The sequence below is a fragment of the Paraburkholderia phymatum genome, assembly GCF_038900715.1.
Classification (GTDB): Bacteria; Pseudomonadota; Gammaproteobacteria; order Burkholderiales; family Burkholderiaceae; genus Paraburkholderia; species Paraburkholderia phymatum_A.
This window is the reverse complement of record NZ_JAYMRZ010000001.1, coordinates 457,920-686,449: the sequence shown is the minus strand read 5'-3', so window position 1 is coordinate 686,449 and position 228,530 is coordinate 457,920. Positions and strand designations below refer to the sequence as shown.

The window sequence follows — 228,530 nt, the reverse complement described above, 5'->3', positions numbered from 1 at the left end:
TAATCGCCGGCTGTGCGAGTACCGGGCACATTGCTCCCGAATCCACCCACACCGATCCCGCCACGCTCGACGTCGGCGCCGCGATCCGCGCGGCCAATGCCGATGCCCAATGGCCCGCCGCCGACTGGTGGCGCGCCTATGCCGATCCGCAGCTGAACGCGTGGATCGAAACGGCGCAAGCCGGCAATCCGTCGCTCGCCGCGGCGCAGGCGCGCGTGCGCGAGGCCCAGTCGATGGCGGGCGTCGCGAAGTCCGCGCTGCTGCCGCAAGTCAACGGCAGCATGCAGATCCAGCGCAAGCAATGGCCGGACAACGTCTTTTACGGCCCCGGCCCGCTCGCCGGCCAGGAGTCGTGGAACAACACGGCCGAGCTCGGCCTGTCGTACCACCTCGACCTGTGGGGCAAGGACAAGAACGCCGCCGAACAGGCGCTCGACGTCGCGCACGCCCGCGCCGCCGACTACCGCGCCGCGCAGCTCGAACTCGAATCGAACATCGTGCGCGCCTACATCGACATGTCGCTGAATTACGCGCTGCTCGATATCGCGAAGTCGACGCTCGAACAGCAGCAACAGGTCGCCGCGCTGGCGAACCGGCGCCTGAAGGGCGGCATCGGCACGCAGCTCGAAGTCGCGCAGGCGGAAGCGCCGCTGCCCGAATACGAACGCCAGATCGATGCGATCGAGGAATCGATCGCGCTCGGCCGCAACCAGCTTGCCGCGCTCGCGGGCAAGGGCCCCGGCGCGGGCGATTCGATCACGCGCCCGCAGCTGTCGCTGTCCGCGTTCGCCGGCCTGCCGTCGACGCTGCCCGCCGAGCTGATCGGCCATCGCCCCGACATCGTCGCCGCGCGCTGGACGGTCGCCGCGCAGGCGCGCGGCATCGACGTCGCGAAGGCCGACTTCTATCCGAACATCGACCTGCTCGCGTCTGTCGGCGGCTATGCGGCGATGGGGCCGCTGTTCGGCTTTCTGAAGTCGGCGTCGGGCGGCTGGACGGCGGGCCCCGCGCTGTCGCTGCCGATCTTCACGGGAGGACGTCTGCGCTCGCAACTGGGCGCGGCATCGGCGGGCTACGACGTGGCCGTCGAGCAGTACAACCAGACGATCGTCACCGCGCTCAAGGAAATCGCCGACGAGGTCGTGCGCATGCGCTCGCTCGATACGCAACTGAAGGACGCGCAGCGTTCCGTCGCGTCCGCGAACAAGAGCTACCAGCTTGCGCGCGAGGGTTATCGGCGCGGCCTGACCGACTACGTGAACGTGCTGATCGCACAGACGCAATTGCTGCGCGCGCAGGAAGGCGTCGCGAAAGTGCAGGCCGAGCAGTTGTCGGCGCACGCGAAGCTCGTCACCGCGCTCGGCGGCGGCCTGATCGATCCCGCCGACGGCCCGACGCAAAAGGATGTGCTGCCCGCCCACGGCAAGGGCAAGGACAGCACGGCGAACCGCGCCGCCTCCACGGCTGACGCGTCGAAGGGCGCATCGAAGGACACGTCGAACAGCGCATCGAGCCACGCGACCACGGGCGCGTCCACCGTCCGCTAAACCCGGAGAAGCCGCCGATGTCCACCAACCATTCCGTCTCCCGCACGCCCCAGACACCCGGCGCGCTCTACGCCGCGTTCGTCGACTGGGCGCGCACCGACGGCCGCACGTGGATCTACCTCTTCAAGGCGCTCGCCGCATGTTTTCTCGCGCTCGGCATCGCGATGCGGCTCGACCTGCCGCAGCCGCGCACCGCGATGACGACCGTGTTCATCGTGATGCAGCCGCAAAGCGGGATGGTGTTCGCGAAGAGCTTCTACCGGATCTGCGGCACGCTGATCGGTCTCGTCGTGATGCTCGCGCTGATCGGCCTGTTCGCGCAGCAGCCCGAGCTTTTCATCGCGTCGACGGCGATCTGGGTCGGCATCTGCACGGCGGGCGCCGCGCGCAACCGCAACTTCCGCTCGTATGGCTTCGTGCTGGCGGGCTACACGGCGGCGCTGATCGGCATTCCCGCCTCGCAGCATCCCGACGGCGCGTTCATGACGGCGCTCACGCGGGTCGCGGAAGTCGTGGTCGGCATCGTCTGCTCGGGCGTCGTGAGCGCACTGGTGTTTCCCGAGCACGCGGGCGAGCAGATGCGCAGCACGGTGCGCGCGCGCTTCTCGTCGTTCGTCGACTATGTGTGCGCAGCGCTGTCGGGCAAAGCCGATCGCACGCGCATCGAGGACACGAACGCGAAATTCGTCGCGGACATCGTGGGCTTCGAAGCCGTGCGCAGCGCCGCCGTTTTCGAGAGCCCCGATTCGCGGATGCGCACCGGCCGTCTGTCGCGCCTGAACAGCGAGTTCATGACGGTATCGACGCGCTTTCACGCGCTGCATCAGCTGATGAACCGCTTGCGCGCGGCGGGCGCGACGGCCGCCGTGGCTGCGCTCGAACCGTATTTCCGCGAGATCGCGCCGTTGCTGAGCAAATCGGGCGAGCCCGTGCTCACAGCCGCCGACGCCGCGCACGCCGCCGCGCAGCTCGAAACCTACAAGACCGAACTGCCCAAGCGCGTCCGGACGACGCGCGCCGAACTGGAAGGCAACGCCGACGTGCCCTTGCTCGATTTCGACACGGGCGCGGAACTGCTGTACCGCTTCGTCGACGATCTGCACGCGTATGCGGCGACCTACGCGTCGCTCGCCGTCGCGACGCACGAACGCGAGCGCTGGATCGAGCGCTACGAGCCGAAGACGAACGGCATCGCGGCGGGCGTCGCGGGTCTGCGCGCGGCAATCGTGATGTCGCTACTCGGCGCCTTCTGGATCGCCACCGCCTGGCCGAGCGGCGCGACGCTCACGCTGGACGCAGCCGCCGTCTGCGCGCTGGCGTCGTCGTCGCCGAATCCGACGCGCACCGTGTTCCAGATGGCGGCCGGCACGACGCTGTCGTCGCTGCTCGCGATGGTCGTTACGTTCGGCATCTATCCGCATATCGACGGTTTTCCGCTGCTGTGCGCGGCGCTCACGCCGTTTCTCGCGCTCGGCGTATGGATGACGACGCGCCCGAAGCTGGCCGGCTATGGCGTCGGCTATTGCATCTTCTTCTGCTTCCTCGCGGGCCCCGACAACGTGATTCATTACGACCCGAGCAGCTTCATCAACGATGCGCTCGCGCTCGTGATCTCGATGCTGGTCGCGTCGATTGCGTTCGCCGTGCTGTTACCGCCGTCGACGCCGTGGCTGCGCAACCGTCTGCTGAACGACCTCCGCGCTCAGGTGGTGCTCGCGTGCCGCGGCCACATCGGAGCACGGTGGGAACGTCTGTGGCGTCTGCGCGCGCGCTTCGAGAGCGGCACGCGCGACCTGATGCACCAGATCAACGCGCTCGCGCCGAACGAGCCCGACGTGAAGCGCAACACGATGCGCTGGATGTTCGCGGTGCTGGAAATCGGCAACGCGGCGATCGACTTGCGCAGCGAAATCGCGACGCTGCCGCGCGATGCGCGCTACGCGCCGTCGATGCCGTGGCGCGTGACGCTGCGCTCGACGTGCGACGCAATCGCGCGGCTCTTCGCGCGGCCGCGCGCCGGGCGTCTCGACCACGCGCTCGCCGCGACGGCCGAAGCGATCGCCGCCGTCCAGCAGACGCTCGCGACGTTGACGCCGCCGCGCGAAGAGCGTCATCAGCTGCAACGCATCCTGAGCCACCTGCATTTCATCCGGAGCGCGCTGCTCGATCCGCAATCGCCGCTGGGGCAACCCGGCGATGCCGATGCGAGCGGCGACGCGCCACAAGGAGTTCCCCATGCCACGTGAGATCGCCGTCCTCGACGCGTACATGCCCGCGATCGTGCTGCTGTTCATTGCGGGCGCCGCGATCACGTGGGTGCTGGATCGCGTGATCGCCTATACGGGCGTGTACCGCGTCGTATGGCACCCGTCCCTGTTCCGCGCGAGCCTGCTCGTGTGTGTGTGCGGCGTATTGGGCCTCGCCGTTTATCGTTGACCAGAGTCGAATCATGACTATCAGAAACATCATTGGGTTTATCGCGACGGCCATCGTGTTCGTCGTCGCGATCTTGATCGGGCGTACGCTGTGGGTGCACTACATGGACGAGCCGTGGACGCGCGACGGCCGCGTGCGCGCCGAGGTCGTGAACATCGCACCCGATGTGTCGGGCGCCGTCGTCGAGTTGCCGGCGCGCGACAACCAGTTCGTCCACAAGGGCGATCTGCTGATGCAGATCGATCCGTCGCACTATCAGATCGCCGTCGAGCAGGCGCAGGCCGCCGTCGCCGCACGCAAGGCCGAGTTGCAGATGCGCCGTGACGATGCGAAGCGTCGCGCGGATATGGACAGCCTCGTCGTATCGAAGGAAAGCCGCGAGAACGCGACGCACACCGCAACGGCTGCCGAGGCGCAGTATCAGCAGGCACTCGCCGCGCTCGATGCGGCCAGGCTCAATCTCGAACGGACTCGCGTCGTGTCGCCCGTCGACGGCTACGTCACGAACCTGAACGTCTATCGCGGCGACTATGCGATTGCGGGATCAGCGAAGCTCGCTATCGTCGATAGCCACTCGTTCTGGGTTTATGGGTACTTCGAGGAGACGAAGCTGCCTCACGTGAAGATCGGCGACAAGGCCGATATCCGGCTGATGAGCGGCGGCACGCTGAAGGGCCACGTCGAAAGCATCTCGCGAGGGATTTACGACCGGGACAATCCGGAAAGCCGTGAATTGCTGGCCGACGTGAATCCGACTTTCAACTGGGTGAGACTGGCGCAGCGCGTGCCCGTGCGGGTGAAGATCGATTCGGTGCCGGACGGCGTGCTGCTTTCCGCAGGGACGACGTGTACTGTCGTGGTGACGCCTTCCTTGTGAGCGACGCCCCGTTTCACGGCTCGGCCATGAAGCCATCGCGGAACGCGTCGACTTCCGCCTCCAGCTTGTCTGCAAAGCCCTCTTCGAACGGCACGGCGGCCGCGCGTGCCAGAAGGTCTCTCACAAGCGTCCGGTAAGTGCGTTCGTCGCCGAGCAGCGAGCGAATCCTGTCACGCGTCGACGGCAACGCAAGATTGCGCGCGTCACGTCCGAGCAGCGCGCACGAAGCGGTCGAGTCGTTGAACGCATAGGCTTCCATCAGATCGGCTGCATCGGTCCACACGCGCTCTTCGTTACCCGCCCACAGATAACTTCGCAGAATGAGCAGGAGGTCGGACGCGTCCTTGTTTTCCTGCCGTCTGCGGTCTTCCCAGGCTAGCAGTTTGAGCAGCGTCAGTGCCGGGAGCGTGACGACGGGCACCACCAGACCGGCTTCGATCTCGATCTGGGACGCCGTGTCGACGGCCTCGCTGAAGCCGAGCACCGTGAGAACGAACTCCCCTTCGGGTGGCCACGCGATCGAACCCTTCGGTACTTCGATGTCGCCGAACGGCACCAGGTCGAGCGGGATCGTCATGCCCGTGTCGGCGTGAGCGAACAACAGCCGCTGCGGAGCGCGATGGTCCTGACGGAAGCCCTCCACGTTCACGAGTTCGCCGATCAGCACCTCGTACGACTCCCAGTTCACTGCGCAGACGGCCACATCGACGTCACGCGTGGCTCGCTCGGCCCGGATGCCGTGGACATGCCAGAGAACGATGTCGCGCGCCGTTGCGCCCGCGACGACGAACGGCGTGCCCAAACGCTTCGTGGCCTCGCAGACTCGTCTGAGCAGCGCCGAAGTGGCGGGGTGCATGGGACGTTCTTCGCTGACTCTAAGCATGAAGATTTCCGACGTAGCGCTTGTACACGTGCTTCGCGACGGACAGATTCCGGCTATCTCCGGATGCGATCAGATCGGCGTACACAAGCAACGGATGCACGACGGGAAGTGACGGCGACGTGTCCCATCCAAAATCGGCCGGTTCGCGCCAGAAAGATGCAAGAACCTCCACTTCGCCGTCGGGACTCGGACGCAGCCGCGCCTCCTTCAGAAAATCCGCAGCGAGGTTTTGACGCGCGTAGATCGTCACGCGAACCGCCTTGAGTTCCTGCGTAACGAGATCCGCCGCGGCCTCGCCGCCAAGCCGGGCGTCGAACTTGAGGAAGTCGAACGCACGCCACCAGTCCGGCGACGTGGCAGTGTACGTCGACAATGCCAGCTTCGGCCTCAGGCGCGTCGGGTACAGGCTCACCCATTCATCGACATATTTCTGCCAGTCCGGAAAGATCCGCTCGCCGTTTTTGCGCGTGACGAGCAGACCACGCGCCAGCAGATCGTCGACCGCCTGATTCACCGTGCTCAAGGCTGCGCCCGAAGCCTCCGCGATCTTGCGGTATGGCTCGCTCGCGAGACCCGGTTGCGTGGCAAGCGCGAACATGACCTGCAAGCCTTTGCTGGTCGTGGACCGCGAAGTCTGCGTGCCCGTCGCCCACGGCAGTCGCGGGCGACCCATGATCATGATCGTGGCCTCGGGCTCCTGGATGAACGTGTTGCCGACCGCATCGAGAAAAGGGATGTTGCGATCGATCAGATCCATTGCCAGGTCGGGATCGACATAGGGCGCGACCAGCATGAGCGGACGGCCGTCGACACGGGCGGATTGCAGGCGGTCGGAGACGAGAAGAACATTGGCGCGGTTGGCGCGAGATGCCAGATGAACGGGCATCACCAGCTTCTTGCCGTCGATATCGAACTGGATGGCGCCGTGGGCCTCCGGGCTGATTCTGGAGGCGGCGAGCGGTTTAGCCTTGTAAATGCGCGTCGAAGACTGGAACGCACGACACGCTCCAGCCAGAATTTGCTGCCCGGTTATCGACAGAACGTCGGGTCGCGAGATCATCCGGCACCTTTTGTACGATTTCTGAGTAGTGTACGAAAAAATCGTACAGAGTCAAGAAATCGTACACGACGGATGTAACTCATTGAAAAGTAATAATATTTTAAATTCTTCGTATGCTTTTTCGTCTCTGTACGAAAAAATCATACGCTGAGATTTTTTCGTACATCGCCGCTTCGGCGTCACTCCCGCAGCGAAAACTTCGCCACCGCCGCCTTCAACGCCTGCGCCTGATCATCGAGCGCCCGAGCCGCCGCCGTCGCCTGCTCGACGAGCGCGGCGTTCTGCTGTGTCCCCGCATCCATCTGCGAAACGGCGAGATTAATCTCTTCGATTCCGGAGCTCTGCTCGGCGGAAGCCGCCGAGATTTCCCCCATGATGTCGGTGACGCGCTTCACGGCCTTGACGACTTCGTCCATCGTCTGCCCCGCGTCCTGCGCGAGTTGCGAGCCGTTGCTCGCGCGCTCGACCGACGTGCTGATCAAGCCCTTGATCTCCTTCGCCGCGGCGGCGCTGCGCTGCGCGAGGTTGCGCACTTCGCCCGCCACCACCGAGAATCCGCGGCCTTCTTCGCCGGCGCGCGCCGCCTCGACGGCCGCATTGAGCGCGAGGATGTTCGTCTGGAACGCGATCCCTTCGATCACGCCGATGATGTCGCCGATGCTCTTCGCACTGTCGTTGATCTCACCCATCGTCGACACGACGCGGCTCACCACTTCGCCGCCCTTCTCCGCGATCGCCGACGCATTGTCGGCCAGCGTGCGCGCCTGCTTCGCGTTGTCCGCGTTCTGACGCACCGTCGACGTCAGCTCTTCCATGCTGCTCGCCGTGCGCTCGAGCGCCATCGCCTGCTGCTCGGTACGCTGCGACAGATCGAGATTGCCCATCGAAATCTCACCCGATGCGGACGCGATCGCCTCGGCGCTCGCCGCGATATGCGCGACCGTCGACGAAAGGCCGTCCTGCATGTCGCGCAGCGCGAACAGCATGCTCGACTTGTCGCGCTTGCCGAGCACGATGTCGTTCGACAGATCGCCCGCCGCGATGCGGCTCGCGATCTCCTTCGCGTACACAGGCTCGCCGCCGAGCTGGCGCGACAGACGCCGCACCACCCATTCGCTGATGACGAACGCGAGCACGATCAGCGCGACGGTCATCACGGCCATCATCACGAACGAGGACTGATAGATGAATGACGACGCGTCGATGGTCGCCTTCGCCGCCTTGCCGCGCTGCGCGACGAGTTCGTCGACGAGCTTTTCGAGCTTGCCCGTCTCGACGAGCAGCGACACGTCGGTCGTTCCGACCTGCCAGTTCATCTGCGACAGGTCGAGCGGCTGCGCCTTCACGAGCGTCACGAAATCGCGCAGATGCCCGCTCCACACGCCGATTGCGTCGGCGAATTTCTTCTGCTGCGCGGCGACGTCGGCGGAATCGGCGTATTGCTGGAGCGTGTTGAGTTCGGCCGACAGACCCGCCAGGCCCCTGTCGATGTCGGCGCCGAGTTCGTCGCGTTCCTTCGCGGTCGTCGCCGTCAGCAGCATCTTCTGAGCTCGGCTCGCGCGCAGAAGATAGCCGCGCGCTTCCTCGGCGGCCCGGCTCGCGACGTGGCCCTGGTCGTAGATCGAGCGCATCTGGCCGTTGAGCCGGCTGATCTGGGCCAGCGAGAACACGCCGATCGCCAGCGTGCCGACGAGCAGCACGGCGAAGGCGAAGCGCAACGTCGTCTTCACGGACCATCCGCGCGGCTTGCCGCCCGCTGCCCGCTGCCCCGAACGCGCCGGCTCACCGGCCGCTTCGCCATCCGGTACGAACCCCGCGCCCGGCTGGCCACCCAGCGAAACTGCTTTCATATTTCCTGTCCCCACATGACTAACAACAACCGGAAAGGTCGGTTCCGGCATGCCTTCTTATCTCTCCGTGTTGACGGCATCGCGAGCGGTGTTCTTGAGGCCCGCCGTCCTGTCGTCGCCCGGTCCTCGGCGCGCCGCTTCGTGGGCCGCGCGCCGCGCCGGATTTATACACGGCCAAAATTCGCCCGGCGCGCCTTCCGGCGCTTCGCGCTGACCTGCCTCATCGGCTGGCGGGAATGTCGGCGGCGCGAAGGGCGCTCCATGACAGTGCTCACGCAAGCCGCCCGCACCGGAAACAGGCATTCTCATCTGAATCGCGTGTCCGGTTCGCGACAAAACTTGTCCGGACAATTGGCGGGAGACACACTACACTTCATCAAACGCTAAAAACATCGGCCGCCGCCGACGGCTCCCCCCGACCGCCGGCCCCGGCATCCCGAGTCACACACTCTCCAGACCGACCACATGGAATCCAGCCTCGACAAAGGCGCCCTGGCTGGCGCCGCCGGCGCTTCCGGCGCCACCGCTTCAGCTTCCGCCCCGGCAGGCAAGCCGCAGGCGCGCACCGTCTATTCGATCCTCGGCGCGATCAGCTTCTCGCATCTGATGAACGACATGATCCAGTCGTTGATCCTTGCGATCTATCCAATGCTGAAGGACAACTTCTCGCTGTCGTTCGGGCAGATCGGCCTGATCACGCTCACGTATCAGATCACGGCGTCGCTGCTGCAGCCGCTCGTCGGCATCTATACGGACAAGCATCCGAAGCCCTGGTCGCTGCCCGTCGGCATGGGCTTCACGCTGTCGGGTCTGCTGCTGATGTCGGTCGCGCCGAATTTCGGCGTGCTGCTCGTCGCTGCGGCGCTGGTCGGCTGCGGGTCGTCGGTGTTCCATCCGGAGTCGTCGCGCGTCGCGCGGATGGCGTCGGGCGGCAAGCATGGTCTCGCGCAGTCGCTGTTCCAGGTGGGCGGCAATGCGGGCTCGTCGCTCGGGCCGCTGCTCGCCGCGCTGATCGTGATTCCGCACGGACAGCGCAGCATCGCGTGGTTCTCGGCGGCGGCGCTCGTCGGCATGCTGGTGCTCACGCACATCAGCCGCTGGTACAAGCAGCATCCCGCGACGAAGAAAGCGCGCGGGGGCCACGTTCCGCACGCGACGCTCTCGCGCGGCAAGGTTGCGTTCGCGATGAGCATCCTCGTGTTGCTGGTGTTCTCGAAGTACTTCTACCTGACGAGCATCAACAGCTACTTCACGTTCTATCTGATCGACAAGTTCCACCTGCCCGTGCAGGCCGCGCAGGTCCATCTGTTCGTGTTCCTCGCGGCCGTCGCGGCGGGCACGTTGATCGGCGGCCCCGTCGGCGACCGGATCGGCCGCAAGTACGTGATCTGGGTATCGATTCTCGGCGTCGCGCCGTTCACGCTGCTGCTGCCGTACGCGAACCTGTTCTGGACGGGCGTGCTGACGGTGATCATCGGCATCGTGCTGGCGTCGGCGTTCTCGGCGATTCTCGTCTACGCGCAGGAGCTGATTCCGGGCAAGGTCGGCATGGTCGCGGGATTGTTCTTCGGCTTCGCGTTCGGCCTGGGCGGCATCGGCGCGGCTGTGCTCGGCCAGCTCGCCGACTCGACGAGCATCGCGTATGTGTACAAGGTCTGCTCGTTCCTGCCGTTGCTGGGCATCCTGACGGTGTTTCTGCCCGATATCGAGGGGAAGAGGGCAAGAGGATGAAGGGCTAAGCACGCGCTAAATCGCCGCAGCCATCCGGCTCGACGCCAGGCCTCGACAAGGCGCCGCTCATCGCGGCGCCTTTCTTTTTGCAGCTGACGGCGCGACGTTCGACGAATCGTGCACTGCAGCGCTCATGGTGAACCCCCGTTGTCCGCGAGCCCGCGCCTGCTCTATGCTGTGCTGACGTGCGCATGCACCGGCCAAGGGGTTCGCCACAAAGGCCCCAACGGGTTCACCCCGCCGCCGTTCGCCCGCCGCCTCACCGCCACAGCCGTTCATTCGTCCGCTCACCCACGCAGCCCGAAGGATCGCCGCCGATGACCACCTACCGCGAATTCCACCGCCGCTCGATCGAGGCCCCCGAAGACTTCTGGCGCGACGAAGCGCAGCGCATCCATTGGGAAACGCCGTTCGATACCGTGCTCGACCGCTCGAATCCGCCGTTCGCGCGCTGGTTCGTCGGCGGACGGACGAACCTCTGTCACAACGCGATCGACCGGCACCTCGCGCAGCGCGCGCAACAGAACGCGCTGATCTACGTGTCGACGGAAACGGGCATCGAGCGGCGCTACACGTATGCCGAACTGCACGCGGAAGTGAACCGGATGGCGGCCGTGATGCGCTCGCTCGGCGTCGGGCGCAGCGACCGTGTGCTGATCTATCTGCCCATGATTCCCGAAGCCGTGTTCGCGATGCTCGCGTGCGCGCGGCTCGGCGCGATCCACTCGGTCGTGTTCGGCGGATTCGCGGCGCCGAATCTCGCCGCGCGCATCGACGACGCGAAGCCCGTGCTAATCGTGACAGCCGACGCCGGCGCGCGCGCGGGCAAGGTGATCGACTACACGCCGCTCGTCGACGAAGCGCTGGCGCGCGCGACACACAAGACGCTGAAGGTGCTGCTGATCGACCGGCAACTCACGCCCGAGAAGCTGAACGCGCCGTATCTCGTCGCGTACGAGCCGCTGCGCGAACAGTTCTTCGACGCGCACGTTCAATGCGAATGGCTCGAATCGACGGAGCCTTCGTATGTGCTGTACACGTCGGGCACGACGGGCAAGCCGAAGGGCGTGCAGCGCGACGTCGGCGGCTATGCGGTCGCGCTTGCGGCATCGATGGAATACATCTTCGAAGGCAAGGCGGGCGACACGATGTTCACGGCGTCCGACGTCGGCTGGGTAGTCGGCCACAGCTATATCGTCTACGCGCCGCTGATCGCGGGTCTCACGACCGTGATGTACGAAGGCACGCCGATCCGCCCCGACGGCGGCATCTGGTGGCGGCTCGTCGAGCAGTACAAGATCAACCTGATGTTCACCGCGCCGACCGCGATCCGCGTGCTCAAGAAGCAGGACCCGGCATTGCTGAAGCAAGCCGATCTGTCGAGCCTGCGCACGCTCTTTCTGGCCGGCGAGCCGCTCGACGAACCGACGGCTGCATGGATCGCCGATTCGCTCGGCAAGCCCGTCGTCGACAACTTCTGGCAGACGGAGACCGGCTGGCCGATCCTCGCGATCCAGCGCGGCGTCGAAGCGCTGCCGCAAAAGCTCGGCTCGCCGGGCGTGCCCTGCTACGGCTACAACCTGACGCTGCGCAACGAGCACACGGGCGAGCCCTGTCCGCCCGGCGAGAAAGGCGTGATCACGCTCGGCTATCCGCTGCCGCCGGGCTGCATGTCGACGGTGTGGGGCGACGACGCGCGCTTCGTGAAGACGTACTGGGAAAGCGTGCCGAACCAGCAGGTGTACTCGACGTTCGACTGGGGCATCCAGGACGAGAACGGCTATGTGACGATCCTCGGCCGCACCGACGACGTCATCAACGTCGCGGGCCATCGCCTCGGCACGCGCGAAATCGAAGAGGCGTTGTCGAGCCACAAGGCCGTCGCGGAAGTCGCCGTCGTCGGCGTAACGGATCAGGTGAAGGGACAGGCGGCGATTGCGTTCGTCGTCGTGCGCGATGCGCCCGCGTACGAATCCGACGATGCGCGCGCGAAGCTCTCAGCCGAGCTGTGCGCGACCGTCGATCGCCAGCTCGGCGCAATCGCGCGGCCGGCTCATGTCGTGCTCGTATCGATGCTGCCGAAGACGCGCTCGGGCAAGCTGCTGCGCCGCGCGATCGCGGCGCTCGCCGAAGGCCGCGACCCGGGCGACCTGCCGACGATCGAAGATCCGTTGGCGTTGCAGCAGATCCGCGATGCCGTCACGCCCGGCGGCACAGGCACGCGAGGCGGCTGAGCGCCGAGCGAAAAGCGGCGCGCTTCCTGGTTTCGTGTTAGCCGCGCGCCGCGAGAAACCGCCTGAGAATCCCGCTCGAATACGTGCCCGCGATTTCGGTGAGGAACGACACGAACGACGCGGGCGCATGCGCGTCCGCTGTGTCGGAAATGGTCCGCACGATCGCGCACGGCACGCCGTATTCGTAGCAGACCTGCGCGATGGCCGCGCCTTCCATCTCGACGGCGAGCGCGTCGGGCAACGCGGCGCGCAGCAGATCGACGGAAGTCGCGCTCGCGACGAACTGATCGCCGCTGATGATCAGGCCGCGATGCACGCTCGGCAGCGCCTCGGTCAGGAACCGCTGCGACAGCGCGGGACCCTCTTCGTCGATGAAATGCTCGCACGCGGCCGCCAATGCGGTCGTCAAGGGCGCGTCGGCGTCGAAGCGCGACATGCCCAGCAGCGGCACCTCGAAGCGCGGGAACAGCGGCGACGCATCCATATCGTGCTGCATCAGCGATTCGGCGACGACGATATCGCCGATCCGCACCGTCGGCCCGACGCCGCCCGCGACGCCGGTGAACACGACGGCTTCGACTTCGAACTCGTGAATCAGCGCGCTCACAGTGGCGGCCGCCGCGACCTTGCCGACGCGCGCAAGCGTCACGACGCACGGCGCGCCGTGCACCGTGCCGACGTGATAGTCGCGCTTGCCGTGCGTGACGGTTTCGACGCCGCCTTCAGCGCGCATCGCCGCGACGAGATCGCCCAGTTCCTGGGGGAGCGCCGCCATCACGGCGAGCGGACGACGCGAAATCGTCGCTTCGAAAGGCAACGGCGCGCTCATTCGACCGCCTGCAGTTTTGCAACGGCCAGCGCGAGCCACTTCTCGCCGTGCCGCTTGAACTTGACCTGCGCCTTCGCGTCGGCGCCGCCGCCTTCGAGCGCCGTGATCGTGCCTTCGCCGAACTTGGTGTGGAACACCTGCTGGCCAATGCGGAAGCCCGATTCCGCCGCGCGCTGCTCGTTCGCGAACGCGGGCAGCGGCGCATTGGTGGTCGCGTAGCTCTCGCGGCCCTGATAACCCTGCTGGCGATCGGGCCGCGCAAACCAGTCGCGTCCCCAGCCCGCATTGTCGGAGCGGCCGCCCCAGCGCGCGCCCGCTTCGACTTTCGGCGTGAGCCACTTGAGCGTTTCATGCGGCAGTTCGTCGAAGAAGCGCGAGCGGATGTTGTAGCGCGTCTGGCCATGCAGCATCCGGCTCTGCGCGAACGACAGATACAGCCGCTCCTTCGCGCGCGTGATCGCGACGTACATCAGGCGGCGCTCTTCTTCGAGCCCGTCCGCTTCGATCGCGCTGTTCTCGTGCGGAAACAGCCCCTCTTCGAGGCCGGTGATGAACACAGCCGTGAATTCGAGGCCCTTCGCCGCATGCACCGTCATCAGCTGCACCGCTTCCTGGCCGGCCTGCGCCTGGTTGTCGCCGGCTTCGAGCGACGCGTGCGACAGGAAACCCGCGAGCGGCGTCATCGTGTCGGGGTTCTGCGCGGGGTCGGCGGGATTCGCGGCGTCGAGCACGTCGACGCCGGGATCGTCGGTCGCGACCGCGAGTTCCGGTGAGGCCGTCGCGCCCGGACGCAGCGGAATCGAGCGCGCGGGCGTGTCGAGCCCGTAGCCTTCCTCGCTGACGAAGGCCGTGGCCGCGTTCACCAGTTCCTGCAGGTTCTCCAGCCGGTCCTGACCTTCGCGCTCGTTCTGATAGAACTCAGACAGGCCGCTCGCGCGCACCACGTGCTCGACTGTTTCGGGCAAGCTCATCTGCGCCGTTTCGGCGCGCATCCTCGCGATCAGGTTCGCAAACCCGCCGAGGCTCGTGCCCGCCTTGCCCGTCACATACGGAATCGCCGCCGCCATCGAGCAGTTGTACAGGCGCGCCGCGTCCGCCAACTGTTCGATCGAGCGCGCGCCGATGCCGCGCGCCGGGAAATTGACGACGCGCGCGAACGCGGTGTCGTCGTTCGGGTTGTCGATCAGGCGCAGATACGCGAGCGCGTGCTTCACTTCCTGGCGCTCGAAGAATCGCAGGCCGCCATACACGCGATACGGAATGCCGACGTTCACGAGCGTATGTTCGATCGTTCGCGACTGCGCGTTGCTTCGATAGAGCACGGCGATCTCGCTGCGCGACAGGCCCGTGTTGATCAGCGCGCGAATCTCTTCGACGATCCAGCCGGCTTCCTGCGAATCCGTCGCCGCCTCGTAGACTCGCACCGGCTCGCCGTGGCCCGCGTCCGTGCGCAGGTTCTTGCCGAGACGCCGCGCGTTGTGCGCGATCAGCTGATTCGCCGCATCGAGAATATGGCCGTGCGAACGGTAGTTCTGCTCGAGCTTGATCAGATGCTGAACCTTGAACTCGTGCTCGAAGTCGCGCATGTTGCCGACGTTCGCGCCGCGAAACGCGTAGATCGACTGATCGTCGTCGCCGACGGCGAAGATCGCGTTGTGCTCGCCCGCGAGCAGCTTGAGCCACGCGTATTGCAGCTTGTTCGTGTCCTGGAACTCGTCGACGAGAATGTGGCGGAAGCGCGCCTGATAATGCGCGCGCAGCGGCGGGTTGTACGACAGCAGCTCGTAGCAGCGCAGCAGCAGTTCCGGAAAATCGACGACGCCTTCGCGCTGGCATTGCTGGTCGTACGCTTCGTACAGTTCGACGAACTTGCGGTTGAAGTTGTCCGAAGCGTCAACGTCCTTCGGACGCAGCCCCTGCTCCTTCGCGTTGTTGATGAAGTACTGCAGGTTCTTCGCCGGATATTTTTCGTCGTCGATATTCAGGCCCTTCATCAGGCGCTTGATCGCCGAAAGCTGATCCGCCGTGTCGAGGATCTGGAACGTCTGCGGCAAGCCCGCGTCGCGGTGATGTGCGCGCAGCATCCGGTTGCACAGGCCGTGGAACGTGCCGATCCACATGCCGCGCGTATCGATGGGGAGCAGCGCCGACAGGCGCGACATCATTTCGCGCGCGGCCTTGTTCGTGAAGGTGACGCCGAGCAAGGTTGCAGGCGTTGCGAGACCGTGCTGGATCAGCCACGCGATCCGCGTGATCAGCACGCGCGTCTTGCCGCTGCCTGCGCCCGCCAGAATGAGCGCCGGTTCGTTCGGCAGCGTGACGGCGGCGTGTTGTTCGGGGTTCAGGTTCGCGAGCAGTTCGGGCATGGATGACGAGAAGAAACGACGATTGCGGCGGGTGGTCCGTCATTATAAGACCGCGACGCTCCGAGCCTGGTGCGCCGCAGATGCGCGTGGGGCTGCCGGTCGTCGATTCCGCCGGGATCGCGCGCCTGATCGTGCGTCTGATCGTGCCCTGCCTTGCTCGCTGTCCTGCGTCCCGTCTGACGCGCTGTCTTGCGCCCCATCCCGAGCCCGCCTTGCCCCTGTCTTGAGCGCGCGCAACAGCCCGCGCGGACCGCCGCCTCGCGCCACCCTTTATAATTCAGGGTTTCGGGCATCTTTCCACGTATTTTCCGGCAGATTTTGACGATGACGACAAGCGACAGCACGCTGGCCAAGAGTTTCGAGCCGCAGACGATCGAGGCCCACTGGGGCCCCGAATGGGAAAAACGCGGCTACGCCGCTCCGGCGTTCGAACCGGGCCGCAAGAACTTCTCGATTCAACTGCCGCCGCCCAACGTCACGGGCACGCTGCACATGGGCCACGCGTTCAACCAGACGATCATGGACGGCCTGACCCGCTATCACCGCATGCTCGGCGAAAACACGCTGTGGGTGCCGGGCACGGACCACGCGGGCATCGCGACGCAGATCGTCGTCGAACGGCAACTGGACGCGCAAGGCGTTTCGCGCCACGACCTCGGCCGCGAAAAATTCGTCGAGCGCGTGTGGGAATGGAAGCAGCAATCCGGCTCGACGATCACGAACCAGGTGCGGCGCCTCGGCGCGTCGATCGACTGGTCACGCGAATACTTCACGATGGACGACAAGATGTCGGCCGCCGTGCGGGACGTGTTCGTGCGTCTGTATGAACAGGGCCTGATCTATCGCGGCAAGCGCCTCGTCAACTGGGACCCGGTGCTGCTCACGGCCGTGTCCGATCTCGAAGTGGTCAGCGAGGAAGAGAACGGCCATCTGTGGCACATCCAGTATCCGCTCGCCGACGGCTCGGGCCATCTGACCGTCGCGACGACGCGCCCCGAAACGATGCTCGGCGACGTCGCCGCGATGGTGCATCCGGAAGACGAGCGCTACGCGCATCTGATCGGCAAGACCGTGAAGCTGCCGCTGACGAACCGCGAAATCCCCATCATCGCCGACGACTACGTGGATCGCGAGTTCGGCACGGGCGTCGTGAAGGTCACGCCCGCGCACGATTTCAACGACTACCAGGTCGGCCAGCGCCACAAGCTGCCGCAGATCGAAATCCTCACGCTCGACGCAAAGATCAACGACAACGCGCCCGAAAAATATCGCGGCATGGATCGTTTCGATGCACGCAAGCAGGTCGTCGCGGATCTCGAAGCGCTCGGGCTGCTCGAATCGGTGAAGCCGCACAAGCTGATGGTGCCGCGCGGCGACCGCACGGGCGTCGTGATCGAGCCGATGCTCACCGACCAGTGGTTCGTCGCGATGAGCAAGCCGGCGCCCGAAGGCACGTTCAATCCGGGCAAGTCGATTGCCGAAACGGCGCTCGACGTGGTCCGCAACGGCCAGATCAGATTCGTGCCGGAGAACTGGACGACCACGTACTACCAGTGGCTCGAAAACATCCAGGACTGGTGCATCTCGCGTCAGCTGTGGTGGGGTCATCAGATTCCCGCGTGGTACGGCGAGAACGGCGAGATCTTCGTCGCGAAGACGGAAGAGGAAGCACGCGCGCAAGCCGATGCGAAGGATTACAAGGGCGCGCTGAAGCGTGACGAAGATGTGCTCGACACGTGGTTCTCGTCGGCGCTCGTGCCGTTCTCGTCGCTCGGCTGGCCGAACGAGACGCGGGAGCTGGAAGCGTTTCTGCCGTCGTCGGTGCTCGTCACCGGCTTCGACATCATCTTCTTCTGGGTCGCGCGCATGGTCATGATGACCACGCACTTCACCGGCAAGGTGCCGTTCGACACGGTCTACGTGCACGGCCTCGTGCGCGACGCCGAAGGCCAGAAGATGTCGAAGAGCAAGGGCAATACGCTCGACCCGATCGACATCGTCGACGGCATCGGCCTCGATGCGCTCGTCGCGAAGCGCACCACCGGGCTGATGAATCCGAAGCAGGCGGCGTCGATCGAAAAGAAAACGCGCAAGGAATTCCCCGAAGGCATTCCCGCGTTCGGCACGGACGCGCTGCGCTTCACGATGGCGTCGATGGCGACGCTCGGCCGCAACGTGAACTTCGACCTCGCGCGCTGCGAAGGCTATCGCAACTTCTGCAACAAGCTGTGGAACGCAACGCGCTTCGTGCTGATGAACTGCGAAGGCCACGACTGCGGCTTCTCGAAGCCGGGCGCGTGCCAGCCCGGCGATTGCGGGCCGGGCGGCTACACGGACTTTTCGCAGGCCGACCGCTGGATCGTGTCGCTGCTTCAGCGCGTCGAAGCCGAAATCGAAAAAGGCTTCGCGGATTATCGTTTTGACAATGTGGCAAACGCCCTATACAAGTTCGTGTGGGACGAATACTGTGACTGGTATCTCGAACTCGCGAAGGTGCAGATCCAGACGGGCACGCCGGAACAGCAGCGCGCCACGCGCCGCACGCTGTTGCGTGTGCTCGAAACGGTGCTGCGGCTCGCGCATCCTGTGATTCCGTTTATCACGGAAGCGCTGTGGCAAAAGGTGGCGCCGCTCACGGACAGCTATCCTGAAGGCAAGGCGGAAGGCGAGGCGTCGATCATGACGCAGCCCTACCCGATCGCGGAGCCGCGCAAGATCGACGAAACGGCCGAGCAATGGGCCGCCGATCTGAAGGCCGTGATCGACGCATGCCGTAATCTGCGTGGCGAGATGAACCTGTCGCCGGCAACGAAGGTGCCGCTGCTCGTGACGGGCAACGCCGCGCGGCTCGCGTCGTTCGCGCCCTACGCCCAGGCGTTGGCACGTTTGTCCGAGGTGCAGATCATCGCGGACGAGGCAACGCTCGATGCACAGGCGCATGGCGCGCCAATTGCTATCGTAGGAACGGACAAGCTCGTGTTGAAGGTGGAAATCGATGTCGCCGCCGAACGCGAACGCCTGTCAAAGGAAATCGCAAGACTGAATGCAGAGGTTTCGAAATGTAACGCCAAGCTCCAGAACGAGAGCTTTGTTGCAAAAGCACCGCCGGCGGTCGTTGAGCAGGAGCAAAAAAGGCTGGCAGAATACCAGACCACGATTGGCAAGCTGACGGCACAACTGTCGCGCTTGCCGGCCTGATTTACGCCCCATGCGTGCCGCGCCAAGCGGCGCCTCCACGCATTCCAAACCAGAGGACGTAGGGTACACACATGTTAAAAGTTACTAAGGCAGTTTTTCCGGTCGCGGGTCTCGGTACGCGCTTTCTTCCAGCCACGAAGGCGAGCCCCAAGGAGATGCTGCCTATCGTCGACAAGCCGCTGATCCAGTACGCAGTCGAAGAAGCGATGGCGGCCGGCATCACCGAAATGATCTTCGTGACGGGCCGCAGCAAGCGCGCGATCGAAGACCACTTCGACAAGTCGTACGAAATCGAGGCCGAGCTGGAAGCGCGCGGCAAGGCGAAGCTGCTCGAACTGGTTCGCAGCATCAAGCCGAGCCACGTCGACTGCTTCTACGTGCGTCAGCCGGAGGCGCTGGGTCTGGGCCACGCGGTGCTGTGCGCGGAAAAGCTGGTCGGCGACAACCCGTTCGCCGTGATCCTCGCGGACGACCTGCTGTACGGCAAGCCGCCCGTCATGCAGCAGATGATCGAGGTGTTCGATCACTATCACAGCTCGGTGATCGGCGTCGAAGAGATTCCGCCGTCGGAGACGAAGTCGTACGGCATCGTCGACGGCAAGGAGTGGGAAGACGCGATCATCAAGATGTCGGGCATCGTCGAGAAGCCGGCGCCCGAAGTCGCGCCGTCGAATCTCGGCGTGGTCGGCCGTTACGTGCTGAAGCCGCGCATCTTCGATCACATCCGCGCGCTCAAGCCGGGCGCGGGCGGCGAACTGCAACTGACGGACGCGATCCAGTCGCTGCTCGCCGATGAGCAGGTGCTCGCGTACAGGTATCACGGCACGCGTTTCGACTGCGGCAGCAAGCTCGGCTATCTGAAAGCGACCGTCGAATTCGCGCTGCGCCACCCGGAAGTGGCCGCGGACTTCGAAGAGTATCTGCGCACCCGTTCGCCCGTGCTGGAAGGCTGATCGAACGTTCGGCCCGCGTGCGAGCAGCACGGCGGGCCGTCATGCAAGCAGGAAGAAAAAGGCGCTGCGCCCCTCGGGAACGCAGCGCCTTTTTTCATGAGCTTGTAACGCGAGACGTCGAAATGCAGCCGCGTATCTCACCCGCGCATCTTGCCCGCGTACCTCACCCGCGAAGCCTCAGCGACGCCGCATCAGGAACACGAACACCTTGTCCGGCAGTGTCGACGACTCGACGATCTCGTTGCCCGTCTGCTTCGAGAACGCGGCGAAATCGCGTTGCGAGCCGGGATCGGTGGCGAGCACCTTGAGAATCTGGCCGCTTTCCATGTCGGCCAGCGCTTTCTTCGCGCGCAGAATGGGCAGCGGGCACTTCAAGCCGCGCGCATCGACTTCCTTGTGAATCTGAATTTCCATCGACGATGACCTTCGTGAGGCGGCGCCCGTGTTCCGCTCGAATATTCGCGGAAGCGGCGCCATGCAGAGGGTCAAATTCTAACGCATGCGCTTCGAGCGCGCCCAGGCCGCGACAGTCAGACAGCCGATGCGCGCGCTTCGCTTACAGATCGACAGCCCGTCCGCTTGCGAGCGATTCGCGCAGCGAATAGCCGATGCGCGTCGCCTCCATCGCGTCCGCGAGCGTCGCGCCGCTCTGCCGCCCTTCCCTCACTGCGGCAACGAACGCCTGCGCTTCGCACAGGAACGCCTCTTCGAAGCGATCGAAGAACGTCGGCGTGCACTCGTTGCGGATGCCGCTCGCGTCGGCGATCTCGACACGGTTCATGCGCGGATTGCGCCCGATATACAGCGCGCCCGCCGTGCCGATCACTTCACTGCCCGTGTCGTTGCCGTGCGCGAGCGTGCGCGACGCGTAGAACATCGCGATGCGTCCGCCTTCGAACTCGCAGATCGCGACGCCGTTATCGACGTCGCCGAATTCGCGCAGGCCCTCGTGCAGCGCGACCACGCCGCTCGCATAGACGCGCTTCGCGTTCGGCATGCCGAGCAGCCAGCGCGCGACGTCGATGTCGTGCACCGTGCAGTCGAGAAAGATGCCGCCCGAGTTCGGCGCAAAGCGCACGAAAAAGCCTTCGGGATCGTTCTGGTCGCAGGTCTGCGAGCGCACCATGAACGGCCGCCCGATCGCGCCCGCCTCGATCTTCTCGAATGCGTTGCGATAGCTCGGATCGAAACGGCGCATGAAGCCGATCGTCGCGTGCAACTGCGGATGACGCCGCGCCTCTTCGATCACGCGCTCGCACTCGGCGAGATCGAGCGACAGCGGCTTTTCGCAGAACACATGCTTGCCCGCACGCAACGCATCGATGATCTGCTGCGCGTGCAGCGCGGACGGCGTGACGAGCCACACGGCATCGACGTCGCGATCGTCGAGCAGCGCGTGATAGTCGTCGTAGACGCGCGGCGCGGGCAGCGTGTCGCGCGCCCACGTCCGCTCCGCTTCGACGGGACTGCACGCGGCCACGAGCGCCGCGCCCGACACGCGATACGCGAGATTCTCCGCATGCCGCTTGCCGAGCCGCCCCAGCCCCACCACGCCGATACGCAAAGGCCCCGCGCTCATCACAGCGCCTCGTTGAGCTTGACGGCGCGCCCTTCGCGCCACGAAAGCGTCGCGGCCTCCGCGAGTTCGAGCGCCTTCATGCCGTCGGCGACCGTCGTGCGCACCGGCTTGCCTTGCGTGACGGCCTCGAAGAAATGCGCGATTTCGAGCGCATACGCGGCGCGATAGCGTTCGAGGAAAAAGTGCTCGGGCACGTCGCTGGAGACGGCCGTCTTCGAGTACGCGGACACTTGCGTCGGACGCACGTTGCCCGCCTGCAGCATGCCGTCGCTGCCGAGCACCTCGAAGCGCTGGTCGTAACCATACGCAGCGCGCCGCGCCGTATTGATCTGGCACAGACGCCCGCGCTTCGTGCGGATCGTCACGGCTGTCGAATCGATATCGCCGGCATCGGCGATCGCGGGATCGGACAGACAGCTGCCCGTCGCGTGCAGCGTGTCGGCTTCGTCGTCGAGAATCCAGCGGAAGATGTCGAAGTCGTGAATCAGCATGTCCTTGAAGATACCGCCCGAGTGCCTGATGTACTCGACGGGCGGCGCGCCGGGATCGCGGCTCGTCACGACGAGCATTTCCGGCGTGCCGATCTCGCCCGCATCGAGGCGCGCCTTCAGCGCGGCGAAGGTCGGATCGAAGCGCCGCTGAAAGCCGATCATGCACACGACGCCCGCTTTCGCGACGGCATCGGCGCAGGCGCGCGCGCGTTCCAGCGTCAGATCGACGGGCTTTTCGCAAAACACGTGCTTCTTCTGCGCGGCCGATTGCAGGATCAGCTCGGCGTGCGTATCGGTGCTCGAACAGATGACGGTCGCGCCGACCGACGCATCGCCCATCGCGCCGTCGACATCCGCGACCTGCGCGCCGTATTGCGCGGCGAGCGCGGCTGCCGCGTCGCGATTCACATCGACGACATACTTGAGCCGCACGCCCGGCTGCCGCGCGAGATTCGACGCATGAATCTTGCCGATGCGTCCCGCGCCGAACACAGCCACGTCGATCGTCTTGCCTGCCACATCAGTCATCGTATCCTCCAGTGTCTGTCGACTCTTCTACGTTCAGTTCCAGCTTGTACGCGAGCGCGATGAACAGCGCCTGGCACAGGCAGATCGTGCTGGTCAGCGAGCGGAACGCGAACGCGCTGCCCTCTTTCACATACAGCTGCGTCGTCGCGTAGCGTGCGAGCGGCGACAACTGGCTATCCGAAATGACGAGTGTCTTTGCCTGATGGTGATGCGCGACGCGCAGGCAGTACTGCGTCTCCTTGCCATAGGGCGCGAAGCTGATCGCGATCACGACGTCGCCCTTCTTCACGCTGCGAATCTGCTCGCGGTACATCCCGCCGAAGCCCGACACGAGATGCACGCGCTTCGGCGTGTGCTGCAACGCGTAGACGATGTAGCTCGCGACAGGAAACGAGCGCCGCACGCCGACCACATAGATGTTCTCGGCCTGTTGCAGCATCTTCACGGCGGCGTCGAATTGCGCGTCGTCGAGCGAACGTTCCAGCTCGTCGAGACCGTCGCGGCACGCGGCCATGAATTCGCGCGCGACGCTGCCGCCCGACAGCCGCCCCGGCTTCTCGTCGATCAGCTTGCGAATGCGCTGCTGATAGCTCTGAGACGACGCGCCCTGCGTCGTGTACGCCTGGCGAAACACCGCCTGCAGATCCGAAAAGCCTGAAAAGCCGAAACGCTGCGCAAAGCGCACGACGGCGGACGGATGCACGCCGCAACTCAGCGCGATGTCACTGGTGCGATCGACCATCACGCTCGACCGGTGCTGCTCGATATACGTTGCCACGCTCTTCAACTGACGCGGCAGCGACTCATAGTTCTCCGCGATGCGTTGCATCAATTCATCGACGCTCGGCAATTCTTCTGTGCTGTCTTCCGCCATAGTCCTGACCTCAGTGCTTTTTGCAGCGCAAAACCGCGTCCCGCAAGCGTTCGCGGCAACGTCGACGCGCTATCCCGACGATGCGGAGTATAGGCATAACCGAAAGCAAATGGAATGGATTTTCCATTTTTCTTTGACATGAAATTTTCATTGCAACTCTCGAAAAGTTGGCCTACTCTTGGTCCTGAGCGATGACGCAACGGCGGGCCGGCATCACCTCGCAAAGCGTCAGACGCTCCCCTCAAAAACGAACAGACCGAGAAAGGTGGAGACAATGAGACTTTGCAAGGGCAAGGCTTCGTTCAAGGTTCTGGCAGCCGCCATTACGCTGGCGGCGGGCATCGGCGCGATGACGGCGCCGGCGGCACAGGCGGCCGACGCTCACTTCGTGCTGATCAGTCACGCGCCGGACTCCGATTCGTGGTGGAACACGATCAAGAATGCGATCAAGCAGGCCGACGAGGATTTCAACGTCGAAACCGACTACCGCAATCCGCCCAACGGCGACATCGCCGACATGTCGCGTCTGATCGAGCAATCGGCGGCGCGCAACTACGATGGCGTGATCGTCACCATCGCCGACTTCGACGTGCTGAAGAGCTCGATCGGCAAGGTCACGGCGAAGAAGATCCCGCTCGTCACGATCAACTCCGGCACGGAAGAGCAAAGCGAGAAGCTCGGCGCGATCATGCACATCGGCCAGCCCGAATACGTGGCGGGCAAGGCGGCGGGCGAGAAGGCGAAGGCAGCGGGCGTGAAGTCGTTCCTGTGCGTGAACCACTTCGCGACCAACGCCGTTTCGTTCGAGCGTTGCCGTGGCTTCGCCGATGCGCTCGGCGTGAACTACAAGAGCTCGACGATCGATTCCGGCCAGGACCCGACCGAAATCCAGTCGAAGGTGAGCGCGTATCTGCGCAACCATCCGAACACGGGCGCGATCCTGACGCTCGGCCCGACGCCTGCGTCGGCGTCGCTGAAGGCCGTGCAGCAGATGGGCCTCGCTGGCAAGATCTATTTCTGCACGTTCGACTTCTCGGATGACATCGCGAAGGGCATCCAGGCGGGCACGATTGCCTTTGCGATCGACCAGCAACCGTATCTGCAGGGCTATATCCCCGTCGCCGTGCTCGCGATCGTGAAGAAGGAGCACACGACCGACCCGGCGAAGATCAGGCAGATTCTGGAGGCCAATCCGAAGTTCAAGGCTCGCTTGCAAACATACGGCCTCGAACCGTCGTATGGGCCGAAGAACATTCGCTCCGGTCCGGGTTTCATCACGAAGGCGAATATCGACACGGTCGTCAAGTACGCGGGCCAGTACCGCTAACCGACTGACCTTTTACCTGGTCATACGCGGTACCGGGCGCGCCAGCCAATGCGCGACCCCGGCGGCCTGTTGCACGTTCGCACGTTCGCACTTCCGCATTTTTCACGTGCAAGCTGCGGCCGCCATCGTCGGGCGCCCCGACCGCGAGATTGACCGGCCTTCTGCGCACTCTCGCCACTCTCATGAGTGAACCGCGCAGCGAAGCCGGGTATTCAGCAACTATCGTGCATGTGACGGGAACAGGCGCTCACGCACCCGCTACCGTCGACCGCAATTGCTTGCATGGGACCCGGGCAAGGCGTACACGCGCCGACCCGGGTCCACAAAGGAGACATCATGGGCGTAGCCGGCAAACACTTTCCTTCGCATCGTCACGACGCGGCGGGCAACGACGCGCATTCGTCGCAGTCGTCGCAGTCGGTTTCGGCCCCGGCAGCCGACGAGCGAATCAGAAAGGAATCGTTCTTCGGACATCTGCTGAACCGGCCGGAATTCGCCGCGATTTCGGGCACCGTGCTCGTGTTCCTCGTGTTCGCGATCGGCGCGAGCGGCTCAGGGATGTTCAATCTCGATGGCGTGATGAACTGGTCGCAGGTGTCCGCGTATCTGGGCATTCTCGCCGTCGGCGCCTGTCTGCTGATGATCGCGGGCGAGTTCGATCTGTCCATCGGTTCGATGATCGGCTTCGCCGGCATGATGGTCGCGATACCCGCCGTCTATTTTCACTGGCCCATATGGGCTGCGATCGTGTTCGCGTTCGCCGGATCGATGGCGCTCGGCGCATTGAACGGCTACCTCGTGATGCGCACGCGCCTGCCGTCGTTCATCGTGACGCTCGCGTTCCTCTTCATCCTGCGCGGCCTGACGCTCGCACTGTCGATCATGGTCGCGGACCGCACGATCATCTCGGGCGTCGGCGATCTCGCGCAGGCCGACCCCGTGACAAACTTCCTGTTCCACGGCGTCGCGCTGCATGCCCTCTTCACGAGCCTCGCGCACATGGGCATCGGCTCGCTGCTCGACAACGGCCAGCCGCTCGTGCCGGGCATTCCGAAAGTGCTGCTGTGGTGGTTCGGGCTCGCCGCCATCTGCGCATTCGTGCTCGCGAAGACGCGTTACGGCAACTGGATGCTCGCAGTCGGCGGCGATGCGAACGCCGCGAAGAACGTCGGTGTGCCCGTGCGCCGCGTGAAAATTTCCCTCTTCGTGCTGACGGCCTTCTGCTCGTGCCTGTTCGCCGTGCTGCAAGTGTGCGACATCGGCTCGGCCGCCGCCGACCGTGGCCTGCAAAAGGAATTCGAGGCGATCATTGCCGCGGTGATCGGCGGCACGCTGCTGACGGGCGGCTACGGCTCGGTGGTGGGCGCCTGCTTCGGCGCGCTGATCTTCGGCGTCGTGCAGATCGGCATCACCTATACGAATGTCAGTTCCGACTGGTTCCGCGTGTTCCTCGGCGTGATGCTGCTGATCGCGGTGCTGTTCAACCACTATGTGCGGCGCCGCGTGTCCCAATCGTGACACGGCCGTGATCTTGCAATCGTCATCACGCCATCGCACCCGACACGAGGAAACGGCCATGTCCGACACTCTCAAGCAAGACGACATCATTCTGTCGCTCGAAAACGTCAGCAAGTATTTCGGCAAGGTGATCGCGCTCTCGGGCGTCACGCTTCGATTGAAGCGCGGCGAAGTGCACTGCCTGCTCGGCGACAACGGCGCGGGCAAGTCGACGCTCATCAAGACGCTCGCGGGCGTGCACCAGCCCTCTTCCGGCGACTACCTGGTGGACGGCAAGAAGGTGATGTTCGAATCGCCGAGCGACGCGCTCGACCTCGGCATCGCGACCGTGTATCAGGATCTCGCGCTCGTGCCGCTGCTGTCGGTCGCGCGCAACTTCTTCATGGGACGCGAGCCGCAGAAAAAGCTCTTCGGTCTCGTCAACGTGATGGACCTCGACACGAGCGCGCGCATTGCACGCGACAAGCTCGCCGAAATGGGCATCATGGTGCGCGACCCGCATCAGCCGATCGGCACGATGTCGGGCGGCGAGCGGCAGTGTCTCGCGATTGCGCGCGCGATTCACTTCGGCGCGCGCGTGCTGATTCTCGACGAACCGACTGCGGCGCTCGGCGTGAAGCAGAGCTTCAACGTGCTGAAGCTGATCCACAAGGCGCGCGCAAAAGGCATCTCCGTGATCTTCATCACGCACAACGTGCACCATGCGTATCCGATCGGCGATTCGTTCACGCTGCTCAATCGCGGCAAGTCGATGGGCACCTTCACGAAGGAAACCATCACGAAAGATGAAGTGCTCGACATGATGGCAGGCGGCGCCGAAATGCAGAAGATGATCAGCGAACTGGAAGGCGCGACGATCTGATTCACGCGGCTTGCCGCTGCATCGCTACGCCCTTCTCGCTGCGCGCACCACACTCAGGACATACCTATGGCTCACACCAGCACACCCAACGCCAATAGCGCGAGCCGCTTCGCGACGGGCCGCAGCCGCGACATCGTCTGCCTCGGCCGGCTCGCCGTCGATCTGTACGCGCAACAGGTCGGCGCGCGGCTCGAAGACGTCGCGAGCTTCGCGAAATATCTGGGCGGCTCGTCGGCGAACATCGCGTTCGGCTGCGCGCGGCTCGGCTTGAACGCGTCGATGCTCGCGCGCGTCGGCAACGACCACATGGGCCGCTTTCTCACCGAAACGCTGACGAAGGAAGGCTGCGACGTCAGCCACGTGCGCGTCGATCACGAGCGGCTCACCGCGCTCGTGCTGCTCGGCCTGAAAGACCGCGACACCTTTCCGCTGATCTTCTATCGCGAGAACTGCGCGGACATGGCCGTCGACGAAGCCGATTTCGACGAGGCGTACATCGCGTCGTCGAAAGCGCTGCTCATTACGGGCACGCACTTCTCGACGGAACAGGTGAACCGCACGAGCCGCCGCGCATTGGAGTACGCGCGCCGCAACGACGTGCGCACCGTGCTCGACATCGACTATCGGCCTGTGCTGTGGGGCCTGACGGGCAAGGCCGACGGCGAGACGCGCTTCATCGCGAACGACAGCGTGAGCGCGCACATTCAGAGCATCCTGCCCCTCTTCGATCTCGTGATCGGCACGGAAGAAGAGTTTCGCATCGCGGGCGGCAAGGACTCGCTGATCGAATCGCTCGCGCAAGTGCGCAGCGTGACGCCCGCAACGCTCGTCGTGAAGCGCGGGCCGCTCGGCTGCCAGATCATCGACGGCAACGTGCCGGCTTCGATCGACGACGCGCCGATTCACGGCGGCGTCGAAGTCGACGTGCTGAACGTGCTCGGCGCAGGCGATGCGTTCGCGTCCGGCTTCCTGTCGGGCTGGCTGCGCGACGAGCCGCTCGAAGCGTGCGCGCGCGCCGCGAATGCGAGCGGCGCGCTCGTCGTGTCGCGTCACGGCTGCGCGCCCGCAATGCCGACGCCCGCCGAACTCGACTGCTTCCTGCGCGAAGCGAAAGCGGACCCCGCGCGCATGCGCCGCCCCGATCGCGACGCAACGCTCGCGCGTCTGCATCGCGTAACGCCCGCGCGCAAGACGTGGGATGAAGTGCTCGGCTTCGCGTTCGATCATCGCAACCAGTTCTTCGAACTCGCGCAGCAAACAGGCGCGGACCCGGCGCGCATTTCGAAGCTGAAGCGCCTGTTCGTCGAAGCCGTCGAGCAGACGGAGCAGGCGCTCGGCTTGCAGGGCCGCATCGGCGTGCTGATCGACGACCGCTACGGCCAGGATGCGCTGAACGACGCGACGGGACGCGGCTGGTGGATCGGCCGGCCCGTCGAGCTGCCGGGCTCGGTGCCGCTCGTGTTCGATCACGGGCGCTCCGTCGGCACGACGCTCACTAGCTGGCCGCGCGAGCACGTGGTGAAGTGCCTCGTTCAATTCCATCCCGACGAGCCGATCGAGCAACGCATCGAACAGGAAGCGCAGCTTCGTTCGCTCTATGACGCCGTGCAGGAATCCGGCCACGAACTGCTGCTCGAAGTGATTCCGCCGAAGCATCTGCCTCATCTGACTGCGGGACCCGACATCGTGTTTCGCGCGTTGAAGCGCCTCTACAACATCGGCATCTATCCGGAGTGGTGGAAGCTCGAACCGATGGAAGCATCGCAATGGCAAGCCGTCGATGCCCTCATCCACGAGCGCGATCCGTACTGCCGTGGCGTCGTGCTGCTTGGTCTGTCGGCGCCTGTCGAGCAGATGATCGAAGGCTTCCGCTCGGCTGCGCACTCGACGACGTGCAAGGGCTTCACGGTCGGCCGCACGATCTTCCACGAGCCGAGTCAGGCGTGGCTCGCGGGCGAGATCGGTGACGACGAATTGATCGCGCGTGTGCGCCGCACGTTCGAAACGCTGATCCAGTCGTGGCGCGACTCGCGTGCAACGGCTGGCGCGGGTGGCACGTCGAATGCGGGTTCGCCGCGTAACGTTCATCAGGAGCAGGTGGCATGAATCAGCGCGTGTTGCATCACGATGTGGCGGCCTCGTCCGACGCGGCCGCGCAAGTGTCGGCGGACGGCACGATTCGTCTGACGGCGGCGCAGGCCGTCGTCCGCTATCTCGCTGCGCAACTCGTCGAGACGGAAGACGGCCAGGGCACCGAGCCGCTCTTCGGCGGCGTGTTTGCGATCTTCGGGCACGGCAACGTCGCGGGGCTCGGCGAAGCGCTTTATCAGCATCGTCACGCACTGCCGACGTATCGCGCGCACAACGAGCAGGCGATGGCCCACAGCGCGATTGCGTTCGCGAAGGCGCATTTCCGCCGACGGATGATGGCCGTCACGACATCGATCGGTCCCGGCGCGACGAACCTCATCACGGCGGCCGCGCTTGCGCACGTGAACCGCTTGCCCGTGCTGCTGCTGCCCGGCGATATCTTCGTGTCGCGCGCGCCCGATCCGGTGTTGCAGCAGGTCGAAGACTTTCACGACGGCGGGATCTCGGCGAACGATGCGTTCAAGCCCGTGTCGCGCTACTTCGATCGCATCGTGCATCCGGCGCAACTGCTCAATGCGTTGCCACGCGCGATTCGCGTGCTGACGGACGCCGCGCTATGCGGTCCCGTGACGCTCGCGATGCCGCAAGACGTACAGGCAACCGCCTACAACTATCCCGCTGTGTTTTTCGAGCCGCGTGTCGTGAAGCTGCATGCGCCCTCGCCGGTCGCGAGTGAAATCGACGATGCGCTGCTGGTGCTGCGCAACGCGAAGCGTCCGCTGATCGTCGCGGGCGGCGGCGTGATGTATGGCCGCGCGACGGAGGCATTGCGCGCGTTTGCGAAAAAGCACGGCATTCCCGTCGCCGAGACGCAGGCGGGCAAGAGCGCGCTCGCGTGGGACGATCCGCTCAATCTCGGCGCGCTCGGCGTGACGGGTTCGCCGGGTGCGAACGAGCTTGCGCACGAAGCGGATTGCGTGCTCGCCGTCGGCACGCGCTTGCAGGACTTCACGACGGGCTCGAACACGCTCTTCACGCAGGCGCAGGTGATCGGCATCAACGCAAACGCATTCGATGGCCTCAAGCATCGCGGCTGCATCGTGCAAGCGGATGCGCGCCTCGCGCTCGAAGCGCTCACGTCGCAACTCGAAGGCTGGCAAGCGGATGCATCGTGGACCGCGCGCGCGCGGCAGCACGCGAACGAATGGCGAGACATCGTGCACAGGCTCACGCACGCGCCGCAAACCGGTAATACGCTCCCCTACGATGCCGACGTGATCGGCGCCGTGCAGCGTTCGAGCGCGCGCTCGACGACGGACGACATCGTCGTCTGCGCGGCAGGCACGCTGCCCGCAGAACTGCACAAGCTGTGGCGCGCGGGCCGGCCGGGCGCGTATCACGTCGAGTATGGCTACTCGTGCATGGGCTATGAGATCGCGGGCGGTCTCGGCGCGAAGCTCGCGCGGCCCGAGCGCGAAGTGATCGTGATGGTCGGCGACGGCAGCTATCTGATGATGAACAGCGAGATCGCGACCTCGGTGATGCTCGGCGCGAAGCTGATCGTCGTCGTGCTCGACAATCGCGGCTATGGCTGTATCAACCGGCTGCAACAGGCGTGCGGCGGCGCGCCGTTCAACAATATGTTCGACGACTGCGTGCAAGGCGCGCCCGGTGCGCCGAACATCGATTTCGCCGCGCATGCGCGCGCGATGGGCGCGCAGGCCGAGCATGTCGCCGACGTGCGGGAACTCGAAGCCGCGATGCAGCGCGCGCGGGCCGCGGACCGCACGTACCTGATCTGTATCGATACCGACCCCGCGCGCACCACCGACGAAGGCGGCTGGTGGTGGGAAGTCGCCGTGCCGGAAGTGTCGCCGCGCGAAGGCGTGCGCGACGCGCGCGCCGACTACGACGCGCACACGAACGCACGCGGCAAGGACAACCAGTGAGGAAGCGCACATGAGTCAGTTCGAAGTACGCATCGGCATCAATCCGCTGTCGTGGATGAACGACGATCTGCCGTCGCTCGGCGGCGAGACGCCGCTCGAAGTCGCGCTCACCGAAGGACGCGAAATCGGCTACCAGGGGTTCGAGCTCGGCAACAAGTTTCCGCGCGAGCCCGAGGCGCTGAAGGCGCTGTTCGAGCAGTACGATCTTTCGCTCGTCTCCGGCTGGTATTCGGGCCGGCTCGCGGACTTCGGCCGCAGCATCGAAGACGAATGCAAGGCCGTCGATTCGCATCTGCAACTGCTGTCGAAAAACGGCGCGACCGTGATGGTCTACGGCGAGGTGCACAACACGATACAGGGCTCGCCCTTGCCGCTCTATCAGCGGCCGCGCTTCTTCACGGACGAGCAATGGAACACGTACGCGAAGCGGCTCGACGAATTCGCGCGCTATACGTTGAGCAAGGGCGTGCGCGTCGCGTATCACCATCACATGGGCGCGTATGTCGAAACGCCCGCCGACGTCGACCGCCTGATGGCGCTGACGAGCGATGATGTCGGCCTGCTGTTCGACGCGGGCCATATCACGTTTGCGGGCGGCGATGCGCCGACGGTGCTGAACAGACATATCGGCCGCGTTTGCCACGTGCATTGCAAGGACGTCCGCCCGGCCGTGATGAAGCTCGCGCGCAACCGCAACTGGAGCTTTCTCGATGCCGTGATCGCGGGTGCGTTCACCGTGCCGGGCGATGGCGCCGTCGATTTCCCCGCGATCATCGATACGCTCAAGCGGCACGGCTATCGCGGCTGGCTCGTCGTCGAAGCGGAGCAGGACCCCGCCGTCGCGCCGTCGTATGCTTATGCACAGAAGGGGTATCGCACGCTGCGCACGCTCGTCGATGCGCCCCTCGATGTCGCACAGGAGGCAGCATGAGTTTGCTCGTGAAAGCACAGCGCGAAGGCCAGACGATCGCGCGCGTCACGCCCGATACGGCGGGCTGGAAATATGTGGGCTTCGCCGCATACCGGATGGAGTCGAACGAAGTCGTGCACGTTCTCGAAGCGTCGCGCGAAGTGTGCATCGTCGTGATGGCGGGCGCCGTCGATGTCGAAACGGATGCGCAGACATGGACGGGGCTCGGCTCGCGTGACAGCGTGTTCGAAGACAGCGCGCCCGTCGCGGTCTATCTGCCGCCCAACACGCGCGCGACGATCCGCGCGAACCGGCATGCCGAAGTGGGCGTCGCCAGCGCGCCCGCGAAGGGCGACTACGCTGCGCGCCTGATCGAGCCTTCGCAGATGAAGCGCTCGGTGCGCGGCAAGGGCGCGAATACGCGCTACGTGTGCGACATTTTTCCGCAGACGGAGCCTGCGGAGTCGCTGCTTGTCGTCGAAGTGCGCACGCCCGGCGGCCACTCGTCGAGCTATCCGCCGCACAAGCACGACACCGACAACATCCCGACGGAAAGCTCGCTCGAAGAGACGTACTATCACCGGCTCAATCCGCCGCAAGGGTTTGCGTTTCAGCGCGTCTATACGGATGAGCGCGATATCGACGAATCGCTCGCAGTCGAGGATCACGATGTCGTGATGGTGCCGCGCGGCTATCATCCTGTCGTCGTGCCATATGGGTACGACTCGTACTATCTGAATGTGATGGCGGGACCGACGCGGACGTGGCACTTCAAGAACGATCCGAAGCATGAGTGGATCGTGGAGAGGGATTCCAGATGATTTTTTGTCTGCGACGCTGGTTGTTTTTTGCTTTTTTCGCTGGCATCCGCGATGTGCCTACCGGCGCGGGGGTTGCCCCTGTGCGGGGCGGCACTCACTTTCTTTGCCGCCGCAAAGAAAGTAAGCAAAGAAAGCGGGCTCACACCGCCAGTGCTTGACCTCTGCCCACGGGCCCTCAACGTCCCCGTGCTTCACACGGTAGCGTACTCGCTGATGTTCGTCGCCAACGCTCCGGCTAATCGCCTGACCCCCGCTTCATGCACCCGTGGCATGGCTAAGAGCATCGAGCGTTTTGACGCCGCATGTCGGTAGTGAATGAGGTTGCTGTATGGTACGGGGCACCGCTCGCACTTGTCGCCGCATCGCGTGGCGAGGGTGTCCTGTACGGCGCGAATGCCTACACACAGTTTGCCGCAAAGAGGCCGGGGATATTCGATGTCGCGGGCCGAAATTCGGGTGCAGATGCAGGTGAGGCGTTCAGGTAGTGCACTGGCAACGAACATAGGCCAATACGCTGCCGGCTGAAGGATGGGGACGTTGAGAGCCCGTGGGTAAAGGTCAAGCACTGGCGGTGTGAGCCCGCTTTCTTTTGCCTACTTTTCTTTGCGGCGGCAAAAAAAGTGAGTGCCGCCCCGCACAGGGGCAACCCCCGCGCCGCGAGGCGCATCGCGGATGCCAGCGACAAAGGCAAAAAACAACCAGTGTTGCAGACATCACCCCACGCCCAGCCATTCGTGCATCACATCCGGACGCCGGCGAAACAGATCGAGCGGACCGTCGAACACGATTTCGCCATGCCCCATCACAGCGACGCGGCTAGCGAGCCGGTCCGCGATCACGAGACGCTGCTCGATCAGCAGCATCGCGACGCCGCGCTCGCGCAACAGCTTCAACGCGGCCGCAAGCTGGTCGACGACCTGGCCCGCAAGCCCTTCCGTCGGCTCGTCGATCACGGCAAGATCGGGATCGCCAAGCAATGCGCGCGCAACCGTCAGCATCTGCTGCTCGCCGCCCGACAGGGCGCCCGCCTTCGCCCGCGCACGTTCGCGCAACGCGGGAAACAACGCAAAGGCATCGTCGAGCGTGAAGCGTGCCGCGCGCTGCTCACTGCGTTGCTTGCCGCGTGGCTTCAGTCCGAGTTGCAGATTCTCGCGCACAGAGAGCGTCGGAAACACGTCGCGCTGCTCAGGCACGTAGCCGATGCCGAGCCGCGCGATTTCGAACGCGCGCCGTCCCGCGAGCGATCGGCCCGCGAACTCGATCGCGCCCTGCGTGCGCACGAAACCCATAATCGCCTTCGCGAGCGTCGAGCGGCCCGAGCCGTTGCGGCCCGCGAGCGCGACGGCCTCGCCCGCTTCGATATGCAGGTTCACGCCGTGCAGCACCTGGCTTGCGCCATACCACGCGCACAGGTCGCGCATCGTCAGCAACGTGGTCATCGCGCGTCTCCTGGCAGCACGTGGCCGAGATACGCGGCCTGCACGGCGGGATCGGCGCGGATCGCATCCGGCGTGCCCGTTGCGATCACCTGCCCTTGCACGAGCACGCTGACGCGATCCGCGAGCCCGAACACGACATCCATGTCGTGCTCGACCATCAGCAGCGTGCGGCCCGCCGTCGCCACGCGGATCAGCTCGACCGCGCGCGCCGCCTCCGCGCGGTTCATGCCCGCGGTCGGCTCGTCGAGCAGCAACGTGTGCGCGCCGCTCGCAAGCGCGAGCCCGAGATCGAGCGCGCGCTGTTCCGCGTAGCTCAGCGAGCCCGCGATCACGTCGCGCCGCGCGCCGAGCCCGACGGCATCGAGCACTTCTTCGGCGTGCGCATCGGCGGCTCGCGTGACGGTGAAGCGCTGCCACCAACTCGCGCGGTCGCGATTCGCGATCTGCGCGGCGCAGCGCAAGTTATCGAACACGCTGAGCTTCGCGAAGAAACTCGTCGTCTGAAAACTGCGCGCGAGGCCGCGTCGGCAGATCGCTGCGGGCGCAAGGCGCGTGATGTCCGCGCCGTATAGTTCGATGCGTCCCGCGCTGGGCCGCTTCGCGCCCGCGATCAGATTGAAGAGCGTCGACTTGCCCGCGCCGTTCGGCCCGATCAGCGCATGACGTTCGTGCGGTTCGATCGACAGATCGACGCCGCGCAGAATGCGCGTCGCGCCGAAGCGCTTTTCGATGCCGCGCACCGCGATCGCGGGCATCATGCGCGGACTCCTGCGCGCGCATCGGCAGGCAGCCTTCTTTCGAATCGCTGCGCGATGTTCATCGCGAGCCAGCCGATCGCAGTGAGGCACAGCACGCCGATTGCCAGCCACATGAAGCCGATCGTCGAGAAGAGCGCCGCCTGTTCTTCCGTACCGAAGCGTCGCGCGTACGCCCGTTGCACGCACAGCACGAGCGCGAGCGACCACGCGCATGCGCTCGCCATTCGCAGGACGAAAGACGGCAGTGACGCGCGCCAGCCGTCGCGTGCGAAACGGGCCGCCTGGCGCTGCATCCATCCCGCGATGCCATCGGGCGAAGCCATCACGACGACGATGAAGAACAGCCCGAGATACAGGAGCCATGCGCGCGTCGCGCTCGCGACGACGACGCTGAAAAACGTCAGCACGACGGCACCCGCGACGGGCCCGAAAAAAACGCCGCTGCCGCCGATCACCGTTGCGATCAGCACCGAACCCGAGCGCAACATGCCGACGCTTTCCGTCGACACCAGCTCGACATTGATCAACCCCAGCGTGCCCGCGATGCCCGCAAAAAACGACGACCACACGACGACCTCGTAACGCACGCGCCTCGGAAAGCAGCCGATGGCCGCCGCGCGCACCGGGTTGTCGCGCACGGCATGCGCGAGCCGCATGAACGGGGTGCGCGACAGCGCGACCATCGCGAGCACGGACAGCGCGCACCATAGCGCGATCAGCGCATACGCTTCGCGCGCGGGTCCGAACGTGAAGCCCGGCACGGCGACGCCTGCCGTGCGATCGATCGCGACGCCCGCTTCGCCGCCAAACCAGTCCGGCAAAGTCCACGCGGCGGCCGCGACGAGTTCGCCGATGCCGAGCGTGATCATCGCGAACGTGGTGCCCGCGCGGCGCGTCGCGACGAGTCCGTACAACGCGCCGAACAGCGCGCCGCCGAGACCGCCCAGCAGCGGCAGCAACGGCAAGGGCACGCCGAGCCGATTGAACAGATGCGCCGCGATCAGCGCGCCGATGCCCGACGATGCCGCATGCCCAAACGACAGCAGCCCCGCGCCGCCGAGCAGCAGGTTGTACGACAGCGCGAACACGATCATCGACGCGGTCTGCGCGAGCCAGGCGACGAGCCAGCTCTGCGTCGACACGCAAGGCGGCACGACGAGCAGCAACGCGAGCGCGGCCCACGGCGCGATGACGCGCGAACGCTGCACGCGCGATGAAGAACGCGGCGCATCGTGGACGTTATGCATCGTCTTCGCGGTGTCCAAAGAGTCCGCGCGAACGCACGGCGAGCATCGCGACGAGCAGCAGATACGGCACGAGCGGCGCGAGTTGCGCGAGCGTCAGCGCGCTCCACGCGGCGGGCAGTATGCGCTCGCGGCCGTCGTCCAGAAGGCCGGGAAGTACGCCAAACAGCGCGCCGAGCAAACCGCCGAGCGAGAGGTTGCTCGCGACGGCCAGGGTCTGCACGCAGCCGATCACGAGCGACGCGACGAGCGCGCCACCGAGCGAGCCCAGTCCGCCGATCACGACGACGACGAACACGATCGAGCCGACCGATTCCGCCATCGCCGGTTCGAGCACGAAGAGCGGCGCGCCGATCACGCCCGCCAGCGCCGCGAGCGCCGTGCCCGCCGCGAATACGCAGGTGAACACGCGGGGCACGTCGTGGCCGAGCGCTTCGACGGCATCGGGATGCGTGAGCGCCGCGCGCACGACGAGCCCCGCTTTCGACACGCGCAGCACCGCATGCAACGCGACGAGCATCGCGACGGCCACGGCCATCATGAACGCGCGGTAACGCGAGAACGCGATGCCGTACACGTCGAACAAAGGGCCGTCGAGCGCCTGGGGCACGACCGCGCTCAACGCCTGCAAGCCCCACACGAGCTTCACGCCTTCGCCGATCAGATACGCCGCGCCGAAGGTCAGCAGCAGTTCCGCGAGATGTCCGTGCGGCCGCACGCGCCGCAGCAGCCAGCGCTCGAGCGCCGCGCCCATCAGCCCGACGACGAGCGGCGCCACGACGAGCGCCCACCAGAAGCCCGCGCGCGCCGCAACGGAAAAGCCGACATACGCGCCCAGCATGTAGAAGCTCGCGTGCGCGAAGTTCAGCACGCCGAGCATGCTGAAGATCAGCGTCAGCCCCGCCGACAGCATGAACAGCAGCAGCCCGTAGCTGACGCCGTTCAGCGCATCGATGACGAGCGACTGCACGCGTCAGTCCGCCTGCGCGTCGCGTGCGACGGGCACGTCGGACGGTTCGGGCACGTCACGCACGACGAGCGGTTCGAGCGCGGCGCGCAGCCTGTCGGGCAGCGCGACGGGACGACGCGTTTCGCGATCCACGTAGACATGCACGAAATGCCCTTGCGCGGCGGGCGCGTCGTCGCCTTCCCTGAAGAGACCCACTTCGTAGCGCACGCTCGATGTGCCGAGGCGCACGACGCGCAGGCCCGCGTCGATGCGGTCCGGAAACACGAGCGGCGCGAAGTAGTTGCACTGCGTCTCGACGACGAGCCCGATCGTCGTGCCGTACTCGATATCGAGCGCGCCCGCGCGGATCAGATATTCGTTCACGACGGTATCGAAGTAGCTGTAGTAGACGACGTTGTTCACGTGACCGTAGACATCGTTGTCCATCCAGCGCGTGCCGATGGCGAGGAAGTGCGGATAGGCGGCGCGCGCCGCCGGAGCCGGTTTGTTCATGTCGTGTGCTTCGGGCGTAAAGAGTGGCACGGGTGGCACGGGTGGCGCGCTTACATCGACTCGGTCAGCATCCGGCGATAGTCGTCGGCTGTCGCTTCGCGCGGATTCGTCTTGTGGCAATGATCGGCGAGCGCGCCCTTGATCACCTTGTCGAACACGCTTTCGTCGACGCCCATTTGCCTGAGACCCGTCGGCAGGCCGAGGCGCGCCGTCATGTCGTGCAGCGCCTGCGCGAGATCGGCATTGTCCGGCAGGTTCATCACGCGCCGCATCCGCGCATAGCGTCGATTCGCGACGACCGTTTCCGCGCTTTCGTTGAAGCGCAGCACGGCGGGCAGCACGACGGCGTTCAGCGTGCCGTGATGCAGCGACGTGCGCCCGTTCACGGGCACGCCGCCAAGCGGATGCGACAGCGAGTGGACGCAGCCGAGTCCCTTCTGGAAGGCCATCGCACCCTGCATCGACGCGCTCATCATGTGCAGGCGCGCGTCGCGGTTCTGGCCGTCGTGCGTCGCGAGTTCGATGTTCGCCCACGCGCGCTCTAGCCCGTCGAGCGCGATGCCGTCGGCGGGCGGATTGAACGACGGCGCGAGAAACGTCTCGATGCAATGCGCGATCGCGTCCATTCCCGTCGCGGCTGTCAGCGTCGAGGGCAGGCCGAGCGTCAGGCCGGGATCGCAGATGGCCGCCTTCGGCAGCAGATGCCATGAGTGAAACCCAAGCTTGCGGCCGTCATTCAGGATCACGATCGCGCCGCGCGCCACTTCGCTGCCCGTGCCCGCCGTGGTCGGCACGGCGATAAGCGGCGCGGCGTTGTCGGTGATCCGGTTGCTGCCGCCTTCGATGGTCGCGTATTCCGTCATCGTGCCCGGATGCGTCGCCATGATCGCGACGCCTTTCGCGAGATCGATCGACGAACCGCCGCCGATTGCGATCAAGCCGTCGCAGCCCTCTTCGCGATAACGCTGCGCGGCCGCCATCACCATCGCTTCCGTCGGGTTCGACGGCGTGTCGTCGAAAACGGGCACGTGGGAGAGCTTCAGCGCGTCGATCGCCTGCTGCGCGACGCCCGCCGCCATCACGCCCTTGTCCGTCACCACGAGCGGCCGTTTGATGCCCGAGCGCTCGCACTCCGCTGGCAACTGCGAGAGCGCGTCGTAGCCGAGATGAATGTGCGTCAGATAGTAGATGTAGGCCATGTCGATGTGTCTCCTTTGTTATCGAAGATGAAGCGGCGCTGCGTTCCAGAGAAGCCGCTGCGTGTGACTACGACCAGTGCGGCGAAGTGTGCCCGCCTGTTGCCGCGATCGCCCGTTTGTCCCGTCTGCCTGGTTCGACTTGCGGTTCTAGCTGTTGTAGCGGTTTCGTCGCACGCGGTGCGTGCTCGTGCTCGTGCTCGTGCTCGTGCTCGTGCTCGTGCCTGGGCCTGGGCTCAGGCTTGCATCGGTCGGCGTTCACGCCCATGCCGCGAACGCGGACGCGCCCGCTCACGCGGCACACAGCGCGCGGACGTCGGCGGCGAAGCGCTCGACGGTCTCGGGCTGCGTGTCCCAGGCGCACATCAGCCGGCAGCCGCCCGCGCCGATGAACTCATAGAACTTCCAGCCGCTCGTGCGCATCGCCTTCGCGACGTGCGGCGGCAACTGCGCGAACACCGCGTTCGATTCGGTTGGGAACATGATGCTCACGCCCGGAATCTCCGCGAGCCGCGATTCCATCAGCTTCGCCATCGCGTTCGCATGACGCGCGTTGCGCAGCCAGACGTCGTTGTCCAGCAAGCCGAGCCACGGCGCGGAAATGAAGCGCATCTTCGACGCGAGCTGGCCCGCCTGCTTCAGGCGATACGCGAAATCGTCGGCGAGCGCGCGGTCGAAGAACACGACCGCCTCGCCGACAGGCAAGCCGTTCTTCGTGCCGCCGAAGCACAGCACGTCGACGCCCGCGCGCCACGTGATCTCGGACGGATGCACGTCGAGCGCGGCGACCGCGTTCGCGAAGCGCGCGCCGTCCATGTGAACCTTCAGATGACGGCGTTTCGCAATCGCCGCGATCGCGCGGATTTCCCCGACGCTGTAGACGGTGCCCACTTCCGTCGATTGCGTGAGCGTGACGACCTTGGGCTTCGGATAGTGAATGTCGGCGCGGCGCGTGACGACGGCTTCGATCGCGTCCGGCGTCAGCTTGCCGCCGATGCCCGGCGCCGTCAGCAGCTTCGAGCCGTTCGAGAAGAACTCGGGGCCGCCGCATTCGTCGGTTTCGATGTGCGCGAGTTCGTGGCAGATCACCGAGTGATACGACTGGCACAGCGACGCGAGCGCCAGCGAGTTCGCCGCCGTGCCGTTGAAGACGAAGAACACCTCGCAGTCGGTCTGGAACAGGTTGCGCAGGCGGTCGCAGACCTGCTGCGTCCATGAGTCGTCGCCATAGGCCGGCTCGTGGCCGCTGTTGTTGGCGGCGATCAGCGCTTCGAGCGCCTCGGGGCAGATGCCGGCGTAGTTGTCCGACGCGAAATGTTGCATGGCAGGCGGCGCGCCCGGCGACAGGCGCGCGGAGATGACGGGAAAGCGGCCATTTTAGTGCGTCGGGTGCTGAATTTGTTTTGTCGGATGCCGTCGCCGCTTTCCTGTGTGCTTGCGTGCCTCTCCTTTGTCTCTCGTTCGTCTCTCTTTTGTGTCTCCTTCGCCTCTCCTTTGTCCCTCCTTTGCCGCTTCTTTGCCTCTCCTTTGTGTGCCCCGTCGCGCCTCTTTTGCTCAGTCGCGCAGCGGCCGGCGAACGAGTGCGACCACGACGAGGCCCACCGCACCCGCCAGCAGAGCGCCTGCCGCCAGCAACAACGCGGGCGTGAACGAACCGGTGTGCGCGGCGATCGGCGCGGCGACGAGCGGGCCGGCGATCTGTCCAAGGCCATAAGCCGCCGTCGCGTAACCCATCAGACCCGCCGCCTCGTCGCCGTGCAGACGGCGCGCTTCACGCATCGCGAACAGCGTGATCGCGGTGAACGGCAAGCCGATCAGCGCGCTGCCGAGCGCGAAGCCTCCCGCCGTCGGCGACGCGATGCCCGAGACGATGCCGACCGCCTGCAACACGTAGCAGCCGGCCAAAAGCGTGCGATTGTCCCAGTGCCCGGGAAGCCGCGCGCCCACGAGCGCGCCGACGACCAGCGCACCGCCGAACATCGGCCAGAACAGATCCGGCCACGGCGAGCCTGCCGGCAGCGCCGCGCGGGCGATCACGGGAAGAAACGTCGCCGTGATGATGTAGCCGAAGCCGGGCACGCCGTAGAGGACGATCAGCCAGAAAGCGTCGGCGCGATGCAGTTGTGCGGGGTGCGGTTGTGCGGGGTGCCGTTGTGCGGGGTGCGGTTGTGCGCGCATTCTTGGCGCCGTATTGCGCGTGTTGTGCGATGCGACCTGCGTGCTCGACGTCGACGCAAACGTCCGCCACACGAGCGCCGTCAGCACCGCTGACACGAGCCCGAAACCTATCCAGTCCACCGATGCGCCATATGCGCCATGCGCGCCCGCCGCGCTGACGAGCAGCCCCGTCGCGGCAATGCCGACGCCCGGCCCCGTGTAGATCACGCCGCCCCACGCGTTTGCGCCGAGTTCGGCGAGCCGCCGCAAGCCCCACTGCGACGCGAACACGAAGGTCCACGCGCTGACGGCGCCCGCGACGAAACGCACGGCCGCCCAGATCCAGAACTGGTCCGTGACGCCCATTGCCAGCACCAGCACCACCGTCAGCGCAAGACCCGTCTTCACCATGCGCGCCGCATCGACACGCAATGCCGCACAAACGATCGCGCCGAGAAAATAGCCCGCGTAGTTCAGCGACGCGAGCCAGCCGCCATGTCTGATATCGAGCGCGCCACCATGAAGCATCAGCGGCAGAAGCGGCGTGAACGCAAAACGCCCGACGCCGAGCGCGACGGCCAGCGCCGCCATGCAGGCGAGCGCTGCGCGGCGGGCTGAGTGCGGCGGCGCATGAGGCTCAAAGGTATGGGTGGCGAAATCGGTCATCGTCGACAGCGTGTTGGTGGTCCGCCCGTTAGACCGGCGGTAGCGTGAATCCGGCGTTTCAACATGCCATCGTAGCTTGACCATTCAATCTCATAAAATGAATAATATGGATCGATTGAATCTCGCGGAGAGATCGATGGACCTTGCAACCCTGACCATTTTTCGCGCCGTCGTGCGCGAAAACGGCGTGACGCGTGCCGCCGCGAAGCTCAACCGTGTGCAATCGAACGTGACGACGCGCATCAAGCAGCTCGAAGAGCAGTTGGGCACCGAGCTTTTTACCCGCGACGGACGCCGTCTCGTGCTGACGCCGGCTGGCGAAACGCTTTTGCCCTATGCCGAACGGCTGCTCGCGCTTGCCGACGAGGCGCGGCATGCCGTCAAGGATGCGCGTCCGAGCGGACGTCTGCGGCTCGGCACGATGGAGAGCGTCGCCGCGACGCGGCTGCCCGGTCTGCTCGCGCAATACCACCAGACATGGCCGGACGTCGCGCTCGAACTGGAGACGGGCACGACGAGCAAGCTGATCGAGCGCGTGCGCGAATTCGAGGTGGATGCGGCCATCGTCTCGAGGCCGCTCGATCCCGCAGCACTCGGCGATCTGTTCGAGATCGTGCCCGTGTATCGCGAGGAACTCGTCATGCTGAGTCCGCGCGGACATCGCCCCATTCGCGATCCCCGCGATATCGCGCTGTCGACGCTGGTCGCGTTCGAACAGGGTTGCGCGTATCGGGTCTATGTCGAGAACTGGTACATGCAGCATGGCGTCCGGCCAGCGCGCGTGCTGGAACTCGGGTCCTATCACGCGATCGTCGCGTGCGTTGCAGCGGGCGCGGGCGTGGCTGTCGCGCCGCGCACGGTGCTCGCGCTGCTGCCCGAATCGAACGATATCGCCGTGCATGCGCCCGAAGGACTCGGCAGCATCGATACGCTGCTGATCTGGCGACGCGGGCATTTTTCGTCGGCATTGAATGCGTTGCGCGGGATGCTTGTCGAGAGCAGCAACGCCGATGACGCCGTGAAGGCGACGATGGCAATGACTGTCTGATACCGGGCCAGGACACCTGACTGATCTTCTGAAAGCAAAAAGCCGCGAGTCTCATCGACTCGCGGCTTTTTATCGCTTGATGCGAATGCGGTACGACGCGCTTACAGTTGCGCCTCGACCCAACCCTTGACGCCAGCCAGCGCGGCGGGCAGATTGGCCGGCTCGGTGCCGCCAGCCTGCGCCATGTCCGGACGACCGCCGCCCTTGCCGCCGACCTGCTGCGCGACGAAGTTCACCAGTTCGCCCGCCTTCACCTTCTTGCTGGCATCGGCGGTGACACCCGCGATCAGGCTGACCTTGCCGCCTTCGACGGACGCGAGCACGATGGCCGCGCTCTTGAGCTTGTCCTTCAGCTTGTCGACGGTTTCGCGCAGCGTCTTGACGTCTGCGCCTTCCAGCGTCGCCGCGAGCACTTGCACGCCCGACACGTCGATAGCCTGACCCGCCAGTTCGTCGCCCTGGCTCGATGCGAGCTTCGACTTCAGCGCGCCCAGTTCTTTTTCCAGCGACTTCACCTGGTCCTGAACCTGCGCGATGCGCTGCGTCAGTTCCGCCGGCTGCGCCTTCAGTGCAGCGGCTGCGGCGTTGATACGCGCGTCGAGTTCCTGCACGAAACGCACGGCGTTATCGCCCGTGATTGCCTCGACGCGACGGATGCCCGCCGCGACGCCGCCTTCCATCACGATCTTGAAGAAGCCGATATCGCCCGTGCGATGCACGTGCGTGCCGCCGCACAGTTCGCGCGAGAAGCCCAGATCGAGCACGCGCACTTCGTCGCCGTACTTCTCGCCGAAGAGCGCCATCGCGCCGCCCTTCACTGCTTCGTCGTACGGCATCACGCGCACGATGCCTGGCGCGTTCGCGAGCACTTCGGCGTTGACGATTTCTTCGACGCGGCGAATTTCGTCGTCCGTCATCGGCGCGTTGTGCGCGAAGTCGAAGCGGGTCTTGTCCGCGTCGACGAGCGAGCCCTTCTGCTGCACATGGCCGCCGAGCACTTCACGCAGCGCCTTATGCATCAGGTGCGTGGCCGAGTGATTGCGGGCCGTGCGCGCGCGGCGCACTGCGTCGATTTCCGCCTTCACGACGTCGCCGACCTTCAGCGCGCCCTGTTCCAGCGTGCCGTGGTGGCCGACGACGTCCGCCTGCACCTTCAGCGTATCGGCGACGGCAAAGCGGATGTTCGCGTTCGCGAGCACGCCCTGGTCGCCGACCTGACCACCCGATTCCGCGTAGAACGGCGTGTGGTCGAGCACGACGACAGCCTGCTGGCCCTTCGCCACCTCGTTGACGGACGAGCCGTCGACGTACAGCGCCGTCACCTTCGCGTCGTCGAAGACGATCTCTTCGTAGCCGTGGAACGTGGTCTTCGCGCCCGTGTATTCGAGGCCCTGCGCCATCTTGAACTTGCCGGCCGCGCGCGCCTGCTCGCGCTGACGCGCCATCGCCTCGTCGAAAGCCGGTTCGTCGACGTTCACGCCGCGCTCGCGGCACACGTCCGCCGTCAAGTCGAGCGGGAAGCCGTAGGTGTCGTGCAGCTTGAACGCGACTTCGCCGTCGAGCGTCTTGCCACCCTTCGCGTCGAGATCGGCCAGCGCGCTTTCGAGAATCGACATGCCGTGCTCGATGGTCTCGAAGAAGCGCTCTTCTTCCTGGCGCAGCACGTCCGTCACGCGTTGCTCGGCGTCCTTCAGTTCCGGATACGCGCCGCCCATCTGCTCGACGAGGTCCGCAACCAGCTTGTGGAAGAACGAGCCCTTGCGGCCCAGCTTGTAGCCGTGGCGGATCGCGCGTCGCACGATACGGCGCAGCACGTAGCCGCGGCCTTCGTTGCCCGGAATCACGCCGTCGACGATCAGGAACGAGCACGCGCGGATGTGATCGGCGATCACCTTCAGCGAGTTGTTCGACAGATCCGCGATGCCCGTTTCGCGTGCGGCGGCCTTGATCAGCGCCTGGAACAGGTCGATCTCATAGTTGCTGTGCACGTGCTGCAGCACGGCCGCGATGCGCTCCAGACCCATGCCCGTGTCAACGCATTGCTTGGGCAGCGGCGTCATGTTGCCCTGCGCGTCGCGGTTGAACTGCATGAACACGAGGTTCCAGATTTCGATGTAGCGGTCGCCGTCTTCTTCCGGCGATCCCGGCGGGCCGCCCCACACGTCCGGGCCGTGGTCGTAGAAAATTTCGGAGCACGGGCCGCACGGGCCGGTGTCGGCCATCTGCCAGAAGTTGTCCGATGCGTAGCGCGCGCCCTTGTTGTCGCCGATGCGGATGATGCGCTCGGCCGGCACGCCCACTTCCTTCGCCCACATGTCGTAGGCTTCGTCGTCTTCCTTGTAGACGGTGACCCAGAGCTTTTCCTTCGGCAGCTTGTAGACGCCCGTCAGCAGCTCCCACGCGTAGTGGATCGCGTCGCGCTTGAAATAGTCGCCGAACGAGAAGTTGCCCAGCATTTCGAAGAACGTGTGGTGACGCGCGGTGTAGCCGACGTTTTCGAGGTCGTTGTGCTTGCCGCCCGCGCGCACGCTGCGCTGCGCCGTCGTGGCCCGCGAGTACGGACGCGATTCGGCGCCGAGAAACACATCTTTGAACTGCACCATGCCCGAATTGGTGAAGAGCAGCGTCGGGTCGTTGCCCGGCACGAGGCTCGACGAGCGGACGATCGTATGGCCCTTCGATTCGAAGAACTTGAGGAATTTCTCGCGGATTTCGGCGGCTTTCATAGCGTGCTTTGGGGACGGTCCTGACTTGAGCCGACGGCTGCGGAAGACTTACCGGCCGTCGCAATAGATTGTTTCCTGAACGGTCGATTATACGGGATCGGCGCCCCTGCGCGACGCCGCGGCGCGGCTCGTGCCCGGCATTGGCCATCCGGCCAGGATTTCGACACGGAAGTGCTCGGAGCGGGCCTGGGCGGTCATTTGTCCTATGCCGTCAGGCTGAATGGGCGAGGCGCGTCCGATCGCTTAAGATGCATCACATCGATCGAATCGGGCGGCGCCCGCGCGGCGCGCCTCATCACATGGGAGACAGAGACACAACATGGGCGCACTCAGTCATATCCGCGTGCTGGACCTTACCCGCGTGCTCGCTGGTCCGTGGTGCGCGCAAACCCTCGCCGACTTCGGCGCCGACGTAATCAAGGTCGAGCGGCCGGGAGCCGGCGACGACACGCGCCACTGGGGGCCGCCGTACCTGAAGACGCCGGACGGCGCGGACACACGCGAGGCGGCCTATTACCTCGCGGCGAACCGCAACAAGCGCTCGGTGACGATCGACATCTCGACGCCGGAAGGGCAAAAGATCGTCCGCGAACTGGCGGCGCAGAGCGATGTCGTGCTCGAGAACTACAAGGTCGGGCAACTGAAGAAGTACGGGCTCGACTACGAGTCGCTGAAGGCCGTGAAGCCGGACATCATCTACTGCTCGGTGACGGGCTTCGGGCAGACGGGTCCGTATGCGCAGCGCGCGGGTTACGACTTCATCATCCAGGGCATCGGCGGCTTCATGAGCATCACGGGCGAGCGCGACGGGCTTCCGGGCGGCGGCCCACAAAAAGCGGGCGTCGCGATCGCGGACCTGATGACGGGCATGTACTCGAGCGTAGCCGTGCTGACAGCGCTTGCGCATCGCGAGCGAACAGGCGAAGGCCAGTACATCGACATGGCGCTGCTCGATGTGCAGGTCGCGATGCTCGCCAACATGAACTCGAATTTCCTCGCGAGCGGCAATCCGCCCGTGCGCTGGGGCAATGCGCATCAGAACATCGTCCCGTATCAGACGTTCCAGACGAGCGATAGCTGGATCATCGTCGCGGTCGGCAACGACGGGCAGTTCCGCAAGTTCGTCGAAGCGGGCAATCGCGCCGATCTCGCCGACGACGACCGCTTTTCGACGAACCCCGCGCGCGTGCGCAACCGCGAGATTCTGGTGCCGATACTCGCGGAGATGGTCCGCACGCGCAGCAAGCACGAATGGATCGACGCGCTCGAAGCGGCCGGCGTGCCGTGCGGCCCGATCAACGATCTGGGCGAGGTGTTCGAGAACGAGCAGGTGGTCGCGCGCGGGATGCAGGTGCAGTTGCCACATCCGTCGGGCGGCACGGTGAAGCTGGTGCGCAACCCGATCCGGATGAGCGCGACGCCGCCCGAAGCGCAAGTCCATCCGCCGACGCTCGGCGAGCATACGGAGGCCATCCTGCGTGATGTGCTCGGCTACGACGATGCGCGCATCGAGGCGCTGCGGGATCAGTCGGTGATCTGAGGGCACCCCTGGCGCGCGGGAGAGGGCGCGCCCGGCGCGCGCAGGAAGATGGCGCGGCAGACGGATGCCGCCGCCACGGCTCGGCAGCGCCGCGCCTTGAGCCATCGACGCGCCCGCGCAACGCGACAGGCGTTTCGCCCCATTCCACGCAGGTTGGCGCAACGCCTCCGGCATCGATTTCAAGCCATCGACGCGAGCCAGCGCTGCCCTTCTTCCCAGTCGCCGAGCCCGCTATCCGCATTGATGTGGCCGCGCGGGCCGATGCTCTCCCAGCGGCTGCTCCATGCCGCCGCGCAAGCCTGCGAGAACGGCACGCCACCATACGGATCATCGGTGCTGGCGACGATGACCGATCCGAACGGAAGCCTGTCCTTCGGCACAGCATCGAAGCCCGTTGCATCGGCGGGAAATCCAGGCCCGGACGGATCGGGCACCGCGACGAGCAACGCGCCCGCCACTTTCGCCAGCGCATCGTTCGACGCGTGGCGCGCCGCCCAGCACGCCACCGTCAGGCAACCGAGGCTATGCGCGGCGAAGAGAACGGGCCCCTTCGACGCCGCAACCGTCGCGTCGAGCGTCTCGCACCATTCGTCGCAAACGGGATGGTCCCAGTCGCGCATCGCCACGCGGACAAAATTCGGATACCGCGCTTCCCAGCGCGTCTGCCAATGCCCGTCGCCGGAATTCATATATCCCGGCAACACGATCACCTTCTGCTGCTCCAGCGCCATTCGTTTCCCCGTTATTCGTTTCGTTGTCGACAGGCGGCAGCGCGCCGCCTGCGCTATTGAATCACACGGCCTACGCCCGCGCCGCGCGGATCGGCAGCCGGCTGCGGCGTCGTGCCATCGATGCGGATCATCTGCACGTCGCCGTTGAACGTCTGACCCTGCAGCGTGTAGCCGCGCGCCTTCAACTGCTCAGCGAGATCGCCGTCGATCGGGTGATACGGCTCGTAGTAGATCGTCTTCTGCGGCAGCAGCTGATGATGGAAGCGCATCGCGGCGAGCGCATCGGCGGGCGGCATGTTGAAGTCGTACAGGTTCGTCATCACCTGGAAGATCGTCGTGAAGATCCGCGACGCGCCCGGCGTGCCGATCACGAGCGACACCTTGCCGTCCTTGAGCAGGATGGTCGGCGTCATCGACGAGAGCGGCCGGCGGTTCGGCGCAATCGTGTTGACGTCGCCGCTCGTCACGCCTGACTGGTTCGGCACGCCCGCCTTCGTTTCGAAGTCGTCCATCTCGTCGTTCAGCACAAAGCCGCCGCCGTCCACCACCACGCCCGAGCCGAACGGCCCGTTCAGCGTGTACGTGTTCGAGACGGCGTTGCCCCACTTGTCGACGACGGAGAAGTGCGTCGTCTGCGCCTTCTCCGGCATCGAGTCGCCGAGGCCGGGCTTGACGGGCGCGGCGCCCAGCACCTCGTCGGGCGTAATGTCTTCGACGCGCTTTGCCAGATAAGCGTCGTCGGTCAGCCTGTCGACGGGCACGCGATACGAATCCGGGTCGCCCATGTACTGCTGGCGATCGGCGAACACGCGGTCTTCGATCTGCGCGATCAGATGGATGTACGGCTCCGAGTTGAGTGCGAGCCCGTCGAACTGCGGCTTCAGGTCCGCCTTCATCTTCAGCATCTGGATCAGCCCGACGCCGCCGGAGCTGGGCGGCGGCGCGGTGACGATCCGGTAGCCGTTCCAGTCCGCGGCGAGCGGCTGGCGCCAGACGGCCTTGTACTGCACGAGGTCCGACTTCGTGATCAGGCCGTGTCCGTACATCTGCTTCGCGATCAGGTCGGCCGTCTGTCCTTCGTAGAATTCGCGGCCGCCGTCGGAAGCGATACGCGACAGCGTCTGCGCGAGTTCGGGCTGGCGGAACACGACGCCCGTCTTCAGGTTCGAGAAGTACGCGTCGAAATTGGTCTTGCCGGCGAAGCCCTTCGCGGCAAGATCGCGGCGCTGCTGCAGCCATGCATCGACGGTGAAGCCGTCGGTCGCGTACTTGATCGCGGGCGCAAGCACCTGCTTCCACTTCAGCTTGCCGAAGCGCTTCTGCGCCTCCCACATGCCGGCGACGGTGCCCGGCACCGCCACCGCGCGATGCCCGACGAGGCTCAGGCCCGGGATCACATTGCCCTTCTCGTCGAGATACATGTCGCGGGTCGCGCGCTGCGGCGCTGTCTCGCGGTAGTCGAGAAAGTACGGCTTGCCGTCGACGTACAGCATCATGAAACCGCCACCGCCGAGATTGCCCGCGTCCGGATACGTGACGGCGAGCGTGAACGCGACCGCGACGGCCGCATCGACGGCATTGCCGCCCGCCGCGAGAATCTGCTGCGCGGTGTCGGCGGCATAGCGGTCGGGCACGGCGACGGCCGATGCGTCGAGCACCGCCTTCGGTTGCGGCGTCTTTGCGTCGGCGGCGGGCGCGGCGACGAAGCTGGCCGTCAGCACAGCCGTCAGCGACAGGGCCGTCGCGACACTCGCGGCACGCGCGAGGCGCGCGGAGCGCCCGATCACGTTCGAGCCGGTGTCGGAACAGGTCGGGGCTCCAGCATCGGCGCGGATACAGGCGCGGCTACGAACGCGTTTATCGCCGCGGTCATCGGCATCAGAAAGCGCGCGAAATGCGCGCAGCGTCGGAAAAGACATCCGAGAAACTCCGGGATCGGTGGATCTGTCACACGCGTGCGCACGCGCAGACAGCAAGGCGAGGACAGATCGCGTCATGCGGCTGGACCAGCCGACGCGTCACCCGGGCGATGCACGCCCGGGCCCAGGACAGAATAACGGAAACGCGGCGCCGGCCGGAAAGACAGCGCCCGGCGCGAAGGCCATGCGAATCGGGATCGTGCGCGGCCGGCACGCACTAGCGCGCGTCGCATGCTAAGCGCCCGCCGCCGTTCGCGCCAACGCGATTTACCTCCTGTTACAGCGCCCGTTACGCCCCTAAAACCGCCGATTCGGCCCCGATCACGCGTCGATGTGGGCCGCGCGCCGCACCACGCAAGCCTAAAGACTGTCGTCGAATGTGTCGTCAGGTAGAATTAACAGACCAGCGGACGCATATAGTGTCCACGACCGACTTTCTCCTTCTCGCATGAACAACGAACGCAAAGACGCCGAGCGCAACGACGCGCCGGTTTCCAACTTCATCCGCAACATCATCGACGACGACAACCGCTCCGGAAAGTGGGTCCAGCGGGTGGAAACGCGCTTTCCGCCGGAGCCGAACGGCTATCTGCACATCGGCCATGCCAAGAGCATCTGCCTGAACTTCGGCATCGCGCAAAGCTACGGCGGCGTCTGCCATCTGCGCTTCGACGACACCAACCCGGAAAAGGAAAGCTTCGAGTACGTCGAGTCGATCATCGACGCCGTGAAGTGGCTCGGCTTCGAATGGAACAAGGAAGGCAACGAGCACCTCTACTTCGCGAGCGATTACTACGACAAGCTCTATGAGTTCGCCGAACTGCTGATCACGCGCGGCAAGGCGTATGTCGATAGCCAGACGGCGGAAGAGATGCGCCTGAACCGCGGCTCCGCGACGGAAGTCGGCAAGCCGTCGCCGTACCGCGAGCGCAGCGTCGAAGAAAACCTCGACCTGTTCCGCCGCATGAAGGCGGGCGAGTTCAAGGAAGGCGAGCACGTGCTGCGCGCGAAGATCGACATGTCGTCGCCGAACTTCAACATGCGCGACCCGGTGATCTACCGCATCCGCTTCGCGCATCACTACCGGACAGGCGACAAGTGGTGCGTGTACCCGATGTACGACTACACGCACTGCATCTCGGACGCGCTCGAAAACATCACGCATTCGCTGTGCACGCTCGAGTTCGAAGACCACCGGCCGCTCTACGACTGGATCCTCAACGAACTCGCTGACGCCGGCATCTTTGCGCGTCCGCTGCCGCAGCAAATCGAGTTTTCGCGTCTGAACCTCACGTACGCGATCACGAGCAAGCGCAAGCTGCTGCAACTGGTCAACGAAGGCCATGTCGACGGCTGGGACGACCCGCGCATGCCGACCATCGTCGGCGTGCGCCGGCGCGGCTTCACGCCGGACGGCATCAAGCTGTTCTGCGAGCGCATCGGCATCACGAAGGTCGACTCGTGGATCGACATGAGCGTGTTCGAAGGGGCGCTGCGCGACGATCTCGACGAAAAGGCGCCGCGCGCGACGTGCGTGCTCGATCCGCTCAAGCTGATCATCGACAACTATCCGGAAGGCCAGACGGAAGCGTGCAGCGCGCCCGTCCATCCGCATCATCCCGATCGCGGCGTGCGCACGTTCCCGTTCTCGCGCGAGCTGTGGATCGAGCGCGAAGACTTCAACGAAGCGGCGCCGAAGGGCTACTTCCGCCTGTTCCCGGGCAACCGCGTGCGGCTGAAGTACGGCTATGTCGTCGAGTGCACGGGCGCGGACAAGGACGAAAACGGCAACGTCGTCGCCGTGCACTGCAACTACTTCCCGGACAGCCGCTCGGGCACGGAAGGCGCGAACAACTACAAGGTCAAGGGCAACATCCACTGGATCAGCGCAAGCGAGGCCGTGCCCGTCGAAGTGCGCGTCTACGATCGCCTCTTCAAGGAAGCGCAGCCCGACGCAGGCGGACGCGATTTCCTCGAAGCGCTCAACCCGGATTCGAAGCGGATCGTCAATGCATACGTCGAGCCGGGTCTGCGCGACGTCGAGCCGGAGCAGCGCTATCAGTTCGAGCGTCACGGCTACTTCGTCGCGGACCGCTACGACACGAAACCGGGCAAACCCGTATTCAATCGCATCGTCAGTCTGCGCGACAGTTGGGGAAAGCCGGCGTAAGCCATATGTCTGGCGCGCGTCGCCCGTGTCGATGATCCGTCACGCTCCGGCAAGCTGCGCTCGACGCGCAGGCATGCCGGCAAGCTGACGCCATGCACGACGACGACGCGCGTCGGCCGTCACGTTGCAGCCGGGAGATCGCCGCCGGCCCAGGGGGAACGATGAAGGTTGCAATCAAGAAAAAGCTGGCGGCGATCGGGACCGTGGCAGCCGTGGCGCTGGCGTCGCTCGCGCCGTCGGCGCGCGCCGACGAACTCACGGGCACGCTCAAGAAAATTCACGACGACGGCACGATCGTGCTCGGCGTGCGCGAAGCGTCGATCCCGTTCTCCTATGCAAACGGCGACCGCACGATCGGCTATTCGCAGACGATCGCGCTCGCCATCGTCGACGAAATCAGGAAGACGCTCGGCATGCCGAACCTGCGCGTGCGCGAGGTGACGATCACGTCGGCGAACCGCTTTCTGATGCTGGTCAACAACCAGATCGACCTCGAGTGCGGCTCGACCACGCATACGCACGAGCGCGAAAACGTCGCCGCGTTTTCGAACAGCTTCTTCCAGTACGCGGTGCGGATGATCGCGCGCAGAAACGCGGGCATCACCGATTTCGCCGATCTCGCGGGCAAGCCGGTCGTCACGACGGCGGGCACCTCGGACGAACGCCTCGTGCGTCAACTCAACAGCGACAAGCAGTTGAACATGCGCATCGCGAGCGTGAAGGATCATTCGGATGCGTTCGCCGCCGTGAAGGCCGACCGGGCGGTCGCGTTCGTGATGGACGAACCGATTCTCTACGGCTTTCGCGCCACCGACCCGCGCCCCGACGACTTCGTCGTGACGGGCACGCCGCTCGGCTACGAAAGCTATGCCTGCATGTTCCGCAAGGGCGACGAGCCGTTCCGCGAGCTGGTGAACCGCGTGATCGCAAAGATGCAGACGTCGGGCGAGGCCGAGCGCCTGTACAACGTCTGGTTCACGCAGCCGATTCCGCCGCGCGGCATCAATCTCAACTATCCGCTGTCGGCGGAAATGCGCACGCTGTTCGCGCATCCGAACGACAAGGCGCTCGATTGACGCGCTTTGCGTGAAATGACGGGCGGGCGTTACGGTGCGCTTCGACGCGGTCATGCCGCGTCGAGCGTCCGGTGCAGTTCGGCGAGCGATAGCGTCGTCTGAAAGAGCCGCGTGAGACTGCGGCTCGCGTAGTGCTCGACTTCATCGGGCGCGCACCAGCGGAATGCGTCCATCTCGGGAATCATCGTGCCGTCGAAGCGGCGCGGAAACATCGACGTGCATGTGCAGCGCGTCAGGTCGAGTTCGTCGGCGCGGGCGCGCGCGGCGAACAGATGCAGATCCTTGTCGCGCCGATAGACGAAAAGGCCGAGATCCTTCAAGCGCCCGGCCGCGACGACGATGCCCGTCTCCTCCTCCAGTTCGCGCAGCGCGGCCGCGTGCGGCGCTTCGCCCTCGTCGCCCTGGCCTTTCGGAATGTCCCAGTGACTGGTGTCGGTGGCGTGCGCCAGCAGCACTCGACCGTCCGGGTCGAGCAGCACGACGCCACAGGAAACAGTGCGCGCGCTCAATGCTTCTTCTGCAGCACCCACGAGCCGCTGCCTTCGCGGCAGTACTGCGGGTTCAGATTCATCGACTGCCCTTTCGCGCTCAGCACGACGCGCAGCGAACGGCAGGTGCGGTCGCCCGTCTTCGACGTGGCGTCGGGTGTGATCTGCGCATCGATCTTCGTGCTGTTGTGCAGGCCGTCGTTGTTCCATGCGGCCGTTTCGCTGTCCTGCTTCTTGTTGAGCGCGTCGATGGCGGCCGCTCTCAACGAGTCGATATCGGCCTGCTTCATGTACGACATCGGCGTGTCGTTCAGAAAACCAAGATTGGCAGCGTGCGCGCCGACTGCGCTCGCGAGCAGCAGCCCGCCCAGGGTGAATCGAAACGCGGCTCGGGTTCGCATCGACATGAAAAGTCTCCGGAGAAATCGGGTTCGGCGGGATTGGCGGCCATGCTATCGGCGCGCGATCTGGACCTCAAAAGGATAGCACGCGGATAGCGCGCCGCCGACGCGCATGCCACGCGCGGACGGCCGTCCGCCGATCTGAACGAGCGTCGCGCGCAAGCGATAACGAGATGGCGCTTTCGGCGTCGCGCCCATGCCGGTCAACGTCGTGAGCGGAATTTTAGGACACGTCTCATAGGCGCTCGAGCGGGCGATCCCTAACATGAGCCACGTCAAATTCCGCAGCCGTTTCCGCCTACGCGTCGAGATTCACGCTCATGGACCTCTTGTTCGCTCTCCAGTTTTTTGCCGCGATGCTGACGCTGATCTGCATCGCGCTCGGCATCATCGTGATGCGCATCGATCCCGCGCCGATGCCGACCGTCGTGCGCATCCACGGCATGCGCCGCAGCAAGTGGCCGTGCGTGGTGACGCGAGCGGGCCTCGCGTGTCTGCTCGCGTCGTTCGCGCTGCTGGTCGGCGCCTGCTACTTGCTGCTGACGAGATGAGCGTCGGCGTGCTGGTCGGGCGCGTCGGGCCGATAGCCGTCCGTCAGCGTCTTAAGAAACGCGACCACATCCTTGATCTCTGACTCATCCATCGGCGGCTTGTCGCCCGGCTTGCGATCAAACGGCGGATCGGTATTCAGATTCGCCCAATACTTCTTCGGCAGATCGTCGAATTTCTGCACCTTCCCCTTTACGACCGGATAAAACTTTTCCGGATTCGTATCGCGCTGCACGTAAAAGCGGACGACGTCTTCGAGCGAGTGATAAATCCCGTTGTGGAAGAACGTCTTGCGCAACGCGACGTTGCGCAGCGTCGGTGTGCGGAAGATTCCGCAGTACTCGTCGCGCCCCTTCAGATCCGTACGCTCAGGACCACACGCGCCCAGATCGTAGAAATGCGAATCGCGGTTCGCCGGCAGCGCGCGATTGCGCGGCACGCCGATCGCGATCAGGCCGAAGTCGGTGAACGCGGGCGGCGCGCCGTCGAGTGCGCGCTGGCTCAGGTGGCAGCTCGCGCAATTGCCCTTCTTTTCGTCGTTGAAGAGTTGCAGGCCGTGCATTTCGGCCTTGGTCAACTGAGCCTTGCCCGCGAGATATGCGTCGTACTTGCTCGAATACGGATAAAACAGTTCCGGCGTCTGCTCGAAGACTTCGAGCGCCTGAAGCACGGCCTTGAACGTCGCGTCGTCGTTGTCGAAAACTTGCTCGCCGAACGCATCGCGGAACTGCGCCGCATACGGCGCGGCCTTCACGGCCGCCGCCACTTTCCGCGGATTGCTGCCCATTTCGAACGACGACGTCAGCGGGAAGCTCGCCTGCGCGTGCGCACTGTTCACGCGGCCGTCCCACATCAGGCCGCCCGTCGGCCCGGCATCGACGCTTTCGTCGCCTTCGTCGTCCGAATCGTGGTAGTGCTCGGTGAAGGCCGGCACGTTCTGCAGATACTTGATGTTCGGCGCGGCGCGCAAACCCTGCTGGCGCATGTCGTGGCCGCCGAGTTGCACGGAAAGCGCATTCGGCGGACCGAACGCGTGCTGCGGGCTGTGACACGACGCACATGCAAGTTTGCCCGAGCCCGATAGCGACGGATCGAAGAATAGCTGCTTGCCGACAGCCGTCATTTTCCTGACGGACTCGAACACCTGGGCGCGCGTCTGGCCGCCTGCGGGCACGGCAGAAGCGCCGTCTGCCGATGACACTTTCTGCGTCTGCGCGCCGCTCGCGTTCGCTGCGGCTGCCGCTGTTGCTGCTTTCGTCGACACGGCCGCGCCGTCCTCCGATGTGCCGCGTGCATCGCACGCCGCCAGCATCATCGACAACATCGCGGACAACATCACCGACCGACATGCCACGCCGATCCATCCGGCGCGCCGCGCGCTTTCCTTCGACAACCCGTCTTTTCTAAACCCCGTCACATCGCGCCACATGGTCTTGTTACCTGCTCGTTAAATCGACGCGACGAGGGTATTTCACGGACATGTCGTCTAAATGACATAAAGCCGACGCTGCATGGAAAATCACAAGCAAAACAAAAGTTATATGTAAGAAATTAATCGTTCTGTCAAAAACGCTTGCCACACTCTCGCCGCCGGCCGTCCCCTACGGACTCGCCGCCGGTCCCCCTACGCGAGAGAGAGAAACCATGAACAAGAAACTGATCTGCGCGACGCCTATTGCGCTCGCCGCAGCTATCGGGCTGTACGCATGTGGTGGTAATTCGGATTCCACACCGACGCTTTCGTCGGTCAAGAACGTCGTGGTCATCTACGCGGAAAACCGCAGCTTCGACAACCTCTACGGCAATTTCCCGGGCGCCAACGGTCTGCAGAACGTGACGGCCGCGAGCTCGCGCCAGCTCGACCGCGACGGCTCCGTGCTCGCGACGCTGCCGCAGGTCTGGGGCGGCCTGACGATCGCTGGCGTGACGCCCGTCATCACGCAGGCGATGACGGCGAACCTGCCGAACGCACCGTTCGCGATCGACGATCCGAACGGCTTCAACGTGCCGCTCAACGTCACGACGCGCGACCTGTATCACCGCTTCTACGAGAACCAGATGCAGATCCACGGCGGCAAGAACGACATGTTCGCCGCGTGGGCCGATTCGGGCGGCCTCGTGATGGGCCACTACACGCCCAACGCCGACAAGCTGCCGCTCTACAAGCTCGCGCAGCAATACACGCTCGCCGACAACTTCTTCATGGGCGCGTTCGGGGGCTCGTTCCTGAACCACCAGTGGCTGGTCTGCGCGTGCACGCCGCTCTATGCGAACGCGAATACGAGCCCGGCCAAGGGCTCGATCTCGGCAGTCAACGCCGACGGCGTGAGCCTGACGCTCGCGGCGACGTCCGCCGCATCGGCGCTGACCGACAAGCCGACCTTCGTCAACTCGGGCAACCTCACGCCGGATTTCTACGCGATCAACACGATGCAGCCGCCGTATCAGCCGAGCGGCAACAAGGCGGCGGCCGGCGGCGACGCGACGCTCGCCGATCCCTCCGCCGCGACGACGCTGCCGCCGCAGACCGCGCAGCACATCGGCGATCTGCTGAACAACGCGGGCGTCTCGTGGGCGTGGTACAGCGGCGCGTGGGCCCAGGCGCTGAGCGCGGCGCAAAGCGGCACGTCGGGCGTGATCTACGGCGCGAACAACAGCGCGCCTAACTTCCAGCCGCATCACCAGCCGTTCAACTACTTCGCCGATCTCGCGCCGGGCACCGACAACCGCGCGAAGCACCTGCTCGACGGCGGCGTGAACGGTGCTGAGTTCATCAAGGCCATCGACGCCGGCACGCTGCCGCAAGTGACCTTCTACAAGCCGCAGGGCAACCTGAACGAGCACGCGGGCTACACCGACGTCGCGCAAGGCGACCAGCACATCGCCGACGTGATCGCGCATCTGCAGAAGAGCCCGCAGTGGAACAACATGGTCGTGGTCGTCACGTACGACGAGAACGGCGGCTTCTGGGATCACGTCGCGCCGCCGAAGGGCGACCGCTGGGGTCCGGGCTCGCGGATTCCCGCGATCATCGTGTCGCCGTATGCGAAGAAGGGCTTCGTCGATCATACGCAGTACGACACGACCTCGATCCTGCGCTTCATCACGCATCGCTTCAATCTGCCGGCTCTGCCGGGTCTGACGGCGCGCGACAACGCGCTCGTCGCCAGCGGCGGCCAGGCGATGGGCGACCTGACGAACGCGCTCGACATCAAGAAGTAGTCACGCAGGCAGGCCCGTCACCGGTAACGGGCACGCAACAGCCGCGCACGCTCCACGTTCGGTGCGCAACGCTTCGGGGCAGCTTCGGCTGCCCTTTTTTATGGGCGCTCGACGCTCGCGGATCGATGCGGCGCGGGAAACGACGTGCGCGTTGCGAACGTTGAAAGTGTTCGAAGTGTTGGGAGAAAGGGGAGGAGCTGGCGCCGGACGGCGCAAGGACTGGATGGCCCCCCCACGAGGAATCGAACCTCGATTTCAGGTTTAGAAGACCCGTGTTCTATCCGTTGAACTATGGGGAGGCGAAACCGCAATTTTAACCTGGCCAACGACGGCAGGTTGAGCGCCCGACGTGCATCGGATGCATCGCGCGACGCGATCCGATCATGCGCGCGCCGGGTGACGCACGCGTCGACAGGCGCGCTTCGACGCACGGAATGTCGCGAACACGACGCGTCGCCCGAAAACAAAAAGGCCCGGCGTCGACGCCGGGCCCGCGATTATAACCGATCGCTTTAGCCGATCGTGCCGCCGTCAGACGGGCTGCGGATGAGTCATGAACCAGCCGAGAAACGCCACGCCCGCGAGCACGCAGTACACGCCAAACGACGCCAGCCGCCCGCGCCCTTCGAAATAGCGCATCAGGAAGCGCACGCTCAGATACGCGGCGATGGCCGTCAGCACGCCGCCGAGCAACGCATCGGCGAGCTGGCCCGGCGCATGGAAGAGCTTCGGCAGTTCGAGCACGCCCGCCGCGAAGATGATCGGCGTGCCGAGCAGGAACGAGAATTCGGCCGCCTTCTCCGCGGTGAGCCCGGCGCCGTTGCCGGCGATCATCGTCAGGCCGCTGCGCGAAAAACCCGGGATCAGCGCGCCGATCTGCGCAAGGCCGACCAGAAACGCCTGCTTGAACGTCAGCTTCTCGGGCGGACGATGCGCGCGCGAGCGCTGCAGGCGGTCACCGACCCACAGCAGGATGCCGTTGACGATCAGCGCGATCGCCACGATCCGCAGATCGTGGAAGATGCGTTCGAGCCGCTTTTCGAGCACGAGGCCCACCAGGCCCGCCGGAATCGTCCCGATGATGAGCGCCCACATCATATGGCCTTCGTCATTGCGGCGGCCCGACAGCGACGCGAAAAAGCCGCCGAAAAGGGCAATCCAGCGCTCACGGAAGTACCACAGCAGCGCGAACGCGGTGCCGAGATGCAGCGCGACGAGGAACGGCAGAAGTTGAGGCGCATGCTTGTCGATATGCATGCCGAAGACAGCGGGAACGAGCAGCGTGTGACCAAGACTGCTCACCGGAAACAATTCCGTGACGCCCTGCAGCACGCTCAAAAAGATCAAAAACGACAGGCTCACACGTCGGTCCTTTTGAAAGGGTTGGAAGGAAAGACAGCACGCCGGAGCAAGGTGTCCGGTGTACGTAGGCGGGTCCGATTATGACGGCGCGACCAGGTCGCGCCAAGGACAAAAGTTCGCCTTTACGCGAACTTCGCCGCGTCGCAACAATTTCGAAAGACTGATTACGACGATGAAAGCAAAAAGGCCCGCCTTGATGGCGGGCCCGTGTGCGGAGGCTGCGTGGACCATCGGTTCGTGCCGACGGCTCAACGTGGAATCTCGTCGCCCCGTTTCAGCGTGTAAATTTATAGAAGAAATAAATCGTACTGCCCGTGAACATGCCGAACAGTGCCACGCTCATTGCCATTGCGAGATCCATCGCCCCTCCTGAAAACCGAGTGTTCGCAATTGACGGCTGCCCGTCCCTCTACACATTATTGATTGCGCCGACTGTGCGGTAACACCCGCAATTTCCCCAGAAGGGTTTCCCCGTAGCCCAAAGGGGCGCAAAATCGGCGTTCGCCGCGCCGCTGCGTCGGAACCGTGCACGCCTCCTTCTCAACCGCTTTCTATCGCCCATTGCCATGCCTCAATTTCAGCAACAGGACATCATCGAGATCGCCAGGAACGGCTCCCTGCTCCGCTTCGCGCCGCAGGCGGGCGGCCGCTTGCTGTCGTGGGACATCGACGGCCAGTCGATGATCTTCTGGCCCGAGCACGCGGACTGGAGCCAGCCCGCGCGCGTGCGCGGCGGCAATCCGCTGCTCTTTCCGTTTCTCGGACGGCATTTCGTCGACGGCCAGATCGGCCGCTGGAGAGACGCGCAAGGCACCGTGCGCGATCTGCCCATGCACGGCTTCGCGCGCGATCTGCCATTCGAGTCGACCGTCGACGAAGCCGCCCGCTCGATCAGCATGACGCTGAACGACAGCGATGCGACACGCACCGGCTATCCATTCAGCTTCCGCTTCGAAACGAAGTACACGCTCGTCGACGCGCACACGCTCGACGTCGATTTCGTCACCACCAACACTGGCGCCGCAGGCAGCGGGCCGCTGCCCTACTATGCCGGCCATCATTTCTACTTCACGCTGCCGCACACGCAGCGCGGCGAGACCGTGCTCGAGCTGCCGCGCACGATGCGCCGGCATCAGCAGCCGGACGGCTCGCTCAGCGCGGGCGAAGCGGGCCAACCGGATTACCGGCTCGACGACCCGGCCATTCAGGACCGCTTCCATTGCCTCGACGGCGCGCCTGACCACCTCGTGCGCGTGGTCGCGCTCGGCCTGAACCGCACCATCACGATCGATTTGCAACGCCCCGGCTCGGTGCCCTGGTTCGCCGTCACGACGTGGACCGAAAAGCCCGAATCCGATTGCTTCTGCGTCGAACCGTGGCTGGGTCTGCCCGATGCGATCCACAATCATCAGGGCCTGCGCTGGCTCGAGCCAGGCGAAACGGAAACGGCCTCGCTACGCATCGTCGTCGGCACACTGCCCTGATCGCGCCACGCCGCGCGCGGCCCGTTCTTCGCGCCGCGCTGCGGCCGAAAACGCGGGATGCCTTGCAAACCCGTTAGAATTGGACGTTTTTGCATCTGCCGCGTGATCGGGATCGCGCGCGGCGGCGTCTTGCGAGGTCCAATGTTGACAACAAGAATCCGACGGCTGGTCTGCGTGTCGATGATCGCAGCACTGGCCGCATGTGGCTCGGCCCCCGTGGGTCCGGGCTACTATCGCGTCGAACGGGGCGACACGCTGTACAAGATCGCGCGCAGCAATCGCACGTCGGTACAGAGCATCGCACGCTGGAACAACCTGTCGAACCCCGACTCGCTCGAGGTCGGCCAGGTGCTGCGCGTCGCGCCGCCGCCAGGAACGGCAACGGCGAGCGCAGGCCCGGCAGGGTCGGCGAAGAGCAGCGGCAGCGCGGCGGCTTCGGCGGGCTCGTCGTCGTCATCGACGCGCAGCGCCGCCGCCGAGACGCCTTCGACACCCGCGTCGTCGATCTCGCTGATCTGGCCGGCAAGCGGCAATGTGATCCGCAGCTTCGACGGTGCGAACTCGAAGGGCATTGACATCGCGAACGTCGCGGGCACGCCCGTGTTCGCGGCGGCGGGCGGCACGGTCGTCTATGCGAGCAATGGTCTGCGCGGCTACGGCAACCTGCTGATCATCAAGCACAACGCGGACTACCTGACGGCGTACGCGCATAATCGCACGCTGCTCGTGAAGGAAGGCGAGACGGTGCAGCAAGGCCAGAAGGTCGCCGAGATGGGCGACTCAGACAACGACCGCGTGATGCTGCATTTCGAGCTGCGCTACGACGGCCGCTCGATCGATCCGACGCGCTCGCTGCCGCCGCGCTGAGCATGCAGGCGTGCTCGCGATACCGCGCATAAGGCGTCGCGCGCAGCGTGCGGCTCGCGTGGGTTAGCCAGGCCACAGGCGAGAACCAGGGGCCACGGACCACGGCAAAGACGCGCAACCGCGCGCACCGCGCAAGGGAACCCAACGGCCCTTGCGCGGCTCCATCAGTCAGGCATGCGGGCACGTTCCGTGCCACGCGTGTCCGCACCGCGCGAATGCGCGCAACGATACAGAGAGGACATTCCGATGAAAAACGCCCTTGCGGCAATTCGTGTGGCGGCGGCCAGCGCCGCAGTCGTCGCGCTGGCCGGCCTCGCGGGCTGCGCCAGCTCCGGCTCGACGACGCTCACCTATCTGCCGAACGGCGAAACCGGCTTCGCGATCAACTGCAGCGGCAGTGACGCGAGCCAGAACTGGGGCGAGTGCTACAAGCGCGCTGGCCAAACATGCGGCGCGTATGGCTATGACGTGATCTCGAAGGATGTCGACAACGGCGCGACGGCGGGCGGTTCGCTCGGCGGCGTGCTCGGCGCGAACGTGAAGAACCGTTCGATGGTGGTTCGCTGCAAGCAGTAACTGGTGCAACAGCATCGACCGCTATCGAATTGTTGTCTGATGTTTATCGCGTATGGCAAAAAAAGGCCCGGCACAAAGGCCGGGCAAACGGGGGTTCGGCGCATATCGGCAAAGGACCGGTTCACCATGCGCCGAAACGAAATCTAGCAACGCGCCTATAGCCACGCAATCGATTAATTGTGCGAATAGTGTGAGTCGGCGCACGGTTTGAAGTCGAACTGAACGACGGGGTACTCAGTTTGGAAACCGAATCAACTGAATTCCTTTAGTCGGATGGTTAGTCCGCGCAATAGCCAATTGCCCGCAAACCCACGCATGGCGCGCCTTTCAGAAGATCATAGAAATAACGCGTGCGAATCCGCTGACGCTTGCACATTGCGCAGATTCACGCATTTCACTGCGATGATGACATGCGCGGAACTTGGTGCGCCAACGCACCCTTCCGATACGATTCTTTGCGGGATTTTTGTCAGATTTATCGAATGAAGATCGAGCGTCATTAGGCCATTCGCGTCGTTTATTGGACGCGGCATTAAAGCGTAAACGTTCAGCGATTAATCGGCTAATTGACGTCGTGGTTCGAGCATCGCGGAATTGGCTTCGATATTGCGTCGCGCTTCATGACGGCAAGGAAAAGCCGAGAAGCCGAAAAGCCGCCCGTCGCCTATGGTTTATAGTTACGCCCGCCCGTGCCGGCGCTCGCCGCCCGCACGCCCCAGTCACACCATGCTGTTCAACGATCGCCATGACTCCCTCCGATACGCCACAAAGCCCGCTCTACCAGAAACTGCTCGGTGAAACCGCGAAGATCGGCTGGACGGAACTCGAACGCTTCTTTGCGCGCGGCATGCTGTTGCGCGTCGCGCGCGATCTCGATCTCGTGAGCGTCGCCGAGGCGATCGCCAACGACGATACGACGCAGGTCACGCAATGGCTGTCGGCGGGCCTCGTCGAGCGCGTGCAGTCGGAGACGGCCGCCGATTTCGCCGCACGCGATCCGGACCTGTGGGCCGTCGTCGTGTCGCCTTGGGTTTGCGTGCAGGAACGCGGTTGAACGATCGCGCGAACGATCGCGCCGAAGACCCGGCCGCGCTGGACGCTCCGTCCGCATCCGCCGTGCCTGTGCGCTGGCATCGGCGCGTGCTGACGCTCGCGTTTCCGATCGTCCTCGCCAATCTGACCCAGCCGATTCTCGGCGCCGTCGATACCGCCGTCGCCGGGCATCTGGACAGCGCGTCGTATCTCGGCGGCGTGGCGCTCGGCGGACTCTTCTTCAACTTCGTGTTCTGGGGATTCGGCTTTCTGCGCATGGGCACGACGGGGCTCGTCGCGCAATCGTTCGGCGCCGACGATCAGGCCGGCCTGCGCATGAACATCGTGCGCGCGCTGCTGCTCGCGTTCACGATCGGCGCGGTCGTGCTGGCCTTGCAGGTTCCGCTGATCGACTTCGCGGTCCGCGCGATCGGCGGCAGCGATGAAGTGCAGCGCCATGCGCGCGCCTACTGTGACGCGCGCATCTGGGCCGCGCCGCTCGCGCTCGCGAACTATGTCGTGCTCGGCTGGCTGCTCGGCACGCAGCGCGTGCGCGTCGCGCTCGTCACGCAGGTGTTCATCAACACCGTGAACATCGTCGCCGTGCTGCTGTACGTGTATGCGTTCCATTGGGGCGTCGCGGGCATCGGCGCGGCGACCGCGACGGCCGACGCGCTCGGCTTCGCGTTCGGCGCCGTGCTGCTGTGGCAGATGCGTCCGCGCGGCCTGCCGCCGCTCGAGCGCGCGGCGCTGCTCGATCGCAGCGCATTGAAGCGCATGGTCGCGATCAACCGCGATATCTTCGTGCGCACGATGTGTCTGCTCGGCACGTTCGGCTGGTTCGCGCATCTCGGCGCGCGGCAAGGCGACGCCACGCTCGCCGCAAATGCGCTGCTGCTCAACTTTCAGACCTTCATGGCGTATGGGCTCGACGGCTTCGCGCACGCCGCCGAGGCGCTCGTCGGCGCGTCGATCGGCGCGCGCAATCGCGATGCGTTCCGCCACGCCGTCAACGCGACGATGCTCTGGTCGGCGCTCGGCGCGCTGTGCTTCGCGATCGTCTACTGGGCGGCGGGAGCATGGATCGTCGAAGGGCTCACCGATCAACCCGCCGTGCGCGCGACGGCCGAAGCCTTCCTGCCGTGGACGGCGCTTTCGCCCGTCGTTTCGGTGTGGGGCTTTCTGCTCGACGGCGTGTTTATCGGCGCGACGCGCACGCGCGATCTGATGACGTCGATGATCGTGTCGCTGGGCGTGTTTCTGGCCGCGTCATGGGCGCTCGTCGGCGCGTATGGCAATCATGGCCTGTGGGCTGCGCTGCTGCTCTTCATGGCCGCTCGCGGCCTCACGCTGGCACGCTTGCTGCCGCGTCTGGCGCGTGACGTCGGGCCGGACAGCGGGTCGGACACAGCGGGCCGTCACGGCTGAGCGTCGTCTGCCCCGTGCCGATGCAAATCGATTACCCAGAGGGCGCTTTATTTCGGCGCGGTGGGCGCGTCGATCATCGCGGGCGGGCGATCGTCGGTCGGCACGCCGTGATAGTCCGCCGGGTCTTTCGGCGGCACGCGATGATGAATGGTCGTATCGTCGGCACACGCCGACAGGGCGAACAGCGAAAACAGCGAGGCGGACAGCAGGAAGCGCTTCATAAACATGTCGAACGGAAGTGAGCATCGACGAATGATGTTGGGGCCACGAGTCTACTCGCAAAGCGCATTGTGCGTCGCGTCAGCGGTCTTCATCCGCGTTGCGCCAACTGGCGGCGGTTGTTCTACTATGTAGCCATGGTTGCAGTCGCTGAAGGAGACAGCCATGGATGCCGAATCGATCGCAGGCCTGATTGGACTCGCTGTGGGATTGCTGGTGCTGCTCGCACTGTCGGTTTTCGAATCGCGCACCTATCGCCGCGAACATCACGGCGAAGGGATGATGCACCACTGGCTCGCCGAGCATCACGTGTTCGACAAGATGCATCGCAGACACTGAGTTCTACGCGCCGCGCTTGCGGCGCGCATTTTTTTGTTCGCCTGAACTTTCGCCGGGCACGTGCGTCGGTTTGATCGGCGCACGTCGTCTGCATGCGCGTGTCCGCGCTTGCCGGGCGCGGCGTTTATGCGCGCTCAACGCGCGCTTTCCTCTCGCGTTCCGCCCTTCCCTCCCGTCATCTCCGCTGCAAGCGGGCATATGCCTTGCTGATTTGTAAGCCGTGAAACGCGCATCCGGCGCGTTCGACAATCGGCGCGGCGGCCGCGCGTCGTCATGCTTGCTCGCGCGCGCCGAGCGGTCTCCATCCATGGCCCGGCCATATAAGGAGAGATAACATGACCCTCGGAACCATTCTGTTGATCGTGGTGATCCTGCTCTTGATCGGCGCCCTCCCGAGCTGGCCTTATAGCCGCGCGTGGGGCTATCGTCCGACGGGGCTCGTCGGCGTGGTGCTGATCGTCGTGATCGTGCTGCTGTTGATGGGGCAGATATGACCGCGCCATGCGATGTGAAGGGGTTTGTGGCCCTGTCGTTCGCCTGGCCCGCGATGCTCTGCGTCGGCTCGCTGCTGCCGAGATTGACGGCCGATCATCAATACGGTTACAATCTCTGGCTCGCGTCGGAGCGTAGCGCAGCCTGGTAGCGCATCTGATTTGGGATCAGAGGGTCGAAGGTTCGAATCCTTTCGCTCCGACCACCAATAAAGCTGTGGACAAAACCCGTGTCACCTTTGGTGCCACGGGTTTTTTCTTTTTCAGCGTCGTCTGCGCGCGGTCTTCGAAGTGGCCAGAAGCGGCCACGCAACCGCGCGACGCTCGCCAACCGCATCCCCGAAAACCCCGTCGACAAAACAAAACTCCCCTCGGCGCGCGTTGTCCATACTGTCGATATCAGCCGATACGAGCCTTGGAGACATCGCAATGAACCTGATCCTGTGGCGTCACGCCGAAGCCGAAGACGTCGCGTCGAGCGACCTCGCCCGCCAGCTGACGGCACGCGGCCGCAAGCAGTCGCAGGCGTCCGCGAAATGGCTGCGCGCGCGCCTTCCCGACGATGCCGTCATCCTCGCGAGCCCCGCCACGCGCACGGTGCAGACGGCCGAATCGCTGACGGACCAATACCGCGTCGTGCGCGAGATCGCGCCGGACGCAAGCGCCACCGATGTCCTCACGGCCGCCGGCTGGCCCGACGGCATCGCGCCGACGGTCGTGGTCGTTGGCCATCAGCCGACACTCGGCCATGTCGTCGCGCGCCTGCTCGCCGATAGCGGCGCGAGCTGGTCGATCAAGAAATCGGCGATCTGGTGGATCGAAAGCCGCAACCGCGGCAACGGCGAACAGGCGATCTTGCGCGCGGTGATCGGCCCCGATTTTCTCTGATCCGCGCCGCGTGGCAGACGTGGCGGAAAAACAGCGAATGACCGTCGAAGGCGCCGCGAAAGCGTCGGCCTTACGACACGTCATCGAATCGTCATAGCATTGCCACGTGAGCGTCACCGGGCATTACTACATTGGCGTCGAAGCGAATTTCACATTTTCGACCAGGAACGCCAATGCGAGAACTGCCGACGCCAACCCTGCCCTTCGCATCGATCCTCGAGCCGCGACGCCGCCTGCCGCGCACGGAAGAAACGGTCACTGCCCAGCATCGTCTGCAAGTGTCGTGGGCGCGCACCGACGAGGAGCTTCGTGAAGCGCAGCGTCTGCGTTACCGCGTCTTCGCCGAGGAAATGGGCGCGTGCCTGTCCGGTCCCGCCGGCCTCGACGTCGATTCGTTCGACGCTTACTGCGATCACCTGATTGTCCGCGATCTCGACACGCTCAAGGTCGTCGGCACGTACCGCGTGCTGCCGCCGCACCAGGCGGCGCGCATCGGCCGCCTGTACGCCGAGGGCGAGTTCGACATCTCGCGCCTCACGCACCTGCGCTCGAAGATGGTCGAGGTGGGCCGCTCGTGCGTGCACCCCGACTATCGCAGCGGCTCGGTGATCATGTCGCTGTGGGCTGGGCTCGGCTCGTACATGCAGCACAACGGCTACGAGACGATGCTCGGCTGCGCGAGCGTCGCGATGGCCGACGGCGGCCACTACGCGGCGAACCTGTACGCGTCGCTGCAAGACGATGTGCTGACCGCGCCGGAATATCGCGCGTTCCCGCACACGCCGCTGCCGGTCGACGAATTGCAGACGGGCGCGAAGGTCGCGCCGCCGCCGCTCGTCAAGGGCTATCTGCGACTTGGCGCGAAGATCTGCGGCGCGCCGGCGTGGGACCCCGACTTCAACACGGCTGACTTCCTGACGCTGTTCCGCCTGTCGGAGATCAACGCGCGCTACGCCCGCCACTTCCTCGGCGACGTGCTGCCGCGCTGAGCGACTTCGCGAGCGCATTGCGCGGTTCGTGCCGCGCGATGCGCAATACACGGCCATTGCGCCGCGGTCGCCTCATCGAAGCGATACATCGAAGCGAAAAACAGAAAAGCCCGTCATCGACGGGCTTTGCTGTTTGCAGCATGCGATGTGATGCATGCAACTTCGACATCGAAAGGCGCGTGCCGCCTGAGCGATCAATCGTCCGTATAGACGACGCGATACGGCGTGCGAATCTTCTCCCACTCCGCCGCTTCCTGGATCAGGCTGTAGTCGGTCAGCGGGTTGTTCGCGACCCACGAATTGGGCAGGCGCACTTCGTAGCCGCCGTTCGCTTCCGCGACGTGTATCTCCGGCAAGCCGGCGTCGGCGCGGCGACGGCAAAACAGCGCCGCGAGCCGCAGACAGAACAGCAGCTTCCATTCGAGATCGCGCGTCTGCGCGAGCTTGCCGAGCTTGCCTGCATGGCCGACGACGAGCGCCGCGAGGCGAGCCTGATCGGTGCGCGAAAAGCCCGGCATGTCCGCGTTGCTCGCGATATACGCCGAATGCTTGTGATACGCGCTGTGCGAAATCGACAGCCCGATTTCATGCAGCGCGGCGGCCCAGCCGAGGAACATGCGGTTCTCTTCACGCACTTCCGCGTCGGGCTCGTCGAGCTGATCGTAGAAGTTCACGGCGAGTTCGCCGATACGGCTCGCCTGCGCGCGATCGACGCCGTAGCGCCGCATGAAGCCTTCGACCGTGATCGTGCGCATGTCCTGATGCTGCGAACGCCCGAGCAGGTCATACAGCACGCCCAGGCGCAATGCGCCGTCTGTCGTATCGACGTAGTCGACGCCGAGCTCGTCGAACACGGCGATCATGATCGAGAGGCCGCCCGCCAGCACGGGCACGCGGTCCGGCTTCAGCGCGATGAGCTTGAGCCGGTTGACGTTCTCCGCCTTGATCAGCGCGCGCTTCAGACGTTCGAGGCCGCCGCGCGATATGCCGTGCGTGATGCCCTGATCGTTGAAGTCGTTCGCCTCGACGAGTTCAGCCAACGCGCGCGCCGTGCCCGACGAGCCGATGCCCTGCTCCCAGCCTTCCGCCTTGTAGTCGGCCGAGATGATCTGGATTTCGCGCGAGGCCGCGAGTTCGGCCTGGCGCATCGTGTATTCGTCGACGTTGCCCGACGGGAAGAACTGCCGGCTGTGGCTCACGCAGCCGATATACAGGCTCTCCATCCTGATCGGCGTGTAGTGCGAACCGATGATGAATTCCGTCGAGCCGCCGCCGATGTCGACGACAAGCCGCTTGCCCGCGCTCGCCGGCACCGAATGCGCGGCGCCCGCGTAAATCAGGCGCGCTTCTTCGCGGCCTGCAATGACTTCGATGGGAAAACCGAGTGCCGCTTCCGCTTCGCCGAGAAATTCCTGCGCATTCTTCGCGACGCGCAGCGTATTGGTCGCGACGGCGCGCACATGATCGGGATGGAAATCGCGCAGACGCTCGCCGAAGCGCTTGAGCGCATCCCAGCCACGCACCTGCGAAGCGCGGTCCAGCATTTTTTCGCGCGACAGGCCGGCTCCGAGCCGCACCGGTTCGCGCAGCGCGTCCACCTGATAGATCTGGCTGCCTGCATCGGTTTCTTCGACGCGGCCCACAATCAGGCGGAAGCTGTTCGAGCCGAGATCGACGGCGGCGAGGAGTGGCGGAGTATTGACCATCGGGAAGGGGGACCTCATGCGCGCGGATGCTGCGCCCCTGGCGGGCACATTCGTCACCGCGTTGTTCAAAGTCGCCATTTTAAGCGTACTGGACATCGCGCTGTCACCTCCGCCATTGTCGTGCGCTATCGTCACATATCGTTACGTCATATTTACGACACGCGGAGTCAAAAGCGTAAAATTACGAAAACCCCAATTCACGCACCTGTCATCATACTGTGAGAATTTCCGAGCGTCCTTTCGAGTCACCTACCGATCTCTCATTCTCACCGCCGATGTCCAACCGCTACCCTCTTTTGAATCGCGAGCTGGGCATTTTGGGGTTCAACGAGCGTGTGCTCGCGCAGGCCGCGGACCCGGCTGTACCTCTCCTCGAACGCTTGCGCTTCATCTGCATCACCAGCAGCAATCTCGACGAATTCTTCGAAGTCCGCATGGCCGGCCTTCAGGAACAGATGCGCGACAACCCCGGCGCGCTCTCGCCTGATGGGATGTCACTGCAGCATGTGTACGATCTCGTCGTCGAGCGCGCGCAGAAACTGGTGCATCGTCAGTACACGATGCTGCAGGACACCGTGCTGCCCGCGCTCGAAGACGAAGGCATCTACTTTCACGGCACGGAAGCATGGAACGAAGCGCAGACGCAATGGGCGCGCGATTACTTCTTCGATGAACTGCTGCCCGTCCTGACGCCGATCGGCCTCGACCCCGCGCACCCTTTTCCGCGCGTGCTGAACAAGAGCCTGAACTTCGTCGTCGAGCTGGAGGGCAAGGACGCGTTCGGCCGCCAGGCCGTGATGGGCATCGTGCAGGCGCCGCGCGCGCTGCCGCGTCTCGTGCGCATGCCGCAGGAACTGTCCGGCTATCCGCATGGCTTCGTGCTCCTGAGCTCGCTGCTGCAACGCTTTGTCGGCGAGCTGTTTCCGAATCTCGTCGTGCGCAGCTGCAACCAGTTCCGCATCACGCGCAACAGCGAGCTGTTCGTCGATGAAGATGAAATCACGAACCTGCGCGTCGCGCTGCAGGGCGAACTGCCCGCGCGCCATCTAGGCAATGCGGTGCGGCTCGAAGTATCGGCGGAAACGCCCGCGCATCTCGTGCGGCGTCTGCTCGACGAAAGCGGCCTGTCGCAGAAGGATTGCTATTACGTCGATGGCCCCGTGAATCTCGTGCGTCTGATGCAATTGCCCGAGATGGTCGATCGGCCCGATCTGAAGTTTGTCCCGCATATCCCCGCGACGCCGCCGCAGATCGCCAACAGCGCGAGCCTCTTCGACGTGATCGATCAGGGCGACGTGCTGCTGCATCATCCGTACGAGAGCTTCCAGCCGGTGCTCGAACTGCTGTTGCAGGCCGCGAAGGACCCGAACGTCGTCGCGATCAAGCAGACCATCTATCGCACGGGCACCGATTCGCCGCTGATGGACGCGCTGATGCAGGCCGCGCGCAACGGCAAGGAAGTGACGGTGGTCGTCGAGCTGCTCGCGCGCTTCGACGAAGAGACGAACATCAACTGGGCGTCGCAGCTCGAAGCCGTCGGCGCGCACGTGGTGTACGGCGTGGTCGGCCACAAGTGCCACGCGAAGATGATGCTGATCGTGCGGCGCGTGTCGGAAGGCGGCAAGTCGATCCTGAAGCGCTACGCGCATCTGGGCACGGGCAACTATCATCCGCGCACGGCACGGCTTTATACCGACTTCGGCCTGATGACGGCCGACCAGAAGATCTGCGAAGACGTGCACCACGTGTTCCAGCAACTGACGGGCATCGGCGGCGAGCTGCCATTGCACGAGTTGTGGCAGTCGCCGTTCACGCTGCATCCGAAGCTCGTCGACGCGATTCGCGCCGAGGCGGAACATGCACGTGCAGGCAAGCGCGCGCGCATCGTCGCGAAGATGAACGCGCTGCTGGAGCCGACTGTCATCGCGGAACTGTACGAGGCCTCGCAAGCTGGCGTGAAGATCGACCTGATCGTGCGCGGCGTTTGCTCGCTGCAGCCGGGCGTCGAAGGGCTGTCGGAGAACATCACGGTCCGCTCGATCGTCGGCCGGTTCCTCGAACATCACCGCATCTTCTACTTCCACGACGACGGCCGCGAACAGGTCTATCTGTCGAGCGCCGACTGGATGGACCGCAACTTCTTCCGCCGCGTCGAAGTCGCATTCCCGGTCAACGACCGCCGCCTGAAGCGCCGCGTGATCGCGGAAGGCCTGTCGGCATTTCTCGGCGACAACCAGGCCGCGTGGCTGATGCAAAGCGACGGCCACTATCGCCGGCGCCGTCCGGGCAAGTCGTCGCGCAATGCGCAGATGAGTCTCCTGACGAAGTTCTGTTCATAAGCGCCGCGTTCCGCAATCAGGCGAACATGCAAAAAAGCCCGCAAATTGCGGGCTTTTTCGTTTCACCGGGCGTGTCGCGCCTGAAAGTCACGCGGCCGTCGTATGCAGCAGCGCCGTGCGCGCGGCGGGAAACCGCACCGTGAACGTGCTGCCGCGCCCTTCTTCGCTCTTCACTTCGAGTTGCGCGTCGTGCCGTTGCAGCACGTGCTTGACGATCGCGAGCCCGAGGCCCGTGCCGCCCGTGTCACGCGAACGGCTGCGATCGACGCGATAGAAGCGCTCGGTCAAACGCGGAATATCGGCAGCAGGAATGCCGAGGCCGCTGTCGGCGACGACGAACGTCGCCTGTCCGCCCTGCACGCGCCAGCTCACGTTGATCGAACCGCCATCGGGCGTATAGCGGATCGCGTTCGTGACGAGGTTGCCGAACGCGCTGAGAATTTCCGTTTCGACGCCCGTGACCGTGAGCGCTTCGTCGGAATCGAACGCGATCCGATGACGTCCCGCCGACAGGCTTTCCGCGTCTTCCTGCAGATGCCTGATCACCGCGCGCATATCGACCATCTGGTTGCTCGGCGGCTTGTTGTCGCCTTCGAGCGTCGCGAGCACGAGCAGATCGCTGACGATGTGCTGCATCCGCTGCGCCTGCTGCATCATCAGATCGAGGTAGCGCGCGCGTTCTTCGTCGTCGAGCGGAATATCGCGCATCGTTTCGAGAAAACCGGCGAGCACCGTCAGCGGTGTCTTCAGTTCGTGCGAGACGTTGGCGACGAAATCGCGGCGCATCGCGTCGGTGCGCTCGAGTTCCGTGATGTCTTGCGACAGCACGAGCTTGCGGTTCTCGCCATACGGGAACACCTGCACGGAGAGCACGTTCTGCCGCTTGTCGCCCATGCCGCGCATGATCAGCATCTCGTCGTAGTGATGCGAGTTCAGGTAGCGGACAAAGTCGGGATGACGCACGAGATGCGTGATGTGCTGACGCAAGTCGCGTTTCGCGTCGAGGCCGAAGTGCTGCTCGGAGATCGCGTTGCACCACTCGATCTGATCGTGATCGTCGAGCATCGCAACGCCGTTCGGCGATGCCTGGATCGCCTGAATGAAGCGCGAGTGCTGCTGCTCGACCTGGCGCACCTGCGCATGCCAGCGCTTCGCGAGCTTGTGCAGCCGGTAGTAGATTTCGCCCCAGATGCCGGGCGCGCTCGGCACTTCGCCGTAGACGGGCGCATCGAGCAGCCGCCATAGACGCTGCTTGTGGAACGTGCTAAAGATGCCCTGCGCGAGCAGCGCGATCACGGCGAGGCTCAGCGCTACCTTCGTGTTGACGAATATGCCGACTGCCACGCAGAGAACAGCGAGGAGCACGAGCGATACCAGGGAGCGCGCCCAGATGATGTTCATGTGTTCCTGCGACGTTAGAGACCAGCTCTTGAGAGATCAGAGACAACAAAGCGCGCTGCGGTGAGGCCTCGCAGCGCGCTTCGTGTTACCGGCCAGTGTACCTTATGCGCTCTTGGCCAGACGATAGCCGCTGCCGCGCACCGTCTCGATCATCGCATCGCAACCCGCCGGCTTGAGCGCCGCGCGCAGTCGCTTGATATGCACGTCGACCGTGCGCTCCTCGACGAACACGTGATCGCCCCACACCTGATCGAGCAGCTGCGTGCGGCTATGCACGCGCTCCGGATGCGTCATGAAGAAATGCAGCAGGCGGAATTCCGTCGGACCGAGATCGAGCTTGATCTCGTTGCCTTCCGCATGCGCGGCCACGCGGTGCGTCGCCGGGTCGAGCTTCAGGCCGTTGATCGCAACGACGTCTTCCGTCAGTTGCGGCGCGCGACGGCGCAGCACCGCCTTGATGCGCGCCATCAGTTCCTTCGGCGAAAACGGCTTCGTGACGTAGTCGTCGGCGCCGATTTCGAGGCCGAGCACCTTGTCCTGCTCGTCGCCGCGCGCGGTCAGCATAATGATCGGGATGTGCTTCGTGCGCTCGTTGTTGCGCAGGTCGCGCGCGAACGCGATGCCCGATTTGCCCGGCAGCATCCAGTCGAGCAGCACGAGGTCGGGAAGCACATCGCTGATCAGGTTCTGCGCCTGTTCGGCGTTGTACGCACGAATCGGACAATGGCCCGCATGTTGCAAGTTGACCGAGATCAGCTCGGAAATCGCGGGTTCATCTTCGATAACGAGAATACTGCTGGGCATCGGCGCCTCTTGATAAACGTAATGCTATGGGAACGGTTTGCCGGATTCGATCGGTTGCGTATCAAGGGCACATCAGCTGAGCGCTTCGCGCTCCAGCGCGTCGCGCCCCTTGTGCCGCACGTCAGTGCCCTTCACCACGTAGATGATGAATTCGGCGATGTTCTTCGCGTGGTCGCCGATCCGCTCGATCGCCTTCGCGATGAAGAGGAAATCGAGGCCCACGGAAATCAGACGCGGATCTTCCGTCATGTACGAAATCAGCTTGCGGACGAAACCGCGGAATTCCTCGTCGATCGCCTTGTCGTCGCGCACAATCTGCGCGGCGGCCACGGTGTCGAGGCGCGCGAACGCGTCGAGCGCGCGGCGCAGGATGCTCACGGCCATCTCGCCCGACAGCTTGATTTCGGCGATGTTGATCGTGCGCGCCGCGCCGTCTTCCGAGAGGCGCTTCGTGCGCTTCGCGATCTTTTCGGCTTCGTCGCCGGCGCGCTCCAGGTTCGTGATCGTCTTCGAGATCGCCATCAGCAGACGCAGGTCCCGCGCAGCCGGCTGACGGCGCGCGATGATGTTGCTGCACTCTTCGTCGATCTCGACTTCCATCGTGTTCAGGCGGTCTTCGGCTGCGATCACCTGATCGGCGATGCCCGTGTCGAATTCGTTCAACGCGTTCATCGCGGCGACGATCTGCGCCTCGACGAGGCCGCCCATTTCGAGCACCTTCGAGGAGACCAGATTCAGGTCGGCGTCGAACTGGCTGGACAGGTGTTTATCCGTCATGTCGTACTCCCTAAGCTCGCGCCGTGCGCTTAGCCGAAGCGGCCCGTGATGTAGTCTTCCGTTTCCTTGCGGACGGGCTTGATGAAGATCTTCTCGGTGTCGCCGAATTCGATCAGCTCGCCGAGGTACATATAGGCAGTGTAGTCCGAGCAACGCGCGGCCTGCTGCATGTTGTGCGTAACGATCACCACCGTGTAGTCGCTCTTGAGTTCGGCGATCAGCTCTTCGATGCGGCCCGTCGAAATCGGGTCGAGCGCCGAGCACGGCTCGTCGAGCAACAGCACTTCCGGACGGATCGCAATGCCGCGCGCGATGCACAGGCGCTGCTGCTGGCCGCCCGACAGGCCGTAGCCGCTCTGGCCGAGCTTGTCCTTCACTTCGTTCCACAGCGCGGCCTTCGTCAGCGCCCACTCGACGCGGTCGTCCATCTCCGAGCGCGACAGCGTTTCGAACATCTTCACGCCGAACGCGATGTTGTCGTAGATCGACATCGGGAACGGCGTCGGCTTCTGGAACACCATGCCGATGCGCGCGCGCAGCAGCGAGATGTCGCGCTTCGACGTGAGCAGGTTTTCGCCGTCCATCAGAATTTCGCCTTCGGCGCGCTGCTCGGGATAGAGCGCGTACATCTTGTTGAACGTGCGCAGCAACGTGGACTTGCCGCAGCCCGACGGGCCGATGAACGCCGTCACCTTGCCTTCGGGAATCTGCAGGTTGATGTTCTTCAGCGCGTGATACTTGCCGTAGAAGAAGTTCAGGTTGTTGACTTCGATTTTCGGTTGCGCGGGCGCTGCCGCATGACCGCTCTGGGCCGGGTCGAAACCAGCGGGTGACGCCGGGCGCTCGATGGGATTCAGGTGACTTTCTGCCATGTTCATCGGATCGCTCCGCCCTTAACTTTTCGAAAAGATCGTCCGCGCGAGGATGTTGAGTCCCAACACCCCGAGCGTAATCAGGAATACGCCAGCCCATGCGAGCGACTGCCACTGCGCAAACGGGCTCATTGCGAACTTGAAGATCGTGACCGGCAGGTTCGCAACCGGCTGATTCATGTCCACAGAGAAGAATTGATTCGACAGCGCCGTGAAAAGCAGCGGCGCCGTCTCGCCGGCGATACGCGCGACGGCGAGCAGCACGCCCGTGACGATGCCCGCCACCGACGCCTTCAGCGTGATCGACAGCACCATCTTCCACTTCGGCGTGCCGAGCGCGAAGGCCGCTTCGCGCAGCGCATTCGGCACGAGCTTCAGCATGTTCTCGGTCGTGCGGATCACGATGGGAATCTGCAGCAGCGCGAGAGAGATCACGCCCGCCCAGCCGCTGAAGTGGCCCATCTTCGCAACGACGAGCGCATACACGAACAGACCGACGACGATCGACGGCGCCGAAAGCAGAATGTCGTTGATGAAGCGCGTGACGCTCGCAAGCCAGCCCTTCTGGCCGTATTCGGCGAGATACACGCCCGCCATGATGCCGATCGGCGTGCCGACGAACGTCGCAAGCACGACGAGCAGCAGGCTGCCGACGATCGCGTTCGCGAGACCGCCGCCGTCCGTGTTCGGCGGAGGCGTCGATTGCGTGAAGAGCTCGACGGACAGGCCGCCGATGCCCAGGCGCAGTGTCGTATAGAGAATCCACACGAGCCAGATGATGCCGAACGCCATCGCCGCGAGCGACAGGGTCAGCGCGACCGCATTGGTCGCCTTGCGGCGTCGTTGCAGCTTGTTGCGCATCGCTTCGAGCGCTGCGCTGTCGTTGCTGCCCGGCATGTTCAACGAGGGTTGGCTCATTTCGCGCCCTCCCCTTTCTCGAGGCGAAGCAGCATGATTTTCGAAATCGCCAGCACGATGAAGGTAATCACAAACAGGATCAGGCCGAGCTCCATCAGCGCCGCCGTATGGAGCCCTGGGCTCGCTTCCGCGAATTCGTTCGCGAGCGCCGACGTGATGCTGTTACCCGGCGAAAACAGCGAAACGTTGTCGAGCAGGTTCGTATTGCCGATCACGAACGTGACGGCCATCGTCTCGCCGAGCGCGCGGCCGAGGCCGAGCATCACGCCGCCGATCACACCCGTCTTCGTGAACGGCAGGACGATCTTCCACATCACTTCCCACGTCGTGCAGCCGATGCCGTATGCCGACTCCTTCAGCAGCACGGGCGTGACTTCGAACACGTCGCGCATCACGGATGCGATGTACGGAATGACCATGATCGCGAGAATGACACCCGCGCACAGAATGCCGATGCCGATCGGCGCGCCCTTGAACAGGGCCCCGATGACCGGCATGCCGGACAGCAGCGAGCCGAGCGGCTTTTCGAACCACGTCGCGAAGATCGGCGCAAAGACGAGCAGGCCCCACATGCCGTAGACGATCGACGGAATCGCGGCGAGCAGCTCGATCGCGATGCCGAGCGGCCGACGCAGCCAGGCAGGCGACAGCTCAGTCAGAAAGAGCGCAATGCCGAAGCTCACAGGCACCGCGATGATGAGGGCGATGATCGACGTCGCAATCGTGCCGTAGATGGGCACCAGCGCGCCGAACTGCTCCGAAGGGGGATCCCAGTCTGCCGTCCACAGGAAGGCGAGACCGAATTTCTGGATCGTCGGCATCGAAGCGACGATCAGCGACACGATAATGCCGCCGAGCAGCAGTAACGTGACGATCGCGGAAAGCCGTGCGAGGCCGCCGAAAATAATGTCGCCGGCACGGCTGGGCGCCTTTTGCGCCGTGCTGCCGGGCGGAGTCGACCGGGCCGCGTCAGAAGAGAGAGGGAGGTCGGACATGGGAGCTGTAAACCTGTTTCCGCGTTTCCGGTTGCCGCATGGCGTATGCCAGACGGCCAGTACTACGGCCGCCGGGCTTCATCGAAGCCGGGCGGCCGGCCGCGCGTATCGTGCACATCTCATGCGCGCGGTAGATGCTGCTACGAGGTAAAGGATTACTCGGCGAGCGCCTTGCCCGATGCGTCCTTGACCTTTGCCTTCCATTGCGTCTTGATTTCCGACACGACCGATTCCGGCAGCGAGATGTAGTCCAGATCGTTCGCAGCCTGGTTGCCGTTCTTGAACGCCCAGTCGAAGAACTTCAGCGTTTCCGCGCCTTGCGGACCCTTTTCCTGCGTCGTGTGCAGCAGCACGAACGTCGCGCCGACGATCGGCCATGCGTTCTTGCCCGGCTCGTTCGTCAGGATCTGGTAGAACGACTTCGACCAGTCAGCGCCTGCTGCCGCTGCCTTGAACGTTTCCGTCTTCGGCTCGACCACTGCGCCCGCCGAGTTCTTCAGGTCGACGAAGATCATGTGGTTCTGCTTCGCATACGCCCACTCGACGTAGCCAATCGCGCCCGGCAGACGCTGCACGAATGCCGCGACGCCGTCGTTGCCCTTGCCGCCCGTGCCCGTCGGCCAGTTGACCGTCGTGCCTTCGCCGACCTTCGACTTCCACTCGGTGTTGACCTTCGACAGGTAGTTCGTCCAGATGAAGCTCGTGCCCGAGCCGTCAGCGCGGCGGACCACGGCGATGTCCGTATCCGGCAGCTTCGCCTTCGGGTTCAGCGCGGCGATAGCCGGGTCGTTCCACTTCTTGATCTTGCCGAGGTAGATGTCGCCGAGCACTTCGCCCGACAGCGTGATTTCGCCCGCCTTCACGCCCGGAATGTTGACGACGGGCACGACGCCGCCGACGACCGTCGGGAACTGGAACAGGCCGTCCTTGGCCAGTTCGTCGTCCTTCAGCGGAGCGTCCGAGCCTGCGAAGTCGACCGTCTTCGCGACGATCTGCTTGATGCCGCCCGACGAGCCGATGCCCTGGTAGTTGACCTTGCCGCCGCCCGTCTTCTGATAGGCGTCAGCCCACTTCGTGTAGATCGGTGCTGCAAAGGTGCTGCCCGCGCCAGTGATGTCGGCGGCTTGCGCTGCGATCGCGAAGAGAGCGCCAGCCATGCCAGCGAACGCGGTTTGCATCAGTTTCATGTTTTCTCCGGTTGGTATGAGCGTGTGACACGACACCGCGAAGAATAGTGGCCGATTATGACGGTACTGTGACTGTCCGTGACTTTCCCGTGACAGTCTTATTACGTACCCGAAAGGCGTCATGTCAGGGTTTCCACTGCCAAAACGGATGCGCGGCGAATGCGCCGTTTCTGGCTCGAAATTGGCGAGCGCCAACGTTTGCGTATGTGACGCATGCACAACGCATCCATCACGCATCGCCCCGCGGCTTACCGAACTGCGGGCACAAAAAAGGGCGGCATGTGGCCGCCCTTCCCGTTAAAACACGGCTGCCGGAAATCAGGCGGTCGCCTGCTTCACCACTTCGGCGATCGTTTCGGCGTGGTACAACGCATCTTTCTCGCGCGCGGCCTCGACCATCACACGCAGCACGGGCTCGGTGCCCGAGGCGCGGATCAGCACGCGGCCGCTGCCGTCGAGCGCGCCCTCCGCCGCGCTGATCGCGCGGCGAATCGCCTCGCTGCCCTTCCAGTCCGCGCCCGGCTGCATGCGCACGTTGATCAGCTTCTGCGGGAAGAGCGTCACGCCTTCCAGCAACTGCTCGAGCGAGCGGCCGCTGCGCTGCATCGCGGCCAGCACGAGCAGCGCGGACACGATGCCGTCGCCCGTCGAATGCCGATCCAGCGACAGAATGTGACCGGAGCCTTCCGCGCCCAGTTCCCAATGATGCTCGCGCAGCTTCTCCAGCACGTAGCGGTCGCCGACGGCTGCGCGAACGAACTGCACGCCCGCCTTCTTCAGCGCCACTTCGACGGCCATGTTGGTCATCAGCGTGCCGACCGCCCCTTCGACCTTGCCTTGCGTCGCGATCCGGTCCTTCACCAGCACGTACAGCAGCTCGTCGCCGTTGTAAAGGCGGCCGTTCGCGTCGACGACCTGCACACGGTCCGCGTCGCCATCGAGCGCAATGCCGATATCCGCCTTGTTCGCGCGCACAGCGCGCACGAGCGCATCGGGAGCGGTCGCGCCGACGCCATCGTTGATGTTGAAGCCATTCGGCGAGACACCGATCGTGATCACATCCGCGCCCAGCTCATGGAAAACGTGCGGCGCGACGTCGTACGCGGCGCCGTGCGCGCAGTCGATCACCAGCTTCATGCCTCGCAGATCGAACGCTTGCGGGAACGTGCTCTTGCAGAACTCGATATAGCGGCCAGCCGCGTCGTCGAGACGCCGCGCCTTGCCGAGACGTTCGGACGGCGCGCATTCGAGCGGCTTGTCCAGTTGCTCTTCGATCAGCGACTCGACTTCATCCGGCAGCTTGTTGCCGTCGGCGGAGAAGAACTTGATGCCGTTGTCGTAATAAGGATTGTGCGACGCGCTGATCACGACGCCCGCCGCGAGACGCAGCGCGCGCGTGAGATACGCGACGCCGGGCGTCGGCATCGGACCGGCCAGCATCACGTCGACGCCGGCCGCCGCGAAGCCCGATTCCAGCGCGGCTTCGAGCATGTAGCCCGACACGCGCGTGTCCTTGCCGATCAGCACCGTGGGACGCGTACCCGTTTTCGCCCACCTGTCGGCGCCCGCGAGCACCTTGCCGGCCGCATAGCCGAGCCGCAACACGAAGTCCGGCGTGATCGGCGCGTCGCCGACCTTGCCCCGTATGCCATCCGTTCCGAAATATCGACGTCCCATAGTGTTCTGTTCCTTCCCAAGCGTGGAGATCAGGCGCGTCGCGCCGCATCGCGCGTCGCTGCCCAAACTTTCAGTGCGTCTACTGTCTGCGCGACATCATGCACGCGGATGATCGCAGCGCCCCGTTCGGCTGCGCACACGGCGGCAGCGACGCTCGCCGCTACCCGCTCCGGCGCGGGCCGGTTCACGACCGCACCGAGCATCGACTTGCGCGACATGCCCGCGAGAATGGGCAGCGGCGCGCCGACCGTCGGCGCAATCTGCGGCAGATGCGCAAGCAGGGTGTAATTATGATCGACCGTCTTCCCGAATCCGAATCCGGGATCAACGCTGATGCGATTTTTCGCAACGCCCACGTCGATCATTGTCTTGACGCGCTCGTCGAGGAATGCATGGATATCGGCCACGACGTCGTCGTAGACAGGCTCCTTCGCCTGCATCGTTTGCGGATCGCCCAGCATGTGCATCACACACAGACCACACTGGCTGTCACGCACGGCGTCGATCGCGCCGGGGATCCGGAAGCCCCAGATATCGTTGATCAGATCAGCACCCGCAGCCAGCGCATGGCGCATCACTTTGGGCTTGTAGGTATCGACGGAAAGCGGGACGTTCGCGTCGCGCAACTGCTCGACGAGCGGGATCACGCGCTCCAGTTCCTCGTCGAGCGGCACGGGCGGTGCCCCTGGGCGCGTCGACTCGCCGCCGATGTCGATAATGTCAGCGCCGTCGAGCAGCATGCACTCCGCCTGGCGCAGCGCCTCGCCGCGCAGCACGTATCGGCCGCCGTCGGAAAAGGAATCGGGCGTGACGTTCAGAATGCCCATCACGAGCGGGCGTTCGAACGACAGCGTGAATCGGCCGCATTGAAGCGGTTCGGGGATCGGAAAAAGCGGGGAATCGGCGTTTGACACGAGACGTACTACGAAGAAGTTGGTGGGAATCGCAACAGAACTACGCTGCGCGTAGCAGCATTAGAAATGAAAACGGGCCGGTGTGCAGTACACCGGCCCGTATAAACCACTCAACCCGTCATCAAGCAGGAGCAGTCGCGCTGCCCGGCTTCACTTCCGCGCCCGGGCTGCTGCCACCCGACGATGCATCGCCGGGCGACGGCGTGCTCTTCGGCGAGCGCGGCGGACGGCCGGCCATGATGTCGTTGATCTGATCGGCGTCGATCGTTTCCCACTCCATCAGCGCGGCGGTCATCGCTTCGACCTTGTCGCGGTTCTCTTCCAGCAAACGCTTCGCGAGGTTGTACTGCTCGTCGAGCACGCGGCGGATTTCCGAATCGACCTTCTGTTGCGTCGCCTCCGAAATCGAACGCGTGAAGCCGCGGCCAAACGGCGACTGCTCGTTCTCGTCGTCGACATAGACCATCGGTCCAAGCGCGTCGGTCATGCCGAAACGGGCGACCATTGCGCGGGCCGTGGACGTCGCCTTGTTGAAGTCGTCCGATGCGCCCGTGCTGATCAGGTTCAGGAACAGCTCTTCCGCGACACGGCCGCCGAACAGAATGGCGAGACGATCCAGCAGATAGTCCTTCGAATACGTTTCGTTGTCGTGCTCCGGCAACTGCCACGTCACACCCAGCGCACGGCCGCGCGGAATGATCGTGACCTTGTGCACGGGGTCGGCCTTCGGCAGCAGCTTTGCGATCACTGCGTGGCCCGACTCGTGGTAAGCCGTCGCGCGCTTCGCGTCTTCGCGGATCACCGCCGACTTGCGCTCCGGACCCATGAAGATCTTGTCCTTCGCGTCTTCGAAATCCTGCATCTCGACGATGCGCTTGCCACGACGCGCGGCGAACAGCGCCGCTTCGTTCACGAGGTTCGCCAGATCGGCACCCGAGAAGCCCGGCGTGCCGCGCGCGATAACCGCTGCGTCGACGTCGTTCGCAATCGGCACCTTGCGCAGGTGCACTTTCATGATGTGCTCGCGGCCACGGATATCGGGCAGACCCACGTACACCTGGCGGTCGAAACGGCCCGGACGCAGCAGCGCCTTGTCCAGCACGTCCGAACGGTTCGTTGCGGCGATCACGATCACACCCGAGTTCGCCTCGAACCCGTCCATTTCGACGAGCATCTGGTTCAGCGTCTGTTCGCGTTCGTCATTGCCGCCGCCCATGCCGGCGCCGCGATGACGGCCGACCGCGTCGATTTCGTCTATGAACACGATGCAGGGCGCATGCTTCTTCGCCTGCTCGAACATGTCGCGCACGCGGGCCGCACCGACACCGACGAACATTTCGACGAAGTCCGAACCCGAAATGCTGAAGAACGGCACCTTTGCTTCGCCAGCGATGGCGCGCGCCAGCAGCGTCTTACCGGTTCCCGGCGGGCCGACCAGCAGCACGCCGCGCGGGATGCGGCCACCCAGCTTCTGGAACTTTTGCGGATCGCGCAGGAAGTCGACAAGTTCAGAGACTTCTTCCTTCGCCTCGTCACAGCCAGCGACATCTGAGAAGTTGATCGCGTTGTTGTTCTCATCGATGAGACGCGCCCGGGATTTACCGAACGAGAAGGCACCGCCTTTCCCGCCCCCCTGCATCTGCCTCATCATGTAGAACCAGAACCCGATGATCAGGATCGTCGGCCCGAGGTAGTACAGCGCGGACACCAGCGCGTTCGGCTCGTCATCGGCCTTGCCGCTGACCTGCACGCCATACTTCATCAGGTCGCCGACCATCCAGATGTCGCCCGGCGACACGATCTGATATTTCTGACCGTCGGCCGGCGTCACCGTGAGGTTGCGCCCCTGGACGATCACGCTCTTGACCTTGCCGCTTTTCGCGTCGTCCATGAACTGCGAATAGGAAACGCCTTCCTGGACACGGGGCTTGTCGAACTGCTTGAACACCGTAAACAGCACCAGTGCGATTACCAGCCACACTGCTGCTTTCGAAAACATGTTGTTGTTCAAAGCACCACTCCTTCACTCATAGACAAGCGCCTACATTTGCCTTGCGGCACCACTCAGGCATTCTAATCCCTTCCGGGGACCCCTGCCATAAGCATTCACTACCGCACAAATAGCGTACCGCGCAATCTCAGCGCTCTTATTTTCCGGCGTACCGGAATGCGGGCTCACATATCACTGGACCCGTTTTCAACGTGGCCGTTTCAGATGCTTGCCCAAAATAAACGTCTCGGACGACTTGTCCCGGGATGCTTTCGGCTTGCGCGCGGCCACCGTCTTAAACTGGTGCTTGAACTTTTCGACAATCTGGCTATAACCGCTGCCGTGAAAACATTTGACTAAAAGGGCACCATCGGGCTTCAGGTGGTTTTGGGCGAATTCCAGTGCGAGATCGCATACATGCTCGATTCGCGCTGCGTCCGCCACCGCCACTCCAGACAGGTTGGGCGCCATATCTGAAATTACAAGATCAACCGCGCGATCTCCGACGACTTCTTCCAGTTGCTGAAGGACATCGTCCTCGCGGAAGTCGCCCTGAATGAAGTGCACGTCGGCGATCGGCTCCATCGGAAGCAGATCGAGCGCGATGATCGTGCCGTCGATCCCGCCTTCGCGTTGCGTATCGCGGTGCTTGCCCTGCGCCAGCTTGTTGCGCACGTACTGGCTCCAGCTGCCGGGCGCCGCGCCCAGATCGACGATGATCTGGCCCGGGCGGATCAGCTTGTCCTGCTCGTCGATTTCCTTCAGCTTGTAGGCCGCGCGGGCGCGATAACCCTCCCGCTGCGCCATTTTCACGTACGGATCGTTGATGTGGTCGTGCAGCCACGACTGGTTGAAGCGGTTTTTTGCCATTAAACGTTGAACTCTTGCTACGTGATGACGCGCTTTTAGCGGATAATACGCGTTTAATTTGCGCGGCCGCGGCCTGGGCCGTCTTCCGCGCTCGTGGTTCTGCTTGCAGTCCGCGCCGGCCGTCCTGTTCATGCTGACGCCGGCGCCGTGTTCATCGCAGTTTTCCGCGCAGTTTTCTTATTTCTCGCGCGCGCCCCGCTGAATTACGGACCGACGGGTCCCAGCCGCGGGCGATGCCATTTTAGTCGAGTCTTCCACTTTCCATGCCAGCCCTCAAAGTTTCTTCCGAACAACGCGCCGAATTGCGCTCCCAGGCTCACGCGCTCAAGCCGGTCGTGATCGTCGGCGCCGAAGGGCTGACCGACGCCGTGCTGGCCGAAATCAAGGTCAATCTGAAGGCGCATCAGCTGATCAAGATCCGTGTATTCGGCGACGAGCGCGAAGAGCGCGTCGCAATTTACGAAGAGATCTGCGATCGGCTGAATGCGGCACCCATTCAGCATATCGGCAAGCTGCTCGTGATCTGGAAGCCCGAATCGGCACGCACCGAACGCGCGCCTGCTGCGAAATCGAAGCGCGCCGCGCTGCCTAGCGCGCGCGAGGCGATCTCGGAAGAGCCGCCGAAGAAAGGCGGCGCGCCGCGCGTCGTCAAGGTTGTCAAGGCAACCGACAACCCGATGCGCCGTCCAAAGCCGCAAAAGGTACTCGTGCGCGGCAATGAGCGCGTGACGGCTGGCGGCAACATCAAGAAAGCAAAGAAACGCCAGACAAGCGCAAAGCGCATGCATCAGACGAAGTAAATCTGGAGTGGCGCGACGATCGGAGTCGACATCTGGACCGCGCTATTCGAACCAGGATTGCAGGCCATCGTCTCATGCGGCGATCGGCCGCGCTTCGTGGGGATTTGCGAACGTGAATCAGCCTTCGGGCCGAATGCACCTTCTACGAACAGCTTATCCAGCCGTCCTGCCCGCGACGCGCCCCGCGCCCTGCTCCGCCACGAGATTCGAGCCCGCCGGCAATTTCCACGCGAGCACGATGCCCAACAGACTTTCGATCAGATAGAACACGCTCGACACGCCGTGCAGCATGCCGAAACGGCTCGCATAAACGGAGTGGCCGACGTCGGTGCCCGCTTCCTGCGCCGCGATGCGCAGCGCATTCATAAACGGCTGCACCGCGAAGTAGCCAACCAGCACGCATACCAGCATGCCGGCGATCAACCAACGCAGATGCCGATACGCATCGCCGCCGCGCCGGACCAGCAGATTGCACAGCGCGAGCAGCAACACGCCGCATACCACGCCGATCACGCCTTCGATCCGGAACAGCTGCGCCGCGACCGCACCCGCCGTCATCCGGTCGAGCGACGTAAACAGCACGGGCGCCACCGCATAGCCGATGGTCAGCAGACTGCCGACCCAAACGACCGTCAGCAGCCTGAACAGACGATGCGGCATCGAAGACACGACAGCAGCCTCAGACGTAGCGGACCGCGATGATTTCGTACTCGCGCACGCCGCTAGGCGCTTGCACCGCCGCGACATCGCCTTCCGACTTGCCGATCAGCGCGCGAGCGATCGGCGAGCTGACGGAGATGAGGCCGTGCTCGAGATCCGCTTCGTCGTCGCCGACGATCTGATAAGTCACCTCATCGCCCGAATCCAGATCTTCCAGATCGACCGTCGCGGCAAACACGACGCGGCCGTCGGCCTCGAGCGCGGCGGGATCGATGACTTGCGCAGCCGCCAGCTTCGATTCGATTTCGGCGATGCGGCCTTCGATAAAGCCCTGCTTTTCTTTCGCAGCGTCGTACTCGGCGTTTTCCGACAAGTCACCTTGGGCGCGCGCTTCCGCAATCGAACTGATGACGGCGGGACGTTCGACCGATTTGAGGCGCTGCAACTCGTCGCGCAGCTGATCTGCGCCGCGCTTCGTCAATGGAATAGTGCTCATAAACAGCTCTTGTGGCAAAAAACAGCCATAAAAAAAATCACCGCGGTTAAGTGCATCCCATACCGGCACTGGAGCGTGGCGCAAAGCCCGATCTGGCACCTCAGGGACGCCGCTTAACCGCGGCACTTACGTCTTTGACAGAACTCTGAAGCCTTAGTTTAGGCGAGCATGGAGTCCTTGTAAATCATAGACTTCCAGGTCCTTCAGATAGCGCAGGCCTTCGACGGCCGCGCGCGCGCCCGACATCGTCGTGTAGTAAGTGACCTTGTTCGCCTGCGCGCTCATGCGAATCGAACGCGAATCGGCGATCGCTGCGCGCGTTTCGTCGACGGTCGTGAAGACGAGTGCGATCTCGCCGTTCTTGATCATGTCGACGATGTGCGGACGGCCGTCCTTCACCTTGTTGACGACGCGCACGGGCACGCCCGCCGCTTCGATCGCCGCCGCCGTGCCCTTCGTCGCGACGAGCGGATAGCCCAACTCATGCAGCATGCGAGCGACTTCGACGGCCTTCGGCTTATCGGCGTCCATTACCGTCAACAGCACCGTGCCCGATTCCGGCAAACGCGAACCCGCCGCGAGTTGCGACTTGAAGAGCGCTTCGCCGAACGTGCGGCCGACGCCCATCACTTCGCCCGTCGAGCGCATTTCAGGTCCGAGCACGGGATCGACGGTCGGGAATTTGACGAACGGGAAGACCGCTTCCTTCACGCTGAAATACGGCGGCTCGACTTCCTTCGTGATGCCCTGCTGCGCGAGCTTCTGACCGACCATCGCGCGCGCCGCGATCTTCGCGAGCGCCAGGCTCGTCGCTTTCGACACATACGGCACCGTACGCGACGCACGCGGATTCACTTCGAGCACGTAGATGATGTCCTGCTTCGAGCCGTCCGCTTGGGCAACCTGCTGGATCGCGAACTGAACGTTCATCAGGCCGACCACGTTCAACGCCTTCGCCATCGCGCCCGTCTGGCGCTTCAGCTCGTCAACCGTTTCCTTCGACAGCGAGTACGGCGGCAGCGAGCACGCCGAGTCGCCCGAGTGCACACCGGCTTGCTCGATGTGCTCCATCACGCCGCCGATGAACACCGTGTCGCCGTCCGAGATGCAGTCGACGTCGCATTCGATCGCGTCGTTCAGGAAGCGGTCGAGCAGCACGGGCGAATCGTTCGACACCTTCACGGCCTCGCGCATGTAGCGCTCGAGATCACGCGGCTCGTGGACGATTTCCATCGCGCGGCCGCCGAGCACATACGACGGACGCACGACGAGCGGATAGCCGATTTCGTCGGCGAGCTTCAGCGCTTCGTCTTCCGCGCGCGCGGTGCGATTGGGCGGCTGACGCAGATTCAGGTCATGCAGCAGCTTCTGGAAACGCTCGCGGTCTTCGGCGGCGTCGATCATGTCCGGCGACGTGCCGACGATGGGCACACCGTTCGCTTCGAGATCGAGCGCGAGCTTCAGCGGCGTCTGGCCGCCGTACTGCACGATCACGCCGAGGGGCTTTTCCTTGTCGACGATTTCGAGCACGTCTTCGAGCGTCAGCGGCTCGAAGTACAGGCGGTCCGACGTGTCGTAGTCAGTCGAAACGGTCTCGGGGTTGCAGTTGACCATGATCGTTTCGTAGCCGTCTTCGCGCATCGCGAGCGCGGCGTGCACGCAGCAGTAGTCGAACTCGATGCCCTGGCCGATCCGGTTCGGACCGCCACCCAGCACCATGATCTTCTTGTTGTTCGTCGGGTTCGCTTCGCACTCTTCCTCGTAGGTCGAGTACATGTACGCGGTCTTCGTCGCGAACTCGGCCGCGCAGGTATCGACGCGCTTGTAGACGGGGCGCACGTTCAGTTCGATACGGCGCTTGCGCACGTCGTCGCCCGTCGCGCCGAGCAATTTGCCAAGGCGGCGATCGGAAAAACCGCTCTGCTTCAGATAGCGCAGTTCTTCCTTCGACAGGCTCGCGAGCGTGCGGCCTTCGAGCGCCTTTTCCTTGCGGACGATTTCTTCGATCTGCGCGAGGAACCACGGATCGATCGACGTCTCTTCGAACACTTCCTGTTGCGTGAGGCCCAGGCGGAACGCGTCGCCGACGTACCAGATGCGATCCGGACCGGCTTCGCCGATCTCGCGGATCACTTCGTCGCGGCTCGTGGTCTTTTCGTCGAGACCGTCGACGCCGACTTCGAGGCCGCGCAGCGCCTTCTGGAACGATTCCTGGAACGTGCGGCCGATCGCCATCACTTCGCCGACCGACTTCATCTGCGTGGTCAGACGCGGATCGGCTTCGCGGAATTTCTCGAACGCGAAGCGCGGAATCTTCGTGACGACATAGTCGATGGTCGGTTCGAACGAAGCCGGCGTCTGGCCGCCCGTGATTTCGTTCTTCAGTTCATCGAGCGTGTAGCCGACGGCGAGCTTCGCCGCAACCTTCGCGATCGGGAAGCCCGTCGCCTTCGATGCGAGCGCCGACGAACGCGACACACGCGGATTCATTTCGATGACGATCATCCGGCCGTCTTTCGGGTTGATCGAGAACTGCACGTTCGAGCCGCCCGTATCCACGCCGATCTCGCGCAGCACCGCGAGCGATGCGTTACGCAGGATCTGATATTCCTTGTCGGTGAGCGTCTGCGCGGGCGCGACGGTGATCGAGTCGCCCGTATGGATGCCCATCGGGTCGAGGTTCTCGATCGAGCACACGATGATGCAGTTGTCCTTCTTGTCGCGGACCACTTCCATCTCGTACTCTTTCCAGCCGAGCAGCGATTCTTCGATCAGCAGTTCGCGCGTCGGCGACAGATCGAGGCCGCGCTTGCAGATCTCTTCGAATTCCTCGCGGTTGTACGCGATGCCGCCACCCGAGCCGCCCAGCGTGAACGACGGACGAATGACGATGGGATAGCCGCTGCCGCCCGTGAACGCGGCGATCTCCGCGTGCACCTGCATCGCTTCTTCCATCGAATGCGCGATGCCCGACTTCGCCGAGCCGAGGCCGATCTTCGTCATCGCGTCCTTGAACTTCTGGCGGTCCTCCGCCTTGTCGATCGCTTCCGGCGATGCGCCGATCAGCTCGACGTTGTACTTCTCCAGCACGCCGTGGTGATGCAGATCGAGTGCGCAGTTGAGCGCCGTCTGGCCGCCCATCGTCGGCAGGATCGCGTCCGGGCGCTCCTTCGCGATGATGCGCTCGACCACTTCCCACGTGATCGGCTCGATGTACGTGACGTCGGCCGTGTTCGGGTCGGTCATGATCGTCGCCGGATTGCTGTTGACGAGAATGACCTTGTAGCCTTCCTCACGCAGCGCCTTACACGCCTGCGCGCCCGAGTAGTCGAACTCGCACGCCTGGCCGATGATGATCGGACCCGCGCCGATGATGAGGATGCTCTTGATGTCTGTCCGCTTGGGCATAACGCTCTCGCTAATGTATTCCTGAGTTCTTTCCGTTGGCGCGCCGGCGGTGTGCCGTTCGGACCTGGCCCAAATGGGCCAGCCGTTCGGCGTCGCGGGGCGCGCTCTTTTCTGTCGCTGCTCGCGAGCGGCTGTCGTCGGCGCTGCTCGACTCTTACGCCGCCGCCGACTTCTTGCCCTTCTGCTGGTCCATCAACGCAGTGAAGCGGTCGAACAGATAAGCGATATCGTGCGGACCGGGCGATGCTTCCGGGTGGCCCTGGAAGCAGAACGCCGGCTTGTCCGTCAGCGCGAAGCCTTGCAGCGTGCCGTCGAACAGCGACACGTGCGTGACCTTTGCGTTGGCGGGCAGCGTGTCGGCGTCGACTGCGAAGCCGTGGTTCTGCGACGTGATGACGACGCGGCCGTCGTCGAGATCCTTCACCGGATGGTTCGCGCCGTGGTGGCCCGTTTTCATCTTCATCGTCTTCGCGCCGACGGCGAGACCCATGATCTGATGGCCGAGGCAGATGCCGAACGTCGGAATGCCGCGCTCGATGAATTCGCGCGTCGCGACGATCGCGTAGTCACACGGCTCCGGATCGCCGGGGCCATTCGACAGAAAGATGCCGTCCGGATTGAGCGCGAGCGCGTCGGCCGCCGTTGCTTGCGCCGGCAGCACCGTGACCTGGCAGCCGCGTTCCGCGAGCATCCGAAGGATGTTGTACTTCACGCCGTAGTCGAACGCGACGACACGATAGCGCGGCGTGTTCTGCATGCCGTAGCCGCTGCCGAGACGCCATTCCGTCTGCTTCCACTCGTACGGCTTTTGCGTCGATACGACCTTCGCGAGGTCCATGCCCGCGAGGCCCGGGAACGAGCGAGCGAGTTCGATTGCCTTCGCTTCGTCATCCGAGCCTGCGAGAATCGCACCGTTTTGCGCGCCCTTGTCGCGCAGCACGCGCGTGAGCTTGCGGGTGTCGATACCGGCGATCGCGACGACGCCTTCGGCCTTCAGGTAGTCCGGGAGCGAGCGCTCCATGCGGAAGTTCGACGCGAGAACGGGCAGATCACGGATGATCAGGCCGGCGGCATGGACTTTCGTGGCTTCGACGTCTTCGGCGTTCACACCGACATTGCCGATGTGCGGATACGTCAGCGTGACGATCTGGCGCGCGTAGCTGGGGTCGGTCAGGATTTCCTGATAGCCGGTGATGGCCGTATTGAAAACGACTTCGCCGATCGTATGACCGGGCGCGCCGATCGAGTAGCCGCGAAAGACCGTGCCGTCGGCGAGCGCGAGAAGAGCGGGAGAAAATGACGGCAACACGGGAGACTCCTTGGGGGAGCACCCTGTTGCCGACCTGTCTATCCGACCGTGCGGGCCGCGGCGAGGCGCATCGGACGATGCGCGCGCAGGCCCGCTCGCGTGTCGCTGTTCGTGGAGTCGCGTCAGGCACCTCAGCGCGTGCAATCGGCCCATTGTGTAGGCGGACTGGCTGTCTGCGGGCCGCTGGCGACGGTAGCCGGTGCGTTCACGAAAATTTCAGCGGAACTATAACCGGGTTGACTACGATACGCGGCGGATGAACGGTTTGGGAGAGGTAGGCGCTAGGGTGCGGGTTGATAAGCTCAAACCTTGAAATTATAGCCTGAAATGACCCTTCTCTTCAAATCCGAGATGGGTGGCGACCGGGCCGACGCGGCCCATACAAGCCCGGCACGCGCGGCGCACTTGCGATCCACGCGGCCTGCATGACTGGTTCATTCGATATCAGAATACGCCTGCGAGCGTTGCGGCTGGTGTTCGCCGTGGATGTGCGAAGGGGTTTTAGTGAGCGCGCGGCTCGGCAGCACGTACCAGACGGCGCTCGCCAGCTGAAGCGCGACGAGAATGCCCCATGCGGTCAGATGCGCGACGGGTGGATAGTGGCCGTCGACGGGCGTCCAGATCGACAGAACCGCGCCCACGCCGATCTGAAAGCCGAAGATCAGCAGAAAAATAATCAGCGTCAGCGTCGTGTTCGCGCGGCCGATCAGATGCGGCGGGAAATGGCGCGCGAGCACCGCGTAGCTCAGAATGCCCACGCCGCCGAAAATCCCATAAGCCGCCCACAGCAGACCTGCCGGCAGCGGGGCGCGCAGCATGATCAACAGTTGCGTGACGACGAAAAGCGCCATGCCGACGCCGCAAAACGCATACAGCGACAGCCCGCGCCGCTCCATGCTGCGCGCCGCCCCGCCGAAGCCCACGCAGCCCGCCATCATCGCGAAGCCCAGCACCGACACGAGCGCTGCCGCCTCGTGCGGCTGAAAGCCCGATACGTCGCGCAACCACGCGCCGACCCACAACGACTGCATCGCGTAGAACACGCCTTGCGTGACGACCGAGAATGAACCGATCTTCCAGAACGCCGCGCTGCGCAGGATGTGCCACGTGCCCTTGAACTGGCTGACGAGACCCGCCTGATGGCGGGCCTCCTTCTTTTCGGGCGCGAACATCCACAGCAGCGCGGCCACGACGATCGTCAGAACGACGAGCGCGAAACAGACGGCGCGCCAACTGGCGAACGTCAACATCCACGTCAACGGCGAACCGACGACGACGCCACCCAGACCGCCGACGGCCATCACGAGCCCGTTCATCAGCGGCAGACGCGCGGCCGGAAAATACTGCGCGAGCGCCTTGAACGCCGCTCCCAGACACACCGATACGCCGACGCCGATCAGCAGCCGCCCGACCATCATCGCGCCGACACCGTGCGCTGCCCCGAACACGCCAATGCCCGCGGCGGCAAAGAGCAGCATGCCCGCCGTCACGCGACGCGGTCCGTAGTGATCGAGCAGAACGCCCGCCGGCAACTGAGCGCCCGCGAAGCCGAGGAAATAGAGACTGGTCAGCAAGCCGAGATCGGCGGCCGTGAGTCCCAGTTCATGCGTGATCAGCGGCGCGAAGCCGAGGTTCACGCCCCGAAACACATACGAGACGAAGTAACCGGCGGAAAACAGCAGGAAGACACGAAGTGGCGTCGATGACATGAGGCACCAGCAAGACGGTCCAGCGGACCCGAGCGTGAACGATAGCGGCAATCGCGCCGATCGTGGCGCAAGACCGCGCGGCGCGTGCGGGAAACGCCAGCAGCCGTCAGCCGGATTGAAAAACGAAAGGCGTAAATGAAAAACGCCGTCACCTCAGGTGACGGCGTTCAGGAAAGCGAGGAGAGATCGGAGCGCACTTCACGCGCTGCCCCCGCAGCGCACGTTCGGTCGTCCTCGAAAAGGCCGCTTGTTGTCTACTTGCCCTTCTTCGCGCTGGCCGAGACTTTGTGGCGGCTCGAAGTCTCGCCCTTCGACGCCTTGCCGGCCGCTTCCGTCGAGACCTTCGTCATCTTGCCCTTGGCGGCCGCCGGCTTGCTGGACTTGCCGACCGGCTCCGAAACCTTGACGACGCCCGAGTGGCTGTGGCCCCGTTTCTTATCGTAGTGCGACTCGGAACGCGAGTCAGCATTCTGGGCGCCGGTCCGCTCGACGCCACCGCCGACAGCCACCGTCGCCAGCTTCTGCGGACCCGGCTCGGCCGGCATCGCCTTGCCGACGGGCACGTGCAGCACGATCACCTGGCCCGGCATCACCATGTCGCGCCGCGTGCGGTTCCATGCCTTGAGCTGCCCGATCGACACGTCGTAGCGGTCTGCGATCAGCGCCATCGACTGCTTGCGGCGCACGCGGATCAGCATCTTGCGCGTGTCGGGCACGTCGGGCTCCATCGCGAGCACGGCGCTTTCGGCGACATCGGCGCTGATGTCCTCGTCGTCATCGTCGGCGCGCGGCACGACGATCGTCGAGCCCGGCTTCAAGCGCATGCCCGCCGGAATCTTGTTGACGGCCATCAGCGTGTCGGCATCGACGCCGATCTTCTCGGCGATCGCCGCCGGACGCGAGCGTTCCGTGACCGTGTAGGTCGTCCACGACGACAGCGAGCCCGAGTACGACTTCAGGTTGCGCTCGAAAGCGCTCGCGTTGTCGAACGGCAGCAGGATCTGCGGCTGCGTCGCCCCCAGAATGACCGGCTTCTTGAACGACGGGTTCAGCGAACGGAACTCGTCCGGCGTCATGTTCGCGAGCTTCGCCGCCGTGTCGACGTCGATGTCATGTGACGTCGTGACCGTCACGAAATACGGGTGGTTCGGAATGGTCGGCAGCGTGAGCCCAAACACCTGCGGGTTCATCACGATGTTCTTGACGGCCTGCAGCTTGGGCACGTAGTTGCGCGTTTCCAGCGGCATGCGCAGGCTCTGGTAGTCCGTCGGCAGGCCGGCCGCCTCGTTGCGCGCGATCGCGCGCTGCACGTTACCCTCGCCCCAGTTGTACGCGGCGAGCGCCAGATACCAGTCGCCGAACATATCGTGCAGACGCGACAGATAGTCGAGCGCCGCGCTGGTGGACGCGAGCACGTCACGGCGCTCGTCCTGCCACATGTTCTGCTTAAGGTTGTATGTACGGCCCGTGCCGGGCACGAACTGCCACATGCCCGCGGCCTTTGCGACCGACAGCGCCTGCGGGTTGTACGCGGATTCGATGAATGGCAGGAGCGCCAGCTCGGTGGGCATATGGCGCGCTTCCAGTTCTTCGACGATGTGATACAGGTACTTCTGCGACCGCTCGGTCATGCGCTGGACGTAGTCAGGACGCTGCGCATACCAGTTCGCCTGCATGTCGACGAGGTCGCTTTGCAGGTCGGGAATCTGAAAACCACGGCGGATACGGCCCCAGAGATCGGAGTCCTCGCTCGTCAGCTGGTCGACGGAACTCTGGTCGACGTTGATCGTTTCTTTGGCGGTTGCGGTCTTGCGAAGGGTGTCGGCTACGGCTTGCTGGCTAGCGGGATTGGAAGCAGTTGAAAGGCTGTTCGTCGTTGGCCCCTGGCTCGCGCAAGCGGCGAGCGTCAGGACCAATAACGCGCTGAAGATAAATCTCATGAACGTCTCGGCTTCCAAAGGGCTGGAATTTGCAGCCGATAGTACGAAAGTGCGCCTTTTCCGTCAATCGGAAAAACGTGAAAAACGTCGCGAAATCTGGAGCTTGGCGTTTTTTTCTATGATTCGGATGAGCATGCCCCCATGCTCTGCTAGGTTAGCGGAACCTGTTCTTCCATTCGCGCATCAGCGTGAAAGCGGCCAGCCGGTCGGGCACCGATTCGTGCAATTGTTCGGCGAGCGTCGCCTGGACGGCCGGCTCGCCCGCGCGCAAAAACGGGTTGACGGCGCGCTCGTGAGCGATCGTCGTGGGCAGCGTCGGGACGTGGCGCGCGCGCAGGGCCGTCGCTTCATCGCGCCAGGCTTGCAGCTTCCCGTTGTCCGGCTCGCATGCGAGCGCGAAGCGAATATTGGACAGCGTGTATTCGTGCGCGCAGTGGACTTCCGTTTCACCCGGCAACGAAGCGAGTGCGTCGAGCGATTTCAGCATCTGCGCCGGCGTCCCTTCGAACAGCCGCCCGCAGCCGCAGGCGAACAGCGTGTCGCCGCAGAACACATGCGGCGTGCCGCGCGGGTCGGTGCTCTGGAAGTACGCGATATGGCCGCTCGTATGGCCCGGCACGTCGAGAATCGTGAAGTCGAGTGGCGGCGCGTCGATGTGTACGGCGTCGCCGTTTTGGAGCCGCGTGGTCAGCCAGGGAATCGCTTCTCCGGCGGGACCGTAGACGGGCACATCCTGGCCATCCAGCAGATCGGCCACTCCGCCGACGTGGTCGGCATGATGGTGCGTGAGTAAAATAGCGCTCAGCCGCCATCCCCGTTTTGCCAGATAAGACTTCACCGGGGCGGCATCGCCCGGATCGACGACCACGGCATGACGGCCGTTCGACACGACCCAGATGTAATTGTCATCGAATGCCGGGACGGGCACGTACTCGAGCGAATTCATAGGCGACGCATTCTTCAACATGTCTGACCGATCGATTATAGACTGGCCTGCCTGGACCACCTCCCCTCCCGGACGCTACGTGCTGGAGTGGGAGCAGGCGCAGCTCGACCGCGTCGTGTCCGACGTGTTCGGCTATCACGCGCTGCAACTCGGGTTGCCGCAACTCGATGCGCTGCGCGAGAACCGCATGCCCTGCCGCGGACTCGTGCTCGACGCCGAAAGCGGCGCGAGCGCGCCGTACACGTTTCCGCGCGGCATCGCGGGCGGCCTGCCCGAGCGCCACGCGCCGCCCGGGCGCAGTTCCGTCTGGTGCGATCTGCTCGATCTGCCGTTCGAAGCGCAAAGCGTCGATCTGATCGTGATGCCCCACACGCTGGAGTTCACGCGCGATCCGCACCGTCTGCTGCGCGAAGCCGAGCGCGTGCTGATGCCGGAAGGCCAGTTGATCATTCTCGGCTTCAATTCGCTGTCGCTGTGGGGCGCGCGGCAATCGGTCGGCAAGGTGACGGGGCGTCCGTTCGTGCCCGCCGCGCACGATCTGATCGCCTTCACCCGACTGAAGGACTGGATCAAGCTGCTCGGCTTCGATCTTGATCGCGGACGCTTCGGCTGCTATCGTCCGCCCCTCGTCGGCGAGAAGTGGCTGTCGCGCTATCAGTTCATGGAAGCTGCGGGCGACCGCTGGTGGCCGATCTTCGGCGCCGTCTACATGGTCACGGCGATCAAGCGCGTGCGCGGCATGCGCCTCGTCGGTCCGCTGAAAGTCAAGAAACCCGTGCTGGCCCCCGGCCTGACACCCGCCGCCACACCCAACACACGCAACAAACATCAATGAGTTCTGACCTGATCGAAATCTTCACCGACGGCGCCTGCAAGGGAAACCCCGGTCCCGGCGGCTGGGGCGCATTGCTGCGCTACGGCACGCAGGAAAAAGAACTGTTCGGCGGCGAAGCGAACACGACGAACAACCGGATGGAGCTGATGGCCGTGATCGCCGCGCTCGAGGCATTGAAGCGCCCGTGCAAGGCGATCGTGCACACGGACTCGCAATACGTGCAGAAAGGCATCAGCGAATGGATTCACGGCTGGAAAAAGAAGAACTGGATGACGGCCGCGAAGGCGCCCGTGAAGAACGCCGATCTGTGGAAGCGGCTCGACGCGCTCACGCAGCAACATGAACTCGAGTGGCGCTGGGTGAGAGGTCACTCGGGTCATCCCGAGAACGAACGCGCCGATGCGCTCGCCAATCGCGGCGTCGCAATGCTCGCGGATCTGTAGCGGCTCTCACAGCAATCTTGCCTTTCGAGGCATCCCATCAACCAGGCAGGGCAACTCCGACATGCGCCAAATCATCCTCGATACGGAAACCACCGGACTGAATGCAAAGAGCGGCGACCGCATCATCGAAATCGGCTGCGTCGAGCTGGTGAACCGCCGGCTGACAGGCAACAACCTGCATTTCTATGTCAATCCGGAGCGCGACAGCGATCCGGGTGCGTTGGCCGTCCACGGCCTGACGACGGAATTCCTGAGGGACAAACCCAAGTTCGCGGAGATCGCGGACGCGCTGCGCGATTTCGTCACGGACGCGGAGATCATCATCCACAACGCGCCGTTCGATATCGGCTTTCTCGACGCCGAGTTCGCGCTGCTCGGCCTGCCGCCGTTCAGCGAGCATTGCGGCGAAGTGATCGACACGCTCGTGCGCGCCAAGTCGATGTTCCCCGGCAAGCGCAATTCGCTCGATGCGCTGTGCGACCGCTTCGGCATCAGCAACGCGCACCGCACGCTGCACGGCGCGCTGCTGGACTCGGAACTGCTCGCCGAAGTCTATCTCGCGATGACGCGCGGCCAGGAAAGCCTTGTGATCGACATGATCGGCGAAGCGGCGTCTGGCGTTGCGGGCGGTCCGAAGCGCATGAAGCTCGATGAAATCGAGCTTGTCGTGCTCACCGCCTCCGACGATGAGCTCGCCGAACACGAAGCGCTGCTCGACGGTCTCGACAAATCGGTGAAAGGGACGAGCGTGTGGCGCACGCAGCCGGCGGCGGAAGATGCATCCGCAACCGCCGATGCGCAAATTGCTTAAAAAGTGCTTGTCGAAGTCTGAAAGACCTGACATAATGCACAGCTCTTCGGGTGGTTAGCTCAGCGGTAGAGCACTGCCTTCACACGGCAGGGGTCACTGGTTCGATCCCAGTACTACCCACCAGATTCGAAGAAAAGAAGGCCCGGACGGAAACGCCCGGGCCTTTTTCATTTCTCGTCCGATTTTCCTCGTTCGATTCTTCGTGCTGCTATTTCGTGCTGCTATGCAGCCGCCCCAATGCCGCGCGCCATACCCGATGCGGCAAACACCATCACGATCAGCAAAATGGCCTGCCAGTGTCCGATGCGCGCAAAGCGCCCCGCGCCAGCAAGGTCCGGCGTATCGCCTTGCTTGACGGCAATGCGCCAGCGGATCAGCGCCATCATCGGCATCACTTCGAGAATCAGGATCAGCACGAGCGCCGCCATCTTGATGTGGAAGAGCGGCTCATGCAGGTAGTAGTCGGCGCCCTTCTCGAAGCCGCCGAACACGCGCATCAAACCCGTGACGATCAGAACGATGGCCGTGATGCCCCAACCGGTATCCGCGATAAAGACGCGCGGCAGATCGGCGGGACCGGACAGGCGGCGCAGCGCGCGCGTGCGTCCGATGATCGACGCGAGCGCGAATCCGTAACCCAGCAGATGAACAGCGGCAAGCAACCAGCGGATCAGCATGGACACCTCCATGAACGATGCAAAGCGGCCGTTGATGCTTCGGAACAGGGACAGCGGCGCAACTCGCGAGAGTCGCGCCCGGGAAAGCTCAGGCCTGGCGCAGGCTTGCGTCGAGCGCGCGGGCGGCCACGCGATCGCCTTCCGACGAAAGCGGTGTGCGAAACACCGTCTGCCGGTTATGGCCGGCTGCTGCCGGCGAATCCCACATGAGCTCGATCTTGGGACGACGCAACAAGCCACCGACGCCCGCGCGTTCGAGCGTCGCGTGACCATTCGCGATGGGCGGCACCGTCGCAGGCTGTGCGCCGGACAGATCGACGGACGGGACAGCTCGCATCGCACGCCGCACGCCGGAACCGCCCGACGCCACATCAAGCCAGCGCAGCGACAATTCGCGCGCATCGTACTGGCCGAGCTTGCGGCTTTCGGCCCAGACGATCGCCGTGCGCGTCACCGCGTCGATGCAGATAGCGAAGCGCCCGATCGCGAAGCGGCGCGCAGCGATATTCGTGCGCCACAGTGCGCGCGGACGGCAAATCCAGACGACGACGGCGTACAACGCAGGCGCCGCGATCAGCCAGCCGTTGGTCGCGGCAACGGTATTGAACGCGCGCCGCCAGCCAGCCGTCCAGACGAACGCGCCGACCGACCAGACGGCGAACAGCAGACCAAGAAACGCGAAGAGACGCAGCGCCTGACGCAGCCATTGCGGCAACGGATGAAACGGCCGCTCGGCGCGCGCCTTCGCGCCCGGCAGGAAGATCAGCAGGAACAGAAAGACGAGGTTGATGCACGCCCACGGCGACGACGCCATCGCCTGAAGCGCGGTCAGCGGCTGCATCTCACCCATCGAGAAGAGCCAGCGAGCCAGTATCACGAGACCGATAGCGCGAAGCGCGAACAACGTGCCGGCGCCGGGCACTGCGCTCGCACGCGTCTGTTTCGTTCTCGCCAAAGCACTCTCCTCATGTGGACGGCCGCGCCGGATTTGCGGCACGGCCATTATAGGGATATTACGGATTCGTCTCACGGTTGCGGGCCCGGAACGCGTGCTTTCGAACCATTCGCCCTCGCGCCGCACACCGGCGTGCGGCGTAAATGCAACAACGCCCCGCATGTTCGACACATGCGGGGCGCTGGTGTGAATCGCAAGGACCGTCGCGGAACCCGGTTACGGCGTCCCGACGGCCCTCGATAACGGCAATCAGCCTGCGTTGACTTCGCGCAGCACCGTGCGGCGCTTCGCGCGCAGCATTTCTTCGTACGTCTTCAGATAGTTCTGCGCCATCACCTTCGACGAGAAGCGCGATTCGAACGCCTTGCGCACCGTCGCGCGCGGCAGTTGATCCAGACGCTTGACGGCGGCGACAGCGCTGATTTCGTCTTCGACGACGAAGCCCGACACACCGTTTTCGATCACTTCCGGCACCGAGCCGCGCTTGAACGCGATCACGGGCGTGCCGCAAGCCATCGCCTCGATCATCACCAGACCGAACGGCTCCGGCCAGTCGATCGGGAACACCAGTGCATGAGCGTTGCCGAGGAACTCACGCTTTTCGGCTTCGCCGATTTCGCCGATGTACTCGACGTGCGGGAGCGCCATCAGCGGCTTGATCACTTCTTCGTAATAGGCGCGGTCGGCCTTGTCGATCTTGGCGGCGACCTTGAGCTTCATGCCCGCCTGGCCGGCGATGCGGATCGCGCGGTCGAGGCCCTTCTCCGGCGAGACGCGGCCGAGGAATGCGAGGTAGCCCGGCTCGACGTTGGGGATCGGCGTGAGCACGTTTTCCGGCAGACCGTGATAGACGGTCGACAGCCAGTTGGCCTGTTGCAGCGGCTGGCGCTGGTTATCCGAGATCGACACGACGGGCACGTCGTTGAACGTGTTGAAGACGGGCTGCAGTTCGGGCAGATCGAGACGGCCGTGCATCGTCGTGAGGAACGGCACCGGCTGGCGCGCGAACAGCGAGAACGGGTAGTAGTCGATGTGGAAATGCAGCACGTCGAATTCGTCCGCGCGGCGGCGCACTTCTTCGAGCAGCAGCATGTGCGGCGCCATCACGTCGCGGATCGTCGGGTCCAGACGCAGCGCCTGCGGCCAGAATGCTTCGAGCTTCGCGGAGGTTTGCGAATCGCCGCTCGCGAAGAGCGTCACGTCGTGACCGAGCTCGACGAGCGCTTCCGTGAGATACGACACCACGCGTTCGGTGCCGCCATAAAGCTTGGGAGGCACCGCCTCGTGCAACGGAGCGATTTGAGCGATTCGCATAATGAAGAACTCCTCGTAAAAGATCAGGCAAAAAGACTGCGGTTTGGTAAAAGCGACTTCGCTTGCTCGCCAGGGCGCTCGGTTTCACAAGCAGCATCGAGCTGCATTGGAACGAGCCTGATTCTTTCGAGAAATTCCTGCGATGGATCGCTTGATAAGACGCCAGCTTGGTCAGTGTCAAAGTCTGTGTTCTAGCCGTAAACGCGGCTCGTGAACGGACGTTGACAAACTGTCAGATATTTCCTGACTGGACGGAGCACGCATTATCGATGCCTACCCGTCCGACCGGCCCCCGACATTTCAAAGTCTTTACGTTGTTACACACGCGAAACACTTCGCAAACCCTTGTTTTCTCAAGGCGTTTTACAGTGGGAACCTCGCATCGGCGCTGACGCCGCAAGCCGTTTGACGACGGTCGTCGGTGAACCGTCGACGAGAGCGGAGAAATCGCCTCGCCGGCTTCGTATGCAGTCTGTAATTATATCTTGAAAATTCTCGCCGATGGCGTGAACCTCTTGACCCGCAACGGGTCCAGCCTGGGAAAGCTTACCGGTACATGTCGCAAAAATAATCGCGCCCTCATTGGCCTTACCGCCATGCGAAATGGCTTTTGCATGTTTACAATGCGGGGCCTACGCTGGTTGTTACGAGCCGCGCCAGGCACAGCCGTTGCACGATTTGAACCCGACCCAAAGACCCACTGAACAATTGGAACATCTGACAATCGCCCAGCGCAACGCCCATAACGCAAAGCTCTCCGGCTATGCGAACCGGCCGCTTGCGTTCCTCTTCCGCTTTATCCGCCGCCATCCGGTCGCCCATCTGGTCGTCCTGGGCAGCGTATTCGCGGCCGTGGGCTGTGCGCTCGCTTCGCAATACGCGATCAAGCATCTGATCGACGTGCTCGGCGAAGGCCGTCATCATCCGGGGCCGCTGTGGGGCGCATTCGCGATCCTCGTCGGCCTGATCGCCGCGGACAATATGCTGTGGCGCGTCGGCGGCTGGGTTGCCGCGCACACGTTCGTCGCCGTCACAGGCGACCTGCGCAAGGATCTCTTCCAGTACCTGAGCGGCCATTCGCCCACCTACTACGCCGAGAAGCAGCCAGGTATGCTCGCGAGCCGGATCACGGCGACGTCGAATGCGGTCTACACGGCCGAGAACACGACCGCGTGGAACGTGCTGCCGCCGTGCATCGCCGTGGCGGGCGCGATCGTGATGATCATCTCCGTCAATCCGCTGATGGCGCTCGGCCTGCTGAGCTGCTCGGCGGTTCTCTCCGTCGTGCTGTTCAAGCTGGCGGGCCGCGGCTCGGCGCGGCATCACAACTTCGCGACGCGGGCGGCCGCCGTCGACGGCGAACTCGTCGACGTGATCGGCAACATGGGCCTCGTGCGCGCGTTCGGCATGACGTTCCGCGAACAGAAGCGCTTTGGCGCGACCGTGAAGTCGGAAATGGACGCGCGTCAGCAAAGCCTGCTTTACCTCGAGAAACTGCGTCTGCTGCACGCGGTGATCACGGCGCTACTGTCGGCGGGACTGCTGGGCTGGGCGCTGTGGCTGTGGGATCAGGGCAAGGCAACGTCCGGCGACATCGTGCTCGTCAGCTCGCTCGGCTTCACGATCCTGCATGGAACGCGCGATCTGGCCGTCGCGCTGGTCGATGTGACGCAGCACGTCGCCCGCCTCGCCGAAGCCGTGAAGACGCTGCTCGAGCCGCACGGCATGCCGGATCGCAACGATGCGACCGAACTCGTGCCGCAAGGCGGGCGCGTGACGTTCGAGAAGGTGACGTTCGCGTATCCGAAGCGGCGCCCGATTCTCGATCACTTCGTTCTCGACATCCAGCCTGGCCAGCGTGTTGGCCTGATCGGCAAGTCGGGGGCGGGCAAGTCGACGGTGCTTGCGCTGCTGCAACGCTTCTACGAAACGCAGGGCGGGCGGATCATGATCGACGGCCAGGATATCGCCGCGATCACGCAAGACAGCCTGCGCCACGCGCTTGCGCTCGTGCCGCAAGACATCTCGCTGCTCCATCGCACGGTCTACGAGAACATCGCGTATGGACGGCCAGAAGCAACGCGCGATGAGGTGATCGCGGCCGCGCGCGATGCCCGCTGCACGGACTTCATCGAAGCGATGCCGGAAGGCTTCGACACGATCGTCGGCGATCGCGGCGTGAAGCTCTCGGGCGGTCAGCGGCAACGCATCGCGATTGCGCGCGCGATCCTGAAGAACTCGCCGATCCTGCTGCTCGACGAAGCGACCTCGGCGCTCGACAGCGCATCCGAAGAATCGATCCAGAAAGCGCTCGACCGGCTGATGGTCGGCCGCACGGTGATCGCGATCGCGCACCGCCTGTCGACGCTGAACAACTTCGACCGCATCATCGTGATGAGCGCGGGCAAGGTCATCGACGACGGCAGCCCCGAAGAGCTGCGCAACCGTCCGGGCCTGTATCGCGATCTGCTTGCGAAGCAGTACGGCAAGCAGTCGACGCTGCACGTCGGCGGGAAGAAGTTCGACGAGCAGCATGTGGCCTGACGCGCGGCGCTTCGCCGGCTGAACGATCAATAGAAAAAGCCGCTTCGATATTCGAAGCGGCTTTTTTGTGCTGGCTCGCTACGCATGCAAACTTGCGAACATGCAAAGCGCGGAGTTCAACCCGTCGCGGCTTCGTTCGCCACCCTCACCTCGTCGCCTGACACCTGCTGCAAATCGCGCATGAAGTTGTCGCGCCACACCGACACGTTGTTCTCGCGCAGCTGCGCGATCATGTCTTCGTAGCGGGCCTTGCGTTCGGCGAGCGGCATCGACAGCGCGGCGCCGAGCGCGTCGGCCATGCCGTCGACGTCGACGGGATTGACGATCAGCGCGCCCGTCAACTCGTGCGCCGCGCCCGCGAAACGCGACAGCACCAGCACGCCCGGATCTTCCGGGTCTTGCGCCGACACATACTCCTTCGCAACGAGATTCATCCCGTCGCGCAACGGCGTCACGTAGCCGACGTGCGCCGTGCGGAACAGCGCCGCGAGCACGGGCCGTTCATATTGCCGATGGATATAGCGGATCGGCGTCCAGTCGAGTTCGGCGAAGCGGCCGTTGATGCGTCCCGACTCGCCTTCGAGCTGCAAGCGGATTTCCTGATACGCGTGCAGATCGGAACGCGTCGGCGGCGCGATCTGCAACAGCGACACCTTGTCGCGATACGCGGGCGCATGTTCGAGCAGCCGTTCGAATGCACGAAAACGCTCGACGAGCCCCTTCGAATAATCGAGCCGGTCGACGCTCATGATCAGCTTTCGCCCATGCAGCGTCGCTTCGATCGTGCGCACCGGCTTGTCGTGCTCGCCCGCCTTGGCCAGCTCGGCGATCTCGTCGGGATACACGCCGATCGGATACGCCGCTGCGCGCAACGTGCGGCCAAACGCGTGGACGACGCTCGGCCCTTGCGCCGACGCATCGACCGTGCCGCTCGCCTCGTTCACGATGTAGTCGCAGAACGCGCGCAGATCGGGCTTCGTCTGAAAGCCGAGCAGATCGAACGAACAGAGGGCCTCGACGAGCGCGCGATGCGGCGGCACGGCAAGCAGCACTTGCGCCGCCGGAAACGGAATGTGCAGAAAGAAGCCGATGCGGTTCTTCACGCCCGCCGCGCGCAACGCCTGCGCGAACGGGATCAGGTGATAGTCGTGCACCCAGATCACGTCGTCGTCGCGCAGAAGCGGCACCAGTTGCCGCGCGAGCCACGTGTTCACACGGCAATAGCCTTCGAAATCGTGCCGGTCGAATTGCAGCAGATCCGGCCGATAGTGGAACGCGGGCCACAGCGTCGCGTTCGAAAAGCCCCGGTAGTACTGGTCGTAGTCGCGGCGCACGAGACCGACGGTCGCAAACGTCACGGGACCGCGCTCTTCCAGCTTGATTTCCGGCTGGCCGGAACCGAGCACCTCGCCGCTCCAGCCGAACCACATGCCGCCCGTTTCCTTCAGCGCGTCATAGACGCCAACCGCGAGGCCGCCCGCTGCCGGGCCGCCTTCGAAGATCGGCGCGACGCGGTTCGATACGATGATCAGCCGGCTCATGACGCGTAGTTTCCGTGCGAAACGTGCGGGAGGAAGGCCGTCGAGCGGTGACGAGCGGACGTCATCATGCGTTGCGCGCCGACGCGACGACTTCGGACAGCCACGCGAGCAGCGCGCTCACGGAGCCGATGCGCGCCGACGCGATCGTGTCGCCGCCGCCGACCTTGATCGACAGGCCGCCGCGTTCGTTGACGACTGCGAAGCCCTTCTCGTCCGTGAGATCGTCGCCGGCGAACACGGGCGTGCGGCCCGTGAACGGCGGCTCGTCGAGGAACGCGCGCAGCGCGCGGCCCTTGTCGACGTCCTTCGGCTTGATCTCATAGACCATCTTGCCAGGCTGCAGCACATAGGCGCCCGGATAGTCGGCAACGAGCTTCGTCGTCGCTTCGCGCGCGACGGACTCGCGATCAGGCGCGTTGCGGTAGTGCAGCGCGAGCGCCGCGCCCTTGATCTCCAGCAGCATGCCGGGATTTGCGTTGACGATGTCCGCGAGCACCTGCTCCATGCGCAGCAGCCGTTCGTCGTTGAAGCCGATGCGCTGCGTGTCGCCATTCGCATCGCGCCGTTCGGCGCCGTGCAAACCGGCGACGGGCAGATCGGGCATGCCGAGAAACTGGTCGATGCTGTCGATGCCGCGGCCCGACACGATCGCCACGGCGCCGTTCGTCAGACGCCGCAACTCGGCGAGCAAGGCGATGGCCTCGGGTTGGACCAGCACGCCGTCGGGCGTCGGTGCCAGATCGACGAGCGTGCCGTCGAAATCGAAGAAAAATGCCGTCTCCGTCGGAGACAGAAATGCCGGAAGTGCTTGCATCGGTGTACGTTGCCTCTCAGCCGCTTGCAGCCGGAAAAGTGTGCGCATCTTACCGCGCATCGGTCGTTTTTTCGAGAAAGTAAGTTTGCGCGTCGCAGGGGCGGGCAATCCGGACCGCTTGCCCAACAGGACCGATCCAAAATCCGTCGATCCGGCTACAGGCGCCTTTCAGCGCTCTGCGGCATATTGACTCGCTGTCTGCCTCGAAAGCCCACGGTACAACGGCGCGCGCAAAATTGCGATAGAGTCCCAACGGCGCTGGCCCGGAATAACGGCATGCCGCAGCGCGTATTACCGGCATGTCGCCGAACACGGCGCGCTGTTTGCGTCGCGTGCACAATACTGTGCGCAACGCGTTGGTCGCTCTCCTGAATCGAGTCGTCGAAGCTGCCTTTGTTCCCGAAAGTCCTCGTGCCCCACTTGCCGCTCTTCGCTTCCCACGCTTTCATCCGACGACGCCTCGCCGCGCCGGGCATGGCGCTGGGCTTGGCACTTGTGGCGGCGTTCGGCATCGCGGGCTGCTCGCATCGCGCCGAGCCGTGGCATCTGACGGACGTGAGCGGCCATCTGCCGGATCTCGATTTCACGCTGACTGGTGACGACGGCCGGCCCGTGGCGGCCAGTTCGCTCAAGGGCAGCACGTCGCTCGTCTACTTCGGCTATACGCATTGTCCGGACGTGTGCCCGGAAACGATGGGACGGCTGATGCAGGTCATCGGCAAGCTGGGGCCGGATGCGCAGAAGGTGCGCATCCTGTTCGTCACCGTCGATCCGGCGCGCGACACGCCGAAAGCGCTGCACGATTACGTCGGCGCATTCGATGCGCAGCATGCGCGCGGACTCACAGGCACGGACGCGCAGATCGAGCAGTTGGCGAAGCACTATCGCATCGCGTATCAGATGGAGAAGCGCGATCCGAGCGGCAATTACGAGGTGACGCACAGTTCGGCCGTCTACATCTTCGACGCGCAGAATCGCGCGCGCCTGCTCGCCACCGACCACGATACGCCCGACGTCATCGCCGAAGACGTGCGCCGTATCATCGAAGACCACTCATGATTTCTCACAGGTTCGCCATGACACAAAAAGTCAAAACGCTTTCGACAATCCACGCGCTCGCGTGCGCCGCCGCCATCGCCTTCGTCGCGACGGGCAGCATCGCCGCGCATGCAGCCGACAGCAAGCAGGCCATCGCCGCGCAAAACGCATGGGTGCGCTGGCTGCCCAACAACCTGCCCGCGGCCGCGTATGTGACGCTGACCAATTCGAGCGACAAGCCCGTCGATCTCGTCGACATTTCGAGCGCCGACTACGGCAGCGCGATGTTGCATCAGACGGTCTCCAGCGGCTCGACGCAAAAGATGGTGATGGTCGACAAGCTGACGGTGCCCGCGCATGGTCAGGCGTCGATCGCGCCCGGCGGCTATCACGTGATGCTCGAAGACGCGAAGCACAAGATCGCGCCGGGCGACACGGTTCACCTGAAGCTGCAATTCTCCGACGGCGAAACGCTCGATGCGCCGTTCGCGGTCAAGTCACCCGCGCAAGCGAAGTAGCGCCATACGATGAACCTGCTCTACTGGCTCGAACCGTGGGAGCCGTCGCCGACCGTCGTGATCGTCATGCTGATCGCCGCGCTGCTGTTCGCGCGCGGCGTGCGCAAGGCGAAGGTGTCGGTGGCGCGGCAACTGTCGTTCTGGTTCGGGCTGGTCGCGCTTTATATCGCGCTGCATACGCGGCTCGATTACTACTTCGAGCACGAGTTCTTCATGCATCGCGCGCAGCATCTGGTGCTGCATCATCTCGGGCCATTTTTTATCGCGCTGTCGTATCCGGGCGCGGCGATGCGCGCGGGCATTCCGTTCGCGTGGCGGCAAGGTTACTTGCGGCCAGCGTCGCAGACGCGTTGGGTGCGCATGACGCTCGACGTGTTGTTCCATCCCGTCGTCGCCGTTGTTCTGTTCGTTGGACTGATCTATTTCTGGCTGCTTTCGCCGATCCACTTCGTCGCGATGCTCGACTGGCGGCTGTATCGCGTGATGAACTGGAGCATGGTGATCGACGGGCTGATGTTCTGGTGGCTCGTGCTCGATTCGCGGCCCGCGCCGCCCGCGCGACTGTCACCGGGGCGACGCATTCTGATCGTCGTCGCGGCGATTCCGCCGCAGATCCTGCTCGGCGCATTTATCTTCTTCACGCCGCGTGAGCTTTATCCGATCTATTCGATTTGCGGGCGCGCGTTCACATGGCTCAGTCCGATGCGCGATCAACAGATCGGCGGACTCTTGCTGTGGATTCCCGGTTCGATGATGAGCGTGATCGGCGCGCTGGTCGCGCTTAGGCACTGGATGAGACTGTCGGCGCGCACGCGCCTTCGTAACGAGAAACGCGCGCCGCAGACGGCATCCGTTCAGTCGAAGACGTCATCGAGCGCGCTGCCCGTCAGACAGCATTGAGCCACCGCTGCACGCTTCAGGAAGAACGCATCCAGATATGCGGGATGCCGTCCTCTTCGTGGACTTCCGAAATTGGCTCGAAGCCGAACGCGCCATAGAACGCCTGTAGATGCGCCTGCGCATGCAGACGCACGGGCGTGCCCGGCCATTGCGCATAGATGTGGCCAAGCACGCGTTCGAGCATCGCGCTGCCGAGCCCTTGGCCGCGAAACCCGGCTGTCGTCAGCACACGGCCGATGCGGATGTCTGCCTCGTTTGCGTCGGGCAGCAGCACGCGCAGATAGCCGGCGAGCTTCGCGCGCGCGCCTGCTTCGGGCATGCCGTACGCGAACAGATGCCAGGCATCGGGATCGAGACCGTCGACATCGCCATACAGACAGTTCTGCTCGATCACGAACACGGCCGCACGCGCGGCCAGCATGTCGTAGACCTCGACGTTGGTCAGGTCGTCGAACGCTTTCCAGCGCCAGTCGATATGCGTCGTCTCTTTGCTGCCGGTTGTGCTGTCGGCTGATTGCTGCTCGGTCATGAGATTGTCTTGTGTGGGACAGACATCCGTTGGACGTCAACGGGCCGATTATGCCGCGACGATGGGATGAAGGCGAGACGGCGGGTCGCTTGCCGCTCACGCCCGAACGCACGCGGAAGAAAGAAAGCGGAAAAGAACGCGAACAAAAGAAAAGCCCCGACGTGTCGGGGCTTTTCTTTGCTGGAGGCGCGAGCCGGAGTCGAACCGGCCTACACGGCTTTGCAGGCCGCTGCATAACCGCTTTGCTATCGCGCCGTAAGCGGACTGCGGACCGTACTCTGTTGCATTGGCAACGGCTCGCAGATTTTGTGCATTGGCCCTAAGGCCAGCTGAGCTCAACGCTTCTGCCGAAGCATCAAACAAAAAGGGAAGCTTTGCTTCCCCATGTGTTTGGAGCGGGAGACGAGTCTCGAACTCGCGACCTCAACCTTGGCAAGGTTGCGCTCTACCAACTGAGCTACTCCCGCATGGACCTGCATTTACCTGCACTTGCAACGCCCTGCTGACTGCTGCAAAACGCCGCTTCAAATTCTGGAGCGGGAGACGAGTCTCGAACTCGCGACCTCAACCTTGGCAAGGTTGCGCTCTACCAACTGAGCTACTCCCGCGTTTTGCTTCTACTGCTTCCCAGTGTTTCGCGTTGTTTGTTACCGCGTTCACCGGAGAAACGAGATTATGTAGAAGGCACCGAATCGTGTCAACCCTTTTTGTACGAGAGAATAAAAATTCTGGTCGTGACCGCTTTCAGGCCATTCCGCCGCGTTCGCGAATCTGCGGCCAGGCGAGCTTCATGTAGTACAGCATCGACCAGATCGTGAGGAACGCCGCGAGATAGATGAGCCACAAGCCCCACACGCGCGTGTCGATCGCAAACGCGCCGAGCGACAGGGGACCGTAGAACAGCAGCATCGGAATCGCGACCATCTGGCAGGCCGTCTTGAACTTGCCGAGCGAGTTCACCGCGACGCTCTTCGATGCACCGATCTGCGCCATCCATTCGCGCAGCGCCGAAATCGCGATCTCGCGGCCGACGATCACCAGCGCGATCGCCGAATCGAGGCGCGCCAGTTGCACAAGCACGAGCAGCGCGGCCGTGACCATCAGCTTGTCGGCGACGGGATCGAGGAACGCGCCGAACGCCGACGTCTGATTCCATTTGCGCGCCAGAAAACCGTCGAACCAGTCGGTCAGCGCCGCGAGGACGAAAATCGTCGCGGCGGCCAGGTTGCGGTGCGCCGGGCTCAGCATCATGTCCGGCAGATAGAACACGCCCACGACGAGCGGAATCAATACGATCCGCAGCCATGTCAGGAAGATCGGGAAATTAAACGGCATGGGGCAGGCGCAAGGTTCTGAGATAAGAGATGCAATTGTGCCGGTTCACCGGACGCGCTACAAGCAACGCGCCGGGCGAGGGTCTGGACGACTCGACGCGGGAAGCAACCCCGCGCACATCGGCGCGCGACTCGCCGTCGCACGGCGCGCGCACGCTTCAATGCAACTGTCGATAGATCTGCTCGGCGAGAGCGCGCGAAATGCCTTCGACGCTCGCGAGATCGTCGACGCTCGCCGCCACCACGCCGCGCAAGCCGCCGAAGCGCGCGAGGAGCCGCTGCCGCCGTTTCGCGCCGACGCCTTCCAGTTCTTCGAGCCGCGACGTCTGCCGCGTCTTGCCGCGCTTCGCGCGCATGCCCGTGATCGCGAAGCGGTGCGCTTCGTCGCGGATCTGCGCGACGAGCATCAGCGCCGCGCTTTCCTTGCCGAGTTCGAGCGACGGCCGTCCGTCCGCGAACACGAGCGTCTCCAGACCGACCTTGCGCCCTTCGCCCTTCGCGACGCCGACCAGCATGCCCAGATCGAGCCCGAGCTCGTTGAACACCTGGCGCGCAATCTCGACCTGACCCTTGCCGCCGTCGATCAGCACGATGTTCGGCAGCACGCCGCCCGACGCGACGGGTTCCGCGCCTTCGGGCGTGAAGGCTGGATCGGCGGCGGCTTGCGGTTGCAGTTCGGCCGCTTCGTCGTTTGCGTTCGCCGCGGCCTGCGCGACCATCTTCTCGTAGCGGCGCGTGAGCACCTGACGCATCGCCGCGTAGTCGTCGCCGGGCGTGATGCCCGCGATGTTGTAGCGCCGGTACTCCGACGACTGCATCTTGTGATGGTGAAAGACAACACACGACGCCTGCGTCGCCTCGCCCATCGTATGACTGATGTCGAAGCACTCGATGCGCAGATGCGCAAGGTCATCGCATTCGAGCGACAGCGTGTCGGCAAGCGAGCGCGTGCGCGATTGCTGCGAGCCCTGTTCGGACAACAGCCGCGCGAGCGCGAGACGCGCGTTCTGCTCGGCCATCGCGAGCCACGCGCGCTTCTGGCCTTGCGGCTGACGCAGCAGGGTGACCTTGTGCCCGGCCTGCTCGATCAGCAGATCGACGAGTTCGCGGCTTGCGGGCGCGTGACTGACGACGAGCACAGGCGGCACGCGATTGCCGAGATAATGCTGCGCGATGAACGCTTCGAGCACTTCGGCTTCGATGCCAGGACGCGGTTTCGTGTCGGTGTCGGCGGTGTCGTCGCTATCGTCGGTACTGTCGGAGGCTTCGGTGCTTTCGCTCGTCACGGTTGCATCCGAAGCGGCTTCGTCCGCGCGTTCATCCCCTTCATTCGCTTCTTCGCCCAATTCCGCTTCGACATCGAGCAGCGCGGATGGCGTGACTTCCGCTGCATCGCCGTCTCCGAGACCGCCCTCTTCCGCCGTCAGCGCGCTTTCGACGTGCGTCGGGAAGTAAGCCTTGTCGCCCAGATGCCGGCCGCCGCGAACCATCGCCAGATTCACGCAAACGCGTCCGCCGAGCGCGACGACAGCAAGAATATCGACGTCGCTTTCGCCGCCCACTTCGATCGCCTGCTGATGCAGCACCGTCGACAACGAACTCATCTGATTGCGCACCGCCGCCGCCTGCTCGAACTTCAGCTCGCTTGCGAACGCATGCATCTTCTGCTCGAGTTCCTTCATCACTTCGGACTGCCGTCCGAGCAGAAAGCGCGATGCATTGGACACGTCGCGCGCGTAGTCCTCTTCGCTGATCGCGCCGACGCATGGCGCCGTGCATCGTCCGATCTGATGAAGCAGACACGGCCGCGTACGGTTGTTGAACACGGAATCCTCGCAGGTGCGCAACTGGAATACGCGCTGCAGGATCTGGATGCTCTCGCGCACCGCCCATGCACTCGGAAACGGTCCGAAATACTGGTTCTTCTTGTCGACCGAACCGCGGTAATACGCCATGCGCGGAAACTGATGGCCCGTCAGCTTCAGATATGGATACGACTTGTCATCGCGAAACAGAATGTTGTAGCGCGGCGCCAAAGCCTTGATGAGATTGTTCTCAAGTAACAGCGCTTCGGCTTCCGAGCGCGTGACGGTCGTTTCGATCTTCGCGATCCGCGTGACCATCATCGCGATGCGCGGCGACAGCAGCGTCTTCGTGAAGTAGCTCGACACGCGCTTCTTCAGGTCGCGCGCCTTGCCCACGTACAGCACCGCGCCCTGCGCATCGTAATAACGATAGACGCCCGGCATATGCGGCAACTGGCGCAGCACTTTTTTCGGGTCGAACTCTTCGGCGGCGCTGTCGGGCGCGCCGGACTTCGCGGCGGCATCGGATGCGGGAGAGGAATCGGATCGGGTCATGCAGAATCGGGCCGGGCGCCGGGCGTGGACGGCGCATTGTGTGGGTTGCGTGGGTTCGCGTGCTTTAGAATCGCCAGTTTAGAACATTCCGCCCGCGCCCGAACCTAGGCGCCGCCATCATGCCCCCCGTTTCAACTCGACGCACTCGACGGCCGCAGCCCTCGGCGATCGCATGCGACCTTTTCTGCGCGGTAATCGACAACTTCGGCGATATCGGCGTGTGCTGGCGGCTAGCCCGGCAGCTTGCGAACGAACACGGCTGGCAGGTGCGCGTGTTCGTCGACGATCTGCATGCGTTTCACAAGCTCAACCCATCCGTCGATGTCGACAAGGCGCGGCAGACCGTCGACGGCATCGTCATCGAGCACTGGCACGAGCCCGCGCATGCGGGCGAGACGCTGCAAGTGGCCGACGTCGTGATCGAGGCGTTCGCGTGCGAACTGCCGCCCGTCTACATCGCGGCGATGGCGCGGCGCAAGCACGTGCCCGTCTGGTTCAACCTCGAATATCTGAGCGGCGAAGACTGGGTCGCGGATTTTCACTTGCGGCCGTCGCCGCATCCGCGTTACGCGCTGTCGAAGACGTTTTTCTTCCCGGGGCTCGGCAAAGGCACGGGCGGCGTATTGAAGGAGCGCGACCTCGACGCGCGCCGCGCGGCGTTCCTTGCGTCGCCTGACGCGCGCGCCGCCTGGTGGCGGGCGAAGACGGGAAGCGCACCGCCGGAACAGGGCGCGACTGTCGTGTCGCTGTTCGCGTACGAAAACCCGGCCGTCGACAGCCTGCTCGCTCAGTGGCGCGACGCCGGCAGCGAAACCGTGTTGCTCGTGCCGGAGGGACGTATTTCGGGCGCGGTGGCGCGATTTTTCGGCCTGTCGTCGTTCGCGGCGGGCGCGCATGCGTCGTGCGGCAATCTGCGCGCCCATGCGCTCGCATTCACCGATCAGCCGGGCTACGACGAGCTGCTGTGGGTCAGCGACATCAACTTCGTGCGCGGCGAAGACTCGTTCGTGCGCGCGCAGTGGGCCGCGCGTCCGTTCGTCTGGCACATCTATCCGCAAGCCGACGACGCCCATCTGCCCAAGCTCGACGCCGCGCTCGCGCACTATGCGCATGTGCTGCCCGCCGCTGCGCGCGGGGCGCTCAGCCGCTTCTGGCACGCATGGAACGGCAATGGCGCGCCGGACTGGGCGGAGCTTCAGCGCTATCGCCCGAAACTCGAGGCGCGCGCGGCCGACTGGGCGCGCGATCTGGCGTCGATCGGCGATCTCGCTGGAAATCTGGCGGAATTCGCAAAAACTCAGTTAAAATAAGCGGTTATCCAACGGCCGACGACGCAAGCGCGGCACGACGGCGCCGCCGGCAGGGGGTCCAGCAGCAACTGGTTTTGTGGACCTCCGCAGTTGCGCTGCCAGTGTCACACGAGTACGCGCCCGCTTCGGGTACAAAGAAGCAGACGGACGCTTCGGGTAAAGCAGCAAGGCAGAAGCAGACGGGCATGTGGGACGGAAGCAATGGGAGCGTTCAAACGCGCCCGCCCCGTCGACGCCGGCCCCGCTTACCGCGCAATCCAGTTTGAACCGCCTTATGCCTTTGGGGCCTCGAACATGCGCCGGGCGCCGAACCCGCTTGCGCCGTATGCCGTTGAGCACAAGTTGAAGCACCTTATTTCGTACAGGACAGTTTTATGAAGATCGCTCAGGAACTCCGCACCGGCAACGTCGTGATGATTGGCAACGACGCGATGGTCGTTCAGAAGGCCGAATACAACAAGTCGGGCCGCAACGCCGCCGTCGTCAAGATGAAGTTCAAGAACCTGCTGACGGGCGCAGGCATGGAAACCGTGTACAAGGCGGACGACAAGTTCGACGTCGTCGTGCTGGACCGCAAGGAAGTCACGTACTCGTACTTCGCCGACCCGATGTACGTGTTCATGGACGCCGACTACAACCAGTACGAAGTCGAAGCCGAAATGATGGGCGACGCGCTCAACTACCTTGAAGACGGCATGTCTTGCGAAGTCGTGTTCTACAACGAGAAGGCCATCTCGGTCGAACTGCCGACCACGCTGGTCCGCGAAATTATCTACACGGAGCCGGCTGTCAAGGGCGACACGTCGTCGGGCAAGGTGCTCAAGACCGCCAAGCTGAACACGGGTTTCGAACTGCAAGTGCCGCTCTTCTGCAATATCGGCGACAAGATCGAAATCGACACGCGTACCAACGAATACCGCAGCCGCGCCTGAGTTTGAATCGCGCCGCACGGCAATCGTCTTAAGCCCTGACTCGCTCAGGGCTTCGAGTTAAAAAAGCGCCCATCTGGGCGCTTTTTCTTTTTTTCGCGACCGTGTATGGTGGTGGAAAACTTTACCGGCCAGGCATGCAATTTTGCCAGGTCGGTTGGCGCATTCGTGCTTTCGGTCCACGCTCACATCGACTTTTCGAGATAAATTGCATTGGCACGGCTCCTGCTTTCCAAGAATTTCAGGCCCACGGGGCTTTTCGTTTTATTCGGAAGAAATGGGAGGTGCCATGAACAACGATATCGCTGAAGGCAAGTGGAAACAGATGATCGGCAAGGCAAAAACAGCTTGGGGCGAACTCACGGACGACGAACTGACCAAGGCGCAAGGCCGCGCCGACAAGCTGGCGGGCCTGATCCAGGAGCGATATGGAAAGACGCGCGACGAAGCCGAACTCGAGGTGCGCCGCTTCTTCGATCGCAACCGCGATCGGTGACGGCCACTCGCGTCGGGCGCGGTTTGCCCGGCGACTTCCGATGCCGTTGCATCCGACCGGGAGCATTGGCCACTCAAGCCCACTCATCCAGCGCCCGCGCGCTCGGGACCGCCGCTGCGGTCCGTACGTGTCGGGACTCCGTCCAACTGAACAGTTGCGCTCGTTATGCCACATGCCCTGATTGTCGAAGACGATCCCAATAGCCTGTCAGGCCTGTCCGCGATTCTTGCGGCCGACGGTTTTTCCGTCGACACCGCCATCACGCTCTCAGAAGCGCGCGCAGCGCTGACCCGCTTCATCCCCGACGTCGTGCTCGTCGATCTGAATCTGCCCGACGGCAGCGGCCTCGACCTGCTCCAGCACCTGCCCGCGCAGCCGCCCGGCGGCGCCTTGCCCGTGATCGTGATGACGGGCAACGCGACCGTCGAAAGCGCGATCGAGGGCCTGCGCCACGGCATCTGGGACTACCTGCTCAAGCCCGTCAACATCCCGAGGCTGCGCAGTCTGCTGGCGCGCATTCCGCGTCCGTACGAACTCACCGAGGAAGTCCAGTCGCTGCGCGCGAGGCTGCGTCGCATGGGCCGCTTCGGACCGATGATCGGCCGCAGCGGCGCGATCCAGCATGTATACGATTCGATCGAGCATATCGCGCCGACGGAAGCCGCCGTGCTGATATCCGGCGAAGCGGGCACGGGCAAGGAAGTCGGCGCGCGCACGCTGCATGAGATGAGCCGCCGGCGCAAAGGGCCGTTCGTCGTGCTCGATTGCCGTTCGGCGCAGGCCAACGCCGGTGGCCGGCCGCTGGACAGCCTGCTGTTCGGCCATGAACGCGGCGCGTTCGGCGGCGCGGAGCAGCGCGAGCCGGGTCTCTTCGAACAGGCGAGCGGCGGCACGCTCTTCATCGACGAAATCACGCTGCTGCCGCGCGCGCAGCAGGAAGCGTTGCTCAGCGCGCTCGATTCGCAGACCTTCATGCGCGTCGGCGGCACGAACCAGGTCGCCACCGACTTCCGCCTGATCGCGTCGACGCGCAAGATGCCGCGCGCAGCCGTCGCCGATGGCAGCCTGCATCAGGACCTCGGCCTGCGGCTCGAAGCGGCCGCGCTGTCGCTGCCGCCGCTGCGCGAGCGCGGCGACGATCCGTCGCTCTTCGCGCAAGTGCTCGTCGACGAGCTGAACGACGAGGCGAACGCGCGCGGCGTGGCCGATGCGACGAAGCTGATCGGACCGAATTTCGTCCGCGAGTGTCTTGCGTATGAGTGGCCGGGCAACGTGCGCGAGTTGCAGGAGCGCGTGCGTCGCGCGTATCACGCGTCCGGCGACGTGCTGGAGACGCTGCGCGCCGACGAAGGCAATGGCGTGGGCGGCCGCGATCTGAACGGCGGCCGCGTGCAGGTGACGGTCGGCACGCCGCTCGCCGATGTCGAGGAAATGCTGATCCGCGCGACGCTCGATGCCGTCGGCGGCACGCGCCATCGCGCGGCGTCACTGCTGGGCATCAGTCCGAAGACGCTGTACAACAAGCTGCAACGGATGCGGCTGAACTGACGCGCTGCGCTCCGCGCGGCGGAGACAAAAGAAAAAGGACGGGTCTTGCCCGTCCTTTTGCATTCGCCCCGGGGCGTACGCTGCCCGTCAGGACGCGAACACCGCGCGTAACAGCGCCTGAGCCTGCTGATACTGCGGCTCGGCAGCGAGCTTCCCCCACGACAGCGCCTTGCCGCGCGGGCGCATCCGCTTCAGGCGGCGCTTCGATTCCTTCGATTGCGTGAAGCGCAGCGCATCGAGCACCTTCCCCGCTTCTTCCGGCTGATTGCAGATCAGCACCATGTCGACACCCGCTTCGAGCGCGGCCGTCGCCGCTTCCGTCAGCGTGCCGCCCTGGCGCGCGGCTTCCATCGACAGATCGTCGCTGAAGACCGCGCCTTCAAAGCGCAGCTTCTTGCGCAGGATGTCCTGGACCCACACGCGCGAAAAGCCGGCCGGCTTGCTGTCGACCTTCGGATAGATCACATGCCCCGGCAGCACCGACGCCAGCGACAAGCCCAGCCAGTCGTACGGCGCGACGTCTTCCTTGAGGATCTCGTCGAGCGTGCGTTCGTCGACGGGCACCGCGTGGTGCGAATCCGCCGACGCGAACCCGTGCCCTGGAAAATGCTTGCCGCAGTTCGCCATGCCCGCGAGCGCGAGTCCGTGATTGAGGCTCTTCGCAAGCAGCGTGACGACGCGCGGATCGCGATGGAACGCGCGATCGCCGATCACCGACGAGTTGCCGTAGTTCAGATCGAGCACGGGCGTGAAGCTCATGTCGATGCCGCACGCGCGCAACTCCGACGCGAGGATGTAGCCGACAGCCGTCGTCACCTTGGTCGCGTGCAGCACGTCGTCGTCCCACAGCGCGCCGAGCTTGCCCATCGACGGCAGGACCGTGAAGCCGTCAGTGCGAAAGCGCTGCACGCGCCCGCCTTCGTGATCGACGGCGATCAGCAGATCGTCGCGCACTTCGCGGATCGCTTCCGTCAGCGCGACGAGTTGCGCGCGGCTTTCGAAATGACGCGCGAAGAGGATCACGCCACCCGTCATCGGATGAGCGAGGCGGCGCTCGTCGTCGGCGTTCAGCGTCTTGCCAACCACGTCGAGCATCACCGGGCCAGGAGTCAGTTTCATCGGGTCTATGAGAGCAAAAGGAAAAGAACGCGGCGCCGCTTGCGCGCTCGCGCCGCGCCGGGATGATCAGACAGAACGACCGGCCGTTTCGGCGATCACGAACGACACCGCGTAATCGCGCTCGTCGGACAGTGTGACTTGCGATGTGATCCCGCGTTCCGCGAGCCACTCGGCGAGTTCGCCCGACGCCACGCAGACGGGACGGCCGCTCGCTTCGTTGAGCGTCTGCAGCGCGCGCCAGGTCATCGGCCAGCGCATGCCGAGTCCGATCGCCTTCGAGAACGCTTCCTTGACGGAAAAGCGCGTCGCGAGAAACGCAAGCCCGCGCGCCTGCGAGCGCGCATTGCGCGCATGATAGATGCGCAGCTCTTCGGTTCCGAGCACTTTCTCGGCGAAGCGCCCGTTGGTGCGCTCCATCACCGCCGCGACGCGGCTCACCTGAACGATGTCGGTGCCGATGCCGTAGATCGCCATATGCGTGCAGTCGCTATTGTGTCGTCGCGTGTCGTTACGAGCGCGCCGCGAGACGCGCGGCGACCATGATCGCCTTCATCTCGCGCACGGCGTTGTCCCAGCCCGCGAAGATCGCATGCGCGACGATCGCGTGGCCGATATTGAGTTCGACGATGCCTTCGATCGCCGCGATCTGCTGGACGTTCGTGTAGTGCAGGCCGTGGCCCGCATTCACCTTCAGGCCCAGCGACGCGCCGAACTCCACGCCGCGCACGATGCGCTCGTACTCGCGCTGCTGCTCTTTCGGATCGTGTGCGTCCGCATAGGCGCCCGTGTGCAGCTCGATGACGGGCGCGCCCGCTTCGTGCGCGGCGCGAATCTGCGTTTCGTCGGCATCGATGAAGAGCGATACGCGCGAGCCGGCATCGGCCAGTTGCTTGCACGCGGCCCGCACCGCTTCGAAATGGCCGGCGACGTCGAGCCCGCCTTCCGTCGTCAGCTCCTGACGCTTTTCCGGCACGAGGCACACGTCGTGCGGCAGCACTTCGCACGCGATGTCGAGCATCTCCTTCGTGACCGCGCACTCGAGGTTCATGCGCGTCTTCAATTGAGGCCGCAGCGCGCGCACGTCGGCATCGACGATATGGCGGCGGTCTTCGCGCAGATGCAGCGTGATCACGTCGGCGCCCGCCTCTTCCGCCTGCAGCGCAGCGCGCACGGGATCGGGATAGGACGTGCCGCGCGCGTTGCGCAGCGTCGCGACGTGATCGATGTTCACGCCCAGGTCGATCACATTCGGGGAAGTCAAAAAGAAGCTCATAGGTTCTGCAGATCGATCAGAATCTGGCGCGTCGCGAGGGGCGTGCCGCCCAGATAGGTGTTGAGCAAAAAGCGCATCAGCGTCTTGCTTTGCGCGACGGTCTGCGCTCGATGGTAATCGTCCTGCTCCATGTCGAGCAAGGTCTGACCGCTGATGACAGGCCAGTTCGAAGGAAGATCGTCCGATGCCTCGCGCACGCCGCGCTCGGGATCGAACACATAGCGCCCGTCGGGCACAACGGGTTTGCGCGTCACCGTGCGATTGAGCGACATCGCGTAGCCGGTTTCGCGCAACAGGACGCGCTCGAACGAACGCAGCACCTGCACGGGCGGTTCATCGTGCGCGAGGCGCGTCAACGTGACGACGTAATGATGAAACAGTTGCGGATGCGGATCTTCGCGCGCGAGAAACTTGACGAGCAGCTCGTTCACGTAGAACCCGCACAGGAGCGCGTCGCCCGCGAGCGGCAGCATTCCGCCGACCCACTCGGCTCCCGTCAGCGTGCGCATCTCCGACTTGCCCGACCATGCGAGCGACAGCGGCTGGAACGTCTGCAACACGCCGCGCAATGCGGAATGCGGACGCTTCGCGCCCTTCGCGACGAGCGCGATACGCCCGTGATCGCGCGACAGCACGTCGATGATCAGGCTCGTCTCGCGATACGGATAACTGTGCAGCACGAACGCCGGCTGCTCGGCGATGCGGAATTCGGATGCCGGCGCGCGCGGCACGCGCGAAGGTGCCCGGCGTGCCGTCGTCTTGCGCGGTGGTTGTTCAGACGCGCCGTAGTCGTCGGCGCTTTCTTCGATGTCGTTGCCGCTCTCGCGGTGCGAGGCGGTGCCAGGCGTGCTGGCGCTGCGGCGTTTTGCCGTGCGCATGGGCTTCGTGCGTCCGGACCGTGCCGATGACCCAGACGTCTCAGACTCGCCGCTGCGCGCGCGCGCGAAGTCGTCGTCGACGTGCGGGTTGGCGTCCGGGTTGGCGTCCGGGTCGACGTCCTTCGGCAGCGTCATCCACGCGTCGGATTGGGGGCTCGTCGCGCCGTCATTCGTAACCATAGGCGCGGAGTCCGGCTTCGTTGTCGGCCCAGCCACTCTTCACCTTGATGAACGTTTCCAGATACACGGGGCCGTCGAACAGCTTCTCCATGTCGATGCGCGCTTCCGTGCTGATCTGCTTCAGCTTCGCGCCCTTCTGACCGATGATCATCGCCTTGTGCGAATCGCGCTCGACGAGGATCGTCGCGAAGATGCGGCGCAGGCGCCCTTCCGTCTCGAACTTGTCGATCAGCACGGTGCTCGTGTATGGCAGCTCGTCGCCCGTCCAGCGGAACACTTTTTCGCGCAGGATTTCGGCGGCAAGAAAACGCTCGCTGCGATCGGTCAGGTCGTCTTCACCGTAGATCGGCTCGCCTTCGGGCAGGTACGGCTTGACCGTCGACAACAGTCGCCTGATGTCGTCGGGATTCTTCGCCGACAGCGGCACGATTTCCTTGAACTCGCGCAGCGCGCTCATCTGCTGCATGAACGGGAAGAGCGAATCCTTGTCGCCGACACGATCGAGCTTGTTCGCGATGAGCAGCGTCGGCGCCGAAGCGGGAACGAGGTCGAGCACCTTCTGGTCGTCGGGGCCGAAGCGGCCGGCCTCGATCACGAACAGAACGGCATCGACGGACGTCAGCGTCGATGTCACCGCCCGATTCAGCGACCTGTTCAGCGCGCCGCTGTGGCGCGTCTGAAAGCCGGGCGTATCGACGAAGATATACTGCGCATCGTCGTGCGTGTTGATGCCCGTGATGCGATGGCGGGTTGTCTGCGCCTTGCGCGACGTGATGCTGACCTTCTGGCCGACGAGTGCGTTCATCAGCGTCGATTTGCCGACGTTCGGGCGGCCAACGATCGCGACCATGCCGCAGCGAAAACCAGTGGGAGTGGAAGCGTTCATATTCGGACTACGGCAGGTTCTTGTGGACGCACGGTGAGCGCGCGTTCACGTCGGATTGCGTTCAATGACCAGCATCGGCCACGCGCGTTTGCACCGCGCCGGCGACGCCGGGTTCGAGATCGGTCGCGCCCGCGCCGGGCGCGGCTTCGCGAGCACGTGAAGCGGGCTTGTCGGCGGATTTTTCGGCGGGCTTTTCAGCCGGCTTTTCGACGAGGTGTGCCTGGGCTTCGGGCTTGTCGGACGACTGGCGTTCGGTAAGGCGCACGACTGTTTCCGGTTTGTCGGCGGGCTTGTCTGCTTTTTCGGGCTTTTCGCCTTCGGCCTTCTCACCCTCGGATCTTTCGTCCTTTCCTTGGGCTGCCCGATCCTGCGTTCCCTTTTCCTGCGTTCCCTTTTCCTGCGCCGACTTGTCCGGATTCGACCTTTCGGAACCGGGTTTGTCCGAAGCGGGTTTGTCGGCCGGCTTGTCGGTTGCTCGCGCCGGACGCTCGGTCTTATCGGCGCGCTCCGTCTTGTCGGCCGCTTCCTGACTGTATTCGACGTGAGCCGCGCGGATCACGGCCAGCGGCGCAGCAGCGGCGGCCTGACCGGCGGACGGCACATCCGGCGACGCCGCAGGCTTCGCGTCGCCGCGCGCGGCACGCTCGGCCTTCCGATGATCGGGCGCGCGCAGATCAAGCGCCGCCTGCACGCCCGTCACGCCCGGCACGATTTCCGCCTCGGCTTTCGCCGCTCGCGCACCTTTCGAGCGCTTGGGCTTGGCAACCACGGCGGGCGCCGCCGCCATCACTTCGTCGAGCGCCTTCTTCGCCGCCGCCTGTTCGGCCGCACGACGGCTTGCGCCGGAACCGGACACTTTCACATCCAGCTTGGGCACCGCGCATTCGACTTCGAACTGCTGATTGTGCGCCGCACCATGCGTCGCGACGACGGTATAAGTGGGCAGCGGAATCTTATGGCCCTGCAGATATTCCTGGAGCAAGGTCTTCGCGTCCTTGCCGAGCGTGCGCGGATCGATGTGGTCGAGAATTGGCACGTAAAGACGTTTGATGACCGTCTGCGCGGCCTCGAAGCCGCCGTCCAGGAAGATCGCGCCGAGGATCGCCTCGAGCGTGTCGGCCAATATCGACGGGCGCCGGAAGCCGCCGCTGCGCAACTCGCCCTCGCCCAGCCGCAAGCCTTCTGAAATATTCAGGGCCTGAGCGATTTCGTAAAGCGACTGCTGCTTGACCAGATTCGCCCGAACGCGGGACAGATCGCCCTCGTCCAGCTTGCCGAAACGTTGGAACAATAGCGCGGCCACCGCGCAGTTCAGAACGGAATCGCCGAGAAATTCCAGCCGCTCGTTATGCGTGGCACTGTGACTGCGGTGAGTTAAAGCCTGACGCAACAATTCCGCATTGCGAAATTCGTAGCGCAAACGGCTTTCCAACGGAGATAGGGGCATGTGCAGAGTATAACGCGGGCGCCACACGGGGCGAAAACGCGGCCCCGGCGCCGAAAAAGCGTGTTGTAGCGACGTTACCGCGCGTTGTTAAAGTAGCGTGATAACACGTCGCGATCAGCGCGCGACGTGTTGCGCGGCTCAGATGCGCATCCACATGGGGACGCGCGAAGCGCAATCAATGAAAGCTGCCAATACGCTTCAGATTGCTGAAGTTCATCCAGATGAAGAACGCACGACCGACGATGTTCTTGTCCGGCGCGAAGCCCCAATAGCGGCTGTCGGCGCTGTTGTCGCGGTTGTCGCCCATCATGAAGTAGTTGCCCGGCGGCACCTTGCACACGACGCCCTGCGCGTCGTACCTGCAGTTGTCGCGGTACGGATAGTCTTCCGCGCCGACGATGAACGGCGGCACGGCAGGATTATTGAGAATCGCGTTCTTGCGGCCGTCGAGGTCTTCTTCGAACTGCTTCGCGTAGCCGATGCGCTCTTCGTCGAAGTAATCGGGCAGCGGCGTTTCCGAAACGGGCTTGCCGTTGATCGTGAGCTTCTTGTCCTGATACGCGACGACATCGCCCGGCAGACCGATCACGCGCTTGATGTAGTCGACGGATTCGTCCTTCGGATAGCGGAAGACGACGATATCGCCACGCTGCAGCGGACGGCCCTCCGTGATCTTCGTATTCACGATGGGCAGGCGAATGCCGTAGTCGTACTTGTTCACGAGAATGAAGTCGCCGACCAGCAGCGTCGGCACCATCGAGCCCGACGGAATCTTGAACGGCTCGACGACGAACGAACGCACGACGAACACGACAAGAATCACGGGGAAAAAGCTCGCCGTGTATTCGAGCCACCACGGCTGGCGGAGCTTTTCCTCACGCAGGCGCGCGCGCGTGGCGGGTGCGTTCTCATCGGCGAAACGCTCGCCGATGCGCGCCTGCTGACGGTCGAACTCGTCGACGGCGGCTTCCGCCGCGCGGCGACGTTGCGGGAGGAAAATCAGTTTGTCTGCGACCCATGCCACGCCCGTAATAATCACGAGCACAAAAAGAATCAGCGCAAAATTCATAGGGTTCCAGTTCTTAGTCTTATTTGTCTTCGACGCGCAGAATTGCCAGGAAGGCCTCTTGCGGAATCTCGACGGAGCCGACCTGCTTCATCCGCTTCTTACCTTCCTTCTGTTTCTCCAACAGCTTCTTCTTACGCGTAATGTCGCCGCCATAACACTTGGCAAGAACGTTCTTACGCAGCGCCTTGATGTTCTCACGCGCGATGATATGCGCGCCGATCGCAGCCTGAATCGCGACGTCGTACATCTGACGCGGAATGATCTCGCGCATCTTCGCCGCCACTTCGCGGCCGCGGTACTGACTCTGCGAACGGTGGACGATCACCGACAGCGCATCGACCTTGTCGCCGTTGATCAGCATGTCGACCTTCACGACATCCGATGCGCGATACTCCTTGAACTCGTAGTCCATCGACGCATAACCGCGCGACACCGACTTCAGGCGATCGAAGAAGTCCAGCACGATTTCGCCCATCGGGATTTCATACGTGAGCTGAACCTGGCGGCCGTGGTACTGCATGTTCACCTGCACGCCGCGCTTTTGCGTACACAGCGTGATCACCGCGCCGACGTAGTCTTGCGGCATGTACAGGTTCACGGTGACGATCGGCTCGCGCACTTCTTCGATCTTCGACGGATCGGGCATCTTCGCCGGGTTCTCGACCATCATGATCGTGCCGTCGCGCTGCACGACTTCGTACACCACGGTCGGCGCGGTGGTGATCAGGTCCATGTCGAACTCGCGCTCGAGACGTTCCTGGACGATCTCCATATGCAGCAAACCGAGGAAGCCGCAACGGAAGCCGAAGCCGAGCGCCTGAGACACTTCCGGTTCGTACATCAGCGATGCGTCATTGAGCTTCAGCTTTTCAAGCGATTCTCGCAGCGCGTCGTACTGATTCGCTTCGACGGGATAGAGACCGGCGAACACCTGCGGCTTCACTTCCTTGAAGCCGGGCAGCGGCTCGGGCGCGGCATGCTTGACGGTCGTGACGGTATCGCCGACTTTCGCCGCCGTCAGTTCCTTGATGCCCGCGATGATGAAGCCCACCTGCCCTGCCGACAGCGATTCGAGATTCTTCGACTTCGGCGTGAACACGCCGACGTGCTCGACGGGATATTCGGCGCCCGTCGCCATCAGGCGGATGCGGTCCTTCGGACGCAGCGTGCCGTTGACGATACGCACCAGCATCACGACGCCGACATAGTTGTCGAACCACGAGTCGATGATGAGCGCCTGCAGCGGTTCGTCCGCGTTGCCCTTCGGCGGCGGCACCTTCGCGATCAGCGCTTCGAGCACGTCTTCGACGCCCATGCCTGTCTTGGCACTGCAAGGCGTGGCGTCAGCGGCGTCGATGCCGATCACGTCCTCGATTTCGGCGATCGCGTTTTCCGGGTTCGCAGCGGGCAAATCGATCTTGTTGAGCACGGGCACCACTTCGACGCCCAGTTCGATTGCCGTGTAGCAGTTCGCGACCGTCTGCGCCTCGACGCCCTGGCTCGCATCGACGACCAGCAGCGCGCCTTCGCACGCGGACAGCGAACGGCTGACTTCGTACGAGAAGTCGACGTGCCCCGGCGTGTCGATCATGTTGAGGTTGTACAGCTTGCCGTCGCGCGCGCGGTACGTCAGCGCGGCCGTCTGGGCCTTGATGGTGATGCCGCGCTCGCGCTCGAGATCCATCGAGTCGAGAACCTGTGCTTCCATTTCGCGGTCCGACAGACCGCCGCAAATCTGGATGATGCGATCGGCGAGCGTCGACTTGCCATGGTCGATGTGCGCAATGATCGAAAAGTTACGAATATGATCCATTCAGTGCCGATCAAGCGAAAAAGGCGCGCTCGGACGATTGCGGAGCACGCCTTGTAAGTAGGTGAAAAACTTGTCTATTTTAGCCGAAAAGGGTGTCGACGGGCGCGTCTTGCGGTCGGCGGGAGTCATTCGTGCTCTCTGGCCGACTGTCGCGGCCTGATCTGCCGGCTGCTCGCGGCGACCCCGTTCAGCATGCCGGCGTCGCGCGATGACCGGCTAGCGCCGCGCGCACCCGCGCTTCGTCGAGATGGTAGTGACACAACTCGACGCCCTCATGAACCAGCACGGGCACCCAGTCGTTGTAGCGCGCTTCCAGCGACGGATCGGCGTCGATGTCGATCACTTCGACACGCGCGCCGAACTCGGCCAGCAACGGCTCGAGCGCCGCACGCATGTCGTCGCAGAGGTGGCACCACGCGCGTCCGTAAAGCGTCAGCGATGCCACGTCGATTACTTCGCCGCGCGCGGGCGGATCGGCACGAACTGCGTGTTGTCGCCGCGACGAACCAGCAGCGCGACCATCTTCGACGGATCGAGATGCGAGGTCACTTCTTCGAACTGCTTTGCGCTCGTGATGTCCGTGTCGCCGAGGCGCAAGATGAGATCGCCACGCTGCAATCCAACGCGCGCCGCCGGACCGTCGACGGCGTCGACCTGCACGCCGTTGCGCAGCTTGAGCGACTTCAACTGGTCGGCGGGAATGTCGCTGACGGCAACGCCCAGCGCATTCGACGCGCGCGGCTTCGGCGTGGGCGGCTTCTTCTGCTCGGCCTTCGCGGTCTTGTCCGGTTGCATTTCGGCGACCGTCACGGGCACTTCGCGCGTCTGGCCCTTGCGCCAAACCGTGATCGTCGCCTTCGTGCCCGGCTTCGTATCGCCGACCATGCGCGGGAGGTCCGTCGCGGTGTCGACGTTATGGCCGTTGAACTTCAGGATGATGTCACCCGGCTGCACGCCGGCCTTGTCGGCGGGACCGCCCGGCTCGACGCTGCTGACGAGCGCGCCCTGCGCTTTCGGCAGGCCGAGCGAATCGGCCACGTCCTTCGTCACTTCGCCGATCGCGACAGCAATACGTCCGCGCACGACCTTGCCCGAGGTCTTCAGCTGATCGGCCACGCGCATCGCTTCGTCGATCGGTATCGCGAACGAAATGCCCATGAAGCCGCCCGTGCGGCTGTAGATCTGCGAGTTGATGCCGATCACTTCGCCTTGCATGTTGATCAGCGGACCGCCCGAATTGCCGGGGTTTACGGCGACGTCCGTCTGGATGAACGGCAGATAGTCACCCGTGTCGCGGCCCTTCGCGCTGACAATGCCCGCCGTCACCGTGTTTTCGAGGCCGAACGGCGAGCCGATCGCGACCACCCATTCGCCGACGCGCACCTTGTTCGAATCGCCGATCGGCACCGTCGGCAGATTCGCCGCGTTGATCTTCACGACGGCCACGTCCGTGCGGTCGTCGACGCCGATCAGCTTCGCCTTGAATTCGCGCTTGTCGGTGAGCGTGACGTAGATCGTGTCGGCATCGTCGATCACGTGCGCATTCGTCATCACGTAGCCGTCCTGCGACAGGATGAAGCCCGAGCCGACGCCGCTGTTCTGCTCGGTATCGCCACCGCCATCCGGCGACTGGTCCTGATCGTTGTTGCCACCGCGCGGCGGATTCGGCGAATTCGGAGAGCCCGGCGATTGCGGCGAATTAGGCATCGGAATGCCGAAGAAACGCCGGAAAAACTCCGACATGTCGCCGTCGTCCATGCCGGGCGGCAAGCCGCGCGCCGAACTGGAGACCTTTGCCGTCGTGCGGATATTGACGACAGCCGGCCCGACCTTGTCGACGAGATCGGTGAAATCGGGCAGATTGGCAGCAGGCGCCGCCGACGCCGTGTGCGGCATGAACGGCAGACAAGCCACCAGCACCGCGGCCGCGAAGAATTTGCGCACCGAAAGAGTCGTCATGTCGTAGCGAACCGAAGGATTACCGGGAAGGCTTGTATTCTATGGCAGCCGCAAATTGCTGCAACGTGGCCTGAGGCACTTCCCCAAGCAATGTGATCCAGAAATCGCCGCGCCGCTTGACGAGCACGTGCGTTGCACCGCTGTTTCCGGCCCCTTCCTTGCGCGTGCTTTTTTCGACCGGCTCGACGAAGATCGACAGCGCCGCGAGGCCATCCGAAAACACCATCTGATCGACGGGAATAGGCGGATTGGATGGATCGGCCGCTGCCATCGGCCGGCGCAGCTCGCGGATCTTGTGGAAGCCCGCGACGGGCGGCGCGATCTGCCAGCCCTGCGCTTCCATATCGACGGGCTCGACGGGCGGCCGCACCACTGTCCAGCCGGCCGTGTTCCTGATGCCGTTCGCGATGGGCCCCTTGTCCGCGGGAACGCCGATGCGAATCTGCGAAAACGACATCTGTTCGAGCACCTGGCCACTCGGATCGAGCGTCTGCGCGCGCAGCAGCAAGCCTGTCTTCGTGTCGGCCCACAGCTTGTACGCGAAGCGGTTGGCATCCTTCGGATCGAGTTCGATCACCTGGCTGTCGATACCGGCGACGCGGTCCGTGCCCAGCATCTTCGGGTCATAGACGGTCAGCACCTGATCGCCGCTTGCCGACAGGAGCGCCGGGAACGAATCCTTGTTTTGCCGCTTTTCGACGACGCACAGATGACGCTCCGGCACGAACGTATACAACTCGTCGTTATGGCGCAGCATCTTGCGCGGCTTGCCGTCGAGGCTTTCGAGCGATTCGAACTCGCCGTCGTTACGCGTCGTGTAGTGCGAAATGCGCGAGGACTGGACGAAGTTGCCGCGCTGATAAACGAATGCGCCCTCGTAGTTCTGCTGCTGGGCGGCCTGATGGATCCGGTTCAACACTTCCGCCGCGTTGTGCCGGGCGGCGGAATCGTCCGTTTGCGCAAAGGTGCGCGAAGTCGCGGACAACATCACGGCTGCGCAGAACAGGAATGCCGGCAGCCGCCCCCAGATAGTCGTTTTTTTCAACCGCAGATTCTGCATCAGACTATTGGCCCTGCGTCGTCAGGGAGGCCGCGCGTAGCAACGGCATCGAGCCCGACACGACAGGCTGCAGGCCGAACTGCTGATGCGCTTCCAGATATTGATCGAGATTCGCGTCCCGGATGATGTTGCCGTCCTGGCCGCTCGCCTGCGCAGTCGTCGCAGCCGGCATCGAGGCCATCGCCACGCGCTGCATCGAATCCGAATGCGGTGCGACCGATGCGACCTGTGTGACGCCAGAGCCCGCCGTGTTCATGCCCTGCAGTTGCGGCATCACGATCCACGTGAGCGTAGCGGCAGCCGCAGCGACGGCAAAAGCCGGAATCACGCGCCGGCGCAACGACAACAGGCGGCGCGCGACCGGGATCGAAGCGGGCGCCAGTACATGGGCCTCGCTTTCGAAGCGGGCTGCGAAGCCGCTCATGAACGCGCTGCTTGCGGCCGGACTGACAGCCAGATCGTCGGAACGCAGCGCGTCGCCGATCAGGTGATAGCACGACCATGTCGCACGGCCTTCATGGTCCAGTGCGGCAAGAATTGTGTTCGGACGCTCGCCGTCGACCAGTTCCCCGTCGACGAAAGCAGACAGACGCTCGCGATGCGAGCTTGCTTGCGCATTTGTTTGCATTGGCATCGAAACCGACCCCATGATGCTCCCCATCTTTACAGACACCCCGTAGTGACACCACTTAACCCAGATACTGCGCCGCCGTCCGCGAGGCCAGGTAGCCGCTGTATCCAACAGCCGTTACCAGCGCTTGCCCTCGGGTGTGTCAAGCAGCGGACGCAATTTTGCCGCAATGGCTTCGCGAGCGCGGAAAATTCTCGACCTGACGGTGCCGATCGGGCACCCCATCATTTCAGCGATTTCCTCGTAGCTCAGACCTTCAATTTCACGAAGAGTTATGGCGGTGCGCAGCTCTTCCGGTAAAACCGCCATCGCAGCATTGACCGTCTCTGCGATCTGTTTGCTCATCAACATCGACTCGGGCGTGTTGATATCCCTTAGTTGGTCGGCATCGGAGAAAGTTTCAGCCTCTTCGGCGTCCGCTTCGGTCGAAGTGGGCGCGCGCCGGCCCTGGGTCGCAAGGTAATTCTTGGCCGTATTGACGGCAATCCGGTACAACCACGTATAGAACGCGGACTCGCCGCGGAATTGGGGCAGCGCCCGGTATGCCTTGATGAAGGCATCCTGGGCCACGTCCTCGACCTCGGCGGGATCCCGCACGAGGCGCGAGATCAGCCGGATGATCTTGCGGTGGTACTTCGAGACCAGAAGCTCGAACGCGGCCTTGTCGCCATTCTGGACGCGTTCAACCAGCACCTGATCTATTTCTTTTTCGCTCACCTGATAAATCCGTTAACTTTTGCGCGTGTGGCGGGGCACTATTGTAGCTTCCCCTTCAAGATGGCAAGTTACACGCGTAACAGCGGTTACAGTCTTTACAGTCAAGGCGCGGGGCCGCATCGACGGGCCGCTCAGACGTGCGCGCTGCGCCTCGCGAGCACGGCAAGCTCGCGAAAAAGGTCACGCTCGAGCATGTCGGCTGCGATCAGAAGCCTGTGCGATCTTCCGCCCTCGTCTTCGAGCGACAGCATCAAAAGACAGTCGCTCCATTGGCTGCATCCAACGATACGGCCCTGAGCGCGCAATATTCCTATGCTGCTCCAGACCGACATTCCATCCGGCCCGATTTTAAATGCGCGCGGCTCATTGCGCGCATGACGGACGGCTGCGAGCGCGAGAATGGCGAAAACAGCCGCACCCGTCAGCGCGGCCCGAACCATGCCGAAACGGGGCGCGATAGTCGCCCAGACCGCGGCAACGGCGACGACGACGAACAGCGCCGTCGCCAGATACAACGCGGCGGACCGCCGCAGCGCGACGCGCTGCGAGGGTCCGCCGTTCAGTGCGAGACGGGGAGCGTCCGCCGCGGGAGCACTTGCCGGACGAGCCGGCGACGACCATGCTGCTGTCAAACGCTCAGGTGCGCTTGAAAACCAGCGTGCCGTTCGTGCCGCCGAACCCGAACGAGTTCTTCAGCGCGACGTCGATCTTCATCTCCCGCGCCGTGTTCGCGCAGTAGTCGAGATCGCATTCCGGGTCCTGGTTGAAGATGTTGATGGTCGGCGGCGACACCTGATGATGCACGGCCAGCACCGTGAACACCGATTCCAGACCACCGGCGCCACCCAGCAGGTGACCCGTCATCGACTTGGTCGAGTTTACGACGATGCTCTTCGCGTGATCGCCGAATGCGCGCTTGATGCCCGTGGTTTCCGCGAGGTCACCCAGCGGCGTCGACGTGCCGTGCGCGTTCAGGTAGCTCACCGAATCGGGGTTCACGCCGGCGTTCTTCATCGCCGCGATCATGCAGCGGCGTGCGCCGTCGCCGTCTTCGAGCGGTGCCGTCATGTGGTACGCGTCGCCGCTCATGCCGTAGCCGCTGACTTCCGCGTAGATCTTCGCCCCGCGAGCCTTCGCGTGCTCGTATTCTTCGAGCACCATCACGCCCGCGCCCTCGCCGAGCACGAAGCCGTCGCGGTCCTTGTCCCACGGACGGCTCGCCGTCGCCGGATCGTCGTTACGCTGCGACAGGGCGCGCGCGGCCGCAAAGCCGCCGATGCCGAGCGGCGAAACAGTCGATTCCGCGCCGCCCGCGATCATCACGTCGGCGTCGCCGTATTCGATCAGGCGCGATGCCTCGCCGATGCAGTGCAGACCCGTCGTGCAAGCCGTCACCATCGCCAGGTTCGGGCCCTTCAGGCCGTATTTGATCGACAGATGGCCCGAGATCATGTTGATGATCGACGCGGGCACGAAAAACGGCGAAATGCGGCGCGGGCCGCGATTTAGCAGTTCCGTCTGCGTGACTTCGATCATCGGCAGGCCGCCGATGCCCGAGCCGACCACCACGCCGACGCGCTCCGAATTCGCTTCGGTGATCTCGAGGCCGCTATCCTGCATCGCCTGGATGCCGGCCGCCACGCCGTAATGGATGAACGTATCCATATGGCGCGCTTCCTTGCCGGGAATGTAGTCCTCGACATTGAAGCCCTTCACTTCGCCGGCGAAGCGAGTGGAGAAGTTCGACGCGTCGAACTTCGTGATGTTGGCGATGCCGGACTTGCCTGCGACCAGATTGGCCCAGCCGTCGGCAACATTATTGCCAACAGGCGAAATAAGCCCCAGGCCTGTAACAACAACACGACGACGGCTCACGGTAACCCCTTTTCCATAGATGACAAAACAAAAGCCACAGTACCCACAGGAAAGCGCCCTGTGAACCCTGTGGCTGTTAACCTGACGAACGCTGACCTGCGCGCTGACGAATACGCTGACCGATACAGTGGCGCGAGCGCCAGAAACTGCATCAGTAAGCGCAATGACGAAAGAGCCGACCGTCGCTGCATCGGCCAGTGCGCCTTGAACGGCGCCGTCAGGATAGCGCGCATGCGCATGGATGTCGGCGCCTGCCCTGCTTGCGCCGCCTCGCGGCACGACAGGGCGTCCGCGACAGCGGGCGCTGCGACGTTCGCAGCAGCCGAGGCAACCAGGCGGGCGCGAATGACCTTAGGCCTTGACGTTGGCGCGGGCGTAGTCGATCGCTTGCTGAACCGTCGTGATCTTCTCGGCTTCTTCATCCGGAATTTCCATGCCGAATTCGTCTTCGAGAGCCATCACGAGTTCAACCGTGTCGAGCGAGTCAGCGCCGAGGTCGTTCACGAACGATGCTTCGTTCTTGATTTCCGCTTCGGCAACGCCGAGTTGCTCTGCAACGATCTTCTTGACGCGCTGTTCGATATTGTCCATTACCACCCCTCCAAGGGAAAAAAGTTCATAAATACAGGTGCGCGCATTTTATCAGGTTTGCATCTGTAAAAAAGCGACGCACTAGGTTGCTATAAAGCCGTCCTATTGGCGCTTTGAATTGCATCAAGGCGCGGATAGTAACCGAATTTGATTACGACATATACATGCCGCCGTTCACGTGCAACGTCGTGCCGGTGATATAACCGGCCTGCGGCGATGCAAGGAACGTCACGGCGTGGGCGATGTCCTCCGGGCTGCCGAGACGGCCGAGCGGAATTTGCGCCTTCAGTGCCGTCTGCTGCTCTTCGGGGAGCGTCTTCGTCATGTCGGTATCGATGAAACCCGGAGCGACGCAGTTCACGGTGATGCCGCGGCTGCCGATTTCACGTGCCAGCGCACGCGTCATGCCCGCGACGCCCGCTTTCGCGGCCGCGTAGTTCACCTGTCCGGGATTGCCCGCCGAGCCGACCACCGACGTGATGTTGATGATCCGCCCGCCACGCGCCTTCATCATCGGGCGCAGAACGGCGCGCGACAGACGGAACACGGACTTGAGGTTCGTGTCGATCACGGCGTCCCAGTCTTCGTCCTTCATGCGCATCGCGATCTGGTCTTTCGTGATGCCCGCGTTGTTCACCAGCACGTTGAGCGCGCCGAACTCTTTCACGGTGCCTTCGATCAGCGCTTCCGCCGCCGCAGCATCGTTCACGTTCAGCACGGCGCCGCGGCCGTTCAGACCTTCGGCCTTGAACGCTTCTGTAATCGCATTCGCACCGCTTTCGCTCGTCGCCGTGCCGATCACCGTCGCGCCCTGACGCGCAAGTTCGATGGCGATTGCGCGGCCGATGCCACGCGAAGCGCCCGTCACGATCGCGATCTGTTTATCGAGAGTCTTTTCCATCATTCAATTCCGCAGTGCCCCGCAAGCGCAGGGCTATTTGATTCGTTGCCGCCTCGCCAGGAGACGTTCAGGCCGTAACGAGCTTCAGCACTTCGTCGAGCGTTGCCGGATCGACGATCGACGCGCCAGCCAGGTTGCCGTCGATTCGCTTGGTCAGACCCGCCAGCACCTTGCCCGGACCGCATTCGACCACGTGCGTGACGCCCTGCTTCGCCATCGACTGCACGCATTCGACCCAGCGCACGGCGCCCGCCGCCTGACGAACGAGTGCATCCTTGATGCCAGCCGGCTCGTTGACGACGGCCACATCGACGTTGTTCACGACGGGGATCGACGGCACCTGCACGTCGACGCTCGACAGATACTCGCGGAGCTGATCCGAAGCCGGCTTGAGCAGCGACGAATGGAACGGCGCGGACACGGGCAGCGGCAGCGCGCGCTTCGCGCCCTTTGCCTTCGCGACCTCGCACGCCTTTTCGACGGCTGCCTTGTGGCCCGCGATCACGACCTGCGCAGGCGCATTGAAGTTGACCGCCTCGACGACGCCAGCCGTCGACGCTTCCTTGCACACGTCGCGCACCGCGTCGTCATCGAGGCCGAGAATCGCGGCCATGCCGCCCTGACCGACGGGCACCGCGTTCTGCATGGCCTGCGCGCGAAAACGCACGAGCGGCACGGCGTCGCGGAATTTCAGCGCGCCGGCGGCGACGAGCGCCGTGTATTCGCCGAGGCTGTGGCCGGCGACGATGGCGGGCGTCGGGCCGCCCGCCGTCTGCCACGCGCGAAAGATCGCGTAGGCAGCCGTCAGCATCACAGGTTGGGTGTTGGTCGTCAGGTTCAGGTCTTCAGCCGGGCCTTCGGCGATCAGCTTGCCGAGGTCCTGGTTGAGCGAGTCGGAGGCTTCCTGGAGAGTTTCGCGCACGATCGCGTGATCGGCGAACGCATTGAGCATGCCGACCGACTGCGAGCCCTGCCCCGGAAAAACGAACGCAAATTTCATATCGTCCCCAATTCGATGAATTCAGTTGCGCGTGGCGCGCACAAGCCCGCGCTGCCGCTGCCAGCGGCGCGCAGGCACGGTCGCCCGGTCGTCGTCAGAAGCGGATGACCGACGCGCCCCACGTAAAGCCGCCGCCCACGCCTTCGATCAGCACGTTGTGGCCGCGCTGGATGCGGCCGTCGCGAACCGCGACGTCGAGCGCGAGCGGAATCGACGCGGCCGACGTGTTGCCATGTTCGTGCACGGTGACGATCATCCGCTCCTGCGGCAGGCCGAGCTTGCGGCACGTGCTCTGCATGATGCGGATATTGGCCTGGTGCGGAATCAGCCAGTCGATCTGCTCGGGCTTGAGATCGGCCTTCTGCAGCGCTTCGATCGCGACCTTTTCGAGCACGTTGACGGCAAGCTTGAACACCGCCTGGCCGTCCATGTGCAGGAACGCGCTGCCTTGCACGATGCCGCCGTGCACGTTGCCCGGCGTGCAGAGAATGTCCGAATGACTGCCGTCCGCATGCAGCGCGCTTGCCAGCACGCCCGGCTCGTCCGATGCCTGCAGCACGACGGCACCCGCGCCATCGCCGAACAGCACACACGTGGTGCGGTCGTTGAAATCGAGGATGCGCGAGAACGTTTCAGCACCGACCACCAGCGCAGTACGATGTTGCCCGCTTCGAATGAAGCTGTCAGCCGTCGCAACGGCATAGGCAAAACCTGAGCACACGGCCTGCACATCGAACGCGGCGCCGTTGTTCTTGATACCCAGCTTGTTCTGCAGCAGACAGGCCGTGCTCGGGAACACGAAATCCGGCGTCGACGTGGCGACGATGATGAGATCGATCGATTGCGGATCGACGTCGGCGGCTTCGATCGCGCGTTGCGATGCGATCAGTGAGAGCTCGCTCGTCGTGACATCGGGATCGGCAAAGTGGCGCGCGTGGATGCCCGTGCGTGCCACGATCCATTCGTCGCTCGTCTCGATGCCCTGCTTCGCGAGACGATCAGCCAGATCCTGATTGGAAACGCGGTTGGGCGGCAGATAGCTGCCCGTGCCCAGCACGCGGGAGTAGATAGTGGATTGAGCCATTATGCCTTCGAGGATAGTGCGCTGTAGGGCTCGGCCGGCTGGCCGGAAATCGGACCCGCAATCGGGCTCGCAATCTGGCTCGCGGAACCCGCGCCGCCCGCTTCGCGCGTCGCCTGTTCGAGTGAACCCGCGTTCTCCTCCATCGCGCGGGCAAGGCGTTCCAGAACGCCATTTTTGACGGCATCATACCCGCGTTTGATTGCCCACTCAAACGCGTAGGCATCGGCCGAACCGTGACTCTTGATCACGAGCCCGCGCAGGCCGAGGAGCGCCGCGCCGTTGTACTGCCGGTGATCGACGCGCTTCTTGAAGCGCAGCAGCACGGGCAGTGCGAGCAGGGCCATCACCTTGGTCATCCACGAACGGCCGAATTCTTCCTTGATGATGTCTGAGAGCATCTGCGCAAGGCCTTCCGACGTCTTCAGCGCAACGTTACCGACGAAGCCATCGCAGACGATCACGTCGACGGTGCCTTTGTAGATATCGTTGCCTTCCACGTTGCCGCGGAAGTTGAGCGTGCTGGTGCGCAGAAGCTCGCCTGCGCGCTTGATGGTGTCGTTGCCCTTGATGACCTCTTCGCCGATATTCAGGAGCCCGATGCTCGGACGCTCCTTGCCTTCGACAGCCGACACCAGCGCATGGCCCATCTCGGCGAACTGCAGCAGATGCTGCGGCTCGCAGTCGACGTTCGCGCCGAGATCGAGCATGGTCGTGTAGCCGGTGGGATTGGGCAGCGCAAACGCGATCGCCGGACGTTCGATGCCCGGGAGCGTTTTAAGAACATAACGGGAAACGGCCATCAGCGCGCCGGTGTTGCCGGCGGAGATACAGGCCTGCGCCTCGTCTTCCTTGACGCGATTGAGTGCAACGCGCATCGACGAGTCTTTTTTCTTACGAAGCGCGACTTCAACCGGATCGTCCATTGCGACGATCTCGGATGCGGGTACGACCGTGAGTGCCGGATCGTCTGCCGCCTTCAGCTTTTTGAGCTGCGCTCGAATCGCGCTTTCGATGCCGACGAGCATCAGATGCGCATCGGGATGCGAGCGAACGAAGTTGACGGCAGCGGGAACAGTCACGGACGGCCCGTGGTCGCCTCCCATGCAATCTATCGTGAGCTTTACGGTCATGGAATGCGACGAATTTCAGGCACAAAAAAGCGGCAGTTGAATGCCGCCTTTTCGATGAACCGGGAAAATGTCAAGCGAGTCGATCGCCACGCGAAACGCCAGCGCGTTGAACCCCGGATGGGAAATCCCAACTGAGCCCAACTGCGCGCGATGCCGGGCGATTAGTCGTTCTTCGTCTTGACGACTTTCTTGCCGCGGTAGTAGCCGTTCGGGCTGATGTGGTGACGCATATGCACTTCACCCGTGCTCGGCTCGACAGCCAGCGGCGCTGCGTTGAGGAAATCGTGCGAGCGATGCATACCGCGCTTCGACGGCGACTTCTTGTTTTGTTGAACTGCCATGATAACTCCTGAAAATTTTCCGAATTCTAACACAGCCCGATACGGCAACCGCCATAGGCCGCGTGGCTGAAACCATCGCGCCCGGCGCGCCCCATCGCGCTCCCATGCAACTGTTCAGTGCTTCTTGCCGCCGGACCCGCCCGATTTCAGGCCTTCGAGCACCGCGAATGGATTTGGCCGTTTGGGTTCTTCACCCTCGCCGGCTTCGCCCTTGGCGGCATCGTCGCCTTCCACCCTCGCGGCATCGTCGCCTTCCACCTTCGCGGCATCTTCGCCTTCCAGCCCGCTAGCGCCCGAGGCGAGGCTCTCATGCACTTCAGGACAGACGTCGTGCTTCGGCACGAGCGGCAACGAAAGCAGCAATTCCTCTTCGATCAAGTCGACAAGATCGAACTGGCGTGACCCAACGATCACATCGACTTCATCCTCGTCCAGAGGAAACTCTTCAGCTTCCTCTTCGGTTTTGACGATCCGGTAAGTCGCATCGACGTTGAACGCCTGCTCGTACGGAGACAGGCAACGCTGACATTCGAGCCATGCGGCGCCGTGAATCGCGAGCCTCAGATACGGCTGCGGACCCTCGGTGCCATCGTCCTGCAATTCCGGCTGCATCGCCCCTTCGGCTTGCCAGGTGAACGCGGCGTCGCGATCTGGCGCTTCCTCAGGGACTTCGTTTAACATGCGCGGCAGTTGCGAGACGCGCACGGTACCCGCGGCCTGACGTCCACTTCGGGCAAATTCGAACAGATCGAGTTCGCGCGGGTCGACGAGACCAGCAGGTTTGCCAGGATGTTGAGTCATGTGCGCTCCTGCGTCGGCAAGGGTTTCAGCCGGGTAAATCGCCATGCCTTGTTTTCTGCGTGCCACCGACGTTTGAGTCCGCGTAGCGCGCCATACGGCAAAGCATACCGATGAAAAGCCCAAAATCATATCCGTTTTGTCTTTTCGAGTCAAACACTTAAGACCGTCCATGCGAAGGCGTTCACGCCCGCCTTTTTGCAGTCGGTTCCGCCTTCAGAACGAGGTCCCATTTCAGCATGCCGGATTTCCCCAAACGCCCGCCCCGCCTGATTCTGGCGTCGAGTTCGCCGTATCGCCGCGAGTTGCTCGAACGCCTGCGCATTCCGTTCGATGTCATCGTGCCCGCCATCGACGAAACGCCGCATGCGGACGAATCGCCGGAAGCGACGGCGCTGCGCCTCGCGCAAGCCAAGGCGCATGCGGTCGCCAACGCACTCACCGCCGGCGAGCCGGCGCTCGTCATCGGCTCCGACCAGGTCGCGACCTATGACGGACACCAGATCGGCAAACCCGGCTCGCACGAGAAAGCGCTCGCGCAACTGCAAGCCATGCGCGGCCGCGAGGTGCTGTTTCATAGCGCGCTCTGCCTGTTCGACAGCCGCTCGGCCACGGCGCAGACCGCCGACGTGATCACCCGCGTACGCTTTCGCGACCTTCCAGATGCCTCGCTCGACGCGTATTTGCGCGCCGAAACGCCCTACGATTGCGCCGGCAGCGCGAAAGCCGAAGGACTCGGCATTGCGCTCCTCGAAGCCATCGAATCCGACGATCCGACCGCGCTGATCGGCCTGCCGCTGATCGCACTCACGCAGATGCTGCTCGCCGCGGGCTATCCGCTGCTGGGGGCGCGATGATGAGCGGCGTGCTTTACCTGATTCCGAACACGCTCGGCGACGGCGACGCCGCCGCGCTCGACGCCGTCCTGCCCGCGCCCGTTCGGGCCCGCGCCGCCGCTCTGCACTATTACATAGGCGAAAACGCGAAAACGACGCGCGCGTTCCTGAAAAAAGTCGGGACGGAGCGGCCGATCCAGGAAATCGAGATTCGTGAACTGAATGTGAATACGCCGGCCGGCGAGATCGACAAGCTGCTTGCGCCCGTTTTGAAGGGAACGGACGCGGGCCTGGTGTCGGAAGCAGGTTGCCCGGCCGTCGCCGATCCGGGCGCGCTGCTCGTGCGGCGCGCGCACGAGCGCGGCGTCAAGGTCGTGCCGTTCGTGGGACCGAGTTCCATCCTGCTCGCGCTGATGGCGTCGGGACTGAACGGCCAGAGCTTTGCGTTTCACGGCTATTTGCCCGTCGACGCCAACGAGCGCGTAAAACGCCTTCGCGACCTGGAGCAGCAATCGCGCAAAGCCAGGCAGACGCAGATTTTCATCGAAACGCCCTATCGGAACCGCGCGCTACTCGATGCGCTGATCGCGACTTGCGCGCCGTCGACGCTGATCTGCGTCGCCGTCGATCTGACACTGGAAAGCGAAACGATCGTGAGCCGGACAGTCGCGGACTGGAAGAAGAAGCCCGCGCCCGATCTGCATAAACGCCCGGCGATCTTTCTGATTCTGGCGACCTGACTTCGGGAAAATGGCGGCCAGATTCCTGGCCGCCACATTGCAGGCGCGCTATCGAAGGTTCAGCTTTCCGAACGTCGCCATTGCGCGCACGGCGCCGCTGCCGACCGCCGCGCCGAACTTCTTCGCCACGCGATCCGTGATGCTTTCCTTCACCGTGTAATCGACGACGTCCGGCGCCTTGATGATTTCCCGCGCGACGAAATCGGTGTCGCCGAAGCCGTCCGCCAGGCCCAGTTCGACGCTCTTCTCGCCCGTCCAGAAGAGGCCGGAGAAGATATCGGGGCTGTCTTTCAGCCGGTTGCCGCGGCCCTGCTTCACTGCGTCGATGAACTGCGCGTGGATCTGATCGAGCATCGCCTGCGCATGTTCGTCCATCTTCGGCGTATCGGGTGAGAACGGATCGAAAAAGCCCTTGTTCTCGCCGGACGTGCGCATCCTGCGCTGGATGCCCAGCTTGTCCATCAGCCCCGTAAAGCCAAAGCCGTCCATCAGCACGCCAATCGAGCCGACGATGCTCGCCTTGTCGACGTAGATCTTGTCGGCGGCCGCCGCAGCGTAGTAACCGCCCGACGCGCACATGTCGCCGACGACGACATACAGCGGAACAGACGGATATTTGGCGCGCAACCGACGAATATCGCGGTAGATGATGCCCGCTTGCACGGGGCTGCCACCCGGACTGTTGCAACGCAGGACGACACCGGCCGTGCCGGCGTCATCGAAGGCGCTTTCCAGCGCCGTATCGATATCTTCTGCGTTCGCGTTCGTATCTGCGGCGATTTCGCCGTCGAGCGTGATGAGCGCCGTATGCCGACCGGTGGTCGCGACCTTCTCGCCGCTGAAATCGAAGATCGCCAGTCCGATGAGCACCAGCACGCCGAGGAACATGAACCTGAAGAAGATGCGCCAGCGACGGGCCGCGCGCTGCTCCTTGATCGCAGCCAGCGCAACCCGCTCGAGCGCGCCGCGCTCCCAGTTCAGCTCGTCGGCGGCCGCGCCGCGACGGGATTCACGGCCTGGTGCAGCCGGTTCCTGGGGATCGGGAGTGAGATTGTCGGACATGCGTTGCCGCCAGATAGAGCGTTTTGGAAATGAAGCTGGGAAATCAGGAGGATGCGGGAAGCAGATCGCCGTCCGGGAGCCAGAACACCGCGCGGCCTTCGGGCGTGTCGCGTTCGTCGACCTGCACCGGGCGAAGCCTGCCGCCCCGACAAGGACCGCCGACGCATTTGCCCGTATCCGGCGCGTAAATCGCGCCATGCGTAGCGCACATCAAGTATAAACCGGACGATTCGAAGAACTGCCCCTCGCTCCAGTCCATCTCCATCGGCACATGCGCGCAGCGGTTCAGGTAGCCATACGCGACGCCGTCATAGCGAATGAAGAAGACGACGGCATCACCGCCCGCGTGGGTCGCGTTGCGGCGAATGCCGATGCCGCCATCGACGAGTTCATCGGACGCGCAAATGCGCACAGGCTCCAGCGCGGCGTCCGTCATGCATGCTCCCGCAGCCAGCCCGACAGCGAAGCGATGCTATCCGCGACGTATTTCGGCTCGAGCGCCGCCAGCGAATCGGCGGGATGCGCGCCGTAAGTGACGCCGATGCCCGAAACGCCCGCATTGATGGCCATCTGCAGATCGTGCGTGGTATCGCCGATCATCACCGTGCGCACGAGATCCTGCCCCAGTTCGCGCGTCAGCTCGTGCAGCATGGCGGGATGGGGCTTCGAGAACGTCTCGTCGGCGCAGCGCGTGCCGTCGAAAAGGCTCGTGAGCCGCACCTGGTCCAGCGCGCGATTGAGCCCGACGCGGCTTTTTCCCGTCGCAATGGCGAGCAGATAACCCTGATCGCGCAAATCGGCGAGCATTTCGCGAACGCCCGCGAACAACTCAGTCGTCTGGTCCTTCACCAGATAGTGGAAGCGGTAGCGCTCGGCGAGCCGCGGATAGTCGGACGGATCGAGCGTCGGCGCGGCGATCTGCAGCGCGTCGCGCAAGCCGAGGCCGATCACGAAGCTCGCGGCTTCATCGGCGGGCACGGGCAGGCCGAGGTCGCGGCACGCGGCCTGGATGCTGCGGGTGATGTGGACGGTCGAATCCATCAATGTGCCGTCCCAATCGAAGACGATCAGATCAAATTGCTGCCTAGCCATGCGTTCCCGTCTCGTTTTGTGGTTGTCCGCGCTGCGACTTGTCCTGCGCGTCGTCCTGCGCTTTGCCCTGTTGCGCGCTCATTTCAGCAAGCTGCTCGACGAAGCGCCGGCATTCGGCCGGCAGCGGCGCCTCGAACTGCATCGTGTCGCCGGAGGCCGGGTGCGTCAGCTTCAGCCGGTACGCGTGCAGGAACATGCGCTTGATCCCAGGCTGCGCGTTGGCGCGTGCGAGCGCCTTGTTCAGCGCGAAATCGCCGTATTTGGCGTCGCCGACGATCGGCAGCCCCAGATGCGCGAGATGCACGCGAATCTGATGCGTCCGCCCCGTTTTCAGCTCCGCCTCGAGCAACGCATAACCGGGCCAACGATCGACGAGGTTGAAAATAGTGTGCGACGGCAAGCCGTCCGGCTGCACGCGCACGCGCCGCTCGCCATCGGGCAGCAGGTACTTGTGCAGCGGCTCCTTCACTGCGCGCCGGCGGCCCCAGTCGCTCGCCCATTCGCCGTGTACGCACGCGTAGTAGCGCTTGTCCATCCGGTTTTCGCGGATCTGCTCGTGCAGATTAACGAGCGCCGCGCGTTTTTTAGCCAGCATCAGCACGCCCGACGTCTCGCGATCCAGCCGATGCACCAATTCCAGAAACTTCGCCTGCGGGCGCGCGGCGCGCAACTGCTCGATCACGCCGAACGCGACGCCGCTCCCGCCGTGCACCGCGACGCCAGCCGGCTTGTCGATGACGAGCAGGTGCTCGTCCTCATACAGAATGTCGAAATGCGCGAACGGCACCGGCGCGTTCACGGCCGGCTCGTCCGCCCGCGCGACGCGAACGGGCGGCACGCGCACCAGATCGCCATGAGCGAGCCGGTATTGCGCGTCGACCCGGCCCTTGTTTACGCGCACTTCGCCGCTACGCAGGATCCGATAAATATGGCTTTTCGGCACGCCTTTACAGACGCGCAACAAGAAGTTGTCGATACGCTGGCCAGCCGCGCTGTCGTCGATTTCGATCATCGACACCTGATCGCTTGCGACCGCGCTCGCGACCGATTTCTGGGATGTTTTGCCTAACTCTTTCATTCTGAATATAATTTGGCCAGCAGTCTGCGGCGGCCGACTATATAAGATCGGCGCATTAAACCGAATCGCGGGTGGATTGTGCAGGTGCAAGCTATAAAGCGCTATTTTACTTGTGCCGGGGGTTGGTTGCTCGCCCTGAAAATGAGATGCAACAAGTTGCACGCACGGATCACGACACGGCAGGGACGGCGCCCACAGGCACGTTCGGTCACTGTCGGCTCCGTCGGTAACGGAATTTTGGTCAAAAAGAATTTGACTGGCGAGCTTCGGCAGCGGACGGCTTTGATGTCTCTGATGTCCCTTTAGCGCGAAGCGGCCAGTGGCGAAAATACGGCGTGCGCCCGAGGCGTCCCGCAGAAAGTGCGGGACATGGCGACGTCAAAATGAGGCGAGACACCCCCGAGCGGGCGCAGCACGCGTTGTGAGCGAGCTTCCCCGCTGCGGCAAGACCGCAGCCTTCGAACCTGTTGTCCGGACGCGCGCCCAGCTGGCGCGCCGGCGCACGTGGACGAAGGCGTATGCAAGTCGGCTGCCAGGACCCGCGGCGTGTCGGGCCATTATTTGAAGCCGTGTTCGCATGTGCCCTGCGGCAGCGCGTCCAGTTTCCGTCGGACGGCGCCCATTCAAGGCAATTCTCCCGCCATCTTTCCCGCTCCAGCGTGCTTGTGAAAACACAATAAGGCGCGGCATGCCGCTGCCGTTGCCGTCGGCTGGCCGGATTCGATCCCGCGCGCCGTCGGCTCGGACACGCAGAGCCGCTCTGGAGCCGTTCAATGAAACGCATGTTGTTCAATGCGACGCAGCAGGAAGAACTGCGCGTCGCCATCGTCGATGGGCAAAAACTCATCGACATCGACATCGAAACCGCCGGGCGCGAACAGCGCAAAGGCAATATCTACAAGGGGATCGTGACGCGCATCGAGCCGTCGCTCGAAGCCTGCTTCGTCAACTACGGTGAAGACCGCCACGGTTTTCTCCCGTTCAAGGAAGTCGCCCGCCAGTATTTCCGCGAAGGCATCGACATGCGCTCGGCGCGCATTCAGGACGCCCTCAGGGAAGGCCAGGAACTGATCGTTCAGGTTGAGAAAGAAGAACGCGGCAACAAGGGCGCCGCCCTCACCACGTTCATCTCGCTCGCCGGCCGCTACCTCGTGCTGATGCCGAACAATCCGCGCGGCGGCGGCGTATCGCGCCGGATCGAAGGCGACGACCGCCAGGAACTGCGCGAAACGATGGCCCAGCTGCAACTGCCGGAAGGCATGAGCATCATCGCGCGCACGGCGGGCATCGGCCGCAGCGCCGAAGAGCTGCAGTGGGACCTCAACTACCTGATGCAGCTGTGGCGCGCGATCGAAGCCGCATCCCAAAGCGGCACGCAAGGTCAGCCGATGCTGATCTATCTCGAATCGAGCCTCGTCATCCGCGCGATTCGCGACTACTTCCAGCCGGATATCGGCGAAATTCTCATCGACACCACGGAAATCCACGATCAGGCGCGCGCCTTCATGGACATCGTGATGCCGGACAATGTCAACAAGGTGAAGCGGTATCACGACGACGTGCCGCTTTTCTCGCGTTTCCAGATCGAGCACCAGATCGAGACGGCGTACTCGCGCACGGTGCCGCTGCCGTCGGGCGGCGCCATCGTGATCGACCACACGGAAGCGCTCGTCGCGATCGACGTGAACTCGGCGCGCGCCACCAAGGGCGCCGACATCGAGGAAACGGCCACGCGCACGAACCTCGAAGCCGCCGATGAAGTCGCTCGCCAGCTGCGTCTGCGCGACCTGGGCGGCCTGATCGTGATCGACTTCATCGACATGGAGTCGGCCAAAAGCCAGCGCGAAGTCGAGCAGCGTCTGAAGGACGCGCTCAAGCACGACCGCGCGCGCGTCCAGATGGGCAAGATTTCGCGCTTCGGCCTGATGGAGCTGTCGCGCCAGCGTCTGCGCCCGGCGCTGTCGGAAGGCAGCCACGTGACCTGCCCGCGCTGCAACGGCACGGGCCACATCCGCGACACCGAATCGTCCGCGCTGCAAGTGCTGCGGATCATTCAGGAAGAAGCGATGAAGGAAAACACCGCGGCGATCCACTGCCAGGTGCCCGTCGAAGTCACGGCCTTCCTGCTCAACGAAAAGCGCTCGGAAATCAACAAGATCGAGTCGCGCTTCAAGGTCAACGTCGTGCTGGTGCCGAACAAGCATCTCGACACGCCGCATTACAAGCTTGAGCGTCTGCGTCACGACGATGCGCGCCTCGACGATCCGCGCGCCTCGTGGAAGATGGCGGAAGAAGCCGCGCGCGAACTGGAATCGGAAACGGGCTACAGCAAGCGCGCCGAGGACGTGAAGCCGAAGCAGGAAGCGGCTGTGAAGGGCATCACGCCGGAGAAGCCGGCGCCGAGCGCCCCCGTCCGCACGCCGGCTCCCGCAGCCCCTGCACCCGCCGAGATGAAGCCCGCGACGGGCGGCTTCATCGGCTGGCTAAAGGGTCTGTTCGGCATGCAACCGGCCGCCCCTGCACCGGCTCCGGCACCCGTCGAAAAGACGGCGAAGCCGGCGCGCGCCGAACGTACCGAGCGCGGTGAGCGCACAGGCGAGCGCGGCGGCGACCGCAACCGCAACCGTCGCGGCGGCGCAGGCGGCCGCGACTCGGCGCGTGGCGAAGGCGCGGCAACGCAAGGCCGTCAGGGCCAGCCGTCGCAGCGTCGCGAGGAACGCGAACCGCGCGAAGCACGGGAACCGCGTGGCGGCCGCGAGCAGCGCGAGGGCCGTGAAGCACGCGAGACGCGTCCGGAGCGCGTCGAGCGCGGTCAGGAGCGCGCAGAACGCGCAGAAGCAGCCGAAAGCACGGCGCGTGGCGAGCGCCAAGAGCGTCAGGAGCGCGGAGAGCGCCGCGAACGTGGCGAGCGCCCAGAGCGCGGCGAACGCCGCAAGCCGCAGCAGGAAGCCGCTGAAGCGCTGAGCCAGAACGAAGCCCAGGCCGACGTCGCCGCGCAGGCGCAAGCCGGCCTGACGGGCGGCGCCGCCCCCACCGAGGAAGCGCGCGATGGTGAAGAGCGTCGCCGTCGTCGTCGCGGTCGCCGCGGTGGCCGTCGCGAGCGCGAAGAGGAAGGCGTAAACGTGAACACGGCAGCGGATATGGCCGAAGCGGAAGGCGAGGCGGCAGCAGCCGCGTCGACGGAAGCACCTGTTCGCACGCCAGAGCACACGGGCCGTCACGAAGCGCAGCCTCAGGCAACGGCTCCCGCCGGACAGGAACCGGCAGAAACCGCGAAGCCGGTCGAAGTCGTCGTGGCAGCCGTCGCGACGGGTGCAGCCGTGGTCAGCGAACTGCATGCGTCGGCCGAAACGCCGTCGCTCGCCGTCGAAAAGGCAGCGAAGGCAGAAGCCGTCGTGCCCGCCGACGAAACCCCCGCCGCGCCGCAGGCAGAACCGGAAGCGCAAGCAGCCGCGCCCGCCGAGCCCAAGGCCGTCGAGCCGCAGGAAGCTGCGCCCGTGGCCCCTGCCGAGCCGGCGGTCGAAACCCCTGCGCCGGTTGAAACTGCCCCGGCAGCCGAGGCGCCCGCGCCTGCAGCAGCCGAACCCGCCGCAGCCGAACCCGTCGCCGAGCCGGTGGCAGCAACGCCTGTTGCTCCCGTCGCGCCCGCTACGGAAACGGAGCCGGTCGTCGAAGCACCCGTTACAGCTCAGCCGGCAACCGAGCCGGTCGCCGAGCCCGTTGCGCATGCGGCCCAACCCGAGCCGCAGCCGGCAGAAGCCGCACCTGTGACGACGGCCGCCGAATCGCACGGCGCGCGCACGAACGGAACGGCGTCGGCTGGCCTGTCGGGCGAAGGGCTGAAGTCGATGCTGGAGAGCGCCGGCCTCGTCTGGGTCAACACCGACTCCGAGAAGCTGCGCGCCGCCCAGGAAGCCGCCGCGCAAGCCGTCAAGCCGACGCGCGTGCCGCGCGAGCGCAAGCCGCTGCCGCCCGCCGACACGACACCGATGCAGCAGGTCGAAACGGTGAAGCATCCGCAGTAAGCTATCGCTAACCCAGTCTGCGCGGCAACGCCAGGCACCCGAAAAGCCCGCCTCCAAGGCGGGCTTTTTGTTGCCCGTCGTGCCGCCACCGCGCGTTCGCCCTACTGTGACCGATAAGGCCTTCCGCTAGAATGAAGGCTGATATTTCAGAAACGTCATCATGTCCCGACGCATCATTCCCGTTGCCGATGTCAGTGCCGTTCCCAACGTCGCCGGCCCCGCTCGCGTGCCGCGAGGCGAATTGACAGACACGCTGTCGCGCCCGTTGCGCGACCTGCGCATCTCGGTGACGGACCGCTGCAACTTCCGGTGCGTCTACTGCATGCCGCGCGCGGTGTTCAACAAGGACTACCCGTTCCTGCCGCACAGCGCGCTGCTGACGTTCGAGGAAATCGAGCGCATCGCGGCGATTTTCGTCGCGCATGGCGTCGAAAAAATCCGCCTGACGGGTGGCGAGCCGCTGCTGCGCAAGAACCTGGAATTTCTGATCGAACGGCTCGCCCGCATGACGACGGCGGCCGGCAAACCGCTCGATCTCACGCTGACCACCAACGGTTCGCTGCTCGCGCGCAAGGCGCGCAGTCTGAAAGATGCCGGCCTGAATCGTGTGACCGTCAGCCTCGACGCGCTCGACGACGCGTTATTTCGCCGCATGAACGACGCAGATTTCGCGGTGCGCGACGTGCTCGAAGGCATCGACGTCGCGCAATCGGTCGGGCTGACGCCGCTGAAGATCAACATGGTCGTCAAGCGCGGCACGAACGACGGCGAGATCGTGCCGATGGCGCGGCACTTCAAAGACTCTGGCGCCGTGCTGCGGTTCATCGAATACATGGACGTCGGCACTTCGAATGGCTGGAACATGACGGAAGTGCTGCCGTCGGCGGAAGTCGTCGCGCGGATCAGCGAGCACTACCCGCTGATGCCGCTCGAACCGCACAGCGCGGCCGAAACCGCGCAACGCTGGGGCTACGCGGACGGCGTGGGTGAAATCGGCGTGATCTCGAGCGTGACGCGTGCGTTCTGCGGTAGTTGCACGCGCGCGCGGCTCTCGACGGAAGGCAAGGTCTATCTGTGCCTGTTCGCGTCGTCGGGACACGACCTGCGCGCGCTCGTGCGCAACGGCACGAGCGACGAAGGCATCGCGACCGCCATCGCCAACATCTGGCACGCGCGCGGCGACCGCTACTCGCAACTGCGCGGCAGCGCGAGTGCGGCGTCGAGTTCGCCGGCGGAAGAAAGGCGCGTCGAAATGTCGTACATCGGCGGCTGAATCCGCACGCCTTCATGACGGTTTCCAGGGACGACATCACAGGCTTGCTGCTCGCCGGCGGACGCGGCATGCGCATGGGCGGCGCCGACAAGGGCCTGCAGACGCTGCATGGCGAACCGCTCGCGCTGCATGTGCTAAGGCGTCTCGCGCCGCAGACAGGGCCGTTGCTGATCAGCGCGAACCGCCACACGCCGAGCTACGAAGCGCTCGGCGCGCCCTTTCATGCGAAAGTCATCGGCGATACGCTGCCCGATTTTGCCGGCCCGCTTGCCGGCCTGCTCGCGGGCTTGCGCGCGGCGCGCACGCCGTTCGTGTTGTCGGCCCCATGCGATACACCGGGCTTGCCCGACGATCTTGCCGAACGCCTCGCGTCCGCGCTCGACACACAGCACGCCGACATCGCCACCGTCACGACCACGGACGCCCAGGGCAACGCGTCGCTCCATCCCGTGTTCGCGCTGCTGCGCACGTCACTTGCCGACGATCTCGAAGGCTTTCTGCAAGCGGGCGAGCGCAAGGTCCGCACGTGGTACGCGCGCCACAAGGCTCTCGAAGTCGCCTTTCCGGACGAGCGCACGTTTTACAATATCAATTCATTGCAGGAACTTGCCGACCTCGAACGACGTTGAAGGTTTCTGCCGTCATTTGCCGCGATCGCCCGGCCGCCGCCGCACCGCATCCCGTCGCGACGCTCCCCTTTCATGACCACGCTGAACGAAACCTCGAGTTGCGTCGCACAGTACGACGCCCAAGCCTTGCCGGTGTCCGCCGCGCAGGCGATCGTCCGCGAATGGGCCACGCCCGTCACCACCGTTGAACGGGTTCCGCTGCACGACGCGCTGAACCGCGTGCTCGCGCAGGACATCGTGTCGCCCATCGACGTGCCCGCGCACGACAACTCCGCGATGGACGGCTACGCGTTCTCCAGCGCGGCGCTCGGCGGCAAGGCAAGCGAGATTGCGTTGAGCGTCGCGGGCAAGGCGCTGGCGGGTCATCCGTTCACTGGCGAGATCGCCGCCACGCAATGCGTGCGCGTGATGACGGGCGCGACGATGCCTCCCGGCTGCGACACCGTCGTGCCGCAAGAGAACGTCGCGCGCGACGACGCCGATACGATCCGTTTCTCCACACAGTCGTTGAAGGCGGGCGCGAACCGCCGTCTCGCGGGCGAAGACCTGGCGCGCGGCGCAGTCGCGCTGAAGGCGGGCCGCATCGTGCGCGCATCGGACCTCGGGCTGCTAGCGTCGCTCGGCATCGGCGAGGTGCCCGTGCGGCGGCGCCTGCGCGTCGCGTTCTTTTCGACGGGCGACGAGCTGCGCTCGATCGGCCAGCCGCTCGATGCCGGCTGCGTCTACGACAGCAATCGCTACACGCTGTTCGCGATGCTCAAGCGGCTGCATCTCGATCCCATCGATCTCGGCGTGATCCGCGACGAGCCCGCCGCCCTCGAAGATGCGTTGCGCACGGCTGCGGCGAGTGCCGATGTCGTGATAACCTCCGGCGGCGTTTCCGTCGGTGAAGCCGATCTGACCAGGCAGATGCTGCGCGTGCTCGGCGACGTCGCGTTCTGGAGTCTCGCGATGCGCCCCGGCCGGCCGCTCGCGTTCGGCCGCATCTGGTCGGGCGGCAAGCCCGGCGTGGGCGAGCCGGCCATCTTCTTCGGCTTGCCCGGCAATCCCGTCGCGGTGATGGCGACGTTCTACCAGATCGTGCGCGAAGTGCTGCTGCTGATGTCCGGCGCGAGCGCGGCCGCGCCAGCACTGATCCGCGCGGCATGCCGCCAGCAGATCCGCAAGCGGCCGGGCCGCACCGAGTTCCAGCGCGGCGTCGCCGAACGCGACGCGCAAGGAGACTGGCACGTCACGCCGACGGGCTCGCAAGGCTCCGGCGTACTCAGTTCGATGAGCGAAGCAAACTGCTTCATCGTGCTTGCCCACGAACAGGCCGACCTCGATCCGGGCGACGCCGTCGACATCATGCTGTTCGACGGCCTCATCTGAGCAGGTACGGCCGGCATGCTTTTCACGCAATCCAATACGACTACGGGTTTGACTTATATGAAAAAACAGATCTCGTTCATTGCACCGGGGCAAACCGCAAAGGCACTGATCCTCGTGTACCTGACGTTCAGCGTGCCGATCGTTCTGCTCGGCGTGCTGGTTGCGTTCATCCGTTATGGGTCGGTGGAATTGAGCACGGTGTTCAGCGCGCTGCTGCTCAACGCGATTCTGGGCTTCATCCTGCTGTGGATTGCGTGCCACGCATATAACTGGGTGGCGTCGCGTTTCGGCGGCATCGAAATCCACCTGAGCGACGTGCCGGAGGAAGCGTGATGTCGGCGACGATCCGCGCAGCCACGCCCGCCGACGTCGGCGCAATGCTCGCGCTGATGCGCGAACTGGCCGAGTTCGAAAAGCTCACGCATCTGTTCATCGCGACCGACGAAGGCGTGCACGATGCGCTGTTCGGCGCGCGCCCTTCGGCGGAAGCGCTCGTCGCCGAACGTGACGGCAAGATCATTGCCTACGCGCTCTTCTTCCACAACTACTCGACGTTCCTCGGACGCCGCGGGCTGTATCTCGAAGACCTGTACGTGCAGCCCGCCGAGCGAGGCACGGGACTCGGCTCGAAGATGCTGCGTTATCTGGCGGCATTGGCCGTCGAGCGGCAATGCGGCCGGTTCGAATGGTCGGTGCTGGACTGGAATCAGCCCGCCATCGACTTCTATCAGAAGATGGGCGCGACCGTGTTGCCGGACTGGCGCATCGTGCGCGTGACAGGCGATGCGCTCGAACAACTGGCATCGAGCGCGGGCTGATCCTCTCTGCGTCACTGCGAATCAGAAATCGCTATTGAGAAATCGCGAGGCATAACCGATCCGGTAATGCCTCGCCCGCTTTCCCTCCCGTCCCTACCCGTCCGTCAAGACTCGTCGGCATCCACGCCGGATAGCGAGTCCCCGAGCAGTCCCGCCGCCCGCTCTTCGGGCAACGCCTCGACATCGCGCAGCTTGCGGTTCATCTGACGCGTGCGCACTTCCGCGGCCTCGATCGAACGCGTGACCGTTTCGAGTTGCGACTTGGTTTTCGCGAGCACGTCGCCGAACTTGCCGAACTCGGTCTTCACGGCGCCCAGCACCTGCCACACTTCGCTCGAACGCTTCTCGATGGCGAGCGTGCGGAAACCCATCTGCAAGCTGTTCAGCAGCGCAGTCAGCGTGGTCGGCCCCGCGATCGTCACGCGATAGTCGCGCTGCAACAGATCGCTGAGCCCCGGACGGCGCAGGATTTCCGCGTAGAGCCCTTCCGTCGGCAGGAACAGCAGTGCGAAGTCGGTCGTATGCGGCGGCGACACGTACTTCTCCGAAATCGTCTTCGCTTCCGCGCGAATCCGCCCTTCCAGCGCGCGCGACGCCTCTTCGACCGCGACGGGATCAGCACGCTCTTGCGCTTCGATCAGACGCTCATAGTCCTCACGCGGAAACTTCGCATCGATAGGCAGCCACACTGGCGTCGCCGCCGCTTCCGGCGACGGTTGACGACCCGGCAGCTTGATCGCGAACTCGACGCGATCGTTGCTCTTCGGAATCGTCGCGATGTTCTTTGCGTACTGGTCGGACGTCAGGATCTGTTCGAGCAATGCTTCGAGCTGCACTTCGCCCCACGTGCCACGCGTCTTGACGTTCGTCAGAACCTTCTTCAGATCGCCCACGCCCGCCGCCAGCGTCTGCATTTCGCCGAGGCCGCGATGCACCTGTTCGAGACGATCGGACACGAGCTTGAACGATTCGCCGAGCCGCTGCTCGAGCGTCGCGTGCAGCTTTTCGTCGACGGTGCGGCGCATTTCTTCGAGCTTCGTCGCGTTGTTCGTCTCGATGTCCTTCAGACGCTGCTCGATCGTCGTGCGCACTTCCGCGAAGCGCCGGTCGTTCGCTTCCGTGACCTGCGACAGTTGAAGCTGCAACGTTTCGCCGAAACGCCTCAACGTCATGCCCTGCTCATCGCGCGCCTGCTGTGCTTGCAGCTGCAGACTCTGGCGCACGGCGTCGAGCTGTTGCGCGTTGGTCTCGGTGAGCTTGACGAGCTGCTGCGCAAAGCCGTCGATCTTGCCGGCCTGCACCGTCGTCATGCTCGTGAACTGCGAGGCGAGCGTTTGCTGGAACTGTGAAAAGCCGCCGCTCAGTTCGGTGCGCGACACGCGCGCGGTTTCGGAAATCTCGCTGCGCAGTTCGCGTTCGAGCCGCTCGGTCGAGCGCGCCTGCACGGCGGAGGCCGCCTCCAGGCGCTCGCCGAGCTCGGCGAAATGCATGAGCTGATGCGCGCCATTGCTGCCGCGCATCAGCATCACCAGCGCGATCACCAGCGCGACGGCCAGGACGGCGACAGCCGCGATCAACACCATCGTCATGAGCGCGCCTTCCCGATCACGTCAGGGTTGATCGGATTCGGCGGGCGCCCCGCGCGCGGACCCACGCCCAGCGCCGCGATCAGATTGTCGGCGGCGAGGTTGGCCATCGCGCGACGCGTCGCTTCCGTCGCGCTCGCGATATGCGGCGTCAGCACGACATTCGGCACCGTCAGCAACGCCGGATCGACCTTCGGCTCGCCCTCGAACACATCGAGTCCGGCCGCGCCGATCCGCTTCTCGCGCAGCGCAGCGGCGAGCGCCGCGTCGTCGACGATGCCGCCGCGCGCGATGTTCGTGAGCGTCGCGGTCGGCTTCATCAGCGCGAGCTCGGCAGCGCCGATCGTGTGATGGCTTTGCGCCGTGTACGGCAGCACGAGCACGACGTGATCGGCGCGCCGCAGCAGCTCTTCCTTCGATACGTATTGCGCGTTCAGCTCGGCCTCGATCTCGGGCGCGACACGCGAGCGGTTGTGATAGATCACGTTCATGCTGAAGCCGCGCGCTCGACGGGCGAGCGCCTGACCGATGCGCCCCATGCCGATCACGCCGAGCGTCGAACCGTGGATATCCGAGCCGAGAAAGCCGTCATACGACCACTTCTCCCACTTGCCCGCGCGCAGCCAGTGCTCCGATTCCGCGATACGGCGCGCGGTCGCCATCATCAGCGCCCAGCCGAAATCGGCCGTCGATTCGTTGAGCACGTCGGGCGTGTTCGTGCCGAGCACGTTCGCCGCGTTGAACGCCGCCATGTCGAAGTTGTTGTAGCCGACGGCCATGTTCGACACCACGCGCAGTTTCGGCGCCCCGGCGAGCACGGACGCGTCGATGATGTCGCCCGCCGTCAGCGCGCCGTCCTTGTCGGCGATCCGGCGCTTCAGTTCGTCGGCGGACAGCACGTCGCCGTCGTTCCAGTCGACTTCGAAGTGCTGCTTGAGCCGCTCGATCACATCCGGAAAGATGGGACGCGCAACCAGAACCTTTTGCATTGCCATTCTCCGAGTATCAGGCCGCGACGCGCGCATATCGGCGCGCGCGGCGTTAAAAGAATATCCACGACGTCGCGACGAACAACGGTATCAGCACGATGCCCGACCACGCGAGGTACGCGAAAAAGCTGGGCATCCGCACGCCGCGCGATTCGGCGATCGCCTTGACCATGAAGTTGGGCGCGTTGCCGATATAGCTGTTCGCGCCCATGAACACCGCGCCCGCTGAAATGGCCGCGAGCGTCGACGCGCCCGTGGTCATCAGCGTCCGCGCGTCGCCACCCGCGAGATTGAAGAACACGAGGTACGTCGGCGCGTTGTCCAGGAACGACGACAGCAGACCCGTCGCCCAGAAGTACATGTCGTCGCGCGGCTGGCCGGCCGTGTCGTTCACGAGATGCACGATACCGCTGAACGCACCCGCCTCGCCCGCGCGCAACATCATGATGACGGGCGCGATCGTCACGAAGATGCCCGCGAAAAGCTTCCCGACCTCTTCGATGGGCGCCCAGTTGAACGCGTTGCCCTCGCGCGCCGCGCGCGGTGTCACGATCAGCGACAGCACCGTCAGCGCGATCAGCGCCACGTCGCGCACAACATTCTGCAACGCGACGTGCGTGCCCGCCACGTCGAACGCGATGCCGGGCGTCCAGATGCCGCTCATCAGCACGAACGCGATTACGAGCGCAAGCAGCGCGAAGTTGATCTTGCCTTCGATGCCGATGGTCGGCGTGTCGGGCGACGGGTCGACAGGGAGCACTTCTTCGCGCCGCCGGAAATAGTACGAATCGAGCGCGTAGAACACGACCAGCAGCACGGCGCAGACGAATAGCATCGGCAGCGCGAGATGGACCGTCGTCCAGAAGAAACCGACGCCGTTCAGAAAGCCGAGAAACAACGGCGGATCGCCCAGCGGTGACAGCGAGCCGCCCACGTTCGCGACCAGAAAGATGAAGAACACGACGACATGCACGACGTGCTTGCGATTGTCGTTCGCGCGCAGCAGCGGCCGGATCAGCAGCATTGCCGCGCCCGTCGTGCCCATGATGCTGGCGAGCGCCGTGCCGAGCGCGAGCAGCGCCGTATTCAGACGCGGTGTGCCGTGCAGGTTGCCCGTCACGCAGATGCCGCCCGCGACGGTATAGAGCGCCGTCAGCAGCACGATGAACGGCACGTATTCGTCGAGCAACGCATGGATCAACGTGCCGAACGCCGCCGATGACCCGAACGCGAACGCAAACGGCGCGAGGAACGCAAAGGCCCACGCCGCCGAGACCTTGCCGTAGTGGTGATGCCAGAGCGCGGGCGCGGCGAGCGGTAGCACGGCGATCGACAGCAGCATGCCCGCGAACGGCACGCCCCACCAGGCGCAAAGCGATGCGCCATCCACTGTGGCCGCCGATGCCGCAAGCGGATAGCATGACAGCGCGAACGCGAGCGTCAGACCGGCGATCCACGCGGCCTTCGACCGGTTCGTCACCGCTTGCGCGTCGCGGCCATGCGGGTGCGGAACATCAAGCGCCACGCACGACGATCGCATGCACGCGATAAGGACCGTGCGCGCCGAGCACGATGGTTTGTTCGATATCGCCCGTACGCGACGGGCCGGAGACGAAGTTGACCGCGCGCGGCAGCTCGCCGCGCTCGCTGCGGATCAGGTTGAACGCCTCTTCATGACCGGCGACGATGCGCGACGCCGGCACGATTGCAATGTGCGTCTCCGGCAGCAAGCCCGCCGACGCATACGTCTGCGGACCCGACAGCAGCACCAGCGTGCCCGTTTCAGCCGTCGCGCAGAAACAGCCCGTAATGCCGACGCGGTCTTCGTCCTTCGGCTTGCGGAATTCGACTTCGATGCCCGAACCGGTCCACGGCAACGCTTCGAGCGTCTGCCATGCAATGGCCTGGGTCGGAAGATTCAGTTCGGTGAGGTAGCGATGCGCGGCAGCGGGCACGTCGGAGAGCGACTCGACGGTGTCGACGGTGGTCGCCATTTTCTTCGCCTGCTCGATGAAATGCGCGACGAGATCGGCCGGCATCGGCGGACGCGGCCCTTGTGGATGGCTTGCGACATACGCTTGCGCCGTCTCGCGCTCGGACGCGGCCGGCTCGGGCTCACGCCCTTGCGCTGCGCGAATGCGCGCCAGGATGTTGCGACGGGCGGTCGATGTATCCATGAGCCATATCCTCGTGCCGATGATCGTGTCGATCTTGTTGAATGCGCAATCGTGTTGCGCGTGCACTGCGCACATTGACCCGTGAATTATACCGGCCGCCCTGTTCGCGAACACCTGGCCGAACGGCTAATGGCAGCGCTCGAACGAAGCGCCGACAATAGCCTTCATACGCTTGCATGCACCTGGCGGCACAGCCGCGAAAGGGGCCGCGCGTTACTTGCCGACTTCTTCCTCGGCGGGCTGCTCGATGCCGAACACTTGCCGGAGATAGGCGAGATACGCCTTGTCTTCGCACATATTCTTGCCCGGCGAGTCCGACAGTTTCGCCACAGGCTGGCCGTTGCACTTGACCATCTTGATGACGATCTGCAGCGGGTTGTAGCCGAGGTCGTTGGTGAGATTCGTGCCGACGCCGAACGCGAGCTTGCAGCGGCCGCGGAAGCGTTCGTACAGCTGCAGCACCTTCGGGATGTCGAGCGCGTCGGAGAACACGAGCACCTTCGTGCGCGGGTCGCAACGGTTCGCCTCGTAATGGGCGATAAGACGCTCGCCCCAGTCGAACGGGTCGCCGGAATCGTGGCGCGCGCCGTCGAAGAGCTTGCAGAAGTACATGTCGAAATCACGGAGGAATGCCTTCATGCCATACACGTCCGACAACGCGATACCGAGGTCGCCGCGATATTCCTTCGCCCACATCTCGAAGCCGTAGATCTGCGAATCGCGCAGGCGCGGACCGAGCGCCTGGCAGGCCTGCAGGTATTCGTGCGCCATCGTGCCGAGCGGCGTGAGGCCGTGCTTCATCGCGTAGAACACGTTGCTCGTGCCCGCGAACTGCTCGCGCAGGCCGTCCTTGAGCGTGAGGATCACCTCTTCGTGCCAGCGCCCGGAGAAGCGGCGACGCGTGCCGTAATCGGCGATCTTGCAGTCGGCGAACTCGGGGCGCGCGCCGAGCAACTGGATCTTGTCGCGCAGACGCTCGCGTCCTTCGCTGTAATCCGGCTGCTGCTGCGTGTTGCGGAAATACACTTCGTTGACGATCGCGAGCACGGGAATTTCGAAGAGGATCGTATGCAGCCACGGCCCCTTGATGTAGATGTCGATTTCCCCGTTGCCTTTCGGCGAAGGCGTGATCGAAATGTACTTCTCGTTCAGATGAAAGAGCGCGAGAAAGTCGATGAAATCGCTCTTGATGAAGCGCATCTGGCGCAGATAGTCGAGCTCGCCTTCATTGAACCGAAGCTCGCAGAGCTTGCGCACTTCGCGGCGGATTTCGTCGACGTACGGCACGAGGTCGACGTTCGGCGTGCGGCAGCGGAACTTGTATTCGACGTTGGCGGCCGGGAAGAGATGCAGCACCACCTGCATCATCGTGAACTTGTACAGATCGGTATCGAGCAGCGAAGTAATGATCATGATCTTGCAAACCGGGACTGCATGAAAACGGAAGACGTCAGGCCTCGCGCGCCCTCGCCCTATTTGTACGCCGCATGCGTACGCCGTACGCGCTGCGAGCCTCGCGCAAAACGGGCGAGCTGGCGAAGACGCTGTCGCATGTTACCCGAATGCGCGGCGGCCGTTGCTCCACTGCGCCACGGCCGGCGGGCGCGGCAAGGCGCGTTCGACGCGCATCCACCCGCCATAAACTAATCACCAAACGATATAAAAGCCCTGACGGCGATCGCGTATGCACTACTTGACGTTACGTTACAATAGCGCTTTTGGCGTACTGCCATCTCCCCACTACCAAAAGATATCGTTTGCAGGAGTTGCCTGAATGACTCACGTTGTGACCGAAAGCTGCATCAAGTGCCGCTATACCGACTGCGTCGATGTGTGCCCGGTGGACTGCTTTCGCGAAGGTCCCAACTTCCTCGCGATTGACCCCGACGAGTGCATCGACTGCGCCGTGTGCGTTGCGGAGTGCCCGGTGAATGCGATCTACGCCGAAGAAGACGTGCCTGGCGACCAGCAGCACTTCACCCCCTTGAACGCCGAGCTGGCGAAGGCATGGCCGAGCATCACGAAGACCAAGGCGCCGCTGCCCGAAGCCGACGAATTCAAGGACGTGAAAGAGAAGCTCTCGCTGCTCGAGCGTTGATCGCCGCGGCAGACCTGTCGTTCCTGCCCGGATCAGTCGCATTATATTGAGATGAATCAGGGGTATTGACAGCGTCTGCTTCACCTCCTACAATTTCGCTTCTCTGCTGTTGTTGTTCCCCGATAGCTCAGTCGGTAGAGCGCCGGACTGTTAATCCGTAGGTCCCTGGTTCGAGCCCAGGTCGGGGAGCCAAGAATTGCAAAGGCCCGTTAGCCATGACGGGCTTTTTTATGTAGTGACACGTTGTATTGCTGTTCCCCGATAGCTCAGTCGGTAGAGCGCCGGACTGTTAATCCGTAGGTCCCTGGTTCGAGCCCAGGTCGGGGAGCCAAAATTCGAAGGCCCGCATCCGTGCGGGCCTTTTCTTTTTCTGCGATCGTTTTCTGCGGCCTTGCCGAACGATCGCTCTCGTTTGACGAATCCAGTATCCGTCGCGCTGGCGCCTGTGGCCACGGTCCGCACACGCAACCAGGTTACGATGACGCACTCACGGGCAATCGCCCCGGCTGCCTTCACATTTCTTCCGGTCACCTGATGAAAATTGCTCCGCACTGCGCACGGGCCGCGCGCGCCGTCATCTTCGCCACATCCGCCGCTTTCGCCACATTCGCGTCTGCGCCCTTCGCACACGCGGAAGAAGTCGCCAGCGTCAACACGAACTTTCATATCACCGGTTCGGATCGCGTGGTCGTCGAAGCCTATGACGATCCCGCCGTGCAGGGCGTCACCTGCTACGTGTCGCGGGCGCGAACGGGCGGTATCAAAGGAACGCTGGGCATCGCGGAGGACCCGACCGAGGCATCGATTGCCTGCCGTCAGGTCGGCCCCGTCAAGATTCCCGAACCGCTGCGGCAACAGGCCGACGTGTTCACGGAACGGATGTCGCTGATCTTCAAGACGCTGCATGTGGTGCGGGTCGTCGACACGAAGCGCAATACGCTCGTCTATCTGACCTACAGCGACCGCGTCACGACGGGCAGCGCGAAAAACAGCGTCACAGCCGTGCCGATGCCCGCCGGCACGACGATTCCCGTCCGCTGACACAGCGGCCCGCAACACGCGATGCGCGGTAAACTGGCAGGTCCACCCGGACATCGACCATGACTTCGACCCGCTTCCGCGACAACGCCCGCTACTGGCGCACGCCGCTTTTGCCCGGCGCGGACCTGCTCACGGCCGAATATCACGATCACGAATTCACGCCGCACTGGCACGACGCGTACACGATCCCCGTGATCGAAGCGGGCGCGGAGACCTATCGGTATCAAGGCTCGCATTACGTCGCCGAGGCGGGCAGCGTGCCCGTGATCAACCCGGGCGAAGTGCATACCGGCTCGCGGGCAATCGACGAAGGCTGGCGCTACCGCGTGCTGTACGCGCCCGTCGATTTCATCCACGCGCTCGCCGAGGACATCGCGGGCCGCGCGCAGCCGCTGCCGTGGTTCGACGCCGACGTGATCCGCGACCCGGACCTCGCCGTCCGGCTCGCTCGCGCGCACCGGTTGCTCGAATCGAACGACGATCCCCTGGCCGCCGAAACGGCGATGCTCGACGCGCTGTCGACGCTGCTCGTCCGCTACGGCCGCACGCGCGCCGACACGCCGCAGCACTCCGCCGCCGATACCCGCGTGGCCACGATGAAGGAACAGCTCACGGGCGACCTCGCCGCGCCGCTCAAGCTCGCCGAACTGGCCGATGCCGTCGGCCTGTCGCCGTTTCACGCGGCACGCCTCTTCACGCGCGCGACGGGGCTGCCGCCGCACGCATGGCGCAACCAGATCCGCTTGCAGCGTTCGCTGGCGCCGTTGCGCGCGGGCGCATCGGTGGCTGACGTCGCGGCGGCGAGCGGCTTCACCGATCAGAGTCACTTCACGCGCCATTTTCGCCGCATGTTCGGCGTGCCGCCGGGCCGCTGGCAGTCGTCCTGATTCGGCCGCGCACGCGAGCACGCGACGCGAGCCCGCACAAGCCGAGTCGCACCGCTGGAATCCGGCGTCACATCCACACATCGAACCATCCACGCGTTCGCTGGCCATCCGCGAGCCCGGCGAAACGCGCGCCGCAATCGCAAGCCGAAGCTCAAGCTCAAGCTCAAGCCCGAACCCAAACCCAGCCCGAACCCAAACCCAAACAAACCCAGCCCAAGCCCAAGCCCAAACCCAAACCCAAACCGAAGCTCAAGCGCAGGCGCAAGCGCAAGCGCAAGCGCAAGAACGTACAAGCCGGCCCGCCCCTCGACCGGCTATGCTCGGCGGTATCGAGGAGAAAAGATTGACTCACCCTGCACAATCCACTCACCGGCTCAAGGAACTGATGGCGGGCGCGCGCGACACGCTCCCGATGGTCATCGGTTCGGCGCCGTTCGGCGTCATCTTCGGGACGCTCGTCGCATCTGGCCCACTGCATCTGTGGCACGGCCAGTTCATGTCGCTGATCGTATTCGCCGGCTCGGCGCAGTTCATCGCGCTCGGTCTGATCGCGGGCCATGCGAGCTACGCCGTCATCTGGGCGACCACGCTCGTCGTGAACGCCCGCCACGTCCTCTACAGCGCGACGCTCGCGCCGTATGTATCGCATCTGCCGTCGCGCTGGCGCTGGGCGCTGGGCGGCCTGCTCACCGACGAAGTGTTCGCCGTCGCGTGGGCGCATTACCGGCTGCATCCGCCCGGCTCGGTCGGGCCGTACTATTTCCTGGGCTCGGGTCTGTCGATGTACGCGAACTGGCAGGGCTGGACGCTCGTCGGCCTGCTGTTCGGCGCGGCGTTCCCCGGCCTGCAATCGCTCGGGCTCGATTTCGCGATGGTCGCGACGTTCATCGCGATCGTCGTGCCGCAGCTCGTCGCGGTGCGTTATCTGGCAGCCGCAGCCACGGCCGGCGCGCTCGCGTTTTTCTGGCAGGCCTGGCCGTACAAGCTCGGCCTGCTGGGCGCCGTATTCGTGGGCGTCGCGGTCGGCGTGCTGCTGTCGCTGCCCGCGCTGCAGCGCACCCGCGCGGCGGAGGCTTCGCAATGAACTACGTACTGTTGATTCTCGGCATGGCCGTCATCACGTGGCTGATCCGCGCAGCCGTGTTCGTGCTCGGCGACCGCATCGTCTTTCCGCCGCTCGTGCGCACCGCGCTCGGCTTCGTGCCCGTCACCGTGCTGACGGCGATCATCGTTCCGATGGCCGTCTCCCCGCACGGCGCGCAAGCCGAACTGACGTGGCGCAACCCGCAGCTCGTCGGCGCGCTCGCCGCCGTCGCCGTCAGCGCGCTCACGCGCCGGCCGCTGCTGACCATTGCCGTCGGCCTCGCCGTCTTCTTCCTGTGGCAGGGCGTCGTCCTGAAGTAACCTCGCCGCCGTCCGCGCGCCGTCCACCCGGGCGGTGTGCGCCCTCAAGTTCCCTTTCAATCCGCCGATAAACACTCGTGGCCCGCGAACCAGCTGCGTCTGTCGACGCACGCCGGCACGCCGGGCCGAACCGCGCCGGACATCGGTGCCGCCAACGAAACGGGGACGGCGGCACAGGGGCGAACGCCTCGACGGCGTCTGCGCGGTCGACGAAACGGGATAAGACATGGGTCAGATTACCCTTCACATCAAGGACGAAACGCTCGCATCCTTGCGAAAGGATTTCGAGGCGTTCGTGCGGGTCTCGCTCAAGCTGGATCCGCAGTTCGCGACGCCGTCGTTCGAGGATTTTCTGCGCGCCAAGCTCCTCGACAACATGGTGCCGCTGACCGAGCACGCCGTGCAGCGGATGCTGCAGGGCGGTCAGTACGCTTGGGCGAAGCGCACGCTGGACAAGGAGTTTCCGGACGTCGTGGCGATCCTGATGAAGCAGGCGAACGAGTTCGGCTTCGGCTTTGCGGCGCGCTCCGAGTGGACGCCGGAAGAGCTGGCCAAGCAGAGCCGCGAGTGGGCGGCCGCGATCGTCAAGGAAGCGGAAGGCGCGCCTGCGCTGGTCGACCCGCTTGCCGCGCAGATCAAGTCAGCGGCACAGGACATACAGGCGCTCGAAGAAGTGATGCAGACGCCCGCCTGGCGTCTCGCCGAATCGCTGCGTCAGCGGGTCTACGAGGCGAAGGTCGCGTGCGAGACGAGCGTCGGCAGCGCGGCGCGCGAAAAGCTCGGCGAACTGCGCGGGCTGTTGCGGCTGGGCATTTCGCACGGCTCGTTCCAGAAGCAGGAAGCGCAGCAGATCATGGAATATCTGCGGCTCCTGAAGCCGGAGATTTTCGTCGAAGAGCCGTACGACGTATTCACGCGGCTCGCGGCGTGGCTGCGCAACTTCTTCATGCCGCCGCCGAGGCCGCAGCAACAACAGCGGCAGTCACGCTAGGCATCGCAGGCGCGGCGGCAACGCTGGGCGCGCCATCCACGTTTCATCCGCATCGCGGCAAGCTCAGTCCCACATCTTTCTGAGCTTCGCCGCGATTTCTATTTTGGCCTGCGCGGCGGCCGCGAGCCCCGCGCGCGTCGGCGCCGCCGCGACGGGCGCGGGCGGCCACGCATGCGAGTCGAACAGCGGCAGCAGATGCGGCGGAATGAAGCGCGTGCGCGACGCCCACACGTGCCGGTCGCCGAGATGCGTCTGGTTGTGCACGTAGAACCGCTGCGGCATCACGATGTGCAGGTCTTCTTTGGCCCGCGTCATCGCGACGTACAGCAGACGCCGCTCCTCGTCGATTTCCTCTTCGCTGCCCGTGCCGAGATCGGACGGAATGCAGCCGTCGACGCCATTGAGCACGAACACGTTGCGCCACTCCTGCCCTTTCGCCGAATGGATGGTTGACAGGATCAGATAATCCTCGTCGATCAGCGGAACGCCGGATTCGTCGCTCGTGGCGTCGGGCGGATCGAGCGTCAGCTCGGTCAGGAACCGCTCGCGCGACGCATACGTGCCAGCGATGCTCTCCATCTGCGCGAGATCAGCCTGACGGATCGACGCGTCCTCGTGATTGCGTTCGAGATGCGGCTCGTACCAGCGGCGCACCATCTCGAACTCGGCGGGCCACGGCGTCTGGCGCGCGCACACCGACGACATCAGCGCGACGAACGGATGCCAGTCTTCGAGCGCACGGGCCGGCGGCGCAAAGGCAGCGAGCGCGCTGGCCGTGCAATGCGACACGCCGTGCGAGGCGTCCAATGCACCGCCGCCCGAGCCACCCGAGCCACCCGAGCCGGGCGCACCGGCGCGCGAGGCGATGTCGTCGAGCACGCGCGCGGCCGTCGCGGGCCCGACGCCGGGCAACAACTGCACGACGCGAAAACCAGCGACGCGATCGCGCGGATTCTCTGCCCAGCGCAGCACGGCCAGCACGTCCTTCACGTGGACGGAATCGAGAAACTTCAGGCCACCGAACTTCACGAACGGGATATTGCGCCGCGTCAGCTCGATTTCGAGCGCGGCGCTGTGATGCGCGGCGCGGAACAGCACGGCCTGCGCCTTCAGCTTCATGCCCGCTTCGCGCGCCGCCAGCACCTGCTCGACGATGTAGCGCGCCTGGTCGGCGTCGTCGGCGACGGTAACGAGATGCGGGCGCTGCGCCGATGCCTTGTCGGTCCACAGATTCTTCGTGTAGCGCTCGCTGGCGAGGCCGATCACCGCATTCGACGCTTCGAGGATCGGCTGCGTCGAACGGTAGTTGCGTTCCAGCGTGACCTGCTTCGCGGGCGGATCGAAGTGCGTCGGAAAATCGAGGATGTTGCGCACGGTCGCGCCGCGAAACGAATAGATCGACTGCGCGTCGTCGCCGACGACGGTCAGCCCGCGCCCATCGGGCTTCAGCGCCAGCAGGATCGACGCCTGCAGGCGGTTGGTGTCCTGATACTCGTCGACGAGCACGTGATCGAAGCGGCCGGACAGATCGGCGGCGATCGCGGGCTCCGCCGCCATGTGCGACCAGTACAGCAGCAGATCGTCGTAGTCGAGCACGCTCTGCTTCTGCTTCGCGTCGACGTAGGCGGCAAAGAGCGCGCGCAGATCGGCTTCCCACTCGCGGCACCACGGGAAAGCGCCGTTGAGCACGTCCGCGAGCGATGCGCCCGTGTTGACGACGCGCGAATAAATCGCGAAGCACGCCGACTTCGACGGAAAGCGCTTTTCCTTCGCCGAGAAGCCGAGCTCGTGGCGCACGAGATTCATCAGATCGGCGGAGTCTTCGCGGTCGTTGATCGTGAATGCTGGCGACAGGCCGATCAGGTCCGCGTACTCGCGCAACAGCCGCGCGCCGACGCTATGGAACGTGCCCGACCACGTGAGCCCTTGCGCCAACGCCGCGCGCGTGCCGAGCGCCGCGCCCGCGATGCGGGTCACGCGCCGGGTCATTTCGAGCGCGGCGCGGCGCGAAAACGTGAGCAGCAGAATGCGGCGCGGATCGACGCCCTTGACGACGAGGTTCGCGACGCGATGCGCGAGCGTATTGGTCTTGCCCGACCCCGCGCCCGCGATGACGAGCAGCGCGCCCGCTGGCCGTGCAATGTCGTCGGTGCCGTATTCGACGGCTTCGCGCTGGGCGTCGTTGAGCTTCGCGAGCCAGTCGATGGCGGCCGCCGGCTCGGGCGTGCCTGCCGCGGCTGACGGCGATGAAGACAGGGAATCGGCGACGGAAAGCACGATCGGCGGGTCGGAAAGTGAAGGCGACGCATACTGTATATCCATACAACCCGCCAGGGCAAGCGCCCCAATTTTCCACACAAACGCCGCGTGTCGAGCGTCAGACAAAGGGCGCGAGAAACAGGCGCAAGAAAGCCGGCGCACCGGGCTTTCGCTCCGAACGGCGTGATGCCGTCCGGAGAATCCATGCGACGAACGCCGCCTACTCCTGTTTCGCGTCCTTCACCCTGGCTTTGGCGTTGGCCTTGTCGGCATCGGCTTGCGCGTCGGCCTTCTTCTTGTCGGCCTTCGCCTGCGCGATCTCCGCCTTCTTGTCGGCCTTGGCCTGCTCCTTCACGGCCTTGCTGTCTGCGTGCGTCGTCGGATCGGTGGCGGGATCGTGCGTCTGCGCGACGGCGAGCGTGGTCATGCTGCCCGCGATCAACGCCGCCAGTAGCGCGCCCATCGTCCTGTTCATCTTTTTCATGATCGATGTCCTCCCTGTTCGAACGTCGAAACGACCAAGGCCTGTGTCGGCCCTGGTCGTGCCTGAGTGATGGGTCAGTCATGCTTCAGTTGTGCCTCAGTTGTGCGCCTCGCCCGACGCTGCCGCGCCCGCCGACTGGCCCTGCATCCCGGACTTCAGTTCGTTCGATGCGGCCGCCCTGTCGGCCTTCCTGTTCAACTTGGCGTTGCGAACCTGGTTCGTGTACTCGTCCTTGGCGGCCTTTTGCTGCTCCTTCATCTGCGCCTTCGACGTCTTCTTCTGCGCGCGATATTCGGCGTTCGCCTCGGCGTCCGCGTTGCGCTTCTGAACGAGCGGGTCCGTCGAACCCGGCGCTGTCAGATTCTGCGGCGCGGGCGACGGCATCTGGACGCCTTGCGCAGCGGGCGCCTCGGCGGGCGCCTGCGTCTGCGTCTGCACCTGGGCCTGGCCGGATATGCCGGCAGCCGGTTGAGCAGGCGTCTGGGCGAATGCGGCCGTCGACGCAAACGCAGTCAGGGCGGTACCGATCAGGAGCGTATGAAGCTGGGTCATGGTTATCCTCTCTGAAGGTTGTCAGTGTCGGCATGCGGGCGTCGTGTGGTGGCCGATCGGCGGTGACGCGCCCGCGCGGTTCGCCCATTGCAAAATGCAGCAGGCTATTCCACAGACCGGGCCTTCGCGAGTGAAGTTCGCCACGAAAGCCTGCTGTTACTCAACGTTTCGTTTGCCGACAACTGAATAACATCTGCTTGCACTTGCGCGGTCCAACGCCTCGCGCTCGCTGCGGGAACGCCACGCGCGACGCGATGGCTTATGATGCGAGGCGCTTTTTCAACGCGCTTTTTCCACAATTCGCCGACGCCCCGTCCATCGCAACCGACATGCCCAACCTCGATTTCACACTGACCGGCGATTACGTCGAACTCCACAATCTGCTGAAGATTACTGGCCTCGCGGACAGCGGCGGATCGGCGAAGGTGATCGTCGCGTCGGGCGCCGTCACCGTCGACGGCCGCGTCGAAACGCGCAAAACCTGCAAAATCCGCGCGGGCCAGGTCGTGCTGCTCGGCGACACCCGCATTGCCGTCCACGAGGGGTGACGCTCGCACGCGTCGTCCGCGAGGCGGCATGAATATGCAGTACGCATCCGACGGCCGCTCCATGACCGCACCAAACATGTGCCTGTAGATCGACAGCGCCGCCTTCCCGCAATAAGCTGTCCGCTTGCACAGAAAAAATATCCCGCGCGCGCTTCACCCGTTCCATCCGCCTGATCCGGCCGACCGGCTTGGCGCGCGTTTCGCGCTTTCGCGCATCGAGCACCTGGAACCATGAATCCAACCGGAATGTCCCGCGCGCTCAGCGGGCCGCCCACGCTTTCGCGCCACGCCGCCGATACGGCGCGCCTTGCCGCGCCGCTCGCCATCGCGCAGCTTTCGCAGATGGCGATGAGCGTCACCGATACCGTCCTGCTCGGCTCGCTCGGCCCCGACGCGCTCGCAGCAGGCGGCCTCGGCGCGAACCTGTTCTTCGTCGTCGTGACGCTGCTGCAAGGCGTGCTGACTTCCGTCAGCGTGAGCGTGTCGCATGCGCGCGGCGCGCAGGCCGAGCATCGCGTGCCGCACATCTACTGGACGGGCTTCCTGCTGTCGCTGCTGCTGGCCGTGCCCGCGTTCGTGCTGCTGTCGTTCGCCGCGCCCATCCTGATGGCCTTCGGCGAGCCGGCGCTGCTCGCGCACAACGTCGGCGAATACTGCGCGGTGCTGCGCTGGGGCGCGCCCGGCAGCCTGATCGGCATCGGCCTGATGCGCTCTTTCCTGCCCGCAATCGGCGCGGCGCGGCGGCTGCTGTGGGTGTCGATCGGCGGCGTGTTCGTCAACGCGTTCCTGAACTACGGGCTGATCCACGGCGCGTACGGGCTGCCGCGTCTCGGCTTCCTCGGCTCGGCGGGCGCAACGACGATCACCGTTTGGCTCACGGCGCTCACGCTGATGGCGCTGCTGCATCTGCGTCCGCGCTTCCGGCATTTCGTGACGGCCACGCGCCCCGACGTGCCGCTGATGGGCGAACTGTTCGGCATCGGCTGGCCGGTGGCGATCACATATGGCGTCGAATCGACGCTCTTTCTCGCGACGGGCCTGATGGTCGGCCTGCTCGGCGAATCGCAGCTGGCGGCGCACCAGATCGCGCTGAACGTCGCGTCGGTGGCGTTCATGGTGCCGCTCGCGATCGGCCAGGCGGCGAACGTGCGCGTCGGCTTCTGGTCGGGCGCCGGGCAGCCGCTCGCTGCGCGCCATGCGGGCTTCGTCGCGCTCGGGCTCGGCGTGGGCTTCATGAGCCTGTCGGGCCTGCTGCTGATCACGGCGCCGCATTTCATCGTCGGGCTGTACCTGCATCTCGACGATCCCGCCAACGCGCCGACCGTCGCGCTCGCGAGTTCGCTGCTGGGCGTGGCCGCCATTTTCCAGATCGTCGACGGCATGCAGACGGTCGGCTCCGGCTGTCTGCGTGGGCTGAAGGACACGCGCGTTCCGATGATCGCCGCCGCGTTCGGCTATTGGGGAATCGGCTTCCCGACGGGCTATACGCTCGCGTTTCACTTCGGGCTCGGCGCGCGCGGCCTGTGGTGGGGACTCGCGGCCGGGCTCGCCAGCGTCGCGCTGCTGATGACGCTGCGCTTTCACAAGATGAGCCGGCACCGGATGCAGAGCGGCGAGCGCGCGCCGGCGAGCTGAGCGCACTCGCTGAGACGTCGTGCGCCCGCGCGAATGGGCGCTTCGAATGCACCGTCTCGACCTCTCCGCCTTCTTCGCGACGCGCCTTTCTTCGCGACGCACCTTCTTCGGCGCGCCCAATCGCGGGTACTGCACCGCTTCTCACCGATGCAACCCGTGCCCTCGCCCACGTTGCATGTGTGTTGCACGCGCAACCAACTGCGAGTCGAACCTGACCGCCACGGGTAAAATGCCACGCCTGGCTGCCGCCTGTTAGCGCAGCGCGCGACCCGCGCCGCGCAGCGGCCGCTTTCCCGTCCCCACAAGGGCACGCCCCGGCTCGCGACCGGCCACCCGATGCCGTATCGCATAACGCCCGCCCGGACGCTCTCGCGCCGCCCGCAACCGCTGCGGCAGCGTCTCATGCCGACCGCGCACGCCTCACACCGGCACGCGGCGGCATCAGCGCAAACCATCAGAAGACAACACAAGAGGACTGCCTTTCATGCTTGCCCGCGTCACCCGTCTCTTCCCGCTGTGGGCCGTGCTGGCCTCGCTCGCTGCCTACTTTTCGCCGTCGTCCGTGACAGGGATCGCGCCGCATGTGACGACGCTGTTGACGATCATCATGCTGTCGATGGGCGTGACGCTGTCGATCGAGGACTTCCGCCGCGTGTTCACGCGTCCTGCGCCCGTGATCGCCGGCATCGTGCTGCACTACCTCGTGATGCCGCTCGCCGCATGGGTGATCGCGAAGGCCCTGCGCATGCCGCCGGATCTGACGGCGGGCATGGTGCTGGTCGGCAGCGTCGCGAGCGGCACGGCGTCGAACGTGATGATCTATCTGGCGCGCGGCGACGTCGCGCTGTCGGTCACGATCAGCGCGCTGTCGACGCTCGTCGGCGTGTTCGCGACACCGCTGCTCACGCGCCTGTATGTCGATGCGTCGATTGCCGTCGACGTGCACGGCATGCTGATGAGCATCCTGCAAATCGTCGCGCTGCCGATCGCTGTCGGCCTCGTCGTCAACCATCTGTTCGGCAAGCTCGTGCGCAAGGTCGAGCCCGTGTTGCCGCTCGTATCGATGGTGTCGATCCTGCTGATCATCGCGGCCGTGGTCGGCGGCACGCAGAAGAGCATTGCGTCGGTGGGCCTCGTGGTCATGCTGGGCGTGGTGCTGCACAACGGCATCGGATTGCTCGGCGGCTATTGGGGCGGCCGTCTGCTTGGCTTCGACGAAGCCGTCTGCCGCACGCTCGCGATCGAAGTCGGCATGCAGAACTCCGGCCTTGCCGCGACGCTCGGCAAGCTCTACTTCACGCCGATCGCCGCGCTGCCCGGCGCGCTGTTCTCGGTGTGGCACAACCTGTCGGGATCGATGCTGGCGGGCCACTGGGCAGGCCGCCCCGCGAAAGGCTCGACGCACGATCAGGAAACGCGCGCGCTGGCGAGCGAACGCGTCTGACGCAGCATCAGCCTTTCTACCCTTTCTCCCGTTCCACGCCGCGCGCCGACACGACGCGCGCGGCGCATCCCGTCGATCGGCTTTCGCGCTGCAAGCCGCCGCGCGTCGCAGGCACGCGCAAAGCGGGCACGCGCGTTGCGTCTCCATTGCCGACCCTCTTTACGGTTTCCTCGTAGAATATTTTCAGGCGAAACCGACGACGCCACGACGACCATCCGTGCCGATCAAGTGGAGGAACAAGCGTGTCGGCCCATAACACCAACGACCCAGCCGCATTGCAGCATCACGAAGAGCAACGTACTACCCGCATCTCGCGCAACGCGCCGCGTCCGTGGCTGACGCGCGCGTTCGCGCTCGTCGTCGCGGCCACCCTGCTGGCCGCCTGCGCGACGCGCCCGCCCGCCACCGCACTCGATCGCCCTGTCACACACGCGTTGCCCGCGACGGAAAGCACGCCGCTCTCGACAGCGCTCGCCGCGCCCGAACGCGCGCATCCGGGCCAGTCGGGCTTTCGCGTGCTGTCCAACGGCACGGAAGCGCTCCAGATGCGCATCGCGCTCGCGCGCGCGGCGACGAAGACGCTCGACATGCAGTACTACATCGCCGAAGAAGACACGACGGGCAAGCTGCTGCTCGCCGCCGCGCTCTATGCGGCGGATCACGGCGTGCGCGTGCGGATGCTCGTCGACGATCTGAACTTCAAGGACATCGACCGCGTGATGGCCGCGCTGAACACGCACGACAACATCGAGATCCGCGTGTTCAATCCGTTTGGCAGCGCGCAATCGAGCTTCTATGAGCGCAGCGAGAACTTCTTCACGGAGGTCGGTGCGTTCACGCGGCGCATGCACAACAAGGCGATGATCGCCGATAACCAGATCGCGATCGTCGGCGGGCGCAATCTCGGCGACGAATACTTCAGCGCGAGTCCGACGCTGCAGTTCCGCGATATCGACGTGCTCGCCGCCGGCCCGATCACGGCCGATATCTCCGCGAGCTTCGACAGGTTCTGGAACGACAGCAACTCGTATCCGCTGCGCGCGTTGAACAAGCAGAAGTTCGATCCGCACGATCTCGACCAGATGCGCGACGAGTTGCGGGCGCACTGGCGCACTAACGCGGACCCGTACAACGCGAAGCCGCTGAACGCGACGCCGCTCGCGTCGCAGATCGCCAGTGGTGAGCTCGGGCTCATCTGGGCACCCGCCGAATTCAAGGTCGATACGCCCGAAAAAATGCGCCTGCCCGTCGATCAGTACAAGAGCCCGCCGATGACGCGCCTCGTCGAGCTGATGCGCGACGCGCAAAAGGAATTCCTCGTCACGTCGCCGTATTTCGTGCCGCACCAGGCGGGCGTCGATGCACTCGGCAAGCTCGTGCAGCGCGGCGTGACCGTCAAGGTGCTGACGAATTCGCTCGCGGCCACCGACGCCGTCGCCGTGCAGGCCGGCTATAGCCCGTATCGCGTGCCGCTGCTCGAACACGGCGTGCAGCTGTACGAGTTCAAGCCGACGCAAGGCGAGGACACGCCGGAGACGGGCCTCTTCGGCTCGCGTTCGAGGGCCAGTCTGCATGCGAAGTCCTACGTGATCGATCGCAAGACGCTCGTGATCGGCTCGATGAATCTCGATCCGCGTTCCGCGCATCTGAACACGGAGCTCGCGCTCGTGATTCACAGCGCGCCCATCGCCGAAGATGTCGCGCGGCTCTTCGATCACGCGACGTCACCTGCCGTCAGCTATCGCGTGACGCTCGCGACGCCGTCGGAACTGGCCGCGCTGAAGTATTCGGCGACGCCGCAATCGCAACTCGTCTGGACCGACGAGGAAAACGGCCTGATTCACCAATACAACCTCGATCCGGGCGCGGGCTTTTACCGCAACGCGCTGACGGGTCTATTCTTGTTGCTGCCAGTCGATGAGCAGTTGTGACGCCCATCCAATCACCAAGCGGAGTACAACATGACCGAAGATGTACGCATGGAACGCGATACGTTCGGCGAAATCGCCGTGCCGGGCGCGAAGCTGTGGGGCGCGCAAACGCAGCGCTCGCTGCAGAACTTCAAGATCTCGACGGAGAAGCAGTCGCCCGAGCTGATTACGGCGCTCGCGATCATCAAGCGCGCCGCCGCCGAAGTGAACCTGGGCCTCGGCGTGCTCGATGCGACCAAGGCGAAGGCGATCATGGCCGCCGCCGACGAGATCATCGAAGGTCGCCACGCCGACGAATTTCCGCTCGCCGTCTGGCAAACGGGCTCCGGCACGCAGAGCAACATGAACCTCAACGAGGTGATCGCGAACCGCGCGAGCGAGCTGATGGGCGGCGAGCGCGGCGAAGCGCGTCTCGTGCATCCGAACGACGACGTGAATCGCGGACAATCGTCGAACGACGTGTTTCCGACTGCGATGCACGTGGCGGCCGCTGTCGGCATCGCGAAACATCTGCTGCCCGCGCTGAAGATCCTGCGCGATACGCTCGACAACAAGGCGAAAGCCTTCGCCGACATCGTGAAGATCGGCCGCACGCATTTGCAGGACGCGACGCCGCTCACGCTCGGCCAGGAATTCTCAGGCTATGTCGCGCAGCTCGACCAGTGCGCGAAGCACATCGAATCAGCGTTGCCGCATCTGTACGAACTCGCGCAGGGCGGCACGGCCGTCGGCACCGGGTTGAACGCGCATCCGCAGTTCGCGGACCAGGTCGCGGCGGCGATCGGCAAACTGACGGGCCTGCCGTTCGTCTCCGCGCCAAACAAGTTCGAGGTGATGGCAGCCGCCGATGCGCTCGTGTTCGCGCACGGCGCGCTGAAGACACTCGCCGCGAGCATGATGAAGATCGCGAACGACATTCGCTGGCTCGCAAGCGGCCCGCGCTGCGGCCTCGGCGAACTGTCGATTCCCGAAAACGAGCCGGGCAGCTCGATCATGCCGGGCAAGGTGAACCCGACTCAATCCGAAGCGGTGACGATGCTGTGCTGTCAGGTGTTCGGCAACGACGTGGCCGTCAACATGGGCGGCGCGAGCGGCAACTTCGAACTGAACGTGTTCCGGCCGATGATCGCGCACAACGTGCTGCAGTCGGTCCGCCTGCTCGCCGACGGCATGCACAGCTTCAACGACAACTGCGCGGTGGGCATCGAGCCGAATCGCGAGCGCATCGACCAGTTGCTCAACGAATCGCTGATGCTCGTGACGGCGCTCAATCCGCATATCGGCTACGACAAGGCCGCGCAGATCGCGAAGAAAGCGCACAAGGAAGGCACCACGCTGAAGGCCGCCGCGCTCGCGCTCGGTCATCTGACGGAGCAGCAGTTCGACGAATGGGTGCGGCCGCACGATATGGTCGGCGGCACGAAGCGTTAGAGCCCTTCCTTAAAGCCCTTCGTTAAAGCCCCCTTCTTCCGCCCTTTACTGCAAGCCATGCGATGCTCTCTTCGCGAACGCGAAGAGAGCATCCGGCGATGCCGCGCGTCAGACCTTGCCCTGCGCGACTTCCTCGGGCTTCAGATCGACGATTGCATCGAGCGCGGCCTTCACATCCATCGCGTACTTCGCGAGACGCTTCTGCTCGTCGGTTTGCGGCACGAATGACGGCACGGGCACAGGGGTTCCGTTCTCGTTGACGGCGACCATCACGACGAGGCAATCGGTGGTTTGCAGCAGTTCGCCGCCCTTCGGATCGCCCGCGTGCACCGACACGTGGATGTGCATGCTGGTGCGCCCCGTCGCGACGACGCGAGCGCGCAGTTCGACCAGATTGCCGACGTGAATCGGCCGGCGAAAACGGATATTGCCGACGCTGACCGTCACGCAATAGCGGCCCGACCAGACGGCCGCGCATGCATACGCGGTTTCGTCGATCCATTTCATCAGCGCGCCGCCGTGCACCTTGCCGCCGAAGTTGACCGACGTCGGTTCGGCGAGGAATCGGAACGTGGTTTCTGAACGATCCAGCGGCGCTGCGGAAGGCGTGCTCATCTTGACTCCGGTCAAACAAACTATCGAAAGGAGCCGATTATACGAGGGCAATAAGGCGGCCGCTGCGCTATCGGGCGCCGCGTATGGCGTGGGCGGAAGCAACATTGCTTTGCATCGCCCGCAAGTGTGGCGGCCGTGCCGCCGCTACTCAGCGCAGCGCCGACGAGAAACGCTCGCGGTAATCGAGCGGCAGCACGCCGAAGCCGCGCATGAACGCGCGCCGCAAGTTCTGCTCGCTGCCGAAGCCGCAATCCAGCGCGATCCGCTTCAACGGCCGGCGCGACTCGGCAAGCGCGCGCGATGCCGCCTCGAGCCGCAACGCCGAAACGGTCTTCGCGGGCGTGCGGCCCACTTCGTCGACATAGCGGCGCGCGAAGGTGCGCGGACTCATGCGCGCCTCTTCCGCGAGCCGCTCGACGGACAGGTCGCCGTTCAGGTTCGACGCGATCCAGCCGTGCAAGCCGTCGAACGCGCCGCCCGCCGACGCCTGCGCCGCCAGCGCCGCGCTGTACTGCGACTGCCCGCCCGGGCGCTTGACGAACACGACGAGCCGCCGCGCGACCTGCATCGCGACGGGGTGCCCGTAGTCCTCCTGAATCAGCGCCAGCGCGAGATCGATGCCCGACGTCACGCCCGCCGACGTCCACACGGCCCGGCCGCCGCCGCCCGGCAACGGCTCGCGGATGAAGATCGGCTCGGCGTCGACGCGCACGCGCGGAAAGCGCTCGGCGAGGCGAACGGCGTCGCGCCAGTGCGTCGTCGCGCGGCGTCCGTCGAGCACGCCCGCCGCTGCCAGATAGAACGCGCCCGTGCACACCGAGCACACGCGCCTCACTTGCGGCGCGCGCCGCGCGATCCAGTCGATCAGCGCCGGCTGCAACGCGCGGCCGTCGTCGACGGGAATGCCGGGGATGATCAGCGTGTCGATCGGCTCGCCGTCGAGCGCGTCGAGTCGCTGCGTGACGACGGGCAAGCCGGGAAACGTGTCGAGTTCGCCGCCGTCGATCGATGCGACCGTCGTGCGATACGCGACGCGCTCGCGCGATCCGGACGACACCCCAGACGACACGCGCCGCGCGTCGCGCACCGTCAGCTCGGCGCGATGGAACGCTTCGAGCGGGCCGCATGCGTCGAGCAGCACGAGTTCGGGCGCAACGGCGAACACGATATGGCGAACTTGCGGCGCGGGCGCGTCGTGTTCCGGGGCGCGGATTTCTTCGTGATCGGTGGCGTTGGAAGCGTCGCTCATCGTGAGTCCTCTATCGTCGATATCGGCACAATCCGTTCACATGCCCGACGCCGGCAGCGGCGAACGTCTTCGCGACCACGCGAAGGCCAGCGTCGCCAGCGCGGCGAGCGCGAGGAACGGAAAAATCGCTGCGTTGATGGCCGTCCAGCCGAAATGCGCGAGCATCTGCCCCGCGCACAGCGAGCCGAGCGCCGAGAACGCAAAGGTGGTGAACTCGCTCGTCGCCTGGGTCTTCGCGCGCTCGGACGGCCGGTACGATTGCGCGAGCAGCGTCGTGCCGCCGACGAACATCAGGTTCCAGCCGACGCCCAGGCACGCGAGCGCCGCGTAGAAATGCGGCAGGTCGGTCGAGCGCAGCGCGAGCACGCCGCACAGCGCCGACAGCACGATGCCCGCGCCGATCACGCGCAGCACGCCGAAGCGCGCGATCAGACGCGCCGAGAAGAACGACGGCGCAAACATGCCGACCAGGTGCCACTGGATGATCTGCGCGCCATCGCCGATCGAGTGTCCGCACGCGACGGCGGCGATCGGCGTCGCCGTCATCACGAACATCATCACCGCGTAGCCGAGCGCGTTGTTCGCGAGCGCGGCCACGAAGATCGGCTGCCGGACGATCGCGCGCCAGGGCCGCGCGGGCTCCCGCTGCGCCGCGACGTCCGCGTGCGGCGCGGCATCGCGATACAGCGCGGCGACGAGCGCCATCGACAGCAGCGCGAGCACCGTCACGAGCGCATACGAGCCGGCAAATGCGACGGGCGCGAGCCAGTCCTTGCTCCACGCGGCCAGAGCCGGACCCAGCACGGCCGCGACGACGCCGCCCGTCAGCACGGTCGAGATCGCGCGGCTCTTGGTGTCGGCGGAAACGGCGTCTGCGGCGGCGAGCCGGTAGTACTGCGCGAAGGCCTGAAACACGCCGACGGTGGCCGTTCCCACGCAAAACGCCCAGAAGCTGTGGTGAAAGATTGCGTACACGGAGATCGCGCCGCCCGCTGCGCCGACGCCCGCGCCGAGCATGAAGCCCGCGCGCCGTCCAACGCGCGCCATCAGGAACGACGCGCATATGGTGGTGAGCGCGGCGGCGACGGTAATCAGCGAGAACGGCAGCGTGGCGAGCGATTTGTCGTCGGCAAGCGTGTAGCCGACGAGCCCCGTCAGCGTCAGATCGATCGACACCGACGACGTGTACAGCGCCTGGCAGACAGCCAGCACACGTGCGGCGCGGCGGCCATGCGGATCGGCGCGGCCCGTCGCGCGGCTGGAAATATCGGAAGCGGTAGAAGGTGACGGCATCGGTGGCCTCGTGGCGGGGTGACGATGCGCACATCGTCACATCGGTCGCCTTGGCAGAATGGTCAATGATGCATCAATTTCTGCCATGCCGTGCACGAACTCAGCGGCGCGTCCGTAGCGACCGCGCCGGCGGATGCGTCACTTGCGGACGGTGATGCCTTCGTCGATCGTGCCGTACATCGTGATGCTGCCCGATCCGGCCGACGACGGGCCCGCCCCGCCCTGCGCACAAGCGCTGCACAGGATGACGGCCGCGACCACGGAGAAGAGGATTTTCATGACTGCGCCGTTCGCTCGAAAACTGGAGAAAGCGCTCCGATTCTAGCCTGGCGGCGTTTGCGCCCGCAGATCGGCGGGGCGCTGCGGCGCACGCGACAGTTCACGACATGCTGAAACATCGAATGCGCATCGCGGGTAGAGTGAAAGCCATGAGCCGGTTGGCTACGACTGGTTTGCATGGGACCCGGGTAAGCGCTAACGACATCTCGGGGTCGACTGCTCTGCATGGAACCAGGGTAAGTGCCCTGCATGGGGCTGGAGTAAGTGCTAAAGCGCCAACTCCAGCCGACAGCTAAAGCGCTAACTCTTTTCGACTGCTCTGCTTGGGACCAGGGTAAGTGCTAAAGCACTAACTCTGGTCGACAGGAGATCCATATGGCTGCATTGCTTCCTTCCGAACCGAATCACTTTCCGGGCCTGAGCCGCATCGGCGCGTTGCTCGCCGATCCGGGCCGCGCCGCGATGCTGTGGGCGCTGATGGACGGCACCGCACGTCCCGCAGGCGAGCTGACGCTGATCGCAGGGCTTTCGCCATCGGCGGCGAGTGCGCATCTCGCCAGGCTGACCGACGGCGGACTGCTCGCGCTCGAAGTGCGCGGGCGGCATCGCTATTTCCGTATTGCGTCGGCGGAGATCGCCGCCACGATCGAAGCGCTCGCCAACGTCGCCGAAGCCACGGCGCCTCAGCGCCCCGTGCCGCGCCCGGCGCGCACGGTGCCCGTCGACATGCGCTACGCGCGCACCTGCTACGACCATATGGCAGGCGAACTGGCCGTGCGTGTCTACGAACGGCTCGTGGGCGGCGACCTGCTGACCGTCCACGGCGATTCGCTCGACGCGACGCCCGAAGGCGCGGCGCTCCTCGCCGACTGGGGCATCGACGTCACGGGGCAGCGCACGCGCCGCCGGCGTTTCGCGTGCACGTGCCCTGACTGGAGCGAGCGCCGGCCGCATCTGGGCGGCGCGCTGGGCGCGGCGCTGCTCGAGTCGTGGTCGTCGAAACGCTGGGTCGAGCGCACCGAGCGGCCGCGAATCCTGCGCGTGACGCCCGCCGGCCATCGTCATTTCGACGCATTCCTGGCACATTGACGAGCGATTCGTCTGACAAGCCGCTTGACGGGACAACTTTTGTTACAGCGCCGCCGAAGTGGCTTACAAATGAGACCGCCTTGAAACAGGTGCCACGGGTAGAGTGATTTCGCAGGGTGCCGCGCCGCGCGTCGCCCGATGGAGCGACAACCATGAAAACACTCACCACACCCGACCGGAATTCCGGAAGCGCCGACCGTTCGCCCCGCAATGCGATGCACCGGCCGTCTCTCGTCGCGTTCGCCGTCGCGGGCGCGTTGACGACGCTCGCCATGCAGACAGCCTGGGCGCAGGAAGCGCCGCCGCCGGCGAACGTCGCGCAATCCGCGCCGCAGTATGCGCCGCAGTACGCGCCGCAGTCGGCACCTCAAGCGGCACCGCAATCGACGCCCGATAGCGACCCGCCCGGACGCGTCGCGCGGCTGAACTACATGGCGGGCACAGTCACGACGGAGCCTGCTGGCGCGTCCGACTGGTCGTATGCGCAGGTCAACCGGCCGCTCACGACGGGCGACCAGTTGTGGAACGACAAAAACGCGCGCTCGGAGCTGCATATCGGCTCGACGGCCGTGCGCATGGGCCAGCAGACCAGCCTCGACATCCTCAATCTCGACGACAACAGCACGCAACTGAAGGTCGCGCAAGGCACGCTGTCGACACATGTGCGCGCGATCGCGCCCGGCTCGTCGTATGAGATCGACACGCCGAATCTCGCGCTGGGCGTCAACGGGCCCGGCGACTACCGCGTCGACGTCGCACCGGACGGCAGCAGCACGACGGTCACGGTGCGCAGAGGCAGCGCGACCGTCTACGGCGACAACGGCCAGGTGCCCGTCGCGGCCGGACAGCAGATCAGCTTCGCGGGCACCAGCCTGCAGCAGACGGCCGATAACGGCGCGCCCGGAGCCGACCCGTTCGACCAGTGGACGGCCAGCCGCGACGCCGCCGAGGACCGCTCGGTGTCGGCGCGCTATGTATCGCGCGAAATGCCCGGCTATCAGGACCTCGACGCGAACGGCACGTGGCGCAGCACGCCGCAATACGGCGAAGTGTGGACGCCGAATCAGGAGCCCGCGGGATGGGCGCCTTATCGCGACGGCCATTGGGTCTGGCAGGCGCCGTGGGGCTGGACGTGGGTCGACGACGCGCCGTGGGGCTTCGCGCCTTACCACTACGGCCGCTGGGCCTATGTCGACGATGCGTGGGCGTGGGTGCCGGAGCCCGTCGTCGTCAGCGAGCCGCCCGCGTATGCGCCCGCTCTCGTTGCATTCGTTGGCGATGGCGGCGGCAACGACTGGGGCGTGAATCTGGCGATCGGCGGCGTCGCGGCGGCGGGGGTCGCGTGGTTCGCGCTCGGCCCAGGCGAGCCGTGGCATCCGCACTGGGGCCGCGATCACGACTGGAGCCCGCGCTATTACGAGCGCGTGAACAACACGGTCGTCGTCAACAACCGCGTCGACATCCATAACAACGTCCGCAACACGTACATCAACTACCGTGCGCCGCACGCCATCACGGGAATGCCCGCAACGGCATTCGTCCACGGACAGCCGACGAACCATTTCGGACAGCGCGTCGACCCCGCGCAGTGGCGCAATGCGCGCTTCAACGCGGGCGCGCCGAATCTCGCGCCCGTCAGGCAGAGCTTCGGACCGGGGATGCGCAACGCCGCCTACCGGCCGCCGGCGAATGTGATGGCGCGGCCCGTCGTCGGCACGCGCAATCCGGGCGTGCCCGCGGCGTTCCACGACAGGCTCGCGCAGAACTTCGCCCAAGGCGGGCACGGGCGCGTGCCGGGCGCGGGCGAGCCGATGGTGCGGACTTCGGTGCCCGCGCACTTCGGCGGACAGACGCTCAATGGCAACGGACCCGTCGCGAACGTGCGAGTAGTGCGCTCGCACGTGCCGGGACAGATGCCCGGCGCCATGCCGGGCGCGCCGGTCGCGGGTGCGCCGGCCGGCCAGCGGCCGCGAGGCGAGCCGCCGATGAACGCGCAGCAGCACGGCGCTCCGGGTCAACCGGGGCAAGGCTTTGCGCCGGGGCCGATGGCCGGGCAGCGAGCCGAACGGCCCGGACAGTCTGGACAGTTAGGACAGCCGGGAAAAGGCGTGCCGCGTCCTCCGCAATTCGCTGGCGGTCGTCCGATGAACGGCATGCCGCAGCAACCAGGTCAGCCGGGCGGTGCGCAGCGTCAGGATATGGCTCCCGCCCAGCAGCGTGAGCCCGCGTGGACGCAGCATCATGCACCGATGGCCCAGCAACGCGGCAACCCGCAGTTCGGTGCAGCGCAGCCGCAGGGTCCGGCGATGCAGCAGAACGGTCAGGCGTTACAGCAACGCGAACGGCCGGCGAATGGTTTCGCTGGCGCCGCGCCGGGTCAGCCGCCGCAACATGGGCAGGAGATGCGCGCGCAGCCGGCGCCGGCTCCGATGCAACAGGCACAGCAGCAGGGACGCGAGGCATTTCATCCGCAGCGGCAGCAGCAGCAGGCACATCAGGAGTTCCATCCGCAGCCGCAGCCGCGACCGGAATTTCACCCGCAACCGCAGCCGCAACAACAGGCACGTCAGGAGTTCCATCCGCAGCCTCAGCCGCGACCGGAATTTCATCCGCAGCCGCAGCCGCAACAACAGGCACGTCAGGAGTTCCATCCGCAGCCGCAGCCGCGTCCGGAATTTCATCCGCAACCGCAGCCGCAACAACAGCCGCGTCCGGAATTCCACCCACCGCAGCAGGCGCAGCAGCCGCATCCGCAGCCTCAACCCCAGCCGCAGCCGCATCAGGAACAGCGTGCGACGGGCGGCGGAGGCCACGAAGAGCATCATCGCGGCTGAGTCCCGGCAGTGCCAGCACTACCAACAGCACCAGCGAGCACGCCACGCCACGCCACAAACGGAAACGCCCGCCGCAATCGCGGTGGGCGTTTTCACGTCAGGGGCACGCTGCGCCGGAAAACCGGCTGCACGTCAGATCGCCATCGGCGCCGTCAGCGGCTCGTGATGCCGATAGCCGACCAGCGAGAAATCGGCGGGCTCGATCTTCTCCAGCCACTCGGGCTCGTAGACGCCCGTCTTCGCGAAGTCGGGCACGCGATCGGCAATCGCGAGCGTCGGGCTTTCGTAGGGCTCGCGCGTCAACTGCTGTTGCAGCATGTCGAGCTGGTTCTCGTAGATGTGCGCGTCGCCGATGAAATACGTGAACCAGCGCGGCGTATAACCCGTCAGCCGGCCGACGAGATGCAGCAGCGCCGCCCCTTCCGTCAGGTTGAACGGCGTGCCGAGCCCGACGTCGTTGCTGCGGATATACAGGCACAGCGAAATCTCGCGCTTCGACACATTCGGCAGAAACTGATACAGCAGATGGCACGCCGGCAGCGCGATTTCCTCGAGCACGGCCGGATTCCAGGCATGAAACAAAATCCGCCGGTCGGACGGGTTCTTGATGATCGTGTCGAGGCACTGGCGGAGCTGGTCGATCGCCTTGTACAGCAGCACCTTGCGCACGCCGCCCTCCTCGAACTCGGTGACAGGCGCATAGCCGCGCGATGCCGCGTCTTCGAGCCTGGCGCTCGCCGTCGTATCGAGCACTTTGTAGGCGGGCCACTGGCGCCATTGGACGCCGTAGACATCGCCCAGATCGTCGGTGCCCTGGCGGTAAGGATTCGCGAGCCACTGCGCGTTTTCGTTCGCGTTGCCGTCCCAGACCTTGCAGCCGAGCGCGCGAAAATCGGCCGCGCTGCGCGACGCGCGCAAAAAGCCGATCAGCTCGCCGATCGCCGACTTGAAAGCGAGCTTTTTCGTCGTCACGGCCGGGAAACCCTGCTGCAGATCGAAGCGCAACATCGCCCCCGGCATGCTGATCGTGCGGACGCCGGTGCGGTTTTCCTGCCAGCTGCCGGTATCGAGGATCGTGCGGACGAGGTCGAGGTATTGTTTCATGCGGATTCCTTCGGCCGTGCGCCTGGCGCACCGGAGGTTTTTGGGAAACCCCGATTCTAGCAAGCCGCGAAAAGCACGGTGATCGCGCCGCTCCCCTCCCGACGCGCGTTGCCCGCTTGGTCTTCGCCTCGCGCGGAAAGCGGCGTAAAGAACCGGCATCGCAAACGCGAAGCGGGAACACGAAAAAGGCCGATCCAAAACAAAGAAGCCCGGCCAACCGGCCGGGCTTCCCAATGTTTCGTTGCAAGCAAGCGTCAGAGATGCGGCATCGTCGATGGCAACTCCGCCGCGTGCTGCGCGAGCGGCTCGCTTTCCATATGCCGCATGCCGTGCGAGCACAGCAAACGGTACAGCGTCACGCGCGAAATGCCGAGTTCCTGCGCCGCGTCGCCGAGTCGCCCGCGATGGCGCAGCAGCGCCAGCTCGATCGCCTGCCTTTCGGCTGCCTCGCGCGCCTGCGCGAGCGAGACGGGAACGATTTCGACGTATTCCGCGAGTTCGAGATCGCGCGCCGTGATCGCGCGGCCTTCCGACATCACGATCGCGCGCCGCACGCGGTTGATCAGCTCGCGCACGTTGCCCGGCCAGCTGTAGTTGTGGAGCGCGGCGATCGCATCGGGCGCGAAGCCGCGCAGCCGGCGGCTCGCATCTTTCCTGAAACGCTCCAGCATATGCCGCGCGAGCAGCTCGATGTCCTTGCCGCGCGCGCGCAGCGGCGGCTCGTCGATTTGCAGCACGCACAGGCGGTGATACAGGTCCGAGCGGAACCGCCCTTCGATCATCGCCGTGTTCATGTCGACGTGGGTCGCGGAGATGATCCGCACGTCGACCTCGATCGCGCCGTGTCCGCCCAGCCGCTCGACCTTGCGCTCCTGCAGGAAGCGCAGCAGGCTCGCCTGGCTTTCGAGCGGCAGATCGCCGATTTCGTCGAGGAACAGCGTGCCGCCGTTCGCCGCTTCCACGCGGCCGATCTTGCGCTGATTCGCGCCCGTGAACGCGCCGCGCTCGTAGCCGAACAGCTCCGACTGCAGCAGATGCGGCGGAATCGCGCCGCAGTTGATCGGGATGAACGGCGCGTTGCGGCGCGCCGAACGCTCGTGGATCGCGACGGCCGTCAGCTCCTTGCCCGTGCCCGATTCGCCGGAAATGAAAACGGGCGCGTCCGTCATCGCGACTTTGCGGATCGAGCGGAAGAGCGCGAGCATCGCGTCGCACGAACCGACCATCTCGCCCTCGGAACCGCCGGGCGATGCGTCATTCGACGCCGGCTCGCCGAGCGAAACCATCCCATATGCATGCCCGACCGAATCGACGATCCGGTCGCCCGAGTAAGGTACGGTCACATAATCGAAACAGTAGTCGCGCACGAGCCGGCGCAAGGCCGCGTCCTGCAACTGGCCGGCCATCGTGGTCGCGACCCAGCCGACGTTCGGCATCGTCAGGCAGGACTCGAATGCGGCGATTTCATGCTGCTGGAAGCAGCTCGACAGGTCGAGCAGACCGCCCGCCGCCATCCCCGAACGCACCGCGCGCCGCGCATCCCGCGCCGAACCGACGACTTCGACGTTCCAGCCGCGCTCATGAAAACGCGTGTTCAACTCGGCGCTGGGATCTCTTGATACGTATATCAGTTGCCGTGTGGCGGATTCCATTATTCAGATCCTCGTCAACGAACGTTAAGGATGACGGCATGTGCTGATCTGGATTGAGCTTTTCAGGCACGCCTATTCGCACGGGATTCGCAAACAGCGAAAACCGAACGGCCATTCCATTCCGTACGGACAGCTGATCCCCGAAAAACGGCGCGTGTATTGAAACGGCCCAGTAGTGGGCTTTTTAAAATCGTATGCTGTGGATGAGAGCTTACTATACGCGCGAGCCGTCGAAAACAAATATGCGAATTAAATCGTCAGGCCTTTCGCGACAAGGGTTTGCGGGTGCCAGGCACTCTCATTAGGACCCGATTAATTCGCCTGGAAGCGCATTCACCATACTTTTTTATCAACGTACTCCCTTCGCGTTGCATTTAACGCACCGATTTGAAAACGGCGTGTTTTTTGGCCAGGTTTCAGACCTGAAACGTTTACGGCCGATTTTCAGCAGCGCGCGCCGGATCGATTTTGGCGCGACCAATCGCATCAATGGGTTCGCACGGATGGCACACGTTTCGCTAAATCTCCCGCACCAAGGAGAGACATCATGCGACTCGTTTTCGGCATCGACTCGAGCCCGATCCGGCGACTGCCCGCCAGCGCCGCCCTGTGCGTCGCGCTCGCTCTTGTCGCGCTCCCGGCAGGCGTGAACGCTCAGGAATCCGTCACGCCGGAGGCGCTCGCGACGGCAGCGCAACCGACGCCTGATTCCGCGGATGAAACGTTTGCGGCCACCGCCGATGCCGGTACGCCACGGGAAGCGGCAACGGATGACGAGTCGACTCGCGCGCAGGTCATCGACGAGCCCGACGACGGCGCGCCGACGAGCAACGTCGCGCTCGACGACCAGGTGCTGTCGCGCCAGCGCGGCGGCGCGGCGGGCATGGTGATGGTCGCGGCGACGCCGCAGCTGACACGCGGCAACAGCGTGACGCTGTGGGACGAGATCGCGCCGCCGTCGCCGTTGCCTATTCCCGTCGATGCCGCGCGCGCCGCCCAAGGCAACGTAGCGAACTACCAGCGGAAGTAGGAAAAGCAGCAGGCAGCACCCGCAGCACCGAAGGCGCAACGAAGAGCAGTCAAAGTGTTTCGGACTCCGTATCGAGGGCATGCAAAATGATCGCTTCACTGGGGACGCTGTACAGCCGCGCGACACGCGCGACAACCCTGGCGGCAGTTGTCGGCGCATTCGTCGGCGCATCCGCCGCCGGCTTCGCGGGCGCCGCGGCCGCGCAGGTCGTGAATCCCGGCGATATCGTCGTCGAGAGGGAGATCACGCCGCGCATCGCGTATGACCCGGTGCCGAGGGACCAGGACCCCGTGACCTCGCGTGTCTCGACGTTCCCCGCCAACACCTTCAACCCGACGATGGCGCAAGTCGCCTCCGACGCCGACCTGACCAACGCGCACGGCTCGACGGGTCTCGACAGGAACGTCGCCGGCAACGCGGGTCTGCAGGCCGTCACCCGCATCCTGACGGGCAACACCACGAACAACAACGTCGCACTCAACTCAGGCGGCATCGGGCAACCAGCGCCTGGGCTCGGCGGCAGCATCTCGGCGTCGGTGACGGGCGCGCTCGCGCCGCTATCGACGGCGCTGGGCGGCGCGCTCGGAGGGCTCAACAAATGAGCGCGCTCTTTCGTTCGCCATTGCCGCTCCGGCGCATCGCGGCGCGCGCCTGCGAAGCGGCCTTTGCGCTCGCCGGGCTCGTGGCAATGCACGCCGCGTGCGCGCAGCAGATGCCAGGACAGATGCAACAGCAAATGCCGCAACAGACAGCGCGCGTGACGGGCGATGCGGGCATCGCGACGGGCGCAGGCGTCGGCGTGACGGGCGCGCTCACGGTGAACCAGGCGGCGGGGCTGAACAACGCGCAGATCAACCAGTTGACGATCTCGAACGGCGACGCCGCCGGCAACGACAACGCCAGCATCCAGAGCGCCGGCGCGCGGGCCCGCGTGCCGAGCGCGCGCGCGTCGATCGAAGGCAATGCATTTTCGAATACGTCCGGAGCGGTGATGGTGAACCAGTCTGCGGGCGCAGGGAATCTCCAGCGCAACAGTGTGCAGCTCGGCACTGCGGCGCCTGGGGTCGAGGCTGTCTCGGATGGCGTGCTGTCCGCGGTGGCCGCGAAGAACGGCGGTCAGGGTCAAGCGATCGGGGTTCAGACCGTGCGCGAGACCAGCATCTCCAACGACGCCTTCAAGAGCGTCAACGGAATCGTGCAGATCAACCAGACGGCCGGCGCCGGTAATGCCACGGCAAACAGTTTTGTGCTCCGTCCCCCGGCGGGCACTCTTTTCTAACTGACCACAACGAGTATCGGAGCGAAACATGAAGCGCACTCTCATTGCAGCAGCCGTCCTCGCAGCCGCGTCCTCCAGCGCCTTCGCGAGCCCGCTGAAGAACCCGTTCATTTTCAACGCGACGCTGGTGGGCGAAGCCGTCGGCATCGAAGGATTCGTCACGCTGTTCGGCTGCGTCGGCGTCTCCAGCACGGCGGGCGCCGTCGTCAACAACACGCAGCATGCATACGCAAACGCATCGCTGAGCCCGAACGCGCAGTCGTACACATCCGGCTTCGTGACGACGCGAATCGACAACAGCTACAAGTCGATCAACGGCGGCGGCTCTACCTATGCTTCGCTGTCGACGTCGCACTCGTCGTCGGCGTATGCCGCGCAGGGCTATCAGGCGTCGTCGCACTATGCGTACGGCGACCACAGCAGCTCGATCAAGGGCGGCGGCTTCGAGTTCAGCGCGCAGGCGGCCGAGATCAACGGCAGCTTCAGCCATGACAGCCAGAACGCCGGAGGCCATATTTCGGCAGGCGGCCATGCAGGCGGCAGCTATCAGTACGCTTCGTTCAACACCCCGCACTTCGGCTTCGGCGAAGCGCATGTGCAAGGCGGCTTCTCCGCCGGCTACAACGAGTCCAGCTACAGCAACAGCCACCATCTGTCCGGCGCGTTCGGCGCCGTGGAAGGCTCGGGCCAGGGTGCGGTGTGGGGCTTCAAGGCCGATCAGGGTTCCGGCTATCGCGCGTATGGCGAGCAGTCGAGCGGCTATGAAGTCGAGAAGTCCAGCAGCCATGACAGCGTAGCGGCGCAGTGGGGCTTCCACTCGACGGTGTCCTCGACGGATGTCGACGTGTACGGCTCGGTCACGGAGCACATCAACACGCAGAAGGCGGGCAATCTGACGGCGACGACGGGCGCGAACGCCGCGCAGAACGTCAGCGGCAACATCGGCGTGAACATCGCGGAAGGCGTGAACAACGCGCAGAGCAACGACGCCGCGCTCGCTTCCGTCGATGCCGGCAATGTGTTCGGCAACGCACAGGTCTTCAACAACCAGAGCTCGGGCGGCCGCGCGAACATCAACAACTTCAAGGTGAACGCATCGGTCGGCGACAACTCGCTGCAGTACGCATCGGGCAACGTCGGCGTGAACGTCGCGTCGGGCATCAGCAACGTGCAGAACAACAGCATGGCCGCTTCGACGTCGACGGTCTCGCGCAACCACGCCAGCGCGGCGATGGTCGCCACGGATGAATCGTCGCAGTCGGCGGGCGTGTCGTTCCACGGTTCGTTCGAAGGCACGGCGATGCTCGGCGCGGGCGCGCTGAGCCACGCAACCGGCAACATCGGCGTGAACATCGCGGGCGGCGCGGGCAACGTGCAGCACAACGGCCTCGCGATCGCTTCGATGAACACGAGCCATTAAAAAAGCAGCCATAAGGGGATGCGCCGGCGGCCTAACCTGCCGCCGGCGCGACCTGGCAGCAGCGATGTTGCATGGGACCAGCGCACGCATGCGACGGGAGCGGACATCCAGGCTCCGATCCCGCCGACATGCAGGCTCTGGCCGGCCGCTGTGCAAGGGACCCGGGTAAGTGCCCGGCATGGGACGGGAGTCAGTGCTCAAGCACTCACGCCAGCCGACAGCCGAAGTGCTAACCCGGGTCGACAGGAGACCAGCATGTCCCGGTTCGACCGGTATCCGGCGTTTCGACTCGCCGATGCCGCCGTTGCGTTCGCAACTTGCGCGATGTGTGCGACAGGGCACGCACAGGCGAGCATCGACACGTCTACCCTCGCAGGTGTTCCGCTAACCAAAACGGTGCATTCAATGAGGGAGCTCCGCTACCGCCATATCGTCAGCCAGCAGTTCGACTACAGCTGCGGCGCGGCGGCGCTCGCGACCCTTCTCAAGTACGGCTACGGGATCGACATCCCCGAGACGGAGCTGATCCGCCGGATGATGGTGTTCTCCACGCCGGAAGTAGTGGTCAAGAACGGCTTCTCGATGCTCGACATGAAGAAATTCGTCGAGACGATCGGGCTGCGCGGGCGCGGCTTCAGGGTCAACACGGACGCGCTGTATCACCTCCAGATCCCCGTCATGGTTCTGATGAACATCGACGGCTACGAGCACTTCGTGATCGTCAAGCATGCGCAGGACGGTCGCATCTTCATCGCGGACCCCGCCCTCGGCAATCGCATCCTGCTCGAAGAGGACTTCGCGAAGACATGGAATGGGCTCGTGTTCGCAGTCGTCGGGAAACCGTTCAGGGAGGATTCCCCGCTGTTGCAGGACAACGAGTCGCTGGCATTGCGCCTGCGCGAGCGCGCGCTCGCCAACGGGACGGCCGCGACTCCTTTTGTCGAATACGGCTTGATCAAGGCAGACCTGTTCTGAGCACCCATGAAGCACTCCCTCTCCCAGCCCGGCCGCACGTGTCTAGCGATTTTGCTTGCCACGACGTGCGGCTTCGCGACCAGCGCCTACGCCTCGGACCTGACGACGTTCCGCGACGTGGCGCCGGCCGCCATCCAGTGGCAAAGCGTCGGGGATGATGTGCTCGCCCAGCAGACCGGAAAAGGCGCGGGCGGACAGATGATCTCCGGTTTCGTATTGAACGTGCTTTCGCAATGGCAGTTGCCGAACGGCGCCAATGCACTCGCGCAAGGCAGTCTTTCCGTCGCGCGCGATGCGGCGAACGCGCTGACGGCCAACGTCAACACGCGCGCGAGCGTCACCGACGGCCACGGCGATCCGGGCGCGAACCCGCATGCCCACGCGAGCGGCGGACAAGGCATCTCCGTCAACGGCGTATCGCAGGTCACGCAGGTAGCGGGCGATCGCAACGCCGGCTTCAACACGGCGCAGATCGACTTCAACAACAATCCGCAACTGCTGGCGGGCGGCGCGAATGCGCAGAGCGCATCGGCATCGAACGCGGCGGGCACCATCAAGGCGGGCATCGCGTTCGGCAACGGCGGCGTGACCGTCGCGCTGCAGACGCCCGCCGGCATCGCGTCGCAAACCATCGTGCCCGGCAACGCGCAACAGGCGGGCGCAATCGCACAACTGCTGCAGATCGCAGGCAATAACCAGCAAGTCGCCAACCAGTTGCAGCTCTCGTTGCAGACGGCGCCGATGTCGTCCGCGATGCTGCGCCAGGCGGGCGTCCTACAAGCCCTGCACAACGCGCTCGGTTCAAGGAGATGAAGGCAGGCCGCCACCTGCCGGCGTTATGTCACCAGGAGGAGAAGTCGCGACGAAATACGGCGGCGCAAAGCACAAGGACCAGCCAAGCGCCGCCAGTTTCACCGGGGGAACAACAATGACGACGACTACAACAGGCAGGAGGCCGCGGGCTCGACTCGCGGCCATCCCTGCTGCAGCAATGCTGTATGCACTCTCGCAGGGAGCGGGCGCGCAGGCGCTCAACAGCCAGTCGATCGAAGAACGGCTCAATACGCTGATGCGCGTGGTCGACGAGCAGCAGCGGCAGATCCAGTCGCTCGAGCGGCAGGTGACGAATCTGGAAATGGCGCAGCGCGGCCGCGGCGCGCCAGGCTATGGCGCGCCCGCCGGCAGCGAAGCCGTCGCCGAGCAGCCGGGCGCCGACGGCTTGCCCGCGCCGCTGCCGCCGCTCGCGCAGGTGACGCCGGGCGCGCCCGCGCCGGGCAACGCGACGGGCACCGCCACGGGCGTGCCCGTCAATCCGCCTGCGCCGGAGGGCGCGTCGGCGGGCGGCTCGCCGGGCTCGAGCAACCCGAACGCGCAGGCGAGCGGCCCCGGCTTGCCGGAAGGCGCCGTCGGCCAGACGCAGAAAGCCGCCGAGCCCGTGCGCACGCAGGCCGAGGAAGCCGTCGTGCAGCGCGAGCACGCGCCCCTCTTCGACCACAAGCTGACGCTGGACTGGGGTATCAGCGATACCTACTACGACCGCCGCCAGTTGCAACTGTCGGGCTTCCTCGCGCTCGACGCGATTTTCCTCGGCAACATCAATCTGGGGCAGACCAAGTCGCACCAGATCATGGCCGATCTCGACACGCGCTATGGTCTGACGGACCGCATCAGCGTCGACGTCGACGTGCCGTATGTGTACCGGCACAGCCAGTTCATCGTCGGCGGCGCGGGGGGCGCGGCCAACACGCTGTCCGACGCGTCCGTCAATTCCAATGCGATCGGCGACGTCAACTTCGGGATCTACTACCAGTTCCTGAAGGAGACCAACAACATCCCGGACGTCGTCGGCAGCCTGCGCGTGAAAGCGCCGACGGGCACCTCGCCGTTCGGCCTCAAGGTCGTGCAGCTCGACCCCGGCAACACGAACCTCGTCGCGCCGTCGAAGCTGCCCACGGGCACGGGCTTCTGGAACATCACGGCGGGCATGTCGGTGCTCAAGACCTATGACCCCGTCGTGCTGTTCGGCAGCCTCTCCTACACGTACAACGTCGCGCGCTCGTTCGCGGACATCTCATCGGTCGTCGGACAGACGCAGCCGGCGACCGTGAAGCTCGGCGACATCTTCCAGCTCGGGGCGGGCGTGGCGCTTGCATTCTCGGACAAGGACTCGGCCAGCATCTCGTACACGCTCGCGCTGCAGCCCTCGTCGAAGACGAAGGCGCCGGGCGGCGATTACGTGAAAGTGCCCGGCAGCGAAACGACGGCCGCCGTGATGAATTTCGGACTGAACCATGTGGTGAACAAGCATCTGACGATCAACGGTTCTGTGTCGATCGGCATGACGCCTGACGCGCCGAACTACGTGATCGGCGTGCGCTTTCCCTACACCTTTTGACGAGACACTGATAAGAGGCAGATCGTGCGCGAAACTTCTCACCTGAGCCCCGTTCCTGCAGCCGCCGGCGCAGGGCTGCGCCTGGCGGCGTCGCACGGGTCCACGACACCCGCCGCCCCCGATGTGGTTCCGACGGCCGTCGATACGCGCGCCGCCGCGCGCATCCTGCTGTACGTCGCGCGCGCGCCCGACGACGCGCTCGTCGAGCATCTGAAAAGCCGCGGCTGGAACGTGCTCGTCGCGCGCTCGGCACACGAGGTCGGACGGCTCATCAAGCCCGCGACGGTGTGCGTGGGCATCGCCGACATGGCGAGCTTCGCGGTGCGCGAGCTGCCCGGCCTCGAGCCGAGCCTGCGCGCGCAGCAGGTCGGCTGGATCGCGCTGGCGAATGCCGAGCGGCTCGCCGATCCTGACGTGCGCCGGCTGATCCGCCACTACTGCTTCGACTACGTGAAGATTCCCGTCGCGAACGCGACCATCGACTATCTGGTCGGGCACGCATACGGCATGATCAATCTGTGCGACCCCGACATGCCGCCCGACACGACGAACGCGAGCGACGACGAAATGGTGGGCACCTGCGAAGCGATGCAGCAACTGTTCCGCACGATCCGCAAGGTCGCGAACACCGATGCGAGCGTGTTCATCTCGGGCGAATCGGGCACGGGCAAGGAGCTGACGGCGCTCGCGATCCACGAGCGCTCGCCGCGCCGCAAGTTCCCGTTCGTCCCGATCAACTGCGGCGCGATTCCGCATCACCTGCTGCAATCGGAGCTGTTCGGCTACGAGCGCGGCGCGTTTACGGGCGCGAACCAGCGCAAGATCGGCCGCGTCGAGGCTGCGAACGGCGGCACGCTGTTCCTCGACGAAATCGGCGATCTGCCGTTGGAAAGCCAGGCGAGCCTGCTGCGCTTTTTGCAGGAGGGCAAGATCGAGCGCCTGGGCGGCCATGAGTCGATTCCCGTCGACGTGCGCATCATCTCCGCGACGCACGTCGATCTCGAAGACGCGATGAGCGAAGGGCGGTTCCGCTCGGACCTGTTCCACCGGCTGTGCGTGCTGCGCGTCGACGAACCGCCGCTGCGCGCGCGCGGCAAGGACATCGAGCTGCTCGCGCATCACATCCTCGGCAAGTTCAAGACCGATAACGCGCGCAAGATTCGCGGCTTCACGCCGTCGGCGATCGAGGCGATGTACAACTATCACTGGCCCGGCAACGTGCGCGAGCTGATCAACCGCGTGCGCCGCGCGATCGTGATGGCGGAGAACAAGCTGATTTCCGCCGAAGACCTCGACCTCGCGCACTTCAGCGAACAGCAGACGACGAGCCTCGCGCAGGCACGCGAAGCCGCCGAGAAGCGCGCGATAGAGGCAGCGCTGCTGCGGCACCGGCATCGGCTGAACGAGGCGGCGGCGGACCTCGGGATTTCGCGCGTGACGCTTTACAGGCTGATGGGCACGCACGGTCTGCGCGATACGTCGAATGACGACAAGGGGGGCTTTAAAGGCGACGAGAAAGATCTGTACGCCGGCGATCAGGACGCGCGCGAGTAGCGTCTGTACGTCCGATCCGGGCGGCCCGATGCGGTGCGGGCGGCGTGGGCCGTCTCGCGCGCTGCCGGGCGTGTTCGGCCAGGCAGCGCGCGCTCGGGTAGAATCGGCTTCCGCTTTCCGCTACCCGTTCCATACTTTCTCGCATGACGACGCTCACCCTGATCGTCGCTCGCGCCCGCAATGGCGTGATCGGCCGTGACAACCAGCTGCCCTGGCGGCTTCCCGAAGACCTCGCTTTCTTCAAGCGCACGACGATGGGCGCGCCCATCGTGATGGGCCGCAAGACGCACGAATCGATTGGCCGCGTGCTGCCGGGACGGCGCAACATCGTCGTCACGCGCGATGCGCGGCGCCAGTTCGCCGGCTGCGACACCGTCACGAATCTCGACGACGCGCTGGCGCTCGCGGCGCGCGACAGTGCGTCCGAGGCCTTCCTGATCGGCGGCGCGCAGCTGTACGAAGAAGGCTTGCGGCGCGCGGACAAGATGATCGTCACCGAGATTCACGCGGACTTCGAAGGCGATGCGACGTTCCCCGCGCCCGATCCCGCGCAGTGGGAAGAAGTCGCGCGCGAGACGCATCGCGCGAAAGAGCCGAACGACTTCGAATATGCGTTCGTGACGTATCGGCGCAAGGCGCGTTGAACCTCTGGCCCCTGCCCGACGCAAAGAAAAAAGCCACGGAATCGCTTCCGTGGCTTTTGCGCTTTTGAAGCGGCTTGCGTGTCGATCTGCCGCTTGCTGTGTGCCGCTTGCTGTGTGCCGCTTGCCGTGTGCCGCTCGCTGTGTAGCGCTTACTGCCCCGCGACAGTCATCCGCTCGATCAGCACCGAGCCCGTCTGCTTGGTGCCGCGCACGATCGTATCCGCGCCGATCGCGACGATATGCCGGAACATTTCCTGCAACGTGCTCGCGACCGTGATCTCCTCGACCGGGTACTGGATCTTGCCGTTCTCGACCCAGAAGCCCGACGCGCCGCGCGAATAATCGCCCGTCACGTAGTTGACGCCCTGCCCCATCAGTTCCGTCAGCAGCAGGCCCGTGCCAAGCTTGCGCAGCATTTCCTCGAAGTCGTCCGTGTCCTGCGTGAGCGCGCTGCGCAGCGACAGGTTGTGCGAGCCGCCCGCGTTGCCCGTCGTCGGCATGCCGAGCTTGCGCGCGGAATACGTCGACAGGAAATAGCCTTCGACGACGCCGTCCTTCACGACGGCGCGCTGCTTCGTGCGCACGCCTTCTTCGTCGAACGGCGCGCTGCCCATCGCGCGCGGCACATGCGGGTCTTCGACGATCTGCACATGCGGCGCGAACACCGGCTTGCCGAGGCTGTCGACGAGAAACGACGTCTTGCGATACAGCGCGCCGCCGCTCGTCGCCTGCACGAACGCGCCGAGCAGGCCGGCCGCGAGCGGCGCCTCGAACAGCACGGGCACCTTGCGCGTGTCGAGTCCGCGCGCACCCATGCGCGCGAGCGCGCGCTCGGCAGCGTAGCGGCCCACGCCTTCGGGGTCGGCCAGCTCGCCTGCGCTGCGCTTCGACGTGTACCAGTCGTCGCGTTGCATGTTGCGGCCGCTGCCCGCGATCGGCGCGCACGCCACGTAATGGCGCGAGTACGGATAGCCCGAGAGAAAGCCGCGCGACGTGCCCAGCACGAACTGCGAGTGCTGCGCCGATACGCTCGCGCCTTCCGAGTTCTTGATCAGCGGGCTCGTGGCGAATGCGGCGTCTTCCGCGCGGCGCGCGAGTTCGACGGCTTCGTCCGCATCCAGATTCCACGGGTGATACAGGTCGAGATCGCGCGGATCGGTTTCGAGAAGCGCTTCTTCGGCGAGGCCCGCGCAGTCGTCTTCCGCCGTGAAGCGCGCGATGTTGTACGCGGCCATCACCGTGTCCTTCAGCGCTTCGGGCGAAAAGTCAGACGTGCTCGCGTTGCCGCGCTTGTTGCCGATGAAGACCGTCACGCCGACCATCTTGTCGCGGTTGTGCTCGATCGTCTCGACTTCGCCGCGCCGCACGGAGACGGACAGGCCGTCGCCTTCGGAGATTTCGGTTGCCGCATCGGATGCGCCGAGCGACTTTGCGTGGCGAAGAATGTCGGAGGCGATTTCCTTCAGTTCATCCTGCGTGTGCGGGAAGAAACGTTGCCGGACTTCCATGTCTGCTGCCATTGTCGTTTGCCGTCCTCAGTTGCCGTGCGGTCCGGGCCGAAGCCCGCGAGAGTTCGTCGTTGCAAGTTGCCCTGCTTCGCCGGCCTGTGCGCCGACGCATCCCGCGATCATAGCAAGCTCTACGCTGGCGTACCTGGCATTCGCAAATGCCTCGTGACGGCACGATGCACAACGTCTCAGGCGCGACGTGCGGCGGGCTTGGCGACAGGCCCGGCAAGTTACAATACCGCGCATGACACGCAAAACCCGCATTCAACCGATGACACCCGCTGACGTCGACGACGACAACGGGTATGACCGTCCCAGCAAATCGCAACTGAAGCGCGAAATGCACGCGTTGCAGGCGCTGGGCGAAGAACTCGCCGCGCTGCCGAAAGACGCGCTCAAGCGCATGCCGATGCCGGAAGCGCTCGACGAAGCGGTACGCGAGGCGCGCCGCATCACCGATCACGAAGGCAAGCGCCGCCAGATGCAGTATGTCGGCAAGGTGATGCGCGGCCTGACCGACGACGAAACAGGCGCGCTGCGCGAGGCGCTCGACAAGTACAAGGGCGTCAACAAGGCCGAAACGGCGCGCCTGCACTGGATCGAGCGCACGCGCGAACAGCTGCTCGCCGACGACGCCGCGCTGACGGAATTCATCCGCGTGCATCCCGATGCCGATCCGCAGCAGGGCCGCACGCTGATCCGCAACGCGCGCAAGGAAGTCGAGCAAGGCAAGCCGCCCCGCTATTTCCGCGAGCTGTTCCAGTGGATCAAGAACGCGGACGGCGCCGGCGCGGACGACGACGAAGCCGCTACCCACGATCCGGACCACGACGATGACGATTCCCACGCGTAATCATCCCGACGAGCTGATCGTCGGCCTTGTGTCGATCAGCGACCGCGCAAGCACGGGCGTCTACGAGGACAAGGGCATACCTTCGTTGCAGGAATGGCTCGGCGGCGCGCTCACGTCGCCGTTTCGCACGGAAACGCGCCTGATCCAGGACGACGCGCCGACCATCACGAAGACGCTCATCGAACTGGTCGACGAAGCAGGCTGCGATCTCGTGCTGACGACGGGCGGCACGGGCCCCGCGCGCCGCGACGTGACGCCCGAGGCCACGCTCGCGGCCGGGACGAAGGAAATGCCGGGCTTCGGCGAACAGATGCGGCAGATCAGCCTGAACTTCGTGCCGACGGCGATCCTGTCGCGTCAGGTGGCCGTGATCCGCGAAACGGCCGATCGCGCCGCGCTGATCATCAATCTGCCGGGGCAGCCGAAGTCGATCAGGGAAACGCTGGAAGGCCTGCGCGACGACGCAGGCAAAGTGAAGGTGCCGGGCATTTTCGCCGCCGTGCCGTATTGCATCGATCTGATCGGCGGCCCGTACATCGAGACGAACGCCGACGTCGTGACGGCGTTCCGGCCGAAGAGCGCGATACGCGCTCCACGGCAGGGCTGATTTATTTTGCTGGTGCGTCGGTGGACGGCGCGTCGGCGGCCGTGCCCGCGGCCGGGATCAGGAAATGCTCGCGGTAGTAGCGCAATTCGTCGATCGATTCGTGGATGTCGGCAAGCGCCGTATGCATCGCGCGCTTCTGAAAGCCCTTGTAGATCGCCGGTTGCCAGCGACGGCACAGTTCCTTCAGCGTGCTGACGTCGAGGTTGCGGTAATGGAAGAACGTCTCCAGCTCGGGCATCCAGCGGGCCATGAAACGGCGGTCCTGGCAGATCGAGTTGCCGCACATCGGCGACTTGCCGGGCGGCACGTACTGGCCGAGAAACACGCGGATCTGCTCCGTCGCGTCGGCTTCCGTCACCATCGACGCGCGCACGCGGTCGATCAGCCCCGAACGGCCGTGCGTGTTCTTGTTCCAGTCGTCCATCTTGGCGAGCGTCTCGTCGCTCTGGTGGATCGCGAGCACGGGGCCTTCGACGACTTTATCGAGCGTCGAATTGGTCACGACGACAGCGATTTCGATGATGCGGTCGTTGTCGGGATCGAGCCCCGTCATTTCCATGTCGAGCCAGACGAGGTTCATGTCGCTGCGCACGAGCGGCGGCTGATCGACGGATCCGATAATGTCAGTCATTGAAGGCAACCTTGATTTGGACGGCGCGAGCGGGTCAGGCGACACCCGCAATGGGCCAACGATGGCGCGCTCCCGCCCGCAGACAGGAACAAACATATAATTCTCGCATAGAACCCACGGATTCCCCGGATGCCTACTCTGTACTTCACTGTTCTGTTCGTGCTCGCCGTGGCGGCGATGGTCGGCATGAAGCTCTGGCTCGCGTCGCGCCAGGTCCGCTTCGTCGCGGCGCACCGTGACAGGGTGCCTCAGCAGTTCGCGGGCACGGTCGCGCTCTCCGCGCATCAGCGCGCCGCCGACTACACCATCGAACGCACGCGGCTGACGATGATGGAGATCGTCGTCAGCGCGGCCGTGCTGATCGCGCTCACGCTGCTCGGCGGCGTGCAGATTCTCGATCTGGCCATCGGCGACTGGTTCGGCCAGGGCTATATCGGGCAGATCGCGCTGGTCGCGGCCGTGATCGCGATCACGAGCGCCGTCGACCTGCCGTTCGACTACTACCGCCAGTTCGTGATCGAACAGCGCTTCGGCTTCAACCGGATGACGAAGCGCATCTTCTTCGTCGACCGCATCAAGGGCGTGCTGCTCGGCGCCGCGTTCGGCCTGCCGCTGCTGTTCGTCGTGCTGTGGCTGATGAAGCAGGCGGGCGCGTACTGGTGGTGGTGGGCGTGGGTCGTCTGGGTCGTGTTCCAGATGCTCGTGCTGGTCCTCTACCCGAGCTTCATCGCGCCGATGTTCAACAAGTTCGAGCCGCTGAGGGACGAAGCGCTCGTCCATCGCATCGACGCGCTGATGAAGCGCTGCGGCTTCGCCGCGAAGGGCCTGTTCGTGATGGACGGCAGCCGCCGCTCCGCACACGGCAATGCGTATTTCACGGGCTTCGGCTCGTCCAAGCGCATCGTGTTCTTCGATACGCTGCTCTCGCGCCTGTCGGGCAGCGAGATCGAAGCGGTGCTCGCGCACGAGCTCGGCCACTTCAAGCGCCGCCATGTGATCAAGCGGATGATCGTCACGTTCGCGATCAGCCTCGCGATGCTCGCGCTGCTCGGCTGGCTCGCGCAGCGCACGTGGTTCTTCGAAGGCCTCGGCGTGGAGCCGTCGATGACGGGCAGCAACGACGGCCTCGCGCTCGTGCTGTTCTTCCTCGCGGTGCCCGTGTTCCTGTTCTTCGTGACGCCGCTCGGCAGCCTCAGCTCGCGCAAGCACGAGTTCGAAGCCGACGCGTTCGCCGCGACGCAGACGGACGCGAGGGATCTCGTCAACGCGCTCGTGAAGCTGTACGAGGACAACGCGTCGACGCTCACGCCCGATCCGCTCTACACCGCGTTCTACTACTCGCATCCGCCCGCCTCGCAGCGGATCGACCGGCTGCTGCGTCACGCATGAGCGGCCGCTCACCGAAAGCGCTGCGCGCGGCAGCCGCCAGCGAGCGCGCGCAGGACCGCACGCGCGGCCTCGTGATCGCCGCACATGGCCGTCACTACATCGTCGCGCCCGAGGACGGCGGCGCGATGCTGCAATGCTTTCCGCGCGGCAAGCGCAGCGAGATCGCCGTTGGCGACCAGGTGCTGTACGAGCCGACTTCCGCCGATCAGGGCGTGATCGTCGAGATCGGCGAGCGGCGCAACCTGCTCTATCGCTCGGATCAGTACAAGTCGAAGCTCTTCGCGGCGAATCTCGATCAGTTGCTGATCGTGCTCGCGACCGAGCCGCATTTCAGCGAAGACCTGCTCGGACGCGCGCTCGTCGCCGCGGAAGAGAACGAACTGAAGCCGCTGATCGTGCTGAACAAGATCGACGTCGAGGCCGCGCTGCCGCTCGCGCGCAAGCGGCTCGAACTGTATCGCCGGCTCGGCTATAGGGTGCTCGAAGTGTCGATCAAGACGCAGCCGGAAGCCGCGCGCGAAACACTCGCCGAACATCTGCGCGGACATTCGACGCTGCTGCTCGGGCAGTCTGGCATGGGCAAGTCGACGCTCGTGAATCTGCTGATTCCCAATGCCGAAGTGGCGACGCGCGAAATCTCGACGGCGCTTAACAGCGGCCGTCACACGACCACGTTTACGCGCCTCTACCCGCTTCCCGGCGGCGAAGGCGCGCTGATCGACTCGCCGGGCTTCCAGGAATTCGGCCTGCACCATCTGACGGAGGGCAAGCTCGAGCGCGCGTTTCCGGAATTCAGGCCGCTCTTGCCGAATTGCCGCTTCTACAACTGCCATCATCTGCATGAGCCGGGCTGCGCGATTCTCGAAGCGGTCGCCGATGGCCGCGTCGCGAAGGAGCGGCACGCGCTCTATGCGCAGCTCGTGCACGAGGCGAGCCAGATCGTCCGCTGAGCCCGATCATGATGAAGCTCATGCGCGCGCCGAATGTCGTGATCGGACAGCATTGGATCAATCTGCTGGCCGCGGCGGGCATCGCGTGCGAGTTGCACAACCGCTATCTGAGCGGCGCAATCGGCGAGATTCCGGCGGATCAGTGCGCGCCGGAACTGTGGCTCGTCGACGAACGCGACGAAATGCTGGCGAGGAAAGTGATCGACGCGGCACGCAACGGGCCCGCCGCCAACGCGCCCGGATGGCGCTGCACGCATTGCGGCGAATGGCTCGAAGCGCAGTTCACCGTGTGCTGGAATTGCGGAACGGCGCGCGATCCCCTGGAAGGTTGAAGGCGCGTTTCAGCGTGCGGCGCGCGGGAATGGCGTTTGGGTTTCGTGCTGGCTTCTTGTGCCGGGTTTCCGTGCCGGGTTTTCGTGCCGGCTTCTCGCGCCGGCTTTTCGTGCCGCGGATCGGCGTTAGCGTTCAGGCCAGCCAGACCGCGATGGTCAGCATCAGCAGCAGAATCATCCACAAGATGACGGCCCGCCACACAAGGCCCACCGCTGATTGCAGCGTGCGCGGCGTGCAGTCGTCGCCGACGGTCATCGGACCGCCGTCGCCCGTCGCAAGCGCATCGAGGCTCGACACTTCGGCCAGCGGGCCCGCGAGCCGCGCGCCCAACGCGCCGCTGCCTGCGGCGAGCAACACGCCGTCGTTCGTATCGGGCCATTGGCGCGTGTGATTGCGCCATGCGTAAATCGCGTCCTCGAAGTTGCCGACGATCGCAAAGCCCAGCGACGTCAGGCGCGCCGGAATCCAGTCGATCACGAAGAACGCGCGCTGCGCGAACGTGGAGAATGCAACGGTCCGGTCGTCGGCGGGCTGCGACCAGGCGCGCGCCAGATACTCGGCCGTGCGATATAGCACTGCGCCCGCCGGGCCGACGGGAATCAGGAACCAGAAAAACACGCCGAACACGTGACGGTGCGACGCGACCACGGCATGAATCAGCGTGTGACGCACGATCTCGCTGACGGGCATGTCGACGGTATCGATGCCCGTCCATTCGTTGAGGATTTCACGCGCGCGCGGCACGTCGTCGTTGTTCAGCGACAGATGGATATCCGTGAAATAGTGGCTGAACTGGCGGAAGCCCAGCGTGAAGTACAGCACCGCGACGTTCCACAGGAACGCGAGCGCGAAATGAATCTCGTACAGCACGAAGTAGATCAGGCCGACAACGAGCGTCCACGGTAGCACAACGACCAGCCACGCGAGGAAGCCGTGTTTTTCCTTGCCGGCATCGAAGCCGTGCGCAGTCGATTCCGCATGGTATTGAAGGAGTGCCGCAACGGGATTGTTCGGCGACAGCGCGCGCACCTGTTCGAGGATGAGGGCCAACAATACGGAGAAAAAAGTCATGCGAGGCGCCGTGCTATTCGAGTTCTTGACGAGCGGTTCTGTCTTGCCGAGCTATCGGAATTGGTCATAACGATAGCACAGGGTCGGATGGGGCTGAGAGGCTGCGATTACAGATGCACTACAGCCGGCCCCGTGCGTCGCGCGCCGCTTCATGTCATGCGGCGAGGAAGCGATAGAAATTGCGCAACATGCCCGCCGTTGCGCCCCAGATGAAGTAATGGCCGCCCGCGCCGCCTGGCGTGCCGCGCGGATAGGGCATTGCAAAAAAACGACGCTCGCCGCCTTCCCAGCGCAGCACGCGCACCTGATGATTGCTCGGCTCCATCAGAAAGCGCAGCGGCACTTCGAAGATTTCTGCGACTTCGAACGAATCGGCCTTCACCGAAAACGGCGGATGAACGAGACCGACGACAGGCGTCACGCGAAAGCCCGTGCCCGTCAGATACTCGGGCAACGTGCCGAGCACTTCGACGCGAGACGGATCGAGGCCGACTTCTTCCTGCGCTTCGCGCAGCGCCGTTGCCGTGACGGTGGCGTCGGCGGGTTCGTGACGGCCGCCCGGAAAGCTGACCTGTCCTGCGTGATCGTTGAGATGATCGGCGCGCAACGTGAGCAGCACGCTCAGGCCGTCATCGCGAACGACGAGCGGCACCAGCACCGCCGCGACGCGCGGATCGCCCGTTTCGCGCCAGCGGACTTCGCGCGTCTCCTGCTCCCACGGCAGGTTTTGCTCGAAACGCGCGCGCAAGCCATCGGGCGTCAGGCGCTCGGAGACGACGGCGGGCAGATCGGCATCGGTCGCCTCGACAGGCAAGGCTTCGGGGTCAAATACGGGACGGGCGGGGCGTGAAGGGGCGGTCAATGGAAGTCTCGAACCAGCGCTTGTGGAACATAACGCTATTTTGACCTGGCAAAGAAAAAAGCACCCGTGGAGGGTGCTTTTCTTACAGCATTTACTGTTGAGCAGCTGCAGCGCGGTCTTTCGACACCAGCTTCTCTTTGATTCGAGCCGACTTGCCCGAACGCTCGCGCAGGTAGTACAGCTTTGCACGACGCACATCGCCACGACGCTTGACGACGATGCTTGCCAGCAGCGGCGAATACGTCTGGAACGTACGCTCGACGCCTTCGCCCGACGAGATCTTGCGGACGATGAACGACGAGTTGAGGCCACGGTTGCGCTTCGCGATCACGACGCCTTCGTAGGCCTGAACGCGCTTGCGGTTACCTTCAACCACGTTCACGTTCACAACCACCGTATCGCCGGGAGCGAATTCGGGAATGGTCTTGCCTGCGAGCACGCGCTCGATTTCTTCCTGCTCGAGTTTTGCAATCAGATTCATCACTGACTCCTAATGCCATCTTGTCGGCGTTCGTACCTGCCTCGCGCTACGCGCGCCCGGCTACGGCCCCGATAGAGGATGGGTTCACATCTGGAACCGCCCACGCATGGACGGCTCCGCCTGAATCCCGCCTCGTCGCGCAAAGACTCAATGCTTCGCGGCTTCCTTGGCGAGATTTGCGAGCCATGCCTCGTCGGCACGGCTCAACAACTTGTTCTTTCTGGCCCGGTCGATCAGATCGGGCCGTTTGACGAGCGTGTTGCGCAGCGCTTCGCGCCGCCGCCACTGCTCGATTTCCGCATGATGGCCGCCGAGCAGCACATCGGGCACGCGCACGCCGCTGTATTCCTCGGGACGCGTGTAGTGCGGGCAATCCAGCAAACCATCGACAAAGCTATCCTGCACGGCCGACTGCGCATCGTTCAGCACGCCCGGCAGATGACGCACCACCGCGTCGATCAACGCCATCGCGGGCAGCTCGCCACCCGACAGCACGAAGTCGCCGAGGCTCACTTCTTCGTCGACGACACGGTCGATCAAACGCTGATCGATCGCCTCATAGCGGCCGCACAGCACGATCAGTCCGGGCTCCGCGGAAAAGCGCATCACCTTGTCGTGATTCAGCGTAGCGCCCTGCGGCGACATCATCACCACGCGCGCGCCGCGGATGCCCTGCTCCGCCTGTGCCGCTTTCGCGGCATCGATCGCATCTTCGAGCGGCCTGGCCAGCATCACCATGCCGGGGCCTCCGCCGTAAGGACGATCGTCGACGGTGCGGTAGTTGTCGGTCGTGAAATCACGCGGATTCCACGTGCGCAACCCATAACGCTGCTGTTTCGCTGCGCGGCTCGTGATGCCCCAGTCGGTCAGCGCGCGAAACATCTCGGGAAAGAGCGTGACGATATCGAATTGCATCGCTCTCTCCGTGAAGCGAACGTTCTAGTAATCGGCGTCCCAGTCGACGACGATCGTCTTCGCCGCCTGATCCACCGTCTTGACATAGACGCCGACGAACGGGATCAAGCGCTCGCCGGTGATCGGCTTGCCGTCTTTGCCCGTAGCCGGATACTCGATGCGCAACACCGACTGCGCACCGTTGTCGATCAGATCTGCCACTTTGCCGAGTTCGACGCCCGCCTCGTTGACGACATCGAGGCCCAGCAGATCGACCCAGTAATACTCGTCGGCTTCGAGCGCAGGGAAATCGCTGCGGCGCACGTAGACGCGATGACCGCGCAACGCGAGCGCGACATCGCGGTCGGCCACGCCGCCCAGATGCGCAACGATGCTGTCGCCGTGAATCTTCGACTGCAGGCAGGCCGCCGATTTGCGCTCGCGACCTTTTTCGAGCCACCAGCGTTTGGCGTTGAGCAAGGCGTCGCCGCCCTGACCGGCGTCCGCATGCGCGGCCACCTTCACCCAACCTTTGAGACCGTATGCATCGACGATTGCGCCGACTTCGATCGCATCGTCGGGCCAGCTTTCCGCCGATTCAACGAGCATTTCCTGCGCGGCCGCAGCCTTTGCCGGCCGCTCGACCGGCTTGCGGACAAATGCGCCGAATGACGCCCGCGCGGTCGGCTGGGGTTTCGCCTTCGCGCGACCTGAACTATCCGAATCACGCTCCGACATCAGCGAACCTCAAGCCTGCATACGTCAAACTCGTACACCCAGACTCGCGCAGAACCAATGCTGCACGAGCCGACGATGTACCTTGAAACTGCATTTACGCAGCCGGTTGCGCCTTTTGCGCTTCCTTCACCAGACGCTGGACGGTCGGCGACAGTTGTGCGCCAACGCCTTGCCAGTACGTCAGGCGGTCTTGAGCGATACGCAGCGACTCACCCTTCGTAGCGACCGGGTTGTAGAAGCCAACGCGCTCGATGAAGCGGCCGTCACGACGGTTACGCGAATCGGTTGCGACGATGTTGTAGAACGGGCGCTTCTTCGAGCCGCCACGAGCCAAGCGGATGATGACCATACTAGGAATCCTTGAAAACCGGGGTTCGAAACTACTGAAACACGCGATTATATCCCGAAACCGAAACCACAACAAACACTTAGCGGGATAAACCGGGCGATGAGGTTGCGCGGGACGCCCACACCGGCTGAACGCGCGAGCACGGAACAGTCCGAGCCGGCCGGCTGGAGAGCCGGGAAGCCCTCTTTAGCACTGGTTTGCGCACTGTTCGCGGCGCCGTCGCGTACGCGCCACGATTCCGCGCACCGGGTTCGTATTCTGATCCTTTTCGCTTCCGCGCTGTCGCTTTTTGGCGACCTCCTCCGCCACGTAGCTTCCGGCGGGGACGCAAGCCGGACATAAGCCATCGGAAGTGCCGCGCGGACAGCGCGCGGCGTAGAATGCGCGTCGCGCTGTGCATCGTGTGCGCAGCTACGCCGCCCATTACCCTGTCGATTACGTTCATGGCCACCGTCGCTACGCATCACCCGCGCTTTCGCTCGAAGACCATCACCGCCGCGCTCGCGTTTTTCTTCGGCACGCTCGGCGCGCATCGCTTCTATTTGTACGGCGTGCGTGACGTGTGGGGCTGGGCTCACATCGTCGGGACGATCATCGGTATTCCGGGCTTCCTGCTGCTTGCCGCGACCGAACGCGCGTCGATCACGGGCTGGGTGCTCGCCGTTCCCGGCGCCGTGTCGATACTGGCGGCATTTCTGGCCGCGATCGTCTACGGCCTGCGCCCGGACGAAAAATGGGACGCGCAGTTCAACGCGCAAACGGGACGTCAAAGCCAGTCTGGCTGGACCGTCGTCTTCATCGTGATCTTTTCGCTGCTGATCGGCGCGTTCCTGCTGATGACGGGTCTCGCGCTGTCGTTCCAGACGTATTTCGAATCTCAGGTCGAAGCGGCGAAAGCAATCTCGCAGTAGTCGCTCCATCAGAAAAGGCTTAGCTGGGACGTTTCTGGGGCAACGGGTTTGCGCGGCTCGATCCGCTTGAAATGCGACATGTCGAGAATGCCGTGGTTGCGCGCATTCAAGCCCAGACGCCGCACCGCGTTTGCAAAGCGTTGCTTGAGCAGATCGGCCCATAGCCCCTCGCCCTTCATCCGCGTCGAGAACGACGAATCGTAGTCCTTGCCGCCGCGCATATCTTGCACACGGCTCATCACGCGGTCGGCGCGGTCCGGAAAATGCGCCGCAAGCCAATCCTTGAAGAGCGGCGCGACTTCCCAAGGCAGACGCAACACGATATAGCTCGCGCTCGTCGCCCCCGCTTGCGCGCACGCTTCGAGCACGCGCTCCATGTCCTGCTCCGTGACGAACGGAATCACGGGCGCGATGCTGACGCCAACGGGAATCCCCGCGTCCGCCAGCGTGCGGATGGTTCTGAGCCGCCTCGAAGGCGTCGCGGCGCGTGGTTCGAGTGTGCGTGCGATGTCGGCATCGAGCGTCGTGATCGTGATTGCCGCCATCGTCAGCCCTTTCTCCGCCATCGGTGCGAGCAGGTCGATATCGCGTTCGATCAGCGAGTTCTTCGTGATCGCCGCGAACGGCTGGTTATGGTCGCTCATCACCTGGATCACGCGCCGCGTCAGCTGCAAATCGCGTTCGGCGGGCTGCCATGCGTCCGTATTCACGCCGAGCGCGATCGGTTCCGGCACATAGGACTTCTTCGCCATTTCGCGCGCGAGCAGTTCGGGCGCGTTGATCTTCGCGTAGATCCGGCTTTCGAAATCGAGGCCCGGCGACAGCCCCAGATAACTGTGCGTCGGACGCGCAAAGCAATAGATGCAGCCGTGCTCGCAGCCGCGATACGGATTCAGCGATACGCTGAACGGAATATCCGGCGACTGGTTATGCGTGAGAATGCTCTTCGCGCGCTCCTCGAAAATCTGCGTGCGCAGCGCAGGCCGGCCGCTCTCCTCTTCGGACGGCGCGATCCAGCCGTCGTCGACCGCCTCGCGCTGGTCCACTTCATAGCGGCCCTGCAAGTTCATCACCGCGCCCCGCCCTTTGCGCGGAGCGGGCGGCGCGATCGGATATTCGGGGATGTCTCGGTCGTAATCGGTCACGGCACACGTCAAAAGCAGCGTCGAATACTGTATAAATATACAGTATTTACGGCTTTTGTCGAGCGCCACTTTTAGGGCCGATTCGGCGTGCGCGATGGCGTGCCGGACCGCTCATTCGCCGACGGCAATCGTCAGCGTTTCCTTGATTTCTTCCATCACGACATAGCTTTTCGACTGCACGGCACCCGGCAGTTGCAGCAGGATGTCGCCGAGCAGCTTGCGGTAGTCGGCCATTTCGCCGATGCGCGCCTTGATCAGATAGTCGAATTCCCCGGACACCAGATGGCATTCGAGCACCTCCGGGATTTTCTTCACCTCGCGCCGGAACTGGTCGAACATGTTGCCGCTCTTGTGGTCGAGCGTGATCTCGACGAACACCAGCAGCGCGGCGCCCAGTTCCGCCGGATTCACGCGCGCGTGGTAGCCGGTGATGACGCCGTCGCGCTCCATGCGCTTGACGCGCTCGATGCACGGCGTCACCGACAGGCCGACCTGTTCGGCGAGTTCCTTCATCGCGATCCGGCCGTCCTCCTGGAGGATTTTCAGGATCTTGTGATCGAGCTTGTCGAGCGCGCGGACGGGTTGACGCTGTGTACGCATGGTTTTTACTGAAAATCTGAAAAATACAATAACAAAACCTGCCTAGACGCAAATAGTATAGCGGTTAACACTAGGCATCCGGCACATCACCTCGTTAATCGAACAAAAGGACGAACGACGAGGCCATCTTCCTCTTATACGCCGTGAGCCTTTCGACCTTTTGGGAGCAGCTATGCGTGTTGTCGTTCTGGGCAGTGGCGTCGTCGGGATCACGAGCGCCTATTATCTTGCGCGCGCGGGCCACGAAGTGACCGTGATCGATCGCGAAGCGGGCCCTGCGCTCGACACGAGCTTCGCGAATGCCGGTCAGATCTCGCCGGGCTACGCTTCGCCGTGGGCCGCGCCGGGCATTCCGCTCAAGGCCGTCAAGTGGATGTTCCAGAAGCATGCGCCGCTCGCCATTCGCCTCGACGGCACGCAATTCCAGCTGCAATGGATGTGGCAGATGCTGCAGAACTGCACGTCCGAGCGCTATGCCGTCAACAAGGGCCGCATGGTGCGCCTCGCCGAATACAGCCGCGATTGCCTGCAGGCGCTGCGCGCCGAGACAGGCATCCAGTACGAAGGCCGCACGGGCGGCACGCTGCAACTGTTCCGCACGCAACAGCAACTCGATGGCGCCGCCAAGGACGTCGCAGTGCTGAAGGAAGCGAACGTTCCGTATGAACTGCTGATGCCGGGCGACCTCGCGCGCGCCGAGCCGGCGCTCGCCGCGACCTCGCACAAGCTGACGGGCGGCCTGCGCCTGCCGGGCGACGAAACGGGCGACTGCCAGCTGTTCACGACGCGCCTCGCCGCGCTCGCCGAGCAACTGGGCGTCAAATTCCGCTACAACACGCCGATCGACGCGCTCGCGATGGAAGGCGACCGTATCGCCGGCGTGAAGTGCGGCAGCGAGATCGTGCGCGGGGACAGCTTCGTTGTCGCGCTCGGCTCGTACTCGACGAAGTTCCTGTCGGGTCTCGTCAAGATTCCCGTGTACCCGCTCAAGGGCTACTCGATCACCGCGCCGATCGTCGATGCAAACTCAGCGCCTGTGTCGACCGTGCTCGACGAGACGTACAAGATCGCGATCACGCGTTTCGACAACCGGATTCGCGTCGGCGGGATGGCGGAGATCGTCGGCTTCGACAAGAAGCTCAAGGACGCGCGCCGCGGAACGCTCGAAATGTGCGTGAACGATCTGTTCCCGGGCGGCGGCGACACGTCGAAGGCGACGTTCTGGACGGGCCTGCGCCCGATGACGCCGGACGGCACGCCGATCGTCGGACGCACGCCCGTGTCGAACCTGTTCCTGAACACGGGACACGGCACGCTCGGCTGGACGATGTCGTGCGGCTCGGGCCAACTGCTCGCCGACCTGATTTCGGGCAAGCGTCCGGCGATCCAGTCGGGCGATCTGTCGGTATATCGCTATCTCGGTGAAACGACGGGTCAGACGCGTCCTGCTTACGCCTGATCGATTCTCCACTCCGATATGCGACAACGGCGCCCACCGGCGCCGTTGTTGTTTGCCGGGCACGTGTCCTGGCTTCCCGCAGCGCTCAGAACTGATCTTCCGACAGCGCCAGCACGCCATCCGCGCCCTTCGCGCTGACAATCGACGCCTCCAGCGCCACTGCCTGCGGCAGCACGTGCTCGGCATAGAACTGCGCGGTGGCGATCTTCGCACCGTAAAACGACGGGTCATCCGCGTGCTTCTGCCGCGCGACGAGCATCGCGCGCGCCATCTGCCAGCCGCCCAGCACAATGCCCGCGAGCTTCAGATACGGCACGCTGCCCGCAAACACCGCATTCGGATCGCGCTTCACGTTTGCGACGACAAAGGCCACTACCGATTGCAGCGCATCGTGTCCAAGCGACAGATGCTTATGCATCGACGCGAACGCCGCGCCATCGTGCTGCTTCAATGCTTCGACGGTCTGCGCGATCTCCGCGAGCAGCGCCTTCGCGACCGCGCCGCCATCGCGCACCGTCTTGCGGCCGATCAGGTCGTTCGCCTGGATCGCCGTCGTGCCTTCGTAGATCGGCAGGATGCGCGCATCGCGGTAGTACTGCGCCGCGCCCGTCTCCTCGATGAAGCCCATGCCGCCGTGCACCTGCACGCCGAGGCTCGCCACGTCGATCGACAGCTCCGTGCTCCAGCCCTTCACGATCGGCACGAGGTATTCGTAGATCGCCTGATGCTCGGCACGTTTCGCTTCGTCCGGATGACGGTGCGCGAAATCGCAGTGCGACGCCGCGACATACGCGAGCGCACGCGATGCTTCCGTCAGCGAGCGCATCGTTGCGAGCATGCGGCGCACGTCCGCATGATGGATGATCGACACCGCCTGCTTCGCCGAGCCATCGACGGGCCGGCTCTGCACGCGCTCCTTCGCGTATGCAACGGCCTTCTGGTACGCGCGGTCCGACACGGCAACGCCCTGCATGCCGACCGAGAAACGCGCCGAGTTCATCATGATGAACATGTATTCGAGGCCGCGATTCTCTTCGCCGACGAGATGACCGATTGCGCCACCGTGATCGCCGAACTGGAGCACGGCCGTCGGGCTCGCCTTGATGCCGAGCTTGTGCTCGATCGACACGCAATGCACGTCGTTGCGCTCACCGAGCGAGCCGTCTTCATTGACGGCGAACTTCGGCACGATGAAAAGCGAAATGCCCTTCACGCCTTCGGGCGCGTCCGGCGTGCGTGCCAACACCAGATGGACGATGTTCTCCGCCATGTCGTGCTCGCCCCACGTGATGAAGATCTTCGTGCCGAAGAGCTTGTACGAACCGTCGCCCTGCGGCTCGGCGCGCGTGCGCACCAGCGCGAGATCCGAGCCCGCCTGCGGCTCGGTGAGGTTCATCGTGCCCGTCCATTCGCCGGAGATCAGCTTCGGCACGTAGGTGCGCTTCTGTTCTTCGCTGCCGGCCGTGAGCAGCGCCTCGATTGCGCCGTCCGTCAACAGCGGGCACAGTGCGAACGCGAGGTTCGACGCGTTGAGCATTTCGATGCAGGCCGCCGCGATCAGCTTGGGCAGCCCCTGGCCTTCGTATTCGACGGGATGCTGCACGCCCTGCCAGCCGCCCGCGGCGAACTGGCGAAACGCATCGGCGAAACCAGGCGTGGCCGTGACCACGCCGTCTTTCCAGCTGCTCGGGTTCCGGTCGCCTTCGACGTTCAGCGGCGCCAGCACTTCGCCGCACAGCTTCGCGGATTCTTCGATCACGGCCTGGGCCGTTTCAAGGCCGGCCTCTTCGAAGCCGGGCAACTCAGCGACGTCGTCAAGCCCCGCCAGTTCCCGCATCACGAACATCATGTCCTTGATGGGTGCCGTGTAGCTCATTTGTGTCTCCTCCAAGACTTCGATAAAAAAGGGGCGCCGGATTCAACATCCTCGCGCCCCTTGGTCTGGTGCCTGACTGTCGTGCGCCGTCATGCGACGCGGTGTTCTATCAGCCGAGTGCGTTCACCAGTTCCGGCACGAGCGTGAACAGATCGCCGACGAGACCGTAGTCCGCGACACTGAAAATCGGCGCCTCTTCGTCCTTGTTGATCGCGACGATCACCTTCGAGTCCTTCATGCCCGCCAGGTGCTGGATCGCGCCCGAGATACCGACCGCGATGTACAGCTGCGGCGCGACGATCTTGCCCGTTTGTCCGACCTGATAGTCGTTCGGCACGTAGCCCGCATCGACGGCTGCACGCGATGCGCCCATCGCAGCACCGAGCTTGTCAGCCAACGGCTCGAGCACTTTCGTGTAGTTCTCGCCGCTGCCGAGACCACGGCCGCCCGACACGATGATGTTCGCCGACGTCAGTTCCGGACGGTCCAGCTTCGTCACTTCGCGGCTCACGAACTGCGAGATGCCTGCATCGGCTGCGGCTTCGATCTTCTCGACAGAAGCGCTGCCGCCTTCCGCCGCGACCGGGTCGAAGCCCGTTGCGCGCACCGTGATGACCTTGACGGGGTCAGCCGATTGCACGATTGCAATCGCGTTGCCTGCATAGATCGGACGCTCGAACGTGTCCGCGCTATCGACAGCCGTGATGTCGCTGATCTGCGCGACGTCGAGTTTTGCCGCGATGCGCGGCGCGATGTTCTTGCCGTAGGCCGTCGCGGGCGCGAGGATGTGCGAATAGTCCTTCGCGATCTTCAGTACCGTCGCCTCGACGTTTTCGGCGAGACCCGCTTCGAGTTGTGGTGCGTCGGCGAGCAGCACCTTTGCGACGCCCGCAATCTTCGATGCCGCGTCCGCAGCCGCCTGTGCGTTGTGGCCAGCGACCAGCACGTGAATGTCGCCGCCAATCTTCTGTGCGGCAGCGACCGTGTTCAGCGTCGCGGCCTTGATCGACGCATTGTCGTGTTCAGCAATTACCAGAATCGTCATTTCATTCGTCTCCGCATGTCCGTCGATCAAAGCACCTTGGCTTCGGTCTTGAGCTTCTCGACCAGCGTCTTCACGTCCGGCACCTTGACGCCAGCGGAACGCTTCGGCGGCTCACTGACCTTCAGCGTCTTCAGACGCGGCGTCACATCGACGCCCAGGTCTTCCGGCTTCACGGTTTCGAGCGGCTTCTTCTTCGCCTTCATGATGTTCGGCAGCGTCACGTAGCGCGGCTCGTTCAGGCGCAGATCCGTCGTCACCACGGCGGGTAGCGTGAGAGACAGCGTCTCCGCGCCGCCATCGACTTCACGCGACACCGTCGCCTTGCCATCAGCCACGACGACCTTCGATGCAAACGTCGCCTGCGGCAGATTCGCCAGCGCGGCCAGCATCTGACCGGTCTGGTTCGAATCGTCGTCGATGGCCTGCTTGCCGAGGATCACCAGCGACGGCTGCTCCTTGTCGACGAGCGCCTTCAGCAGCTTGGCCACAGCCAAAGGCTGCAGGTCCTCATTCGATTCGATCAGGATCGCGCGATCCGCGCCGATCGCCAGCGCCGTGCGCAGCGTTTCCTGGCACTGCGTGACGCCTGCCGACACCGCGATCACTTCCGTCGCGACGCCCGCTTCCTTTAGGCGCACGGCCTCTTCGACGGCGATTTCGTCGAACGGATTCATCGACATCTTCACATTGGCAATGTCGACGCCCGTGTTGTCCGACTTCACGCGGACCTTCACGTTGTAGTCAACCACTCTCTTGACTGGCACCAGGATTTTCATGCACACGCTCCAAAGTTACGAATACGTCAACCCGACGGACATTATAGCGATAGCCTCCGCGGGAGCCGCCCGGGATTGCTGGGATATCGAGGATATCGCTCCCCGATGGCGATGACGGCAATATCGAACGGTCGTGCTATTCTAGACCGGAAAAAGCCCAAAAGCCAAGTCAGGGTTCCTACCAATACGGCCGCATAACGGGGCCAGAAGCACGCGCGGTGCGGCGTCAGTCAGCTATGGTCCTACATGCAGCGGCGCGGACCGCTCCCACGCCACTGCATCGCGCCACTTCGTCGCACCGCTCACCGAGACGCGCTCATCGGGACGCGTTCACCAGGACGCGATCACCGAGCCGCCAAACTTGCTATCGATGAACTGCTTCACTTCCGGCGAGTGATACGCCGCGATCAGCTTCGCCACCCACGGCTTGTTGCGGTCAGACTCGCGGATCGCAATGATGTTCACGTACGGCCCTTTCGGGTCTTCGATCGCAATCGCGTCCTGCTTCGGCTTCAGACCCGCTTCCATCGCGAAGTTCGTATTGATCGCGGCTGCGTCGACGTCGCCGAGCGAGCGCGGAATCTGCGCTGCGTCGAGTTCGACGATCTTCAGCTTCTTCGGGTTCTCGGCGATGTCGAGCGGCGTCGCTTTGAGGCCTGCATCGGCGCGCAGCTTGATCAAGCCCTGCTTTTGCAGCAGAAGCAGCGCGCGTCCGCCGTTGGTCGGATCGTTCGGCACGGCGATCTTCGCGCCCGCCTGCAGTTCGGCAAGCGACTTCACCTTTTTCGAATAGATGCCCATCGGGAAGGTCACGGTATCGGCGATCTTGATCAGCTTGTAGCCGCGGTCCTTCACCTGCGCCTGCAGATACGGCTCGTGCTGGTAGCTGTTCGCGTCGAGATCGCCGCCGGCGAGCGCCGCGTTCGGCTGCACGTAATCGGAGAACTCGATCACCTTGATGTTCAGTCCGTTCTTCGCGGCGACCGTCTTCACGACGTCCATCAACTGCGCGTGCGGACCGCCCGTCACGCCGACCTTGATCGATTCGTCGGCGAACGCGAGCGATGATGCGCAGAACAGCGAGACGGCGCCCACCGCAGCCGCGAGCTTGAGAATGAAACGACGTTGCATGACCAGACCTTTATTTTCCAAGAGTGTTATTTGTGGCTCAAACGACGCACGAGCCAATCCCCGAACGACTGCACCAGTTGCACGAAGACGATCAGGATCACGACGACCGTCACCATCACTTCCGGCAGAAAACGCTGATACCCATAGCGGATGCCGAGATCGCCCAGACCGCCGCCGCCGATCGCGCCCGCCATCGCCGAATAGCCGACCAGCGACACGAACGTGATCGTCAGGCCCGCGACGATGCCCGGCAGCGATTCCGGCAAGAGCACCTTGAATACGATCTGCGACGTCGTCGCGCCCATCGCCTGCGCCGCTTCGATCAGGCCGCGATCGACTTCGCGCAGCGCCGTCTCGACGAGGCGCGCGATGAACGGCGCGGCGGCGATCGTCAGCGGCACGACGGCCGCGGCCGTGCCGATCGACGAGCCGACGACGAGGCGCGTAAAAGGAATCACGGCGACGAGAAGAATGATGAACGGCGTCGAGCGCACGGCATTGACGACCACGCCCATCGCGCGATTGACGCCGAGGTTCTGCAGCACGCCCTGGCGGTCGGTCAGATAGAGCAGCACGCCGAGCGGCAGGCCGACGGCCGCGCCGATCAGCCCCGAGATGCCGACCATGATCAGCGTCTCCCAGAACGACTGCACGAACATATCGAACATTTCACTCAACATACGACAACTCCTCGACTACCACGCCCTGTTCGCGCAGGAACGCCAGCGCCTGCGCCACCTTCGACGGCTCGCCGCCCGCGAGCACCGCGAGCGAGCCGAACGCCTGCCCCTGGATCTCGTCGATCTGGCCATGCAGGATGTTGAAGTCCAGTTCGTAGCGGCGAATCGTCTCCGAAAGAATCGGCTGATCGACGCCCGAACCCGTGAACGCGAGCCGCAGCAGATGGCCGCTGCCCGTCTTCAGACGCTCGGCGACGCGCGCCTTGAGCGCGGGCGGCAATTCCTGCGCGATCACGTCGCCGATCAGCGCGCGCGTGACTTCGTGATGCGGTTGCAGGAACACATCGATGACCTTGCCCTCTTCGACCACGCGTCCGTTATCGAGCACGGCGACGCGGTCGCACACCTGCTTGATCACTTCCATCTGGTGCGTGATCAGCACGACGGTCAGCTTCAGCTCGCGGTTGATGCGCTTGAGCAGATCGAGAATCGCGCGCGTCGTTTCGGGATCGAGCGCGGATGTCGCTTCGTCGGAGAGCAGCACTTTCGGCTTGCTCGCGAGCGCGCGCGCAATGCCGACGCGCTGCTTCTGCCCGCCGCTGATCTGCGACGGGTAGCGGTCCTTCTGCGCCGACAGCCCGACGAGTTCGAGCAGCGGCAGCACGTGCGCGTCGATCTCCGCGCGCTTCATGCCGGCCAGTTCGAGCGGCAGCGCGACGTTGCCGAACACCGTGCGCGACGACAGCAGGTTGAAGTGCTGGAAGATCATGCCGATTTCGCGGCGCGCCTCGCGCAACTGCGCGGCCGGCATCGTCGTCAGGTCGCGGCCGTCGACGACGACATTGCCTTCCGTCGGGCGCGTCAGCAGATTGATCGTGCGGACCAGCGTGCTCTTGCCCGCTCCACTGCGTCCGATGATGCCGAACACCTCGCCTTGGGGAATCGACAGATTGACGTTGTGCAGCGCTTCGACCCAGCCCCGTGGCCCCGGAAAACGCTGCGAAAGATTGCGTAGTTCGATCATGAAAAACGAAACGGCGGACTTTGCCAGCAAGCGTCGCACGCTCCAGGCACCGGCCGCCGTGACTTTTATTGGGATTTGAGCCGCCGATTTTACCGCAGACGCGTCATATCCTTTAATAATCAATTCGGAGACTTTCATAACCGACCGGAATTAGAGGGCTGCCCGGTTCGATTGGCCGCAACGGGCGCGATGTGCGCCGCTATGATCGGGCGCACCACGACAACAATCGGAAGATGCCCATGGAGACGACCCAGGCCGCTGCGATTCCCGCGATGCCTCATCCCGAGCGGTCTCGCGCCGTCACGGCCGACGGCGTCGAGCTGCCCGTCTTTCGATGGCGCGCGGCGGGGATACGACGCGCAACGGTTGCTCTTCTGCACGGGCTCGCGGAGCACGCCGGACGTTACGCCGCGCTTGCGCAGGCGCTCAATGCGAACGGCATCGAACTGATCGCGATCGATCTGCGCGGGCACGGCCACGCGCCCGGACCGCGCGCATGGATCGAGCGCTTCGACGAATACCTGCTGGATGCCGACGCGCTCGTCACGATGGCCGCGCGCAACGATGGGCCGCTGTTCCTGATGGGCCACAGCATGGGCGGCGCGATCGCCGCCTTGCACGCGATCGAAAAGCACGCACGCCACGCACGGCCGTTGGGCGGTCTGATCCTGTCGAGCCCCGCGCTCGCTCCAGGCCGCGACGTGCCGCGCTGGATGCTCGCGTTGAGCCAGAAGATCAGCCGCGCATGGCCGCGCTTTCCGGCGATGAAGATCGACGCCGCGCTGCTGTCGCGCGATCGCGCTGCCGTCGAGGCGAACCGGAACGATCCGCTCGTGCATCACGGTCCGATTCCCGCGCGCACGGGCGCCGAACTACTGCTCGCGATGCAGCGCATCGAGCAGGGCCGCGCGGGCCTGCGCATGCCGCTGCTGATCTGGCATGGCACAGCCGACAAGCTCACCGAGCCCGACGGCAGCCGCGACTTTGGCGCGCACGCCGGCTCGCCGGACAAGACGCTGACGCTTTACGAAGGCAGCTTTCACGAGACGATGAACGACCTCGATCGCGAGCGCGTGATCGACGCGCTCATCGACTGGATATTGAAGCGTTCGGAATGAAGCCGACTAGCGCGCGGCCTGGCGGTCCGACGTGTGCTTCCAGTCGGGCGGCCGCTTGTCGATGAACGCCTGCACGCCCTCGAGCGCTGAGTCGTCCATCATGTTGCAGGCCATCGTCTGCCCGGCCAGCTGGTACGCCGCCTCGATGCCCATTTCGAGTTGCCGGTAGAACAGGCTCTTGCCCGCTTCCACGGCCTCGCGCGGTTTCGCGCAGATGCTCTTCGCGAGCGCGGCGACCTCGATATCGAGGATGTCGAGCGGCACCACGCGATTCACGAGGCCCTGCTGCTTCGCCGCCATTGCATCGATAAATTCGCCCGTCAGCAGCATTTCAAGCGCGGCCTTGCGCGATACGTTGCGCGACAGCGGCACCGACGGCGTCGCGCAGAAAAGCCCGAGATTGACGCCCGACACGGCGAAGCGCGCGATATCGGCGGCTACGGCGAGATCGCACATCGCCACCAGCTGACAGCCTGCCGCCGTCGCGATGCCGTGCACGCGCGCGATCACCGGCTGCGGCATGCGCTGGATCGCGAGCATCACTTTCGAGCAGCGCGCAAAGAGCGCCTTGTAATAGTCGAGCGACGGCGCGGCGCGCATTTCCTTCAGATCGTGCCCGGCGCAGAACGCGCGGCCCGCGCCTGCGATCACTACGACGCGCGCGTCGCTCTTCGCGATGTCGGCGAGTTGCGTGTGCAGTTCGTCGAGCAGCGCCTCCGACAGCGCATTGAACGCGTCCGGCCGGTTCAGCGTGAGACGCACGACGCCGCGCACGTCGTAGGCATCGTGCGTAACGTCGATCAGCGGGGCAGTTGCATCGCTATTCATGATGAGCTTTCCTCCCATGCGCGGCGCTTGCGTTCAGATGCCCGCGAGCGTGCGCACATGCGCGACGACGCTGCGTCCGAGCGCCGACAGGTTGTAGCCGCCTTCCAGACAACTGACGATGCGCCCTTGCGCGTACTTGTCCGCGACACGGCGAATCTGCTCGGTGATCCACACGTAGTCGTCCTCGACGAGCCCCATGTTGCCGAGATCGTCCTCGCGATGCGCGTCGAAGCCCGCCGACACGAACAGCATCTGCGGCTTGAACGCGTCGAGGCGCGGCAGCCAGATCATGTCGATCGCCTCGCGCACGACCATCCCCTTCGAGCGCGCCGCGATCGGCACGTTGCACATGTTCGGCGCCTGGTTATCGGCGCCTGTGAACGGATAAAACGGATGCTGGAAGATGCTGCACATCAGCACGCGCGTATCGTTGGAGAACGCGGCCTCCGTGCCGTTGCCGTGGTGCACGTCGAAATCGATGATCGCGACACGCTCGAGGCCGTGCGCTTCGAGCGCGTGCCGCGCGGCGATCGCGACGTTGTTGAAGAAGCAGAAGCCCATTGCGCGCGCCGGCTCCGCGTGATGGCCCGGCGGACGCACGCTGCAAAACGCGTTGTCGTAACGGCCTTCGATGACGGCGTCGGTGGCCGCGACAGCCGCGCCCGCCGCGCGCAACGCGGCCGTCCACGTATGCGGATTCATCGACGTGTCGGGATCGATCTCCGCATAGCCGGTGCCCGGCGAGCGCTCGCGGATGTAGTCGACATGCGCTTTCGTATGCACGCGCAGCAGCGCGGACTCGTCGGCAAGCGGTGCGGACTCGCGTTCGATCAGCTCGCCGATGCGGCTTGCGATCAGTTGGTCTTCGATTGCCTGCAGGCGCGCGGGGCATTCGGGATGCCATTGCCCCATCTCATGCTGCAGACAGTCTGCGTGTGTATAGAAGCCGGTTGCCATGAGTCGATTTCGGGCGGCGCGCCGCGCGAGGCGTGCGGGTGGCGCTGCGTGTTTCCGTCCATGAGCGCAATGGGTTGCGCGAATACTACGAAGTTACCACACGACGCGTCAGGACCGCGCTGGCGCAACGCTTCTACACAGATTGGCGAATCTCGTCGGGTATACTCCCCCGTAACTTTTTTGCCAGCACACACCCTCAGTTCACCATGACCGTCAAGCTTGCTCTATCCGCTCAACATCGGCTACGCGCAACGACTGTAGCCGCCGCACTGACCGTCGCTTGGTGCGTGTTCGCGGGAGCCGGCCCGGCCTCGGCGCAGACCGTCAAAGCCAAACCACGCGCGCTGCTCGCGCAAAGCCAGCCTGAACAGCCGACTCAAGGACAGACGTTCGAAGAAGAAATCGTTCCGCAGCGTTATGCGAACAACGGCAATGTCGATACGTTCGTCAACGACATGGTCGCGCGCTACGACTTCGATCCCACCGCATTGCATGCGCTCTTCGCGCGCGTGAGCTATTCGGCGACGGCCGTGAAGCTCGTAACGCCGTCGCCGACGCCGTCGATCAAGAACTGGCGTGTCTATCAGGGGCGCTTTCTCGACCCGGTGCGCATCAACGCGGGCGTGAAGTTCTGGCGCGCGAATCAGGCGACGTTGCAACGCGCGTATGAGCAGTACGGCGTGCCGCCGGAAGTGATTGTCGGCATCATCGGCGTCGAGACGATCTATGGGCGCTACATGGGCAACTTCCGTGTGCTCGACGCGCTCACCACGCTCTCGTTCGATTACCCGGGCACGCCCAATCGCGACGAACGTCAGGCGACGTTCCGCAAGAATCTCGAAGACTATCTGGTGTGGACGCGCGACGCGCAGATCGATCCGACGACCGTGCTCGGCTCGTACACGGGCGCGATCGGCATTCCGCAATTCCTGCCGAGCAGCATCGTCCAGTACGCGGTCGACTACGAAGGCAACAAGAAGATCGATCTGCGCACGAGCCAGGCCGATGCAATCGGCAGCGTCGCGAACTATCTCAGGCAGAACGGCTGGGAAACGGGCCGGCCCGTCGTGTGGAATATCGCGACGGACACGGGCAGCCTCGGCATCGCGCAGGCGGCCGCGACGGGCGCGCCGGAGCCGCGCTGGTCGCTGCAGCAACTGCTGAAGGCGGGCATGCTGATGAACCAGCCTGGCCTCGACATGCGCACGGAAGCGGGCACGCCCGTCACCGTGGTCGATCTGCCCTCACCTGGCCGGCAGACGGAATACGTGCTGGGTTTGAAGAACTTCTATGTGCTCACGCGCTATAACCGCAGCTTCTTCTATGCGCTCGCTGTGTACGAACTCGGCGAACGCGTGAAGGCGCAACTGGATGCGACCTCGGCGGGCAATGCATCGGTGCCTGCCGCTTCGCAGTAAACGACGCTCGATGTGATGCATGAAAAACGCCGGCATTTGCCGGCGTTTTCGCTTTCTGCTCCGACTTGCCGCAGCCGGCAAGCGACGATTACGCAGGGAACACGCCCGTCGACAGATAGCGGTCGCCGCGATCGCACACGATGAACACGATCGTCGCGTTCTCGACCTGACGCGCGATACGCAGCGCCACTTCGCACGCGCCCGCCGACGAGATGCCGCAGAACACGCCTTCGACGGCCGCCATCCGGCGCGCCATCGCTTCCGATGCCGACTGGCTCACGTTCTCGACGCGGTCGATGCGGCTGCGATCGAAAATCTTCGGCAGATAGGCCTCGGGCCATTTGCGGATGCCCGGAATGCGCGAGCCCTCTTCCGGTTGCGCGCCGATGATCTCGATGGCCGAACTCTGTTCCTTCAGATACTGCGACACGCCCATGATCGTGCCCGTCGTGCCCATCGCCGACACGAAATGCGTGATGCGGCCTTCCGTGTCGCGCCAGATTTCCGGGCCCGTCGCTTCGTAGTGCGCGAGCGGATTGTCGGGGTTGCCGAACTGGTCGAGGATGATGCCCTTGCCTTCGCGCTGCATCTGCTCGGCGAGATCGCGCGCGTATTCCATGCCGCCCTTCACCGGCGTCAGCAGGATTTCGGCGCCGTATGCCGCCATGCTCTGGCGCCGCTCCAGCGACAGGTCTTCCGGCATGATCAGGATCATCTTGTAGCCGCGGATTGCCGCCGCCATGGCGAGCGCGATGCCCGTGTTGCCGCTCGTCGCTTCGATCAGCGTGTCGCCCGGCTTGATGCGCCCGCGCAGTTCCGCCTTCTTGATCATCGAAAGCGCGGGTCGGTCTTTCACCGATCCCGCCGGGTTGTTGCCTTCGAGCTTGCCCAGCACAACGTTGTTGCGGCTGCGGATGTCGTCGTCCACCAAGCGGACGAGCTGGATGAGAGGCGTGTTGCCGATCGTGTCTTCAATCGTTTTGTAAGCCATGTCGTTGTGTGCTGTGACGATTGCGCGGAGTCTGGAATCCGTCGATTCTAAACCAGCATCCGGATGGCCGCCCGCAGCCCCTAACGGCTACATGGATGCCACAGGGTTCTTGTCCTGTCGCATGCGGCGGTGATGTAGCCGCGAGGTGGCTGCGATGCGGCAGCGATGTGGCTGCGATGTGGCCGTGATGTGGCTGCATACAGGCACGCATTTGCCGAAGCATTCACCGCTCTTTCGACGGCAAACGAAACGCGCCCATCCCTGCGGCGACCGGTCGCGCAAACGCAAAAAGCCGCGGCAGGCTGGATCTGCCGCGGAAGCCAGTCACTTGCGTGACGGCTGAAGGGAGCGGTTGCCACAACTCCGGCCAGAAGGAAGATGGCACAGGGCGAGCGCCCGCCGCGCGCAAGCGTCGCCGCGCATGTCAGGCGTTCAGTTCAGGCGACTATTTCTTGACCACCACGGCGGCGTCGTTCTTCGCAGCGGGCGGGGCCTTCGTGTGAGGCGCCGCAGCCTGTGCGCCAGCAGCAGCGACAGTCGCTGCACCAGCGCCCGATGTGCCGACAGCGAGGCCCTCGGTTTGCAGACGTTCGACGGTATGACCGCCGAGACCCTTGACGCGCTTGCTGAGATCCGCTGCATCCTTGAACGGGCCGTGGGCCGCGCGTTCGTCGAGGATGGCTTTCGCCTTCGCGGGACCGATGCCTTTGATGCCGCGCAGCGCGGCTTCGTTAGCGGAGTTGACGTCGACCGTAGCGAACGCCTGGCCGAAAGCGGCAAGCATGGCCGCCGTGACGATGACTTTTTTGAACATATGGAATCTCCCTGAAACACCGGCCGGTGACGATCACCGACCGGGAGACTCCAGTGTAGAGAGGCGTACGAACGATTTACACCTGGCCGAATAGCCAACGCACGTAGCGATCGACGCCTTCCTGCACCGTCAGGAACGGCGCATCGTAGCCCGCGGCGCGCAGCTTCGTCTGATCGGCCTGCGTGAAGCACTGGTACTTGCCGCGCAGCGCATCGGGGAACGCGATGTACTCGATCAGCCCGCGCTGCACCAGCTCGGCGAGCGACAGCGCTGGTTCGCCGTCGAGCACGCGCAGCGTGTTGACGACCGTCGAGGCGATGTCGTTGAACGGCTGCGCGCGGCCGCTGCCCAGATTGAAGATGCCCGACTTCTCCGGATGATCGAAGAAATGCAGATTGACCTTCGCGACGTCTTCGACGGAAACGAAATCGCGCGTCTGCTCGCCCGCTGCGTAGCCGTTGTACTCGCCGAACAGCTTCACCTTGCCTTCGGCGCGGAACTGATTGAAGTTGTGGAACGCGACGGACGCCATGCGTCCCTTGTGTGCCTCACGCGGCCCGTACACGTTGAAGTAGCGGAAGCCGACGATCTGGCTCTTCGCGGTCGGCAGCACGCGGCGGATCACCTGGTCGAACAGGAACTTCGAATAGCCGTACACGTTGAGGGGCGCTTCGAACTCGCGCTCCTCGACGAAGCGCGACGAGCCGCCATACGTCGCCGCCGACGATGCATACAGAAACTGCACGCCCTGCGCGAGGCACGCGTCGAGCACCGCGCGGCTATATCGGAAGTTGTTGTCCATCATGTAGCGGCCGTCGGTTTCCATCGTGTCCGAGCAGGCGCCTTCATGGAAAATCGCGCGCACCTTGCCGAAGTCGCCGCGCGCAAAACGCTCGACGAATTCGGTCTTGTCGATGTAATCGACGATTTCGCAGTCGACGAGATTCTTGAACTTGTCGGCGCGCGTCAGGTTGTCGACGGCGATGATGTTGTCTTCGCCGCGCTCGTTGAGCGCCTTGACGATATTGCTGCCGACAAATCCAGCCGCGCCGGTGACGATGAGAGTCATGGTCGTCCTGAGGTGATGAGTGTCAACGGATGCGGAGATGAACCGCGCGCCGTGCTGTGTGAGCCGGCGCGCGGCGATTTCAATGAAAGAGTTCGTCGTAGTCGACGGTGGCCGTGCCGAGCTTGGCGACCACGATGCCCGCTGCGCGATTCGCGAGCGTGACGGCTTCGTCGAGCGGCAGGCCCGCGCCGATCATCACGGCGAGCGTCGCGATCACGGTATCGCCCGCGCCCGACACATCATACACTTCGCGGGCTACAGCCGATGCGTGCAGAATGCCTTCGTCGGAGAAGAGCGTCATGCCCTCTTCGGAGCGCGTGAGCAGCAGCGCGTTCAGGTCGAGTTCGGCGCGCAGCTTCGTCACGCGCGCGAGCAGATCGGCCTCCGACTTCCACTGCCCGACCACCTCACGCAATTCCGCGCGGTTCGGCGTGATCAGCGTCGCGCCGCGATAGCGCTCCCAGTCGTCGCCCTTCGGATCGACCAGCACCGGCTTGCCGGCCGCGCGCGCCTTTTCGATCATCTTCGTGACGTGCGTGAGGCCGCCCTTCGCGTAATCCGACATCAGGATGACGTCGTGCGTCGGCAGCAGCGCGTCGTAGCGCGCGAGGCCCGCGAGCAGCGCTTCGTGCGCGGGCGCCCTTTCGAAGTCGACGCGCAGAAGCTGTTGCTGACGCGACAGCACGCGCAACTTGATCGTCGTCGGCAGTTCGGGATCGCGCTCCAGATGCGGTGCGACGCCGCTATCGCCGAGCAGTTGCACGACGCGCTCGCCCGGCTCGTCATGTCCGACGACACACAGCAAGCCCGCCTGCGCACCGAGCGCCGCGGCGTTGCGCGCGACGTTCGCGGCGCCGCCCAGACGGTCTTCCTGCTTTTGCACGAGCACCACGGGAACGGGCGCTTCCGGCGAGATGCGATTGACGTCGCCGAACCAGTAACGGTCCAGCATCACATCGCCGACAACCAGCACGCGCGCCGCCGCGAGCCGCTCGCGCGCGACGATGCCCACCTCGGGTGCGAGCGCCGCGCCTTCAGGTACGGTCGGAGTCGGATGTAGATTCAGCGGGTCGTGCATAGGGACGTCCAATCGAGTGGTAGTCGATGCCGAGTTCGGCCATCGCGTCGGGTTCGTACAGATTGCGGCCGTCGAAAATCAACGGCGTCTTCAGTTCGGCCTTCATATGCACGAAGTCCGGGCTCTTGAATTCCTTCCATTCCGTGACGATGACGAGTGCATCGGCGCCCGCCAGCGTCTCGTCCTGCGTGCCCGTGAAGTGCAGCCGTGCCTGCTGGTCGGGCACGCCGGCGAGATCGAGCGCAAAGACGCGCTTCGCTTCCGCCGTCGCAACGGGGTCATATGCGCGTACCGTCGCGCCGCGCGCGAGCAGCTGCGCGATTACGCGGCGGCTCGGCGCCTCGCGCATGTCGTCGGTGTTCGGCTTGAACGACAGACCCCATACGGCGAACGTGCGGGCGCTCAGATCGTCGCCGAGCGCGGCCGTGATCTTGCGCACGAGCACTTCCTTCTGCTCGTGATTCACCTCTTCGACGGCTTCCAGAATGCGCAGGTTGTGCCCCATCTCGTTCCCCGTGCGGATCAGCGCCTGCACGTCCTTCGGGAAGCACGAGCCGCCGTAGCCGACGCCCGCATACAGGAAGTGATAGCCGATGCGCGGGTCCGAGCCGATGCCGTGGCGCACGGCTTCGATGTCCGCGCCGACCGTGTCGGCCAGATTCGCGATTTCGTTCATGAACGAGATACGCGTGGCGAGCATCGCGTTGGCCGCGTACTTCGTGAATTCGGCCGAGCGCACGTCCATGTATAGCGTGCGGTCGTGATTGCGGTTGAACGGTGCGTAAAGGCGGCGCATCTTCTCACGCGCCTTGTTGCCGTCAGCATCGTTGTCGATGCCGACCACGATGCGGTCGGGCCGCATGAAGTCGTCGACGGCGGCGCCCTCTTTCAGGAATTCCGGGTTCGAAACGATCGAGAAGCGGTGCTGCACGCTGCCCGCGAGGCCGCGCTTGTGCAGCTCTTCTTCGATGACGGCACGCACGCGCTGCGCGGTGCCGACGGGCACCGTCGACTTGTCGACGATCACCTTGAAGCTGTTCATCGTGCGGCCGATATTGCGCGCCGCTTCGAGCACGTATTGCAGGTCGGCGGAACCGTCCTCGTCGGGCGGCGTGCCCACCGCGATGAACTGGACCTCGCCGTGCGCGACGCTCGCCTCGACATCCGTCGAAAACGTGATGCGTCCCGCCGCGCGCGAACGCGCGATGATCTCGCGCAGACCCGGCTCGTGAATCGGCATGCCGCCGTTATTCAGGATGTCGATCTTGCGTGGGTCCACGTCCAGACAGAAAACGTCGTTGCCGACTTCGGCAAGACATGCGCCTGTGACGAGACCTACGTAACCCGTGCCGATAATGGTGATTTTCATACGCTTTCCGCTAGGTAATGCCGGTTCAAAGTTCGAAACGTCAGTGCTGCGCGACGGCTCCGCGTTCCGCGCCGATGCGCTCGCGGCGCGTGTCAGTTCGACGCCGTGATCGGCTCGACGCGGCGCGGCGCATAGGTTTCCCAACCGCTGCAGCCCGGACACTGCCAATAGAACAGCCGCGCCCGGAAGCCGCAATTCTGGCACGTGTACCGTGGCAGATTCTTGGTCCGCTGACGGATCAGCGTGCGCATCAGTTCCAGTTCGCTGCGGCGCGGCTCTTCGGCCACCGCCTGTTGCGCTTCGAGCAAGCGCGTCATGCCCGCCAGATTCGGCGACTTCTGCATCTGCGTGCGCGCGAGCGCATGCGCGGCCTCGGGGCCCCGCAACGCCGACACGTACTGGTACGCGACGTCGAGCAGATCGTTCGACGGATAGCCGTCGACCCACGTCGTCAGCAGATCGGCGCCCTCTTCCTGCCGGCCGAGCGCTTCGTAGGCCTTCATGATCTTCTCGGCGACGAGCGGCAGATACGCGGGATTCTGCTCCTCGACGCGCCGCCACTCGGCGATCGCCTTGTCGTGATGACCGGCGGCGGCATCGACGTCACCGAACAGGATCGTCGCGCGCACGTTCTGCGGATGCGCCTTCAACGCGAGATCCAGTTGACGCCGCGCCTCGTCGGGCTTCTTCTGCTGGAGCGCTTCCTGCGCGAGTTCGCAATGGAAATGGCCGATTTCCTTGTCGAGCGGCTCGGCGCCCATCGATTCGAGCCGGCGCGCGGTGTCGATCGACTTGTTCCAGTCCTTCTCGATCTGATAGATCGTCAACAGAGCACGTTGCGCGCCTAGCGCGTAGTCGCCCGATTGCAGCGCCTTGAACGTCTCTTCCGCGCGATCCAGCAGGCCGGCCTTCAGGAAGTCCTGGCCGAGTTCGTACAACGCGTGGTCGCGCTCGGAAACGGGCAGATCGGCGCGATTCAACAGGTTCTGATGCACGCGGATCGCGCGGTCGGTTTCGCCGCGGCGGCGAAACAGATTGCCCAGCGCGAAGTGCAATTCGATCGTTTCCGGGTCGAGCTTGACGACTTCGATGAACGCGTCGATCGCCTGGTCCGGCTGTTCGTTCAACAGAAAATTGAGTCCGCGAAAATAGGAACGCGGCAAATTGGCGCTTTCGGAAAGCAACGCCTTGAGGTCATAACGCGCGGCCACCCAACCGAACGCGAACGCGACGGGTATGACGAGCAGCCACCAGAGGTCTAGATCCATGCGAATGTGCGGGAGTGCGAAAGAGGCCGCGTGGCGCACGCGGCGTGTAAGGGCTAGATGAGCGGCGGCATCGGCGGTTCTTCGACGGCGACGGGCGTTTCGCGCGCCACGCGCAGTTCACGCTTGAGCCGGCCGTTTTCCATCCGCAAGCGGAACATCGCCGGCAACGACGACACCAGCCCGGCCAGCAGGCCCACCACGAAGAACGCCAGTCCGATCAGGATCAAGGGCGCCTGCCACGAATATCCGGCGAGGAAATTCAGCGTAGCGCTCTGCGTATTGGACAGTGCAAGCACCAGCAGCAGCACGAACACCAGCACGCGAATCAGCCAGACGATAAATTTCATGTAGTGATCTCTTGACGGCAGTTGCGGGAGGACGCCGGCCAGATGACGCGTCGCGCCACGGTGTATGCCCGCGCCGAAGTGACCCGTATTGTAAATGAACGCCATGACGACTGGCACAGGCGTGCGGATCGTGATGCCTAGCTGTCGTTTAGGGAATGGATACGGCGCACGTTCCAGGCCCGGTGGCGGTCATATTTGACGGGCGAAAAAAAAGCGCCGAAAGGCGCTTTTTCTGGTCAATGCCGTCTGGTGTGGCCATCGGCGAACTTCAACCCGAACTGCATTTTTGCATACAGCCGGCTCAAAGATCGTCGTCCGGCGCTTCGTCTTTCAGAGGCTCGCCCGCTTGACGATCGACGCGTTCACGCAACTCTTTGCCAGGCTTGAAGTGCGGTACGTGCTTCTCGGGCACCAACACCTTTTCGCCCGACTTCGGGTTGCGCCCGACGCGGGATGGACGACGGTTGAGGCCGAAGCTGCCGAAGCCGCGAATTTCGATGCGATGGCCGTTGGCCAGAGCGTCCGACATCGCATCGAGCATCGTCTTCACCGCGAAATCCGCATCCTTGAGGACAAGTTGCGGAAATCGCGTAGCCAGCTGGGCGACCAATTCCGATTTGGTCATACTGCAGCAGACCCCTTAAGGCTTACTGGTTCTGGCCGTCGAGCTTGGCCTTCAACAGCGCGCCGAGGTTCGTCGTGCCGCTTGCCGCCGAGCTGCTGTCAGCTTGCAGGCCGCGCATCGCTTCCTGCTGCTCAGCCGAGTCCTTCGCCTTGATCGACAGGTTGATGCCACGCGACTTGCGGTCGATGTTGATGATCATCGCATTGACCTTGTCGCCTTCCTTCAGCACGTTGCGAGCGTCTTCCACGCGGTCTTGCGCGATTTCCGAAGCGCGCAGGTAGCCTTCGACGTCAGCCGTCAGCTGAACCACTGCACCCTTCGCGTCCACCGTCTTGACCACGCCGTCGACGATCGAACCCTTGTCGTTCATTGCAACGAAGTTGCTGAACGGGTCGCCTTCGAGCTGCTTGATGCCCAGCGAAATGCGTTCCTTCTCGACGTCGATGCCGAGAACGATCGCTTCCACTTCGTCGCCCTTCTTGTACTTGCGAACAGCTTCTTCGCCCGTTTCGCTCCACGACAGGTCCGACAGGTGAACCAGACCGTCGATGCCGCCAGGCAGACCGATGAACACGCCGAAGTCGGTAATCGACTTGATGGCGCCCTGGATCTTGTCGCCCTTCTTGAAGTTGCGGCTGAAGTCGTCCCACGGATTCGGCTTGCACTGCTTCATGCCGAGGCTGATACGGCGGCGGTCTTCGTCGATTTCGAGAACCATGACTTCGACTTCGTCGCCCAGCTGGACAACCTTCGACGGCGCAACGTTCTTGTTGGTCCAGTCCATTTCCGACACGTGGACGAGGCCTTCGATGCCCGATTCGACTTCAACGAACGCACCGTAGTCGGTGATGTTCGTGACCTTGCCGAACAGACGCGTGCCCGACGGGTAGCGGCGCGAGATGCCTTCCCACGGATCGTCGCCCAGTTGCTTGATACCGAGCGAAACGCGGTTCTTTTCCTGGTCGAACTTGAGGATCTTCGCGGTGACTTCCTGGCCAACCGACAGCACTTCGCTCGGGTGACGCACGCGACGCCATGCGATGTCGGTGATGTGCAGCAGGCCGTCGATACCGCCGAGGTCCACGAACGCGCCGTAGTCGGTGATGTTCTTGACCACGCCTTCGACGATCGCGCCTTCCTTCAGCGTCTCGAGCAGCTTTGCGCGCTCTTCGCCTTGCGTCGCCTCGATGACGGCGCGGCGCGACAGCACGACGTTGTTACGCTTGCGGTCCAGCTTGATGACGCGGAATTCCAGCGTCTTGCCTTCGTACGGCGTCGTGTCCTTGACGGGGCGCGTGTCGACCAGCGAGCCCGGCAGGAACGCGCGGATGCCGTTGACCATGACGGTCATGCCGCCCTTGACCTTGCCCGTGATCGTGCCCGTCACGAGTTCGTTGTTGTCGAGGGCCTTTTCCAGCGACAGCCACGAAGCGAGACGCTTCGCCTTGTCGCGCGACAGGATCGTGTCGCCATAGCCGTTTTCCAGCGCGTCGATCGCGACGGAAACGAAGTCGCCCGCCTGCACTTCTACCTCGCCCGCGTCATTCAGGAACTCTTCGAGCGGGATGTAGGCTTCGGACTTGAGACCAGCGTTCACAACGACAAAGTTGTGGTCGACGCGCACGACTTCGGCGGAGATCACTTCGCCAGCGCGCATGTCCTGCTTGGTCAGCGACTCTTCGAACAGAGCCGCAAAAGATTCGGTATTCGGGGTAGAGGTTTGCAGGTCGGACATAAAAATCTGAATTTGCATGGTTCTCGCAGCGTCAGGTGAACCACCACGGTTCAGCACTACGGCAAAGGAGCGAAAGCCATACGGGGTTAAGGGTTAACATTCGCTTCGCGCCTGGTTCATACCCAGCGACGAAGCACCTACACGACAACAAAAACAACTTCGATGCGAACTGCCGCTTTCAGTTCTGCGGAGCCAGCTCCCGGTACCATTGCACCACCTGTTCGACCGCCTGGTCGATCGACAGTGCCGAGGTATCGAGCAGCTGCGCATCGGCTGCGGGCTTGAGCGGCGCGGCTTCACGCTTGCTATCGCGCTCGTCGCGTTCACGCAAATCCCGAAGCAAGTCATCCATATTAGCAGAAAAACCTTTTTGGATCAATTGCTTATGCCGACGGGCCGCGCGCGCCTCGACGCTCGCCGTCAAAAACACCTTCAGCAAGGCGTCAGGAAAGATCACAGTGCCCATGTCGCGGCCGTCCGCGACTAGGCCGGGCTGCTTGCGAAAAGCCCGCTGACGGGCCACCAGCGCGGTCCTGACGGGTGCGTGGACGGCAATCGCCGACGCCCGGTTGCCGACTTCCTCGGCGCGGATTTCCGTCGACACGTCGACGCCGTCCAGCTGCGCAATGCCCTCGCGAAAGGTGATATGAAGATCGCCGACCAGTTTTGCAAGCGCCTCAGCGTCGGTGGCGGCGATGTGGTAGCGCACGCTGGCGAGCGCCGCGAGCCGGTATAGCGCGCCGCTGTCCAGCAGGTGGAAGCCGAGTTCGGCGGCTACCAGCGCGGCTACCGTGCCTTTGCCGGATGCGGTCGGGCCGTCGATCGTGATGACGGGCGTCTGGTGGAAGGGACGTGTCGGTTTCATCTAGAAAGTCGCCCGTCGAAACGGGCGGCGGATGTTGTCGGTGCGAGGGTCAGGGTTGAGCGAGCGCAAGGAAGCGCTCGAAATAATCGGGGAACGTCTTGCCGACGCACTTCGGATCGTTGATTCGTACGGGCACGCCGCCCAGGCTCACCAGCGAGAAGCACATCGCCATCCGGTGATCGTCGTAGGTGTCGATTGCGGCATTCGGGGTCAGTTTTTCGGGCGGCGTGACGACGAGGAAATCCTCGCCTTCCTGCACTTTCGCGCCGACCTTGCGCAGCTCCGTCGCCATCGCGGCGATCCGGTCGGTTTCCTTCACGCGCCAACTCGCGATATTGCGCAGCGTCGACGTGCCGTCGGCGAACAGCGCCGCTACGGCGATCGTCATGGCCGCGTCGGGAATCAGGTTGAAGTCCATGTCGATCGGGTCGAGCTTGCCGTGGTCGTTGCCGACGCCGCGCACCTCGATCCAGTCGTCGCCCATCGTGACGTTCGCGCCCATTTTCGTGAGCGCCGTCGCGAAACCGACGTCGCCCTGGATGCTTGCGCGGCCCACGCCTTCGACGCGCAGCGGCCCGCCGCCCAGCGCGCCCGCCGCGAGGAAGTACGACGCCGACGACGCATCGCCCTCCACCATGATCTTGCCCGGCGACTGATAGCGCACGCCGTTCGGAATCGTGAAGCGCTCCCAGCCGAGCCGCTCGACCTTGATGCCGAAACGCGCCATCAGCGCAATCGTGATCTCGATATAGGGCTTCGAAATCAGTTCGCCCGCCACTTCGACGACCGTCTCGCCGCTTGCCGTCCTGACGAGCGGCAGCGCCATCAGCAGCGCCGTCAGAAACTGGCTCGACACGTCGCCGCGCACGCGGATTGGCGCGTCGACGGCAATTTGCGCCGGACGGATGCGCAGCGGCGGAAAGCCTTCGTTCTCTTCGTAATCGATCTTCGCGCCGATCTGACGCAGACCGTCAACCAGATCGCGGATCGGCCGCTCGTGCATGCGCGGCACGCCGTGAATGCGGTAATCGCCGCCGTTCACCGCGAGCGCGGCCGTCAGCGGCCGCACGGCCGTGCCCGCGTTGCCGAGGAACAGATCGGCGCGCGCCGCCGGCAGCGCACCGCGCGTGCCCGTGACGACGCAGGTGTCGCCGTCGCGTTTGAGCTTCACGCCGAGCTTTTCGAGCGCATCGAGCATCACGCGCGTGTCGTCGGAATCGAGCAGATTCGTAATCGTTGTCTCGCCCTCGGCCAACGCCGCGAGCAGCAGCACGCGGTTCGAAATGCTCTTCGAGCCGGGCAGACGGACCGTGCCGGACGCACCGGAAAATGGTCCGAGATCGAGATGTTCCATGTGAATTCCAGTGTCCAGTTATTTCGACGCGTCGTCGGTTGCGGAGCGCGCGGGCGACGGCTGTTGCGACGTTTGTTGCGACGAAATCGCGCGCTCCTGCCACTCGCTGCGTGCCGAGCGCGAGCGCGCGAACACGGCTTCGAGCGCCGCGCCGTCGCCGGCTTCGATCGCCGTGCGCAGACGCGCCAGCACGTCCGTATAGCCGTCGAGTTCGTCAAGCAGCGCCGCACGGTTCGCGACGCACACGTCGCGCCACATTTCCGGGCTCGACGCGGCGATCCGGGTGAAGTCGCGGAACCCGCCCGCCGCGAACGAAAACTTCAGCGCGGCGTCGGGTGAATTGAGAATCTGCTCGACGAGCGCGAACGACAACACATGCGGCAAATGGCTGACCGACGCGAACACGCGATCGTGCTGCGCAGGTGACATCGCGTGCACGCTCGCCCCCGTCGAGCGCCACATAGCGGCAACACGTTCGACGGGCGCCGGCGCATTCTCCGGCAATGCGCACAGGACGACGTTGCGGTTCACATACAGGTCGGGCAGCGCCGCATCGACGCCGCTCGATTCGCGGCCCGCGATCGGATGTCCGGGAACGAACTGGCCGATGCGCTCGCCCAGCGCCGCGCGCGCTGCAGCGACGACATCGGACTTCGTGCTGCCGGCATCGGTGACGATCGTCGACGGATCGAGAAACGGCGCGATGCGTTCGAGCAAAGGCTGCGTCTGGGCGACGGGCGCCGCGAGCAGAACCAGATCGGCGCCCTCTAGCGCGTCGCGCAGCGCGGCGTCGTCGGCGAGGGCTGCGCTCGCATCGATCACGCCCAGCTCCAGCGCGCGT

General features: G+C 64.4%; 205 protein-coding genes and 8 tRNA genes (2 of these 213 cut by a window edge). 87 read left to right on the top strand and 126 right to left on the bottom strand.

The genetic code is table 11. The annotated features are described in order from the left end of the window. The 4 genes in view from VSR68_RS03110 to VSR68_RS03095 are tightly spaced (at most 17 nt apart) and all read left to right on the top strand, a layout consistent with a single transcriptional unit that may run on beyond the window. Window positions 1-1,547 carry the 3' portion of an efflux transporter outer membrane subunit gene (locus tag VSR68_RS03110; protein WP_342938368.1) on the top strand. Its footprint begins 58 nt before the window's first position, so 1,547 of the gene's 1,605 nt are visible here — the last part of the coding sequence; its start codon lies beyond the left edge, outside the window; its stop codon occupies window positions 1,545-1,547. A gap of 17 nt (window positions 1,548-1,564) precedes the next feature. Beyond that, window positions 1,565-3,793: an FUSC family protein gene (locus VSR68_RS03105; protein ID WP_342938367.1), complete on the top strand. Its 2,229-nt coding sequence runs from the start codon at window positions 1,565-1,567 to the stop codon at window positions 3,791-3,793. Then, window positions 3,783-3,983, top strand: a complete 201-nt coding sequence (locus VSR68_RS03100; RefSeq protein WP_087733654.1) for a DUF1656 domain-containing protein — start codon at window positions 3,783-3,785, stop codon at window positions 3,981-3,983. The genes VSR68_RS03105 and VSR68_RS03100 overlap by 11 nt, the downstream gene beginning before the upstream one ends. Window positions 3,984-3,996: 13 nt before the next feature. After that, window positions 3,997-4,860: an HlyD family secretion protein gene (locus VSR68_RS03095; protein WP_342938366.1), complete on the top strand. Its 864-nt coding sequence runs from the start codon at window positions 3,997-3,999 to the stop codon at window positions 4,858-4,860. Window positions 4,861-4,873: 13 nt separating this feature from the next. Here the strand turns inward: VSR68_RS03095 and VSR68_RS03090 are convergent, their stop codons facing one another. The 3 genes from VSR68_RS03090 to VSR68_RS03080 all read right to left on the bottom strand — a co-directional run bounded on the left by VSR68_RS03090 (window position 4,874) and on the right by VSR68_RS03080 (window position 8,653). Beyond that, window positions 4,874-5,716, bottom strand: a complete 843-nt coding sequence (locus VSR68_RS03090; RefSeq protein WP_342938365.1) for a nucleotidyl transferase AbiEii/AbiGii toxin family protein — start codon at window positions 5,714-5,716, stop codon at window positions 4,874-4,876. Between the two features lie 19 nt (window positions 5,717-5,735). Continuing rightward, on the bottom strand, window positions 5,736-6,803 hold the full coding sequence (locus tag VSR68_RS03085; protein ID WP_342938364.1) for a type IV toxin-antitoxin system AbiEi family antitoxin: 1,068 nt from the start codon (window positions 6,801-6,803) through the stop codon (window positions 5,736-5,738). A gap of 179 nt (window positions 6,804-6,982) precedes the next feature. Next, a complete protein-coding gene (locus tag VSR68_RS03080) occupies window positions 6,983-8,653 on the bottom strand; it encodes a methyl-accepting chemotaxis protein (RefSeq protein WP_342938363.1) in 1,671 nt (556 codons plus the stop codon). Window positions 8,654-8,668: 15 nt separating this feature from the next. Here VSR68_RS03080 and VSR68_RS03075 point away from each other — a divergent pair, with 15 nt between their 5' ends. The 3 genes from VSR68_RS03075 (at window position 8,669) to VSR68_RS03065 (ending at window position 12,618) form a co-directional block, all read left to right on the top strand. Beyond that, window positions 8,669-9,040, top strand: coding sequence for a hypothetical protein (locus VSR68_RS03075; protein ID WP_342938362.1), 372 nt, complete (start codon window positions 8,669-8,671; stop codon window positions 9,038-9,040). A 78-nt stretch (window positions 9,041-9,118) separates the two neighbouring features. Further along, the gene (locus tag VSR68_RS03070) at window positions 9,119-10,384 is read left to right on the top strand and encodes an MFS transporter (RefSeq protein ID WP_342938361.1); all 1,266 of its coding nucleotides are present in this window, start codon (window positions 9,119-9,121) and stop codon (window positions 10,382-10,384) included. Between the two features lie 317 nt (window positions 10,385-10,701). Beyond that, a complete protein-coding gene (locus VSR68_RS03065) occupies window positions 10,702-12,618 on the top strand; it encodes a propionate--CoA ligase (protein ID WP_342938360.1) in 1,917 nt (638 codons plus the stop codon). Window positions 12,619-12,655: 37 nt separating this feature from the next. Here VSR68_RS03065 and VSR68_RS03060 read toward each other — a convergent pair whose 3' ends face one another. Beyond that, window positions 12,656-13,447, bottom strand: a complete 792-nt coding sequence (locus VSR68_RS03060; protein ID WP_342938359.1) for a 5'-methylthioadenosine/adenosylhomocysteine nucleosidase — start codon at window positions 13,445-13,447, stop codon at window positions 12,656-12,658. Beyond that, a complete protein-coding gene (locus tag VSR68_RS03055; protein ID WP_342938358.1) occupies window positions 13,444-15,813 on the bottom strand; it encodes a UvrD-helicase domain-containing protein in 2,370 nt (789 codons plus the stop codon). Before VSR68_RS03055 ends, VSR68_RS03060 begins: the two co-directional genes overlap by 4 nt. Window positions 15,814-16,137: 324 nt before the next feature. On the opposite strand from VSR68_RS03055, the gene VSR68_RS03050 reads away from it, so the two are divergent. Continuing rightward, window positions 16,138-19,011: a valine--tRNA ligase gene (locus tag VSR68_RS03050; RefSeq protein WP_342938357.1), complete on the top strand. Its 2,874-nt coding sequence runs from the start codon at window positions 16,138-16,140 to the stop codon at window positions 19,009-19,011. 71 nt (window positions 19,012-19,082) lie between these two features. Beyond that, a complete protein-coding gene (galU, locus tag VSR68_RS03045; protein ID WP_342938356.1) occupies window positions 19,083-19,964 on the top strand; it encodes a UTP--glucose-1-phosphate uridylyltransferase GalU in 882 nt (293 codons plus the stop codon). Window positions 19,965-20,141: 177 nt separating this feature from the next. Here galU and VSR68_RS03040 read toward each other — a convergent pair whose 3' ends face one another. The 4 genes from VSR68_RS03040 to VSR68_RS03025 form a co-directional block, all read right to left on the bottom strand. Then, window positions 20,142-20,372 (bottom strand): sulfurtransferase TusA family protein, encoded by a 231-nt coding sequence (locus tag VSR68_RS03040; protein ID WP_087733718.1) that lies wholly within the window; start codon window positions 20,370-20,372, stop codon window positions 20,142-20,144. Window positions 20,373-20,520: 148 nt separating this feature from the next. After that, window positions 20,521-21,543 (bottom strand): Gfo/Idh/MocA family oxidoreductase, encoded by a 1,023-nt coding sequence (locus VSR68_RS03035; RefSeq protein WP_342938355.1) that lies wholly within the window; start codon window positions 21,541-21,543, stop codon window positions 20,521-20,523. Further along, window positions 21,543-22,562 (bottom strand): inositol 2-dehydrogenase, encoded by a 1,020-nt coding sequence (iolG, locus tag VSR68_RS03030; RefSeq protein ID WP_342938354.1) that lies wholly within the window; start codon window positions 22,560-22,562, stop codon window positions 21,543-21,545. The genes VSR68_RS03035 and iolG overlap by 1 nt, the downstream gene beginning before the upstream one ends. Continuing rightward, window positions 22,555-23,436 (bottom strand): MurR/RpiR family transcriptional regulator, encoded by an 882-nt coding sequence (locus VSR68_RS03025; protein WP_087733641.1) that lies wholly within the window; start codon window positions 23,434-23,436, stop codon window positions 22,555-22,557. Before VSR68_RS03025 ends, iolG begins: the two co-directional genes overlap by 8 nt. A 274-nt stretch (window positions 23,437-23,710) precedes the next feature. Between VSR68_RS03025 and VSR68_RS03020 the strand changes: the two genes are divergently transcribed. The 7 genes from VSR68_RS03020 (at window position 23,711) to iolB (ending at window position 32,914) form a co-directional block, all read left to right on the top strand. Then, the gene (locus VSR68_RS03020) at window positions 23,711-24,763 is read left to right on the top strand and encodes a sugar ABC transporter substrate-binding protein (RefSeq protein WP_342938353.1); all 1,053 of its coding nucleotides are present in this window, start codon (window positions 23,711-23,713) and stop codon (window positions 24,761-24,763) included. A 336-nt stretch (window positions 24,764-25,099) separates the two neighbouring features. Then, complete coding sequence (locus tag VSR68_RS03015) at window positions 25,100-26,281, top strand: ABC transporter permease (protein ID WP_342938352.1); 1,182 nt, start codon at window positions 25,100-25,102, stop codon at window positions 26,279-26,281. A gap of 58 nt (window positions 26,282-26,339) precedes the next feature. Beyond that, a complete protein-coding gene (locus VSR68_RS03010) occupies window positions 26,340-27,143 on the top strand; it encodes an ATP-binding cassette domain-containing protein (RefSeq protein WP_342932936.1) in 804 nt (267 codons plus the stop codon). A gap of 66 nt (window positions 27,144-27,209) precedes the next feature. Then, window positions 27,210-29,249, top strand: coding sequence for a bifunctional 5-dehydro-2-deoxygluconokinase/5-dehydro-2-deoxyphosphogluconate aldolase (locus tag VSR68_RS03005; protein ID WP_342938351.1), 2,040 nt, complete (start codon window positions 27,210-27,212; stop codon window positions 29,247-29,249). Beyond that, entirely contained in the window at window positions 29,246-31,183 is a 1,938-nt protein-coding gene (gene iolD, locus VSR68_RS03000; protein WP_342938350.1) for a 3D-(3,5/4)-trihydroxycyclohexane-1,2-dione acylhydrolase (decyclizing), read from the top strand. The genes VSR68_RS03005 and iolD overlap by 4 nt, the downstream gene beginning before the upstream one ends. Before the next feature lie 10 nt (window positions 31,184-31,193). Then, a complete protein-coding gene (gene iolE / locus VSR68_RS02995; RefSeq protein ID WP_342938349.1) occupies window positions 31,194-32,114 on the top strand; it encodes a myo-inosose-2 dehydratase in 921 nt (306 codons plus the stop codon). After that, window positions 32,111-32,914 (top strand): 5-deoxy-glucuronate isomerase, encoded by an 804-nt coding sequence (iolB, locus tag VSR68_RS02990; RefSeq protein ID WP_342938348.1) that lies wholly within the window; start codon window positions 32,111-32,113, stop codon window positions 32,912-32,914. Before iolE ends, iolB begins: the two co-directional genes overlap by 4 nt. A gap of 713 nt (window positions 32,915-33,627) precedes the next feature. Here iolB and VSR68_RS02985 read toward each other — a convergent pair. The 8 genes from VSR68_RS02985 to VSR68_RS02950 all read right to left on the bottom strand — a co-directional run bounded on the left by VSR68_RS02985 (window position 33,628) and on the right by VSR68_RS02950 (window position 41,836). Then, a complete protein-coding gene (locus tag VSR68_RS02985) occupies window positions 33,628-34,353 on the bottom strand; it encodes an ABC transporter ATP-binding protein (RefSeq protein ID WP_342938347.1) in 726 nt (241 codons plus the stop codon). Then, window positions 34,350-35,111 (bottom strand): ABC transporter ATP-binding protein, encoded by a 762-nt coding sequence (locus tag VSR68_RS02980; protein ID WP_342938346.1) that lies wholly within the window; start codon window positions 35,109-35,111, stop codon window positions 34,350-34,352. Before VSR68_RS02980 ends, VSR68_RS02985 begins: the two co-directional genes overlap by 4 nt. Then, window positions 35,108-36,358, bottom strand: coding sequence for a branched-chain amino acid ABC transporter permease (locus tag VSR68_RS02975; protein WP_342938345.1), 1,251 nt, complete (start codon window positions 36,356-36,358; stop codon window positions 35,108-35,110). Before VSR68_RS02975 ends, VSR68_RS02980 begins: the two co-directional genes overlap by 4 nt. Then, on the bottom strand, window positions 36,351-37,325 hold the full coding sequence (locus VSR68_RS02970; protein WP_342938344.1) for a branched-chain amino acid ABC transporter permease: 975 nt from the start codon (window positions 37,323-37,325) through the stop codon (window positions 36,351-36,353). Before VSR68_RS02970 ends, VSR68_RS02975 begins: the two co-directional genes overlap by 8 nt. A gap of 3 nt (window positions 37,326-37,328) precedes the next feature. Beyond that, on the bottom strand, window positions 37,329-37,817 hold the full coding sequence (locus VSR68_RS02965; protein WP_342938343.1) for a thioesterase family protein: 489 nt from the start codon (window positions 37,815-37,817) through the stop codon (window positions 37,329-37,331). A 50-nt stretch (window positions 37,818-37,867) separates the two neighbouring features. Then, on the bottom strand, window positions 37,868-39,016 hold the full coding sequence (locus VSR68_RS02960; protein ID WP_342938342.1) for an iron-containing alcohol dehydrogenase: 1,149 nt from the start codon (window positions 39,014-39,016) through the stop codon (window positions 37,868-37,870). Window positions 39,017-39,304: 288 nt separating this feature from the next. Further along, window positions 39,305-40,336, bottom strand: coding sequence for a low specificity L-threonine aldolase (locus VSR68_RS02955; protein WP_342938341.1), 1,032 nt, complete (start codon window positions 40,334-40,336; stop codon window positions 39,305-39,307). Window positions 40,337-40,567: 231 nt separating this feature from the next. Next, the gene (locus tag VSR68_RS02950) at window positions 40,568-41,836 is read right to left on the bottom strand and encodes a YbfB/YjiJ family MFS transporter (RefSeq protein WP_342938437.1); all 1,269 of its coding nucleotides are present in this window, start codon (window positions 41,834-41,836) and stop codon (window positions 40,568-40,570) included. A gap of 136 nt (window positions 41,837-41,972) precedes the next feature. On the opposite strand from VSR68_RS02950, the gene VSR68_RS02945 reads away from it, so the two are divergent. After that, the gene (locus VSR68_RS02945; protein WP_342938340.1) at window positions 41,973-42,884 is read left to right on the top strand and encodes a LysR family transcriptional regulator; all 912 of its coding nucleotides are present in this window, start codon (window positions 41,973-41,975) and stop codon (window positions 42,882-42,884) included. Window positions 42,885-42,985: 101 nt separating this feature from the next. Here the strand turns inward: VSR68_RS02945 and alaS are convergent, their stop codons facing one another. Next, a complete protein-coding gene (alaS, locus tag VSR68_RS02940) occupies window positions 42,986-45,610 on the bottom strand; it encodes an alanine--tRNA ligase (RefSeq protein ID WP_342938339.1) in 2,625 nt (874 codons plus the stop codon). Window positions 45,611-45,929: 319 nt separating this feature from the next. On the opposite strand from alaS, the gene VSR68_RS02935 reads away from it, so the two are divergent. Next, the gene (locus VSR68_RS02935; RefSeq protein WP_342938338.1) at window positions 45,930-47,150 is read left to right on the top strand and encodes a CaiB/BaiF CoA-transferase family protein; all 1,221 of its coding nucleotides are present in this window, start codon (window positions 45,930-45,932) and stop codon (window positions 47,148-47,150) included. A gap of 179 nt (window positions 47,151-47,329) precedes the next feature. Here VSR68_RS02935 and VSR68_RS02930 read toward each other — a convergent pair whose 3' ends face one another. Then, a complete protein-coding gene (locus VSR68_RS02930) occupies window positions 47,330-47,881 on the bottom strand; it encodes an alpha/beta hydrolase (RefSeq protein ID WP_342938337.1) in 552 nt (183 codons plus the stop codon). Window positions 47,882-47,934: 53 nt separating this feature from the next. Beyond that, a complete protein-coding gene (gene ggt, locus VSR68_RS02925) occupies window positions 47,935-49,800 on the bottom strand; it encodes a gamma-glutamyltransferase (RefSeq protein WP_342938336.1) in 1,866 nt (621 codons plus the stop codon). 448 nt (window positions 49,801-50,248) lie between these two features. Between ggt and VSR68_RS02920 the strand changes: the two genes are divergently transcribed. Then, entirely contained in the window at window positions 50,249-51,970 is a 1,722-nt protein-coding gene (locus VSR68_RS02920; protein ID WP_342938335.1) for a glutamine--tRNA ligase/YqeY domain fusion protein, read from the top strand. A 161-nt stretch (window positions 51,971-52,131) separates the two neighbouring features. After that, window positions 52,132-53,046 (top strand): transporter substrate-binding domain-containing protein, encoded by a 915-nt coding sequence (locus VSR68_RS02915; RefSeq protein WP_342938334.1) that lies wholly within the window; start codon window positions 52,132-52,134, stop codon window positions 53,044-53,046. A gap of 50 nt (window positions 53,047-53,096) precedes the next feature. Here the strand turns inward: VSR68_RS02915 and VSR68_RS02910 are convergent, their stop codons facing one another. Beyond that, on the bottom strand, window positions 53,097-53,555 hold the full coding sequence (locus VSR68_RS02910) for an NUDIX hydrolase (RefSeq protein ID WP_342938333.1): 459 nt from the start codon (window positions 53,553-53,555) through the stop codon (window positions 53,097-53,099). After that, window positions 53,552-53,941 carry an RT0821/Lpp0805 family surface protein gene (locus tag VSR68_RS02905; RefSeq protein WP_342938332.1) on the bottom strand — a complete coding sequence of 130 codons (390 nt, stop codon included), beginning with the start codon at window positions 53,939-53,941 and terminating at the stop codon, window positions 53,552-53,554. Before VSR68_RS02905 ends, VSR68_RS02910 begins: the two co-directional genes overlap by 4 nt. Window positions 53,942-54,255: 314 nt before the next feature. Between VSR68_RS02905 and VSR68_RS02900 the strand changes: the two genes are divergently transcribed. Then, a complete protein-coding gene (locus tag VSR68_RS02900; protein ID WP_342938331.1) occupies window positions 54,256-54,486 on the top strand; it encodes a hypothetical protein in 231 nt (76 codons plus the stop codon). Here the strand turns inward: VSR68_RS02900 and VSR68_RS02895 are convergent. Then, window positions 54,465-55,913, bottom strand: a complete 1,449-nt coding sequence (locus VSR68_RS02895) for a cytochrome-c peroxidase (protein ID WP_428983440.1) — start codon at window positions 55,911-55,913, stop codon at window positions 54,465-54,467. The genes VSR68_RS02900 and VSR68_RS02895 overlap by 22 nt on opposite strands. A gap of 215 nt (window positions 55,914-56,128) precedes the next feature. On the opposite strand from VSR68_RS02895, the gene VSR68_RS02890 reads away from it, so the two are divergent. Then, window positions 56,129-57,706: an acid phosphatase gene (locus tag VSR68_RS02890; RefSeq protein ID WP_342938330.1), complete on the top strand. Its 1,578-nt coding sequence runs from the start codon at window positions 56,129-56,131 to the stop codon at window positions 57,704-57,706. A gap of 224 nt (window positions 57,707-57,930) precedes the next feature. On the opposite strand, the gene VSR68_RS02885 is transcribed toward VSR68_RS02890, so the two are convergent. Both VSR68_RS02885 and VSR68_RS02880 read right to left on the bottom strand, forming a co-directional pair. Continuing rightward, window positions 57,931-58,005 (bottom strand) — tRNA-Arg (locus VSR68_RS02885). A 232-nt stretch (window positions 58,006-58,237) separates the two neighbouring features. Continuing rightward, a complete protein-coding gene (locus VSR68_RS02880; RefSeq protein ID WP_342938329.1) occupies window positions 58,238-59,068 on the bottom strand; it encodes an undecaprenyl-diphosphate phosphatase in 831 nt (276 codons plus the stop codon). Window positions 59,069-59,634: 566 nt separating this feature from the next. Between VSR68_RS02880 and VSR68_RS02875 the strand changes: the two genes are divergently transcribed. The 5 genes from VSR68_RS02875 to VSR68_RS02855 all read left to right on the top strand — a co-directional run bounded on the left by VSR68_RS02875 (window position 59,635) and on the right by VSR68_RS02855 (window position 64,455). Next, entirely contained in the window at window positions 59,635-60,552 is a 918-nt protein-coding gene (locus VSR68_RS02875; RefSeq protein ID WP_342938328.1) for an aldose epimerase, read from the top strand. 141 nt (window positions 60,553-60,693) lie between these two features. Next, on the top strand, window positions 60,694-61,419 hold the full coding sequence (locus tag VSR68_RS02870) for a peptidoglycan DD-metalloendopeptidase family protein (RefSeq protein WP_342938327.1): 726 nt from the start codon (window positions 60,694-60,696) through the stop codon (window positions 61,417-61,419). A gap of 246 nt (window positions 61,420-61,665) precedes the next feature. Beyond that, the gene (locus VSR68_RS02865; RefSeq protein WP_342938326.1) at window positions 61,666-61,995 is read left to right on the top strand and encodes a hypothetical protein; all 330 of its coding nucleotides are present in this window, start codon (window positions 61,666-61,668) and stop codon (window positions 61,993-61,995) included. Window positions 61,996-62,740: 745 nt separating this feature from the next. After that, window positions 62,741-63,049 carry a DUF2288 domain-containing protein gene (locus tag VSR68_RS02860; RefSeq protein ID WP_342938325.1) on the top strand — a complete coding sequence of 103 codons (309 nt, stop codon included), beginning with the start codon at window positions 62,741-62,743 and terminating at the stop codon, window positions 63,047-63,049. After that, window positions 63,046-64,455, top strand: coding sequence for an MATE family efflux transporter (locus VSR68_RS02855; RefSeq protein ID WP_342938324.1), 1,410 nt, complete (start codon window positions 63,046-63,048; stop codon window positions 64,453-64,455). The genes VSR68_RS02860 and VSR68_RS02855 overlap by 4 nt, the downstream gene beginning before the upstream one ends. Before the next feature lie 47 nt (window positions 64,456-64,502). Here VSR68_RS02855 and VSR68_RS02850 read toward each other — a convergent pair whose 3' ends face one another. After that, window positions 64,503-64,676, bottom strand: coding sequence for a hypothetical protein (locus VSR68_RS02850; protein WP_342938323.1), 174 nt, complete (start codon window positions 64,674-64,676; stop codon window positions 64,503-64,505). Window positions 64,677-64,839: 163 nt separating this feature from the next. Between VSR68_RS02850 and VSR68_RS02845 the strand changes: the two genes are divergently transcribed. The 5 genes from VSR68_RS02845 (at window position 64,840) to VSR68_RS02825 (ending at window position 67,381) form a co-directional block, all read left to right on the top strand. After that, complete coding sequence (locus VSR68_RS02845; RefSeq protein WP_342938322.1) at window positions 64,840-65,013, top strand: hypothetical protein; 174 nt, start codon at window positions 64,840-64,842, stop codon at window positions 65,011-65,013. A gap of 335 nt (window positions 65,014-65,348) precedes the next feature. Continuing rightward, on the top strand, window positions 65,349-65,507 hold the full coding sequence (locus VSR68_RS02840) for a DUF3309 family protein (protein ID WP_342938321.1): 159 nt from the start codon (window positions 65,349-65,351) through the stop codon (window positions 65,505-65,507). 126 nt (window positions 65,508-65,633) lie between these two features. Continuing rightward, window positions 65,634-65,710, top strand: a tRNA-Pro gene (locus VSR68_RS02835). Window positions 65,711-65,933: 223 nt separating this feature from the next. Beyond that, on the top strand, window positions 65,934-66,392 hold the full coding sequence (locus tag VSR68_RS02830) for a SixA phosphatase family protein (RefSeq protein WP_342938320.1): 459 nt from the start codon (window positions 65,934-65,936) through the stop codon (window positions 66,390-66,392). A 173-nt stretch (window positions 66,393-66,565) separates the two neighbouring features. After that, window positions 66,566-67,381, top strand: a complete 816-nt coding sequence (locus VSR68_RS02825; protein ID WP_342932902.1) for a GNAT family N-acetyltransferase — start codon at window positions 66,566-66,568, stop codon at window positions 67,379-67,381. A 194-nt stretch (window positions 67,382-67,575) separates the two neighbouring features. On the opposite strand, the gene ppx is transcribed toward VSR68_RS02825, so the two are convergent. Further along, complete coding sequence (ppx, locus tag VSR68_RS02820; protein WP_342938435.1) at window positions 67,576-69,165, bottom strand: exopolyphosphatase; 1,590 nt, start codon at window positions 69,163-69,165, stop codon at window positions 67,576-67,578. Between the two features lie 197 nt (window positions 69,166-69,362). On the opposite strand from ppx, the gene ppk1 reads away from it, so the two are divergent. Then, on the top strand, window positions 69,363-71,426 hold the full coding sequence (ppk1, locus tag VSR68_RS02815) for a polyphosphate kinase 1 (RefSeq protein ID WP_342938319.1): 2,064 nt from the start codon (window positions 69,363-69,365) through the stop codon (window positions 71,424-71,426). Between the two features lie 87 nt (window positions 71,427-71,513). On the opposite strand, the gene phoR is transcribed toward ppk1, so the two are convergent. The 11 genes from phoR to VSR68_RS02760 all read right to left on the bottom strand — a co-directional run bounded on the left by phoR (window position 71,514) and on the right by VSR68_RS02760 (window position 83,831). After that, the gene (phoR, locus tag VSR68_RS02810; protein ID WP_342938318.1) at window positions 71,514-72,827 is read right to left on the bottom strand and encodes a phosphate regulon sensor histidine kinase PhoR; all 1,314 of its coding nucleotides are present in this window, start codon (window positions 72,825-72,827) and stop codon (window positions 71,514-71,516) included. A 102-nt stretch (window positions 72,828-72,929) separates the two neighbouring features. After that, the gene (gene phoB / locus VSR68_RS02805; protein WP_007748110.1) at window positions 72,930-73,631 is read right to left on the bottom strand and encodes a phosphate regulon transcriptional regulator PhoB; all 702 of its coding nucleotides are present in this window, start codon (window positions 73,629-73,631) and stop codon (window positions 72,930-72,932) included. 72 nt (window positions 73,632-73,703) lie between these two features. Beyond that, window positions 73,704-74,408: a phosphate signaling complex protein PhoU gene (phoU, locus tag VSR68_RS02800; protein ID WP_342938317.1), complete on the bottom strand. Its 705-nt coding sequence runs from the start codon at window positions 74,406-74,408 to the stop codon at window positions 73,704-73,706. A 29-nt stretch (window positions 74,409-74,437) separates the two neighbouring features. Continuing rightward, a complete protein-coding gene (pstB, locus tag VSR68_RS02795; protein WP_087733601.1) occupies window positions 74,438-75,286 on the bottom strand; it encodes a phosphate ABC transporter ATP-binding protein PstB in 849 nt (282 codons plus the stop codon). A 15-nt stretch (window positions 75,287-75,301) separates the two neighbouring features. Next, window positions 75,302-76,198: a phosphate ABC transporter permease PstA gene (gene pstA, locus VSR68_RS02790; RefSeq protein WP_342938316.1), complete on the bottom strand. Its 897-nt coding sequence runs from the start codon at window positions 76,196-76,198 to the stop codon at window positions 75,302-75,304. Beyond that, window positions 76,195-77,193 (bottom strand): phosphate ABC transporter permease PstC, encoded by a 999-nt coding sequence (pstC, locus tag VSR68_RS02785; protein WP_090867148.1) that lies wholly within the window; start codon window positions 77,191-77,193, stop codon window positions 76,195-76,197. Before pstC ends, pstA begins: the two co-directional genes overlap by 4 nt. A 155-nt stretch (window positions 77,194-77,348) precedes the next feature. Further along, window positions 77,349-78,380 carry a phosphate ABC transporter substrate-binding protein PstS gene (gene pstS, locus VSR68_RS02780; protein WP_342938315.1) on the bottom strand — a complete coding sequence of 344 codons (1,032 nt, stop codon included), beginning with the start codon at window positions 78,378-78,380 and terminating at the stop codon, window positions 77,349-77,351. Between the two features lie 318 nt (window positions 78,381-78,698). Beyond that, window positions 78,699-80,057: a phosphoglucosamine mutase gene (gene glmM, locus VSR68_RS02775; protein WP_342938314.1), complete on the bottom strand. Its 1,359-nt coding sequence runs from the start codon at window positions 80,055-80,057 to the stop codon at window positions 78,699-78,701. Between the two features lie 29 nt (window positions 80,058-80,086). Beyond that, the gene (gene folP, locus VSR68_RS02770; RefSeq protein ID WP_342938313.1) at window positions 80,087-80,971 is read right to left on the bottom strand and encodes a dihydropteroate synthase; all 885 of its coding nucleotides are present in this window, start codon (window positions 80,969-80,971) and stop codon (window positions 80,087-80,089) included. A 121-nt stretch (window positions 80,972-81,092) separates the two neighbouring features. Further along, window positions 81,093-82,982, bottom strand: a complete 1,890-nt coding sequence (ftsH, locus tag VSR68_RS02765; protein WP_342938312.1) for an ATP-dependent zinc metalloprotease FtsH — start codon at window positions 82,980-82,982, stop codon at window positions 81,093-81,095. A gap of 186 nt (window positions 82,983-83,168) precedes the next feature. Continuing rightward, entirely contained in the window at window positions 83,169-83,831 is a 663-nt protein-coding gene (locus VSR68_RS02760) for an RlmE family RNA methyltransferase (protein ID WP_342938311.1), read from the bottom strand. Window positions 83,832-84,094: 263 nt separating this feature from the next. On the opposite strand from VSR68_RS02760, the gene VSR68_RS02755 reads away from it, so the two are divergent. Then, entirely contained in the window at window positions 84,095-84,631 is a 537-nt protein-coding gene (locus VSR68_RS02755; RefSeq protein WP_342938310.1) for a YhbY family RNA-binding protein, read from the top strand. A 153-nt stretch (window positions 84,632-84,784) separates the two neighbouring features. Here the strand turns inward: VSR68_RS02755 and VSR68_RS02750 are convergent, their stop codons facing one another. From VSR68_RS02750 to gloB, 7 genes are all read right to left on the bottom strand, one after another. Further along, a complete protein-coding gene (locus VSR68_RS02750) occupies window positions 84,785-85,291 on the bottom strand; it encodes a DUF4149 domain-containing protein (RefSeq protein WP_342938434.1) in 507 nt (168 codons plus the stop codon). Between the two features lie 19 nt (window positions 85,292-85,310). Next, window positions 85,311-85,787, bottom strand: a complete 477-nt coding sequence (gene greA / locus VSR68_RS02745) for a transcription elongation factor GreA (RefSeq protein WP_342938309.1) — start codon at window positions 85,785-85,787, stop codon at window positions 85,311-85,313. Window positions 85,788-85,940: 153 nt separating this feature from the next. Then, entirely contained in the window at window positions 85,941-89,195 is a 3,255-nt protein-coding gene (carB, locus tag VSR68_RS02740; protein WP_342938308.1) for a carbamoyl-phosphate synthase large subunit, read from the bottom strand. Between the two features lie 154 nt (window positions 89,196-89,349). After that, window positions 89,350-90,504 (bottom strand): glutamine-hydrolyzing carbamoyl-phosphate synthase small subunit, encoded by a 1,155-nt coding sequence (carA, locus tag VSR68_RS02735; RefSeq protein ID WP_342938307.1) that lies wholly within the window; start codon window positions 90,502-90,504, stop codon window positions 89,350-89,352. Window positions 90,505-90,938: 434 nt separating this feature from the next. Then, window positions 90,939-92,213, bottom strand: a complete 1,275-nt coding sequence (locus tag VSR68_RS02730; RefSeq protein ID WP_342938306.1) for an MFS transporter — start codon at window positions 92,211-92,213, stop codon at window positions 90,939-90,941. Between the two features lie 254 nt (window positions 92,214-92,467). Beyond that, the gene (locus tag VSR68_RS02725; RefSeq protein WP_342938305.1) at window positions 92,468-94,153 is read right to left on the bottom strand and encodes a transglycosylase SLT domain-containing protein; all 1,686 of its coding nucleotides are present in this window, start codon (window positions 94,151-94,153) and stop codon (window positions 92,468-92,470) included. 154 nt (window positions 94,154-94,307) lie between these two features. Beyond that, a complete protein-coding gene (gloB, locus tag VSR68_RS02720) occupies window positions 94,308-95,099 on the bottom strand; it encodes a hydroxyacylglutathione hydrolase (RefSeq protein WP_342938304.1) in 792 nt (263 codons plus the stop codon). A gap of 19 nt (window positions 95,100-95,118) precedes the next feature. Here gloB and VSR68_RS02715 point away from each other — a divergent pair, with 19 nt between their 5' ends. The 4 genes from VSR68_RS02715 to VSR68_RS02700 all read left to right on the top strand — a co-directional run bounded on the left by VSR68_RS02715 (window position 95,119) and on the right by VSR68_RS02700 (window position 97,311). Beyond that, on the top strand, window positions 95,119-95,934 hold the full coding sequence (locus VSR68_RS02715) for a class I SAM-dependent methyltransferase (RefSeq protein ID WP_090867129.1): 816 nt from the start codon (window positions 95,119-95,121) through the stop codon (window positions 95,932-95,934). Then, window positions 95,931-96,377 carry a ribonuclease HI gene (gene rnhA / locus VSR68_RS02710; protein ID WP_152757096.1) on the top strand — a complete coding sequence of 149 codons (447 nt, stop codon included), beginning with the start codon at window positions 95,931-95,933 and terminating at the stop codon, window positions 96,375-96,377. Before VSR68_RS02715 ends, rnhA begins: the two co-directional genes overlap by 4 nt. Window positions 96,378-96,438: 61 nt before the next feature. After that, a complete protein-coding gene (gene dnaQ, locus VSR68_RS02705; RefSeq protein ID WP_342938303.1) occupies window positions 96,439-97,188 on the top strand; it encodes a DNA polymerase III subunit epsilon in 750 nt (249 codons plus the stop codon). 48 nt (window positions 97,189-97,236) lie between these two features. Then, a tRNA-Val gene (locus VSR68_RS02700) sits at window positions 97,237-97,311 on the top strand. Between the two features lie 98 nt (window positions 97,312-97,409). Here the strand turns inward: VSR68_RS02700 and VSR68_RS02695 are convergent. From VSR68_RS02695 to VSR68_RS02685, 3 genes are all read right to left on the bottom strand, one after another. After that, window positions 97,410-97,865, bottom strand: a complete 456-nt coding sequence (locus tag VSR68_RS02695; RefSeq protein WP_342938302.1) for a DUF2214 family protein — start codon at window positions 97,863-97,865, stop codon at window positions 97,410-97,412. A gap of 88 nt (window positions 97,866-97,953) precedes the next feature. Beyond that, the gene (locus VSR68_RS02690; protein ID WP_342938301.1) at window positions 97,954-98,820 is read right to left on the bottom strand and encodes a hypothetical protein; all 867 of its coding nucleotides are present in this window, start codon (window positions 98,818-98,820) and stop codon (window positions 97,954-97,956) included. Between the two features lie 249 nt (window positions 98,821-99,069). Beyond that, a complete protein-coding gene (locus tag VSR68_RS02685) occupies window positions 99,070-100,134 on the bottom strand; it encodes a glycosyltransferase family 4 protein (protein ID WP_342938300.1) in 1,065 nt (354 codons plus the stop codon). A gap of 708 nt (window positions 100,135-100,842) precedes the next feature. Between VSR68_RS02685 and VSR68_RS02680 the strand changes: the two genes are divergently transcribed. After that, on the top strand, window positions 100,843-102,678 hold the full coding sequence (locus VSR68_RS02680) for an ABC transporter ATP-binding protein (protein WP_342938299.1): 1,836 nt from the start codon (window positions 100,843-100,845) through the stop codon (window positions 102,676-102,678). A gap of 116 nt (window positions 102,679-102,794) precedes the next feature. On the opposite strand, the gene otsA is transcribed toward VSR68_RS02680, so the two are convergent. Beyond that, the gene (otsA, locus tag VSR68_RS02675) at window positions 102,795-104,219 is read right to left on the bottom strand and encodes an alpha,alpha-trehalose-phosphate synthase (UDP-forming) (RefSeq protein WP_342938298.1); all 1,425 of its coding nucleotides are present in this window, start codon (window positions 104,217-104,219) and stop codon (window positions 102,795-102,797) included. Window positions 104,220-104,283: 64 nt separating this feature from the next. Next, entirely contained in the window at window positions 104,284-105,033 is a 750-nt protein-coding gene (otsB, locus tag VSR68_RS02670) for a trehalose-phosphatase (RefSeq protein WP_342938297.1), read from the bottom strand. Window positions 105,034-105,507: 474 nt separating this feature from the next. On the opposite strand from otsB, the gene VSR68_RS02665 reads away from it, so the two are divergent. Genes VSR68_RS02665 through VSR68_RS02655 form a run of 3 tightly spaced genes read left to right on the top strand, consistent with a single transcriptional unit; the run spans window position 105,508 to window position 107,489 of the window. Beyond that, window positions 105,508-106,092, top strand: a complete 585-nt coding sequence (locus VSR68_RS02665) for an SCO family protein (protein WP_342938433.1) — start codon at window positions 105,508-105,510, stop codon at window positions 106,090-106,092. A 17-nt stretch (window positions 106,093-106,109) separates the two neighbouring features. Beyond that, window positions 106,110-106,589 (top strand): copper chaperone PCu(A)C, encoded by a 480-nt coding sequence (locus tag VSR68_RS02660; RefSeq protein ID WP_342938296.1) that lies wholly within the window; start codon window positions 106,110-106,112, stop codon window positions 106,587-106,589. A gap of 9 nt (window positions 106,590-106,598) precedes the next feature. Beyond that, window positions 106,599-107,489 (top strand): cytochrome c oxidase assembly protein, encoded by an 891-nt coding sequence (locus VSR68_RS02655; protein WP_342938295.1) that lies wholly within the window; start codon window positions 106,599-106,601, stop codon window positions 107,487-107,489. 16 nt (window positions 107,490-107,505) lie between these two features. Here VSR68_RS02655 and VSR68_RS02650 read toward each other — a convergent pair whose 3' ends face one another. From VSR68_RS02650 to uvrC, 6 genes are all read right to left on the bottom strand, one after another. Beyond that, the gene (locus tag VSR68_RS02650; RefSeq protein ID WP_342938294.1) at window positions 107,506-108,018 is read right to left on the bottom strand and encodes a GNAT family N-acetyltransferase; all 513 of its coding nucleotides are present in this window, start codon (window positions 108,016-108,018) and stop codon (window positions 107,506-107,508) included. 181 nt (window positions 108,019-108,199) lie between these two features. Beyond that, window positions 108,200-108,273: transfer RNA gene (locus VSR68_RS02645), tRNA-Cys, on the bottom strand. 136 nt (window positions 108,274-108,409) lie between these two features. Continuing rightward, a tRNA-Gly gene (locus VSR68_RS02640) sits at window positions 108,410-108,485 on the bottom strand. A gap of 65 nt (window positions 108,486-108,550) precedes the next feature. Next, window positions 108,551-108,626: transfer RNA gene (locus VSR68_RS02635), tRNA-Gly, on the bottom strand. Between the two features lie 136 nt (window positions 108,627-108,762). Further along, window positions 108,763-109,353, bottom strand: a complete 591-nt coding sequence (gene pgsA / locus VSR68_RS02630) for a CDP-diacylglycerol--glycerol-3-phosphate 3-phosphatidyltransferase (RefSeq protein ID WP_342938293.1) — start codon at window positions 109,351-109,353, stop codon at window positions 108,763-108,765. Window positions 109,354-109,510: 157 nt separating this feature from the next. Beyond that, window positions 109,511-111,712, bottom strand: a complete 2,202-nt coding sequence (gene uvrC / locus VSR68_RS02625) for an excinuclease ABC subunit UvrC (RefSeq protein WP_342938292.1) — start codon at window positions 111,710-111,712, stop codon at window positions 109,511-109,513. Between the two features lie 119 nt (window positions 111,713-111,831). Between uvrC and earP the strand changes: the two genes are divergently transcribed. From earP to VSR68_RS02605, 4 genes are all read left to right on the top strand, one after another. Continuing rightward, on the top strand, window positions 111,832-113,022 hold the full coding sequence (gene earP, locus VSR68_RS02620; RefSeq protein ID WP_342938291.1) for an elongation factor P maturation arginine rhamnosyltransferase EarP: 1,191 nt from the start codon (window positions 111,832-111,834) through the stop codon (window positions 113,020-113,022). Window positions 113,023-113,396: 374 nt separating this feature from the next. Continuing rightward, on the top strand, window positions 113,397-113,954 hold the full coding sequence (efp, locus tag VSR68_RS02615; RefSeq protein ID WP_342938290.1) for an elongation factor P: 558 nt from the start codon (window positions 113,397-113,399) through the stop codon (window positions 113,952-113,954). 286 nt (window positions 113,955-114,240) lie between these two features. Continuing rightward, window positions 114,241-114,447, top strand: a complete 207-nt coding sequence (locus tag VSR68_RS02610) for a CsbD family protein (RefSeq protein WP_342938289.1) — start codon at window positions 114,241-114,243, stop codon at window positions 114,445-114,447. Window positions 114,448-114,612: 165 nt separating this feature from the next. Further along, window positions 114,613-115,995: a sigma-54 dependent transcriptional regulator gene (locus VSR68_RS02605; RefSeq protein WP_342938288.1), complete on the top strand. Its 1,383-nt coding sequence runs from the start codon at window positions 114,613-114,615 to the stop codon at window positions 115,993-115,995. 87 nt (window positions 115,996-116,082) lie between these two features. On the opposite strand, the gene nagZ is transcribed toward VSR68_RS02605, so the two are convergent. The 22 genes from nagZ to VSR68_RS02495 all read right to left on the bottom strand — a co-directional run bounded on the left by nagZ (window position 116,083) and on the right by VSR68_RS02495 (window position 136,750). Continuing rightward, on the bottom strand, window positions 116,083-117,114 hold the full coding sequence (nagZ, locus tag VSR68_RS02600; protein ID WP_342938287.1) for a beta-N-acetylhexosaminidase: 1,032 nt from the start codon (window positions 117,112-117,114) through the stop codon (window positions 116,083-116,085). 66 nt (window positions 117,115-117,180) lie between these two features. Beyond that, the gene (gene acpS / locus VSR68_RS02595; protein WP_342938286.1) at window positions 117,181-117,588 is read right to left on the bottom strand and encodes a holo-ACP synthase; all 408 of its coding nucleotides are present in this window, start codon (window positions 117,586-117,588) and stop codon (window positions 117,181-117,183) included. Between the two features lie 34 nt (window positions 117,589-117,622). Then, the gene (gene pdxJ, locus VSR68_RS02590; protein WP_342938285.1) at window positions 117,623-118,387 is read right to left on the bottom strand and encodes a pyridoxine 5'-phosphate synthase; all 765 of its coding nucleotides are present in this window, start codon (window positions 118,385-118,387) and stop codon (window positions 117,623-117,625) included. Then, window positions 118,384-119,445 (bottom strand): DNA repair protein RecO, encoded by a 1,062-nt coding sequence (gene recO / locus VSR68_RS02585; RefSeq protein WP_342938284.1) that lies wholly within the window; start codon window positions 119,443-119,445, stop codon window positions 118,384-118,386. Before recO ends, pdxJ begins: the two co-directional genes overlap by 4 nt. After that, the gene (era, locus tag VSR68_RS02580; protein ID WP_342938283.1) at window positions 119,432-120,331 is read right to left on the bottom strand and encodes a GTPase Era; all 900 of its coding nucleotides are present in this window, start codon (window positions 120,329-120,331) and stop codon (window positions 119,432-119,434) included. Before era ends, recO begins: the two co-directional genes overlap by 14 nt. Before the next feature lie 61 nt (window positions 120,332-120,392). Next, window positions 120,393-121,778, bottom strand: coding sequence for a ribonuclease III (gene rnc / locus VSR68_RS02575; RefSeq protein WP_342938282.1), 1,386 nt, complete (start codon window positions 121,776-121,778; stop codon window positions 120,393-120,395). A 175-nt stretch (window positions 121,779-121,953) separates the two neighbouring features. Then, window positions 121,954-122,847: a signal peptidase I gene (lepB, locus tag VSR68_RS02570; RefSeq protein ID WP_342938281.1), complete on the bottom strand. Its 894-nt coding sequence runs from the start codon at window positions 122,845-122,847 to the stop codon at window positions 121,954-121,956. Between the two features lie 19 nt (window positions 122,848-122,866). Then, a complete protein-coding gene (gene lepA / locus VSR68_RS02565; protein WP_342938280.1) occupies window positions 122,867-124,660 on the bottom strand; it encodes a translation elongation factor 4 in 1,794 nt (597 codons plus the stop codon). Window positions 124,661-124,847: 187 nt separating this feature from the next. Next, window positions 124,848-125,105 carry a glutaredoxin family protein gene (locus VSR68_RS02560; RefSeq protein ID WP_342938279.1) on the bottom strand — a complete coding sequence of 86 codons (258 nt, stop codon included), beginning with the start codon at window positions 125,103-125,105 and terminating at the stop codon, window positions 124,848-124,850. Between the two features lie 5 nt (window positions 125,106-125,110). Continuing rightward, window positions 125,111-126,619 carry a DegQ family serine endoprotease gene (locus VSR68_RS02555; RefSeq protein WP_342938278.1) on the bottom strand — a complete coding sequence of 503 codons (1,509 nt, stop codon included), beginning with the start codon at window positions 126,617-126,619 and terminating at the stop codon, window positions 125,111-125,113. Window positions 126,620-126,638: 19 nt separating this feature from the next. Further along, window positions 126,639-127,679 carry a MucB/RseB C-terminal domain-containing protein gene (locus VSR68_RS02550; protein WP_342938277.1) on the bottom strand — a complete coding sequence of 347 codons (1,041 nt, stop codon included), beginning with the start codon at window positions 127,677-127,679 and terminating at the stop codon, window positions 126,639-126,641. Window positions 127,680-127,683: 4 nt separating this feature from the next. Next, on the bottom strand, window positions 127,684-128,328 hold the full coding sequence (locus VSR68_RS02545; protein ID WP_342938276.1) for a sigma-E factor negative regulatory protein: 645 nt from the start codon (window positions 128,326-128,328) through the stop codon (window positions 127,684-127,686). 99 nt (window positions 128,329-128,427) lie between these two features. After that, entirely contained in the window at window positions 128,428-129,027 is a 600-nt protein-coding gene (gene rpoE, locus VSR68_RS02540; RefSeq protein ID WP_012400242.1) for an RNA polymerase sigma factor RpoE, read from the bottom strand. Window positions 129,028-129,158: 131 nt separating this feature from the next. Continuing rightward, window positions 129,159-129,659 carry a protein YgfX gene (locus VSR68_RS02535; protein WP_342938275.1) on the bottom strand — a complete coding sequence of 167 codons (501 nt, stop codon included), beginning with the start codon at window positions 129,657-129,659 and terminating at the stop codon, window positions 129,159-129,161. A 4-nt stretch (window positions 129,660-129,663) separates the two neighbouring features. After that, window positions 129,664-130,902 (bottom strand): beta-ketoacyl-ACP synthase II, encoded by a 1,239-nt coding sequence (gene fabF / locus VSR68_RS02530; protein WP_342938274.1) that lies wholly within the window; start codon window positions 130,900-130,902, stop codon window positions 129,664-129,666. A gap of 351 nt (window positions 130,903-131,253) precedes the next feature. Next, a complete protein-coding gene (gene acpP / locus VSR68_RS02525; RefSeq protein WP_004197638.1) occupies window positions 131,254-131,493 on the bottom strand; it encodes an acyl carrier protein in 240 nt (79 codons plus the stop codon). Window positions 131,494-131,644: 151 nt separating this feature from the next. Further along, on the bottom strand, window positions 131,645-132,394 hold the full coding sequence (gene fabG, locus VSR68_RS02520) for a 3-oxoacyl-ACP reductase FabG (RefSeq protein WP_342938432.1): 750 nt from the start codon (window positions 132,392-132,394) through the stop codon (window positions 131,645-131,647). Window positions 132,395-132,461: 67 nt separating this feature from the next. After that, window positions 132,462-133,394: an ACP S-malonyltransferase gene (gene fabD, locus VSR68_RS02515; protein WP_342938273.1), complete on the bottom strand. Its 933-nt coding sequence runs from the start codon at window positions 133,392-133,394 to the stop codon at window positions 132,462-132,464. A gap of 94 nt (window positions 133,395-133,488) precedes the next feature. Next, entirely contained in the window at window positions 133,489-134,478 is a 990-nt protein-coding gene (locus VSR68_RS02510; RefSeq protein WP_087733549.1) for a beta-ketoacyl-ACP synthase III, read from the bottom strand. Next, complete coding sequence (gene plsX, locus VSR68_RS02505) at window positions 134,478-135,608, bottom strand: phosphate acyltransferase PlsX (RefSeq protein ID WP_342932851.1); 1,131 nt, start codon at window positions 135,606-135,608, stop codon at window positions 134,478-134,480. The genes VSR68_RS02510 and plsX overlap by 1 nt, the downstream gene beginning before the upstream one ends. A gap of 161 nt (window positions 135,609-135,769) precedes the next feature. Continuing rightward, window positions 135,770-135,949 (bottom strand): 50S ribosomal protein L32, encoded by a 180-nt coding sequence (rpmF, locus tag VSR68_RS02500; protein WP_342938272.1) that lies wholly within the window; start codon window positions 135,947-135,949, stop codon window positions 135,770-135,772. A gap of 114 nt (window positions 135,950-136,063) precedes the next feature. Continuing rightward, window positions 136,064-136,750: a DUF177 domain-containing protein gene (locus VSR68_RS02495; protein ID WP_342938431.1), complete on the bottom strand. Its 687-nt coding sequence runs from the start codon at window positions 136,748-136,750 to the stop codon at window positions 136,064-136,066. 236 nt (window positions 136,751-136,986) lie between these two features. Here VSR68_RS02495 and VSR68_RS02490 point away from each other — a divergent pair, with 236 nt between their 5' ends. Then, entirely contained in the window at window positions 136,987-137,604 is a 618-nt protein-coding gene (locus tag VSR68_RS02490) for a Maf-like protein (protein WP_342938271.1), read from the top strand. Next, entirely contained in the window at window positions 137,601-138,323 is a 723-nt protein-coding gene (locus VSR68_RS02485) for an SAM-dependent methyltransferase (protein ID WP_342938270.1), read from the top strand. The genes VSR68_RS02490 and VSR68_RS02485 overlap by 4 nt, the downstream gene beginning before the upstream one ends. Window positions 138,324-138,371: 48 nt before the next feature. On the opposite strand, the gene VSR68_RS02480 is transcribed toward VSR68_RS02485, so the two are convergent. The 4 genes from VSR68_RS02480 to VSR68_RS02465 are packed head-to-tail and all read right to left on the bottom strand — an operon-like array spanning window position 138,372 to window position 141,555. Further along, window positions 138,372-139,385, bottom strand: coding sequence for a S49 family peptidase (locus VSR68_RS02480; protein ID WP_342938269.1), 1,014 nt, complete (start codon window positions 139,383-139,385; stop codon window positions 138,372-138,374). Between the two features lie 43 nt (window positions 139,386-139,428). Continuing rightward, a complete protein-coding gene (locus VSR68_RS02475) occupies window positions 139,429-139,821 on the bottom strand; it encodes a Rieske (2Fe-2S) protein (protein WP_342938268.1) in 393 nt (130 codons plus the stop codon). Beyond that, window positions 139,818-140,477 (bottom strand): HAD-IA family hydrolase, encoded by a 660-nt coding sequence (locus VSR68_RS02470; RefSeq protein ID WP_342938267.1) that lies wholly within the window; start codon window positions 140,475-140,477, stop codon window positions 139,818-139,820. Before VSR68_RS02470 ends, VSR68_RS02475 begins: the two co-directional genes overlap by 4 nt. Beyond that, on the bottom strand, window positions 140,470-141,555 hold the full coding sequence (locus VSR68_RS02465) for an RluA family pseudouridine synthase (protein WP_342938266.1): 1,086 nt from the start codon (window positions 141,553-141,555) through the stop codon (window positions 140,470-140,472). Before VSR68_RS02465 ends, VSR68_RS02470 begins: the two co-directional genes overlap by 8 nt. Window positions 141,556-142,328: 773 nt before the next feature. Here VSR68_RS02465 and VSR68_RS02460 point away from each other — a divergent pair. From VSR68_RS02460 to VSR68_RS02435, 6 genes are all read left to right on the top strand, one after another. After that, a complete protein-coding gene (locus tag VSR68_RS02460) occupies window positions 142,329-145,580 on the top strand; it encodes an Rne/Rng family ribonuclease (RefSeq protein WP_342938265.1) in 3,252 nt (1,083 codons plus the stop codon). Between the two features lie 160 nt (window positions 145,581-145,740). Then, on the top strand, window positions 145,741-146,853 hold the full coding sequence (moaA, locus tag VSR68_RS02455) for a GTP 3',8-cyclase MoaA (protein WP_342938264.1): 1,113 nt from the start codon (window positions 145,741-145,743) through the stop codon (window positions 146,851-146,853). 14 nt (window positions 146,854-146,867) lie between these two features. Further along, window positions 146,868-147,482 (top strand): molybdenum cofactor guanylyltransferase MobA, encoded by a 615-nt coding sequence (gene mobA, locus VSR68_RS02450; RefSeq protein ID WP_342938263.1) that lies wholly within the window; start codon window positions 146,868-146,870, stop codon window positions 147,480-147,482. Window positions 147,483-147,554: 72 nt separating this feature from the next. Then, entirely contained in the window at window positions 147,555-148,853 is a 1,299-nt protein-coding gene (moeA, locus tag VSR68_RS02445; protein ID WP_342938262.1) for a molybdopterin molybdotransferase MoeA, read from the top strand. A 57-nt stretch (window positions 148,854-148,910) separates the two neighbouring features. Then, window positions 148,911-149,186 carry a hypothetical protein gene (locus tag VSR68_RS02440; protein ID WP_017774653.1) on the top strand — a complete coding sequence of 92 codons (276 nt, stop codon included), beginning with the start codon at window positions 148,911-148,913 and terminating at the stop codon, window positions 149,184-149,186. Further along, window positions 149,186-149,671 carry a GNAT family N-acetyltransferase gene (locus VSR68_RS02435; protein WP_342938261.1) on the top strand — a complete coding sequence of 162 codons (486 nt, stop codon included), beginning with the start codon at window positions 149,186-149,188 and terminating at the stop codon, window positions 149,669-149,671. The genes VSR68_RS02440 and VSR68_RS02435 overlap by 1 nt, the downstream gene beginning before the upstream one ends. A gap of 104 nt (window positions 149,672-149,775) precedes the next feature. Here the strand turns inward: VSR68_RS02435 and VSR68_RS02430 are convergent, their stop codons facing one another. From VSR68_RS02430 to pncB, 5 genes are all read right to left on the bottom strand, one after another. After that, on the bottom strand, window positions 149,776-151,260 hold the full coding sequence (locus tag VSR68_RS02430; RefSeq protein ID WP_342938260.1) for a DNA recombination protein RmuC: 1,485 nt from the start codon (window positions 151,258-151,260) through the stop codon (window positions 149,776-149,778). Further along, window positions 151,257-152,246: a D-glycerate dehydrogenase gene (locus tag VSR68_RS02425; RefSeq protein ID WP_342938259.1), complete on the bottom strand. Its 990-nt coding sequence runs from the start codon at window positions 152,244-152,246 to the stop codon at window positions 151,257-151,259. Before VSR68_RS02425 ends, VSR68_RS02430 begins: the two co-directional genes overlap by 4 nt. A gap of 52 nt (window positions 152,247-152,298) precedes the next feature. After that, window positions 152,299-153,699, bottom strand: coding sequence for a sodium:proton antiporter (locus VSR68_RS02420; protein WP_342938430.1), 1,401 nt, complete (start codon window positions 153,697-153,699; stop codon window positions 152,299-152,301). A 61-nt stretch (window positions 153,700-153,760) separates the two neighbouring features. Next, window positions 153,761-154,423, bottom strand: coding sequence for a lactate utilization protein C (locus tag VSR68_RS02415; RefSeq protein ID WP_342938258.1), 663 nt, complete (start codon window positions 154,421-154,423; stop codon window positions 153,761-153,763). 213 nt (window positions 154,424-154,636) lie between these two features. Next, window positions 154,637-155,836, bottom strand: a complete 1,200-nt coding sequence (gene pncB / locus VSR68_RS02410; RefSeq protein WP_087733532.1) for a nicotinate phosphoribosyltransferase — start codon at window positions 155,834-155,836, stop codon at window positions 154,637-154,639. 361 nt (window positions 155,837-156,197) lie between these two features. Here pncB and fdxA point away from each other — a divergent pair, with 361 nt between their 5' ends. The 8 genes from fdxA to VSR68_RS02370 all read left to right on the top strand — a co-directional run bounded on the left by fdxA (window position 156,198) and on the right by VSR68_RS02370 (window position 160,844). After that, window positions 156,198-156,521, top strand: coding sequence for a ferredoxin FdxA (gene fdxA, locus VSR68_RS02405; protein WP_090867029.1), 324 nt, complete (start codon window positions 156,198-156,200; stop codon window positions 156,519-156,521). 116 nt (window positions 156,522-156,637) lie between these two features. After that, window positions 156,638-156,713 (top strand) — tRNA-Asn (locus tag VSR68_RS02400). A 63-nt stretch (window positions 156,714-156,776) separates the two neighbouring features. Continuing rightward, window positions 156,777-156,852: transfer RNA gene (locus tag VSR68_RS02395), tRNA-Asn, on the top strand. A 203-nt stretch (window positions 156,853-157,055) separates the two neighbouring features. Beyond that, window positions 157,056-157,562: a CreA family protein gene (locus tag VSR68_RS02390; protein WP_342938257.1), complete on the top strand. Its 507-nt coding sequence runs from the start codon at window positions 157,056-157,058 to the stop codon at window positions 157,560-157,562. A gap of 59 nt (window positions 157,563-157,621) precedes the next feature. Continuing rightward, window positions 157,622-158,449, top strand: coding sequence for an AraC family transcriptional regulator (locus tag VSR68_RS02385; protein WP_342938256.1), 828 nt, complete (start codon window positions 157,622-157,624; stop codon window positions 158,447-158,449). A 316-nt stretch (window positions 158,450-158,765) separates the two neighbouring features. Beyond that, window positions 158,766-159,533 (top strand): AzlC family ABC transporter permease, encoded by a 768-nt coding sequence (locus VSR68_RS02380; RefSeq protein WP_342938255.1) that lies wholly within the window; start codon window positions 158,766-158,768, stop codon window positions 159,531-159,533. Further along, the gene (locus VSR68_RS02375; RefSeq protein WP_342938254.1) at window positions 159,530-159,853 is read left to right on the top strand and encodes an AzlD domain-containing protein; all 324 of its coding nucleotides are present in this window, start codon (window positions 159,530-159,532) and stop codon (window positions 159,851-159,853) included. The genes VSR68_RS02380 and VSR68_RS02375 overlap by 4 nt, the downstream gene beginning before the upstream one ends. 226 nt (window positions 159,854-160,079) lie before the next feature. Continuing rightward, window positions 160,080-160,844 (top strand): DUF4088 family protein, encoded by a 765-nt coding sequence (locus tag VSR68_RS02370; protein ID WP_342938253.1) that lies wholly within the window; start codon window positions 160,080-160,082, stop codon window positions 160,842-160,844. A 63-nt stretch (window positions 160,845-160,907) separates the two neighbouring features. Here VSR68_RS02370 and VSR68_RS02365 read toward each other — a convergent pair whose 3' ends face one another. From VSR68_RS02365 to VSR68_RS02355, 3 genes are all read right to left on the bottom strand, one after another. Further along, window positions 160,908-163,166: an ATP-dependent helicase gene (locus tag VSR68_RS02365; protein ID WP_342938252.1), complete on the bottom strand. Its 2,259-nt coding sequence runs from the start codon at window positions 163,164-163,166 to the stop codon at window positions 160,908-160,910. A gap of 157 nt (window positions 163,167-163,323) precedes the next feature. After that, window positions 163,324-163,587 (bottom strand): hypothetical protein, encoded by a 264-nt coding sequence (locus tag VSR68_RS02360; protein ID WP_342938251.1) that lies wholly within the window; start codon window positions 163,585-163,587, stop codon window positions 163,324-163,326. A 96-nt stretch (window positions 163,588-163,683) separates the two neighbouring features. Continuing rightward, on the bottom strand, window positions 163,684-164,139 hold the full coding sequence (locus VSR68_RS02355; protein WP_342938250.1) for a hypothetical protein: 456 nt from the start codon (window positions 164,137-164,139) through the stop codon (window positions 163,684-163,686). A gap of 329 nt (window positions 164,140-164,468) precedes the next feature. Between VSR68_RS02355 and VSR68_RS02350 the strand changes: the two genes are divergently transcribed. The 5 genes from VSR68_RS02350 to fumC all read left to right on the top strand — a co-directional run bounded on the left by VSR68_RS02350 (window position 164,469) and on the right by fumC (window position 171,128). Then, the gene (locus VSR68_RS02350) at window positions 164,469-164,687 is read left to right on the top strand and encodes an RNA-binding S4 domain-containing protein (RefSeq protein ID WP_054934124.1); all 219 of its coding nucleotides are present in this window, start codon (window positions 164,469-164,471) and stop codon (window positions 164,685-164,687) included. Window positions 164,688-164,918: 231 nt separating this feature from the next. After that, complete coding sequence (locus VSR68_RS02345) at window positions 164,919-166,322, top strand: MATE family efflux transporter (RefSeq protein WP_342938249.1); 1,404 nt, start codon at window positions 164,919-164,921, stop codon at window positions 166,320-166,322. 484 nt (window positions 166,323-166,806) lie between these two features. Continuing rightward, the gene (panS, locus tag VSR68_RS02340; protein WP_342938248.1) at window positions 166,807-167,766 is read left to right on the top strand and encodes a ketopantoate/pantoate/pantothenate transporter PanS; all 960 of its coding nucleotides are present in this window, start codon (window positions 166,807-166,809) and stop codon (window positions 167,764-167,766) included. A gap of 242 nt (window positions 167,767-168,008) precedes the next feature. Beyond that, window positions 168,009-169,697, top strand: a complete 1,689-nt coding sequence (locus VSR68_RS02335; RefSeq protein ID WP_342938247.1) for a phospholipase D family protein — start codon at window positions 168,009-168,011, stop codon at window positions 169,695-169,697. A gap of 30 nt (window positions 169,698-169,727) precedes the next feature. Continuing rightward, the gene (fumC, locus tag VSR68_RS02330) at window positions 169,728-171,128 is read left to right on the top strand and encodes a class II fumarate hydratase (protein WP_342938246.1); all 1,401 of its coding nucleotides are present in this window, start codon (window positions 169,728-169,730) and stop codon (window positions 171,126-171,128) included. A gap of 108 nt (window positions 171,129-171,236) precedes the next feature. On the opposite strand, the gene VSR68_RS02325 is transcribed toward fumC, so the two are convergent. From VSR68_RS02325 to VSR68_RS02310, 4 genes are all read right to left on the bottom strand, one after another. Next, window positions 171,237-171,743 (bottom strand): acyl-CoA thioesterase, encoded by a 507-nt coding sequence (locus VSR68_RS02325; protein ID WP_342938245.1) that lies wholly within the window; start codon window positions 171,741-171,743, stop codon window positions 171,237-171,239. A 148-nt stretch (window positions 171,744-171,891) separates the two neighbouring features. Further along, entirely contained in the window at window positions 171,892-172,992 is a 1,101-nt protein-coding gene (locus VSR68_RS02320) for a GlxA family transcriptional regulator (RefSeq protein ID WP_342938244.1), read from the bottom strand. A 36-nt stretch (window positions 172,993-173,028) separates the two neighbouring features. Continuing rightward, window positions 173,029-174,285, bottom strand: coding sequence for an MFS transporter (locus VSR68_RS02315; protein ID WP_342938243.1), 1,257 nt, complete (start codon window positions 174,283-174,285; stop codon window positions 173,029-173,031). A 138-nt stretch (window positions 174,286-174,423) separates the two neighbouring features. After that, the gene (locus VSR68_RS02310) at window positions 174,424-174,564 is read right to left on the bottom strand and encodes a hypothetical protein (protein ID WP_342938242.1); all 141 of its coding nucleotides are present in this window, start codon (window positions 174,562-174,564) and stop codon (window positions 174,424-174,426) included. A gap of 375 nt (window positions 174,565-174,939) precedes the next feature. Here VSR68_RS02310 and VSR68_RS02305 point away from each other — a divergent pair, with 375 nt between their 5' ends. Together VSR68_RS02305 and VSR68_RS02300 are read left to right on the top strand one after the other, a co-directional pair. Then, window positions 174,940-175,653, top strand: a complete 714-nt coding sequence (locus VSR68_RS02305; RefSeq protein WP_342938241.1) for a helix-turn-helix transcriptional regulator — start codon at window positions 174,940-174,942, stop codon at window positions 175,651-175,653. Window positions 175,654-175,805: 152 nt separating this feature from the next. Beyond that, on the top strand, window positions 175,806-178,487 hold the full coding sequence (locus VSR68_RS02300) for a DUF6600 domain-containing protein (protein WP_342938240.1): 2,682 nt from the start codon (window positions 175,806-175,808) through the stop codon (window positions 178,485-178,487). A gap of 132 nt (window positions 178,488-178,619) precedes the next feature. Here the strand turns inward: VSR68_RS02300 and VSR68_RS02295 are convergent, their stop codons facing one another. Together VSR68_RS02295 and VSR68_RS02290 are read right to left on the bottom strand one after the other, a co-directional pair. Then, entirely contained in the window at window positions 178,620-179,591 is a 972-nt protein-coding gene (locus VSR68_RS02295; protein ID WP_342938239.1) for a thymidylate synthase, read from the bottom strand. Between the two features lie 254 nt (window positions 179,592-179,845). After that, window positions 179,846-181,243 carry a sigma-54 dependent transcriptional regulator gene (locus tag VSR68_RS02290; RefSeq protein ID WP_342938238.1) on the bottom strand — a complete coding sequence of 466 codons (1,398 nt, stop codon included), beginning with the start codon at window positions 181,241-181,243 and terminating at the stop codon, window positions 179,846-179,848. A gap of 547 nt (window positions 181,244-181,790) precedes the next feature. Here VSR68_RS02290 and VSR68_RS02285 point away from each other — a divergent pair. The 9 genes from VSR68_RS02285 to VSR68_RS02245 all read left to right on the top strand — a co-directional run bounded on the left by VSR68_RS02285 (window position 181,791) and on the right by VSR68_RS02245 (window position 190,540). Then, a complete protein-coding gene (locus VSR68_RS02285; RefSeq protein ID WP_342938237.1) occupies window positions 181,791-182,273 on the top strand; it encodes a hypothetical protein in 483 nt (160 codons plus the stop codon). Window positions 182,274-182,359: 86 nt separating this feature from the next. Continuing rightward, window positions 182,360-182,875: a hypothetical protein gene (locus tag VSR68_RS02280; RefSeq protein WP_342938236.1), complete on the top strand. Its 516-nt coding sequence runs from the start codon at window positions 182,360-182,362 to the stop codon at window positions 182,873-182,875. Continuing rightward, window positions 182,872-183,552 (top strand): hypothetical protein, encoded by a 681-nt coding sequence (locus VSR68_RS02275; RefSeq protein WP_428983439.1) that lies wholly within the window; start codon window positions 182,872-182,874, stop codon window positions 183,550-183,552. Before VSR68_RS02280 ends, VSR68_RS02275 begins: the two co-directional genes overlap by 4 nt. 28 nt (window positions 183,553-183,580) lie before the next feature. After that, on the top strand, window positions 183,581-184,972 hold the full coding sequence (locus VSR68_RS02270) for a hypothetical protein (protein WP_342938235.1): 1,392 nt from the start codon (window positions 183,581-183,583) through the stop codon (window positions 184,970-184,972). Window positions 184,973-185,227: 255 nt separating this feature from the next. After that, entirely contained in the window at window positions 185,228-185,947 is a 720-nt protein-coding gene (locus VSR68_RS02265) for a C39 family peptidase (protein WP_342938234.1), read from the top strand. Window positions 185,948-185,953: 6 nt separating this feature from the next. Next, window positions 185,954-186,760, top strand: coding sequence for a peptidase C39 (locus tag VSR68_RS02260; protein WP_342938233.1), 807 nt, complete (start codon window positions 185,954-185,956; stop codon window positions 186,758-186,760). Window positions 186,761-186,875: 115 nt separating this feature from the next. After that, entirely contained in the window at window positions 186,876-188,342 is a 1,467-nt protein-coding gene (locus VSR68_RS02255) for a hypothetical protein (RefSeq protein ID WP_342938232.1), read from the top strand. A 24-nt stretch (window positions 188,343-188,366) separates the two neighbouring features. Beyond that, window positions 188,367-189,896 (top strand): sigma-54 dependent transcriptional regulator, encoded by a 1,530-nt coding sequence (locus VSR68_RS02250; protein WP_342938231.1) that lies wholly within the window; start codon window positions 188,367-188,369, stop codon window positions 189,894-189,896. A gap of 143 nt (window positions 189,897-190,039) precedes the next feature. Next, on the top strand, window positions 190,040-190,540 hold the full coding sequence (locus VSR68_RS02245) for a dihydrofolate reductase (protein ID WP_342938230.1): 501 nt from the start codon (window positions 190,040-190,042) through the stop codon (window positions 190,538-190,540). Between the two features lie 149 nt (window positions 190,541-190,689). Here VSR68_RS02245 and pmbA read toward each other — a convergent pair whose 3' ends face one another. Then, on the bottom strand, window positions 190,690-192,060 hold the full coding sequence (pmbA, locus tag VSR68_RS02240) for a metalloprotease PmbA (protein WP_342938229.1): 1,371 nt from the start codon (window positions 192,058-192,060) through the stop codon (window positions 190,690-190,692). Between the two features lie 232 nt (window positions 192,061-192,292). Between pmbA and yjgA the strand changes: the two genes are divergently transcribed. Further along, window positions 192,293-192,901 (top strand): ribosome biogenesis factor YjgA, encoded by a 609-nt coding sequence (gene yjgA, locus VSR68_RS02235; protein WP_342938228.1) that lies wholly within the window; start codon window positions 192,293-192,295, stop codon window positions 192,899-192,901. After that, a complete protein-coding gene (gene mog / locus VSR68_RS02230; RefSeq protein WP_342938227.1) occupies window positions 192,882-193,508 on the top strand; it encodes a molybdopterin adenylyltransferase in 627 nt (208 codons plus the stop codon). The genes yjgA and mog overlap by 20 nt, the downstream gene beginning before the upstream one ends. 1 nt (window position 193,509) lies before the next feature. Here the strand turns inward: mog and orn are convergent, their stop codons facing one another. Beyond that, on the bottom strand, window positions 193,510-194,139 hold the full coding sequence (gene orn, locus VSR68_RS02225; RefSeq protein WP_342938226.1) for an oligoribonuclease: 630 nt from the start codon (window positions 194,137-194,139) through the stop codon (window positions 193,510-193,512). Window positions 194,140-194,268: 129 nt separating this feature from the next. On the opposite strand from orn, the gene VSR68_RS02220 reads away from it, so the two are divergent. From VSR68_RS02220 to VSR68_RS02210, 3 genes are read left to right on the top strand one after another with little or no spacing between them, the layout of a single operon-like run. Further along, on the top strand, window positions 194,269-195,528 hold the full coding sequence (locus VSR68_RS02220) for a M48 family metallopeptidase (RefSeq protein ID WP_342938225.1): 1,260 nt from the start codon (window positions 194,269-194,271) through the stop codon (window positions 195,526-195,528). Continuing rightward, window positions 195,525-196,478 carry a ribosome small subunit-dependent GTPase A gene (rsgA, locus tag VSR68_RS02215; RefSeq protein ID WP_342938224.1) on the top strand — a complete coding sequence of 318 codons (954 nt, stop codon included), beginning with the start codon at window positions 195,525-195,527 and terminating at the stop codon, window positions 196,476-196,478. Before VSR68_RS02220 ends, rsgA begins: the two co-directional genes overlap by 4 nt. A gap of 11 nt (window positions 196,479-196,489) precedes the next feature. Next, a complete protein-coding gene (locus tag VSR68_RS02210; RefSeq protein ID WP_342938428.1) occupies window positions 196,490-196,810 on the top strand; it encodes a putative signal transducing protein in 321 nt (106 codons plus the stop codon). Between the two features lie 133 nt (window positions 196,811-196,943). On the opposite strand, the gene VSR68_RS02205 is transcribed toward VSR68_RS02210, so the two are convergent. The 6 genes from VSR68_RS02205 to rpsP all read right to left on the bottom strand — a co-directional run bounded on the left by VSR68_RS02205 (window position 196,944) and on the right by rpsP (window position 201,206). Next, the gene (locus VSR68_RS02205) at window positions 196,944-197,882 is read right to left on the bottom strand and encodes a CobD/CbiB family protein (RefSeq protein WP_342938223.1); all 939 of its coding nucleotides are present in this window, start codon (window positions 197,880-197,882) and stop codon (window positions 196,944-196,946) included. Between the two features lie 154 nt (window positions 197,883-198,036). Then, the gene (locus tag VSR68_RS02200; RefSeq protein ID WP_342938222.1) at window positions 198,037-198,744 is read right to left on the bottom strand and encodes a CoA pyrophosphatase; all 708 of its coding nucleotides are present in this window, start codon (window positions 198,742-198,744) and stop codon (window positions 198,037-198,039) included. A gap of 91 nt (window positions 198,745-198,835) precedes the next feature. Further along, the gene (gene rplS, locus VSR68_RS02195; protein ID WP_087738977.1) at window positions 198,836-199,225 is read right to left on the bottom strand and encodes a 50S ribosomal protein L19; all 390 of its coding nucleotides are present in this window, start codon (window positions 199,223-199,225) and stop codon (window positions 198,836-198,838) included. 147 nt (window positions 199,226-199,372) lie between these two features. Continuing rightward, the gene (gene trmD / locus VSR68_RS02190) at window positions 199,373-200,140 is read right to left on the bottom strand and encodes a tRNA (guanosine(37)-N1)-methyltransferase TrmD (RefSeq protein ID WP_342938221.1); all 768 of its coding nucleotides are present in this window, start codon (window positions 200,138-200,140) and stop codon (window positions 199,373-199,375) included. A gap of 24 nt (window positions 200,141-200,164) precedes the next feature. Further along, window positions 200,165-200,857, bottom strand: coding sequence for a ribosome maturation factor RimM (gene rimM / locus VSR68_RS02185; RefSeq protein WP_342938220.1), 693 nt, complete (start codon window positions 200,855-200,857; stop codon window positions 200,165-200,167). Window positions 200,858-200,951: 94 nt separating this feature from the next. Then, entirely contained in the window at window positions 200,952-201,206 is a 255-nt protein-coding gene (gene rpsP / locus VSR68_RS02180; protein ID WP_006476550.1) for a 30S ribosomal protein S16, read from the bottom strand. A gap of 443 nt (window positions 201,207-201,649) precedes the next feature. On the opposite strand from rpsP, the gene VSR68_RS02175 reads away from it, so the two are divergent. Further along, window positions 201,650-202,117, top strand: coding sequence for an NINE protein (locus VSR68_RS02175; RefSeq protein WP_342938219.1), 468 nt, complete (start codon window positions 201,650-201,652; stop codon window positions 202,115-202,117). Window positions 202,118-202,125: 8 nt separating this feature from the next. Here the strand turns inward: VSR68_RS02175 and VSR68_RS02170 are convergent, their stop codons facing one another. Together VSR68_RS02170 and VSR68_RS02165 are read right to left on the bottom strand one after the other, a co-directional pair. Next, window positions 202,126-203,262, bottom strand: coding sequence for a PA0069 family radical SAM protein (locus VSR68_RS02170; protein WP_342938218.1), 1,137 nt, complete (start codon window positions 203,260-203,262; stop codon window positions 202,126-202,128). 111 nt (window positions 203,263-203,373) lie between these two features. Beyond that, window positions 203,374-203,862, bottom strand: coding sequence for an Lrp/AsnC ligand binding domain-containing protein (locus tag VSR68_RS02165; RefSeq protein WP_090866957.1), 489 nt, complete (start codon window positions 203,860-203,862; stop codon window positions 203,374-203,376). Window positions 203,863-204,034: 172 nt separating this feature from the next. On the opposite strand from VSR68_RS02165, the gene VSR68_RS02160 reads away from it, so the two are divergent. After that, on the top strand, window positions 204,035-205,321 hold the full coding sequence (locus VSR68_RS02160) for a D-amino acid dehydrogenase (RefSeq protein ID WP_342938217.1): 1,287 nt from the start codon (window positions 204,035-204,037) through the stop codon (window positions 205,319-205,321). 85 nt (window positions 205,322-205,406) lie between these two features. On the opposite strand, the gene VSR68_RS02155 is transcribed toward VSR68_RS02160, so the two are convergent. The 6 genes from VSR68_RS02155 to VSR68_RS02130 form a co-directional block, all read right to left on the bottom strand. Further along, window positions 205,407-207,197 (bottom strand): acyl-CoA dehydrogenase, encoded by a 1,791-nt coding sequence (locus VSR68_RS02155; protein WP_342938216.1) that lies wholly within the window; start codon window positions 207,195-207,197, stop codon window positions 205,407-205,409. A gap of 109 nt (window positions 207,198-207,306) precedes the next feature. Next, a complete protein-coding gene (locus VSR68_RS02150; protein ID WP_342938215.1) occupies window positions 207,307-208,242 on the bottom strand; it encodes an electron transfer flavoprotein subunit alpha/FixB family protein in 936 nt (311 codons plus the stop codon). A 26-nt stretch (window positions 208,243-208,268) separates the two neighbouring features. Then, window positions 208,269-209,018: an electron transfer flavoprotein subunit beta/FixA family protein gene (locus VSR68_RS02145; RefSeq protein WP_342938214.1), complete on the bottom strand. Its 750-nt coding sequence runs from the start codon at window positions 209,016-209,018 to the stop codon at window positions 208,269-208,271. Window positions 209,019-209,348: 330 nt separating this feature from the next. Further along, window positions 209,349-210,149, bottom strand: coding sequence for a MetQ/NlpA family ABC transporter substrate-binding protein (locus VSR68_RS02140; RefSeq protein WP_342938213.1), 801 nt, complete (start codon window positions 210,147-210,149; stop codon window positions 209,349-209,351). Window positions 210,150-210,175: 26 nt separating this feature from the next. Then, window positions 210,176-210,829 carry a methionine ABC transporter permease gene (locus VSR68_RS02135; protein ID WP_090867978.1) on the bottom strand — a complete coding sequence of 218 codons (654 nt, stop codon included), beginning with the start codon at window positions 210,827-210,829 and terminating at the stop codon, window positions 210,176-210,178. Beyond that, entirely contained in the window at window positions 210,819-211,853 is a 1,035-nt protein-coding gene (locus VSR68_RS02130) for a methionine ABC transporter ATP-binding protein (RefSeq protein WP_342938427.1), read from the bottom strand. Before VSR68_RS02130 ends, VSR68_RS02135 begins: the two co-directional genes overlap by 11 nt. A 239-nt stretch (window positions 211,854-212,092) precedes the next feature. Here VSR68_RS02130 and VSR68_RS02125 point away from each other — a divergent pair, with 239 nt between their 5' ends. Then, window positions 212,093-212,971, top strand: a complete 879-nt coding sequence (locus tag VSR68_RS02125) for an alpha/beta hydrolase (RefSeq protein ID WP_428983438.1) — start codon at window positions 212,093-212,095, stop codon at window positions 212,969-212,971. Between the two features lie 6 nt (window positions 212,972-212,977). Here the strand turns inward: VSR68_RS02125 and VSR68_RS02120 are convergent, their stop codons facing one another. Together VSR68_RS02120 and VSR68_RS02115 are read right to left on the bottom strand one after the other, a co-directional pair. Continuing rightward, window positions 212,978-213,799, bottom strand: a complete 822-nt coding sequence (locus VSR68_RS02120; protein WP_342938212.1) for an enoyl-CoA hydratase — start codon at window positions 213,797-213,799, stop codon at window positions 212,978-212,980. Window positions 213,800-213,832: 33 nt separating this feature from the next. Next, window positions 213,833-214,756, bottom strand: coding sequence for a histone deacetylase family protein (locus tag VSR68_RS02115; RefSeq protein WP_342938211.1), 924 nt, complete (start codon window positions 214,754-214,756; stop codon window positions 213,833-213,835). 206 nt (window positions 214,757-214,962) lie between these two features. Here VSR68_RS02115 and mltB point away from each other — a divergent pair, with 206 nt between their 5' ends. Continuing rightward, entirely contained in the window at window positions 214,963-216,174 is a 1,212-nt protein-coding gene (gene mltB / locus VSR68_RS02110) for a lytic murein transglycosylase B (RefSeq protein ID WP_342938210.1), read from the top strand. Window positions 216,175-216,262: 88 nt separating this feature from the next. Here the strand turns inward: mltB and cysM are convergent, their stop codons facing one another. The 12 genes from cysM to VSR68_RS02050 all read right to left on the bottom strand — a co-directional run. Next, window positions 216,263-217,165, bottom strand: a complete 903-nt coding sequence (cysM, locus tag VSR68_RS02105) for a cysteine synthase CysM (RefSeq protein ID WP_342938209.1) — start codon at window positions 217,163-217,165, stop codon at window positions 216,263-216,265. Between the two features lie 445 nt (window positions 217,166-217,610). Next, entirely contained in the window at window positions 217,611-217,979 is a 369-nt protein-coding gene (locus tag VSR68_RS02100; RefSeq protein ID WP_342938208.1) for a ComEA family DNA-binding protein, read from the bottom strand. A 76-nt stretch (window positions 217,980-218,055) separates the two neighbouring features. Further along, window positions 218,056-219,048, bottom strand: coding sequence for an ADP-glyceromanno-heptose 6-epimerase (rfaD, locus tag VSR68_RS02095; RefSeq protein WP_342938207.1), 993 nt, complete (start codon window positions 219,046-219,048; stop codon window positions 218,056-218,058). 79 nt (window positions 219,049-219,127) lie between these two features. Beyond that, the gene (gene rfaE1, locus VSR68_RS02090) at window positions 219,128-220,126 is read right to left on the bottom strand and encodes a D-glycero-beta-D-manno-heptose-7-phosphate kinase (protein ID WP_090867960.1); all 999 of its coding nucleotides are present in this window, start codon (window positions 220,124-220,126) and stop codon (window positions 219,128-219,130) included. Further along, window positions 220,083-221,495, bottom strand: a complete 1,413-nt coding sequence (locus VSR68_RS02085; protein ID WP_342938206.1) for a UDP-glucose/GDP-mannose dehydrogenase family protein — start codon at window positions 221,493-221,495, stop codon at window positions 220,083-220,085. The genes rfaE1 and VSR68_RS02085 overlap by 44 nt, the downstream gene beginning before the upstream one ends. Window positions 221,496-221,587: 92 nt before the next feature. Then, window positions 221,588-222,763 (bottom strand): lipopolysaccharide assembly protein LapB, encoded by a 1,176-nt coding sequence (lapB, locus tag VSR68_RS02080; RefSeq protein ID WP_342938205.1) that lies wholly within the window; start codon window positions 222,761-222,763, stop codon window positions 221,588-221,590. 53 nt (window positions 222,764-222,816) lie between these two features. Beyond that, the gene (locus VSR68_RS02075) at window positions 222,817-223,110 is read right to left on the bottom strand and encodes a LapA family protein (protein WP_087738089.1); all 294 of its coding nucleotides are present in this window, start codon (window positions 223,108-223,110) and stop codon (window positions 222,817-222,819) included. Between the two features lie 301 nt (window positions 223,111-223,411). Further along, a complete protein-coding gene (locus VSR68_RS02070) occupies window positions 223,412-223,735 on the bottom strand; it encodes an integration host factor subunit beta (protein ID WP_342938204.1) in 324 nt (107 codons plus the stop codon). A 22-nt stretch (window positions 223,736-223,757) separates the two neighbouring features. Further along, a complete protein-coding gene (rpsA, locus tag VSR68_RS02065; RefSeq protein WP_342932777.1) occupies window positions 223,758-225,488 on the bottom strand; it encodes a 30S ribosomal protein S1 in 1,731 nt (576 codons plus the stop codon). A gap of 160 nt (window positions 225,489-225,648) precedes the next feature. Beyond that, window positions 225,649-226,335: a (d)CMP kinase gene (cmk, locus tag VSR68_RS02060; RefSeq protein WP_342938203.1), complete on the bottom strand. Its 687-nt coding sequence runs from the start codon at window positions 226,333-226,335 to the stop codon at window positions 225,649-225,651. 49 nt (window positions 226,336-226,384) lie between these two features. Next, window positions 226,385-227,689, bottom strand: a complete 1,305-nt coding sequence (aroA, locus tag VSR68_RS02055; protein ID WP_342938202.1) for a 3-phosphoshikimate 1-carboxyvinyltransferase — start codon at window positions 227,687-227,689, stop codon at window positions 226,385-226,387. Between the two features lie 18 nt (window positions 227,690-227,707). Continuing rightward, a protein-coding gene (locus VSR68_RS02050) for a prephenate dehydrogenase (protein WP_342938201.1) crosses the window boundary here: on the bottom strand, window positions 227,708-228,530 show its 3' portion. The gene runs 152 nt beyond the window's last position; the window shows 823 of its 975 coding nt (coding positions 153-975); its start codon lies off the right edge, out of view; it ends in the stop codon at window positions 227,708-227,710.

What these genes read in the sequence shown, in the direction of transcription:
- VSR68_RS03105 (WP_342938367.1), top strand. Translation starts at nt 1,565, where the DNA reads ATGTCCACCAACCATTCCGTCTCCCGCACGCCCCAGACACCCGGCGCG.
- VSR68_RS03100 (WP_087733654.1), top strand. Translation starts at nt 3,783, where the DNA reads ATGCCACGTGAGATCGCCGTCCTCGACGCGTACATGCCCGCGATCGTG.
- VSR68_RS03095 (WP_342938366.1), top strand. Translation starts at nt 3,997, where the DNA reads ATGACTATCAGAAACATCATTGGGTTTATCGCGACGGCCATCGTGTTC.
- VSR68_RS03090 (WP_342938365.1), bottom strand. Translation starts at nt 5,716, where the DNA reads ATGCACCCCGCCACTTCGGCGCTGCTCAGACGAGTCTGCGAGGCCACG.
- VSR68_RS03085 (WP_342938364.1), bottom strand. Translation starts at nt 6,803, where the DNA reads ATGATCTCGCGACCCGACGTTCTGTCGATAACCGGGCAGCAAATTCTG.
- VSR68_RS03080 (WP_342938363.1), bottom strand. Translation starts at nt 8,653, where the DNA reads ATGAAAGCAGTTTCGCTGGGTGGCCAGCCGGGCGCGGGGTTCGTACCG.
- VSR68_RS03075 (WP_342938362.1), top strand. Translation starts at nt 8,669, where the DNA reads ATGACTAACAACAACCGGAAAGGTCGGTTCCGGCATGCCTTCTTATCT.
- VSR68_RS03070 (WP_342938361.1), top strand. Translation starts at nt 9,119, where the DNA reads ATGGAATCCAGCCTCGACAAAGGCGCCCTGGCTGGCGCCGCCGGCGCT.
- VSR68_RS03065 (WP_342938360.1), top strand. Translation starts at nt 10,702, where the DNA reads ATGACCACCTACCGCGAATTCCACCGCCGCTCGATCGAGGCCCCCGAA.
- VSR68_RS03060 (WP_342938359.1), bottom strand. Translation starts at nt 13,447, where the DNA reads ATGAGCGCGCCGTTGCCTTTCGAAGCGACGATTTCGCGTCGTCCGCTC.
- VSR68_RS03055 (WP_342938358.1), bottom strand. Translation starts at nt 15,813, where the DNA reads ATGCCCGAACTGCTCGCGAACCTGAACCCCGAACAACACGCCGCCGTC.
- VSR68_RS03050 (WP_342938357.1), top strand. Translation starts at nt 16,138, where the DNA reads ATGACGACAAGCGACAGCACGCTGGCCAAGAGTTTCGAGCCGCAGACG.
- galU (WP_342938356.1), top strand. Translation starts at nt 19,083, where the DNA reads ATGTTAAAAGTTACTAAGGCAGTTTTTCCGGTCGCGGGTCTCGGTACG.
- VSR68_RS03035 (WP_342938355.1), bottom strand. Translation starts at nt 21,543, where the DNA reads ATGAGCGCGGGGCCTTTGCGTATCGGCGTGGTGGGGCTGGGGCGGCTC.
- iolG (WP_342938354.1), bottom strand. Translation starts at nt 22,562, where the DNA reads ATGACTGATGTGGCAGGCAAGACGATCGACGTGGCTGTGTTCGGCGCG.
- VSR68_RS03025 (WP_087733641.1), bottom strand. Translation starts at nt 23,436, where the DNA reads ATGGCGGAAGACAGCACAGAAGAATTGCCGAGCGTCGATGAATTGATG.
- VSR68_RS03020 (WP_342938353.1), top strand. Translation starts at nt 23,711, where the DNA reads ATGAGACTTTGCAAGGGCAAGGCTTCGTTCAAGGTTCTGGCAGCCGCC.
- VSR68_RS03015 (WP_342938352.1), top strand. Translation starts at nt 25,100, where the DNA reads ATGGGCGTAGCCGGCAAACACTTTCCTTCGCATCGTCACGACGCGGCG.
- VSR68_RS03010 (WP_342932936.1), top strand. Translation starts at nt 26,340, where the DNA reads ATGTCCGACACTCTCAAGCAAGACGACATCATTCTGTCGCTCGAAAAC.
- VSR68_RS03005 (WP_342938351.1), top strand. Translation starts at nt 27,210, where the DNA reads ATGGCTCACACCAGCACACCCAACGCCAATAGCGCGAGCCGCTTCGCG.
- iolD (WP_342938350.1), top strand. Translation starts at nt 29,246, where the DNA reads ATGAATCAGCGCGTGTTGCATCACGATGTGGCGGCCTCGTCCGACGCG.
- iolE (WP_342938349.1), top strand. Translation starts at nt 31,194, where the DNA reads ATGAGTCAGTTCGAAGTACGCATCGGCATCAATCCGCTGTCGTGGATG.
- iolB (WP_342938348.1), top strand. Translation starts at nt 32,111, where the DNA reads ATGAGTTTGCTCGTGAAAGCACAGCGCGAAGGCCAGACGATCGCGCGC.
- VSR68_RS02985 (WP_342938347.1), bottom strand. Translation starts at nt 34,353, where the DNA reads ATGACCACGTTGCTGACGATGCGCGACCTGTGCGCGTGGTATGGCGCA.
- VSR68_RS02980 (WP_342938346.1), bottom strand. Translation starts at nt 35,111, where the DNA reads ATGATGCCCGCGATCGCGGTGCGCGGCATCGAAAAGCGCTTCGGCGCG.
- VSR68_RS02975 (WP_342938345.1), bottom strand. Translation starts at nt 36,358, where the DNA reads ATGCATAACGTCCACGATGCGCCGCGTTCTTCATCGCGCGTGCAGCGT.
- VSR68_RS02965 (WP_342938343.1), bottom strand. Translation starts at nt 37,817, where the DNA reads ATGAACAAACCGGCTCCGGCGGCGCGCGCCGCCTATCCGCACTTCCTC.
- VSR68_RS02960 (WP_342938342.1), bottom strand. Translation starts at nt 39,016, where the DNA reads ATGGCCTACATCTACTATCTGACGCACATTCATCTCGGCTACGACGCG.
- VSR68_RS02955 (WP_342938341.1), bottom strand. Translation starts at nt 40,336, where the DNA reads ATGCAACATTTCGCGTCGGACAACTACGCCGGCATCTGCCCCGAGGCG.
- VSR68_RS02950 (WP_342938437.1), bottom strand. Translation starts at nt 41,836, where the DNA reads ATGACCGATTTCGCCACCCATACCTTTGAGCCTCATGCGCCGCCGCAC.
- VSR68_RS02945 (WP_342938340.1), top strand. Translation starts at nt 41,973, where the DNA reads ATGGACCTTGCAACCCTGACCATTTTTCGCGCCGTCGTGCGCGAAAAC.
- alaS (WP_342938339.1), bottom strand. Translation starts at nt 45,610, where the DNA reads ATGAAAGCCGCCGAAATCCGCGAGAAATTCCTCAAGTTCTTCGAATCG.
- VSR68_RS02935 (WP_342938338.1), top strand. Translation starts at nt 45,930, where the DNA reads ATGGGCGCACTCAGTCATATCCGCGTGCTGGACCTTACCCGCGTGCTC.
- VSR68_RS02930 (WP_342938337.1), bottom strand. Translation starts at nt 47,881, where the DNA reads ATGGCGCTGGAGCAGCAGAAGGTGATCGTGTTGCCGGGATATATGAAT.
- ggt (WP_342938336.1), bottom strand. Translation starts at nt 49,800, where the DNA reads ATGTCTTTTCCGACGCTGCGCGCATTTCGCGCGCTTTCTGATGCCGAT.
- VSR68_RS02920 (WP_342938335.1), top strand. Translation starts at nt 50,249, where the DNA reads ATGAACAACGAACGCAAAGACGCCGAGCGCAACGACGCGCCGGTTTCC.
- VSR68_RS02915 (WP_342938334.1), top strand. Translation starts at nt 52,132, where the DNA reads ATGAAGGTTGCAATCAAGAAAAAGCTGGCGGCGATCGGGACCGTGGCA.
- VSR68_RS02905 (WP_342938332.1), bottom strand. Translation starts at nt 53,941, where the DNA reads ATGTCGATGCGAACCCGAGCCGCGTTTCGATTCACCCTGGGCGGGCTG.
- VSR68_RS02900 (WP_342938331.1), top strand. Translation starts at nt 54,256, where the DNA reads ATGGACCTCTTGTTCGCTCTCCAGTTTTTTGCCGCGATGCTGACGCTG.
- VSR68_RS02895 (WP_428983440.1), bottom strand. Translation starts at nt 55,913, where the DNA reads ATGTGGCGCGATGTGACGGGGTTTAGAAAAGACGGGTTGTCGAAGGAA.
- VSR68_RS02890 (WP_342938330.1), top strand. Translation starts at nt 56,129, where the DNA reads ATGAACAAGAAACTGATCTGCGCGACGCCTATTGCGCTCGCCGCAGCT.
- VSR68_RS02875 (WP_342938328.1), top strand. Translation starts at nt 59,635, where the DNA reads ATGCCTCAATTTCAGCAACAGGACATCATCGAGATCGCCAGGAACGGC.
- VSR68_RS02870 (WP_342938327.1), top strand. Translation starts at nt 60,694, where the DNA reads ATGTTGACAACAAGAATCCGACGGCTGGTCTGCGTGTCGATGATCGCA.
- VSR68_RS02865 (WP_342938326.1), top strand. Translation starts at nt 61,666, where the DNA reads ATGAAAAACGCCCTTGCGGCAATTCGTGTGGCGGCGGCCAGCGCCGCA.
- VSR68_RS02860 (WP_342938325.1), top strand. Translation starts at nt 62,741, where the DNA reads ATGACTCCCTCCGATACGCCACAAAGCCCGCTCTACCAGAAACTGCTC.
- VSR68_RS02850 (WP_342938323.1), bottom strand. Translation starts at nt 64,676, where the DNA reads ATGAAGCGCTTCCTGCTGTCCGCCTCGCTGTTTTCGCTGTTCGCCCTG.
- VSR68_RS02845 (WP_342938322.1), top strand. Translation starts at nt 64,840, where the DNA reads ATGGATGCCGAATCGATCGCAGGCCTGATTGGACTCGCTGTGGGATTG.
- VSR68_RS02840 (WP_342938321.1), top strand. Translation starts at nt 65,349, where the DNA reads ATGACCCTCGGAACCATTCTGTTGATCGTGGTGATCCTGCTCTTGATC.
- VSR68_RS02830 (WP_342938320.1), top strand. Translation starts at nt 65,934, where the DNA reads ATGAACCTGATCCTGTGGCGTCACGCCGAAGCCGAAGACGTCGCGTCG.
- VSR68_RS02825 (WP_342932902.1), top strand. Translation starts at nt 66,566, where the DNA reads ATGCGAGAACTGCCGACGCCAACCCTGCCCTTCGCATCGATCCTCGAG.
- ppx (WP_342938435.1), bottom strand. Translation starts at nt 69,165, where the DNA reads ATGGCGACTTTGAACAACGCGGTGACGAATGTGCCCGCCAGGGGCGCA.
- ppk1 (WP_342938319.1), top strand. Translation starts at nt 69,363, where the DNA reads ATGTCCAACCGCTACCCTCTTTTGAATCGCGAGCTGGGCATTTTGGGG.
- phoR (WP_342938318.1), bottom strand. Translation starts at nt 72,827, where the DNA reads ATGAACATCATCTGGGCGCGCTCCCTGGTATCGCTCGTGCTCCTCGCT.
- phoB (WP_007748110.1), bottom strand. Translation starts at nt 73,631, where the DNA reads ATGCCCAGCAGTATTCTCGTTATCGAAGATGAACCCGCGATTTCCGAG.
- phoU (WP_342938317.1), bottom strand. Translation starts at nt 74,408, where the DNA reads ATGACGGATAAACACCTGTCCAGCCAGTTCGACGCCGACCTGAATCTG.
- pstB (WP_087733601.1), bottom strand. Translation starts at nt 75,286, where the DNA reads ATGAACATGGCAGAAAGTCACCTGAATCCCATCGAGCGCCCGGCGTCA.
- pstA (WP_342938316.1), bottom strand. Translation starts at nt 76,198, where the DNA reads ATGAGCCAACCCTCGTTGAACATGCCGGGCAGCAACGACAGCGCAGCG.
- pstC (WP_090867148.1), bottom strand. Translation starts at nt 77,193, where the DNA reads ATGTCCGACCTCCCTCTCTCTTCTGACGCGGCCCGGTCGACTCCGCCC.
- pstS (WP_342938315.1), bottom strand. Translation starts at nt 78,380, where the DNA reads ATGAAACTGATGCAAACCGCGTTCGCTGGCATGGCTGGCGCTCTCTTC.
- glmM (WP_342938314.1), bottom strand. Translation starts at nt 80,057, where the DNA reads ATGGGACGTCGATATTTCGGAACGGATGGCATACGGGGCAAGGTCGGC.
- VSR68_RS02760 (WP_342938311.1), bottom strand. Translation starts at nt 83,831, where the DNA reads ATGGCAAAAAACCGCTTCAACCAGTCGTGGCTGCACGACCACATCAAC.
- VSR68_RS02755 (WP_342938310.1), top strand. Translation starts at nt 84,095, where the DNA reads ATGCCAGCCCTCAAAGTTTCTTCCGAACAACGCGCCGAATTGCGCTCC.
- VSR68_RS02750 (WP_342938434.1), bottom strand. Translation starts at nt 85,291, where the DNA reads ATGCCGCATCGTCTGTTCAGGCTGCTGACGGTCGTTTGGGTCGGCAGT.
- greA (WP_342938309.1), bottom strand. Translation starts at nt 85,787, where the DNA reads ATGAGCACTATTCCATTGACGAAGCGCGGCGCAGATCAGCTGCGCGAC.
- carB (WP_342938308.1), bottom strand. Translation starts at nt 89,195, where the DNA reads ATGCCCAAGCGGACAGACATCAAGAGCATCCTCATCATCGGCGCGGGT.
- VSR68_RS02730 (WP_342938306.1), bottom strand. Translation starts at nt 92,213, where the DNA reads ATGTCATCGACGCCACTTCGTGTCTTCCTGCTGTTTTCCGCCGGTTAC.
- VSR68_RS02725 (WP_342938305.1), bottom strand. Translation starts at nt 94,153, where the DNA reads ATGAGATTTATCTTCAGCGCGTTATTGGTCCTGACGCTCGCCGCTTGC.
- gloB (WP_342938304.1), bottom strand. Translation starts at nt 95,099, where the DNA reads ATGAATTCGCTCGAGTACGTGCCCGTCCCGGCATTCGATGACAATTAC.
- VSR68_RS02715 (WP_090867129.1), top strand. Translation starts at nt 95,119, where the DNA reads ATGTCTGACCGATCGATTATAGACTGGCCTGCCTGGACCACCTCCCCT.
- rnhA (WP_152757096.1), top strand. Translation starts at nt 95,931, where the DNA reads ATGAGTTCTGACCTGATCGAAATCTTCACCGACGGCGCCTGCAAGGGA.
- dnaQ (WP_342938303.1), top strand. Translation starts at nt 96,439, where the DNA reads ATGCGCCAAATCATCCTCGATACGGAAACCACCGGACTGAATGCAAAG.
- VSR68_RS02695 (WP_342938302.1), bottom strand. Translation starts at nt 97,865, where the DNA reads ATGCTGATCCGCTGGTTGCTTGCCGCTGTTCATCTGCTGGGTTACGGA.
- VSR68_RS02685 (WP_342938300.1), bottom strand. Translation starts at nt 100,134, where the DNA reads ATGCGAATCGCTCAAATCGCTCCGTTGCACGAGGCGGTGCCTCCCAAG.
- otsA (WP_342938298.1), bottom strand. Translation starts at nt 104,219, where the DNA reads ATGAGCCGGCTGATCATCGTATCGAACCGCGTCGCGCCGATCTTCGAA.
- otsB (WP_342938297.1), bottom strand. Translation starts at nt 105,033, where the DNA reads ATGCAAGCACTTCCGGCATTTCTGTCTCCGACGGAGACGGCATTTTTC.
- VSR68_RS02665 (WP_342938433.1), top strand. Translation starts at nt 105,508, where the DNA reads ATGGCGCTGGGCTTGGCACTTGTGGCGGCGTTCGGCATCGCGGGCTGC.
- VSR68_RS02660 (WP_342938296.1), top strand. Translation starts at nt 106,110, where the DNA reads ATGACACAAAAAGTCAAAACGCTTTCGACAATCCACGCGCTCGCGTGC.
- VSR68_RS02655 (WP_342938295.1), top strand. Translation starts at nt 106,599, where the DNA reads ATGAACCTGCTCTACTGGCTCGAACCGTGGGAGCCGTCGCCGACCGTC.
- VSR68_RS02650 (WP_342938294.1), bottom strand. Translation starts at nt 108,018, where the DNA reads ATGACCGAGCAGCAATCAGCCGACAGCACAACCGGCAGCAAAGAGACG.
- pgsA (WP_342938293.1), bottom strand. Translation starts at nt 109,353, where the DNA reads ATGCCGTTTAATTTCCCGATCTTCCTGACATGGCTGCGGATCGTATTG.
- uvrC (WP_342938292.1), bottom strand. Translation starts at nt 111,712, where the DNA reads ATGACCCGATCCGATTCCTCTCCCGCATCCGATGCCGCCGCGAAGTCC.
- earP (WP_342938291.1), top strand. Translation starts at nt 111,832, where the DNA reads ATGCCCCCCGTTTCAACTCGACGCACTCGACGGCCGCAGCCCTCGGCG.
- efp (WP_342938290.1), top strand. Translation starts at nt 113,397, where the DNA reads ATGAAGATCGCTCAGGAACTCCGCACCGGCAACGTCGTGATGATTGGC.
- VSR68_RS02610 (WP_342938289.1), top strand. Translation starts at nt 114,241, where the DNA reads ATGAACAACGATATCGCTGAAGGCAAGTGGAAACAGATGATCGGCAAG.
- VSR68_RS02605 (WP_342938288.1), top strand. Translation starts at nt 114,613, where the DNA reads ATGCCACATGCCCTGATTGTCGAAGACGATCCCAATAGCCTGTCAGGC.
- nagZ (WP_342938287.1), bottom strand. Translation starts at nt 117,114, where the DNA reads ATGAAACTGACTCCTGGCCCGGTGATGCTCGACGTGGTTGGCAAGACG.
- acpS (WP_342938286.1), bottom strand. Translation starts at nt 117,588, where the DNA reads ATGGCGATCTACGGCATCGGCACCGACATCGTTCAGGTGAGCCGCGTC.
- pdxJ (WP_342938285.1), bottom strand. Translation starts at nt 118,387, where the DNA reads ATGAGCTTCTTTTTGACTTCCCCGAATGTGATCGACCTGGGCGTGAAC.
- recO (WP_342938284.1), bottom strand. Translation starts at nt 119,445, where the DNA reads ATGGTTACGAATGACGGCGCGACGAGCCCCCAATCCGACGCGTGGATG.
- era (WP_342938283.1), bottom strand. Translation starts at nt 120,331, where the DNA reads ATGAACGCTTCCACTCCCACTGGTTTTCGCTGCGGCATGGTCGCGATC.
- rnc (WP_342938282.1), bottom strand. Translation starts at nt 121,778, where the DNA reads ATGCCCCTATCTCCGTTGGAAAGCCGTTTGCGCTACGAATTTCGCAAT.
- lepB (WP_342938281.1), bottom strand. Translation starts at nt 122,847, where the DNA reads ATGAATTTTGCGCTGATTCTTTTTGTGCTCGTGATTATTACGGGCGTG.
- lepA (WP_342938280.1), bottom strand. Translation starts at nt 124,660, where the DNA reads ATGGATCATATTCGTAACTTTTCGATCATTGCGCACATCGACCATGGC.
- VSR68_RS02555 (WP_342938278.1), bottom strand. Translation starts at nt 126,619, where the DNA reads ATGACGACTCTTTCGGTGCGCAAATTCTTCGCGGCCGCGGTGCTGGTG.
- VSR68_RS02550 (WP_342938277.1), bottom strand. Translation starts at nt 127,679, where the DNA reads ATGCAGAATCTGCGGTTGAAAAAAACGACTATCTGGGGGCGGCTGCCG.
- VSR68_RS02545 (WP_342938276.1), bottom strand. Translation starts at nt 128,328, where the DNA reads ATGGGGTCGGTTTCGATGCCAATGCAAACAAATGCGCAAGCAAGCTCG.
- acpP (WP_004197638.1), bottom strand. Translation starts at nt 131,493, where the DNA reads ATGGACAATATCGAACAGCGCGTCAAGAAGATCGTTGCAGAGCAACTC.
- fabG (WP_342938432.1), bottom strand. Translation starts at nt 132,394, where the DNA reads ATGGAAAAGACTCTCGATAAACAGATCGCGATCGTGACGGGCGCTTCG.
- fabD (WP_342938273.1), bottom strand. Translation starts at nt 133,394, where the DNA reads ATGAAATTTGCGTTCGTTTTTCCGGGGCAGGGCTCGCAGTCGGTCGGC.
- VSR68_RS02510 (WP_087733549.1), bottom strand. Translation starts at nt 134,478, where the DNA reads ATGGCTCAATCCACTATCTACTCCCGCGTGCTGGGCACGGGCAGCTAT.
- plsX (WP_342932851.1), bottom strand. Translation starts at nt 135,608, where the DNA reads ATGACCGTAAAGCTCACGATAGATTGCATGGGAGGCGACCACGGGCCG.
- rpmF (WP_342938272.1), bottom strand. Translation starts at nt 135,949, where the DNA reads ATGGCAGTTCAACAAAACAAGAAGTCGCCGTCGAAGCGCGGTATGCAT.
- VSR68_RS02495 (WP_342938431.1), bottom strand. Translation starts at nt 136,750, where the DNA reads ATGACTCAACATCCTGGCAAACCTGCTGGTCTCGTCGACCCGCGCGAA.
- VSR68_RS02490 (WP_342938271.1), top strand. Translation starts at nt 136,987, where the DNA reads ATGCCGGATTTCCCCAAACGCCCGCCCCGCCTGATTCTGGCGTCGAGT.
- VSR68_RS02485 (WP_342938270.1), top strand. Translation starts at nt 137,601, where the DNA reads ATGATGAGCGGCGTGCTTTACCTGATTCCGAACACGCTCGGCGACGGC.
- VSR68_RS02480 (WP_342938269.1), bottom strand. Translation starts at nt 139,385, where the DNA reads ATGTCCGACAATCTCACTCCCGATCCCCAGGAACCGGCTGCACCAGGC.
- VSR68_RS02475 (WP_342938268.1), bottom strand. Translation starts at nt 139,821, where the DNA reads ATGACGGACGCCGCGCTGGAGCCTGTGCGCATTTGCGCGTCCGATGAA.
- VSR68_RS02470 (WP_342938267.1), bottom strand. Translation starts at nt 140,477, where the DNA reads ATGGCTAGGCAGCAATTTGATCTGATCGTCTTCGATTGGGACGGCACA.
- VSR68_RS02465 (WP_342938266.1), bottom strand. Translation starts at nt 141,555, where the DNA reads ATGAAAGAGTTAGGCAAAACATCCCAGAAATCGGTCGCGAGCGCGGTC.
- VSR68_RS02460 (WP_342938265.1), top strand. Translation starts at nt 142,329, where the DNA reads ATGAAACGCATGTTGTTCAATGCGACGCAGCAGGAAGAACTGCGCGTC.
- moaA (WP_342938264.1), top strand. Translation starts at nt 145,741, where the DNA reads ATGTCCCGACGCATCATTCCCGTTGCCGATGTCAGTGCCGTTCCCAAC.
- mobA (WP_342938263.1), top strand. Translation starts at nt 146,868, where the DNA reads ATGACGGTTTCCAGGGACGACATCACAGGCTTGCTGCTCGCCGGCGGA.
- moeA (WP_342938262.1), top strand. Translation starts at nt 147,555, where the DNA reads ATGACCACGCTGAACGAAACCTCGAGTTGCGTCGCACAGTACGACGCC.
- VSR68_RS02440 (WP_017774653.1), top strand. Translation starts at nt 148,911, where the DNA reads ATGAAAAAACAGATCTCGTTCATTGCACCGGGGCAAACCGCAAAGGCA.
- VSR68_RS02435 (WP_342938261.1), top strand. Translation starts at nt 149,186, where the DNA reads ATGTCGGCGACGATCCGCGCAGCCACGCCCGCCGACGTCGGCGCAATG.
- VSR68_RS02430 (WP_342938260.1), bottom strand. Translation starts at nt 151,260, where the DNA reads ATGACGATGGTGTTGATCGCGGCTGTCGCCGTCCTGGCCGTCGCGCTG.
- VSR68_RS02425 (WP_342938259.1), bottom strand. Translation starts at nt 152,246, where the DNA reads ATGCAAAAGGTTCTGGTTGCGCGTCCCATCTTTCCGGATGTGATCGAG.
- VSR68_RS02415 (WP_342938258.1), bottom strand. Translation starts at nt 154,423, where the DNA reads ATGGATACATCGACCGCCCGTCGCAACATCCTGGCGCGCATTCGCGCA.
- pncB (WP_087733532.1), bottom strand. Translation starts at nt 155,836, where the DNA reads ATGATCATTACTTCGCTGCTCGATACCGATCTGTACAAGTTCACGATG.
- fdxA (WP_090867029.1), top strand. Translation starts at nt 156,198, where the DNA reads ATGACTCACGTTGTGACCGAAAGCTGCATCAAGTGCCGCTATACCGAC.
- VSR68_RS02390 (WP_342938257.1), top strand. Translation starts at nt 157,056, where the DNA reads ATGAAAATTGCTCCGCACTGCGCACGGGCCGCGCGCGCCGTCATCTTC.
- VSR68_RS02385 (WP_342938256.1), top strand. Translation starts at nt 157,622, where the DNA reads ATGACTTCGACCCGCTTCCGCGACAACGCCCGCTACTGGCGCACGCCG.
- VSR68_RS02380 (WP_342938255.1), top strand. Translation starts at nt 158,766, where the DNA reads ATGCTCGGCGGTATCGAGGAGAAAAGATTGACTCACCCTGCACAATCC.
- VSR68_RS02375 (WP_342938254.1), top strand. Translation starts at nt 159,530, where the DNA reads ATGAACTACGTACTGTTGATTCTCGGCATGGCCGTCATCACGTGGCTG.
- VSR68_RS02370 (WP_342938253.1), top strand. Translation starts at nt 160,080, where the DNA reads ATGGGTCAGATTACCCTTCACATCAAGGACGAAACGCTCGCATCCTTG.
- VSR68_RS02365 (WP_342938252.1), bottom strand. Translation starts at nt 163,166, where the DNA reads ATGGATATACAGTATGCGTCGCCTTCACTTTCCGACCCGCCGATCGTG.
- VSR68_RS02360 (WP_342938251.1), bottom strand. Translation starts at nt 163,587, where the DNA reads ATGAAAAAGATGAACAGGACGATGGGCGCGCTACTGGCGGCGTTGATC.
- VSR68_RS02355 (WP_342938250.1), bottom strand. Translation starts at nt 164,139, where the DNA reads ATGACCCAGCTTCATACGCTCCTGATCGGTACCGCCCTGACTGCGTTT.
- VSR68_RS02350 (WP_054934124.1), top strand. Translation starts at nt 164,469, where the DNA reads ATGCCCAACCTCGATTTCACACTGACCGGCGATTACGTCGAACTCCAC.
- VSR68_RS02345 (WP_342938249.1), top strand. Translation starts at nt 164,919, where the DNA reads ATGAATCCAACCGGAATGTCCCGCGCGCTCAGCGGGCCGCCCACGCTT.
- panS (WP_342938248.1), top strand. Translation starts at nt 166,807, where the DNA reads ATGCTTGCCCGCGTCACCCGTCTCTTCCCGCTGTGGGCCGTGCTGGCC.
- fumC (WP_342938246.1), top strand. Translation starts at nt 169,728, where the DNA reads ATGACCGAAGATGTACGCATGGAACGCGATACGTTCGGCGAAATCGCC.
- VSR68_RS02325 (WP_342938245.1), bottom strand. Translation starts at nt 171,743, where the DNA reads ATGAGCACGCCTTCCGCAGCGCCGCTGGATCGTTCAGAAACCACGTTC.
- VSR68_RS02320 (WP_342938244.1), bottom strand. Translation starts at nt 172,992, where the DNA reads ATGAGCGACGCTTCCAACGCCACCGATCACGAAGAAATCCGCGCCCCG.
- VSR68_RS02315 (WP_342938243.1), bottom strand. Translation starts at nt 174,285, where the DNA reads ATGCCGTCACCTTCTACCGCTTCCGATATTTCCAGCCGCGCGACGGGC.
- VSR68_RS02310 (WP_342938242.1), bottom strand. Translation starts at nt 174,564, where the DNA reads ATGAAAATCCTCTTCTCCGTGGTCGCGGCCGTCATCCTGTGCAGCGCT.
- VSR68_RS02305 (WP_342938241.1), top strand. Translation starts at nt 174,940, where the DNA reads ATGGCTGCATTGCTTCCTTCCGAACCGAATCACTTTCCGGGCCTGAGC.
- VSR68_RS02300 (WP_342938240.1), top strand. Translation starts at nt 175,806, where the DNA reads ATGAAAACACTCACCACACCCGACCGGAATTCCGGAAGCGCCGACCGT.
- VSR68_RS02295 (WP_342938239.1), bottom strand. Translation starts at nt 179,591, where the DNA reads ATGAAACAATACCTCGACCTCGTCCGCACGATCCTCGATACCGGCAGC.
- VSR68_RS02290 (WP_342938238.1), bottom strand. Translation starts at nt 181,243, where the DNA reads ATGGAATCCGCCACACGGCAACTGATATACGTATCAAGAGATCCCAGC.
- VSR68_RS02285 (WP_342938237.1), top strand. Translation starts at nt 181,791, where the DNA reads ATGCGACTCGTTTTCGGCATCGACTCGAGCCCGATCCGGCGACTGCCC.
- VSR68_RS02280 (WP_342938236.1), top strand. Translation starts at nt 182,360, where the DNA reads ATGATCGCTTCACTGGGGACGCTGTACAGCCGCGCGACACGCGCGACA.
- VSR68_RS02275 (WP_428983439.1), top strand. Translation starts at nt 182,872, where the DNA reads ATGAGCGCGCTCTTTCGTTCGCCATTGCCGCTCCGGCGCATCGCGGCG.
- VSR68_RS02270 (WP_342938235.1), top strand. Translation starts at nt 183,581, where the DNA reads ATGAAGCGCACTCTCATTGCAGCAGCCGTCCTCGCAGCCGCGTCCTCC.
- VSR68_RS02265 (WP_342938234.1), top strand. Translation starts at nt 185,228, where the DNA reads ATGTCCCGGTTCGACCGGTATCCGGCGTTTCGACTCGCCGATGCCGCC.
- VSR68_RS02260 (WP_342938233.1), top strand. Translation starts at nt 185,954, where the DNA reads ATGAAGCACTCCCTCTCCCAGCCCGGCCGCACGTGTCTAGCGATTTTG.
- VSR68_RS02255 (WP_342938232.1), top strand. Translation starts at nt 186,876, where the DNA reads ATGACGACGACTACAACAGGCAGGAGGCCGCGGGCTCGACTCGCGGCC.
- VSR68_RS02245 (WP_342938230.1), top strand. Translation starts at nt 190,040, where the DNA reads ATGACGACGCTCACCCTGATCGTCGCTCGCGCCCGCAATGGCGTGATC.
- pmbA (WP_342938229.1), bottom strand. Translation starts at nt 192,060, where the DNA reads ATGGCAGCAGACATGGAAGTCCGGCAACGTTTCTTCCCGCACACGCAG.
- yjgA (WP_342938228.1), top strand. Translation starts at nt 192,293, where the DNA reads ATGACACGCAAAACCCGCATTCAACCGATGACACCCGCTGACGTCGAC.
- mog (WP_342938227.1), top strand. Translation starts at nt 192,882, where the DNA reads ATGACGATTCCCACGCGTAATCATCCCGACGAGCTGATCGTCGGCCTT.
- orn (WP_342938226.1), bottom strand. Translation starts at nt 194,139, where the DNA reads ATGACTGACATTATCGGATCCGTCGATCAGCCGCCGCTCGTGCGCAGC.
- VSR68_RS02220 (WP_342938225.1), top strand. Translation starts at nt 194,269, where the DNA reads ATGCCTACTCTGTACTTCACTGTTCTGTTCGTGCTCGCCGTGGCGGCG.
- rsgA (WP_342938224.1), top strand. Translation starts at nt 195,525, where the DNA reads ATGAGCGGCCGCTCACCGAAAGCGCTGCGCGCGGCAGCCGCCAGCGAG.
- VSR68_RS02210 (WP_342938428.1), top strand. Translation starts at nt 196,490, where the DNA reads ATGAAGCTCATGCGCGCGCCGAATGTCGTGATCGGACAGCATTGGATC.
- VSR68_RS02205 (WP_342938223.1), bottom strand. Translation starts at nt 197,882, where the DNA reads ATGACTTTTTTCTCCGTATTGTTGGCCCTCATCCTCGAACAGGTGCGC.
- rplS (WP_087738977.1), bottom strand. Translation starts at nt 199,225, where the DNA reads ATGAATCTGATTGCAAAACTCGAGCAGGAAGAAATCGAGCGCGTGCTC.
- trmD (WP_342938221.1), bottom strand. Translation starts at nt 200,140, where the DNA reads ATGCAATTCGATATCGTCACGCTCTTTCCCGAGATGTTTCGCGCGCTG.
- rimM (WP_342938220.1), bottom strand. Translation starts at nt 200,857, where the DNA reads ATGTCGGAGCGTGATTCGGATAGTTCAGGTCGCGCGAAGGCGAAACCC.
- rpsP (WP_006476550.1), bottom strand. Translation starts at nt 201,206, where the DNA reads ATGGTCATCATCCGCTTGGCTCGTGGCGGCTCGAAGAAGCGCCCGTTC.
- VSR68_RS02175 (WP_342938219.1), top strand. Translation starts at nt 201,650, where the DNA reads ATGGCCACCGTCGCTACGCATCACCCGCGCTTTCGCTCGAAGACCATC.
- VSR68_RS02165 (WP_090866957.1), bottom strand. Translation starts at nt 203,862, where the DNA reads ATGCGTACACAGCGTCAACCCGTCCGCGCGCTCGACAAGCTCGATCAC.
- VSR68_RS02160 (WP_342938217.1), top strand. Translation starts at nt 204,035, where the DNA reads ATGCGTGTTGTCGTTCTGGGCAGTGGCGTCGTCGGGATCACGAGCGCC.
- VSR68_RS02155 (WP_342938216.1), bottom strand. Translation starts at nt 207,197, where the DNA reads ATGAGCTACACGGCACCCATCAAGGACATGATGTTCGTGATGCGGGAA.
- VSR68_RS02150 (WP_342938215.1), bottom strand. Translation starts at nt 208,242, where the DNA reads ATGACGATTCTGGTAATTGCTGAACACGACAATGCGTCGATCAAGGCC.
- VSR68_RS02145 (WP_342938214.1), bottom strand. Translation starts at nt 209,018, where the DNA reads ATGAAAATCCTGGTGCCAGTCAAGAGAGTGGTTGACTACAACGTGAAG.
- VSR68_RS02140 (WP_342938213.1), bottom strand. Translation starts at nt 210,149, where the DNA reads ATGCAACGTCGTTTCATTCTCAAGCTCGCGGCTGCGGTGGGCGCCGTC.
- VSR68_RS02135 (WP_090867978.1), bottom strand. Translation starts at nt 210,829, where the DNA reads ATGTTGAGTGAAATGTTCGATATGTTCGTGCAGTCGTTCTGGGAGACG.
- VSR68_RS02130 (WP_342938427.1), bottom strand. Translation starts at nt 211,853, where the DNA reads ATGATCGAACTACGCAATCTTTCGCAGCGTTTTCCGGGGCCACGGGGC.
- VSR68_RS02125 (WP_428983438.1), top strand. Translation starts at nt 212,093, where the DNA reads ATGGAGACGACCCAGGCCGCTGCGATTCCCGCGATGCCTCATCCCGAG.
- VSR68_RS02120 (WP_342938212.1), bottom strand. Translation starts at nt 213,799, where the DNA reads ATGAATAGCGATGCAACTGCCCCGCTGATCGACGTTACGCACGATGCC.
- VSR68_RS02115 (WP_342938211.1), bottom strand. Translation starts at nt 214,756, where the DNA reads ATGGCAACCGGCTTCTATACACACGCAGACTGTCTGCAGCATGAGATG.
- mltB (WP_342938210.1), top strand. Translation starts at nt 214,963, where the DNA reads ATGACCGTCAAGCTTGCTCTATCCGCTCAACATCGGCTACGCGCAACG.
- cysM (WP_342938209.1), bottom strand. Translation starts at nt 217,165, where the DNA reads ATGGCTTACAAAACGATTGAAGACACGATCGGCAACACGCCTCTCATC.
- VSR68_RS02100 (WP_342938208.1), bottom strand. Translation starts at nt 217,979, where the DNA reads ATGTTCAAAAAAGTCATCGTCACGGCGGCCATGCTTGCCGCTTTCGGC.
- rfaD (WP_342938207.1), bottom strand. Translation starts at nt 219,048, where the DNA reads ATGACTCTCATCGTCACCGGCGCGGCTGGATTTGTCGGCAGCAATATC.
- rfaE1 (WP_090867960.1), bottom strand. Translation starts at nt 220,126, where the DNA reads ATGCACGACCCGCTGAATCTACATCCGACTCCGACCGTACCTGAAGGC.
- VSR68_RS02085 (WP_342938206.1), bottom strand. Translation starts at nt 221,495, where the DNA reads ATGAAAATCACCATTATCGGCACGGGTTACGTAGGTCTCGTCACAGGC.
- lapB (WP_342938205.1), bottom strand. Translation starts at nt 222,763, where the DNA reads ATGGATCTAGACCTCTGGTGGCTGCTCGTCATACCCGTCGCGTTCGCG.
- VSR68_RS02075 (WP_087738089.1), bottom strand. Translation starts at nt 223,110, where the DNA reads ATGAAATTTATCGTCTGGCTGATTCGCGTGCTGGTGTTCGTGCTGCTG.
- VSR68_RS02070 (WP_342938204.1), bottom strand. Translation starts at nt 223,735, where the DNA reads ATGACCAAATCGGAATTGGTCGCCCAGCTGGCTACGCGATTTCCGCAA.
- rpsA (WP_342932777.1), bottom strand. Translation starts at nt 225,488, where the DNA reads ATGCAAATTCAGATTTTTATGTCCGACCTGCAAACCTCTACCCCGAAT.
- cmk (WP_342938203.1), bottom strand. Translation starts at nt 226,335, where the DNA reads ATGAAACCGACACGTCCCTTCCACCAGACGCCCGTCATCACGATCGAC.
- aroA (WP_342938202.1), bottom strand. Translation starts at nt 227,689, where the DNA reads ATGGAACATCTCGATCTCGGACCATTTTCCGGTGCGTCCGGCACGGTC.